The sequence below is a fragment of the Mesorhizobium sp. f-mel genome, from assembly GCF_053850215.1.
In genome coordinates this window covers 1-225,972 of record NZ_JBSPTO010000002.1, presented here as the reverse complement: position 1 = coordinate 225,972, position 225,972 = coordinate 1, and the positions used below count along the sequence as shown (strand labels likewise).

Annotated in this window: 211 protein-coding genes, 1 tRNA gene, 2 pseudogenes and 2 riboswitches (1 of these 216 only partly in view); of the genes and pseudogenes, 120 read left to right on the top strand and 94 right to left on the bottom strand. The window is 62.0% G+C overall.

Annotated elements, in window-relative coordinates:
- Positions 1-98: riboswitch (cobalamin riboswitch) on the bottom strand (it extends 106 nt beyond the left edge of the window).
- Positions 99-127: 29 nt separating this feature from the next.
- Positions 128-1,327, bottom strand: a complete 1,200-nt coding sequence (locus ACWUKX_RS05130) for a winged helix-turn-helix domain-containing protein (protein ID WP_456004509.1) — start codon at positions 1,325-1,327, stop codon at positions 128-130.
- 336 nt (positions 1,328-1,663) lie between these two features.
- Between ACWUKX_RS05130 and ACWUKX_RS05125 the strand changes: the two genes are divergently transcribed.
- The 25 genes and pseudogenes from ACWUKX_RS05125 (at position 1,664) to ACWUKX_RS05005 (ending at position 27,005) form a co-directional block, all read left to right on the top strand.
- Positions 1,664-2,029 (top strand): NADH-quinone oxidoreductase subunit A, encoded by a 366-nt coding sequence (locus ACWUKX_RS05125; RefSeq protein WP_029352062.1) that lies wholly within the window; start codon positions 1,664-1,666, stop codon positions 2,027-2,029.
- On the top strand, positions 2,020-2,601 hold the full coding sequence (locus ACWUKX_RS05120) for a NuoB/complex I 20 kDa subunit family protein (RefSeq protein ID WP_027156092.1): 582 nt from the start codon (positions 2,020-2,022) through the stop codon (positions 2,599-2,601). Before ACWUKX_RS05125 ends, ACWUKX_RS05120 begins: the two co-directional genes overlap by 10 nt.
- 5 nt (positions 2,602-2,606) lie before the next feature.
- The gene (locus tag ACWUKX_RS05115; protein ID WP_095518580.1) at positions 2,607-3,209 is read left to right on the top strand and encodes an NADH-quinone oxidoreductase subunit C; all 603 of its coding nucleotides are present in this window, start codon (positions 2,607-2,609) and stop codon (positions 3,207-3,209) included.
- Entirely contained in the window at positions 3,210-4,400 is a 1,191-nt protein-coding gene (locus ACWUKX_RS05110) for an NADH-quinone oxidoreductase subunit D (protein ID WP_456004506.1), read from the top strand.
- Entirely contained in the window at positions 4,397-4,777 is a 381-nt protein-coding gene (locus ACWUKX_RS05105; protein ID WP_456004503.1) for a hypothetical protein, read from the top strand. Before ACWUKX_RS05110 ends, ACWUKX_RS05105 begins: the two co-directional genes overlap by 4 nt.
- Entirely contained in the window at positions 4,778-5,854 is a 1,077-nt protein-coding gene (nuoE, locus tag ACWUKX_RS05100) for an NADH-quinone oxidoreductase subunit NuoE (protein ID WP_456004501.1), read from the top strand.
- 10 nt (positions 5,855-5,864) lie between these two features.
- Positions 5,865-7,169, top strand: a complete 1,305-nt coding sequence (nuoF, locus tag ACWUKX_RS05095) for an NADH-quinone oxidoreductase subunit NuoF (protein WP_095518577.1) — start codon at positions 5,865-5,867, stop codon at positions 7,167-7,169.
- Positions 7,170-7,268: 99 nt separating this feature from the next.
- Positions 7,269-7,958 carry an NADH-ubiquinone dehydrogenase gene (locus ACWUKX_RS05090; protein ID WP_456004498.1) on the top strand — a complete coding sequence of 230 codons (690 nt, stop codon included), beginning with the start codon at positions 7,269-7,271 and terminating at the stop codon, positions 7,956-7,958.
- A gap of 75 nt (positions 7,959-8,033) precedes the next feature.
- Positions 8,034-10,115 (top strand): NADH-quinone oxidoreductase subunit NuoG, encoded by a 2,082-nt coding sequence (gene nuoG / locus ACWUKX_RS05085; RefSeq protein WP_455841365.1) that lies wholly within the window; start codon positions 8,034-8,036, stop codon positions 10,113-10,115.
- Between the two features lie 2 nt (positions 10,116-10,117).
- A complete protein-coding gene (gene nuoH / locus ACWUKX_RS05080) occupies positions 10,118-11,161 on the top strand; it encodes an NADH-quinone oxidoreductase subunit NuoH (protein ID WP_023798860.1) in 1,044 nt (347 codons plus the stop codon).
- Positions 11,161-11,652 carry an NADH-quinone oxidoreductase subunit NuoI gene (nuoI, locus tag ACWUKX_RS05075; protein WP_023798861.1) on the top strand — a complete coding sequence of 164 codons (492 nt, stop codon included), beginning with the start codon at positions 11,161-11,163 and terminating at the stop codon, positions 11,650-11,652. Before nuoH ends, nuoI begins: the two co-directional genes overlap by 1 nt.
- 235 nt (positions 11,653-11,887) lie before the next feature.
- Positions 11,888-12,508, top strand: a complete 621-nt coding sequence (locus tag ACWUKX_RS05070; protein WP_029352049.1) for an NADH-quinone oxidoreductase subunit J — start codon at positions 11,888-11,890, stop codon at positions 12,506-12,508.
- 1 nt (position 12,509) lies between these two features.
- The gene (gene nuoK, locus ACWUKX_RS05065; protein WP_029352048.1) at positions 12,510-12,818 is read left to right on the top strand and encodes an NADH-quinone oxidoreductase subunit NuoK; all 309 of its coding nucleotides are present in this window, start codon (positions 12,510-12,512) and stop codon (positions 12,816-12,818) included.
- Positions 12,819-12,829: 11 nt separating this feature from the next.
- Positions 12,830-14,803: an NADH-quinone oxidoreductase subunit L gene (nuoL, locus tag ACWUKX_RS05060; RefSeq protein WP_456004494.1), complete on the top strand. Its 1,974-nt coding sequence runs from the start codon at positions 12,830-12,832 to the stop codon at positions 14,801-14,803.
- A complete protein-coding gene (locus ACWUKX_RS05055; protein ID WP_287335928.1) occupies positions 14,803-16,308 on the top strand; it encodes an NADH-quinone oxidoreductase subunit M in 1,506 nt (501 codons plus the stop codon). The genes nuoL and ACWUKX_RS05055 overlap by 1 nt, the downstream gene beginning before the upstream one ends.
- An 18-nt stretch (positions 16,309-16,326) precedes the next feature.
- Positions 16,327-17,763, top strand: a complete 1,437-nt coding sequence (gene nuoN / locus ACWUKX_RS05050; protein WP_456004491.1) for an NADH-quinone oxidoreductase subunit NuoN — start codon at positions 16,327-16,329, stop codon at positions 17,761-17,763.
- Between the two features lie 4 nt (positions 17,764-17,767).
- Positions 17,768-18,589, top strand: a complete 822-nt coding sequence (locus tag ACWUKX_RS05045) for a biotin--[acetyl-CoA-carboxylase] ligase (protein WP_456004489.1) — start codon at positions 17,768-17,770, stop codon at positions 18,587-18,589.
- A gap of 64 nt (positions 18,590-18,653) precedes the next feature.
- A complete protein-coding gene (locus tag ACWUKX_RS05040; RefSeq protein ID WP_456004486.1) occupies positions 18,654-20,324 on the top strand; it encodes a ribonuclease J in 1,671 nt (556 codons plus the stop codon).
- 97 nt (positions 20,325-20,421) lie between these two features.
- On the top strand, positions 20,422-20,826 hold the full coding sequence (gene mce, locus ACWUKX_RS05035; RefSeq protein WP_029352037.1) for a methylmalonyl-CoA epimerase: 405 nt from the start codon (positions 20,422-20,424) through the stop codon (positions 20,824-20,826).
- Positions 20,823-21,107, top strand: coding sequence for a DUF1467 family protein (locus tag ACWUKX_RS05030; RefSeq protein WP_456004484.1), 285 nt, complete (start codon positions 20,823-20,825; stop codon positions 21,105-21,107). The genes mce and ACWUKX_RS05030 overlap by 4 nt, the downstream gene beginning before the upstream one ends.
- Before the next feature lie 544 nt (positions 21,108-21,651).
- Positions 21,652-22,980, top strand: a complete 1,329-nt coding sequence (gene proS, locus ACWUKX_RS05025; RefSeq protein ID WP_456004481.1) for a proline--tRNA ligase — start codon at positions 21,652-21,654, stop codon at positions 22,978-22,980.
- The gene (locus ACWUKX_RS05020; protein WP_456004478.1) at positions 22,977-24,263 is read left to right on the top strand and encodes a lipoprotein-releasing ABC transporter permease subunit; all 1,287 of its coding nucleotides are present in this window, start codon (positions 22,977-22,979) and stop codon (positions 24,261-24,263) included. The genes proS and ACWUKX_RS05020 overlap by 4 nt, the downstream gene beginning before the upstream one ends.
- The gene (locus ACWUKX_RS05015; RefSeq protein WP_456004475.1) at positions 24,260-24,943 is read left to right on the top strand and encodes an ABC transporter ATP-binding protein; all 684 of its coding nucleotides are present in this window, start codon (positions 24,260-24,262) and stop codon (positions 24,941-24,943) included. The genes ACWUKX_RS05020 and ACWUKX_RS05015 overlap by 4 nt, the downstream gene beginning before the upstream one ends.
- 289 nt (positions 24,944-25,232) lie before the next feature.
- A pseudogene (locus tag ACWUKX_RS05010) lies at positions 25,233-25,928 on the top strand (SDR family oxidoreductase); the annotation flags it as partial.
- Positions 25,929-25,970: 42 nt separating this feature from the next.
- Complete coding sequence (locus tag ACWUKX_RS05005; protein WP_456004473.1) at positions 25,971-27,005, top strand: RNA polymerase subunit sigma-70; 1,035 nt, start codon at positions 25,971-25,973, stop codon at positions 27,003-27,005.
- Between the two features lie 384 nt (positions 27,006-27,389).
- Here ACWUKX_RS05005 and lipB read toward each other — a convergent pair whose 3' ends face one another.
- The gene (gene lipB / locus ACWUKX_RS05000; RefSeq protein ID WP_065012293.1) at positions 27,390-28,133 is read right to left on the bottom strand and encodes a lipoyl(octanoyl) transferase LipB; all 744 of its coding nucleotides are present in this window, start codon (positions 28,131-28,133) and stop codon (positions 27,390-27,392) included.
- A 180-nt stretch (positions 28,134-28,313) separates the two neighbouring features.
- Between lipB and ACWUKX_RS04995 the strand changes: the two genes are divergently transcribed.
- Positions 28,314-28,398: transfer RNA gene (locus tag ACWUKX_RS04995), tRNA-Leu, on the top strand.
- Between the two features lie 288 nt (positions 28,399-28,686).
- Here the strand turns inward: ACWUKX_RS04995 and ACWUKX_RS04990 are convergent.
- Positions 28,687-29,616 carry a dihydrodipicolinate synthase family protein gene (locus ACWUKX_RS04990; protein WP_456004470.1) on the bottom strand — a complete coding sequence of 310 codons (930 nt, stop codon included), beginning with the start codon at positions 29,614-29,616 and terminating at the stop codon, positions 28,687-28,689.
- A gap of 217 nt (positions 29,617-29,833) precedes the next feature.
- Between ACWUKX_RS04990 and ACWUKX_RS04985 the strand changes: the two genes are divergently transcribed.
- Positions 29,834-30,802: a phosphatase PAP2 family protein gene (locus ACWUKX_RS04985; protein WP_456004467.1), complete on the top strand. Its 969-nt coding sequence runs from the start codon at positions 29,834-29,836 to the stop codon at positions 30,800-30,802.
- A 250-nt stretch (positions 30,803-31,052) separates the two neighbouring features.
- On the top strand, positions 31,053-32,774 hold the full coding sequence (locus ACWUKX_RS04980; protein WP_456004464.1) for a GH32 C-terminal domain-containing protein: 1,722 nt from the start codon (positions 31,053-31,055) through the stop codon (positions 32,772-32,774).
- A gap of 22 nt (positions 32,775-32,796) precedes the next feature.
- Here ACWUKX_RS04980 and ACWUKX_RS04975 read toward each other — a convergent pair whose 3' ends face one another.
- Both ACWUKX_RS04975 and ACWUKX_RS04970 read right to left on the bottom strand, forming a co-directional pair.
- Positions 32,797-33,570, bottom strand: a complete 774-nt coding sequence (locus ACWUKX_RS04975; protein WP_456004461.1) for an HAD-IIB family hydrolase — start codon at positions 33,568-33,570, stop codon at positions 32,797-32,799.
- Entirely contained in the window at positions 33,567-34,904 is a 1,338-nt protein-coding gene (locus ACWUKX_RS04970) for a glycosyltransferase family 4 protein (RefSeq protein ID WP_127211236.1), read from the bottom strand. The genes ACWUKX_RS04975 and ACWUKX_RS04970 overlap by 4 nt, the downstream gene beginning before the upstream one ends.
- Positions 34,905-35,457: 553 nt before the next feature.
- Between ACWUKX_RS04970 and mgtE the strand changes: the two genes are divergently transcribed.
- Both mgtE and ACWUKX_RS04960 read left to right on the top strand, forming a co-directional pair.
- Positions 35,458-36,876: a magnesium transporter gene (mgtE, locus tag ACWUKX_RS04965; RefSeq protein ID WP_456004458.1), complete on the top strand. Its 1,419-nt coding sequence runs from the start codon at positions 35,458-35,460 to the stop codon at positions 36,874-36,876.
- 149 nt (positions 36,877-37,025) lie between these two features.
- Positions 37,026-37,412 (top strand): MerR family transcriptional regulator, encoded by a 387-nt coding sequence (locus ACWUKX_RS04960; RefSeq protein ID WP_023685221.1) that lies wholly within the window; start codon positions 37,026-37,028, stop codon positions 37,410-37,412.
- A 46-nt stretch (positions 37,413-37,458) separates the two neighbouring features.
- Here ACWUKX_RS04960 and ACWUKX_RS04955 read toward each other — a convergent pair whose 3' ends face one another.
- Positions 37,459-37,950: a methyltransferase family protein gene (locus ACWUKX_RS04955; RefSeq protein WP_456004454.1), complete on the bottom strand. Its 492-nt coding sequence runs from the start codon at positions 37,948-37,950 to the stop codon at positions 37,459-37,461.
- Positions 37,947-38,951 (bottom strand): heparan-alpha-glucosaminide N-acetyltransferase, encoded by a 1,005-nt coding sequence (locus ACWUKX_RS04950; RefSeq protein ID WP_456004451.1) that lies wholly within the window; start codon positions 38,949-38,951, stop codon positions 37,947-37,949. The genes ACWUKX_RS04955 and ACWUKX_RS04950 overlap by 4 nt, the downstream gene beginning before the upstream one ends.
- 359 nt (positions 38,952-39,310) lie before the next feature.
- On the opposite strand from ACWUKX_RS04950, the gene ACWUKX_RS04945 reads away from it, so the two are divergent.
- On the top strand, positions 39,311-40,510 hold the full coding sequence (locus tag ACWUKX_RS04945) for an MFS transporter (protein ID WP_456004448.1): 1,200 nt from the start codon (positions 39,311-39,313) through the stop codon (positions 40,508-40,510).
- A gap of 3 nt (positions 40,511-40,513) precedes the next feature.
- Here the strand turns inward: ACWUKX_RS04945 and ACWUKX_RS04940 are convergent, their stop codons facing one another.
- From ACWUKX_RS04940 to ACWUKX_RS04930, 3 genes are all read right to left on the bottom strand, one after another.
- On the bottom strand, positions 40,514-40,759 hold the full coding sequence (locus ACWUKX_RS04940) for a hypothetical protein (protein ID WP_456004445.1): 246 nt from the start codon (positions 40,757-40,759) through the stop codon (positions 40,514-40,516).
- On the bottom strand, positions 40,711-40,983 hold the full coding sequence (locus tag ACWUKX_RS04935) for an SRPBCC family protein (protein ID WP_456004442.1): 273 nt from the start codon (positions 40,981-40,983) through the stop codon (positions 40,711-40,713). Before ACWUKX_RS04935 ends, ACWUKX_RS04940 begins: the two co-directional genes overlap by 49 nt.
- 105 nt (positions 40,984-41,088) lie before the next feature.
- Entirely contained in the window at positions 41,089-41,364 is a 276-nt protein-coding gene (locus ACWUKX_RS04930) for a Rieske (2Fe-2S) protein (protein ID WP_456004897.1), read from the bottom strand.
- A 394-nt stretch (positions 41,365-41,758) separates the two neighbouring features.
- A riboswitch (cobalamin riboswitch) is annotated at positions 41,759-41,961 on the top strand.
- A 37-nt stretch (positions 41,962-41,998) separates the two neighbouring features.
- On the opposite strand from ACWUKX_RS04930, the gene ACWUKX_RS04925 reads away from it, so the two are divergent.
- From ACWUKX_RS04925 to cobO, 4 genes are read left to right on the top strand one after another with little or no spacing between them, the layout of a single operon-like run.
- Entirely contained in the window at positions 41,999-42,178 is a 180-nt protein-coding gene (locus ACWUKX_RS04925; RefSeq protein WP_029352005.1) for a CbtB domain-containing protein, read from the top strand.
- Positions 42,179-42,193: 15 nt separating this feature from the next.
- Positions 42,194-42,970, top strand: a complete 777-nt coding sequence (locus ACWUKX_RS04920) for a CbtA family protein (RefSeq protein ID WP_456004440.1) — start codon at positions 42,194-42,196, stop codon at positions 42,968-42,970.
- Complete coding sequence (cobU, locus tag ACWUKX_RS04915) at positions 42,963-43,484, top strand: bifunctional adenosylcobinamide kinase/adenosylcobinamide-phosphate guanylyltransferase (protein ID WP_456004437.1); 522 nt, start codon at positions 42,963-42,965, stop codon at positions 43,482-43,484. Before ACWUKX_RS04920 ends, cobU begins: the two co-directional genes overlap by 8 nt.
- 1 nt (position 43,485) lies before the next feature.
- Entirely contained in the window at positions 43,486-44,103 is a 618-nt protein-coding gene (cobO, locus tag ACWUKX_RS04910) for a cob(I)yrinic acid a,c-diamide adenosyltransferase (protein ID WP_456004434.1), read from the top strand.
- A 335-nt stretch (positions 44,104-44,438) separates the two neighbouring features.
- On the opposite strand, the gene cbiB is transcribed toward cobO, so the two are convergent.
- Positions 44,439-45,407, bottom strand: coding sequence for an adenosylcobinamide-phosphate synthase CbiB (gene cbiB / locus ACWUKX_RS04905; RefSeq protein ID WP_456004432.1), 969 nt, complete (start codon positions 45,405-45,407; stop codon positions 44,439-44,441).
- On the opposite strand from cbiB, the gene cobD reads away from it, so the two are divergent.
- Together cobD and ACWUKX_RS04895 are read left to right on the top strand one after the other, a co-directional pair.
- On the top strand, positions 45,406-46,461 hold the full coding sequence (cobD, locus tag ACWUKX_RS04900; RefSeq protein ID WP_456004429.1) for a threonine-phosphate decarboxylase CobD: 1,056 nt from the start codon (positions 45,406-45,408) through the stop codon (positions 46,459-46,461). The two genes, cbiB and cobD, sit on opposite strands and share 2 nt — an antisense overlap.
- A complete protein-coding gene (locus ACWUKX_RS04895; RefSeq protein ID WP_029351995.1) occupies positions 46,458-46,967 on the top strand; it encodes a tyrosine phosphatase family protein in 510 nt (169 codons plus the stop codon). Before cobD ends, ACWUKX_RS04895 begins: the two co-directional genes overlap by 4 nt.
- Positions 46,968-47,148: 181 nt before the next feature.
- Here the strand turns inward: ACWUKX_RS04895 and ACWUKX_RS04890 are convergent, their stop codons facing one another.
- On the bottom strand, positions 47,149-47,952 hold the full coding sequence (locus tag ACWUKX_RS04890) for a creatininase family protein (protein ID WP_095518551.1): 804 nt from the start codon (positions 47,950-47,952) through the stop codon (positions 47,149-47,151).
- An 88-nt stretch (positions 47,953-48,040) separates the two neighbouring features.
- Entirely contained in the window at positions 48,041-48,424 is a 384-nt protein-coding gene (locus tag ACWUKX_RS04885; RefSeq protein WP_456004426.1) for a RidA family protein, read from the bottom strand.
- A 253-nt stretch (positions 48,425-48,677) separates the two neighbouring features.
- Between ACWUKX_RS04885 and ACWUKX_RS04880 the strand changes: the two genes are divergently transcribed.
- The 7 genes from ACWUKX_RS04880 to ACWUKX_RS04850 are packed head-to-tail and all read left to right on the top strand — an operon-like array spanning position 48,678 to position 55,234.
- A complete protein-coding gene (locus tag ACWUKX_RS04880; protein ID WP_456004424.1) occupies positions 48,678-49,682 on the top strand; it encodes an ABC transporter substrate-binding protein in 1,005 nt (334 codons plus the stop codon).
- Between the two features lie 9 nt (positions 49,683-49,691).
- Positions 49,692-50,522 (top strand): ABC transporter ATP-binding protein, encoded by an 831-nt coding sequence (locus ACWUKX_RS04875; RefSeq protein WP_127212291.1) that lies wholly within the window; start codon positions 49,692-49,694, stop codon positions 50,520-50,522.
- The gene (locus tag ACWUKX_RS04870; protein WP_456004420.1) at positions 50,509-51,360 is read left to right on the top strand and encodes an ABC transporter permease; all 852 of its coding nucleotides are present in this window, start codon (positions 50,509-50,511) and stop codon (positions 51,358-51,360) included. Before ACWUKX_RS04875 ends, ACWUKX_RS04870 begins: the two co-directional genes overlap by 14 nt.
- Before the next feature lies 1 nt (position 51,361).
- Positions 51,362-52,669, top strand: coding sequence for a cytosine deaminase (locus tag ACWUKX_RS04865; RefSeq protein ID WP_456004416.1), 1,308 nt, complete (start codon positions 51,362-51,364; stop codon positions 52,667-52,669).
- Positions 52,666-54,066, top strand: a complete 1,401-nt coding sequence (locus ACWUKX_RS04860; protein ID WP_456004413.1) for an FAD-binding oxidoreductase — start codon at positions 52,666-52,668, stop codon at positions 54,064-54,066. Before ACWUKX_RS04865 ends, ACWUKX_RS04860 begins: the two co-directional genes overlap by 4 nt.
- On the top strand, positions 54,066-54,647 hold the full coding sequence (locus ACWUKX_RS04855) for an NAD(P)H-dependent oxidoreductase (RefSeq protein ID WP_287336006.1): 582 nt from the start codon (positions 54,066-54,068) through the stop codon (positions 54,645-54,647). The genes ACWUKX_RS04860 and ACWUKX_RS04855 overlap by 1 nt, the downstream gene beginning before the upstream one ends.
- A complete protein-coding gene (locus ACWUKX_RS04850; RefSeq protein ID WP_456004410.1) occupies positions 54,647-55,234 on the top strand; it encodes an NAD(P)H-dependent oxidoreductase in 588 nt (195 codons plus the stop codon). The genes ACWUKX_RS04855 and ACWUKX_RS04850 overlap by 1 nt, the downstream gene beginning before the upstream one ends.
- Position 55,235: 1 nt before the next feature.
- On the opposite strand, the gene ACWUKX_RS04845 is transcribed toward ACWUKX_RS04850, so the two are convergent.
- The 5 genes from ACWUKX_RS04845 to ACWUKX_RS04825 form a co-directional block, all read right to left on the bottom strand.
- Positions 55,236-57,710 carry a GcvT family protein gene (locus ACWUKX_RS04845; RefSeq protein ID WP_456004408.1) on the bottom strand — a complete coding sequence of 825 codons (2,475 nt, stop codon included), beginning with the start codon at positions 57,708-57,710 and terminating at the stop codon, positions 55,236-55,238.
- Entirely contained in the window at positions 57,707-58,888 is a 1,182-nt protein-coding gene (locus tag ACWUKX_RS04840) for a pyridoxal phosphate-dependent aminotransferase (protein ID WP_456004406.1), read from the bottom strand. The genes ACWUKX_RS04845 and ACWUKX_RS04840 overlap by 4 nt, the downstream gene beginning before the upstream one ends.
- Positions 58,888-59,787, bottom strand: coding sequence for a homocysteine S-methyltransferase family protein (locus tag ACWUKX_RS04835; RefSeq protein WP_456004404.1), 900 nt, complete (start codon positions 59,785-59,787; stop codon positions 58,888-58,890). The genes ACWUKX_RS04840 and ACWUKX_RS04835 overlap by 1 nt, the downstream gene beginning before the upstream one ends.
- Positions 59,784-62,237 carry a GcvT family protein gene (locus ACWUKX_RS04830; RefSeq protein ID WP_456004401.1) on the bottom strand — a complete coding sequence of 818 codons (2,454 nt, stop codon included), beginning with the start codon at positions 62,235-62,237 and terminating at the stop codon, positions 59,784-59,786. Before ACWUKX_RS04830 ends, ACWUKX_RS04835 begins: the two co-directional genes overlap by 4 nt.
- A 99-nt stretch (positions 62,238-62,336) precedes the next feature.
- Positions 62,337-62,930, bottom strand: a complete 594-nt coding sequence (locus tag ACWUKX_RS04825; RefSeq protein ID WP_084831399.1) for a helix-turn-helix domain-containing protein — start codon at positions 62,928-62,930, stop codon at positions 62,337-62,339.
- 302 nt (positions 62,931-63,232) lie between these two features.
- Here ACWUKX_RS04825 and ACWUKX_RS04820 point away from each other — a divergent pair, with 302 nt between their 5' ends.
- Positions 63,233-63,937, top strand: a complete 705-nt coding sequence (locus ACWUKX_RS04820; protein ID WP_455839414.1) for a nitroreductase — start codon at positions 63,233-63,235, stop codon at positions 63,935-63,937.
- Between the two features lie 37 nt (positions 63,938-63,974).
- Here the strand turns inward: ACWUKX_RS04820 and ACWUKX_RS04815 are convergent, their stop codons facing one another.
- From ACWUKX_RS04815 to ACWUKX_RS04800, 4 genes are read right to left on the bottom strand one after another with little or no spacing between them, the layout of a single operon-like run.
- A complete protein-coding gene (locus ACWUKX_RS04815) occupies positions 63,975-64,577 on the bottom strand; it encodes a sarcosine oxidase subunit gamma (RefSeq protein WP_456004399.1) in 603 nt (200 codons plus the stop codon).
- A complete protein-coding gene (locus ACWUKX_RS04810) occupies positions 64,570-67,563 on the bottom strand; it encodes a sarcosine oxidase subunit alpha (protein ID WP_456004397.1) in 2,994 nt (997 codons plus the stop codon). The genes ACWUKX_RS04815 and ACWUKX_RS04810 overlap by 8 nt, the downstream gene beginning before the upstream one ends.
- Entirely contained in the window at positions 67,560-67,856 is a 297-nt protein-coding gene (locus tag ACWUKX_RS04805; RefSeq protein ID WP_095518537.1) for a sarcosine oxidase subunit delta, read from the bottom strand. Before ACWUKX_RS04805 ends, ACWUKX_RS04810 begins: the two co-directional genes overlap by 4 nt.
- 11 nt (positions 67,857-67,867) lie before the next feature.
- Entirely contained in the window at positions 67,868-69,127 is a 1,260-nt protein-coding gene (locus tag ACWUKX_RS04800) for a sarcosine oxidase subunit beta (RefSeq protein ID WP_095518536.1), read from the bottom strand.
- 217 nt (positions 69,128-69,344) lie between these two features.
- Between ACWUKX_RS04800 and ACWUKX_RS04795 the strand changes: the two genes are divergently transcribed.
- The 10 genes from ACWUKX_RS04795 to ACWUKX_RS04750 all read left to right on the top strand — a co-directional run bounded on the left by ACWUKX_RS04795 (position 69,345) and on the right by ACWUKX_RS04750 (position 83,452).
- A complete protein-coding gene (locus ACWUKX_RS04795; RefSeq protein ID WP_456004395.1) occupies positions 69,345-71,834 on the top strand; it encodes a mechanosensitive ion channel domain-containing protein in 2,490 nt (829 codons plus the stop codon).
- Between the two features lie 169 nt (positions 71,835-72,003).
- Complete coding sequence (locus ACWUKX_RS04790) at positions 72,004-72,267, top strand: hypothetical protein (RefSeq protein ID WP_029351968.1); 264 nt, start codon at positions 72,004-72,006, stop codon at positions 72,265-72,267.
- Between the two features lie 263 nt (positions 72,268-72,530).
- Positions 72,531-73,964, top strand: coding sequence for a UbiA family prenyltransferase (locus ACWUKX_RS04785; RefSeq protein ID WP_456004392.1), 1,434 nt, complete (start codon positions 72,531-72,533; stop codon positions 73,962-73,964).
- 2 nt (positions 73,965-73,966) lie between these two features.
- Entirely contained in the window at positions 73,967-75,319 is a 1,353-nt protein-coding gene (locus tag ACWUKX_RS04780; RefSeq protein WP_456004389.1) for an FAD-binding oxidoreductase, read from the top strand.
- 121 nt (positions 75,320-75,440) lie between these two features.
- Positions 75,441-75,890 (top strand): EamA family transporter, encoded by a 450-nt coding sequence (locus tag ACWUKX_RS04775; protein WP_456004387.1) that lies wholly within the window; start codon positions 75,441-75,443, stop codon positions 75,888-75,890.
- Positions 75,887-76,894 carry an NAD-dependent epimerase/dehydratase family protein gene (locus tag ACWUKX_RS04770; RefSeq protein WP_287091619.1) on the top strand — a complete coding sequence of 336 codons (1,008 nt, stop codon included), beginning with the start codon at positions 75,887-75,889 and terminating at the stop codon, positions 76,892-76,894. Before ACWUKX_RS04775 ends, ACWUKX_RS04770 begins: the two co-directional genes overlap by 4 nt.
- Positions 76,895-76,917: 23 nt before the next feature.
- Positions 76,918-78,393, top strand: coding sequence for an aspartate aminotransferase family protein (locus ACWUKX_RS04765; RefSeq protein WP_456004385.1), 1,476 nt, complete (start codon positions 76,918-76,920; stop codon positions 78,391-78,393).
- A gap of 21 nt (positions 78,394-78,414) precedes the next feature.
- Positions 78,415-79,644 (top strand): hypothetical protein, encoded by a 1,230-nt coding sequence (locus ACWUKX_RS04760; RefSeq protein ID WP_456004382.1) that lies wholly within the window; start codon positions 78,415-78,417, stop codon positions 79,642-79,644.
- Positions 79,645-79,919: 275 nt separating this feature from the next.
- On the top strand, positions 79,920-82,481 hold the full coding sequence (locus tag ACWUKX_RS04755; protein ID WP_456004379.1) for a GcvT family protein: 2,562 nt from the start codon (positions 79,920-79,922) through the stop codon (positions 82,479-82,481).
- 122 nt (positions 82,482-82,603) lie between these two features.
- Positions 82,604-83,452: a DUF1194 domain-containing protein gene (locus ACWUKX_RS04750; protein ID WP_456004376.1), complete on the top strand. Its 849-nt coding sequence runs from the start codon at positions 82,604-82,606 to the stop codon at positions 83,450-83,452.
- Positions 83,453-83,530: 78 nt separating this feature from the next.
- Here ACWUKX_RS04750 and ACWUKX_RS04745 read toward each other — a convergent pair whose 3' ends face one another.
- The 3 genes from ACWUKX_RS04745 to ACWUKX_RS04735 form a co-directional block, all read right to left on the bottom strand.
- Entirely contained in the window at positions 83,531-84,532 is a 1,002-nt protein-coding gene (locus ACWUKX_RS04745; RefSeq protein WP_029351952.1) for a GlxA family transcriptional regulator, read from the bottom strand.
- A gap of 288 nt (positions 84,533-84,820) precedes the next feature.
- Positions 84,821-84,967: a hypothetical protein gene (locus ACWUKX_RS04740; protein ID WP_163602974.1), complete on the bottom strand. Its 147-nt coding sequence runs from the start codon at positions 84,965-84,967 to the stop codon at positions 84,821-84,823.
- A gap of 311 nt (positions 84,968-85,278) precedes the next feature.
- Complete coding sequence (locus ACWUKX_RS04735; protein ID WP_029351950.1) at positions 85,279-85,467, bottom strand: hypothetical protein; 189 nt, start codon at positions 85,465-85,467, stop codon at positions 85,279-85,281.
- A 232-nt stretch (positions 85,468-85,699) separates the two neighbouring features.
- Here ACWUKX_RS04735 and ACWUKX_RS04730 point away from each other — a divergent pair, with 232 nt between their 5' ends.
- A complete protein-coding gene (locus tag ACWUKX_RS04730) occupies positions 85,700-86,599 on the top strand; it encodes a LysR substrate-binding domain-containing protein (RefSeq protein ID WP_029351948.1) in 900 nt (299 codons plus the stop codon).
- 1 nt (position 86,600) lies between these two features.
- Here the strand turns inward: ACWUKX_RS04730 and ACWUKX_RS04725 are convergent, their stop codons facing one another.
- From ACWUKX_RS04725 to ACWUKX_RS04680, 10 genes are all read right to left on the bottom strand, one after another.
- Positions 86,601-87,584 (bottom strand): alpha/beta hydrolase fold domain-containing protein, encoded by a 984-nt coding sequence (locus ACWUKX_RS04725; RefSeq protein WP_095521906.1) that lies wholly within the window; start codon positions 87,582-87,584, stop codon positions 86,601-86,603.
- Positions 87,585-87,846: 262 nt separating this feature from the next.
- Positions 87,847-88,032 carry a hypothetical protein gene (locus ACWUKX_RS04720; protein ID WP_029351944.1) on the bottom strand — a complete coding sequence of 62 codons (186 nt, stop codon included), beginning with the start codon at positions 88,030-88,032 and terminating at the stop codon, positions 87,847-87,849.
- A gap of 190 nt (positions 88,033-88,222) precedes the next feature.
- Positions 88,223-90,352 (bottom strand): ASKHA domain-containing protein, encoded by a 2,130-nt coding sequence (locus ACWUKX_RS04715; RefSeq protein ID WP_095521907.1) that lies wholly within the window; start codon positions 90,350-90,352, stop codon positions 88,223-88,225.
- Positions 90,303-91,277, bottom strand: coding sequence for a methyltetrahydrofolate cobalamin methyltransferase (locus ACWUKX_RS04710; RefSeq protein ID WP_127209057.1), 975 nt, complete (start codon positions 91,275-91,277; stop codon positions 90,303-90,305). The genes ACWUKX_RS04715 and ACWUKX_RS04710 overlap by 50 nt, the downstream gene beginning before the upstream one ends.
- 79 nt (positions 91,278-91,356) lie before the next feature.
- Entirely contained in the window at positions 91,357-92,448 is a 1,092-nt protein-coding gene (locus tag ACWUKX_RS04705; protein WP_029351936.1) for a methylenetetrahydrofolate reductase, read from the bottom strand.
- Positions 92,445-93,056, bottom strand: a complete 612-nt coding sequence (locus ACWUKX_RS04700) for a methylenetetrahydrofolate reductase C-terminal domain-containing protein (protein ID WP_095521909.1) — start codon at positions 93,054-93,056, stop codon at positions 92,445-92,447. Before ACWUKX_RS04700 ends, ACWUKX_RS04705 begins: the two co-directional genes overlap by 4 nt.
- The gene (locus ACWUKX_RS04695) at positions 93,049-93,351 is read right to left on the bottom strand and encodes a virulence factor (RefSeq protein WP_456004372.1); all 303 of its coding nucleotides are present in this window, start codon (positions 93,349-93,351) and stop codon (positions 93,049-93,051) included. The genes ACWUKX_RS04700 and ACWUKX_RS04695 overlap by 8 nt, the downstream gene beginning before the upstream one ends.
- Positions 93,352-93,594: 243 nt before the next feature.
- Positions 93,595-94,506: a fatty acid desaturase gene (locus ACWUKX_RS04690; RefSeq protein WP_456004369.1), complete on the bottom strand. Its 912-nt coding sequence runs from the start codon at positions 94,504-94,506 to the stop codon at positions 93,595-93,597.
- Positions 94,503-94,772: a hypothetical protein gene (locus ACWUKX_RS04685; RefSeq protein WP_456004366.1), complete on the bottom strand. Its 270-nt coding sequence runs from the start codon at positions 94,770-94,772 to the stop codon at positions 94,503-94,505. The genes ACWUKX_RS04690 and ACWUKX_RS04685 overlap by 4 nt, the downstream gene beginning before the upstream one ends.
- Before the next feature lie 16 nt (positions 94,773-94,788).
- Complete coding sequence (locus ACWUKX_RS04680; protein WP_192362827.1) at positions 94,789-95,361, bottom strand: DUF4893 domain-containing protein; 573 nt, start codon at positions 95,359-95,361, stop codon at positions 94,789-94,791.
- Positions 95,362-95,483: 122 nt separating this feature from the next.
- On the opposite strand from ACWUKX_RS04680, the gene ACWUKX_RS04675 reads away from it, so the two are divergent.
- Entirely contained in the window at positions 95,484-96,407 is a 924-nt protein-coding gene (locus tag ACWUKX_RS04675) for an NAD-dependent epimerase/dehydratase family protein (RefSeq protein WP_456004363.1), read from the top strand.
- A gap of 8 nt (positions 96,408-96,415) precedes the next feature.
- Here ACWUKX_RS04675 and ACWUKX_RS04670 read toward each other — a convergent pair whose 3' ends face one another.
- Positions 96,416-97,045, bottom strand: coding sequence for a DUF1638 domain-containing protein (locus ACWUKX_RS04670; RefSeq protein ID WP_456004360.1), 630 nt, complete (start codon positions 97,043-97,045; stop codon positions 96,416-96,418).
- A 64-nt stretch (positions 97,046-97,109) separates the two neighbouring features.
- On the opposite strand from ACWUKX_RS04670, the gene ACWUKX_RS04665 reads away from it, so the two are divergent.
- Together ACWUKX_RS04665 and ACWUKX_RS04660 are read left to right on the top strand one after the other, a co-directional pair.
- Entirely contained in the window at positions 97,110-97,250 is a 141-nt protein-coding gene (locus ACWUKX_RS04665) for an entericidin A/B family lipoprotein (protein ID WP_023798937.1), read from the top strand.
- A gap of 273 nt (positions 97,251-97,523) precedes the next feature.
- Entirely contained in the window at positions 97,524-97,739 is a 216-nt protein-coding gene (locus ACWUKX_RS04660) for a hypothetical protein (RefSeq protein WP_029351924.1), read from the top strand.
- A gap of 308 nt (positions 97,740-98,047) precedes the next feature.
- On the opposite strand, the gene ACWUKX_RS04655 is transcribed toward ACWUKX_RS04660, so the two are convergent.
- A complete protein-coding gene (locus ACWUKX_RS04655) occupies positions 98,048-98,266 on the bottom strand; it encodes a Flp family type IVb pilin (protein WP_029351922.1) in 219 nt (72 codons plus the stop codon).
- Between the two features lie 1,963 nt (positions 98,267-100,229).
- On the bottom strand, positions 100,230-100,928 hold the full coding sequence (locus tag ACWUKX_RS04650; RefSeq protein WP_008876431.1) for a corrinoid protein: 699 nt from the start codon (positions 100,926-100,928) through the stop codon (positions 100,230-100,232).
- Positions 100,929-101,197: 269 nt separating this feature from the next.
- On the opposite strand from ACWUKX_RS04650, the gene ACWUKX_RS04645 reads away from it, so the two are divergent.
- The 6 genes from ACWUKX_RS04645 to ACWUKX_RS04620 all read left to right on the top strand — a co-directional run bounded on the left by ACWUKX_RS04645 (position 101,198) and on the right by ACWUKX_RS04620 (position 108,258).
- On the top strand, positions 101,198-102,772 hold the full coding sequence (locus tag ACWUKX_RS04645) for a trimethylamine methyltransferase family protein (protein WP_236386362.1): 1,575 nt from the start codon (positions 101,198-101,200) through the stop codon (positions 102,770-102,772).
- An 89-nt stretch (positions 102,773-102,861) separates the two neighbouring features.
- A complete protein-coding gene (locus ACWUKX_RS04640) occupies positions 102,862-103,551 on the top strand; it encodes a hypothetical protein (protein WP_456004356.1) in 690 nt (229 codons plus the stop codon).
- Positions 103,552-103,656: 105 nt separating this feature from the next.
- The gene (locus tag ACWUKX_RS04635) at positions 103,657-104,388 is read left to right on the top strand and encodes a dienelactone hydrolase family protein (protein ID WP_456004353.1); all 732 of its coding nucleotides are present in this window, start codon (positions 103,657-103,659) and stop codon (positions 104,386-104,388) included.
- Between the two features lie 237 nt (positions 104,389-104,625).
- A complete protein-coding gene (locus ACWUKX_RS04630) occupies positions 104,626-105,555 on the top strand; it encodes a hypothetical protein (protein WP_456004350.1) in 930 nt (309 codons plus the stop codon).
- A gap of 94 nt (positions 105,556-105,649) precedes the next feature.
- A complete protein-coding gene (locus ACWUKX_RS04625) occupies positions 105,650-106,210 on the top strand; it encodes an RNA polymerase sigma factor (RefSeq protein ID WP_456004347.1) in 561 nt (186 codons plus the stop codon).
- Positions 106,211-106,212: 2 nt separating this feature from the next.
- Positions 106,213-108,258, top strand: a complete 2,046-nt coding sequence (locus tag ACWUKX_RS04620) for a YfbK domain-containing protein (RefSeq protein ID WP_456004344.1) — start codon at positions 106,213-106,215, stop codon at positions 108,256-108,258.
- A gap of 113 nt (positions 108,259-108,371) precedes the next feature.
- Here the strand turns inward: ACWUKX_RS04620 and bmt are convergent, their stop codons facing one another.
- Together bmt and ACWUKX_RS04610 are read right to left on the bottom strand one after the other, a co-directional pair.
- Positions 108,372-109,388: a betaine--homocysteine S-methyltransferase gene (gene bmt / locus ACWUKX_RS04615; RefSeq protein WP_456004342.1), complete on the bottom strand. Its 1,017-nt coding sequence runs from the start codon at positions 109,386-109,388 to the stop codon at positions 108,372-108,374.
- An 89-nt stretch (positions 109,389-109,477) separates the two neighbouring features.
- The gene (locus ACWUKX_RS04610) at positions 109,478-110,320 is read right to left on the bottom strand and encodes a helix-turn-helix domain-containing protein (protein ID WP_456004339.1); all 843 of its coding nucleotides are present in this window, start codon (positions 110,318-110,320) and stop codon (positions 109,478-109,480) included.
- Between the two features lie 237 nt (positions 110,321-110,557).
- Between ACWUKX_RS04610 and ACWUKX_RS04605 the strand changes: the two genes are divergently transcribed.
- Together ACWUKX_RS04605 and ACWUKX_RS04600 are read left to right on the top strand one after the other, a co-directional pair.
- On the top strand, positions 110,558-111,559 hold the full coding sequence (locus tag ACWUKX_RS04605) for a fatty acid desaturase (RefSeq protein WP_456004336.1): 1,002 nt from the start codon (positions 110,558-110,560) through the stop codon (positions 111,557-111,559).
- A gap of 83 nt (positions 111,560-111,642) precedes the next feature.
- Entirely contained in the window at positions 111,643-112,443 is an 801-nt protein-coding gene (locus ACWUKX_RS04600; RefSeq protein WP_456004333.1) for a phosphate/phosphite/phosphonate ABC transporter substrate-binding protein, read from the top strand.
- A gap of 6 nt (positions 112,444-112,449) precedes the next feature.
- On the opposite strand, the gene ACWUKX_RS04595 is transcribed toward ACWUKX_RS04600, so the two are convergent.
- The 4 genes from ACWUKX_RS04595 to ACWUKX_RS04580 all read right to left on the bottom strand — a co-directional run bounded on the left by ACWUKX_RS04595 (position 112,450) and on the right by ACWUKX_RS04580 (position 119,909).
- Positions 112,450-113,769: a M24 family metallopeptidase gene (locus ACWUKX_RS04595; RefSeq protein ID WP_456004894.1), complete on the bottom strand. Its 1,320-nt coding sequence runs from the start codon at positions 113,767-113,769 to the stop codon at positions 112,450-112,452.
- A gap of 25 nt (positions 113,770-113,794) precedes the next feature.
- Complete coding sequence (locus ACWUKX_RS04590) at positions 113,795-115,360, bottom strand: ArnT family glycosyltransferase (protein ID WP_456004331.1); 1,566 nt, start codon at positions 115,358-115,360, stop codon at positions 113,795-113,797.
- Between the two features lie 219 nt (positions 115,361-115,579).
- Positions 115,580-118,153, bottom strand: coding sequence for a GcvT family protein (locus ACWUKX_RS04585; protein WP_456004328.1), 2,574 nt, complete (start codon positions 118,151-118,153; stop codon positions 115,580-115,582).
- A 178-nt stretch (positions 118,154-118,331) separates the two neighbouring features.
- A complete protein-coding gene (locus tag ACWUKX_RS04580) occupies positions 118,332-119,909 on the bottom strand; it encodes a trimethylamine methyltransferase family protein (protein WP_456004325.1) in 1,578 nt (525 codons plus the stop codon).
- 239 nt (positions 119,910-120,148) lie between these two features.
- Between ACWUKX_RS04580 and ACWUKX_RS04575 the strand changes: the two genes are divergently transcribed.
- Positions 120,149-121,309, top strand: coding sequence for an MFS transporter (locus ACWUKX_RS04575; RefSeq protein ID WP_029351883.1), 1,161 nt, complete (start codon positions 120,149-120,151; stop codon positions 121,307-121,309).
- Here the strand turns inward: ACWUKX_RS04575 and ACWUKX_RS04570 are convergent.
- Positions 121,306-121,863 carry a hypothetical protein gene (locus tag ACWUKX_RS04570; protein WP_456004323.1) on the bottom strand — a complete coding sequence of 186 codons (558 nt, stop codon included), beginning with the start codon at positions 121,861-121,863 and terminating at the stop codon, positions 121,306-121,308. The genes ACWUKX_RS04575 and ACWUKX_RS04570 overlap by 4 nt on opposite strands.
- Positions 121,864-122,017: 154 nt before the next feature.
- Between ACWUKX_RS04570 and ACWUKX_RS04565 the strand changes: the two genes are divergently transcribed.
- Both ACWUKX_RS04565 and ACWUKX_RS04560 read left to right on the top strand, forming a co-directional pair.
- Entirely contained in the window at positions 122,018-124,081 is a 2,064-nt protein-coding gene (locus tag ACWUKX_RS04565) for a prolyl oligopeptidase family serine peptidase (RefSeq protein WP_456004320.1), read from the top strand.
- 206 nt (positions 124,082-124,287) lie between these two features.
- Positions 124,288-125,667 carry an aspartate aminotransferase family protein gene (locus ACWUKX_RS04560; RefSeq protein WP_456004318.1) on the top strand — a complete coding sequence of 460 codons (1,380 nt, stop codon included), beginning with the start codon at positions 124,288-124,290 and terminating at the stop codon, positions 125,665-125,667.
- 201 nt (positions 125,668-125,868) lie between these two features.
- Here the strand turns inward: ACWUKX_RS04560 and ACWUKX_RS04555 are convergent, their stop codons facing one another.
- The gene (locus tag ACWUKX_RS04555; RefSeq protein ID WP_456004316.1) at positions 125,869-126,165 is read right to left on the bottom strand and encodes a hypothetical protein; all 297 of its coding nucleotides are present in this window, start codon (positions 126,163-126,165) and stop codon (positions 125,869-125,871) included.
- A gap of 517 nt (positions 126,166-126,682) precedes the next feature.
- Between ACWUKX_RS04555 and ACWUKX_RS04550 the strand changes: the two genes are divergently transcribed.
- Positions 126,683-127,558, top strand: coding sequence for an SMP-30/gluconolactonase/LRE family protein (locus tag ACWUKX_RS04550; RefSeq protein WP_456004314.1), 876 nt, complete (start codon positions 126,683-126,685; stop codon positions 127,556-127,558).
- A 433-nt stretch (positions 127,559-127,991) separates the two neighbouring features.
- On the opposite strand, the gene mmsB is transcribed toward ACWUKX_RS04550, so the two are convergent.
- Together mmsB and ACWUKX_RS04540 are read right to left on the bottom strand one after the other, a co-directional pair.
- Complete coding sequence (gene mmsB, locus ACWUKX_RS04545; protein ID WP_456004311.1) at positions 127,992-128,876, bottom strand: 3-hydroxyisobutyrate dehydrogenase; 885 nt, start codon at positions 128,874-128,876, stop codon at positions 127,992-127,994.
- 21 nt (positions 128,877-128,897) lie between these two features.
- A complete protein-coding gene (locus ACWUKX_RS04540) occupies positions 128,898-130,064 on the bottom strand; it encodes an isobutyryl-CoA dehydrogenase (RefSeq protein WP_456004308.1) in 1,167 nt (388 codons plus the stop codon).
- 150 nt (positions 130,065-130,214) lie between these two features.
- On the opposite strand from ACWUKX_RS04540, the gene ACWUKX_RS04535 reads away from it, so the two are divergent.
- Together ACWUKX_RS04535 and ACWUKX_RS04530 are read left to right on the top strand one after the other, a co-directional pair.
- Positions 130,215-130,829 carry a dimethylsulfonioproprionate lyase family protein gene (locus ACWUKX_RS04535; RefSeq protein ID WP_456004306.1) on the top strand — a complete coding sequence of 205 codons (615 nt, stop codon included), beginning with the start codon at positions 130,215-130,217 and terminating at the stop codon, positions 130,827-130,829.
- The gene (locus tag ACWUKX_RS04530) at positions 130,829-132,298 is read left to right on the top strand and encodes a cobyric acid synthase (protein ID WP_456004303.1); all 1,470 of its coding nucleotides are present in this window, start codon (positions 130,829-130,831) and stop codon (positions 132,296-132,298) included. Before ACWUKX_RS04535 ends, ACWUKX_RS04530 begins: the two co-directional genes overlap by 1 nt.
- Here the strand turns inward: ACWUKX_RS04530 and ACWUKX_RS04525 are convergent.
- From ACWUKX_RS04525 to ACWUKX_RS04510, 4 genes are all read right to left on the bottom strand, one after another.
- Positions 132,295-132,717: a VOC family protein gene (locus tag ACWUKX_RS04525; protein ID WP_065012344.1), complete on the bottom strand. Its 423-nt coding sequence runs from the start codon at positions 132,715-132,717 to the stop codon at positions 132,295-132,297. The two genes, ACWUKX_RS04530 and ACWUKX_RS04525, sit on opposite strands and share 4 nt — an antisense overlap.
- A gap of 71 nt (positions 132,718-132,788) precedes the next feature.
- Complete coding sequence (locus tag ACWUKX_RS04520) at positions 132,789-133,667, bottom strand: helix-turn-helix domain-containing protein (RefSeq protein ID WP_456004301.1); 879 nt, start codon at positions 133,665-133,667, stop codon at positions 132,789-132,791.
- Positions 133,668-133,766: 99 nt separating this feature from the next.
- Positions 133,767-133,937 carry a hypothetical protein gene (locus ACWUKX_RS04515; protein ID WP_084831397.1) on the bottom strand — a complete coding sequence of 57 codons (171 nt, stop codon included), beginning with the start codon at positions 133,935-133,937 and terminating at the stop codon, positions 133,767-133,769.
- A gap of 52 nt (positions 133,938-133,989) precedes the next feature.
- Complete coding sequence (locus tag ACWUKX_RS04510) at positions 133,990-134,775, bottom strand: TSUP family transporter (RefSeq protein ID WP_456004299.1); 786 nt, start codon at positions 134,773-134,775, stop codon at positions 133,990-133,992.
- A 205-nt stretch (positions 134,776-134,980) separates the two neighbouring features.
- Between ACWUKX_RS04510 and ACWUKX_RS04505 the strand changes: the two genes are divergently transcribed.
- Positions 134,981-135,412: a TerB family tellurite resistance protein gene (locus ACWUKX_RS04505; RefSeq protein ID WP_127316806.1), complete on the top strand. Its 432-nt coding sequence runs from the start codon at positions 134,981-134,983 to the stop codon at positions 135,410-135,412.
- A 22-nt stretch (positions 135,413-135,434) separates the two neighbouring features.
- On the opposite strand, the gene ACWUKX_RS04500 is transcribed toward ACWUKX_RS04505, so the two are convergent.
- From ACWUKX_RS04500 to ACWUKX_RS04480, 5 genes are all read right to left on the bottom strand, one after another.
- Entirely contained in the window at positions 135,435-137,078 is a 1,644-nt protein-coding gene (locus ACWUKX_RS04500; RefSeq protein WP_456004296.1) for an ABC transporter ATP-binding protein, read from the bottom strand.
- Positions 137,075-137,944, bottom strand: coding sequence for an ABC transporter permease (locus ACWUKX_RS04495; RefSeq protein ID WP_095521956.1), 870 nt, complete (start codon positions 137,942-137,944; stop codon positions 137,075-137,077). The genes ACWUKX_RS04500 and ACWUKX_RS04495 overlap by 4 nt, the downstream gene beginning before the upstream one ends.
- Positions 137,941-138,888 carry an ABC transporter permease gene (locus tag ACWUKX_RS04490; protein ID WP_456004293.1) on the bottom strand — a complete coding sequence of 316 codons (948 nt, stop codon included), beginning with the start codon at positions 138,886-138,888 and terminating at the stop codon, positions 137,941-137,943. The genes ACWUKX_RS04495 and ACWUKX_RS04490 overlap by 4 nt, the downstream gene beginning before the upstream one ends.
- A gap of 23 nt (positions 138,889-138,911) precedes the next feature.
- Positions 138,912-140,393, bottom strand: a complete 1,482-nt coding sequence (locus ACWUKX_RS04485; RefSeq protein ID WP_456004291.1) for an ABC transporter substrate-binding protein — start codon at positions 140,391-140,393, stop codon at positions 138,912-138,914.
- 160 nt (positions 140,394-140,553) lie between these two features.
- The gene (locus ACWUKX_RS04480) at positions 140,554-141,834 is read right to left on the bottom strand and encodes an acetylornithine deacetylase/succinyl-diaminopimelate desuccinylase family protein (RefSeq protein WP_456004289.1); all 1,281 of its coding nucleotides are present in this window, start codon (positions 141,832-141,834) and stop codon (positions 140,554-140,556) included.
- Positions 141,835-142,062: 228 nt separating this feature from the next.
- Here ACWUKX_RS04480 and ACWUKX_RS04475 point away from each other — a divergent pair, with 228 nt between their 5' ends.
- The 4 genes from ACWUKX_RS04475 to ACWUKX_RS04460 all read left to right on the top strand — a co-directional run bounded on the left by ACWUKX_RS04475 (position 142,063) and on the right by ACWUKX_RS04460 (position 146,898).
- On the top strand, positions 142,063-142,491 hold the full coding sequence (locus ACWUKX_RS04475) for a L,D-transpeptidase (protein WP_029351843.1): 429 nt from the start codon (positions 142,063-142,065) through the stop codon (positions 142,489-142,491).
- A 221-nt stretch (positions 142,492-142,712) separates the two neighbouring features.
- Complete coding sequence (locus tag ACWUKX_RS04470) at positions 142,713-143,795, top strand: substrate-binding domain-containing protein (protein WP_456004287.1); 1,083 nt, start codon at positions 142,713-142,715, stop codon at positions 143,793-143,795.
- A gap of 75 nt (positions 143,796-143,870) precedes the next feature.
- Positions 143,871-146,126 carry an ABC transporter permease gene (locus tag ACWUKX_RS04465; RefSeq protein WP_456004285.1) on the top strand — a complete coding sequence of 752 codons (2,256 nt, stop codon included), beginning with the start codon at positions 143,871-143,873 and terminating at the stop codon, positions 146,124-146,126.
- A complete protein-coding gene (locus ACWUKX_RS04460; RefSeq protein ID WP_095521961.1) occupies positions 146,119-146,898 on the top strand; it encodes an ATP-binding cassette domain-containing protein in 780 nt (259 codons plus the stop codon). The genes ACWUKX_RS04465 and ACWUKX_RS04460 overlap by 8 nt, the downstream gene beginning before the upstream one ends.
- Before the next feature lie 291 nt (positions 146,899-147,189).
- On the opposite strand, the gene ACWUKX_RS04455 is transcribed toward ACWUKX_RS04460, so the two are convergent.
- From ACWUKX_RS04455 to ACWUKX_RS04435, 5 genes are read right to left on the bottom strand one after another with little or no spacing between them, the layout of a single operon-like run.
- A complete protein-coding gene (locus ACWUKX_RS04455) occupies positions 147,190-148,185 on the bottom strand; it encodes a lipid A biosynthesis lauroyl acyltransferase (RefSeq protein WP_456004282.1) in 996 nt (331 codons plus the stop codon).
- Between the two features lie 37 nt (positions 148,186-148,222).
- Positions 148,223-149,251, bottom strand: coding sequence for a zinc-binding dehydrogenase (locus ACWUKX_RS04450; protein ID WP_456004280.1), 1,029 nt, complete (start codon positions 149,249-149,251; stop codon positions 148,223-148,225).
- Between the two features lie 37 nt (positions 149,252-149,288).
- Positions 149,289-150,560, bottom strand: coding sequence for a beta-ketoacyl-ACP synthase (locus ACWUKX_RS04445; protein ID WP_029351831.1), 1,272 nt, complete (start codon positions 150,558-150,560; stop codon positions 149,289-149,291).
- Between the two features lie 16 nt (positions 150,561-150,576).
- Positions 150,577-151,767: a beta-ketoacyl-ACP synthase gene (locus tag ACWUKX_RS04440; protein ID WP_456004278.1), complete on the bottom strand. Its 1,191-nt coding sequence runs from the start codon at positions 151,765-151,767 to the stop codon at positions 150,577-150,579.
- Between the two features lie 56 nt (positions 151,768-151,823).
- Positions 151,824-152,105: an acyl carrier protein gene (locus ACWUKX_RS04435; protein WP_006335407.1), complete on the bottom strand. Its 282-nt coding sequence runs from the start codon at positions 152,103-152,105 to the stop codon at positions 151,824-151,826.
- A gap of 379 nt (positions 152,106-152,484) precedes the next feature.
- Here ACWUKX_RS04435 and ACWUKX_RS04430 point away from each other — a divergent pair, with 379 nt between their 5' ends.
- Complete coding sequence (locus tag ACWUKX_RS04430; RefSeq protein ID WP_166487936.1) at positions 152,485-152,652, top strand: hypothetical protein; 168 nt, start codon at positions 152,485-152,487, stop codon at positions 152,650-152,652.
- A 590-nt stretch (positions 152,653-153,242) separates the two neighbouring features.
- On the opposite strand, the gene ACWUKX_RS04425 is transcribed toward ACWUKX_RS04430, so the two are convergent.
- Complete coding sequence (locus tag ACWUKX_RS04425; RefSeq protein ID WP_456004891.1) at positions 153,243-153,791, bottom strand: histidine phosphatase family protein; 549 nt, start codon at positions 153,789-153,791, stop codon at positions 153,243-153,245.
- A gap of 167 nt (positions 153,792-153,958) precedes the next feature.
- Here ACWUKX_RS04425 and ACWUKX_RS04420 point away from each other — a divergent pair, with 167 nt between their 5' ends.
- The 3 genes from ACWUKX_RS04420 (at position 153,959) to ACWUKX_RS04410 (ending at position 157,678) form a co-directional block, all read left to right on the top strand.
- A complete protein-coding gene (locus ACWUKX_RS04420; RefSeq protein WP_456004274.1) occupies positions 153,959-154,906 on the top strand; it encodes an AEC family transporter in 948 nt (315 codons plus the stop codon).
- Positions 154,907-155,109: 203 nt separating this feature from the next.
- A complete protein-coding gene (locus ACWUKX_RS04415) occupies positions 155,110-156,567 on the top strand; it encodes an NAD-dependent succinate-semialdehyde dehydrogenase (RefSeq protein ID WP_065012184.1) in 1,458 nt (485 codons plus the stop codon).
- Between the two features lie 85 nt (positions 156,568-156,652).
- A complete protein-coding gene (locus ACWUKX_RS04410; RefSeq protein WP_456004272.1) occupies positions 156,653-157,678 on the top strand; it encodes an aldose epimerase family protein in 1,026 nt (341 codons plus the stop codon).
- A gap of 44 nt (positions 157,679-157,722) precedes the next feature.
- On the opposite strand, the gene ACWUKX_RS04405 is transcribed toward ACWUKX_RS04410, so the two are convergent.
- Positions 157,723-158,478: an SDR family oxidoreductase gene (locus ACWUKX_RS04405; RefSeq protein WP_456004270.1), complete on the bottom strand. Its 756-nt coding sequence runs from the start codon at positions 158,476-158,478 to the stop codon at positions 157,723-157,725.
- 144 nt (positions 158,479-158,622) lie between these two features.
- On the opposite strand from ACWUKX_RS04405, the gene ACWUKX_RS04400 reads away from it, so the two are divergent.
- Together ACWUKX_RS04400 and ACWUKX_RS04395 are read left to right on the top strand one after the other, a co-directional pair.
- Positions 158,623-159,501 (top strand): AraC family transcriptional regulator N-terminal domain-containing protein, encoded by an 879-nt coding sequence (locus ACWUKX_RS04400; RefSeq protein WP_456004268.1) that lies wholly within the window; start codon positions 158,623-158,625, stop codon positions 159,499-159,501.
- Positions 159,502-159,792: 291 nt separating this feature from the next.
- On the top strand, positions 159,793-160,581 hold the full coding sequence (locus ACWUKX_RS04395) for a DUF899 domain-containing protein (RefSeq protein ID WP_456004889.1): 789 nt from the start codon (positions 159,793-159,795) through the stop codon (positions 160,579-160,581).
- A 121-nt stretch (positions 160,582-160,702) separates the two neighbouring features.
- Here the strand turns inward: ACWUKX_RS04395 and ACWUKX_RS04390 are convergent, their stop codons facing one another.
- Positions 160,703-162,724, bottom strand: a complete 2,022-nt coding sequence (locus ACWUKX_RS04390) for a putative bifunctional diguanylate cyclase/phosphodiesterase (RefSeq protein WP_456004886.1) — start codon at positions 162,722-162,724, stop codon at positions 160,703-160,705.
- Between the two features lie 288 nt (positions 162,725-163,012).
- On the opposite strand from ACWUKX_RS04390, the gene ACWUKX_RS04385 reads away from it, so the two are divergent.
- The gene (locus tag ACWUKX_RS04385) at positions 163,013-164,047 is read left to right on the top strand and encodes a class I SAM-dependent methyltransferase (protein WP_456004266.1); all 1,035 of its coding nucleotides are present in this window, start codon (positions 163,013-163,015) and stop codon (positions 164,045-164,047) included.
- A 176-nt stretch (positions 164,048-164,223) separates the two neighbouring features.
- On the opposite strand, the gene ACWUKX_RS04380 is transcribed toward ACWUKX_RS04385, so the two are convergent.
- Positions 164,224-165,144 (bottom strand): sugar kinase, encoded by a 921-nt coding sequence (locus ACWUKX_RS04380; RefSeq protein ID WP_456004263.1) that lies wholly within the window; start codon positions 165,142-165,144, stop codon positions 164,224-164,226.
- Positions 165,145-165,354: 210 nt separating this feature from the next.
- On the opposite strand from ACWUKX_RS04380, the gene ACWUKX_RS04375 reads away from it, so the two are divergent.
- Positions 165,355-165,804: a FixH family protein gene (locus ACWUKX_RS04375; protein WP_029353363.1), complete on the top strand. Its 450-nt coding sequence runs from the start codon at positions 165,355-165,357 to the stop codon at positions 165,802-165,804.
- A 13-nt stretch (positions 165,805-165,817) separates the two neighbouring features.
- Positions 165,818-167,020: a cytochrome-c peroxidase gene (locus ACWUKX_RS04370; protein WP_456004261.1), complete on the top strand. Its 1,203-nt coding sequence runs from the start codon at positions 165,818-165,820 to the stop codon at positions 167,018-167,020.
- 213 nt (positions 167,021-167,233) lie between these two features.
- On the opposite strand, the gene ACWUKX_RS04365 is transcribed toward ACWUKX_RS04370, so the two are convergent.
- On the bottom strand, positions 167,234-167,686 hold the full coding sequence (locus ACWUKX_RS04365; protein WP_029353359.1) for an Lrp/AsnC family transcriptional regulator: 453 nt from the start codon (positions 167,684-167,686) through the stop codon (positions 167,234-167,236).
- 162 nt (positions 167,687-167,848) lie between these two features.
- Here ACWUKX_RS04365 and putA point away from each other — a divergent pair, with 162 nt between their 5' ends.
- The gene (putA, locus tag ACWUKX_RS04360; RefSeq protein ID WP_456004258.1) at positions 167,849-171,460 is read left to right on the top strand and encodes a bifunctional proline dehydrogenase/L-glutamate gamma-semialdehyde dehydrogenase PutA; all 3,612 of its coding nucleotides are present in this window, start codon (positions 167,849-167,851) and stop codon (positions 171,458-171,460) included.
- Positions 171,461-171,493: 33 nt separating this feature from the next.
- On the opposite strand, the gene ACWUKX_RS04355 is transcribed toward putA, so the two are convergent.
- From ACWUKX_RS04355 to ACWUKX_RS04340, 4 genes are all read right to left on the bottom strand, one after another.
- Positions 171,494-171,808, bottom strand: a complete 315-nt coding sequence (locus ACWUKX_RS04355) for an antibiotic biosynthesis monooxygenase family protein (protein ID WP_456004255.1) — start codon at positions 171,806-171,808, stop codon at positions 171,494-171,496.
- A 68-nt stretch (positions 171,809-171,876) separates the two neighbouring features.
- Positions 171,877-172,842, bottom strand: coding sequence for a TonB family protein (locus ACWUKX_RS04350; RefSeq protein WP_456004252.1), 966 nt, complete (start codon positions 172,840-172,842; stop codon positions 171,877-171,879).
- 138 nt (positions 172,843-172,980) lie between these two features.
- Complete coding sequence (locus ACWUKX_RS04345) at positions 172,981-173,424, bottom strand: hypothetical protein (RefSeq protein WP_456004249.1); 444 nt, start codon at positions 173,422-173,424, stop codon at positions 172,981-172,983.
- 5 nt (positions 173,425-173,429) lie between these two features.
- Entirely contained in the window at positions 173,430-175,664 is a 2,235-nt protein-coding gene (locus tag ACWUKX_RS04340; RefSeq protein ID WP_456004246.1) for a TonB-dependent hemoglobin/transferrin/lactoferrin family receptor, read from the bottom strand.
- 209 nt (positions 175,665-175,873) lie between these two features.
- On the opposite strand from ACWUKX_RS04340, the gene hemP reads away from it, so the two are divergent.
- From hemP to ACWUKX_RS04315, 5 genes are all read left to right on the top strand, one after another.
- Entirely contained in the window at positions 175,874-176,080 is a 207-nt protein-coding gene (gene hemP, locus ACWUKX_RS04335; RefSeq protein ID WP_095494491.1) for a hemin uptake protein HemP, read from the top strand.
- 57 nt (positions 176,081-176,137) lie between these two features.
- A complete protein-coding gene (locus ACWUKX_RS04330; protein ID WP_456004243.1) occupies positions 176,138-177,232 on the top strand; it encodes a hemin-degrading factor in 1,095 nt (364 codons plus the stop codon).
- Between the two features lie 47 nt (positions 177,233-177,279).
- Positions 177,280-178,152, top strand: coding sequence for a heme/hemin ABC transporter substrate-binding protein (locus ACWUKX_RS04325; RefSeq protein WP_456004240.1), 873 nt, complete (start codon positions 177,280-177,282; stop codon positions 178,150-178,152).
- An 11-nt stretch (positions 178,153-178,163) separates the two neighbouring features.
- On the top strand, positions 178,164-179,264 hold the full coding sequence (locus ACWUKX_RS04320; protein ID WP_456004237.1) for a FecCD family ABC transporter permease: 1,101 nt from the start codon (positions 178,164-178,166) through the stop codon (positions 179,262-179,264).
- 243 nt (positions 179,265-179,507) lie between these two features.
- Positions 179,508-180,296, top strand: a complete 789-nt coding sequence (locus ACWUKX_RS04315; RefSeq protein ID WP_456004234.1) for a heme ABC transporter ATP-binding protein — start codon at positions 179,508-179,510, stop codon at positions 180,294-180,296.
- 183 nt (positions 180,297-180,479) lie between these two features.
- Here ACWUKX_RS04315 and rirA read toward each other — a convergent pair whose 3' ends face one another.
- Positions 180,480-180,941, bottom strand: a complete 462-nt coding sequence (gene rirA / locus ACWUKX_RS04310; RefSeq protein WP_027156154.1) for an iron-responsive transcriptional regulator RirA — start codon at positions 180,939-180,941, stop codon at positions 180,480-180,482.
- Between the two features lie 198 nt (positions 180,942-181,139).
- Between rirA and ACWUKX_RS04305 the strand changes: the two genes are divergently transcribed.
- The 3 genes from ACWUKX_RS04305 to ACWUKX_RS04295 all read left to right on the top strand — a co-directional run bounded on the left by ACWUKX_RS04305 (position 181,140) and on the right by ACWUKX_RS04295 (position 183,707).
- A complete protein-coding gene (locus ACWUKX_RS04305; protein WP_456004231.1) occupies positions 181,140-182,435 on the top strand; it encodes a DUF445 domain-containing protein in 1,296 nt (431 codons plus the stop codon).
- 96 nt (positions 182,436-182,531) lie between these two features.
- Positions 182,532-182,960 (top strand): phasin family protein, encoded by a 429-nt coding sequence (locus tag ACWUKX_RS04300; RefSeq protein WP_456004228.1) that lies wholly within the window; start codon positions 182,532-182,534, stop codon positions 182,958-182,960.
- A gap of 246 nt (positions 182,961-183,206) precedes the next feature.
- Positions 183,207-183,707, top strand: coding sequence for a MaoC family dehydratase (locus ACWUKX_RS04295; RefSeq protein ID WP_456004225.1), 501 nt, complete (start codon positions 183,207-183,209; stop codon positions 183,705-183,707).
- A gap of 34 nt (positions 183,708-183,741) precedes the next feature.
- Here ACWUKX_RS04295 and ACWUKX_RS04290 read toward each other — a convergent pair whose 3' ends face one another.
- On the bottom strand, positions 183,742-185,145 hold the full coding sequence (locus ACWUKX_RS04290; RefSeq protein WP_456004222.1) for an aminotransferase-like domain-containing protein: 1,404 nt from the start codon (positions 185,143-185,145) through the stop codon (positions 183,742-183,744).
- A 106-nt stretch (positions 185,146-185,251) separates the two neighbouring features.
- Here ACWUKX_RS04290 and ACWUKX_RS04285 point away from each other — a divergent pair, with 106 nt between their 5' ends.
- Positions 185,252-186,115: a DMT family transporter gene (locus ACWUKX_RS04285; RefSeq protein WP_455847514.1), complete on the top strand. Its 864-nt coding sequence runs from the start codon at positions 185,252-185,254 to the stop codon at positions 186,113-186,115.
- A gap of 153 nt (positions 186,116-186,268) precedes the next feature.
- Here ACWUKX_RS04285 and ACWUKX_RS04280 read toward each other — a convergent pair whose 3' ends face one another.
- A complete protein-coding gene (locus ACWUKX_RS04280) occupies positions 186,269-187,309 on the bottom strand; it encodes a zinc-dependent alcohol dehydrogenase family protein (protein WP_456004219.1) in 1,041 nt (346 codons plus the stop codon).
- Positions 187,310-187,341: 32 nt separating this feature from the next.
- On the bottom strand, positions 187,342-187,992 hold the full coding sequence (gene maiA, locus ACWUKX_RS04275; RefSeq protein WP_456004215.1) for a maleylacetoacetate isomerase: 651 nt from the start codon (positions 187,990-187,992) through the stop codon (positions 187,342-187,344).
- Between the two features lie 158 nt (positions 187,993-188,150).
- On the opposite strand from maiA, the gene ACWUKX_RS04270 reads away from it, so the two are divergent.
- The gene (locus ACWUKX_RS04270; protein WP_029353323.1) at positions 188,151-188,834 is read left to right on the top strand and encodes a response regulator; all 684 of its coding nucleotides are present in this window, start codon (positions 188,151-188,153) and stop codon (positions 188,832-188,834) included.
- A gap of 650 nt (positions 188,835-189,484) precedes the next feature.
- Here ACWUKX_RS04270 and ACWUKX_RS04265 read toward each other — a convergent pair.
- From ACWUKX_RS04265 to ACWUKX_RS04240, 6 genes are all read right to left on the bottom strand, one after another.
- The gene (locus ACWUKX_RS04265; RefSeq protein ID WP_456004212.1) at positions 189,485-190,111 is read right to left on the bottom strand and encodes a transposase; all 627 of its coding nucleotides are present in this window, start codon (positions 190,109-190,111) and stop codon (positions 189,485-189,487) included.
- Positions 190,112-190,345: 234 nt separating this feature from the next.
- A complete protein-coding gene (locus ACWUKX_RS04260) occupies positions 190,346-190,807 on the bottom strand; it encodes an immunity 26/phosphotriesterase HocA family protein (protein ID WP_456004209.1) in 462 nt (153 codons plus the stop codon).
- 11 nt (positions 190,808-190,818) lie between these two features.
- The gene (locus ACWUKX_RS04255) at positions 190,819-191,058 is read right to left on the bottom strand and encodes a hypothetical protein (protein WP_456004206.1); all 240 of its coding nucleotides are present in this window, start codon (positions 191,056-191,058) and stop codon (positions 190,819-190,821) included.
- Positions 191,059-191,271: 213 nt separating this feature from the next.
- On the bottom strand, positions 191,272-191,613 hold the full coding sequence (locus ACWUKX_RS04250; protein WP_456004203.1) for a hypothetical protein: 342 nt from the start codon (positions 191,611-191,613) through the stop codon (positions 191,272-191,274).
- 94 nt (positions 191,614-191,707) lie between these two features.
- Complete coding sequence (locus ACWUKX_RS04245) at positions 191,708-193,048, bottom strand: ATP-binding response regulator (RefSeq protein ID WP_456004200.1); 1,341 nt, start codon at positions 193,046-193,048, stop codon at positions 191,708-191,710.
- A gap of 8 nt (positions 193,049-193,056) precedes the next feature.
- Positions 193,057-194,292 (bottom strand): FIST N-terminal domain-containing protein, encoded by a 1,236-nt coding sequence (locus ACWUKX_RS04240; protein WP_456004197.1) that lies wholly within the window; start codon positions 194,290-194,292, stop codon positions 193,057-193,059.
- 120 nt (positions 194,293-194,412) lie between these two features.
- Here ACWUKX_RS04240 and ACWUKX_RS04235 point away from each other — a divergent pair, with 120 nt between their 5' ends.
- From ACWUKX_RS04235 to ACWUKX_RS04215, 5 genes are all read left to right on the top strand, one after another.
- Positions 194,413-194,844, top strand: coding sequence for a DUF6841 family protein (locus ACWUKX_RS04235; protein ID WP_456004194.1), 432 nt, complete (start codon positions 194,413-194,415; stop codon positions 194,842-194,844).
- Between the two features lie 258 nt (positions 194,845-195,102).
- Complete coding sequence (locus ACWUKX_RS04230; RefSeq protein ID WP_456004191.1) at positions 195,103-195,597, top strand: (2Fe-2S)-binding protein; 495 nt, start codon at positions 195,103-195,105, stop codon at positions 195,595-195,597.
- A gap of 117 nt (positions 195,598-195,714) precedes the next feature.
- Complete coding sequence (locus ACWUKX_RS04225; RefSeq protein WP_456004188.1) at positions 195,715-198,066, top strand: xanthine dehydrogenase family protein molybdopterin-binding subunit; 2,352 nt, start codon at positions 195,715-195,717, stop codon at positions 198,064-198,066.
- A 117-nt stretch (positions 198,067-198,183) separates the two neighbouring features.
- A complete protein-coding gene (locus ACWUKX_RS04220) occupies positions 198,184-198,981 on the top strand; it encodes an FAD binding domain-containing protein (RefSeq protein WP_456004185.1) in 798 nt (265 codons plus the stop codon).
- Between the two features lie 228 nt (positions 198,982-199,209).
- Positions 199,210-200,232: an acyltransferase family protein gene (locus tag ACWUKX_RS04215; RefSeq protein WP_456004182.1), complete on the top strand. Its 1,023-nt coding sequence runs from the start codon at positions 199,210-199,212 to the stop codon at positions 200,230-200,232.
- 10 nt (positions 200,233-200,242) lie between these two features.
- Here ACWUKX_RS04215 and ACWUKX_RS04210 read toward each other — a convergent pair whose 3' ends face one another.
- Together ACWUKX_RS04210 and ACWUKX_RS04205 are read right to left on the bottom strand one after the other, a co-directional pair.
- Positions 200,243-200,764: a GNAT family N-acetyltransferase gene (locus ACWUKX_RS04210; protein WP_456004179.1), complete on the bottom strand. Its 522-nt coding sequence runs from the start codon at positions 200,762-200,764 to the stop codon at positions 200,243-200,245.
- On the bottom strand, positions 200,761-201,558 hold the full coding sequence (locus tag ACWUKX_RS04205) for a copper homeostasis protein CutC (protein WP_456004176.1): 798 nt from the start codon (positions 201,556-201,558) through the stop codon (positions 200,761-200,763). The genes ACWUKX_RS04210 and ACWUKX_RS04205 overlap by 4 nt, the downstream gene beginning before the upstream one ends.
- Before the next feature lie 210 nt (positions 201,559-201,768).
- On the opposite strand from ACWUKX_RS04205, the gene ACWUKX_RS04200 reads away from it, so the two are divergent.
- Positions 201,769-202,224, top strand: coding sequence for a carboxymuconolactone decarboxylase family protein (locus tag ACWUKX_RS04200; RefSeq protein ID WP_456004173.1), 456 nt, complete (start codon positions 201,769-201,771; stop codon positions 202,222-202,224).
- 49 nt (positions 202,225-202,273) lie between these two features.
- Here ACWUKX_RS04200 and ACWUKX_RS04195 read toward each other — a convergent pair whose 3' ends face one another.
- Positions 202,274-203,182 (bottom strand): LysR family transcriptional regulator, encoded by a 909-nt coding sequence (locus ACWUKX_RS04195; protein ID WP_128345187.1) that lies wholly within the window; start codon positions 203,180-203,182, stop codon positions 202,274-202,276.
- A gap of 130 nt (positions 203,183-203,312) precedes the next feature.
- On the opposite strand from ACWUKX_RS04195, the gene ACWUKX_RS04190 reads away from it, so the two are divergent.
- Genes ACWUKX_RS04190 through ACWUKX_RS04180 form a run of 3 tightly spaced genes read left to right on the top strand, consistent with a single transcriptional unit; the run spans position 203,313 to position 205,403 of the window.
- On the top strand, positions 203,313-203,816 hold the full coding sequence (locus ACWUKX_RS04190; protein ID WP_456004170.1) for a nuclear transport factor 2 family protein: 504 nt from the start codon (positions 203,313-203,315) through the stop codon (positions 203,814-203,816).
- A 52-nt stretch (positions 203,817-203,868) separates the two neighbouring features.
- Positions 203,869-204,849: an alpha/beta hydrolase gene (locus ACWUKX_RS04185; RefSeq protein ID WP_456004167.1), complete on the top strand. Its 981-nt coding sequence runs from the start codon at positions 203,869-203,871 to the stop codon at positions 204,847-204,849.
- On the top strand, positions 204,846-205,403 hold the full coding sequence (locus ACWUKX_RS04180; protein WP_456004164.1) for a nuclear transport factor 2 family protein: 558 nt from the start codon (positions 204,846-204,848) through the stop codon (positions 205,401-205,403). The genes ACWUKX_RS04185 and ACWUKX_RS04180 overlap by 4 nt, the downstream gene beginning before the upstream one ends.
- Before the next feature lie 28 nt (positions 205,404-205,431).
- Here the strand turns inward: ACWUKX_RS04180 and ACWUKX_RS04175 are convergent, their stop codons facing one another.
- Both ACWUKX_RS04175 and ACWUKX_RS04170 read right to left on the bottom strand, forming a co-directional pair.
- Positions 205,432-205,866 (bottom strand): cupin domain-containing protein, encoded by a 435-nt coding sequence (locus ACWUKX_RS04175; RefSeq protein ID WP_456004161.1) that lies wholly within the window; start codon positions 205,864-205,866, stop codon positions 205,432-205,434.
- A 60-nt stretch (positions 205,867-205,926) separates the two neighbouring features.
- Positions 205,927-206,757, bottom strand: a complete 831-nt coding sequence (locus tag ACWUKX_RS04170) for an AraC family transcriptional regulator (RefSeq protein WP_456004159.1) — start codon at positions 206,755-206,757, stop codon at positions 205,927-205,929.
- A gap of 110 nt (positions 206,758-206,867) precedes the next feature.
- Between ACWUKX_RS04170 and ACWUKX_RS04165 the strand changes: the two genes are divergently transcribed.
- Positions 206,868-208,040 (top strand): amidohydrolase, encoded by a 1,173-nt coding sequence (locus ACWUKX_RS04165; protein ID WP_456004156.1) that lies wholly within the window; start codon positions 206,868-206,870, stop codon positions 208,038-208,040.
- A 104-nt stretch (positions 208,041-208,144) separates the two neighbouring features.
- Here the strand turns inward: ACWUKX_RS04165 and ACWUKX_RS04160 are convergent, their stop codons facing one another.
- Complete coding sequence (locus tag ACWUKX_RS04160) at positions 208,145-208,588, bottom strand: hypothetical protein (protein ID WP_456004153.1); 444 nt, start codon at positions 208,586-208,588, stop codon at positions 208,145-208,147.
- 72 nt (positions 208,589-208,660) lie between these two features.
- Positions 208,661-208,960 carry a DUF1236 domain-containing protein gene (locus tag ACWUKX_RS04155; protein WP_456004150.1) on the bottom strand — a complete coding sequence of 100 codons (300 nt, stop codon included), beginning with the start codon at positions 208,958-208,960 and terminating at the stop codon, positions 208,661-208,663.
- Positions 208,961-209,261: 301 nt separating this feature from the next.
- On the opposite strand from ACWUKX_RS04155, the gene ACWUKX_RS04150 reads away from it, so the two are divergent.
- The 3 genes from ACWUKX_RS04150 to ACWUKX_RS04140 all read left to right on the top strand — a co-directional run bounded on the left by ACWUKX_RS04150 (position 209,262) and on the right by ACWUKX_RS04140 (position 211,799).
- Positions 209,262-209,453: a DUF3606 domain-containing protein gene (locus ACWUKX_RS04150; RefSeq protein WP_029353282.1), complete on the top strand. Its 192-nt coding sequence runs from the start codon at positions 209,262-209,264 to the stop codon at positions 209,451-209,453.
- Positions 209,454-209,721: 268 nt separating this feature from the next.
- Complete coding sequence (locus ACWUKX_RS04145; RefSeq protein WP_456004884.1) at positions 209,722-211,125, top strand: sensor histidine kinase; 1,404 nt, start codon at positions 209,722-209,724, stop codon at positions 211,123-211,125.
- Positions 211,125-211,799: a LuxR C-terminal-related transcriptional regulator gene (locus ACWUKX_RS04140; RefSeq protein WP_029353278.1), complete on the top strand. Its 675-nt coding sequence runs from the start codon at positions 211,125-211,127 to the stop codon at positions 211,797-211,799. Before ACWUKX_RS04145 ends, ACWUKX_RS04140 begins: the two co-directional genes overlap by 1 nt.
- Positions 211,800-211,832: 33 nt before the next feature.
- Here ACWUKX_RS04140 and ACWUKX_RS04135 read toward each other — a convergent pair whose 3' ends face one another.
- Together ACWUKX_RS04135 and ACWUKX_RS04130 are read right to left on the bottom strand one after the other, a co-directional pair.
- Positions 211,833-212,414: a hypothetical protein gene (locus tag ACWUKX_RS04135; RefSeq protein ID WP_456004147.1), complete on the bottom strand. Its 582-nt coding sequence runs from the start codon at positions 212,412-212,414 to the stop codon at positions 211,833-211,835.
- A 711-nt stretch (positions 212,415-213,125) separates the two neighbouring features.
- Positions 213,126-213,803, bottom strand: coding sequence for a DUF1236 domain-containing protein (locus tag ACWUKX_RS04130; protein WP_456004144.1), 678 nt, complete (start codon positions 213,801-213,803; stop codon positions 213,126-213,128).
- A gap of 698 nt (positions 213,804-214,501) precedes the next feature.
- On the opposite strand from ACWUKX_RS04130, the gene ACWUKX_RS04125 reads away from it, so the two are divergent.
- Positions 214,502-214,804 (top strand): DUF982 domain-containing protein, encoded by a 303-nt coding sequence (locus ACWUKX_RS04125; RefSeq protein WP_029353270.1) that lies wholly within the window; start codon positions 214,502-214,504, stop codon positions 214,802-214,804.
- A 2,777-nt stretch (positions 214,805-217,581) separates the two neighbouring features.
- A complete protein-coding gene (locus tag ACWUKX_RS04120) occupies positions 217,582-217,881 on the top strand; it encodes a DUF1236 domain-containing protein (protein WP_456004141.1) in 300 nt (99 codons plus the stop codon).
- A gap of 691 nt (positions 217,882-218,572) precedes the next feature.
- Here the strand turns inward: ACWUKX_RS04120 and ACWUKX_RS04115 are convergent.
- Positions 218,573-219,154, bottom strand: coding sequence for a VanZ family protein (locus ACWUKX_RS04115; RefSeq protein ID WP_456004138.1), 582 nt, complete (start codon positions 219,152-219,154; stop codon positions 218,573-218,575).
- A gap of 693 nt (positions 219,155-219,847) precedes the next feature.
- Between ACWUKX_RS04115 and ACWUKX_RS04110 the strand changes: the two genes are divergently transcribed.
- Entirely contained in the window at positions 219,848-220,231 is a 384-nt protein-coding gene (locus ACWUKX_RS04110) for a hypothetical protein (protein WP_456004135.1), read from the top strand.
- A 637-nt stretch (positions 220,232-220,868) separates the two neighbouring features.
- Here ACWUKX_RS04110 and ACWUKX_RS04105 read toward each other — a convergent pair.
- A complete protein-coding gene (locus tag ACWUKX_RS04105; RefSeq protein WP_287340379.1) occupies positions 220,869-221,105 on the bottom strand; it encodes a hypothetical protein in 237 nt (78 codons plus the stop codon).
- A gap of 257 nt (positions 221,106-221,362) precedes the next feature.
- On the opposite strand from ACWUKX_RS04105, the gene ACWUKX_RS04100 reads away from it, so the two are divergent.
- Positions 221,363-221,644, top strand: coding sequence for a hypothetical protein (locus ACWUKX_RS04100; protein WP_456004132.1), 282 nt, complete (start codon positions 221,363-221,365; stop codon positions 221,642-221,644).
- Positions 221,645-221,977: 333 nt separating this feature from the next.
- On the opposite strand, the gene ACWUKX_RS04095 is transcribed toward ACWUKX_RS04100, so the two are convergent.
- The gene (locus tag ACWUKX_RS04095; protein ID WP_029353246.1) at positions 221,978-222,514 is read right to left on the bottom strand and encodes an MgtC/SapB family protein; all 537 of its coding nucleotides are present in this window, start codon (positions 222,512-222,514) and stop codon (positions 221,978-221,980) included.
- Between the two features lie 958 nt (positions 222,515-223,472).
- Between ACWUKX_RS04095 and ACWUKX_RS04090 the strand changes: the two genes are divergently transcribed.
- Entirely contained in the window at positions 223,473-223,895 is a 423-nt protein-coding gene (locus ACWUKX_RS04090; protein ID WP_456004129.1) for a hypothetical protein, read from the top strand.
- Positions 223,896-223,974: 79 nt separating this feature from the next.
- On the opposite strand, the gene ACWUKX_RS04085 is transcribed toward ACWUKX_RS04090, so the two are convergent.
- Entirely contained in the window at positions 223,975-224,166 is a 192-nt protein-coding gene (locus ACWUKX_RS04085; RefSeq protein WP_456004126.1) for a hypothetical protein, read from the bottom strand.
- Positions 224,167-224,249: 83 nt separating this feature from the next.
- On the opposite strand from ACWUKX_RS04085, the gene ACWUKX_RS04080 reads away from it, so the two are divergent.
- The 4 genes and pseudogenes from ACWUKX_RS04080 to ACWUKX_RS04065 form a co-directional block, all read left to right on the top strand.
- Positions 224,250-224,570, top strand: coding sequence for an ATP-dependent DNA ligase (locus ACWUKX_RS04080; protein ID WP_456004122.1), 321 nt, complete (start codon positions 224,250-224,252; stop codon positions 224,568-224,570).
- Between the two features lie 27 nt (positions 224,571-224,597).
- Positions 224,598-225,371, top strand: coding sequence for a class I SAM-dependent methyltransferase (locus ACWUKX_RS04075; RefSeq protein ID WP_456004119.1), 774 nt, complete (start codon positions 224,598-224,600; stop codon positions 225,369-225,371).
- A gap of 17 nt (positions 225,372-225,388) precedes the next feature.
- The gene (locus ACWUKX_RS04070; RefSeq protein ID WP_456004916.1) at positions 225,389-225,517 is read left to right on the top strand and encodes a hypothetical protein; all 129 of its coding nucleotides are present in this window, start codon (positions 225,389-225,391) and stop codon (positions 225,515-225,517) included.
- A 204-nt stretch (positions 225,518-225,721) separates the two neighbouring features.
- Positions 225,722-225,919: pseudogene (locus tag ACWUKX_RS04065) on the top strand (hypothetical protein); the annotation flags it as partial.
- Between the last annotated feature and the right edge of the window lie 53 nt (positions 225,920-225,972).

Below are 225,972 nucleotides of genomic sequence, written 5' to 3'. Positions count from 1 at the left end.
TTGCGGGGACAGCCGCGGATTTGAAATCGGAATTTCGCACCGCATTCCCTCTTGGCTCCTCCCTTTGCCGAGAGGAGACCGTCTGGATTGGATTTAGGCCTGTGCAGGCAGTCGTGTCAACGCACGTCTACGATGCGGCAATGTTGGCGAGAGCCGAACCCAGGTCGCCGGCCGGAGTCACGTCGATGCGCTCCAATCCCAGCCAACCCTGCATCACCTTCAACTCCTCGAAGAGTTCGGCGGCGGTTTTCGGCGGGGCGCCGGGCTCGGCATAGGCGGCATGGACGCGCAGCACGCCGGCGGGGCGGTCGGCCTTGAGGTCGATGCGCGCCACGATCCTTTCGCCGAGCAGGAACGGCAGCACATAATAGCCGTACTGGCGCTTTTCGACGGGGGTGTAGATCTCGATGCGATAGCGGAAGTCGAACAGTCTTTCCGTGCGCGCCCGCTCGAAGACGACGGGATCGAACGGAGCGAGCAGCGCACGCGCCTTGATCTTGCGCGGAAAACGGGCGTCCTTGTAAAGATAGGCAGGCTTGTCCCAGCCTTCGACGCGTACGGGCAAAAGATCGCCGGCGTCGACTAGTTCCTCAATCCGGCCCTTGATGTCGGCTGGAGAGAGGCGGAAATAATCGCGCAGGTCGCCCGCCGTCGCGACCCCGTGGGCGCGGGCGGAAATGCGCAGCAATTCGCGGTGCGCATCCTCAGGGGAGGGCACTGGCAGGGCAAGTATCGCAGGCGGCAGCACGCGCTCCGGCAGATCGTAGAGCCGCTCGAAGCCACGACGCGACGCCGTGGTGATGCGGCCGGCCCAGAACAGCCATTCGAAAGCGTGCTTGGCATCGCTCCAGCCCCACCAGCCGCCCGAGCCTTTCTGGCCTTCCAGGGCGGAAGCGGCGATCGGGCCGCGTTGAACGACCTCGCGATAGATGTCTTCAATGTAGGCGGCGCGTTCGCGGCCCCACTTGGCCAGCCCGTTATACATTTCCTCGCCGCGCTCGGCCCGCTCCATGCGCCAGCGCATCAGTGGATAGGTCTCGACCGGCAGAAAGGAGGCTTCATGCGCCCAATATTCGAAGACTTTGCGCTTGCGCGTCACGGCGGCGTTGTCGAGCAGCGCAAGCGGGTAGGGGCCAAGCCGCGAATAGAGCGGCATATAGTGAGCACGCACCACCGCACTGACGGAATCGATCTGCAGCAGGCCGGTGCGGGCAAGGACGCGGGCCAGATGGCGGCGATCAGGCGTGCTGTTAGGGCGAGGATCGGCAAACCCCTGTGCGGCAAGCGCGATGCGCCGGGCCATGGCGAGCGAGATTTTTTCCTTCATGCAGACGGCACTCTGTTGGCGTTCGACCCAAGGTTTGGACGATGATTCCGCGCCATGCTAGCAGGGTTTTGGCGGCATCTATGTCAGGAGAGAAAACTGGAGTGAAAGTTGAAAGAAATCAAACAGGAGCGGATCGGACCAGTTTATCCGGATATGCCGTCCAGGCACCGTGTTTTGAACAAGGTTTGACTTGCTTCGCCGAAAGCGCTGCGCTAACCCTCGCCGCGTTGCAGCATAGAGCCTCCTAAAACGGTTCAGTGGTTAAACTGTCACGCTTCCGCAAGTGGGTCCGGTGCTGTAATCAGAGTGGATTGGCCGCCAACGGAAAGCTGCAGCATGAACGCATTGTTGAGTTCGTACCTGCCCATCGTCCTGTTCATCGGCGTGGCGCTGGTCGTCGGCCTGGCGCTGCTTGCCGCCCCCTTCCTGGTGGCCTTCCGCAACCCAGATCCGGAAAAGCTTTCCGCCTATGAGTGCGGCTTCAATTCGTTCGACGACGCCCGCATGAAGTTCGACATCCGCTTCTACCTGGTGTCGATCCTGTTCATCATCTTCGATCTGGAAGTGGCCTTCCTGTTCCCGTGGGCCGTGTCTTTCAGCCAGATCGGCATGCTCGGTTTCTGGTCGATGATGGTGTTTTTGGCGGTGCTGACCATCGGCTTTGCCTATGAATGGAAGAAAGGAGCGCTGGAATGGGATTGAGCGACAATTCCGGCACGCTCGTCGCGCCGAAGCCGAAGGGCATTCTCGACCCCAGCACCGGGAAGCCGGTGGGGGCGAATGATCCATTCTTCCTCGAGATCAACAACGAACTGGCCGACAAGGGTTTTCTCGTCACCTCCACCGAGGCGCTGATCACCTGGGCGCGCAGCGGCTCGCTGATGTTCATGACCTTTGGTCTCGCCTGTTGCGCGGTCGAAATGATTCACACCTCGATGCCGCGCTATGACTCGGAGAGGTTCGGTGTTGCTCCTCGCGCGTCTCCGCGCCAGTCCGACATCATGATCGTCGCCGGCACGCTGACCAACAAGATGGCGCCGGCGCTGCGCAAGGTCTACGACCAGATGCCGGAGCCGCGCTACGTCATCTCTATGGGCTCCTGCGCTAATGGCGGCGGCTACTATCATTATTCCTATTCGGTAGTGCGCGGATGCGACCGCGTCGTGCCGGTCGACATCTACGTGCCCGGCTGCCCGCCGAGTGCGGAAGCGCTGCTTTACGGCATTCTTCTCCTGCAGAAGAAGATCCGCCGCACCGGCACGATCGAACGGTGAGCGGCATGAGCCAGTCCTTGAGTGAACTCTCGACCTATCTCGGAGAGAAGCTGAACGGCCGGATCGGCGAGGCGGTGCTTGCCTATGGCGAACTCACCATCTCTGTCGAGCCGCACGATCTGATCGAGGTGATAACCTTCCTGCGCGACGATCAAAAATGCCAGTTCATTTCGATCATCGATGTGTGCGGCGCCGATTATCCGTCGCGGGCCAAGCGCTTCGACGTCGTATATCATCTGCTGTCGCCGAAGCAGAATGTTCGCATCCGGCTCAAGGTGCAGGCCGACGAAGAGACGATGGTGCCATCGATCACCGGTGTGTTTCCGGGCGCCGACTGGTTCGAACGCGAAACCTACGATCTCTATGGCGTGCTGTTTTCGGGCCATCCCGATCTCAGGCGGATTCTGACCGATTACGGCTTCGAGGGTCATCCGCTGCGCAAGGATTTTCCGCTGACCGGTTTCGTCGAGGTGCGCTACGACGACGAGGCCAAGCGGGTCATCTACGAGCCGGTGGAATTGAAGCAGGAATTCCGCAATTTCGATTTTCTGTCTCCGTGGGAAGGTACGGATTACGTGCTCCCGGGGGATGAGAAGGCAAAGCAGTAAATGGCTGAAACCTCCGTTCGCAACTTCAACATCAATTTCGGCCCGCAACATCCGGCGGCGCATGGCGTTTTGCGCCTCGTGCTGGAGCTTGATGGCGAAGTCGTAGATCGCGTCGATCCGCATATCGGGCTGTTGCATCGCGGCACTGAAAAGCTGATCGAAGCCAAAACCTATCTGCAGGCGGTGCCATATCTCGACCGGCTCGACTATTGCGCGCCGATGAACCAGGAGCATGCCTTCGCGCTTGCCGCCGAGCGACTTCTCGGCATCGAAGTGCCGAAGCGCGGACAGCTGATCCGCGTGCTTTATTGCGAGATCGGCCGCATCATGTCGCACATCCTCAATGTGACGACGCAGGCGATGGATGTCGGCGCGCTGACGCCGCCCTTGTGGGGCTTCGTTGAGCGCGAAAAACTCATGGTATTCTATGAGCGGGCCAGCGGTTCGCGCATGCATGCGGCTTATTTCCGGCCCGGCGGCGTCCACCAGGACCTGCCGCAGAAGCTGGTCGAGGATATCGGCAACTGGATCGACCCGTTCCTGAAATCGCTCGACGATCTTGACGCACTGCTGACCGGCAACCGCATCTTCAAACAGCGCAATGTCGACATCGGCACGGTCTCGCTGGCCGATGCCTGGGCGTGGGGCTTTTCCGGCGTCATGGTGCGCGGATCCGGCGTCGCCTGGGATCTGCGCAAGTCGCAGCCCTATGAATGTTATGCCGAGATGGATTTCGACATTCCAATCGGCAAGAACGGCGACTGCTTCGACCGTTACCTCGTGCGCATGGAAGAGATGCGCCAGTCGGCGAAGATCATGCGCCAGTGCGTCGACCTGCTGCTCGGCAAGGAAGGTGCGGGGCCGGTGTCAAACCTCGACGGCAAGGTGGTGCCGCCAAAGCGCGCGGCGATGAAGCGCTCAATGGAAGCGCTGATCCATCACTTCAAGCTCTACACCGAGGGCTACCGCGTGCCGGCGGGCGAGGTCTATGCGGCCGTTGAAGCGCCGAAGGGCGAGTTCGGCGTCTATATGGTCTCCGACGGCACCAACAAGCCCTATCGCTGCAAGCTGCGGGCGCCCGGTTTCGCGCATCTGCAGGCCATGGACTTTTTGTGCCGTGGCCACATGTTGGCCGACGTCACCGCCGTGTTGGGTTCACTCGATATCGTCTTCGGGGAGGTGGATCGGTGAAAGCACGCGGCGCTCTGCACGTTGCGACCGGCTTTGCAGCCGGTGTCGCCGGCATGGGAGCGCTTGCTGCTTGGGGCAGTTCGCCGCAGAACTATCTGGTGTCTTGCAGACCTGAGGGCACAAAAACTGAAGTCGTTTGTGGTATCGCCGCAAACGGCAGGTTGTGGAGCTTGTATTCGGGTTGGTATCTCCATGCCGATGCGGAATATCCAGATTGGAAGGTGGCACTTGGCACGGATTGTTCGGATCGGTACCGCGAATATCGCGATTACGTCGACACCGCTTGGGAAACGATCGGAAAACAAGTGAATTCCGACGTTTTGGCTAGCTCCGACCCTCGCTTTTATTTCGACTGCTACAGCAGAGTTCAAAACTAAATGTCAGTCCGCCGTCTCGCAGAAGCCAGCCTCCAGCCAGCCGCCTTCGCCTTCAACCGGGCGAATGCGGCAACGGCGAAGCAATGGATCAAGAAGTATCCGAAGGGCCGCGAGCAGTCGGCGATCATCCCGTTGCTGATGCTGGCGCAGGAGCAGGAAGGCTGGGTGACCAAGGCGGCGATCGAGACGATCTCCGATATGCTCGGCATGCCTTACATCCGTGGGCTGGAAGTCGCGACCTTCTACACGCAGTACCAGCTCAATCCGGTCGGCACCCGCGCGCATATCCAGGTTTGCGGCACCACGCCCTGCATGCTGCGCGGCTCGGAAGCGCTGATGGACGTGTGCCGCTCGAAGATCCATCACGACCAGTTCCACACCAACGACAAGGGTACGCTGTCGTGGGAGGAGGTCGAATGCCTTGGCGCCTGCGTCAACGCGCCGATGGTGATGATTTTCAAGGACACGTTCGAGGACCTGACGCCGGAGCGGCTTGCCGAGATCATCGATCTCTACGACGCCGGCAAGGGCGCCTCGGTGACGCCGGGCCCGCAGAACGGCCGCATCACCTCCGAGCCGATCACCGGCCTGACGACGCTGAAGAGCGAAAAGGCGATCCTGAAGACGACCCGCGACAGGGAAGCCAAGGCAGCCGCCAAGGCTGCCAGGGAGGCCGCGCCAGCGGCAATTGTCGCAACGCCGGCGGCTCCGGCCACACAGGTGCCGGCTCCCCCTGTCGCGCCATCGAAAGCCAGCAAGCCAAAGACCGATGCGCCCGAAACCAGCCCGGCGCTGAGATCGCCTTCCCCGACGAAGGTCGCACCAGAGACGGAAAAGGCGGCGAGCGTCGCCGCACCGCGGCATTCGGCGGCCAACGCCAACAAGGCCGCGCCGGAGGTCGAAAAGGTTTCGAAACAGCGCAGCGGTCCCAAGGCCAAGGCTGAGCCAGCGGCTGCGTTCAAGGCGCCGGAATTGAAGAATGCGCCGTTGGGCGCTGGCGGCAAGAAGGTAGCCGCCAAGCCGGCCAAGCCGTCGCTCATGGACAAGAATCGGCCCACCGGCAAGAAACCGGTCTGAGGAACGAACAATGCTTCAGGACAGAGACCGCATCTTCAACAACATCTACGGCCGCTTCGACAAGTCGCTGGCCGGCGCGATGGCGCGCGGCGCCTGGGACAACACGCCTGGCATCATCGCCAAGGGGCGCGACTGGATCGTCAACGAGATGAAGGCATCCGGCTTGCGCGGCCGCGGCGGCGCCGGCTTCCCGACCGGGCTGAAATGGTCGTTCATGCCCAAGCAGAGCGACGGGAGGCCGAGCTATCTCGTCGTCAATGCCGACGAATCCGAACCCGGCACGTGCAAGGACCGTGACATATTACGCCACGACCCGCACACGCTGGTCGAGGGCTGCCTGATCGCCGGCTTCGCCATGGGCGCGGTCGCCGCCTACATCTATGTGCGCGGCGAGTTCATCCGCGAGCGCGAGGCGCTGCAGCGCGCCATCGACGAGGCTTATGAGGCCAAGCTGATCGGCAAGAATAACACGTCCGGCTACGACTTCGACATCTACATGCACCATGGCGCCGGCGCCTATATCTGTGGCGAGGAAACGGCGCTGCTCGAAAGCCTCGAAGGCAAGAAGGGCCAGCCGCGGCTGAAGCCGCCATTTCCAGCCAATGTCGGCCTCTATGGCTGCCCGACGACGGTCAACAATGTCGAGTCGATCGCGGTGGCGCCGACCATTTTGCGCCGCGGCGCTGCTTGGTTCTCGTCCTTCGGCCGGCCCAACAATGTCGGCACCAAGCTCTTCTGCATCTCCGGCCACGTCAACAATCCGTGCACCGTCGAAGAGGCGATGTCGATCCCGTTCCGCGAGCTGATCGAGACGCATTGCGGCGGTATTCGCGGCGGCTGGGACAATCTGCTGGCGGTCATTCCGGGCGGCGCTTCGGTGCCGCTGGTGCCGGCGGAGCAGATCATCGACGCGCCGATGGATTTCGATGCGCTGCGCGACCTGAAATCGGGCCTCGGCACGGCGGCTGTCATCGTCATGGACAAGTCGACCGATATCGTGAAGGCGATCGCGCGGCTTTCCTACTTCTACAAGCACGAGAGCTGCGGCCAATGCACGCCGTGCCGCGAAGGCACCGGCTGGATGTGGCGGGTGATGGAGCGGCTGGTGCGCGGCGAGGCGCAGAAGCGTGAGATCGATATGCTGCTCGACGTGACCAAACAGGTCGAAGGCCACACGATCTGCGCGCTGGGCGACGCGGCGGCGTGGCCGATCCAGGGCCTGATGCGGCATTTCCGCGGCGAGGTGGAGCGGCGCATCGACGAGTTTTCGCGCAACGCGCACCGCGCAGAGCCGGTGATGGTTGCGGCGGAATAAACAAGAAAATACGGGCGAACGCCCAAATGAAATACGGGCAAACGCCCGATTTGAGGAAACAGGCCGGGGCATACGGAAGAAACGACCAGGAGACCACCTATGTCGCTGAATTCGAGACCCGATCATTTGATGCCAGATTTGGACCCGTTCGAGAAGATGAACCAGGACCTGACCAGGATGATGCCGAAGGAGATGGCCAGCGCCGTCAATCTCCTGGCGCACCCTGTCGCGGGTGCAGCGGCGCTGTCGGCGCTCGGCTTCGGGCTTGCCAATCATGCCTTTGGGGTGTGGATCGGCGTGCTCTCGGGCGCCGCCCAGGCCTCGCAGCGGCTTTTCCAGCCGATCGCCGACGATTTCGATGCCAGGGTCGAACGCTTTTCCGGGACAGGGACAAGCTCCTCGACCAAGGCGCGCGCGGCGACGAAAACCCTGATCGCCGATGCGCAGTCCTTCGCCAGGAACGTGAATGACATAGCGGCGAGCAGCATGGATAATACACGGAGCGTGGTGGATGCGGCTGCCGCGCCGACCGGGTTGATGCCCGAGGACTTCAAGCAGCCCAAGGCCATGGATCGTCCGGCAAATCCGGCCGACCTCAAGGCGATATCGGGGATCGGGCCGAAGCTGGAAGAGGTGCTGAACGGCTTGGGGATCTGGACCTACGGCCAGATCGCGGCATGGACGCCGGAAGAGATCGCCTGGGTCGACGATTATCTGTCATTCAAGGGCCGCATCGAGCGCGACGACTGGCTTGGCCAGGCGGCGGTGCTGGCCGCGGCCAAACATTGAATTCAATGCCGGGCGCGGTTTCGGTTGCGCCCCGGAAAGAAAGATTGCGGAATGTCCGCAGGGGTTTGAGACGACATGGCAAAGCTCAAGGTCGACGGGAAAGAGATTACTGTACCCGACCACTACACGCTGCTGCAGGCAGCCGAGGACGCCGGCGCGGAAGTGCCGCGCTTCTGCTTCCATGAGCGGCTGTCGATCGCCGGCAACTGCCGCATGTGCCTGATCGAGGTGAAGGGCGGTCCGCCCAAGCCGCAGGCGTCCTGCGCCATGGGCGTGCGCGACCTGCGCCCCGGACCGAATGGCGAAACGCCGGAAATTTTTACCAACACGCCGATGGTCAAGAAGGCCAGGGAAGGCGTGATGGAATTCCTGCTGATCAACCATCCGCTGGATTGCCCGATCTGCGACCAGGGCGGCGAGTGCGACCTGCAGGACCAGGCGATGGCATTCGGCGTCGATTCCTCGCGCTATCACGAGAACAAGCGGGCGGTCGAAGACAAGTATATCGGGCCGCTGGTCAAAACGATCATGAACCGCTGCATCCATTGCACGCGCTGCGTTCGCTTCACCACCGAAATTGCCGGTATTTCCGAGCTCGGCCTGATCGGCCGCGGCGAGGACGCCGAGATCACCACCTACCTAGAAAGCGCGATGACCTCAGAACTGCAGGGCAACGTCATCGACCTTTGCCCGGTCGGCGCGCTGACCTCCAAACCCTACGCCTTCCAGGCACGGCCGTGGGAGCTGACCAAGACCGAATCCATCGACGTGATGGATGCTGTCGGCTCGGCGATCCGCGTCGATTCCAGAGGCCGCGAAGTGATGCGCATCCTGCCGCGCACCAACGAGGCGGTGAACGAGGAGTGGATTTCCGACAAGACCCGCTTCATCTGGGACGGCCTGCGCACCCAGCGCCTCGACCGGCCATACGTCCGCAAGAACGGCAAGCTGGCCCCGGCAAGCTGGGCCGAGGCTTTCTCCGCGATCAAGGAAGCGGTGTCGAGCACTGCACCCGACAAGATCGGCGCCATTGCAGGTGATCTCGCCGCCGTCGAGGAGATCTATGCGCTGAAGCTGCTGATGGCCTCGCTCGGCTCGAAGAACACCGACTGCCGCCAAGACGGTGCCGCGCTCGATCCGTCGCTCGGCCGGGCAAGCTATATCTTTAACCCGACCATCGAGGGCATCGAGCAGGCCGACGCGGTGCTGATCATCGGCGCCAATCCGCGCTTCGAGGCGTCCTTGCTCAACGCCCGCATCCGGAAGCGCTGGCGGGTCGGCAACCTGCCGGTCGGCGTTATCGGCGATGTCGGCGACACGCGCTACGACTATGAGCAGCTCGGCGCCGGAACGGAATCCCTGAAGGATCTGGCCGACGGCAACGGCAAGTTCTTCCAGGTGCTGAAGAAAGCGACGCATCCGCTTGTTATCGTCGGCCAGGGTGCGCTGGCACGCTCGGATGGCGCGGCCGTGCTCGGCCAGGCGGCGAAGCTCGCCACCGCCGTCAATGCCGCGAGGGCCGACTGGAACGGGTTTGCCGTGATGCACACTGCGGCGGCGCGTGTCGGCGGGCTCGATGTCGGCTTCGTGCCGGGTGAGGGCGGCAAAAACGTCGCCGGAATGCTGGGCGATATGGACGTGCTGTTCCTGCTCGGCGCCGACGAGATCGACATGGCCAAGACCGGCGGCGCCTTCGTCGTTTATATCGGCACGCATGGCGATCAGGGCGCGCACCGCGCCAACGTTATCCTGCCGGGCGCCGCCTATACCGAAAAATCGGGCACCTACGTGAACACCGAGGGCCGCGTGCAGCAGACCAACCGTGCCGGCTTCGCGCCGGGCGATGCGCGCGAGGACTGGGCGATCCTGCGGGCGCTGTCGGATGTGCTGGGCAAGAAGCTGCCGTTCGATTCGCTGCCGCAGCTTCGCGCGAAACTCTATTCGGAATACCCGCATCTTGCCCGCATCGACCAGGTGGCGGCCGGCAACGTTGACGATGTCGCCAAAGTGGCGAAGCTTGGCGGGCGGCTGAACAAGGGCGCCTTCACCTCGCCGGTCAAGGATTTCTACCTGACCAACCCGATCGCGCGGGCTTCCGCCGTGATGGCGGAATGCTCGGCGCTGGCGAAAAACGGCTTCAGGCAGGCGGCGGAATAAGCATGGACACCTTCTTCTCCTTCTACGTGCTGCCGGCGCTGCTCATCCTGTTGAAGTCGGTCGTGCTGATCGTCGTGCTGTTGATCTTCGTCGCCTACATCCTGTACGCGGACCGCAAGATCTGGGCGGCGGTGCAGCTGCGCCGCGGCCCGAACGTCGTCGGTCCATGGGGCACGCTGCAGGCTTTCGCCGACCTTCTGAAGTTCGTGTTCAAGGAGCCGGTGATTCCGTCCGGCGCCAACAAGGGCGTTTTTCTGCTGGCGCCTTTGGTTTCGGCAGTGCTGGCGATCTCGGCCTGGGCGGTGATCCCGGTCAACGAGGGCTGGGCGATCGCCAACGTCAATGTCGGCATCCTCTATGTCTTCGCCATCTCCTCGCTCGAGGTCTATGGCGTGATCATGGGCGGCTGGGCGTCCAACTCGAAATATCCGTTCCTCGGCGCGCTGCGCTCGGCGGCGCAGATGGTGTCCTACGAGGTCTCGATCGGCTTCGTCATTGTCACCGTGCTGCTTTGCGTCGGCTCGCTCAACCTGTCCGACATCGTGCTGTCGCAGCAGGATGGGCTGGGCACGCGGGTTGGCCTGCCCAACACCTTCCTCGACTGGCATTGGCTGTCGCTGTTCCCGATGTTCGTCATCTTCTTCATCTCCGCGCTGGCCGAAACGAACCGCCCGCCTTTTGACCTTGTCGAAGCCGAATCGGAACTCGTCGCCGGCCATATGGTCGAATATTCGTCGACGCCGTTCCTGCTGTTCTTCCTCGGCGAGTATGTCGCCATCGTGCTGATGTGCGCGCTGGCCACCATCCTGTTCCTCGGCGGCTGGCTGCCGCCCTTCGACTTCGCTCCTTTCACCTGGGTGCCGGGTCTGATCTGGTTCGTGCTCAAGGTCTGCCTGGTGTTCTTCATGATCTCCATGGTGAAGGCCTTCGTGCCGCGCTACCGCTACGACCAGCTGATGCGGCTCGGCTGGAAGGTCTTCCTGCCGATCTCGCTGGCGATGGTGGTGATCGTCGCCGCGTTCCTCAAGATCACGGGGTTTGCGTGATGTCCGCTCTAGCCCAAGCCGCCAAGTCTCTGCTCTTGCAGGACTTCGTCAGCGCCTTCTTCCTGTCGATGCGCCAGTTCTTCGCGCCGAAGGAGACGATCAACTATCCGCACGAGAAGGGGCCGACCAGCCCGCGCTTCCGCGGCGAGCATGCGCTGCGCCGCTATCCGAACGGCGAGGAACGCTGCATCGCCTGCAAATTGTGCGAGGCGATCTGCCCGGCGCAGGCCATCACCATCGAGGCCGGCCCGCGCCGCAACGACGGCACGCGCCGCACGGTGCGTTACGATATCGATATGGTAAAGTGCATCTATTGCGGCTTCTGCCAGGAGGCCTGCCCGGTCGACGCCATCGTCGAGGGGCCGAATTTCGAATTCGCCACCGAGACGCGCGAGGAACTTTATTACGACAAGGACAAGCTGCTGGCCAATGGCGACCGCTGGGAGCGCGAACTGGCGCGCAACATCTCGCTGGATGCGCCGTATCGCTGACATTTGACGCATGGACGGGCGAGAGGCCTCGTTCAGGGGATGATCCCGAAAAGTTGCAGACTTTTCGGACAAAGATCATCCTCCGAAGTAAGAGAGTGGCGCATGTTTCTTTCGATCGGGTCTTTCAACCCGATCGGAACATGCGCTAGGAACACGCGGCTTCGGCACCGGAGGCGGAACGAAGCACACAACGGACAGGGCGAAAGCCGGTCCGACAGGAACCCCGGGGGAACCCATGCTAAATGGACTAGAGGCGGCCTTTTTCTACCTCTTCGCCTTTGTCGCGGTGGCGTCGGCGTTCATGGTCATTTCGGCGCGCAATCCCGTGCATTCGGTGCTGTTCCTGATCCTGACCTTCTTCAACGCTGCGGGCCTGTTCATGCTGACCGGCGCCGAGTTCCTGGCGATGATCCTGCTCGTCGTCTATGTCGGCGCGGTCATGGTGCTGTTCCTGTTCGTCGTCATGATGCTCGACGTCGATTTCGCCGAAATGAAGGAAGGCGCCCTGCAATATGCGCCGATCGGCGCGCTGGTCGGGCTGATCCTGGCGGCTGAGCTGATCGTGGTGCTCGGCGGCTATACGTTCGCGCCGCAACTGGCCGCGACGGTTTCGAAGCCCATTCCGGACCTTGCCGCGCGCTCGAACACGGCAGCGCTCGGCGACATCCTCTACACGGACTACCTCTACTATTTCCAGATTGCAGGGCTTGTGCTGCTGGTCGCCATGATCGGCGCTATCGTGCTGACGCTGCGCCACAAGCCGGGGATCAAGCGGCAGTCGATCTCAGCCCAGGTTGGCCGCACGCCGGCAACGGGAATGGAAATCCGCAAGGTCAAGACGGGCGAGGGAATCTGAGATGATCGTCGGCATCGCGCACTATCTGACCGTATCGGCGATCCTGTTCACGCTCGGCGTGTTCGGCATTTTTCTCAACCGCAGGAACATCATCGTCATCCTGATGTCGATCGAGCTGATCCTGCTCGCGGTCAACATCAATTTCGTCGCCTTCTCGGCAGCACTCGGCGATCTCGTCGGACAGGTGTTTGCGCTGTTCGTGCTGACGGTCGCAGCAGCTGAAGCGGCGATCGGCCTCGCCATTCTCGTCGTCTTCTTCCGCAACCGCGGTTCGATCGCGGTCGAAGACGTGAACATGATGAAGGGTTGACGGAAACCACCATGTATCAGGCCATCGTCTTCCTTCCTCTGCTCGGCTTCCTGATCGTCGGCCTGTTCGGCACGTCGCTCGGCGCCAAGGCGTCCGAATACATCACCTCCGGCTTCCTGGTGATATCAGCCGTGCTGTCGTGGCTCGCCTTCTTCGCCGTCGGTTTCGGCGAGGGCGAGGTGTTCACCGTGCCGGTGCTGCGCTGGATCCAGTCGGGCGGGTTAGAGGCCGCATGGGCGCTGCGCATCGATACGCTGACGGTGGTGATGCTGGTCGTGGTCAACACGGTGTCGGCGCTGGTCCACATCTACTCGATCGGCTACATGCATCACGACCCGAACCGGCCTCGCTTCTTCGCCTATCTGTCGCTGTTCACCTTCGCCATGCTGATGCTGGTGACCGCCGACAACCTCGTGCAGATGTTCTTCGGCTGGGAAGGCGTCGGTCTCGCCTCCTACCTGCTGATCGGCTTCTGGTACAAAAAGCCGTCGGCCAATGCCGCCGCGATCAAGGCCTTCGTCGTCAACCGCGTCGGCGATTTCGGCTTTGCGCTCGGCATCTTCGGTGTGTTCGTGCTGTTCGGCTCGGTCAATCTCGGCACCATATTTGCTAATGCCGCGACATTCATTCCGGCCGAAGGCGCCCCCGACGGCGCTGCTGTATTGACCTTCCTCGGCTATGCGCTCGACAAGCAGGCCGCGATGACCGTCGTCTGCCTGCTTTTGTTCATGGGCGCCATGGGCAAGTCGGCCCAGGTGCCGCTGCACACGTGGCTGCCGGACGCCATGGAAGGCCCGACGCCGGTCTCTGCGCTTATCCATGCCGCCACCATGGTGACCGCCGGCGTGTTCATGCTGGCGCGGCTGTCGCCGCTGTTCGAACTGTCGCATTCGGCGCTGATCGTGGTCACCTTCATCGGCGCCTTCACCGCCTTCTTCGCGGCGACCGTCGGCCTCGTCCAGAACGACATCAAACGCGTCATCGCCTATTCGACCTGCTCGCAGCTCGGCTATATGTTCGTAGCGCTCGGCGTCGGCGCCTATGGCGCGGCGATCTTCCATCTGTTCACGCATGCCTTCTTCAAGGCGCTGTTGTTCCTCGGCTCCGGCTCGGTGATCCACGCTGTCTCCGACGAACAGGACATGCGCAGGATGGGCGGCCTCAGGACGCTCATTCCGAAGACCTACTGGATGATGGTGATCGGCACGCTGGCGCTGACCGGCGTCGGCATTCCGGTGACGGTCATCGGCACCGCCGGCTTCTTCTCCAAGGACGCGATCATCGAAAGCGCCTTTGCCGCGCACAATCCGGTTGCCGGCCTTGCCTTCGTGCTGCTGGTCGTCGCCGCCTGCTTCACCAGCTTCTATTCCTGGCGGCTGATCTTCATGACCTTCCACGGCCAGCCGCGGGCGAGCCACGAGGTCATGCACCATGTCCATGAATCGCCGCCGGTCATGCTGGTGCCGCTGTACATCCTGGCGGCGGGCGCGCTGTTCGCCGGCGTGATCTTCCATGGCGCGTTCATCGGCGAGGGATATGCCGAGTTCTGGAAGGCGTCGCTGTTTACGCTCCCGGAAAACCACATCCTGCACGACATGCACGATGTGCCGTTATGGGTGAAGCTGGCGCCGTTTGTCGCCATGCTGATCGGCTTTGCGATTGCCTGGCAATTCTACATCCGCGCGCCGGAAATGCCGAAGAATTTGGCGGCGCAGCATCGCGGGCTCTACGCCTTCCTGCTCAACAAGTGGTATTTCGACGAACTTTACGACCTCCTGTTCGTGCGGCCGGCAAAACGCCTCGGCCACTTTCTGTGGAAGACCGGTGACGGCACTGTCATCGACGGGCTCGGTCCGGACGGCGTTTCGGCGCGCGTCGTCGATGTCACCAACCGGGTCGTCAAGCTGCAGACCGGCTACCTCTATCACTACGCCTTCGCCATGCTGATCGGCGTTGCCGCACTCGTCACCTGGATGATGCTCTGATGACCGCCTGGCCGATCCTCTCGCTGGTCACCTTCCTGCCGCTGGTTGGTGTGCTGTTCATTCTGCTGATCAATGACGACAGCGAGAATGCCCGCCGCAACATCCGCGCCATCGCGTTGTGGACGACGAGCATCACCTTCATCATCTCGCTGTTCATCTGGACCGGGTTCGACAATTCGGAGCCTGGCTTCCAGTTCGTCGAGAAGTTTGCCTGGCTGGATTCCGGCATCTCCTACCATATGGGCGTCGACGGCATCTCCATGCTGTTCGTCATCCTGACCACCTTCCTGATGCCGCTTTGCATCCTGGCTTCGTGGGAATCGATCGAGAAACGCGTCAAGGCCTACATGATCGCCTTCCTGCTGCTGGAGACGCTCATGATCGGTGTGTTCTGCGCGCTCGACATCGTTTTGTTCTATGTCTTCTTCGAAGCCGGCCTGATCCCGATGTTCATCATCATCGGCGTGTGGGGCGGCAAGCGGCGCGTCTACGCCTCGTTCAAGTTCTTCCTCTATACGCTGGCCGGCTCTGTGCTGATGCTGCTCGCTATCATGGCGATGTTCTTCCAGTCTGGCACCACCGACATCCCGACGCTCCTGACGCACAACTTCCCGGCCAACATGCAGACCTGGCTATGGCTCGCCTTCTTCGCCTCCTTCGCCGTGAAGATGCCGATGTGGCCGGTGCACACCTGGCTGCCGGACGCCCATGTCGAGGCACCGACGGCCGGCTCGGTGATCCTGGCCGCCATCCTGCTGAAGATGGGCGGATACGGCTTCCTGCGCTTTTCGCTGCCGATGTTTCCGATCGCCTCTGAGATGTTCGCGCCGCTGGTCTTCGCGCTGTCCGTCGTCGCCATCATCTACACCTCGCTGGTGGCGCTGATGCAGGAGGACATGAAGAAGCTGATCGCCTATTCGTCGGTCGCCCATATGGGCTTCGTCACCATGGGCATCTTCGCGATGAACCAGGAAGGCGTCCAGGGGGCAATCTTCCAGATGCTGTCGCACGGCCTCGTCTCCGGCGCGCTGTTCCTCTGTGTCGGCGTCATCTATGACCGCATGCACACGCGCGACATCGACGCCTATGGCGGGCTGGTCAACAACATGCCGAAATACGCCACCGTGTTCATGATCTTCACCATGGCCAATGTCGGCCTGCCAGGCACCAGCGGCTTCGTCGGCGAGTTCCTGACCATGCTCGGCGTGTTCCGGGTCAACACCTGGGTGGCGTTCTTCGCTGCCACCGGCGTCATCCTGTCGGCGGCCTATGCGCTCTGGCTCTATCGCCGGGTGATCTTCGGCGCACTGACCAAGGACAGCCTGAAAGGCCTGCTCGACCTGTCGACGCGCGAGAAGGTGATCATCTATCCGCTGGTGGTGCTGGTCATCTTCTTCGGCGTCTACCCGGCGCCGGTCTTCGATGCGACGGCCGAATCGGTCAAGGCGCTCGTCACCAATGTCACCGCATCCATCGACACCGCGCAGACCGCGGCGGCGAACTGACTGGGAGGTTTGCGAACCATGACGCCGGACCTTCTCTCCAGCCTGTCGCTCTCGACACCAGAGCTGATCCTCGCCATTGGCGCCCTGGCGCTCCTGATGCTCGGCGCCTATTCGCGCGCAAACACCACCACCACGGTGAGCGGCCTTGCCGTCGCCGTCCTGGTGATTGCCGGCGTCTGGACGATCTTTTCCACCGGGCAGGGCAATGCCTATGGCGAGGCCTTTGTCCAGGATCCCTTCGCCCGCTTCATGAAGGTGCTGGCGCTGATCGGGTCGGCGGTGACGCTGGTCATGTCGATGCGCTTCGCCAAGGCGGAGCATTTCGACAAGTTCGAATATCCGGTGCTGATCCTGCTGTGCACGCTCGGCATGATGCTGATGATCTCGGCTAACGGCATGATCGGGCTTTATCTCGGCCTCGAATTGCAGTCGCTGGCGATTTATGTGCTGGCGGCGATCAACCGGGACAATCTGCGCTCGACCGAGGCGGGGTTGAAATATTTCGTCCTCGGCGCGCTGTCGTCAGGCATGCTGCTTTACGGCATCAGCCTCGTCTACGGCTACACCGGCAACACCGGGTTCCAGGAGATCGCCACGGCGTTGGCCGGCGGCGAGCGGCAGCTTGGCCTCGTCTTTGGCCTGGTCTTCGTGCTGGCCGGCCTCGCCTTCAAGATATCGGCGGTGCCGTTCCACATGTGGACGCCCGACGTCTATGAGGGCGCGCCGACGCCGGTGACGGCCTTCCTCGCGGCGGCGCCGAAGATGGCGGCAATGGCGCTGATCGTGCGCGTCACAATGGGCGCGTTCAAGCCGATCGCCGCCGACTGGCAGCAGATCATCGTCTTCATCTCGATCGCTTCGATGGCGCTCGGCGCCTTCGCGGCCATCGGCCAGACCAACATCAAGCGGCTGATGGCCTATTCCTCGATCGGCCATATGGGCTACGCCCTGGTCGGTCTCGCCGCCAACAGCCAAGCCGGCGTGCGCGGCGTCGCCATCTACATGCTGATCTATCTGGTGATGACGCTCGGCACCTTCGCCTTCATCCTCGCCATGCGGCGCAAGGATGGCAATGTCGAACAGATCAGCGATCTCGCCGGCCTGTCGTCGACCAATCCGATCATGGCGACGATCCTCACCATCCTGATGTTCTCGCTGGCCGGCATCCCCCCGCTCGCCGGCTTCTGGGGGAAGTGGTACGTGTTCCTCGCCGCCATCAACGCCAACCTCTACGCGCTGGCGATCATCGGCGTGCTGGCCTCGGTGGTGGGCGCCTATTATTATCTACGCATCATCAAGATCATGTGGTTCGACGAACCGGTCGGCGGCTTCGTGCCGATGGCGACCGAACTTCGCGTCGTGCTCGGCGTCTGCGGCGCCTTCGTGCTGTTCTATGTGCTGATCGGCGGGCCGATCGGCACCTATGCCGAAGCCGCCGCCAAGACGTTTTTCTGACGGGATGGCATTTCGGCTGGCTCCAACAGCGGCCTCGGAAGGGTTCCGGCTCGAGGCACATGACACCGTCGGTTCCACTAATGCGCTGGCGCTGGACCATGCGCTGGCGGGAGATCCGGGCAAGCTCTGGGTCGTTTCAAAAAAACAGGAAAGCGGACGTGGCCGGCGCGGCCGGGTCTGGGCGACGCCCGAGGGCAATCTGGCGGCAACGCTGCTGGTGGTCACCAATGCCGAGCTTCGCTTGGCCGCGACACTCGGCTTCGTCGCCGGCCTGGCGCTGGCCGATGCGCTCGACGCCGTCGTGCCGAAGGGCAGGATCGCAATCGGCCTCGACGGCGGCAGCGATGGGAAGAACCGTTTCGAGCTGAAATGGCCCAACGATGTGCTCGCCTCCGGCGCCAAGCTTGCCGGCATCCTGCTGGAAACGGCCATACTCGAAGGCGATCGCTTCGCGGTGGCGGTGGGCATCGGCGTCAATGTTGTGGCTTATCCCGAAGATTTGCCTTATCCGGCGACATCGCTCAGCGCGCTGGGCGCTGCTTGCGATGCCGAGACGTTGTTTCTGGCGCTGTCGGATGCCTGGAGCGAGAATGCGCGGCTGTGGAATGATGGGCGTGGGCTTTCCGCCGTCAGGCGGCGCTGGCTGGCGCGCGCGGCAGGGCTTGGCGGGCAGGTTGCTGTCAGAATTGACGGTAATGTGGTGCGCGGCACGTTCGAGACCATTGACGAGGACTGCCGTTTCGTGATCCGCGACGATAAGGGTTCGGTTCTGACGATCGCCGCCGGCGACGTGCATTTCGGTGCGGTCGCGTCGGCCCAGGTTTGACGGGTCAGGTTTGACGGGCCCCAGTTTTGAAGGGCCTGGCTTGACCGCCAGGAAAGGAAAGATCATGGCGACAGCGGAAAACGCCGAACTCGTCTTCGTGCCGCTCGGCGGCGTCGGCGAGATCGGCATGAACTTCGCTCTCTATGGCTACGGCCCGGCCAATGCGCGCGAATGGATCGTTGTCGATGTCGGGGTCACCTTTCCCGATGCCAGCCTGCCTGGCGTCGACCTGGTGCTGCCCGACACGCGCTTCATCGAGGAGAACGTCGCCAATCTGCGCGGCATCATCATCACGCACGCGCATGAGGACCATTACGGCGCGCTGCTCGATACATGGCCGAAGCTCAAGGCGCCGGTCTGGATGACGCCGTTCGGGGCCGGATTGCTGGAAGCCAAGCGGCAGGGCGAGCAGGGCGCACCGAAGATCCCGGTGACGATCTACCGCGCCGGCGAAAAATTCAGTGTCGGCCCGTTCGAGATCGAGGCCATCCCTGTCGCGCATTCGATCCCCGAACCGATGTCGCTGGCGATCACCTCGCCGGCCGGCACCGTCATCCACACCGGCGACTGGAAGATCGATCCGGCGCCGACGATCGGGCCGATGACCGACGAGGCCCGCTTCCGCGCCTATGGCGACAACGGCGTGCTGGCGCTGATCTGCGATTCCACCAATGCGCTGCGGGAAGGGGAGTCGCCGTCGGAAGTGGCGGTGGGCGAGGGCCTCAAGGGCGTCATCCAGAGCGCTAAGGGCCGTGTCGCGGTCACCACTTTTTCCTCCAATGTCGGGCGCATCGTCTCCATTGCCAAGGCGGCACGCGACGCCGGCCGCCAGTGCCTGGTGCTCGGCCGCTCGCTGAAGCGCGTCATCGATGTTGCCGGCGAGCTCGGCTATATGGACGGGCTGCCCGAATTCATCGCCGAGGAGGATTTTGGGTTCATCCCGCGCGAAAACCTCGTCATCATCTGCACCGGCAGCCAGGGCGAGCCGCTTGCGGCATTGGCAAAACTGTCGCGCGAGGAGATGAAATCGGTGTCGCTGACAGCAGGCGACACGGTGGTGTTTTCCTCGCGCACTATTCCCGGCAACGAGAAGGGTATCCTCGAGATCAAGAACCGGCTGATCGATCTCGGCATCAAGATCATCGAGGACGGCGATGCGCTGGTGCACGTCTCCGGCCATCCGCGCCGCAGCGAATTGCGCAAGATGTATCAATGGGTGCGCCCGCAGATCGGCGTGCCGGTGCATGGCGAGGCGGCGCATCTTGTAGCGCAGGGGTCGCTGATGTCGGTGTCGGGCATCGGCCAGGTGGCGCAGGTCCGCGACGGCGACATGCTGCGGCTCTATCCCGGTGCGGCGACGATCATCGACCAGGTGCCATTCGGCCGTATCTACAAGGACGGCAGGCTGATCGGCACCGACCAGGCGATGGGCATTCGCGACCGGCGCAAGCTGTCCTTTGCCGGCCATGTTGCGGTCAATGTCGTGCTCGACGACAAGTATGAGCTCGCCGGCGATCCCGATCTGGTCGCCATCGGTGTCGCCGAGGCAGACGCCCGCGGCGAGAGCCTGGAAGACCTGATGATCGATGCGGCAATCGGCGCCGTGGACTCCATCCCCCGTCAGCGCCGAAGAGATCTCGACCTCGTGCAGGAGGCAGTGCGCCGCGCCGTCCGCGGCGCCGCCAATGAAGCGTGGGGCAAGAAGCCGCTGGTGACGGTGTTCGTCACAAGGTAAGGGAATAGGGGGGTAGGGCAGTACGGCAGTAGGGGGAGAAAGTAGTTTTTCCCTACTCCCATACTGCCCTATTGCCTTACTGCCCTGAGGAAAACCTATGCTCGGACGCCTGAACCATGTCGCGCTTGCTGTGCCGGATCTGGCCGCGGCGACAGCGGCCTATCGCGATACGCTCGGCGCTCAGGTGAGCCCGCCGCAGGCGTTGCCGGAGCATGGCGTGACGGTGGTGTTCGTCGATGTCGGCAACACCAAGATCGAATTGCTGGAGCCGCTCGGCGAGGATTCGCCGATCGCGGCATTCCTCGAGAAGAATCCCTCGGGCGGCATGCATCATGTCTGCTACGAGGTCGACGACATTCTTGCCGCGCGTGATCATCTCAAGGCCAGCGGCGCCCGCGTCCTTGGCGACGCCGACCCGAAGATCGGCGCGCATGGCAAGCCGGTGCTGTTCCTGCATCCCAAGGATTTCTTCGGCACGCTGGTCGAACTGGAGCAAGCATGAGCTGGGTTTCGTTTCTCGCCCTGTTCTTCATCACATGGTGGGTAGTGCTGTTCGCCATCCTGCCGTTCAGTCTGAGGACGCAGGACGAGGATGAGGACGTGACGCTGGGCACTGTACCCAGCGCGCCGCGCGGATCGCATATGCTGCGCGCCGTGCTGCGGACGACAATCGTCACGATGGTTCTTCTTGGCATGTTCTATGGCATTACGAGGGGGCTCGGCCTCGGCATCGACGACATCCCGCACATCGTGCCGGATTTTAGCCAGAGACCCAAAAATTAGACCGCCGGGCGCGGCTGGTCACATCTTGCATGCAAGCACCAATCCGGGCTGGAAGCCGATGCAGGTTCCGAACCCGCTGTGCTGGCGCTTGGTAAAGTGGTCTAGCAATTTGTCGTGCTAACCAGATGATTGCACAAAAAAAATGCAAGGCACGAGGCCTTGCAATTTAAACGCGTCCGATCTGTTTCCGGTGTCCGGCGGCAGCGAGTAACCGCGCCTAGATCGCATCCTCCCAAGACTTTGACCGCGTAGGAGGGCAGATTTCTTTCCGCCCTCTCGGTTATCGGGGCACATTAGACCAAGGCGGGTGAAAATGTCACGCAGAATTTTGCCTGGAAATAAGCAATCTCGTGCTGCAGTGCACAATAGTGTGGCAGGCGTTGCTTGCGAAACGACCAGCAAGGCGGATGCGGCGCTGCGGCGCCCTTTGCGACACCCGATGGGCGGGTTTCCATTCCGTCATGAAATGGCTATGAAGCCGGGGCAGGCAAGCCTGCGCTGCGCCGATTCCGGTGCGGCAATCCTCTCTCTTACGGACCAGTCCATGCGTTTGTCGCGCTATTTCCTGCCTATCCTTAAAGAAAATCCGCGCGAGGCCGAAATCGTCTCGCACCGGCTGATGCTACGCGCCGGCATGATCCGCCAGCAGGGGCAAGGCAGTTTTTCCTGGCTGCCGCTCGGCAAAAGGGTGCTGGACAAGGTCTGCCGGATCATTCGAGAGGAGCAGGACCGGGCCGGCACGCTCGAGATCCTGATGCCGACCATCCAGTTCGCCGAGCTGTGGCGCGAAAGCGGTCGCTATGACGACTATGGGAAGGAGATGTTGCGCATCAAGGACCGGCAAGACCGGGACATGCTCTACGGACCGACCAACGAGGAGGTGGTCACCGAGATTTTCCGCGCCTACGTGAAGTCCTATAAGGATCTGCCGCTCAATCTCTATCACATCCAGTGGAAATTCCGCGACGAGGTGCGGCCGCGCTTCGGCGTCATGCGCTCGCGCGAGTTTCTGATGAAGGACGCCTATTCCTTCGATCTTGACTTCGAAGGCGCCAAGGCGGCCTACAACAGGATGTTCGTGTCCTATCTCAGGACGTTCACGCGCATGGGGCTGCAGGCAATCCCGATGCGTGCCGACACTGGGCCGATCGGCGGCGACCTCAGCCACGAATTCATCATCCTGGCCGACACCGGCGAGAGCCAGGTTTATTGCCATCGCAACTATCTCGCGCTTGATGTGCCGGGTGCGGACACGGACTTCTCCAACGATGCCGAGATCGGCGAGATCGTCAAGACATGGACGACGCCCTATGCCGCGACCGACGAGATGCACGACGAGGCCGCGTGGGAGAAGGTTGCGACAAGCGACCGGGTCTCGGCGCGCGGCATCGAGGTCGGCCACATCTTCCATTTCGGCGACAAATATTCGAAGCCGATGGGCGCCAAGGTGACAGGGCCCGACGGCAAGGATCATTTTGCTTCCGGGGGTTCCTACGGCATCGGCCCGACGCGGCTGGTCGCGGCGATCATCGAGGCCAGCCACGACGACAACGGCATCATCTGGCCGGAGGCGGTGGCGCCTTTCGACGTCGGCCTGATCAACATGAAGGCCGGCGACGCCGAGTGCGACCGCGTCTGCGACGAACTCCATGCGGCGTTTGTCGCCGTCGGCAAGGACGTGCTCTACGACGACACCGATCAGCGGCCGGGCGGCAAGTTCGCCACCGCCGACCTGATCGGCCTGCCGTGGCAGGTGATCGTCGGGCCGCGCGGCGTGGCGGCCGGCGAGGTCGAAATCAAGAACCGCAGGACCGGCGAGCGCGAGACGCTGCCGATCGTGGACGCGAAGAAGCGCTTCGGTTTTGCCGCATGAGCGAAGCGGCAGCAGCGAAACCCCATGCCGCGGGACCTTTTTCCGTCTTCGAACGCATGGTCGCGTGGCGCTATCTGCGCTCGCGCCGCAAGGAGACGGTGATCTCCGTCATCGCCTCGATCTCGTTCCTCGGCATCATGCTGGGCGTCGCCACGCTGATCGTCGTGATGGCTGTCATGAACGGGTTTCGCGCCGAGCTCCTGACGCGCATCCTCGGCGTCAATGGCCATCTGATCGTGCAGCCGCTCGACATGCCGCTGGAGGACTATGCGCAGGTCGCCAGCCGCATCAACGGCGTGCCCGGCGTCCAGTACGCCATTCCGCTGATCGACGGGCAGGTGCTGGCGCAAGGCAATATCGGCGGCGGGTCAGGGGCGCTGGTTCGCGGCATACGCGGCGAGGATCTGGTTAAAATTTCGATCGTCGCCAACAATATCAAACAGGGCTCGATCGCCGGCTTCGACACAAGCGAGGGCGTCGCCATCGGCAGCCGAATGGCCGACAATCTCGGTCTTGTGCTCGGCGACACGATCACGCTGATCGCGCCCGACGGCGATGTCACGCCGCTCGGCACGACACCGCGCATGAAGGGCTACCCGATCACGGCGATCTTCGAAGTCGGCATGTCGGAATATGACAGCTCCATCGTCTATATGCCGTTTTCGGAAGCACAGCTCTATTTCAACATGGATGGCCGAGCTCAGGCGATCGAGATCTATGTCGACAATCCCGACAATGTCGACGCGCTGAAACCGAAGATCGAAGAGGCGTCGCAGCGGCCGATCACCATGGTCGATTGGCGAGAACGCAACAGGACATTCTTCGATGCGCTGCAAGTGGAGCGCAACGTCATGTTCATGATCTTGACGCTGATCGTGCTGGTGGCAGCGCTCAACATCATTTCGGGCCTGATCATGCTGGTAAAGGACAAGGGCCACGACATCGCCATCCTGCGCACCATGGGCGCCACCCGCGGCGCGATCCTGCGCATATTCCTGATGACGGGCGCGGCGATCGGCGTGGTGGGCACCATCGCCGGCGTGCTGCTCGGCGTTGTAATCTGCCTGAACGTCGAGCGAATCCGCCAGTTCTTCTCCTGGCTGGCCGGCGAGAGGCTGTTCAATCCCGAGCTCTATTTCCTGAGCCAGCTGCCTGCCCGCATGGATGCCAGCGAGACGATCTCGGTGATCCTGATGGCGCTGGTGCTGTCGTTCCTGGCGACGCTGTTTCCGGCATGGCGCGCGGCCAGGCTCGATCCGGTCGAAGCGCTGAGGTACGAATGATGGCCGAGGCCATTATCGAGCTGAAGAGCGTCGAGCGGCACTATGTCCAGGGGCCGCGCAAGCTCACCATCCTCAACGGCGCCGATTTTTCGCTGAAGCGCGGCGAGATCGTGGCGCTGGTGGCGCCGTCGGGAACCGGCAAATCGACGCTGTTGCACACCGCCGGACTGCTGGAGCGGCCGGACGCCGGCGACGTGATTCTGGCAGGCCGCGCCTGCGGGCGGCTTACCGACGACGAGCGCACGGCGATCCGCCGTAACGATGTCGGCTTCGTCTATCAGTTCCATCACCTGCTGCCGGAGTTCACGGCGCTGGAAAACATCATGATGCCGCAACTGATAAAAGGGCTGACGCGCAAGGAGGCTGCCGAGCGGTCGGCGCAACTGCTCGACTACATGCAGATCGGCAAGCGCGCGCAGCACCGCCCTTCCGAACTGTCCGGCGGCGAGCAGCAGCGCGTCGCCATTGCGCGCGCCGTCGCCAATGCGCCGCTGGTGCTGCTTGCCGACGAGCCGACCGGCAACCTCGATCCGGTCACCGCCTCCTATGTGTTCGAGGCACTGGGAGCGCTGGTCCGGCAGTCGGGCCTGGCGGCGCTGATCGCCACCCACAACCACGAGCTTGCCTCGCGCATGGACCGTCGCGTCACGCTGGCCGACGGCAAGGTTGTTCCGCTTTAGTGATCTCGCACAGCGCTCCCCTTGTCGACGGCTTCGCTGCGGTCGCAAATGTGCGCCGTGCTGGCGGCAGGCCTGACGCGTCGCTGTCCGCCGCCCGCGCCCGACCGGGGCTTAGCGCGAGCCATGCCGATCGCCGTAGAAGATTTCTGACGTCGCACCGATGATTTCCGCCCGTCTGTGTTGTCCTTATCAATGGGCGCGCCTGGATGGTCCAGCGGCCCGGATAGCAAGGTGGTCCATGAGATTGTTACAAGGTCGGAATGTCGTCGTCGTTTGAGGCAGCCGTGGTGTCGGCCGCTCGATCGCGGAAGCCGCCCTCAGCGAGAGAGCGACGGTCATGGCTGTCGCCCGCGGCGAGCCGGCGCTGGCGCAATTTGCCTGGGAAACTCCGGGCGTGAAGACGTTCGCGGTCGACGCAACCGTGGAGTCCGCCCCTGACGAGGTCTTTGCCGCGCTGGAGCCGGACGCCCTGGTGATCTGCGCGGGTGCCCTTGCCCCCTCGGCGCCCCTATATGAACAGAACTGGAAGGCGTTCTCCGCAAACTGGGAGACGGACGTCAAGGTATCGTTCCTGTTTTGCAAGGCGGCGCTCCGACGTCCGCTCAAACCGGGCGCCCGGATCATTCTGATCTCCAGTGGCGCAGCCTTGACCGGGGGGCCACCGAATTCCGGCGGCTATGCCGGCGCAAAACGCATGCAGATGTTCCTGGCCGGTCATAGCCAGAAGGAATCGGATCGGCTCGGCCTCGACCTGCGCTTCATGGCGCTTGCGCCTATGCGCATCATGCCAGGGACCGGCGTGGGCGACGCCGGCATCGAGAGCATTTCGGCCTATATGGGCATCCGGCCGATGGAGTTCATCGCGGGCATGCTCGACATGCAAACGCCGGCCGAAGTGGCACGTGCGGTGGTCGCACTCGCCACCCAAAAACCGCAAGGATGTTCCTTCGCAGTGAGCGGGAGCGGGCTTGCGCCGGCGGGCTGAGGCGCGCGTAATGCAAACCGGACTCAAAAAATGCGGATCCGCATGACAGACGCCCAGGCACCTCTCAAGCCGATACGCCAGCCGGGCCAGCCGATCCTGGATCGACTGGCCTTCGAGCAGTTCACGGCGGCCCATCGCCGGGAGCTTAAGCTCCATTGCTATCGCATGATGGGTTCGCTGCACGAGGCGGACGACCTCGTCCAGGACACGTTTCTGCGCGCCTGGCGTGCAAGGGCGGAGTTCGACGGACGGGGTTCGATTCGCGGTTGGCTCTACACGATCGCGACCAACTCTTGCCTCAACGCCCTCAAGGCCAGATCGAGGACGCGTCGCATTCTCCAGCAGCCGGGACGGCCGGCCTTCCACGGACGGGCCACAGACGGGCCTGCAGCCGAGGTCACCTGGTTGGAGCCTTACCCGGATGCGGAGCTGCCAGGCCTCACTGATGGTGAGCCGGGTCCGGAAGCGCGCTACGAGACTCGCGAAGCAGTCCAGCTCGCCTTCGTCGCCGCGATCCAGGACCTGCCACCCAGGCAGCGCGCCGCTCTACTGCTTTCCGACGTGCTGGGATGGTCGGCTGTCGAGACGGCGGGACTGCTGGGTGGATCGACAGCTTCGATCAACAGCGCATTGCAGCGGGCCCGCGCAACCCTCGCGGCGCGATATCCAGAGGGACGTCCCATGCAGCGATCGAAGCCCGGCCGGGAAGAAGGCCTGCTGCTCGAACGTTACATGCAGGCCTGGCAGTCCGCCAATCTCGACAGCCTGATCGAGCTGCTGCGGGAGGACGCCACCTATCGCATGCCGCCCTGGCGGGAATGGTATCAAGGACGCGCGGCGATCCGCGGTTTCCTCGAGACCATCTGGGGTAACTTTGCGGGCTTCCGCACCATGGCAACCGGTGCCAATGCCCAGCCGGCAGTCGGTGTCTATTCCCGCAGCCACAATGACCCTGCGTGGCGAGCCCATTCCCTGCATGTGATCGAGCCCGCAGACGGCGGAATCGCGGCTCTGACGGTCTATGTGCCGCCGCTCGGCCCGAAATTGTTTCCGGCCTTCGGCCTGCCGCCGGCCTAGCGTCTACATATGTTTAGAAGGCCTAGACCTCACATTCCCCAACGGGCCGACCGCGAGCCGCATTTTTCGGCAGGCGGTCACGGTGGGCTCTCAACGTTTCCTTAACCTTGCCGAACTGAGCGCCGGAATTGCGCGGCGCTCGGATTACGGGCCGTTGACATTTGAACAAAATTAGAACAAAATACGAACATACTGAAAACAGGAGAGCGTTATGACCGGTCTTGTTCAGGATGTCGTGTCACTGGTGTGCATGAGCACGTTTCTCATTTCCATGGCGATCTGGATCGGAGCGATGTGAGGCAGCGCTGAAGACGTGGCTCAAACGCTGACGTTCTTCACGGGGTGGGGGCAGCCGTCGGAGCTCGGTGGTTCAGCGCTGCTTTGTCAGCCGGCCTTGCGGGCCGCTTCGACAAGCAAAGGTGCCGCGGGTCCGAAGATGTCCTCGAAGGCGGATTTCAGCGCGAGATCGAGGTCGGCCATCGCCAAGGGAAGGCCGAGGTCGACTAGGCTGGTGACGCCGTGATCCTGCACGCCGCACGGCACGATGCCGCTAAAGTGGCTGAGATCCGGCTCGACATTGATGGCGATGCCGTGAAAGCTCACCCAGCGCCTCAGCCTGATGCCGATGGCGGCGATCTTGTCCTCGGCCGGCGAGCCGTCGGGTCGGACCGGGCGATCCGGCCGCACCACCCAGACGCCGACGCGGTCCTCGCGCCGTTCGCCGCGCACGTTGAAGGTGGCGAGCGTGCCGATGATCCATTGTTCGAGCGCCGCGACGAAGGCGCGGACATCCTCGCGCCGCCGCTTCAGGTCAAGCATCACATAAGCGACGCGCTGGCCTGGCCCATGATAGGTGTATTCGCCGCCGCGCCCGGCCGCGAATACCGGAAAACGGTCCGGCTCGATCAGGTCATCGATGCGGGCGCTGGTGCCAGCGGTGTAGAGCGGCGGGTGCTCCACCAGCCAGACCATCTCGCCGGCGGCGCCGCTTCGGATCGCTTCGGCACGCGCCTCCATGACGGCAAGCGCATCCGGATAGGCGGTGAGGCCGGGTTCGATCCGCCATTCGACCGGTGCCGAACCGGGCAGGGGCAGGAACGACGTGGCGATCTGGCTGCGTTCTGTCATGGCGTGTCTCGTGTCGCCTCACATATGGCGGCAATCGGCTGAAACGTCCAGTTCCGGGCGCGTTCCACCCCTTTGGGGCGTTATGCCGAATCCCGGGCAATTATTGCGCGACGCGCCCTTGTTTCGCCGGAAACGATTTGCTACACGCCGCGAGCCGGTTCGTTTCGGCTCCTACCACGTGCGGTCGTGGCGGAATTGGTAGACGCGCAGCGTTGAGGTCGCTGTGGGGCAACCCGTGGAAGTTCGAGTCTTCTCGACCGCACCAGCTTTATCCAATAAGCTGTTATTTTATTACGCAATTTTCTGTTTCACTACAGCTCTTCCCAAGTCTGTTTGTGCAAGCTGAAACACTGTGCGAACCTGCGGCTGGTTGGGCGCGGAATGCCGCGCGCTAAGCGCATGGTTGAGCCGTCATCAAATGCCAGCTGCTTCAAAGAACCGAACCGTGTCGCGAAGCGGGCCATTGGGAATCCTCGGCAAAAAATGCGCTTTTCACGCAAGCTCACGCGGCTATCTATTGATGTGATGCGCGGCAAATAGTCCGCTGGTTGCATTATCTCGGGGCTTGTTTGCGGACGCGACTTTCCAGCCGCATAAGCAAATAGTCGACTTCTTGTCTGGCCGCCGCCGACAACGCACTGCCCGGCTTGCGCTGGGCGTCGGACGTGATGGCACCGCGCTTCATCATCACATATTTGCGTACCGCAAGTCCCACACCGGGTTGCTGCTCATAGCGCAGGTAGGGCAGGTGGGCGTCGAAAAGATCGTGCGCCTTGTCGCGCTCGCCGGCGGCAGACAATTTCACCACGTCGACGAGCATATCGGGGAAGGCATAGCCGGTCATCGCGCCGTCGGCGCCGCGCTCCATCTCGAAGTCGAGGAAGAGGCCGCCATTGCCGGTGAGGATGGACAGCGGCCGCAGTGAGCCGTCCTTCTGAAAGCCGCGCAGCGCGCTGATCTTCTCCAGGCCCGGCCAGTCCTCGTGCTTGAGCATGAAGCAGGCCGGATTGTCGGTGACGATGCGGCGGATGACGGCCGGGGTCATGACGACCGAGAGGGTCAGCGGATAGTCCTGCAGGACGAAAGGAACATCCTCGCCGACCGCTTCGGATGCGTTGCGGAAATAGGTGACGATCTGGTCATCGGTGCGCAGCGCCGGCGGCGGCGCAATCATCACGCCTTGCGCGCCAACCTCGATCGAGGCGCGCGCAAGGCTGCGCATGGCGGCGAAGCCAGGGGCGGAGACGCCGACGATGACCGGCAGCCTGGTGCGCGCCACGATGCGCTTGACGATCTCGAGCGATTCGCCGGCGTCGAGCTTTGGGGCCTCGCCCATGATGCCGAGGATTGTCATCCCATCGACGCCGCAGCGCTCGTAGAAATCGACCATCGAATCAAGTGATTCCCAGTCGATCTTGCCATCCGCCTCGAACGGCGTCGGGGCAATGGTGTAGACACCTTTGGTGTCAGGACCGATGGCCATGAGATCCTCCTAAATTCAGCTTTCAGTCATAGCGCAGGACCGACGGTCCGATCCAACCCGGCAGTTGGTCCGGACGGGCGGGGCGCGAAGTAACCGCATGGTAAGCTTGCTTCGCTATCACATTGATAATGCCATCGATGGCATATTTGCATCTCGGTAAATTAGTATGTCATTAACTATAGGGGTAAGGGACTACAGTCCATCGACAAGATGGTCGTTGCGCCTTGCCTTGTTTATGGCAACTTACGTGGCAGGCGCGTCTGCACTAAGTCCGCAGTCTTTCTTCCACCTAATTCTGGTTTATGCTCAGAAATTCACCGTCGGTATTCCGATCTTGTTTATTAGTGGGGTCTGTTCTGCTGCGCTTATTTACGGCCGAGCAGAGCCAACTCGCTACGTCGTAGATTTGGTTCGAGGGCGCTGGCGTGCCTGTTTACTGGTTCTGCTGTTCTTCTTCGCGAGCTTGACCGCGTACTCTACCTACAAAATGGCCATCCCGTCCGTCGTTCCATTCTATGCGGACAACTGGTTAGCCGATCTGGATGAATGGCTGCACGGGACTGCGCCGTGGGAACTCACGCACAGGCTCGACAGCAATACGTGGTCGATCGTCGTCTTCAACAGCTATGAGGTGATTTGGTTTTTCCAATGGTTCGGCACCATGCTTTTCGTGTCTCTCTGGTCGGACAAGATTGGCCGCATCCGCTACCTCTGGGCAGCAGCGCTGACGTTATGCATCCTCGGCACCATTTTGGCCTCGGCGCTGGCGTCGGTCGGGCCGATCTACTACCACCAGTTTGTTGGCGAGGACCGCTTCAGCGGACTCAAGGTCGCCATGGACGGTCTCGACTATAGCCACATGGTGCGGGAGCCCGCCGCATATCTTCTGACGGCTTACCAGAGCGGCCGGCCAGACCTTGGCGGCGGCATCTCGGCCATGCCAAGCATGCACGTCGCCTTTGCCACACTGAATGCCTATCTGCTTTCTTCCCTCAATATCTGGCTCGGTATTCTCGGTTGGATGTTCGCAGCCCTGATAATGTACGGTTCGGTATATACCGGATGGCACTATGCTGTTGACGGCTACGTCTCCATCATTGTGGTGTCGGTGATCTGGTGGGTAACCAGACGCCAGCCGGCGCAAATTGAGACACAGTTTGCGATACGCCAACCCATAGAAGGTTAGGTGTGCGACGCCTGACAATGTCAGCCAGGGGCAACAGCGCTGGTTAATTTATTGGCCGCGCCAGCAATTGCAGACGCCCCACAGCGACGGCGAGGTCAAATCATGGAAAAGAGAAGGTCTTGGCCGATCCCGGGAATGGCTTTGCTAAAGTGACGATCCAGCTTTAACCTTCTGCAGCGCATTTCCAGGTCGAAAACCGGGTTTGATCCCCTATCTGTCCGGGAACGCCGCACGGAACGGAGCCAGCTTCATGAGTGACAGCCAGGTCAAGGTAAGGATTGCGGGTGGGAACGCCATTCGAAGCCTGCATGCCGACCTGCCAGTCAACGCCACGTTCCATATCTGGCTTAAGGCGGCCAAGCCGGACGTGCCGGGCTCGCTGTCTTTTTCCAATGTCCGTGGCAAGTTCGGCGAGGTGAGCGTTACGAACGCCGAAGAGTATGAATTCAGAATTTTTCACGTCTTCGGCGGTGGCAGTGTCGAACTCGACTACGACACGGATCAGACCTCGGTATCGGTCGCCTACTGGTTCGCATTGGCCGACGTGCTGGAGACAGGCATTACAGTTATCCACACCAATCCGGGAAATGCCCCGCCGAACATTCCTGACAGCTATCATTTTCGCCCGCCGTTCGGCTGGATGAACGATCCAAACGGATTCGGCCGGTTTGGAGGTCGCCCACATCTCTTCTACCAGCATTATTCCCATGGGCTTCGGTGGAACACGATGCACTGGGGGCACGCCGTATCTTCCGACTATCTGCGATGGCGTCACATGCCCATCTTCCTGTTCCCGTCGGAAGATCTTACCGCAAGGCCCGACAAACGGGGTGGTGCGTATTCCGGCTCAGCCATCCCGCTTGCCGATGGCCCGGGTATTCGCGTCTTTTTCACCGAGCAGGTACAGGACCGTATCCCGGAACAGCAGATCCAGCTCACTGCCACTTCCAGCGACCTCATTACGGCGGGAAATGCCGACGTCATCCTGCCCTACCGCCCCCTTGACGAGGGATTGACCACCGATTTTCGTGACCCATACGTCTTCAAGGGACCGGATGGCCGTTGGAAAATGCTGCTGGGCAGCCAGAGCGATGAGGGCGGCGTTGTCCTGCTCTACGAAACCCACGACCATACGGCCGCCACCGGCTGGACATATATCGGCAAGCTTCTGGTCGAGAAACACTATCGGACGACGGCGATCGAATGTCCCTGTCTGCTGCCGCTCGACGGGCCTGCGACCGATCCCGCGACGCGCTGGGTTCTAATTCTCGGCCTAATGAATAGTGAGGACCAGTCCACCCGGCGCAAGAATCTGACAATGGCCATTGTCGGCTGGTTCGATGGTCAGACCTTTTCCAAGGAATTCGAACAGGAACTGGACTTCGGGACGGATAACTACGCCTTCCAGGCCTTCGTCGACGGTGATGCCATTGTCGGTATTGGATGGCTTGCCAACTGGGCCGATACCGGACCGGCGATCGATTTCCCCACAGCCATGACGTTGCCTCGCAACATCCATTTGTCTGCAGGCGAGTTGCATACCCCGCCCATCGGAGCAGCCGAGAGCCTGCGGAGCCATATTCTGGACCGAACGCGCCTTGCAGCCGGAGAGCAGGTAAGCTTTATCAACGGCTCCGTCGAAATCCTGTTCGAGTTGGAAAAGCCGGGTGCCCATTTCCGCCTGAAGCTCCATCATCCAACTGTTCGCCTCGAGGTTGTCGTCGACGACGAGGGACTTGCCATTTGTCATGAAGACGGGGGCGCAGCTCAGTCTCCTCACTATATCGCCAAGGGAGCCCGTCCAAGACGGCTGCGGATATTCCTCGACTACGGATCGATCGAGGTCTTCGCGGATCACGGTCGTTGGGCTGGCACGAAGCGGATCAGCGGTTTTGAGCCGGTACAATCGGCACGTCTCATCGCCGAAACGGGCGCAGTTCTACACGCGACGGTATGGGCGCTCAAACCGTGACAAGGAGATCAATATTTCCAGTTTAGGATCGGGCGTCGTCAAACACCGACCAATGAACGAGGCCTTCGACGACGCCAAAGGCAAACTGTTCTTTCGCGCTGTAAATCAGCGGGTTGTCCCGAGCCATGTCAAGCAGTTCGGGTAGGGCATTGGCGACGACAATCCCGCGCGCACCCGGCAGGTCGAACATACTGCGATCGTTGTTGGTGTCGCCGGCGACCACCACCTCATCCAGGCCGATGCTGAGTTCATTGCAGAGCCAGGCCAGCGCCTGGCCCTTGTCTGCCGAACGCGGCAGGATATCGAGATCGCGTCCGCTGGAATAGATCATCGTCACTGACAGGCCGGCCTCGGCCAGAGCGCGCTCGATGCTGGCAAGGGCTTCCGGACTTGCTTCGTGCAGGTACCAACTCGATTTGAAGGCGTGTTGATAGCCGTCGGGTTGGCGAACGGTGTCTTCGAGCGATCCGAGCACCGCATCGACTTTCTCAAGAGACCAGCCTTCCGAAAACCTCTGGGTAAAGTGCCCCAGATCAGTAAAGTGTGCGTGACGCGAGGTGTGCCGCGGACCGGCGAGCATTGTACCGACACCGCCGATCACGTAGTCCGGCGCTGGCAGGCTGACTTCGTCGACGAAGTTCAAAATATCGTCGGCCAGACGACCGCTGTTGTAGACGAGAACCGGCCGGTGCTCGGGGTCGAGCGCTTCCCATTTGGAACGGAAGCGTGATGTCGCCGGCGCGTCGCCTGCCAGAGTCCCGTCGAGGTCACTCGATAGAAGCGCGATCGGTTTCAATCGCCGTCGTTCCACGGCTCATCCCAATCATGGTCGTCGACCGCCTTCAGCACCGGACGTCCTTCGACAAGGCTGACAAGCTGCTGCGCGATACCTGTCCAGGTGAACAGGCTGCGCGCCTTGTGCGCGCCCATGCGACCCAGTCGGCCGTAGAGGCGCTGGTGCTTCATAGGCTTGACGATCGTGATGCCGAGATCTTCCTTGTCGAACGGATCACCGAACAGCGCGTGCCGGCCATAGCTGATCCCGCGATAGAGGCCGCCATGGATTGTAACCACGGTGGGCGTTCCGCAGGCCATTGCCTCGATCGCGGTCATGCCGAACGGCTCGTAGCGGCTCGACAGGACGAACATGTCCGCCGCCCGATACGTGTCGGCCAGATCCTCGTCGGCAACATATCCAGAGAAGACGACACGATCCTGCAGGCCTAGCTGTTCAACCTGTTCCTTGAGCTGGTTCAGGATCTTCTGTTCCTGCTCGTCCATGTTCTCGCCGCCGACAGCAAGTCTCAGGACCGCATCCGGCACACGCGGCGCCACCACGGAAAACGCATCGATCAGCAGGTCGTAGCCCTTGTTGGTGGCGAGCCGGCCGAGCGCCAGGATCGTTCGCCCTTCGAAGCCGAGCCGATGGCGGATCAGCCGGCGAGACGCCTCGCTGACGGGGAAGAACCGGTTGTCGTCGTAACCGGGCGGGATCATGTGCACGCGGTCGCGCTCGAGACTGTAGTCCTCGACCAGCATATCCAACTGCGGCGGCGTTGTTGCAATCACCATGGCACAGCTTCGATAGATGATGGTTTCGTGCTTTATGCGCTCGGTGAAATTGAACTCGGCCTCGAATGTATCGGCCTTGTCCGGGTAGTCCGTCTTCATCTGGCGCTGCTTCCATATGCCGAGCGAATGCGGCGTATGGATGTGCGGGATATTGAGAGCTTCCGACAGTCGCTGCCCCGCCACGCCCGCATCCCAGTAGTGACTGTTGATGAAGTCGTAGGAGAGGTTTTCCCTGCGAATCAGGCGCAACGCGTTTTCACACCACTCGAGAAGGTGGCGGTGGAGGTATTCCTTCGGAATAAAATCGGGTCCGCCGCAGGCGACACGCAGGACACGAACCCCGTCTGCCACTTCATCGATAGGGGGCTGGTCTTCAAATCGCCGCGTCCAGATATCGACGGCATAGCCCAATTGGGCCAGCTTTTTGGCAAGTTCCAGGACGTAGACCACTTGTCCGCCGGTATCGGCCGCGCCGAGTGGTGGGTTGGCAGCTACGTAGCCGTGGGTTGAAATGAGTGCAATTCGAGGTGTCGCCGCATCCGAGTTGACGTCCGGCATCTGTATCCTTCTCTACGATTCTGCACGCCCGCAGTCGAAAGCGTGCGCCAATTCACAACTATAAGGATTCCACCACCCATCCGCAAATTCCAAGCACGCGCTCAGGTCAACGCAATTGACGTGATGGTAAGGCAAACCGGCTCTGTTGCATGTTTCGGTCACCGAGTGGCCTCAAACAGCGTTAGACGGTTGTTCGAGGATTTATGGTGTCCAAAAGGCCGCCATTTCGATCGGTCTGTCATCCTTTGCGCCCGTTGGTCTCTGGCCTCAGGAGCTGAGCCTACGCCTCCTTGAGGAGATGGCCGAGTGCGCCATCAACGTCCGTCCCTCAATCCGGTTGCGCGTGGCTTCGCTCCCCGGTGAGGAAGGGTGGATTTCGTTTGATATTCCCGCGCATTGCGCAATAGAGCTGCGGAGCCTCAGGTCGAATCGTGCCGCCGCTCTATCTTTGTGTTTGAGCATCGGATTTTCCCAAAACCGGTTTCCACTTCTGGGTCCAATGCTCTAGACCTGACAGGCACCTTTTCCGGAATTCTGATGGCGGGAGGCGCTGGTGGAAGGCCAGGACGAAAAGACGACCGGCGCCAGGGCCGCTGAGGACAGCCACGCCGACATTTATGGCGAGGACGGCGCCATTCTGTCTTCGTTCCTTGCCGCGATCGGTGCAGCGATTGCCGATCGCGACACGCTGACGCTGAAGCGTGAAGTCGACGACCTGCACCAATCGGAACTTGGCGATCTGCTCGAGGCGCTTCATCCCGAACAGCGCCGCGCGCTGGTCGACTTGTTGGGCGCCGATTTCGACTTTTCCGCGCTGACCGAGGTCGACGAGGCGATCCGCCGCGACATCGTCGACAGCCTGCCCAACGCGCAGATTGCCCAGGGGGTGCAGGATCTCGATTCCGACGACGCGGTCTACATTCTCGAGGATCTCGAAAAGGAAGACCAGGACGAGATCCTGTCGCAACTGCCGTTCACCGAGCGGATCAGGCTGCGCCGCTCGCTCGACTATCCCGAAGAGACCGCCGGCCGCCGCATGCAGACGGAGTTCGTCGCAGTGCCGCCGTTCTGGACGATCGGCCAGACCATCGACTACATGCGCGAGGACAACAACCTTCCCGACCGCTTCAGCCAGATCTTCGTCATCGATCCGAGCTTCAAGCTGCTCGGCGCCATCGATCTCGACCAGATTCTGCGCACCAAGCGCTCGATCAAGGTCGAAGAGGTCATGCATGAGACCAGGCACGCCATTCCGGCCACGATGGACCAGGAAGAGGCGGCGCGCGAATTCGAACAATACGACCTTCTCTCCGCCGCCGTCGTCGACGAGAACGAGCGGCTGGTCGGCGTGCTGACCATCGACGACGTGGTCGACGTCATCCAGCAGGAAGCCGAGGAGGATCTGCTGCGCATGGGCGGTGTCGGCGATGAAGAACTGTCGGATAGCATTCTTTCGACCTCGCGCTCGCGGGTTCCGTGGCTGCTCGTCAACCTGCTGACGGCGTTCCTGGCGGCCTCGGTGATCGGCCTGTTCGACCGCACGATCGAGCACATCGTGGCGCTGGCCGTGCTGATGCCGATCGTGGCGGGCATGGGCGGCAATGCCGGCTCGCAGACCATGACGGTCACGGTGCGGGCGCTGGCAACCAGGGACCTCGACATCTACAATGCCGGCCGCATCATCCGCCGCGAGATGGGGGTGGGCTTCATCAACGGCATCATCTTCGCCATCCTGATCGGCATCGTCGCGGCCGCCTGGTTCCGCGATCCCAATTTGGGCGGCATCATCGCAGCGGCGATGATCATCAACATGTTCGTCGCCGCACTTGCCGGCATCCTGATCCCGCTGCTGCTCGACCGGTTCAAGATCGACCCGGCCGTGGCCTCGGCGGTTTTCGTCACCACGGTCACCGACGTCGTCGGCTTCTTTGCCTTTCTCGGCCTCGCCACATGGTGGTTCGGCGTGCGCTGAGCGAACGTGCGGTTATGCCTTCAATTGACTTTTACGTAAATGCCATGCGAGATTTTGGAACTGCCTGTCGGCCGATTCTGACGCGCGTCTGGACGATAGCGAGGCCGCATGGTTGGAACTCGCAGCGCGGCTGGGCATTTGGAGTGACGATGCGGGAATATTATTCGATCACCGAACTGACCCGCGAATTCGATGTTTCGACGCGGACGCTGCGCTTCTACGAGGACGAGGGGCTGGTGCAGCCGGTACGTCGCGGCCGTACGCGGCTGTTTCGCCCGTCGGACCGGCACCTCATCCGCCAGATCATGCGCGGCAAGAGGCTCGGCTTTTCGATCAATGAAATCCGCGAAATCATCCAGATGTATAAGGAGCCGCCCGGGGAGGTCGGTCAGCTCAACCTGATGATCAAACGCATTGAGGAAAAGCGCGAGGATCTGCGCCAGAAGCGCCGGGACCTCGAAGAGACCTTGGCCGAACTCGACCAGGCCGAGGAATCCTGCGTCGAGCGATTGGTGGAGCTCGGCGTCAACACCTGACCGGCCCTTTCGATAATTCTACTCTGAAAAGACCTTGCGGCACGCCTCAAATCCAGCGTCGCACCTTTTTCGCGTAGTCCCGGTATTTCTTGCCGAATTTCGTCGTCAGCACTTTTTCCTCGCCCTCAATCGCCATTTTCTGCGTTGCGAAGGCGGCGATGATCGCCAGCGGCAGGAACCATACGATCCCCGAGACAAGGGCCACGCCGATCAGCAGCAGCGTGTTGGCCAGATATATCGGGTTGCGGCTGACAGCAAAGGGGCCTGATGTCACCAGATGGTCCGGCACGGCGTTTGGGTGGAGCGTCGTCTTTGCCCGGATCATGGTGCGGATCGCCGTGAACCAGAGTGCGACGACGCCGAACAATGCCACCCAGCCGGCCGCGAACAGGATGTCGCCGAGCAGGCCGCCGATCCATGGCAGCGGGTAGAGCAAGCTAAGCCCGATGCTGACGGCGATGGCCGCGACATAGATCAGCGGCGGCCACGGTATAAACCCCGGTTTAGGTTGCCCCGGTTTCTGTTGATGGTCGGTCATTGTGCTCCTCCCTCCATCAAGGTGCTGTCGGCTTTGGCAGTGCAGGCGCCGGCGAGCTCGTCGAGATGTGCCTTCCATTCCGCAGCCTGGTCGTTGCGGTAGAGCCGATCAAGCGTGGCCTCGCCCTCGAGTGTATCGAGCATGCACACACAATAGCTGGAGCAGAACTCCGTGTCGCGCGATTGCTCGCACGATGTCTGGCATTCTTTCAGGAAGGTGACCTGCCTGGTCTCGACCGGTGCCGGCACCACTTGCGAAAGCAGCCAGACCGAGCCGATCAGCACCGGCTGGTGGATCAGATAGAAGGCGAGGCTGTGCCGGCCGATAAAGACCAGCGGATTTGTCCAGCGGCCGGGCGTCAGGCCCGCCAGCCGCGTCAGCATGCCGGAAGCGAAGGCGAGTTTTGCCGCGGCGATGCCCACAAGCACGGCGCCGAACCATGGAAACAGAGGCACATAATCGTTGGAGCGAGGATTGGTTGCCGACAGGCCGACCCACCACAGGGCCGGATGGTCGAAGATCTCGGACCTGAGGTAGAGCGGCGCGGCGATGACGAAAGCCGCGACAACAAGCGTCAGCAGCGCCGGCAGCCGCAGAAACGCCAGGCCGAGCAGGCTGGCGAGCGCGATCTCGTGCAGGATACCGAAGAAGATGAAACTGTCCGGCGTGGCAAGCCTCGTGGCAGCCGATATGGCGAGCGCCGCACCAGCGACCATGGCGAAGCGTTTCCAGAAACCGTTCCAGCGGATCTGTTTGCCATGGGCGAGGAACAGACTGACGCCGACCAGGAACAGGAAGGTCGAAGCGATGCAGCGCGCGTAGAATTTCCACCAGCCGAAGGCGGTCAGGCCGGGATCGGTGTAGCCGAAGAATTCGAGATCCCAGGTGAAATGGTAACTCGCCATGGCAAGCAAAGCGACGCCGCGGGCGACGTCGATGGCGATGATGCGCTTCGGCTTCGGTTGATCCTGAACGGATACGGTCAGCGTGTCGATGCTCATGGTCTCGCAATTCTGATTCAGCAGAGCAAGACGACTATCACGATTGCGCCGGACAAAAGAAGGCGGCCACACACGGCCTCGGCTCCGCTTCGCGCCGGCGTCGCATCAAGGCCGGCATTAGAGCGACGTGCGTCCACTTGGACGCACAAAGTACGCTCTAACGCTTTTGAATCTACGCATCGTGCTTTCCGAAAATCGATTCCGATTTTCGGGCCGATGCGGTAGGCCAGCGCCGGAAAGCCTTTGGCCGGTTCGCTTTTTGCCGTGAACGGGTCGGTTTCCTGTTACCGACCCAGGGATGGCCACGGCAGATTTGGCGCTCACGTCCTGCTTTGGGCGATTCTGCTTCGGGGACAGCAATGGCTACCCATGTGCGCCATCCAATCGCGCTTCCGGCCTTGCGACCGGCGGATGCGCGCACCTTCGCCTCGCTCTATGCGGTCGAATCCTTCGCGCGCGCCACCGTGTCGAGCGTCATCCCGATCCAGGCCTACGAAATCCTCCGCAACGAGCAGATCGTCTCGATCCTCTACACCGTCGTGGCGCTGGCCGGCCTGTCGGTGACGCTGTTCATGCCGATGCTCATCCGGCGCTTTGCTCGACGCTGGGTCTACACATCAGGTGCCTGCCTGCTTGCCGTCGGCTCGCTGTTCTTCGTCACGCACACGCTCACCGGGCAGCTGGTGGGCATGCTTTGCCGCGTGATGGGCGCCAGCGCGTTGTCCATCACGCTCAGCCTCTACATTATGGACCACATCCGCAAGACCGATTTCATGCAGGCCGAATCGCTGCGCATGGCGTGGTCGATGCTCGCCTGGACAAGCGGGCCGACACTCGGCATCTTCCTCTACACGCGTTTTGGCATCTATGCCGCGCACGGCGCGGTCGCCATCTTCGCCATGGCCCTGCTGGCGCTGTTCTGGACCTACCGGCTCGGCGACAATCAGTCGATCCGCCCTGGCAAGACGCGGCCGGCCAATCCGCTTGCCAATATCGGCCGCTTCGTCGCGCAGCCGCGTCTCAGGCTGGCCTGGCTGATCGCCTTCGGCCGCTCCTGCTTCTGGACGACATTTTTCGTCTACGGGCCTTTGTTCATGGTGATCACAGGCGAAGGCGAGCTCGCTGGCGGCCTGCTGGTCTCAGCGGGCAATGCGCTGTTGTTCACGGCCATCTTCTGGGGCAGAGTGGGACAGCGTTTCGGCGGCCGGCGAACCATGACATCAGCCTATTTCGCCCTGTCGGCCATGCTGCTGGCGGCGGGCGCCGTCGGCGAATCCGTGCCGTTTCTTACCGGCGCCTTGCTGCTGTGCGGCGCGCTCTTCGCCATCGCTCTCGACGCGTTGGGCTCGACCGCCTTCTTGCGCTCGGTGCGGTTCTATGAAAGGGCTGAGATGGCGGCGGTCTATCGCACCTATCTCGACTTTTCCGAGCTGACACCGCCGTTGGTCTATTCGGTGGTGCTGGCGTTTTTCGGGCTGGGCTCGGTGTTCGCCATGCTCGGCCTGCTGGCGGCGGTCTGCGGTTTTGTCACCTGGCGGTATCTGCCGAAGTCGCTTTGATCGTCAGAATTTTGGTGAAAGCGTTGTATGCCGCTCGCGCACCCAGTTGTGGAAGCGATGCAATTCATATTCCTCGGGCATCAGCATGCCGGCCTTGTGGCGCACCAGCCGGACGGTCCTGACATAGTCGACATGGCCGACGATGAACATCGACGGCAGGTTGGTGGCGTAGGTCTGCCCGGCGGAACGCTTGGCTGAAGTCAGGTCGGGAAAGACCGGGCCGTGGACGCGCGCCCGTCTCGCGACCATGTCTCGGCTCCGGCCCGCAGGCCACCGGAAAACTCCGGCGCATCATTGTCGGCGTGACGCGCCCATTCGGGGTCGTCGTGCCGCCCCATCAGGCCGCGGCCATAGATCGACACCAGCCGCGACAGGTCCTTGTGGACGCATGGGCAATGCAGGCACTCGTTGAAATTCTCCCAGAAGATCTTCCAGTTGCAGTTCATGACCTTGCGCAGCATATGGCCTGACACCAGCGTCTCCAGCGGTCAGTTGGCGAGGTCGCCGGAGGCGGGATCGAAGGTTGTCTCGGCCGAACCGTCGGCGTCTTCCCTGAGATTGACGAAGACGAAACCGCCTCATACCGACAGCGCTACGCGGTAAAGTGGATGATCGGCCTTGTCGAAGCCTTCAGGCAGCGATTTCGACGGCACGCGCACGAGATCGCCGCGCAGCGAATAGGACCAGGCGTGGTAGGGGCAAGTGATGAGCCGCGCCTTCAGCCGACCTTCGCTCCCCCGGCAAAGCTGCGAGCCGCCATGCCGACAGGTGTTGTGGAAGGCGCGCAGCTCGCCGGTCTCGTCGCGCAGCACGACGATCTCCTCAGTGCCGACACGGAACGTCCTGAACGCCAGCGGCTGGGCAAGGTCGGCCTCTCGGCAGACGAGCAGCCAGCTTCGATACCAGATGGCGTCGAGATCGCGCTGATAGGCTCGATGTCCCAGTAGGCCGATGACGGCAGCGACGGTTCAAGTCGCGTCAACCGTTATAGGGATCGTGCTCGCTCGGGCTGGGCTGCATGACCGGCTCCTGTGATACGCCAGCCGACACCCGGTCGCGAACATTGTCAATCGCGGCGCCGGGCTGGGCTGGCCTGCCGAGAGGCGCATTCGCGCCGGTGGCTGGCGGAATTTGGTTTGCCGGACGCGACGATTCTGCCTATAGTCGCAGCTGTCGTCGGTTCCGTTTGGAGCCGCGCATGATCCCGGAACCGGAATCGGTTCCGGGATCATGCGCAGAGTCTAAGTGTTAGAGCGTCCTCGTGCGTCCATTCGGACGCACGGCGCCCTAAAGGGAATGCGGTGAGGGCGAATTGTTGGCCCAATGCCGTGGCTGCCCCCGCAACTGTGTGCGGTTAGTCCTCTCCATATGCCACTGAAGAGTTTCTTCGGGAAGGTGGGGAAGGGCGTTGATCCGCGAGCCAGGAGACCTGCCGGCGACAGGAAAACTGACTTCTATGCCCTCGGGTGGAGGGCGAAAGGACAAGACATGAATACCGCTTCCGTCTCGCTCGGCACTTCCGTCTCCTCGCAGTCGCGCTTCGTGCAGCTGGCGCTTGCTGCATTTCTCGGCATTTTCGTGATGGGCTTTGTCGGCTTCTCGCATATCGATGCGGTCCACAATGCCGCTCACGACTATCGGCATTCGATGGCGTTCCCCTGCCACTGACGAGGGGCTGACATCATGACACTGTTTCGCAACGTCGTGTTCATCGCGGCGATCGCAGGGCTTGTGGCAGGCGTCGTTCTCGCCTGCATGCAGGCCTATGCCACGGTGCCGCTCATTCTGAAAGCGGAAGTCTACGAACAGGCCGGCGGTGGTCACACGCATGACCATGCCGCGGCGCCGGCTGCGAACGCCGGGGATACGAATGCCATGACCAGCGCGGCGCCAGCGCCGGCCGAAGCTGCCGCCCCGGAAGAGGAGGGCTGGACGCCGGCCGATGGCTTCGAGCGCTTCGCCTTCAATATCGTTGCCAATGTGGTCACCGGCATCGGCTTTGCGCTGATCTTGGTCGCCGCTTCGGAGTTCGCCGGCGGCATCGGCAATTGGCGTCAGGGCCTGTTCTGGGGCTTTGCCGGCTTTGCCGTATTCACGCTGGCTCCGAACCTTGGCCTGCCGCCCGAATTGCCAGCGATGCCGGCGGCCGATCTCACCCAGCGCCAGATCTGGTGGACGGCGACCGTGATGGCGACCGCGGCGGGTCTCGGCCTGCTTGCCTTCCGCAAGTCGTTGCCACTGGCGCTGATTGCCGTAGCGTTGATCGTGGTGCCGCATATCGTTGGCGCGCCGCAGCCCGACAGTTTCGAATCGCCGATCCCAGAAGGCCTGCATCACCAGTTCGTGGTGGCGGTGACGCTGACCAATCTGGTGTTCTGGCTGGTGCTCGGCGGCATCGTCGGCGTGGTGCGTGGCCGCTTGACCGGCACCGCGACCGGCCTGCGCGACAGCTTTGCCTGATCGCGTTACCGGGACGCTGACCCTGGTCATCGGCGGTGCACGCTCCGGCAAGAGCGCGCATGCCGAAAAATTGGCGACGGCCTGCCCGGCGCCGTGGGCCTATATCGCCACGGCGCAAGCCTATGACGACGAGATGCGCGAACGTATTGCGCTGCATCGGTCGCGGCGCGGCGAGGGCTGGACGACCATCGACGCGCCGCTCGATCTCGTCGGCGCGATCGAGGCGCTGCCTGACGGCCGGCCCGTCCTGATCGACTGCCTGACTTTGTGGCTGACCAACCATATGCTGGCCGAACATGACGTTGAGGCCGAATGCCGAGGGCTGGCGGATGTGCTGTCACGACCGCGCGGGCCGTGGTTCGTGATTTCCAACGAGGTCGGCCAGGGCATCGTGCCGGACAATGCGTTGGCTCGCCGGTTTCGCGATGCCGCCGGCCGGCTCAACCAGCAAGTCGCGGCAGTGTCCGATACGGTGCTGCTGATGGTGGTGGGGCTGCCGCTCAAGGTGAAGTGACATGTCTGATGCTATCGATCCCAAGGACGAGGAGCGCCATCGCGCCAAGATGGCCAAGCGCAAAGCGGTGCAGGACGCCGAGGTCGCGGCAAAGACGGTCGAGAAGGGGCTGCTGATCGTCAACACCGGGCCCGGCAAGGGCAAGACCACTGCCGCCTTTGGGCTGGCGCTGAGGATGCTCGGCTACGGCAGGCGCGTCGGCGTCGTCCAGTTCATCAAGGGCAAATGGCACACCGGCGAGAAGGACGCCTTTGCCGCCTTCGGCGACCGGGTCGTCTGGCATACAATGGGCGAGGGCTTCACCTGGGAAACGCAGGATCTGAAGCGCGACATCGCCGCCGCCGAAGCGGCCTGGGCCAAGGCGCTCGAGCTGATGACCGATCCATCGATCAGCCTTCTGGTGCTCGACGAGCTGAACATCGCGCTGCGCTACGATTATCTCGATCTCGACAAAGTGGTGACGGCGCTGATAGGGCGCCGCGAAAACCTGCATGTCGTCGTCACCGGCCGCAACGCCAGACCGGCGCTGGTCGAAGCCGCCGATCTTGTCACCGAGATGTGCGTGACCAAGCATCACTTTTCCGCCGGCGTGAAGGCACAGCAAGGCATAGAGTTTTGAGCGTTTTGCCCGCGGTTAGGCAGCACGTAACTCGTACTGGAGACGACCGATTATCGAAAGTCGGCGCCGCCCCTCAACCCCCTGCCGGGACCTTCTCCCGCGAAGGACGGGGAGAAGTGGCTTGGCCGCAACGCTGGCGATCCCCCTCTCCCCGTCCTTTACGGGGAAATGGTAAGGGTGAGGGTGAGGGGTAGCGCTGACCTGAAGGTTCGTCCTGGTCGCGAGCTCGCGATTCCTTGCTTAGTGACGGCAGATGGTGCTGATTTGCGCCTATGACCCGCCCCGAGGCGGGTTTTTACTTTTTGCCGATCTCGACCGGCCGCGTTGCACTGCGGTCACGCACCGACGACAATCACTGACAGCAAGCCGAACAGCGCGATCAGCAAAAAGTCGGCGACCCGATAGAGTTTCAGCGCCCGCCTGATGTCGGCGCTCTCGGCATCGCGGTGGCCGCCTTCCCCCATGAACGCATCGTCGACGATGACGCCGTCATAGGAACGCGGGCCGGCGAGCGCCAGGCCGAGCGCGCCGGCCATCGCCGCCTCCGGCCAGCCGGCATTGGGCGAGCGGTGCTTTGTCGCGTCGCGCTGCACGGTGCGCCAGGCGTTGCCGGCATCGGCGCCTTTGACGAAGAAAGAGGCACCCACGATGAGCAGTGCGGTCAGCCGCGACGCCGGCAGGTTGATCAGATCGTCGAAGCGCGCTGCCGCCCTGCCGAAGGCCTCGTGGCGCGCGGTGCGGTGGCCGATCATCGAATCGGCCGTGTTGGCGGCCTTGTAGGCGACGCCGCCGGGCAGCCCGCCGACGCCGATCCAGAAGACGGGCGCAACGACGCCGTCGGAAAAATTCTCGGCCAGGCTTTCGATCGCCGCGCGGCAGACGCCGGCTCTGTCGAGCTTTTCCGGATCGCGGCCGACGATCCTTGAGACGGCAGCACGGCCGATGTCGAGTCCACCATTGTCCAGTCCGTCGGCCACCGCCTCGACATGCTCGGCCAGGCTCTTCTGCGACAGCAGCGACGCCGCCAGGATTGCCGTGAGGACCAGTCCGGCTGGAATGCCCGAAAGCATGGTTTCCACGGCGAAGGCGATGGCGGCCGGCACCAGCACGATGATCAGCAGCGCATGAACACCGCGCCGGCGACGCAGGGCGTCGGAATCAGTATCGCGGTTGAGCCTGCGGTCGAGAAAGGATATCAGCCTGCCGAACCAGGTGACGGGATGGCCGATGGCGCCGAACAGCCAGGCCGGGTAACCCACGGCGAATTCAACAACCAGTGACAGGAAAGCGGTCAGGATCGACATGAAGTCTCTTGATGGAGCGGCGACAGTGGTGGATCACGGCGGAAGCCTTGGCCGGGCGAGGGCGCTTTTTCCGCATGCGCCGCAGCCCTTCGTCGACCTCTCGACCGGTATCAATCCGCACTCCTATCCGTTTTTCGATCTGCCCGCCACCGCCCTGTCCAGATTGCCGGAAGCAGCGCGGGTCCGCGAGTTGGCCGAAGTCGCGGCAAGCGTTTATGGCGCGCCATCGGCAGCGAATGTGGTGGCGACGCCGGGCACGCAGATCCTGTTGCCGCGCGTCGCCTCGCTGGCGAGCCCCGGCAAGGCGCTGGTGCTCGGGCCGACCTATGCTGAACATCAGCGGGCAGCGGCAATCGCCGGCCATGCTGTGACGGAGGTCGATGATTTCGAGGTCCTGGCAGGAGCCGATCTCGCCATCATCGTCAACCCCAACAATCCGGACGGGCGCATCATCGAACGCAAGAAGCTGCTCGATCTTGCCGGAAAATTGTGCGCCAAAGGCGGGTTGCTGGTCGTCGATGAGGCGTTCATGGATGTCGGGCCGCGCGCGGAAAGCCTGGCCGGCGATGTCGAGCAAGGCGGCATTGTCGTGCTGCGTTCCTTCGGCAAATTCTTTGGCCTCGCCGGCCTGCGGCTCGGCTTTGCATTGGCCGACGCGCTGACGGTCGAACGGCTCGAGGCGCAGTTCGGGCCATGGGCGGTCGCCGGCCCAGCGCTCGAATACGGTATCCGCGCGCTTGCCGACAGCGGCTGGCGGGCGGAGATGCGATGCCGTCTGGCAGAGGATGCAGCACGGCTCGATGCGTTGTTCGGCCGTTTCGGCGTCTCAGTCGCCGGCGGCACCACGCTGTTCCGCTATATCGGGCTGGCGGACGCCGCCGGACTGTTTTCGGCGCTTGGCGAGCGCGGCATCCTGCTTCGGCATTTTTCCGGCCGGCCGCATGTGCTGCGCGCCGGGCTGCCGGGTCCTGACGAAGAATGGCAGCGGCTCGAATCGGCTCTTGCCGACTGGGCGCAACAGCGTGACGATAACACCAAGGAGGTCAAGCAATGATCCATGTCTGTTCGCTATCAAAGGTCGAGGAAACGGTCGCGAGAACCGGCGCCGAGCGGCTGCTTTCCCTGCTGGCTGCCGGTACCGAGGTGACGCGGCCGGCGTCGATCGCCCGGGAAAACCATCTGCACCTGGTCATGCATGACATTGCGGTGGCGCAAGAGGGCATGACCATGCCGGGCGAAATCCATGTCCGCGATCTGCTCGATTTCGCGCGCCGATGGGATCGTACAAGGCCGCTGGTCGTGCATTGCTATGCCGGCATCAGCCGTTCGACCGCCTCGGCTTACATCATCGCGGCGGCATTGGCGCCGAAGCGCTGCGAGGTCGAATTGGCTGAGACGCTGCGCGCGTTGTCGCCGACGGCGACACCTAACCCGCGGCTGATCGCGGTCGCCGATACGCTGCTCGATCGCAACGGCCGCATGATCGGCGCGATCCAGGCGATCGGGCGCGGCGCGGACGCCTTCGAAGGCACGCCTTTTGAGTTGAAGATCGACGCCTAATGCATGTCGCCCAAAAGTGCGCAGCGATTTTGGGATAACGAGATGTATAAAAACAAGAGCTTAAAGCGCGTCGCATAAATCCGTTCAGACGCGACGCGCTTTAGAGTTTGGCCAAGATCTTTTCCGAAACCCGGTTTCCGCTGTTTGCCGCGCTGACCTTCGGTTCGGGACCATGGCCTGACTATGCCAGCCAGTCGGCCAGCTTCGCCTTGCGCACATCCTTCAACAGGCTGATGAAGCCGTCCGCCTGATGGTTGGCGGTAAGCCTGCCCTTTTCGGCCGTTGCAATGCTGGCGTCGCCGACCACGCCGTTCGGGTTGAGATCGGTGGCGATCCAGGCGAAGGCGTGCGTTCCGGTGTGGCGCAGCAGTGAAAATTCCTTTTCGGCGCGGGCGACGTTGGACACGAAATTGTCGGCCTTTGCCATGTCGACCAGATCCGGCCGGAAATGCAGCATCAGCGAGGTCTCGACATCGCCGCCATGGATGCCGTGGCGATCCTCAAGCTCGGTATACATGCCGGCCGGCCGGCCAAAGCGCTGCCAGCTCGTCTTCACCGCCAGCATCTTTGCACGCACGCGCAATTCGCGGGTGATGATGCCCATGATCTCTTCGTTCCCGCCATGCGAGTTGACGACGATCAGTTTCCTTAGCCCGGCCCGCGCGATCGACAGGCCAAGCTCGGTCCACGCCTCGATCAAGATCGGCGCCGGCAGAGTGAGGGTTCCCGGTGCATGCAGGTGCTCGTTCGACTTACCCACCGCCTGGACGGGCAGGATGCGGATGTCGAGATCGGCGGGCAGGCGGGCGATCACCGTGTCGAGCATGCCGGTCATGATCGAGGTGTCGGTCGAAACCGGCAGATGCGGGCCGTGCTGTTCGATCGCCGCCACCGGCAGAACGGCGATCGTCGCTTCCGGATCGATCGTGGCGTATTCGGTGGTCCGGTAGTCGCCCCACCACACGCGTTTGTTTGCAGCGGTCATGTCATGCCTTTTCGATAGACTGGCCTTTTCGATAGACTGGCCTCTTCGATGCACGGCCAGACCTAGCGCGGGAAGGATCGCCTGTCGATCACCCTGCCGCGATGACCTCGATCTCGACCTTGAATTCCGGCCGCGCGAAACCGGACACGATCATCAGCGTCGAAGCCGGCGCCGGGCTGGTGAACAGCCGATCGCGAACGTCCATATAGGGCCGCAGGAAGGCGCGGTCGGTGACATAGGTGTTGATGCGGACGATGTCGGAAAGTCCAAGCCCGGCCTCGCCAAGAATCGCCGCGATGTTCTGAAAACAGAGTTCGGCCTGTGCGCCGGCATCCGCCGGGATCTGATCGTCCGGAGCGATGGCGACCTGGCCCGAACACAGCACCAGCCTCTTGCCGGGAGGCACCTCGATGCCATGACTGTAGCGGGCGAAGGGCGGCTTGATCGACTTCGGCGCCAGGAATTTGAACATGAAAATCTCCAATCTGATGTCAGCCTAAAGCCGGATTGGCGGCCCATTCAAGATGCAGTGCATACTATCAGGGCGATTGTGGACAGGCGTTCAAAAAATAGGCACGATGCCCCCGGTACAGCATGACCGTCCGGCCTTCGTGCACCACCGTTGCGCAGGCGGGCGGCCTCGGTGATGGCATGCGTCTTGCTTCTTGAGTCGATGGTGTCGAGCCCGGTGCGTGGCGCGCCGGAGCCAACAGAGGGTGGTGTGGATGGACGGAAAACTTAAGATTTCGGTGGGCGCGATCGTGCTGCTTGCCGCAAGCACGCTAAGCGCGGCAGCGAACGAGAAGGTCACCTTCGGCACCAACTGGCTCGCCCAGGCCGAGCACGGTGGCTATTATCAGGCAGCCGCTGATGGCACCTATGCGGCTTGCGGGCTCGACGTGACGATCATGCAAGGTGGCCCGCAGGTCAGCGGTCGGCCGCTGTTGCTCGCCGGCAAGATCGACTTCTACATGGGCGGCAACATGCTGCAGGCCTTCGACGCCGTTCAGCAGGACATTCCGCTGCGCGTGGTCGCCGCCTCATTCCAGAAAGAGCCGCAGGTGATCATGAGCCATCCGGGTCAGGGCCTCGACAAATGGGAGGATTTGAAGAACGCGGACCAGTACATTATTGGCGACGAAGGTGCACAGAGCTACTTCCAATGGATGATCACGGAGTTCGGCTTCGATCCGGCCAAGCGCGTGCCCTATACGTTCAACCCCGCACCTTTCATCGCCAATCCAAAGTCGATCCAGCAGGGTTACGTGACCTCGGAGCCCTTCGCCGTCGCCAAGGAAGGCGGCTTCCAGCCCAATCTGTTCCTGCTCGCCGACTACGGCTTCGACACCTATGCGACGACGATCGAGACCATGCAGGCCACGATCGACAAGCGGCCGGAGGTGGTTCAGTGCTTTGTCGATGGCTCGGCCAAGGGTTGGTACAATTATCTCTACGGCGACAACGCTGCCGCCAACGCGGCGATCAAGAAGGATAACCCCGACATCAGCGACGAGCAGATCGCGTTTTCGATCGAGCAGATGAAGAAATTCGGCATCGTCGATTCCGGCGACACGGAAAAACTCGGCATCGGTGCGATGACTGACGCGCGCATCGAAAGCTTCTACGACAAGATGGTCAAGGCCAAGGTCGTGCCGGCCGGCGTCGACATCAAGAAGTCCTACACGCTGGCCTTCGTTAACAAGGGCGTCGGGATCGACCTGAAGAAATAGCACCCAGGCATGATGCAGGAGAAAGTGCCGCAAGCGCCGGCAAGCGCATCGGGCAAAGGTCCGATGCTGCTGGCGCTGCGTGGCGTCGGCAAGGTCTTTTCCAACGGCGTGACAGCGCTCAGCGATGTCGACCTGACGATCCGGGAAGGCGACTTTCTCAGCCTTCTCGGCCCGTCCGGCTGCGGCAAGTCGACGGCCTTGCGCCTCATTGCGGGTCTGGCGACGCCGACCTCCGGCGTGCTCGACTGGCGCGGCAGCAGCTCTGTCGACCGCTCGAATATCAGCTTCGTCTTCCAGGAGCCGACGCTGCTGCCCTGGGCCGATGTCTTCGACAATGTCTGGCTGCCGCTGCGGCTGAAGGGCGTGTCGCGGGCCAAGGCTGCGCCTGTCGTGATGGAGATGCTGGCGCGGGTCCACCTGACCGGCTTCGAGCATGCCGTGCCTCGCGAGCTGTCCGGCGGCATGAAGATGCGCGTCTCGATCGCCCGCGCCATGGTGACCAAGCCGCGCGTGCTTTTAATGGACGAGCCGTTCGCAGCGCTCGACGAGATCACCCGCTTCAAGCTCAACAACGATCTTCTGGAGCTATGGCAGGACGAGCATTTTACCGTCGTCTTCGTGACCCACAGCGTCTTCGAAAGCGTTTTCCTCTCCAGCCGCGTCGTCGTCATGGCGGCGCGACCTGGCCGGGTGTTCAAAGAACTCGTCATCGATGCGCCCTATCCGCGCAATGAAGCCTTCCGTACTTCGCCCGCCTATGCCGCGCTTTGCCGTCAGGCGTCCGATGTGCTGATCGGCGCCATCAACTCAACTGCCGGACCGCACCATGACGGCCATTGAAGAACACGTGCTGAGGCTCGATCCCGAGGAGGCGCGTCGCGTGCGCCAGGAGCGGCTCGAGCGCATCGGCCGATGGGTGCTGCCGCTGGCGATCATGATTCTGGCCATCTGGCTGTGGGACCGCATCTGCGTCTGGAACGACATCCCGAAATATATCCTGCCGCGCCCCGGTGTGGTGCTGCAAACGCTGTTTGACGATGCCGGGCTGCTGTTTTCCTCGTTGCTGGTGACGCTCAAGATCACCTTCCTCAGCCTGCTTCTGGCCAACGTCGGCGGTGTTGGGTTGGCGGTCCTGTTCGCACAATCGAAATGGGTGGAGATGTCGTTCTTCCCGTTTGCCATCGTCCTGCAGGTGACGCCGATCGTCGCGATCTTCCCATTGATCAACATCTACGTCGACAACCAGACGACGAAGCTTCTGCTGTGTGCCTGGATTGTCGCCTTCTTTCCGATCCTGTCCAACACCACGCTCGGCCTCAATTCCGTCGACCGCAATCTGCGCGACATGTTTAGGCTTAACGGCGCGACCCGCTGGCAGCAATTGCGTTATCTCAGGCTGCCGGCAGCGATGCCGTATTTTCTCGGCGGGCTGAAGATCGCCGGCGGCCTGTCGCTGATCGGCGCGGTGGTGGCCGAGTTCGTCGCCGGGGCAACCGGCCAGTCGTCGGGGCTTGCCTCTCGCATCATCGAGGCCGGTTACCGGCTTAACGCCCCGCGGCTGTTTGCGGCCCTGATCCTGATCTCGTTCACCGGCATTCTGATCTTCCTGGTGCTGTCGCTGATCTCGCATCTCATTTTGCGGCGCTGGCATGAAAGCGCGCTGAAGCAGGAGCGATGAAATGTTGGAGATACCGGCCTCTGGTCCTTACCATCTCACCAACGTCCGGCTTCACGCATCACTGACGCCGGGCCTTGCCGCAGCCTTCGATGCCGACGGCTTTGCGCTCGGCGATATCGCCGTCGCCGACGGCAAAATCTCCAGCATCGTCGCGCATCGCCAGTCCAATTCGCCCGCAGCTGCCGCCGACCTCGGCGGCCGCGTCGTCATGCCGTGCTTCGTCGACTGCCACACGCATATCGACAAGGGCCATATCTGGCCTCGAAAACCCAATCCGGACGGCACGTTCATGGGCGCGTTGAACGCCACCGGCGCCGATCGCGCTGCCCGCTGGAGCGCAGACGACGTTGCCCGCCGCATGGCTTTTTCGCTGCGCTCAGCCTACGCGCACGGCACCAGGGCTATGCGCACCCATCTCGACAGCGTCGCGCCGCAGGAAGAGATCTCCTGGCCGGTGTTCGAGACGATACGGGAGAAATGGCGTGGCCGCATCGAGCTGCAGGCGGCCTGCCTGCTTGGCATCGAAGGCGTGCGCGACAGGAAGTGGTTCGAAAGGCTGGCCAAACGCGTCGCCGCGGCCAACGGCGTGCTCGGCGTCGTCACCTATATGCTGCCGGACCTGGAAGAGCTTCTCGACCAGGTGTTCGCGCACGCGATCAAGCATGGCCTCGACCTCGATTTCCACGCCGACGAGACTGACGATATCTCGGCGATCTCGCTGAAGAAGATCGCCGAGGCGGCCTTGTGGAACGGTTTTGAGGGAAACATCCTCGTCGGCCACTGCTGCTCGCTGGCACGCCAGCCCGATCTCGATGTGCTCGACACGCTGGATAAGGTGGCGAAGGCGAGGCTTGCCGTGGTGTCGCTGCCGATGTGCAATCTCTATCTGCAGGACCGGCGCGGCGACAAGACCACGCCGCGCTGGCGCGGCGTGACGCTGCTGCACGAGATGAAAGCGCGCGGCATTCCTGTCGCCGTCGCCTCCGACAATACCCGAGATCCGTTCTACGCCTATGGCGATCTCGACATGCTGGAGGTCTACCGCATGGCGACGCGCATCCTGCATTTCGATCACCCGGTCGGCGATTGGCCACAGGCGGTGACTTCAACGCCGGCCCAGGTGATGCGGCTCGACGGTTTCGGCACCCTTGCAGCCGGCGGCGCCGCCGATTTCGTCGTCTTCAAGGGGCGGAGCTGGACGGAATTGCTGTCGCGGCCTGAATCGGATCGCATCGTGGTGCGCGACGGCCGCGCCATCGAGCGCCAATTGCCCGATTATGCCGAACTCGATGATCTGATGGTGGGATGATGGACCTGGCTACGCTCAAACGCGATCTCGACGGTCTGAAGATCGACGACCATCCGGCGATCGTCCAGCAAAAGAGCCGTGACTTCTACTGGTACAGCCCGGTGCTGAAGCAACAGCTCGACCATGTGACTGGCGATCTGATCGTGACGCCGAAGACGGAAGACGAGGTGATCCGAGTGCTTGCCGCCTGTCACCGGCATGGCGTGCCGGTGACGCCGCGCGGCAGCGGCACCGGCAATTACGGGCAGGCGATGCCTTTGTCCGGCGGCGTCGTGCTCAATCTCGCCGAAATGAATGCAGTCAAGACGATCGCGCCCGGCCGCGTCGTGACCGGACCCGGTGCCGTCCTCGCCGACATCGACAGGGCGACGCGCGCGCATTCCGGCCAGGAGCTGCGAATGTCGCCATCGACCTATAACACCGCGTCGATCGGCGGTTTCGTCGCCGGCGGATCGGGCGGCGTCGGCTCGATCCGCTGGGGTGGGCTGCGCGACCTCGGCAATGTCATCCGGCTCAGGACCGTGACGATGGAGGCGGAGCCTCGCATCATGGATCTTACCGGCGAGGAGGTGCTGAAGGTGATGCATGCCTACGGCACCAACGGCATCATCACCGAGGTCGAGATGCCGCTGACCGCATCCTACGACTGGATCGACGTCATCGTCGGCTTCGACGATTTCATGGATGCGGCCGGCTTCGGCAATGATCTCGCCATTCAGGACGGCATTCTAGCGAAGCTGATCACGCCGATCGCCGCGCCCATCCCTTACGATTATTTCAAGCGGCACCAGCGGTTTTTCAGGCGGGAGCAAAGTATCGTCGTCTGCATGATCGCGCCGCATGCCATGGACGCCTTTGTCGCTCTTACTGCGCGCAGCAAGGGCGAGATCGTCTTCCGCGCCGACAAGGAGGCCGATCTCAAGGGCCTGCCGCCGGCCTATGAGCTGACCTGGAACCACACGACGCTGCGCGCCATCAGGGTCGACCCGACGATTACCTATCTGCAGACCCGCTATCCTTCGCCGGATCACCTCGCTTACGTCAAGGCGATGATCGACCGCTTCGGCGACGAAGTGCCGACACATCTCGAATTCATCCGCTTCGACGGCGCGATCGGCGTGGCCGGGCTGCCGCTGGTCCGCTTCACGACGGCCGAGCGGCTCGACGAGATAATCCGCATCCACGAAGACAATGGCTGCTGGGTCTTCAACCCGCACCGCTACACGCTGGAAGAGGGCGGCATGAAGCAAACGGACGAGGTGCAGCTCGCCTTCAAGCACGAGACCGATCCGCAAGGGCTGCTCAATCCCGGCAAGATGATCGCTTGGGAAAACCCGGACTACGATTATCGCTCGGGCAAGTCGTTCCTGTTCAAGGGGTTGCAGAAGGCGGGGTGATGAACATCCTCGTTCTCTACGCCCATCCGGTCGAGACCAGCTTCAATGCCGGTTTGCACAAGGTGATCGTCGAGCGGCTGACGGCAGCCGGCCACGCCGTCGACGACTGCGATCTCTATGCCGAGAATTTCGATCCCCGGCTGACGCGGGCCGAGCGGCTCGGTTATCACGACGATCGCGGCGCCGGTGATCCGGCAGCGCCCTATGTCGAGCGCCTGCTGCGGGCCGAGGCGCTGGTGCTGTCGTTTCCGGTGTGGAACTTCGGCTATCCGGCGATCCTGAAAGGCTTTTTCGACCGCGTCTTCCTGCCCGGCGTCTCGTTCAAGCTGGTCAATGGCAAGGTGCAGCCGTCGCTGCACAACATCCGCAAGCTGGCGGCGGTCACCACCTATGGCGGCAGCCGGTTGCACGCCATGCTGATGGGCGACCCGCCGCGCAAGCTGGTCAAGCGTGTGTTGCGCGCCACGGTCAAGCCAGGTGCCTCCGTGTCCTATCTTGCGCATTATTCGATGAACCTGTCGACCGATGAAACGCGGAAGAGATTCACGGCGAAAGTCGCCGCCAGCATGGATGCCTTCTGATGCGGGTCCTGGTGGTGTACTGCCATCCGGTCCCGGAAAGCTTTTGCGCCTCGATCCGGGATAGTGCCATCGAGGTGCTGAAGGCGAGGGGCTGGGAGGTGCGGCTGCTCGACCTCTATGCGGAAAATTTCGATCCGGTCATGGGCTGCGGCGAGCGACGCTCCTACAATGAACACGCCCCACAGGATCCGGCGCTCAAGCCGCACATCGAAAATCTCAACTGGGCCCAGGCAATCCTCTTTATCTATCCGACATGGTGGTATGGGCTGCCGGCGATGCTGAAGGGCTGGCTCGACCGGGTCTGGGCGACCGACGTCGCCTTCCGGCTGCCGGCGGGCAAGCGACGGATTCAGTCGCTGATGAGGCATGTGACGAAGATCGGGGTGATCACGACCTGCGGCGCACCGACCTGGTGGAGCGTCGTCGTCGGCCAGCCGGGACGCAAGACAATCCTGCGCGGCATGCGGGCACTCTGCGCCACCCGCTGCAGGACGTTCTTTCTGGCGCACTACCTAATGGACTCATCGACAGCGAAGACGAGGGCGGCGTTCCTGGAGAAAGTGCGAACGAAGCTGGAGCGCTTCTGAGCTACATCCGCACCCGTTCCGATTTCGGATCATACATCGGCTTCAGCGATGCCTCGGCGGCGAAGCGCTCGCCGGCGATTTCGATCGCGTAGGACGACGACAGCACGTCCGCCTCGCTCTCGCCCTTGCAAGGCACGTAGCCGAGGCCGATGGCGCCGCCGAGATGATGGCCGTAATTGCCCGAGGTGATCGGGCCGACGATCTTGCCGTCGCGCAGGATCGCCTCATTGTGAAAGAGCAAGGGTTGCGTGTCTTTCAGGCGGAACTGCAGCAGCCGCCGGTCCAATCCGGTTTCTTTTTTTCTCAGCACCGCGTCGCGGCCAAGGAAATCGCCCTTGGCAGTCTTCACTGCGAAGCCAAGGCCTGCCTCCAGTACATTGTCCTCATCGGTGATGTCGTGGCCGAAGTGCCGGAAAGCCTTTTCGATGCGGCAGGAATCCAGCGTGTGCAGGCCGCAGAGTTTTAGGCTGACATCGGCGCCGGCCTCCTCGATCGCCTCGAACACGTGGGCGGCCTGGTCGGTCGAGACATAAAGCTCCCAGCCCAGTTCGCCGACATAGGTTACACGGTGGGCGCGGGCCAGCCCCATGCCGATTTCAATCTCCTGAAACGTCCCGAACGGGTTGGTTTCGTTGGAGAAATCGTTCGGGCTCAGCTTTTGAATCAGCTTCCTCGCATCCGGACCCATCAGGCAAAGCACGGCTTCGGCAGCGGTGACATCGGTGATGACGACGAATTCATGGGAGAGGTGTTTTTTTAGCCACGCGAGATCGCGCTGCAGCGTCGCGCCAGGCACGACCAGGAAGTAGGCCGTTTCAGATAGCCGTGAGACGGTGAGATCGCTCTCGATACCGCCGCGCTGGTTGAGCATCTGGGTATAGACGATCTTGCCCGGCGCCACGTCCATGTCGTTGGCGCAGAGTTTCTGCAGGAAGGCGCAGGCATCGCGGCCCTCGACACGGATCTTGCCGAACGAGGTCTTGTCGAACAGGCCGACGCCGTTTCGGACGGCCAGATGTTCCTCGCGCTGGTTGTCGAACCAGTTCTGCCGCTTCCATGAATAGCGGTATTCGCGCTCCTGGCCGGGCCTGGCGAACCAGTTGGCGCGCTCCCAGCCGGCAACCTCGCCGAACACCGCACCGCGCGCCTTCAAATGTTCGTGCAGCGGCGAGCGTCTGACGTTCCGCGAGGTCGCCATCTGGCGGTACGGAAAATGGTCGGCATAGAGCAGGCCGAGCGTCTCGGAGACGCGCTCCTTCAGGTAGCGGCGGTTCTTCTGGAACGGCTGGGCGCGGCGGATGTCGACCTCCCACAGATCGAAGGGTGCCTCGCCGTCATTGATCCATTGCGCCAGGGCCATACCGGCGCCGCCGGAGGAAACGATGCCTATCGAATTATAACCGGTCGCCATCCAGTAGCCGGAAAGCTCCGGCGCCTCGCCCAGATAGTAGCGATCATCAGGCGTAAAACTCTCGGGACCGTTGAAGAAAGTGTGGATGCCGGCGCTGGCCAGCATCGGCATCCGGTTGACGCCCATTTCAAGGATCGGCTCGAAATGCTCGAAATCCTCCGGCAACTGGTCGAAGCAGAAATCTTCGCGGATGCCGTCCATGCCCCATGGCTTGGCCACCGGCTCGAAGGCGCCGAGCATCATCTTGCCGGCGTCTTCCTTGTAGTAGGCGCATTCGTCCGGCACGCGCAGCACCGGCAGGCGGGTCAGGCCGGGGATCGGTTCGGTGACGAGGTAAAAGTGCTCGCAGGCATGCAGCGGGATGGTGACGCCGTTCTGGCGCCCGAGCTCGCGCGCCCACATGCCCGCGCAATTGACGACGACATCGGCTTCGATCATGCCTTGCTCGTCGCCTTGCGTCCAGGAGACGCCGGTAACGCGGCTATCCCTGGTATGGACCTTGGTTACCTTCACGTTCTCGACGATCGTCGCACCGCGCTGGCGCGCACCCTTGGCCAGCGCCATGGCGATATTGGCCGGGTCGCACTGGCCGTCGAGCGGCAGATGCACGGCGCCGACCACATCGGAAATGTTGAGATGCGGGTACATCTCCTTGACTTCATCAGGCGAAATCTCGCGCACGTCGACATCGAACGCGCGGGCGAGAGACGCCTGCCTATAAATCTCGTGCTTGCGCTCCTCGGTCAGCGCCACGGTGATCGAACCGACCTGCCGCATGCCGGTGCCGACATCGGTTTCGGCTTCGAGCTTGACGTAGAGGTCGGCCGAATATTTCGCCAGCCGCGTCATGTTCTGCGAACCGCGCAGCTGGCCGATCAAGCCGGCGGCGTGCCATGTCGTGCCCGATGTCAGCTGCTTGCGTTCGAGCAGCACGATATCGGTCCAGCCGAGCTTGGCCAGATGGTAGGCGACCGAACAGCCTGAAACACCGCCGCCGATGATGACGGCCCTTGCTTTGGGAGGAATGGCCTTTGTCGGGATGGTATTCTGGGGCAGGGCGCTCATGCCGCCTCACGGCGATAGTTGGAAGCGAAGCGGCGCAGGCGAAGGGCTGCTTCCAAAAGTATCGCCTCGGGCTGGCAGAGGCTGACGCGGATGTGGCCGGCGGCGGCATCGCCGAAACTCGAGCCCGGCATGACGCCGACTTTTTCCTTGTCGAGGAAAGCCCAGGCGAATTTCTCGTCGTCCGGCTCGATGGCCGAGATGTCGAGCATGACATACATGCCGCCTTCGGAGCCGCGCACGGTGATGTTGTTCATGCCGTGCATTGCGTCGAGGACGACGCTGCGCCTTGCGGCATAGCGTTCGGCGATCTCCTTGACGCCATAGCCGTTTTCTAGCGCCTCGGCGCAAGCGAGGCTGATGAAGGCCGGCAGGCCGTAGGTCGTCACCAGATTGAGGTTGGTCAGCAGCGAGATCATCTCTTCTGGCCCGGTCAGCCAGCCCATGCGCCAGCCGGTCATGCCGTGGCTCTTCGACATGGAATTGATGACCAGCGTGCGTTCCGCCATGCCGGGCAGCGAGCGCGGCGAGATGTGCTCGCCGCCGCCCAGCGTCCAATAGACCTCGTCCGACAGCAGCCAGAGGTCATGTTCCCGGCAGATCTGCGCCAGGTCTTCCAGCCGCTGGCGCGAGTAGACAGCACCCGTCGGGTTGTTGGGCGTATTGATGAGGATGGCGCGCGTGTTCGGCCGGAGCGCGGCACGAATGTCGGCGGCTCGCGGCTGGAAACCATCCTCGGCGGGTGTCTCGACTACGGTGAAATCGGCGCCCGCTGCACTGAACGTGTTAGGGTAGGTTGCGTAATAGGGCGCCACCACGATGGCATGGTCGCCCTGGTCGAGAACGGCTTGTACCGCCGCGTAAAGCGCTGCCTGTCCGCCTGGCGTGGCGATGACCTGGTCGGGGTTGGTCGCAATGCCGGTGCACACGGTCGACGCCGCGGCCATTGCCTTGCGCAGGCGCGGAATGCCGGGAAGCGGGGTGTAGTGGTGGTTGCTGGCGCGAACCGCGGTCACGCAGGCTTCGATCGTCTGCGCCGGCGTGTCGAAATCGTGGTCGCCAACCGACAGCATGATGATGTCCTCGCCGGCCTCCTTGCGTGTCCAGGCAGCGAAATGAACCTCCCAGCCATCCTTGCCGGAAGGCACTATGCCGGAAATGCGCGATGATGGTCTGGGCATTATGCTACTCCCGAAATTTCGTAGCCGGCCTGTTCGAGCCGGTCACGCAGGGCGGCGATGTGGGGCGGTCCGACTTCACAGCAGCCGCCGACGATGCCGGCGCCGGCCTCAACCCAGTCGACTGCCTGGCCTGCATAGGCGTCCGGATCAAGGTCGTGGCGGGCGTGCAGCACTTCCACGGTGCCGCCATGCTTGAGCGCCTCAATCGAGGTGAAGCCGTTGGCATAGGCCCCGACCGGGCCGCCGAGGCAGATCAGTTCGGGCAACGCTGCAGCAATCGCTTCGGGCCTGCAGCAATTGACCAGTCTAGCTGCGACCGGCAGCCCGTCGAGAGCGCTCGACGCAGCCGCAATGGCTTCGCCGCTGCGCAGTCGTGGTGCGCCGTGATCGGCAAGTGTCCAAGACACCCACACCGGTTTGCCGCTTTCCGACGCCGCGGTGACAGCCGCGCGCGCCTCCTCGGCCGACGCCATGGTTTCGCACAGGAACAGATCGACGCCGTCAGCCTGCTCGGCAACGATGCGGCGGTAGATGTCGAACGTATCCTGGAAGGATATCGTCAGTGCCGGCGCGTAGCTGCCGAACAGGGGCGACAGGCAGCCGGCGATTGCCGCGTCGCCGGCCTGGTCGCGAGCTTGCCTTGCCAGTTCCATGCCGCGCTTCTGCAGCGGCTTGAACAGCTCCTCCGCGCCCTCCCGCGCCAGCCGTTCGGGCGTTGCCGAATAGGTGTTGATGGTGATGACACGGGCGCCGGCCCGGATAAACTCCGCATGCAGGTCGCGCACCAGGTCCGGTTCGTCGATCAGCACCCTGGCCGACCATAGCGGGGTGGGATCGGACTTGCTGCGGCGTACCAGTTCCTGACCCATGCCGCCGTCAGTGAGGATAACCGTCTTCACGCGCGCAACCTCTCGTTCTTTGGATCCCACAGCGGTTCGTCCTTCTGCACGATCGCTTTGAAGCGCTCGCCGAAGATCTCGACCTCGACCGTAGTTCCCGGCTCAGTGAGATCGGCCCGCAGCATGCCGAGCGCGATCGATTTGTCGATACGATGACCCCAGCCGCCGGACGTCGTCTCGCCGACTATCTGGCCGTCATGCCACAGCGTCGACATGGTGGGCGCATCGCAGTCGCCGGGGTTTTCGATGATCAGCGTGACAAAGCGTTTCTTGACGCCCTGCTGCTTTTCGTTCTGTAGCGCTGCCTTGCCGCGGAAGTCGGGCTTGTCCCATCTGACGAAACGCTCCAACCCACCCTGCAGGATCGAATAGTCGGTCGACAGGTCACCTTTCCAGGCGCGATAGCCTTTTTCGAGCCGCAGCGAATCCAGAGCGTACATGCCGAACGGCTTCAGGCCGTGCTTCTGGCCGGCCGCCCAGACAGCGTCGAAGACGGCGGCGGTGTCGTCGACCTTGGTGTGGATTTCCCAGCCGAGTTCGCCGGCGAAGGACACGCGCACCAGCCTTGCCCAACGGCCGGCGACCGTCGTCTCCTGGTGCGTCAGCCAGGGCAGAGCAAGGTCGGCGGCGCAGACATCGGCGAGGATTTTTCGCGAATTGGGCCCGGCGAGGATCTGCGTGGAGTATTCCTCGGTCCGGTCGACCAGCTTGAATGAAGCGTCCTTCGGCATGCGCCATTTCAGCCACTCGAAATCGTGCCACTGCGCCACCGCGGCGGTGATCAGCGTCATCAAATTCTCATCGTGGCGCACCACCGACATTTCGGTGACGATGCGGCCCTTGTCGTCGGCAAAATAGACGAGGCCGATGCGGCCGGGTTTCGGCACCAGCCCCGTAACCTGCTGGCTCAGCCATTCCGCAGCGCCAGGGCCGTCGAGGTTGAAGCGGGAAAAGCCGGGCAGGTCCAAAATGCCGGCGGCGTCGCGCACGGCGAGGCATTCTTCGCGGACGCGATGCTGCCATGGCCCGTCGCGACGGAAGGTCAGCGTCGCGGCTTCCGAAACATGGTCGCCGGCTTGCGCGTACCAGGTGGCGCGCTCCCAGCCATTATAGGCGTCGAACTGGGCGCCGAGCGCCTTGATGCGATCATGGATCGGCGACAGTTTGCGGTCGCGCCCAGCCGGCCAGGCATGGCGCGGAAACTGAATGGCGTATTCGTTGCCGTAGATTTCCATGCCCTTGGCGACGCAGTAATCCGGGGCCGAGGCAAAGCTGGTGAAGCGGCGCGGATCGCAGGACCACATGTCCCACTCGGTCTGGCCCTCAGTCACCCATTCGGCCAGCACCTTGCCGGCGCCGCCGCCCTGGGCGATGCCGAAGGTGAAGACGCAGGCCTCGAAGGCGTTGGGCACGCCGGGCATCGGCCCGATCAGCGGATTGCCGTCCGGTGCGTAGGGGATCGGGCCGTTGATGACCTTGGACAGACCGGCGGTGCCAAGGATCGGCACGCGGGCGACGGCATCGGCCAGATAGTCCTCCAGCCGGTCGAGATCGTCGGGGAACAGCTGGAAAGAAAAATCGTCTGGCATCGGGTCGTTGTGACCGACCCAATGCGCACGGCAATTGCGCTCATAGGGGCCGAGATTCATGCCGTTCTTTTCCTGGCGCAGGTAATAGGAGGTGTCGACGTCGCGCAGCAGCGGCAGTTTCTTGCCTTGCTCCTTCGACCATGCGGCCAGTTCGGGGATTTCCTCGAACAGGATATATTGATGGCTCATCACCATCATAGGCACGTCGCGGCCGAACATCTTTCCGACTTCGGCCGCACGGTAACCGGCGGCGTTGACGACCACCTCGCAGCGGATTTCGCCCTGCCCGGTCTCGACCACCCACTCGTCGTTCTCGCGGCGCACGCCGGTGACCGGACAGAAGCGAATGATCTTCGCACCTAGGTCGCGGGCGCCCTTGGCCAGCGCCTGGGTCAGCTGCGCTGGGTCGATGTCGCCGTCACTCGGATCGTAGAGCGCGCCCTTCAGTTCATGCGTTTCGATGAACGGATAGCGACGCTTGATTTCGTCGAGCCCGACCACATCGATCTCCATGCGCTGGTAGCGGCCCATGCCCTTGGCGCGCTGGAACTCCTGCAATCGCTCGGCCGTATGGGCCAGCCTGAGCGAACCGGTGACGTGGTAGTTCATGGGATAGCCGACCTCATCGGCCAGCCCGCGATAGAGCTCCGTCGAATAGCGCTGCATATTCATCAACGACCATGACGAGGAGAAGGTCGGCACGTTGCCGGCCGCATGCCAGGTCGAGCCAGAGGTGAGCTCATTCTTTTCCAGGAGCACGCAGTCGGTCCAGCCCGCCTTGGCGAGATGGTAGAGCGAGGAGGAGCCAACGACACCGCCTCCGATGATCACCACACGTGCCGTGATCGGCAAACCGGCCATGTTTTTCTCCAAACCTAAAGCGCGGTCCAGCGCGCTTTATTTCTGTTTTGATGCATGTCGTTATCCCAAAACCGCTGCACACTTTTGGGGGACATGCATTCAGTAAACAGGTGGCGAAACCACCCAGATGACTACCGCCGGCTCCGCTCCAGGATTGCGCCAGCGGAACGGCTTGCCGTCGAAGCGAAAGGAGTCGCCTTCGCCAAGCCGGTGCCAGACGCCTGATATCTCGATGTCGAAGCTGCCGGAAGCAACATACCCGGCTTCCTCCGTCGGCCGGCGCGCTTCGGTCTTCAGTTCAGCACCCGGCGCGAAGACCGAACGCAGCATTTCGAAGCTACCGCCGAGATCGGGCGACAGAAGCTCCTCCACCAATCCGGAATCGCTTGTACCAAGCGTGCGGCGGCTGCCGGCGCGCACGACCACGCCGCGCTCGTTCTCCACAGGCACGTCGTGGCTGAAGAACAGGCTGACCGGCACGCCGAACAATTCCGCAAAGGCTCTGAGATCGCTCAGCGATGGTATCGACAGGCCGCGCTCGACCTGACTGACCCAGCCGACGGAGCGGCCGAGCTTCAGGCCGATCTCGGCAAGCGTCAGACCGCGCGCCCTGCGCAGCGCCCTGATATCGCCGGCCAGCAGCCGTTCGCGGTTTTCCTGCTCCGATCTGACAGCGGTTGAGGGCAAAGCCATTTCTCTTGATGAAATTTCTGGTGAGAAATCCCCTTCGTGAAAAAGTCGGGGCAAATTTCATGAGACGTCAGGTTCGTGAAAAAATCAAGAGGATTTTCATAGGGCCACAAGAATTGCTTGCGCCATTTTGGCAGTTCAGGCAAAGGCTCGGCCACGAACGGCGAGTGAGGGCGTCCGGTCGAGGCTTACGATAGAGCGCCACGCGTCAAATTGGACCCGCAATGGTGCTCTTTCATTTTCTGGACGGCGCATGATCCTTTCCGGAATCGATTCCGGTTCCGGGTCAGGCGCAAAGGACGCCCATGCTGGAAAACAGGACTAAGATTACAGATGATGCGGCGATCGTCGACGAGGCGATCACGTCGCGCCGCTCGGTCCGGGCCTTTCTGCCCGACATGGTCGACGACGAGACGATCCGCGCCATTCTCACTGTTGCCGCGCGCGCGCCTTCGGGCACCAACATGCAGCCCTGGCGGGTCTACGTGACCAAGGGCGAGGTCAAGCAGCGGATCACCGATGCCATCCTCAACTCCGGCATCCGTGCCGAAAAGGCCGAGTGGGACGAGTATCGCTACTATCCCGACCAGTTCTTCGAACCCTATCTCACCCGGCGGCGGGCCAATGGCTTCGGCCTCTACAGCGTTCTCGGCATCGGCCGGCGTGAGGTGGACAGGATGCGCGCGCAGCACGACCGCAACTTCGTCTTCTTCGACGCGCCGGTCGGCATGATCTTCACCGTCGACCGGCGGCTGAACAAGGGGTCGTGGATCGATTACGGCATGTTCCTGCAGAATATCATGGTGGCGGCACGGGGCAGGGGCCTGCACACTTGCCCGCAGGCCGCCTTTGCACCCTACCACAAGCAGATCAGGCCGGTGCTCAACATTCCAGACGAGGAGATCGTCGTCTGCGGCATGGCGCTCGGCCATGAAGACACGTCCAAGCCCGAAAACGAGTTCCGCACCGACCGCGCGCCGCTGGAAGAGTGGGTGACGTTCGCCAAGTGAGATGGCGCCAAGTGAGGCGACGACGCGCCGTCTCGGTCTACTGCACTTCGTAACCGACTTCCTCGCTGGCGTGACAGAGCGCCTTCCAGAACGAGCGCGCAAACGACCGGAATACATAGATGTCGAACTGGTCGGCGCCGGTGCGCTGGATCTGGGCGAAGACGTCATGATGCATGGTCGAACGGCCGGCACCGACCGGAAAGGCCGGCAGCGCGAAGTCGATGGCGAAGAATTTCGCCAGCACCCATTCGGCCTTCGGTCCGGCGATGCGGATCGCGGTGCGGCCATGCGACAGGTCGGTCACCGTGCCGATCGCCGGCGTCACGACACCGGCAAAGGCCGACACCAGGCCCTCGGCCTCGTCGACCACCGTGAATTTTCCTGGCGCGAAACCGAACACCGACCTCACGCCGTCGGTGCTGCCGGCGCCGGCGCCATCGGGCAGAGCAAGGCCGGTCACGGTGCGGATACCGGCGATCAACTCCTTCTCCTGGCCCGGCCAGGCAGCGAGCTGCAGGATCGACCCCGGCCTGGTTTCGGAGAGGATGACATCGATGCCGTGTTCGAAATCGCCGTGCGAGCCGGTGCGCAGTTCCGGCTCAAGCGGTGCCGGCTCAAGCGGTGATTGGCGCTCAACCATGCATGCGGCTCCCGTCCGGATCAAAGAAGTGGTTGGAGACGATCTCGACCGGGCCGAACCGGTTGCGCAGGGGATCGGAGATATGGGCGCGCGTGCCGCGCCGTGCCTTGCCGTCCTTGACCAAAGCGAGCGCGATGTACTTGCCGAGCGCCGGCGAATAGCAGCAAGCGGTGATGTGGCCGATGGAATCGTGCGGATTGGCTTCGTCAAGCGCCTCGACGATGTGCGCGCCGCCGTTGAGCGGCTGGTTGTCCAGCGAAATCAGCCCGACGAGTTCCAGACGGCCGGGTGCGATCAGGCCCTCGCGATCCATCATAGCCGAGCCGATGAAGGGCTTCTTCTTGGACAGCATCCAGTCGAGATGCAGGTCGCGCGCCGTGGTGCGGCCGTCGATCTCGGCGCCGGTGACGTGGCCTTTCTCGATACGCATCGTGCCCAGCGCCTCAAGCCCGTAAGTCACCAGTCCGAACGGCTTGCCGGCTTCGATCAACGCTTCCCAGACATGGGTGCCGTAGCCTGCGCCGGAGTAAACTTCGAAGGCCATTTCGCCGGAGAAGGAAAGCCGGCAGATCATCACCGGCACTCCTGATATCTTGCCATGCACGATGCCCATGAAGGGCAGTGCGGCGTTGTCGACGGCAGTGCCGGTGACGCAAGCAGCAAGAATGGCCCGCGCCTTTGGCCCGCCGATCGCCGCACCCGCCCATTGGTCGGTCACCGAGGTCACGTGGACCTTCAGCTCCGGCCAGATGACGTCGAGGAAATATTCCAGGTGCTGCATCACCTTGCCGGCATTGGCGGTGGTGGTGGTCATCAAGAAGTCCTGTTCGCCGAGCCGCCATGTCGTGCCGTCGTCGAAGGCGAGGCCGTCCTCGCGCAGCATCAGCCCGTAGCGGGCCTTGCCGACGGCCAGCGTCGAGAACATGTTGGTGTAGACCCGGTCGAGGAATTCCGCCGCGTCCGGACCCTGCACGGCGATCTTGCCCAGCGTCGAGACGTCGACGATGCCGGCGCTCTCGCGCGTCGCCTTAGCTTCGCGTACATAGGCCTGCTCGATCGTTTCGCCGGCGTGGCCGTAGATCATCGGGCGAAACCAGAGGCCGGCCGAATACATGGTCGCGCCGTTGGCGACGTGCCAGTCATGCATCGGCGTCAGCCGCTCGGGCCTCAGATCACCGAACCGGTCGGCGGCGAGTGAGCCAATCGACACCGCCGAAAAGGGTGGGCGAAAACGTGTCGTGCCGACTTCGGGGATCGGCTCGCCCAATGCTTCGGCCATGATGGCGAGGCCCGGTATGTTGGAGCTCTTGCCCTGGTCGGTCGCCATGCCGAGCGTGGTGTAGCGCTTCAGGTGCTCGACCGAGATGAAGCCTTCGCGATGCGCAAGCCGCACATCCTCGGCGGTCACATCGTGCTGGAAATCGACGAAGCTTTTTCCGTCGGCCCTGATCTCGAACACCGGCGCCGGATCGGGATCGCCGGGTGCGGCTTCGACGACCGGCAAGGCCGCTGGCGTGCCCGTGCCACCCGCCGCGGAAAGGCCGGCGGCGCGGCCTTCGGCGATTGCCTCGGCGGTGGAAAAGCTGCCGGTGAAGGCGCCGGCGCCAATCCATCGCTGCGTCGCGTTCGGTGGTAGGAAGGCTTGTCTGGCGGCATTCCATTCCGCCTTGGCGCCGGCCTGGCTGGCCAGATGGATGGTCGGTGACCAGCCTCCCGACATCAGCAGGCAGTCGGCTTGAATGCTGCGCGGATCGCCGGCAAGCGCGCCGTTGACCATGTCGAAGCGCTGCACCTTGATGCCGGACAACGCCTTGCCGCCTTCGGTGGCGACCACGGCGTGAGCGGAAAGGTTCTTGGCCTCCACTTCGTCGGCGAGCTCGCGCATCTCGCTCGAAAGCTCCGGCCGCACGTCGACGATGGCGACGATCGCCGCACCGGCCTTCTTCAGCGCAAGCGCGGAGCGATAGGCGCTGTCATTGTTGGTGAACAGCGCGATCCTGTTGCCCGGCAGCACGCCGTACTCGTTGGCGTAGCGCTCGGCGGCATGCGCCAGCATCACACCCGGCCGGTCGTTACCCGGAAACACCAGCGGCCGCTCGAAGGAGCCGGTGGCCAGCACCACCGATTTGGCGCGGATGGTCCAGTAGCGATGGCGCGGTTCGCCCTTGCCGGGCCTCTCCTTATGATCGGTGACCCGTTCGAGCGCGGCGAGCGTGTTGCCATCGTAGTAGCCCCAGACCGTGGTGCGCGGCAGCAGGCAGACATTGTCATAGCCTTCGAGCTGGCCGGCGGCTCGCGCTGCCCAGTCGGCGGCCGGCATGCCGTCGATCGTCTCGCCCGACCAGTTGGCCGAGCCGCCGAAATGCGGTTCGAGCTCGCTGAGGATGACACGCGCGCCCTGATCGGCGGCGGCCCTGGCAGCCATCAGCCCGGCCGGACCGGAGCCGACCACCAGCACATCGCAGAAAGCGTTCATGCGCTCATAGCGCGCCGTGTCGGCAGAGATCCCAGCACGGCCGAGACCGGCGGCGCGGCGGATGAAATGCTCGCAGAACATCCAGAAACGCGTGCCTTTCAGCGGGCCGATCGCAGGTCCCATGAAGGTCTTATAATAGAAGCCGGCAGACAGAAGCTTGCCGCCGAGCTGGTTGGCGGCGCTGAGATCCCAGGACAGCGATGGAAAGCGGTTCTGGCTGACGGCGGTCAGCCCGTCATAGATCTCGACCATGGTCGCGGCAATGTTGGGCTCGCGAACCTCGCCCCGCAGCACCGTCACCAGGGCGTTCGGCTCTTCGACGCCTGATGTCAGCACGCCGCGCGGGCGGTGATATTTGAACGAGCGCCCGAACAGGGTGACACCGTTGGCCAGCAGCGCCGAGGCAAGCGTGTCGCCGGCATGACCGGTGTAGGGCGCGCCGTCGAAGGTGAACCGGATGGTTCGCAGCCGGTCGATCCGGCCGCCGGCATCGGTGCGGCGCGGGCTCATGGCTTGCCCTCCGCCTTGTGGCGCGCGGCGGATTTGTGGTCGCCGCGCGCGAAGGCGACGCTGGAGACCTCGTGTGTCAGCGTGTTGCGCACGACCCTGAGGTGGGCGCGGCAGCCGCCGGAATGCTGCCAGATCTCGTTGTGGTCGCCCGCCGGGTTCAACCTGTTGTAGACATAGGCGTTCCAGGCATCGAGGTTTTGGGAGGCAGGCTGAGGGCGCTCGCGGTTGCCATCGCCCTGATAGGTGAACTCGATGACGTCGCGCGGGCCGCAATAGGGGCAGGTGATGAGCATCGATGTCCTACCTAATGCAGCCTAGGCGTTGCGCCCTGGCCCTTGTCGTCGATCACAAGGCCGCGATGGAAACGGTCGAGCGTGAAGGGGGCGTTAAAGTCGTGCGGCTCGTCCTTGGCGATGGTCCAGGCAAAGCACCAGCCGGAGGCCGGCGTCGCCTTGAAACCGCCGTAGCACCAGCCGCAGTTGAGATACATGCCCGGCAGCGGACCGGTGGTGATGATCGGCGAACCATCCATCGACATGTCGCAGACGCCGCCCCATGAGCGCAGCATGCGGACGCGGGCGAGACCCGGAAACAGTGCCAGCATCTCGCTCATCACCTCGTCGACAACAGGCAAACTGCCGCGCTGGGCGTAGCTGTTATAGCCGTCGAGGTCGCCGCCATAGACAAGCCCGCCCTTGTCCGACTGCGACATGTAGAAATGGCCCATGCCGAAAGTCAGAACCGTGTTGATGAACGGCTTCAGCGATTCCGTCACGAAGGCCTGCAGCACATGGCTCTCGATCGGCATGGTATCGATGCCGGCGAGCCGCATGACTTGCCCGGTGCTGCCGGCCACCGCGACCGCCACTTTCTTGGCGCGGATCTCTCCGCGCGACGTCGAGACGCCTGATATGCGGTCGCCGTCGCGCAGGAAGCCGGTGACCTCGCAATTCTCGATGATGTCGACGCCGCGACGGTCGGCGCCGCGCGCATAGCCCCAGGCGACGGCATCGTGGCGGGCGGTGCCGGCGCGCCGCTGCATCAGGCCGCCGACGATTGGGAAGCGCGCCGTGGCGGAGACGTCCAGCGCCGGCACCAGGCGTGCGATCTCGGCCGTGGTCATCAGTTCGGCGTCGACGCCGAGATGGCGCATGGCGTTGCCGCGGCGGGCAAAATCGTCGAGCTGGGCGGGTGTATGCGCGAGGTTGAGGCAGCCGCGCTGCGAGAACATGACGTTGTAGTTGAGGTCGTGCGAGAGGTTCTCCCACAGCTTCATCGAATGTTCGTAGAAGCGCGTGTTGGCCGGCAGCAGATAGTTGGAGCGCACGGCCGTCGTGTTGCGGCCGACATTGCCGGATCCGAGCCAGCCCTTCTCCAGCACGGCGACATTGGTGATGCCGTGCTCCTTGGCGAGATAATAGGCGGTCGACAAGCCATGGCCGCCGCCGCCGATGACAATCACGTCATAGGACGCCTTAGGGTCCGGTTTGCGCCAGGCCGGCTTCCAGTCCTTGTTGCCGGTCAGCGCGTTTTTGAGAAGCGAAAAGACCGAATACTCCGCCATTCTTTTTGTTATCCGTTCTGGCTTTTTGTCATCCGTTTTGGGCGATGGGGCACACTATAGAGCAGGCCGCTGCCGCAAAGCCAATATTGCGCCATCGCTTTTCGACTGGCCGACGCCGAGACCGCCGGACAGAGCGGACGGCTTGCTCCCCGGTATGAGCGTCTTTATCAAGGACGAGCTTTAGAACGCCTTACCGCCTGTGAGTCGCCAAACGATCATGCTTTTCCGACTGCTCCGCTTCGTTCTGGTCCTGGCGATCGTTGCCTCGGCGCCGCTTTCGCTTGATGCGGCGGCGCAGGGGCTTGACCATGCTGCGTCCGGGGTGGTCGCCGACCAGCAGAAAATCCTGCAGGATCTGACGACGAGGACCGACAATCTCGAAAAGAAAATCCAGGAGGACGGTGCCGACGACGCCAGCCTTGTCGATATCCGCCTGCAGCTCGAGGAAATGTCGCGAGGTGCGCTGAACAGCGCGCTTGCCTTCCGCCCGCGACTTTCGGAGATCAACGCAAGGCTCGATCAGCTCGGGGTGCCGCCGGCCGCGGGCCAGCCGCCCGAACCCGACATCGTGACCAGCGAACGCCAGGCGCTGGCGTCCCAAAAGGCCGAGATCAATGCTGTCATCGCCACGGCGCAAAACCTGTCGATCCGCATCAGCGGCCTCATCGACAAGATCGCCAATATGCGCAGCGAGCTGTTTCGCAATCTGCTCACTAAGCGCTACGTGCTGTCCGACGCTCTGAGCCCTGAGGTCATTTCCGATGCCAACGGTGAATTTACCGGCTTCTACAAGGCGGTGTCGTCCTGGCTGACCTTCGCCTTCAAGTTCAAGTTCCAGGCCGTGCTGGCCGCGACCTTGACGGCGCTCTCCCTGGCGGCGGTGCTTTTTGTCGGTGGGCGGCGTCTGTTCGGACGTGTCTTCGAAGCAGACCCTTCCGTCGAGGATCCGTCCTATCTCAGCCGGCTGTCGGTGGCGTTCTGGTCGACATTGCTGCCGACGCTGGCGGTCGGCGTCTTTCTCGTCTCGACCGTGTTCTTTTTCAACTACTACAACGTGTTGCGCGGCGACATTGGCGTTTTCCTGAATGCGCTGGTCGCCGTCATCGCGGTGGTGTTCTGCGTCAACCGGCTGACCAATGCGGCGCTGGAACCGCGGCTGCCGAACTGGCGGCTCATACCCGTTGAAACGGGTCCGGCACGCTGGCTGGTGCGGCTGACGACCGCCATGGCGGTGGTGATCGGCGTCAACAATTTCCTGTCGGTCGTCAACGACAAGATGGGCTCGCCGCTGTCGCTGACCATCGCCAGAAGTTTTGTCGCCACCATCATCGTCGGCGTCATCCTGATCCTGATGGGGCTGCTGAAACCGTTCAAGGCACCCGACGGAAGCTGGCGCCCCTGGCCGGTGTGGCTGCGCTACACGGCTGTCGCGCTCGGCGTTTTCACCATCGCCACGGCGCTGCTCGGCTATATCGGCCTCGCCATCTTCGTCTCGCTGCAAGTCGTGGTCACCGGAACCATTCTGGTCACCGCCTATATCGGCTTTCTGTCGGCGCGGGCGATCAGCGAGGAAGGCGGCTTTGCCAACACGTCGATCGGGCGCTGGCTATCGACCAATTCCAGCTATGAGGAGTCCGCGCTCGACCAGCTCGGCCTGGTCGTCAGCGTCGCCATAAACCTGATGATCGTGCTGGTGTTCCTGCCGCTGATCCTGTTGACGTGGGGCTTCCAGCCCGGCGACATCCAGGCCTGGGGCTATAAGCTGGCGACGGGCCTCACCATCGGCTCGGTGACGATCTCGGTGACCGGCATCCTGACCGGCATCATTGTCTTCATTATCGGCTATTTCCTGACGCGCTGGTTCCAGGGCTGGCTCGACGGCTCGGTGATGGCGCGCGGCAAAGTCGACACCGGCGTGCGAAACTCAATCCGGCTGGCGGTCGGCTATGCCGGCGTGGCACTCGCAGCACTCGTCGGCGTCTCGGCGGCGGGCATCGATCTCTCCAATCTGGCGCTTGTCGCCGGCGCCCTGTCCCTCGGTATCGGCTTTGGCCTGCAGAATGTCGTCTCCAACTTCGTCTCCGGTCTGATCCTTTTGGCCGAGCGGCCGTTCAAGGTCGGCGACTGGATCGTCGCCGGTGACATCAGCGGTACGGTCAAGAAGATCAGTGTGCGCGCTACCGAGATCGAGACGTTCCAGCGGCAGTCGGTGATCCTGCCCAATTCCAACCTGATCAACAATGCCGTCGGCAACTGGACGCACCGCAACAAGCTCGGTCGCATCGACATCAAGGTCGGCGTCGCCTACGGCAGCGACGTCAAGCAGGTCCATGCTGTCCTTTTGGAGATTGCGCGCGGCCATCCGCTGGTGCTGAAGAATCCCGAACCCTTCGTGCTGTTCACCAATTTCGGGCCGGCCGCTCTCGAATTCGAAATCCGTGTGTTCCTGGCCGACGTCATGAATGGCAACATCGTACAGAACGACATCCGGTTTGCCGTCCTCGATGAGTTCGCGGATCAGCATATCGAAATTCCGTCGGCGCCGCGCGCAGTCGTCGAGACCAAAAAGCATGACGCATGGCCGATCGACGATGACCAGATCGAGGCTGAATTCGCCGAGAAGGAGCGCGCGGCGGCCGAAGCCGCGGCCGAGACGAAACGCCTGGCTAGATCCGGGCGCAAGACGCGCAAGCCGGATCCCGATTAGGGTAATATTGATATTCAGGTATCACCGGCTTTCGACACAGCGAAAGCAATTGCGGCATGAATGCGGCATTCAGTTGCCGTTCAGCTTACATCTCATATAAGCTCACATGCAAAGGGCGAGAATGCCTTGCGAAATGCAAACAGAGGCGGTGGAAACACCGATATTGCAAATGTGGAAGTCTCTCGTCGCCGCCATCGCTTTTCTTGCCGTGGGCGGTTCAGCCTTCGGCGCCAGCGCGACCAACAAGGACGCCGAGACCCGCACACTCGTCGTGACCGAAGGCGGTGGCAAGACGGAGCTGGCGCTGGCCGCCGGCGAAACCGCGGAATTCTGCCCGACCGGCTGTTTCGTTACCATGCCGAATGGCGACCTCGAGGCGCTGACCGGTTCGGAAACGATCGAAATCTCGGGCGGCGTCGCCCGTATCAAGTAGCCGCGTCAAAAAACGTTGACGATTTTTCGAAGGCCGGGCAATGCCCGGCCTTTTATGGTTTCGGGTCAGCGAAACTTAACGATGAAGGGCGAAATACCGTCACGCAAGCCAGGCCAGGCTGGGCGTTTTAACATTCGCTGCGCTGTTCCCCCGTTATATCGGGCCGAAGACGCCGAAGCACGGCGCGGATTTTGGAATGGTGCATGATCCTTTCCGAGAAATCGGTTTTCGGGATCATGGGCTTTTAGGCAGGGCAACGGAAAATGGACGCGCGGTCGGAAAGGAACGCAATTCCGCTTGCCGTCGATCTCGACGGCACGCTGATCGCGACGGACCTGTTGTGGGAAGGGCTGTTCATCCTTCTCAAGAAGAATCCGCTCTATCTTTTCCTCGTGCCGTTCTGGCTCGCCGGCGGGCCGGCGCGGTTGAAGCAGGCCATCGCTCAACGCATCGACATCGATCCTGCGTCGCTGCCTTTCCGCGAGGCGCTGCTTCAGCGCCTTCGCATTGAACATGGCGAGGGCCGCCAGATCGTGCTGGCGACCGGTACGCCGCGCAAATTGGCCGAGGCGATCGCCGCACATCTCGGGATATTCGATCGCGTCCTGGCGACCGACGGCCCCCACAACATGACCTCAGGCAGAAAGCGCGCCTCGCTTGTCGCCGCCTATGGCGATGGCGGCTTCGACTATGCCGGCAATAGCCGGCACGACCTTAGGGTATTCGACGCCGCGCGCGCGGCAATCGTCGTCGCGCCCGACCGCCATGCTGCGCGATGGCAGGCCGCCCACGGTGCCGAAATGATGCCGGCGCCGAAGCCGACGTTCAGAACCATCGTCAAGATGCTGCGCGTTCATCAGTGGCTGAAGAACTCGCTGATCGCGGTGCCGATGGTACTGTCGCACGAATACTTCAACGCCGACATGGTCTGGGAATGCCTGCTGGCCTTCGTATCGTTCAGCGCAGTCGCTTCCGCCATCTACATCCTCAACGATTTCTTTGATCTCGCGCTCGATCGCAAACACCTGACCAAGCGCAACCGGCCATTCGCCAGCGGCGCGCTGTCGATCCCGTTCGGCCTCGGTTCGATGATGGTGCTGCTTGCAATGGGCGTTGGTGCAGGGCTTCTGCTGCCTATCGAATTCCTCGGCGTGCTCGGCGGCTACATAGTCATCACCACCGCCTATTCGCTGTCGTTCAAGCGCATGCTCCTGATCGACGTGCTGACGTTGGCCGGACTCTACACGATCCGCGTTCTGGCGGGCGCCGCGGCGACCGGCGTCGACGTCTCGTTCTGGCTGCTGGCCTTCTCGATCTTCTTTTTCCTGTCGCTGGCGCTGGTGAAGCGTTTTGTCGAGCTGCGCACGACCGCGATTCCGGCCGGCGAACGCATTGCCGGCCGCGGCTACCGCACCGAAGACCAGGAGATCGTCGCCCAGGCGGGCATGGCCTCGGCCTTTTCCTCGGCGCTGGTGCTGGCACTCTATATGGACAGTGTTGCGGTGCGCGAACTCTATCCTCACCCGTGGCTGGTCTGGCCCCTGGCGCCGATCGTCCTGTACCTGACCATCCGCGTCTGGATTCTCGCCCGCCGCGACGAGATGCATGACGATCCGGTCGTCTTCATCATCCGCGACTGGCGCAGCCAGATCGTCGTGCTCATCGGCGCCGTGTTCCTGGTCGCCGGAGGCTGGTAGGCGTGGCGAAGCAGCGGTTCCAGAGCTTCGGTCTTGCCACGCCGCCGGCACTCGATGTGACCCCGGCGGACGACGCTGTTGCGCTGCTGAAGAGCGGCAAGGCGGCAAGAAATGCCTTGCTCGCCTACGGCAACGGCCGCTCCTACGGCGATTCCTGCCAGAACCAGGCCGGCATGGTCGTCGACATGCGGCCGCTGAACAGGATCCGCGCCTTCAATGCCGAGACAGGCGTGATCGAGGCCGAGGCCGGCGTGCTTCTGTCCGACATCATCGCCCATGCAGCGCCATACGGCTTCTTTCCGGCCGTCGTTCCAGGCACGCAGGTCGTCACGCTCGGCGGCGCCATCGCCAATGACGTTCACGGCAAGAACCATCACCGGCGCGGCACCTTCGGCTGCCACGTCGAATCGTTCACGCTGCTAAAATCGGATGGACGGCCCCATTACTGCTCGGCCACCGACAATGCACGCCTGTTTGCGGCGACGATCGGCGGCATGGGGCTGACCGGACTGATCCTGTCCGCATCGATCCGGCTGATGCGGGTGCCATCCCTCGATATCGTCGAGACGGCGACGCCGTTCCGCGACCTCGGCGAATTCTTCGAGCTTGCCGAAGCGGCCGACCAAGCCAACGAATACGTCGTCGCATGGATCGACCAGCTTGCCGGCGGCCACGGCCGTGGGCGCGGGCTGCTGTTTACCGGCAATCACGCCGAGCATGGCTCCCATGTGGCCTCTCGTGCCGGCGGCAACCTTTCGGTGCCGTTCCAGCCGCCGTTCAACGTGCTCAACCGGCCGTTCCTGACTGCCTTCAATGCCGCCTACCGGTGGAAGAAAGGCAGGTCTACCGCGCCGCGCCAGGTCGGCTACCAGGGTTTTTTCTTTCCGCTCGACGGCCTTGGCAACTGGAACCGGCTCTACGGACCGAACGGGCTTTTCCAGCACCAGAGCGTGGTGCCGGAAGACGTCGCGCGCCGAGCGGTGCCGGCGCTGCTTGCGGCGGCAAAACGGGCGGGGCAGGGCTCGTTCCTGACGGTCCTGAAGCGCTTCGGCTCGATCCGCTCGCCGGCACTGCTGTCGTTCCCGCGACCGGGTTTCACGCTGACGCTGGATTTTTCCAACCGTGGCCGGGGGACGCTGGCGCTGCTGAAGGAGCTCGACCACATCACGGTCGCGGCCGGTGGCGCGGTCAATCCCTACAAGGACGCCCGCATGGGCGCCGACACTTTCGCCGCATCCTTTCCGGAATGGCAACGCCTCGAAGCGATCCGCGATCCCGCCTTCATGTCGAGTTTCTGGGCGCGAACGGCGAAAAAACTCGAGGCTCGGCGCGAAACCGCTGAAGCGGCAGAATAGATAAAATTAGAACAGTTCGTGATTAACGGTCTATAAGACCAAGATTTGCTTAAAACATTTTGTGCTTCATGAAGCGTTTGCAGGTTTGTAATAGAACGGCTGAAGGGCTGGCGGAAGAAACATGAAATACATCGTCTTCATTCTGTTCACGGTCATGACCAACGCCGCTGCGCAGCTCATGCTGAAGCAGGGCATGATGTCACTCGGTACGATCTCCTTCGAGAGCACCAATCCGTTGCTGAAGCTGTTGCAGATTGTCTTCAGCCCGTGGGTTTTCTTCGGCCTGTGCACCTTCGTCATCTCGATGGCTTCGCACCTCTATGTGCTGTCCAAGGTCGAGCTCAGCTTCGCCTATCCGTTCCTCAGCCTCGCCTATGTCGCCGTTGCTATCTTCGCCTATTTCATCTTCCGCGAAGACCTCAATGCCTGGCGCATCGCCGGCATCGCCTTCATCTGCGTCGGCACGGTGCTGATCGCCCAAAGTGGCCGGGACTTGGGCGATCGAGAGCACGAGGACGAGACGGCTGGCCTTTCCCTCGACAAGATTCACACCAGCGGGATTGTTCGATGAGACATGTGATCTTTGGCGGCGACGGTTTCGTCGGCCGCCACCTTGCCCCGAAACTTCTGGCCGACGGCGAGGAGGTGGTCGTCGCCGACATCGCCAAGAGCGACCTGCCGCATTACCGTTCGGTCCGATATGTCAGGTGCGACGTCACCGATCCGGCCTCGGTCGCTTCGGTCGGGCTGAAGGCCGACGACATGGTCTATAATCTTTCGGCGAAAATGCTGTCGCCGATCCAGGTGCGCGCCAAGCGCCACCAGTTCTTCTTCCCGGTGAACTTCCACGGCACCGAGCACATCATAAAGGCGATGGACAGAGCCGGCGCGCCCAAGCTCGTCCATTACACGACTGACATGATCTACGGCCATACGATCACGCAGCCGATGACCGAGGAACATCCGGTCGCGCCGCTCGGCGAATATGGCTGGTCGAAACAGAAGACCGAGGAGCTGGCCGCCGAATGGCGCAAGCGCGGCATGTCGATCTCGCTGTTTCGGCCGCGCCTGATCATCGGTCCCGGCCGCCTCGGCATCCTCGAAAAACTGTTCAAGCTGATCGATTGGAATCTTCCGGTGCCTATGATCGGCTCGGGCAAGAACCCGTATCAGTTCATCTCGGTGTTCGACTGCGCCGAGGCAGCGCGCGCCGCCTGGAGAGCCGGCGTGCCTGATGAAGCCTATAATCTCGGTTCGCTCAACCCGCCGCCGGTCAGGAAACTGCTCGGCGATCTGATCAGGCATGCCGGGTCGAAGTCGATCCTGATCCCGACACCGGGCTGGGCAGTCAAGCGCACGCTCGACCTGCTCGATCTCTTGAACATGCCGATCATGGATCCGGAGCAGTATCTGATCGCCGACGAGGACTGCGTGCTCGACGTGTCCAAGGCCGAACGCCAACTCGGCTGGGTGCCGCAATATCGTGACGAGGACATGCTGATCGCCGCCTACAGCGAATATCGCGCCAAGAAAGACGGCCATGCCGTCGCCGCCAGACATGTGCCCGCCGAGTGATGGGCCAGCAGGAGACTCTTGAGATGACCGTCATGACCAAGCCAGACAACCACACGACTGCGCGCGCCACGGTCAGCGCGCCGGCGCTTTCGCCCGCCACCACCGCCAAGCCCGATTTGATCAGCGTCGAGCAGGCCAAGGCGATGGACGTCGCGCGCATGACCGACCTGTTCAAGGCGCATCTCAATCCCGGCCAGCTGCATTTCATGAAGCTGCTCGGCTTCCACAAGATCAAGATCGAGCGCGCCGAAGGCATGTTCTACATCGATCAGAACGGCCGCAGGATCCTGGATTTCTTCGGCGGCTTCGGTTCGCTGGCCTTCGGCCACAACCATCCGCGCCTTCTCGAAGCGCGCAAGAAATTCCAGGAGGAGAAGCGGCAAGAGATCGCCATCGCCTTCATGTCGCAATATGCGGCCGCCCTGGCGCACAATCTCGCCAAATGCTCGCCCGGCGATCTCGACATGGTGTTTTTGGGCTCGTCCGGCTCGGAAGCCATGGAGGCGGCCGTGAAGCTCGCCGAACGCGCCGCGGGCCCGAAGCGGCCGAGGGTCGTCTATGCCGAGAATTCCTTCCACGGCAAGACCAAAGGCGTGCTGGCGATCACCGACGGCTCGCTTTACCGCGCCGACTTCAAGGTGGCCGACAATGTCGTGCGCATCCCTTTCGCCGACATCGAAGCGGTCGAGCGCACCTTCCGCTCGGACCCGGAGATCGGCGTCATCGTGCTGGAAACCATCCAGGGTGGTGGCGGCATTATCCAGGCGCCTGCCGAATACTGGCAGAAGCTGCGTGCGTTATGCGACCAGTACGGTGTGCTGTGGGTCGCCGATGAAGTGCAGTGCGGCTATGGCCGCTCCGGCCGTTTCTATGCCTTCGAGCATTACGGCGTTGTTCCTGATGTGACGGCGCTGGCAAAATCGCTCGGCGGCGGCAAGGCGGCGGTCGGCGCGATGATTGCCAGGCGCGAGGTCTACATGAAGGCCTATGGCACGCCGAAGACGGCGATGATCCACGCCATGGCTACCTTCGGCGGCATGGGTGAGGCCTGCGTCACCTCGATCGAGGCGCTCAACGTGCTTTACGACGAGGGGCTCATCGACAACGCCGCTGTGACCGGCGACTACCTGCTGCAACGCCTTCAGGCGTTGAGGGAAAAATACCCGAAGATCATCAAGGAGGTCCGCGGCAAGGGCCTGATGGTCGGGCTGGAATTCCACGATTTTTCGCAGACCCTGCCGATGGTGCTGCGGCCGGTGGTCAGCGTGCTCGACGAGAAGCTGAAGGGATCCTTGTCCGGCTTCGTCGGAGCGCTGTTGCTGCGCGACTACGACGTGCTCGTCGCCTTCACCGAATACAACCGCAATGTCATCCGTCTCGAACCGCCGTTGATCTGCCAGCGCGAACATGTCGACCGCTTTGTCGAGGCGCTCGACAGCCTGTTGTCGCGCGGCATCGTGTCGATCGTGAAGGATTTCGTCAAAAGCCAGGTCCGCTAGCCAGGTCCGCCGAGCGAAACCATGCTGACCAAATCTCCCGTTTCGACAAACCTGCTCGACCGGGTCACCGAGGCCGGTCTGGCATGGGGCGAGGGCACCTATGCGCGTCTTGCCGCACCGGTCGGGGCGGCGGCCTTCGCGCTTTACATCGTGTTGATCGCCGTGACGACATGGTTCATCCCCGACGCCAATTGGGACATGCTGCCCTACCTCGCGATCGCCGAGGAGGGCAGCTATCCCGATGTGCAGGCGCTGCACGGCTATGCTTATGGCACGGTCAAGGCCGGTGTGTCGGCTGGCGAGTACAAGACACTGACGGACGACCGCGGCGGCTTCCGCAGTCATATGGCCGGGAATGCCACCGACTTCCATTCGCTGCTCGGCATGTACCGGATCAAGTTGCTTTACGCCGAGATCCTTTCGACGATGAGTTCTGTGATGTCGCCGGTCGAGGCGATGCGTGTGATCTCAGTATTGTCGGTGCTGCTGTTCGGTGCGATCGCGCTGCTCTGGCTGCGGTCCGAAGGCGCGCTGGCGCTGGCGCCGGTCGCCGGCGCGGTGCTGATCATGGCCGAATTCGGCGACGCGGCGCGGGCAAATACACCTGATTTGCTATGCTCCGCCCTGTTCCTCGGCGGGCTTTTTGCGTATGTGCGCGGTCGCGAAGTGGCCACCGCGATCCTGCTTTTCCTCGCTTTCATGGCGCGGCCCGACAACATCGTCTTTCTTGCGATCTTCGCCGCATTGCTGGTCGCCTTCCGGCAGAAGGGGTGGGGCGCTCTGACCGGATTTGCCGCCTCGCTGGTCGCCTATTTCGCCATCTCGCATTGGGCGCAGCATCCCGGCTGGTGGCCGCATCTGTGGTTCTCCAGCGTCGAGCAGCACTACAACATGGACGGTTTCGATCCACCCTTCTCGGCTGTCGTCTATCTCCGGGCTCTTGCCGCCTCCCTGGTCCGCGCCGTCAGCCTGAACAGCTGGGTCGGCGTCTCGGTGCTGGCGCTGGCGGGGTGGTATGCGACCAGCCGCGCCGGCTTCAAGCTCCACCGCCGTGCCGGTATCCTGTTTGCGGCGCTGGTGCTCGGCGCGCTGGCCAAGTTCACCGTCTTCCCCATCCACGACACCCGCATCTACTTTCCCTATCTGATCCCGCCGTTCCTGCTGCTCGCCGGCCCCTTCATGGCGCTGTGGGCGAGCATCGAAGGGCGTCGCGCCCCAGTGTTGCACGTCGTTTCGGGAGATGAACCATGAGGTCCGTCTTCAGCCTGGCGCGCATCATTTTCCCCTGAAGCAGCTGATCTCAACTGCAGTGCCCCGCGTCTTTTTGGGCGCGAAAAGGACGCTGTGGAATTTTTCCGCGCATGATCCAGGCGAAAATCGATTCCGATTTTTCGGGGGCATGCGCCGGGGTCGCGCCGCACCTGTGGCGTGTCGCAAACAGGCGGTAGCGCAATGGCCGTCGTCTGCATATTGTGCGCCGGTCAGCGGGCGCCGGCGCCCGCAACAGCACTTTTGGAGTCGCGGGCATGGCATGGTTTCCGGAAAAGGCGAAGGTCGTCATCGTCGGGCTGGGCGGCATTGTCGGCGCATCGGTCGCCCATCACCTGATCGAGCGCGGATGGGACGACATCGTGGGCATCGACAAATCAGGCATCCCGACCGACATCGGCTCGACGGCGCACGCCTCCGACTTCTGCTACACGACCAGCCATGACTTCCTGTCCTGCTGGACGACGCTCTATTCCATCGATTTCTATGAGAAGATGGGCCATTACGCCCGCATCGGCGGCCTTGAGGTCGCTCGCGTCGGCGACGACGATCGCATGGAGGAGATCAAGCGCAAGATCGCCTCGGCAAAGGCCTTCGGCACGCGTGCCCGCCTGATCGATCCGGCCGAGATCAAGCAGAAATTCCCGCTGATCGAAGAAGAGAATGTGCAGGGCGGCCTGTTGGATCCCGATGCCGGTCTCGTCATCCCGCGCTCGCAAACGGTCGCCGGCAAGCTGGTCGATCAGGCGGAAGCCTCCGGCAAGCTCAAATCCTTCGCTAACACGCCGGCCAAGTCGCTCGTCGTCGAGAACGGGCGTATCAAGGGCGTGGTGACCGACCGTGGCACAATCGAGGCCGACTACGTGATTGTGTGCGCGGGTATTTGGGGCCGGTTGATCGCGGAAATGGTGGGCGAGGACCTGCCGGTGATGCCGATCGACCATCCGCTTACCTTCTTCGGGCCCTACACCGAATTCGCCGGCACCGGCAAGGAGATCGGCTGGCCGCTGCTGCGCGACCAGGGCAACTCGGCCTATATGCGCGACACCGGCGACCCCAAGACGGCCGAAGGCGGGCAGATCGAATGGGGCTATTACGAGGAGACCAATCCGCGCCTTTGCCATCCGCGCGACCTTCTGGAGAAACACCAGGCCCGTCTTTCGCCCTCGCAACGCGACCTCGACATGGAACAGATCCTGGCACCGCTGGAGCGCGCCATGGAACTGACGCCGATCCTGGGCGAACTGGGTTATAATGAGAGCCATTCCTTCAACGGGCTTCTGCAGGTGACGTCAGACGGCGGCCCCTCTATGGGCGAGAGCCAGAAGGTGCGGGGCCTCTGGTATGCCGTCGCAATATGGGTCAAGGACGGCCCCGGCATGGGCAAGCTTATCGCCGACTGGATGACGGACGGCCGGACGTCGATCGACCACCACGCCATCGACTATTCGCGCTTCTATCCGCACCAGACGCAAGAGCAGTTCATCTGGGACCGCTGCACCGAAACGGCGATGAAGGTCTACAATCCCGCCGTCCATCCGCGCGAGCCCTTCTCCAAGGCTCGCAACGTGCGCCGCTCGCCTTTCTGGGAGCGCGAGAAGGAACTCGGCGGCTATTTCATGGAGCTCGGCGGCTGGGAGCGCGCCCATGGCTATGCCGCCAACGAGCACCTGCTCGAGAAATATGGCAACCGGGTGCCGGTGCGCGAAAACGAGTGGGACAACCGCCATTTCTGGCGCGTCTCCAATGCCGAGCATCTCGCCATGAGCGAGGATTGCGGCATCGTAAATCTATCGCATTTCGCGATGTACGACGTGGAAGGGCCGGATCATGTCGCGCTGATGGAATGGCTGTGCGCGGCCAAGATCGGCGGCGACGGCAATATCGGCAAAGGCATCTACACGCATTTCCTCGACGATGAAGGCATGGTGCGCGCCGACCTGACCGTCATCCGCATGGCCGACCGGTGCCGCGTCATCGACGGTGCCGATGCCGGCCCGCGGGACTTCCACTACATGCGGCGGACGGCAGAAGACAAAGGGTTCGACGTCACCGTAACCGATGTGACCGAGAACTACGTGACCGTCGGCATCTGGGGTCCGAACGCGCGCTCGACCTTGCAGAAGGTCGTCGAGGACCCGGACGGGCTGACGCCGGAGAACTTTGCCTTTGCGGCGATCAAGCCCGTCAGGATCGCCGGCAAGGACGTGACCGCTTTCCGCATCTCCTATGTCGCCGAGCAGGGCTGGGAACTGCACATGCGATATGAAGACGGGCTGGCCGTATGGGACGCGTTGCGTTCGACCGGCGTGATGGCTTTTGGCGTCGAGACCTATGCCAACAGCCGCCGCATGGAGAAGAGCCTGCGCCTGCAGAACGCGGATCTTTTGACCGAGTACAATCTGCTGGAGGCCGATCTTGCCCGTCCAAAGGTCAAGGAGGCTGATTTCAGCGGCAAGGCAAAGCATCTGGAGTATCGCGCCCGCGCGCACCAGCCGGCGATGCTTTGCACGCTGGTCATGACGGATAATGTCGATTCCAGGGGCGTTGCGCGCTATCCGGTCGGCACGATGCCGGTGATGGACCCGGAAACGGGTGAGACGCTGGTCGACGAACTCGGCCGCCGATCTTTCACGACCTCGATCGCCTATGGCCCGACCGTCGGCAAGAACATTGCGCTCGCCTACCTGCCTTGGGCGTATTGCCAGGAGGGCCGCAAGCTGAACGTCGAATATTTCGGCGAGACATACCCGGTCGAAGTGGCCGCCGTCGGTTACAGACCGCTCTACGATCCGGAGAACCTCAATCCACGCAGCTGAGCGTTGGTTGATCCTCCCGCTATGGAAGGTGAAGGCGGACTCGCAAAAATGTGAACGCAAAGACTTAGCCCAGCGCCGGGCTTTTCGCTTTGTGACACGACGATTCTCGCTTACCTTGCGGCATGTCTGCTTTTTCTCGTGCAGGACATCTCCTTTCGGGCGCCGCAGCGCTGGCGCTGATGCTGGGGCTGGCGCTGGAATCCCGCGCCGCCGAACCCGTCGATATCGAACTGGTGCTGGCGGTTGACGTTTCGCTGTCGATGTCACCGGCGGAGCTCGAAATCCAGCGTCGCGGCTATGTCGCGGCGCTGACGCACGACACGGTACTGCAGGCGATAGCCGATGGCGCCTATGGCAAGATTGCCGTCACCTATGTCGAATGGGCCGGCACGACCTGGCAGCACGTCATCGTGCCGTGGACGGTGATCGCCAATCGTGCCGACGCCGAGCGGGTGGTCGAACAGCTCGCCGCCCATGCGCCCAACAGCGCACGGCGCACCTCGATTTCCGGTGCCTTGCAATTCGGCAGCGATCTCTTCGCCGAAAGCGGCTTTCAGGGCGTCAAGCGCGTCATCGACATTTCAGGCGATGGCCCCAACAATCAAGGTGCTCCCGTCGACATCATCCGTGACGAGCTGGTCAAGCAAGGTATCACCATCAACGGCCTGCCGCTGATGACCCGGAGCGGCTTCACCAGTGTCTACGACGTCAACTATCTCGACCGCTACTACACCGACTGCGTCATCGGTGGGCCCGGCGCGTTCATGATCCCGGTCAATGAATGGACGCAGTTTCCCGAGGCGATCCGCCGCAAGCTGGTGCTCGAGCTAGCCGGGCCTGCCTCACCGCAATGGGCAGCGGACAAAGCGGCGCATCCGCCGGTGGTGCTGGCGCAAGACAAGCCGGCCACCGACTGTCAGGTCGGCGAGAAAATGTGGCGCGACCGAAGCTGGATGTTCGACAGCCGCTAGAGCACTGGACGTTCTAGACTTGGCGAGCACTCCTCTCCGGGAGGCAATGGCGCCTACACCATCCAGGTGTTGCCTTTTTTACGCGACCAGCAACTGCTTGCGATCGACGCGCTCCTGCTGCGGCGAGCGCGCATAGAGCTCGCGGTAGCATTTGGAGAAATGCGAGGCGGAGACGAACCCGCAAGCGACCGCCACTTCGACCACCGGCATCGATGATTGGATCAGCAAGTGCCGGGCCCGGTCGAGGCGGATTTCCAGATAGTAGCGGGCAGGGGATCGTCCCATTTCGGTGCGGAACAGGCGCTCGATCTGGCGGCGCGACAAGTCGACATGATCGGCAATCTCGATCAGCGACAGCGGCTCGGACAGGTTTGCTTCCATCAATTCGATGATGGTCAGCACTTTGGAATTCTGCACGCCAAGGCGCGCACGCAGCGGCAGGCGCTGGCGATCGGTCGGGCTGCGTACGCGGTCGGTCAAAACCTGCTCGCAGACCCGGTTGACGAGGTTGTCGTCGAAATCGTCGCCGATCAGCTTCAGCATCATGTCGAGCGCCGCGGTGCCGCCGGCGCAGGTGTAGATGTTCTGGTCAATCTCGAAGAGGTCGGCAAAGACATTGGCCTTCGGGAACGCCTCGGAAAAACCCGGCAGGTTCTCCCAATGAATGGCGCAGCGCTTGTTGGACAACAGGCCGGCGGCGGCCAGTATATGTGCGCCAGTACACAAGCCGCCGATGGCGACGCCGCGGTTGTATTCCTCGCGCAGCCAGGCGAAGGCCGATCTGTTCTGGTAGCGCTCGACATTGATGCCGCTGCAAACGACCGCCATGTTCGGCCGTTCGGGGCCGGACATCTTCTTGCGTTCGTCCTCCAGCGAGGTGTTGACGGCGCATTCGACGCCGTTCGAGGCGCGTACCGGCTTGCCGTCGATGCTGGCGAGCCGCCAACGATAGGCCTCGTAGCCGAGCATCCGGTTGGCCGAGCGCAACGGATCGAGCGCCGTTGCAAAGGCGATCATGGTGAAATCGGGGACCAGGAAGAATACAAACGACCGCCTGATCGGATGATTTACGACGTTCACAGGGTAACCCTCACGCTGCAATGGCGCGAACAGGATGTCGCGATCAGCATAGCGACATCAGGAAAAACCTTTCCTGTCAATTGGCTAGGCGGCGAAAGACAGACTTTATTTGCGACATGGGTCGCAAATGGGCAATCGTTATGCGTTGACGGTCCCAACATGCCGCCGGTTTGAGCAGATATGCGGCATGTGGTCGGCACATACAAAACACGCCGCCTCGGCAGAACCGAAGCGGCGCTGTGATCAACTTCGAAGCAGCAGCAGATAGCCGCTTGCGAGCTTGTCAGATCAGGCGACGAAGCCGAGGCGTGCGGCGGCCACGGCGCCGGTCTGGCCGGGCATGGTGTTGGCAAGGCGCTGGCGCTCGAGCGCGGTCGTCAGGTTCATTTCACGGCGAGAAAAAAGGCGGGCAAAAAGCTTCATCATCATCTCCATTCGGTTGCTCAGACGGGTCGCCTTCGCTTGATGGAGTGGGGCAGCTCGTTGGCTGGCGCTGATATAGGCTTACGTGAGGGGAAACTAAATCGCAAAAGCGAAGCACTTGATACGGAATGCGACAACTTTGAGCATTCCGCCCAATATTTATGATCACTTACAAGGCGTTAGTTCGAAATGTGAGCTGCTATGCAGCCCGCTCATATGCGCCATGCAGCGGCGACATGGCTTCAAAAAACATTTGACTGCAAACAAAAAGGCCTGCCGGGCATGATCTGCGCGACAGGCCGTCAGCTTTGAATACACACGATCTATTTTGCTCCGCCAGCCCAGGATCCAACGCCATAGCGAGTGCCGGTCTTGGTGTCGGCGGCTTCAGGCCAGCCGATATCCTTCTGCAGTTCGATCGGCAGAGAGCGGATGGCGCGTTCAGTCTGATAGCGGGCGCGAGCCGCGCTGAATTCGGTCGCGATGCGGCCGATGGATGACAGGATGGACATTTTCATTCTCCTTTTGCATTGGGTCGGGAGCTTGCCGATTGCTCGGCATACGAAGCGCTAAACCCGGTTTGTTTCAGCTTCATTTCGTGTCGATTGCAGATCGATGTCGTGGGCGTTCAAGGCCACTTTCGATACACCTGCCTTCGATGGAGTTGACTATCCCACCAAAGTGATGTTCAATCAAACGAAATGGAATGATAGTTTGCATCAGAAAAATTGAAGGCCGCTTCCCATGAACGCCCCACTCAATCACCCGTTGCCGCTGCTTGATCTCGACGTCCTGCGCACCTTCGTAGCAATCGCCGAGACCGGCAGTTTCACGACTGCGGCCAATGCCGTCTTCCGCACGCCTTCGGCCGTCTCCATGCAGATCAAGAAACTTGAGGACATTCTCGGCCGCTCCGTGTTTGCGCGCGACGCGCGCTCGGTGACGCTGACCACGGATGGCGAGATGCTGCTCGGCTACGCCCGCCGGCTGTTGTCGATCAACCGCGAGGTGGTGTCGAAATTCATCATCCCCGACATTGTCGGGGTGGTGCGGCTCGGCTCGCCGGACGATTATGGCGAGCGCGTGCTGCCACATGTCTTGAAGCGTTTTGCGCAGTCGCATCCCTCTATCGCAGTCGATGTCACCATCGACCAGAGCAGCAATCTGCGCCGGCGCATGGACGACCGGGCGCTCGACATCACGCTGCTCACCAATTCCTATAAGACCAGCGCGCTCGGCGCCGAAGTGCTGCTCACCGAACCGATCGTCTGGGCCGGCGCCAAGGGCGGCTGCGCGCATCTGCGCGAACCGCTGCCGGTGTCATTGTGGGAAGAGGGCTGTGCTTGGCGGGCCGGGGCGCTCGAAGCGCTCGGCCGCGAAGGCCGCAACTATCGCGTGGCCTATATGAGCGCGCATACGGCCGGCCAGCGCGCTGCAATCATGTCCGACCTCGCGGTAGCGCCGCTGCCGAAATCGTTCCTCGGCAGCGACATGGTCGAGCTTTGCCCGAAGGACGGCATGCCCGATATCGGCACCTACAATCTGGCCATGGTCGTGGCGCCGGACGCCAGCGCGCCGGTGAAGGCGGTCGCCGACCACATCCGTGCGACCTTCGAAGTGTTCAGGGAAACCGGGAAATTTTGATTCAGGACCTCAACGGCGTAGCCAGGTTGTGAGCGGTGACGCCGCGATCTGTCTTTTGCAGTGACAATTTGTCGGCTTTGGCGTGATAGCTCTCGGTTTCGCTGGTCAAAAACGCCACGATGCTATCGCGCGCACGCCGCGCCTCGGGCATGTCGATGAGCGGCCATGCATGGAACATGCCTTGCTCGAGAACAACCTCAATTTCGACACCGGCGGCACGGGCCTTTTGCGCGAAGATCAGGTTGTCTGGGGTCAGCATGTCGCGCGAACCGGTCAGAAGCAGCGTTTTCGGCAACACCGAGAGGTCACCGTAAAGCGGGCTGATGCGCCAGTCGCTGGGATTTATGCCGGCACTGTAGAGCCGGACCGCCTCCAGCCCGCCCGGAATTCCCAGCCACGGATCGTAGCGTTCCGCCTCGAACACTTCGGGGTTGGCGAGCGACACGTCGAGGCCGGGCGAGATCAGCACATGGCGTGACGGCAAGGGCAGGGCGTCTTCCGCGGCCATCATGGTCAGCACCACGGCCATGTTGCCGCCGGCGGAATCGCCCATAAAGACGATGTCCTGCGCTTCCGTCTCATCGAGCATCTGCCGGTAGACCTTGCCGACCATGCCGAACATGGAGTGGAAATCGTGTTCGGGAGCAATCGGGTAGATCGGCACGGTGATGCCGAAGCCCAACCGACGGGCCATATCGCCGATCAACCGCCAATGATACGGCGTGATTTCAAAGACGTAGGCGCCGCCATGCAAGTAGAGGATACGCTTCCGCTCGCCAGCCTTTGGCGCGATTTCATAGACGGGAAAGCCGTCCACGCTGCGCGTCGTGATGTCGAAACGTGATCGGAGCAAGGCAGGCGGCTGATGGTTCTCCGTCTTGCGCGCATAGGCAATCCAGCGCTGCAGGTTTTCCGGACTGGAAAAGGCTTTCTTGCGGCTATACCTGAGGACAAAGGAAACGACGTGGCTTTTGAGGCTGGGCATGCGGACACACGGACTTCGGTTGAGCCGACTAAGAGAACCCCCGCTATCGAAGATCGTGCCTTCGCCCAGAATGTCAAGATTTGCGCTGAGGCAACACGGCGGTGTGATCTGGCTGGTAATCAAGGCCAGCAGCTAGTCATGGCTCGCTGCAATGCTCAGCGCCGGTGCAGCAGTGCGGCGCGCAACCGAGGGTCGCTTGCCGCCGGAGCCGTATGACGGCTCCGGCGCTTGGCCAGCAGCTTGCATTTGTCGGCGAACGTCATCAGCGCGCCGAACCCAGAAGCAGGGCCGAGAAGGTGACCTGCGGGTCTTCGCGCGGCGACACTGGCCAGCCGATGTCCCTCTGAATTTCGGGCGGTAGGCTGTTCAGGGCCCGGACGGACTTGTTCCTGTTGTGCGCATGCTTGATGGCCGTACCAAAGCGGCCGAGGCTTTCGAACATCGACATCTTCATCTCCCTTGGAGTGCTGCGGCGGCTGGAAGTTATTTCCTGCCTGCCGTTCGATGCCGGTTAAATGCGCCGCGCATGTATCTGGTGGATTTCACGAAAACAGCGCCTTGTTTCAGTTTGGGCTGATCCGGAAACATTTGCATGCAAACGAGAATGAGGGCGAAGTGCTGCTTTCGCCGGCGGGATATTACCCCCGGCCGCGCCGGGCCGCGTGGCCTTCGCGCGAACGCCGCCGCGGGGCGGCGTCGCCGGCAATGCCGTCTTCGCTGACCGTCTTGCGCGGTGGCAGTTTCACCGCCGCCGAAAGTTTCGGGAACGGGTCGACCTTGTTCGGCAGCGCCATGGCGTAAACGAAGTGCTCCTGGAATTTCGGCTCCAGCGCGGTCTCGATCTTCTCGATCCGGCTCACCGTTTCCTCGATCTCGCGGCGATAGCCGCGGTTCAAAAGCGCCATGCGCGCGCCGGCACCGGCGGCATTGCCGACGGCCGAGACCTTGTCGAGATCGCAGTCGGGGATCAGTCCCAGCACCATGGCGTATTTCGGATCGATGAAGGAGCCGAAGGCGCCGGCGAAGTGGATGCGGTCGACATGATCGGTGTGCTGCTTTTCCATCAACAGCTTGGTGCCGGCATAAAGCGCAGCCTTGGCGAGTTGGATGGCGCGCACGTCGGTCTGGGTGATGGTGATCCTGGGCTCGCCCTCCTTCAGCACGTAGGAGAAGGTGCGGCCATTCGCGGTGACCCGCGGCGAGCGGGCGGAGAGCCCGCCATCGACGACGCCGTCCTCGGAGATGATGCCGGCCAGATACATTTCGGCGACCACCTCGATGATGCCGGAGCCGCAGATACCAGTGACGCCGGTTGCCTGGACACTGTCGAGAAAGCCGGGCTCGTCGGACCACAATTCCGAGCCGATGACGCGGTATTTCGGCTCTAGCGTATCGGGATCGATGCGCACGCGCTCGATGGCGCCGGGCGCGGCGCGCTGGCCGCCGGAGATTTCCGCGCCCTCAAAGGCCGGACCGGTGGGCGAGGAGGCCGCCACGACCCGCTGGCGATTGCCGAGCACGATCTCGGCATTGGTGCCGACATCGACGATCAGCATCATCTCGTCCTGGCGGTGCGGGCCTTCCGACAGCGTCACCGCAGCCGCGTCGGCGCCGACATGGCCGGCGATGCAAGGTAACATGTAGAGCCTGGCACCCTGGTTGAGCTTCAGGCCGATATCCGACGCCTTGATGTGCACGGCGCCCGAGACGGCCAGCGCGAAGGGCGCGCCGCCGAGCTCGGTCGGGTCGATGCCGAGGAACAGATGGTGCATGATCGGATTGCCGACGAAGACGGAATCCAGGATGTCGTTGCGCTGGACGTTGCCTTCCGCGCAAACCTTATCGACGAGACCAGAGATCGCCTCGCGCACCGCGACCGTCATGCCTTCGCGACCGTCCGGGTTCATCATCACATAGGAAACGCGGCTCATCAGATCCTCGCCGAAGCGGATCTGGGGGTTCGACGTGCCCGACGAGGCGGCGACGCGGCCCGACAGCAGTGAGACCAGATGCATGGCGATGGTGGTCGAGCCGATATCGCAGGCAAGCCCGTAGGCCTCGTTCTTGAGGCCGGGCCACAAAGAGATGACCCGCGCGGTCTCACTTTCGGCATCCTTGTGGATGGCGGCGGTCGCGGTCCAGTTGCCTTTGCGCAAGATGCCTTGCACCTGCGGCAGCAGATGGACGTCGAAATCGAGGCTCTTGAGTCCCCAGTCCTTCATCAGCGCGATCTTCAGGCGATCGAGATCGCCTAGCGGCTTGTGCATGTCGGGCTCTTCGATCTCGACATAGCACATGTGGATTGCCGAATCGCGGGCGATGACCCTGGTGTCGGCGTCCTTGCGGATGGTCTGCGCGTTGATGACCGTGTCCTGCGGCACGTCGACGACGAGATCGCCGAGGATCTGCGCCGAGCAGGACAGGCGGCGTCGTTCGGGAAGGCCGCGCACGCGTTCGTAGCGCTCCTCCTTGGCACCCTTGGGCGAGATGTGGTCGTTGGAAGAGACGATCTTATGCTTGGCGAAATTGCCTTCCTGCACCTCGACCTGGCAGCGCCCGCAAGTGGCGCGTCCGCCGCACACGCTCTCGACATAGACGCCGAGCTGGCGTGCGGCATCGAGCACCGGCGTGCCGACCGGAAACCGCCCGCGCTTGCCGGACGGCATGAACAGCACGAGCGGATCGGTGATGTTGGCAGGAGAGTTCACGATTGCGCGCTTATCCCCGGGCCATACGGGCTTCACGGCCGCCGCGCCGGCGGCCGCCATTGCCATTGCCTTCACCCGGCGTATTGACTTGCGTGGGCGCCGCGATCGCCTGGCCGCCTTCGGCCGGCTTGTAGTCCTTGTATGTCCTGATCCAGTTCGTGCAGTTCTCGTCGGTGCCGTTCAGCACATTGGCGCCGCGCACAGCTTCCATCTCCTGCGGCCGCACCGGGTTCATGATCGCCGAGGTCATGCCGGCGCCGATCACCATCGGGATGAAGGCGGCGTTGATGCCGTGGCGGTGCGGCAGGCCGAACGAGATGTTGGACAGGCCGCAGGTGGTGTTGACCTTGAGCTCTTCGCGCAGGCGGCGCAGGAGGGCAAAGACCTGCCGGCCGGCATCGCCCAGCGCGCCGATCGGCATGACCAGCGGGTCGACGACCACATCGTGCGCCGGAATGCCGAAATCGGCGCAGCGCTCGACGATCTTCTTAGCGACCGCGAAGCGCACGTCCGGATCCATCGAAATGCCGGTCTCGTCATTGGAGATGGCGACCACCGGGACGTTGTATTTCTTGACCAGCGGCAGGATGGCCTCGAGCTTTTCCTCCTCGCCGGTGACGGAGTTGACCAGCGGCCGGCCCTTGGCGACCTTGAGCGCCGCCTCGATGGCGGCGGTCACCGAACTGTCGATCGACAGCGGCAGGTCGACCAGGCCCTGCACGATCTCCAGCGTCTGCACCAGCAGCGCTGGTTCGGTTGCGTTGGGATCGACGGCGGTAACGCCGGCATTGACGTCGAGCATGGTCGCGCCGCAGGCGGCCTGTTCCAGCGCGTCCCTGATGACGGTGTCGAAATTGCCCGCGATCATTTCAGCGGCGAGCTTCTTGCGCCCGGTCGGATTGATGCGTTCGCCGATCACGCAGAAGGGCTGGTCGAAGCCGATGATGATTTCTCGTGTCGCCGAGGCGACGATCGTCCGGGTCATGAAGTCTCTCCCTCGTGATATAAAGACTTCTTTATATCGTTTCTGATTTCGATCAAGCGAATGGTGGTCGTCCGCGCCATCAATGCGCGGTCTTGACCATATCCACTTGGGTTTCGGTGATCTCGTCGTGCAATATGTGGTCGAGCCGGTCGGCGACGAGCTGGTCGTCGCGGCGGATCTCGCGTTTCCAGGGCTGGCGGCCCTTCAGCACGCCCGATTCATCGACGATCTCGGCGACGTATTCCTCCTGGCGATAGGCCATAACATGGACGCCGGAGACGCCAGGAATTTCCTTCACCTCGTTGATGATGTCGATGCAGAGCTGCTTGCCTTCCTTCTTCTGATCCTGGGCGCCTTCCAGCCGCTTGACGATCGAATCGGGGATATGAATGCCCGGCACGTTGGACCGGATCCATTTGGCGGTCTTGGCCGAGGCCAGCGGGCCGACGCCGCACAGGATGAAGCATTTTTCCGTAAAACCGAGATCGCGGACCTGTTGCATGTAGGTGCGGAACATCGGCACGTCGAAGCAGTATTGGCTCTGCACGAATTGCGCGCCGGCGGCGATCTTCTTGCCCAGCCGGTAGGGGCGGAAATCGATCGGCGGCGCGAAAGGGTTGATCGCCGCGCCGAGGAAAAGCTGCGGCGGCGTCGTCAGCTTGCGGCCGGACAAGAACTTGCCGTTGTCGCGCATGATGCGGCAGGTTTCCAGGAGCGACATGCAGTCGAGATCGAATACCGGCTTGGCGCCGGGCTGGTCGCCGGCCTGCACGCCGTCGCCGGTCAGGCACAACATATTGGCGACGCCCATCGCCGCCCCGCCCAGCACGTCGCCCTGGATGGCGATGCGATTCCTGTCGCGGCAGGCGATCTGCATGATCGGGGCATAGCCCATGCGGGTCAGCAGCGCACAGATGCCAACCGACGACATGTGGCAGTTGGCGCCCGACGCGTCGACGGCGTTGATGGCGTCGACCCAGCCGTCGAAGATTTTCGCGCGGTTGTAGACGTCCTCCGGATCGGCGCTGTCGGGCGGGTTGAGTTCGGTGGTCACCGCGAACTCGCCGCGCCTAAGAACGCGCTCCAGCCGGCCGCGCGAGGTGTGGCCGGGCAGGGGATCGAGCGGCAGGTGGATGCCGGCCGGGTTCTCGTCGCGCTGGCGGCCGATCATGCCGATGCCCCGGTGTTCGTGGTATTCTGGGCCGCATTGCGGGCGGCTTCGCGCGCGGCGGCGGCCTGTGCGGTCACTCGCAGCCATGCCGAGGTCTCGCGCAGCGATTGGTCGACCGGCTTCTGCACGTCGAGGATCTTGTCGCCATGCTTCATGTTGCGCGAGCCTTCCCAGGCCTTGACCCAGACGCAGGGCATATCAGGCTCGACCTCGCAATTGCCGTTGGCGCGCACACCGCCGCAGGGGCCATTGCGCAATTGCTTGGGGCAATTCATCGGGCACGACATGCCGGTGGAGGAAAGGATGCATTGGCCGCACATGCGGCAGTCGAACATAAAACCCTTGACGCGTTTTTCGACGAATTTGATCGGGCCTTCGACGCGGCCGTAACCGATGCGCTTCCACAGCGGATGGAGGAGCAAAAACATGTCGGAGAACTTGGCGTAGAACCATTCGAGGAGTCGCGAGTGGCGGACGGACCACAGCCTGACCGCGAAGGAGCGCTGCACGCGCCGCTGCGGCGACACGTCGGCCGGCTTGTAGTCGGATTTCGGCGCTGCCTTCTTGACCAGAGTGGCCTGGGTAATCGCCGGGGTCGTTTCAGACATCTTCTTTCCCGCCCGCTTTAACCAGAGCGACCAGCCGTTCGCGGTCGTATTTCGCGTCGATGTCCTGAAGGGCTTTTTCGGCCTCGCCTTCAAGATCATCGCTGACCGGCACGGGGTCGCCCTTGCGCCATTCGGCCAGGTAGTCGTCGGTGCCGCCGGCGCCGGTGCGCATCGCACACATGTCGATCGCCTCGGTGAAACGCAGCGGCAATTCGCGCTTGGCGTTCTGCCGGCCTTTCTTGACGATGACCTGGGCGGGGATGTCGCGCCAGTAGACGACGATCAGATCGGCCATGAATTCCTACTCCCGTAGAGCGCCGTGCGTCCAATCGGAAAGGACGCTCTACTACTTTGGCTCAGCTGCATCGTACTTTTCCGGAGATCGATTCCGATCTTCGGGCCGATGCAGTGGTTCGGAGCATTGCCGGAAGCGCTGTTGGGCTGCTTGTTATGGGACGACGCGCGCGCATTCAAAAGCGACGCAATTGGAGGCCGCAAAAGGAAAGGTGAGAGTTTTCGATATTTGGCTTGGTTTGGATCAGCCGGTGCGACGATCAAAGCTGCCGACAAGCTTCCTGTGGAAGCGGATATAGCCTCGCTCGGTTGTTCGCAGGTGTTCGGCGACGATCTGATGGAAACGCGGCAGGCGGTGAAAGGGAACGGCCGGATAGGAATGGTGCTCGGAGTGGTACGGCATGTTCCACGCCACGAAGCGCACCAGCCGCGTGGTAAAGGTGGTGCGGGTGTTTTCGAGCATGTTGGCGACATGCGGGCAAAGCGCGTGCTCGGCCAACAAATAGGCCCGCAAGAAGGGCTGGCCGACGAGCACCGGCACAATCCAAACCCACAGCAGCAGCGACGACTGCACGGCCAGTGAGATCATCAGCAGCATCGCATAGGCGGTCAGGAATAAGCGTGCTTCCGAAATCACCTTGTCGCGACCCTTTTCCGGCACGAAGCCGTCGCGGTTGCGGCCGGCCGCGTTGACGACGATCACGCGCGCCATGCTGGTCCAGTAGGGGACGCCGGAGAGATAACGCAGGTACTGGACTATGGTCTCCGGTTTCGGCGCCATCAGTTCGGGGTCGTTGTCCGGATCATGCGTGTGGCGGTGGTGCGCGAAATGGAAATAGCGGAACCAGGCCGGCGGCAGCAGGATCAGGAAGCCGGTCACGGTGGCGATGGTCCGATTGAGCCACGCCGTCCTGAAGGCCGTTTCGTGGATGGTCTCGTGCAACAGCGTGAAGAAGAAGACGATCAGGACCCCCTGCGGCAGCATGAGAATGGGCCAGAACGGAATCCGGGCGGCGATCAGCACGCCCAGCACGACAACCAGCCCGCCGTGAACGGTCAGCCGGACAATGCCGGGCCTGTCCAGTTTGGCGGTGAGGTCGCGACGATCCTCGACCGAAAGGCTGGCGATGATGGTGCGGTGGTCGATTTCGCTCATACCGGCAAGCTTATCGCCGGGGCGCCGTCCGGTAAATCGGCGCTCGGTAACAGACGCAGGTTTTTACGCCGGTCCAGAAATAGAACCAGATCGTAGGATGACCACTGTTTCGAGGGCAGGCCCGGGATATGATATGGCAAGCTTGCCGGCTGCGCATCCCTGACCGCCTCGATGCTATCGCGTGAGAATGCCGCCTGCCGCAGCGCGTAGCTTGAAATCATATCGCCTGCCTCAGGCTTGCCGCGCACCTGCCGCAGCCGCCGCAAGCCAGGGATCGCGCGCTCAGCGCTTGAATTCAAGGATGTCGAGCTTCGATTCGTAATAGGGCGCCGGGAACTCGATGCGCCATTCGTTGGCGCTGTTGCGAAAGGTATAGCCGACCTGATCGCTTTGCGGGCCGCCGCCATAGGGTTTTGCAGGATCGTCGTTGACAGAAAGGGAGCCGAGATAGATCGAGCGCTTTTCGCCGTCGTCGAAGAAACGCCCCTTGGTGCGCTGCGAACCGGTGATTTTTTCCAGCATCCAGCCCGAACCGTCGTCGCTCACCTTGCACTTGAACCAGCCATAGATGACGAGCGGGCTCAGCCCGCCGGCCTTGATCGTACGGCACTGCCAGTTGCCGGTCAGGTCCTTGTCGGAAAACGAGACCAACGGCTTTGCCAGCAAGGCGTCGAGCTGCTTGACATCGGCGGCGTCGCCAGCCCTGGCTTCGTCAAGGGCTGCCTTGCGCGTCTCGTCGTATTTGTCGAGCCGCACCTTGTCGGCGGGCGTGATCAGCTTCTGCACCTCGCCATCGGCGAGCGCGGGCAGGGCGAAGCAGACAACGCCTGCGGCAATCAGGAGGCGAGCGATCATCCGTGCGTTTCCTGGTCGAAAGCTGGAACAGCCTGTTTTCTCGTTTGGCATACAACTTACCGTTCGCGGTGACATGTCATCCGTGCTTAACAGCGATCAGCTTAAAAATCGCGGTTTCGCCGATGCGGATCTTGCTTACGGGATCGTCAGGGTGGCTGGGCAGCGCGCTAGCGCCGCGCCTGCGGGCTCTTGGCCATGGCGTCATCGGTCTCGATCCCGCCCCGTCGGCGCAAACGCAGGTGATCGGCTCGGTCGCCGACCGTGATCTGGTCATGCGGACGATCAGGGAAAACCGCATCGAGGCGATCATCCACAGCGGCGCGCTGCACAAGCCTGACATCGAACACCAACGTAATGAGGATTTCATCGAGACGAATGTGCGCGGCACGCTCAACCTGCTCGACGCGGCGGTGGTATCAGGCGTTCAGCGCTTCGTCTTCACGTCGACGACCTCGCTGATGATCTCGAAAGCCATACGCGCAGGCTTGACCGGCGGTACGCGCAAGGCCGCCTGGCTGACGGAAGACGTGTCGCCCGAGCCGCGCAACATCTACGGCGTAACCAAGCTTTCGGCCGAGCATCTTTGCCGCCTCTATCACGCCCAGTCCGGACTGCCGGTGATCGTGCTGCGCACTGCGCGGTTCTTTCCTGAGGCAGACGACATGGCGCATGCGATCGAGCAGTCGGACGCCAACACCAAGGCCAATGAGCTGTTGTTCCGCCGGCTGACCGTGGAAGATGCCGCCGAGGCCCATGTCGCGGCGCTGGAGAAGGCGCCACGACTGGGCTTCGACATCTTCATCGTCTCGGCGCCAACGCCGTTCCGGCCCGATGATTGCGAGGCATTGATTGCCGATGCATCGTCCGTCGTCGCGCACTATTTTCCGGAATTTCCGGCGCTCTATGCGCGAAAGGGCTGGACGATGTTTTCCTCGATCGACCGTGTCTACGACGCCTCGCGGGCGCGGGACAGGCTGGGCTTCGTCTGCAAGACAAGCTTTGCCGATGTGATTGCCGCGCTCGCAGCGGACGAAGGGGCCGCCTGATCGAACCGTCAGGCGTGTGCCGCGGCGCTGGCCAGCTCCGTCGTCAGGTCGCCATAGCCGGTCGAGCGGCGCTCATAGGCGAGGCCGAGCATTCTTGCGGCCTTCTCGGCGACCTTGTCGAGTTCCGGGTCGTCGGTCTGGGCGATGTAGACCAGCTTCTCGTAATTCCCGAAATAGTCCTTGATCAGCTCCGGATGCCTGTCGAGGCCGAGCGGCTTCATGAAGAAGGCGTCGAACTGCCGGCACAGGAAATCGGTCATGTAGAACGACATCATGTCGTCGTCGGCGACCTTAGCATAGGCGTCCATGCCCTGGTAGAAGGCAAAGCAGTGCGGCCCGGCCATGCGCTCGACGCCATGCTTCTCGCAGACGCGGTCAAGCAGGCCGCCGGTGCCGCAATCGGCGTAGCCGACGAAGATGTTTCTATAGCCGTCTGCCTTGCCCTTTTCGATTGCCTTGTCCATGGCTGGCGCGATGCGGTCCGGGTAGAAATGGAATTCCGCCGGCAGGCAGGTTAGGTCGAGATGGTCGAGCCCCAACTGCTCCTTGACGGCCAGAACTTCGCGCGCAATCATCCCGCAGGCGATGACAAGCAGCCTGTCGCATTGATCTGGTTGTAGCTTTCGCGCAATGCTCATGGAACCAGTCTAACCGATTTTCGTTGCTGTCCCACGAATCTATCTGTTGAGGGAGATACCATTCATGAAACCGCTACGCATTGCTCCGATCGCCATTCTCGCTTGCGCCCTGGCACTTTCGGCCTGCGCCAACACCGTCCGTGGCGTCGGCAGGGACGTCAAATCGACAGCCAACGCGGTTGAGGACACGGTCGAGAACCCCTGATCCGCAGTCTCGCCAAAGCGCATTGCTCTCAAGATAGTTCAAGCGATGCGTATTAAGTCCTTGTAACATCTGGGAACGAGAAAGTCGTGCTGCAAGGCGCGGATCGGATTATGGTCCATGCCGAATTCGCCCAGACGAGGCCGAAGCGCGGACGTCGTGTCCGCTTATTGCAGTTATTTTCGTTGGGGCGGGCACGAAAAGTTGACTTTTCGAGCGGGGGATATGCCGTTAATCTTTCCCTGTACCCTCAACAACGAAGCTAGGAGCCATAGGATGAAGACCGCTCTCTTAGTTGTCGCCGCTCTGGGCCTTTCGGTGTCCGGCGCCGCAGCGGAATGTGTTGGCCACACTAAAACGACGGCTTCCGTAGATCAGCAAACCAAAGCTGCAAGCGTAGATCAGCAGACCAAAGTCGCAAGCGTCGCGAATACGCCGACAACTGCCGAAACGCCGATCCTGAAAAAGGAAGAGGCGAAAGAATCAGAATAGGCGCTTCAACCCGCCCGATCCTACCATAAGCACTCTAGCCGCTAGCGCCGGAGGCTGTCATCGCGGCAGCCAGCGAGGTTGAGCCGTCTACTAACGGTGTCGTTCTTTGGCGTGACACTGGATGCCGAAGGCCAGTCGAGTGGCTGGCAGCATGCGCAATGGTTGCGGCCATGCAACTGGCGTTAATGCAACAAACACCTAACAGCGTACAGGCCTGGGTGGCGGTGTCGTACAGAAATTCGTAAAAAGGGGCCGGCGCGACGAACGCCGACCCTTCTCAGGCAGTAAGAGCGCTGGGTTTTAGCGTGTCAGGTTCCGACGCCCGTTCCCTCGTTGCAGGTGCCGAGCGGCGAGGCTTCCAACGCGGCGCACAGGCCGGTAAAACGCCCGGTGACCCAGCCACCAATCGCCAGGATCGCAAGTATCGCTGCTGCGGCAATGATGCCGACAAGGATCGAATATTCGACCATGGCAGCGCCTGAATCGTCTTGGCAAAACTGCCGGGCCGTCGTCATGAGTGTGTCCATGGAGTTCCCCTTTTAGACCCGACGTGTCGACGTCGGTCCAGCAAAATGCGCGGGAGCTAATGCAATAGCATCATTCGAACGAGGGACTAGAGCCCGCCTAGAACCCAATTCTGATAAACTGCGGGCAGCCAGTCACCGCATAGCTTGGCGTCGTGAATGTCCCCACGCCCGTGAAATAATGGCAGATGAACCCGTCCGTTGGATCCTTTTCGTCGTGGTAGAGAACTGCGGTCGACGTAATCAGCAACCCGCCAATCGCCCCCGCCGCTAGAACTGTCAGCACCCCCAGAGAGACGACTGCTTTCCGCATTTTTTAGCCCGTGACTCGCCTCAACGCATTTGGTGCCGATTGGAGTCCAGACGCGGCCAAGGTCGGCTTTAGGTGGCGCCTGCCAAGCCAACGGCTATTCTAAAGCCGATCCGCCCGCGCCTCATGGCGGGAGTGCAGGTTTTAACCTCACCGATCGAAACCGACTTCATCACAATGAACGGCGACAATCTCAAAGAGTCAGGGCATGACCGGCGCATCGGAATTCTGCTGGATCGAATAGATGTGTTGGCTGGGAAATAGCACAATTAGGCGCTCCGCGAAGGTAATCGCTGAGGCCGAGTGCGCCGAACGCGCCGCAAAGACGGCAAGATTGAAATCGCTTCGCATGGCAACTCAGGGTGACCTGAAGGTTTCGTTTCCGGAGGAGCTCGATTGCTCGCTGCTTGTCGCGGCACTGACTCAAGGCGAATCATCGGGCCAACCTTTCAACCGTCTCACTGATGGCTTTGGCAAGGGCTTCGCCTTCATGGACAGACTCGGAACCGAATAGCACAAACTGCTTCCTTGCTCGGCAACACCCCGGCTGGGCGGGTCTGTTCAATAGTCATGCGAACCAGTTTGAGGGCGGCCCAGGCCGCTGCGGAAGTTCTCTTGGACTCTATGCTAGCCACCATGTCACGCAGCGGCTTGTTGCGCTTCTGGGGCCGGTATTTCTCCACCCGCCTGGTTCTCGCGTACCCGCTTTCGCACTGTAGCGGTGATCGCCACCACGTCACCAATACCCCTATGCCCCGCGCCATGAAATTGAGTCTGGAGCGCGCTAGGGTCGGTCAAGATGTTGCTAATATGCAGGACAACGCTCTTCGCTCTAGCGGGGGCCGGCCCAGCGGCTTGGTTGCGAGGGGGACTGGCAGCTGGAGGCCGCTGGGCCTTGACCACCAGCGAGCTTAAGAGGAGGCGCTGTGCTGGCTGACCAAAACTTGCGCTCAAGGCAACGGAATAGCATCATTCGAACGAACACTGTTCGTCAGTATGTTCCTCATGCCGAACATTGGGGGCGCTCAATCTGCTCAGCCGCAGGCCAGCGGACGATGAGCAGCCGCATTTTGCCGCCATGTCGAGAGGCTGACGGAATCTATTGTTCGGTCGGCAGCGGCTCATGGTCGAGGAGCAGCACCTCGCCAAGGTCCCGCTTGTCGAACGTCTGGCCACAAACGGGGCAGGTAGAACAGCCCGACAGCCAATCGGGGGTGACCAGCGGGCCGCCGGGCCTAACCAGTGGGCAATTGGGTCCGTTCGCCGGGAGCCGGGCCTATCCCCGCGCTTAGCCCCCACTGCAGAGCGGACCCGATCGGCCCCGCTCGGAGGAGGAGCGCGGGCTTCTCCTTGTCGGTCCGATGCGCCAGATTAGGGACGGCCGGCGCCGCTTTGGGGGGCGTTGGGATAGATTGCCTTGTAGGGCGCCGGCCAGGCGGCGTTGGGGTCTGCCGCACGAATTAGCTGACAGAGGTTGGGACCGTGGGCATGGCGTGATCGTGGAAGTACCGTGCGTCCAATGGCTAGCCGGCCGGCGCCATGCCGACGGCAATGCCTATGCCGATCGAGAATCCAGTGGCGAGCTTGCCGCCGAGGTCAATGGGACAAAGGCGCCGAGGGCACCGCGCCAGTCCCTCGGGAAATTGGCTAAAAAGCTCAGGCCGACGCGCGGACGTTGTGCTTGCGCTTCATGAAGTCCTTGGCGGTCTCGACCGCCACGGCCGCGTCGCGGCAATACGCGTCGGCGCCGACGGCTTTGCCGAATTCCTCGTTGAGTGGCGCGCCGCCGACCAGCACGACATAGTCGTCGCGGATGCCCTTTTCCTTCATCGTGTCGATGACGACCTTCATATAGGGCATGGTCGTCGTCAGCAGCGCCGACATGCCGATGATGTCAGGCTGGTGCTGTTCGATGGCGTCGAGATATTTTTCCACCGCATTGTTGATGCCGAGGTCGATGACGTCGAAGCCGGCGCCTTCCATCATCATGCCGACGAGGTTCTTGCCGATGTCGTGGATGTCGCCCTTGACGGTGCCGATCACCATCTTGCCCTGCTTCGGTGCGCCGGTGGCGGCGAGCAGCGGACGCAGGATGAACATGCCCGCCTTCATTGCATTGGCGGACAACAGCACTTCCGGCACGAACAGGATGCCGTCGCGAAAATCCTCGCCGACGATGCGCATGCCCTCGACCAGCGCCTCGGTCAGCACCTTGTAGGGCGCCCAGCCGCGCTCGAGCAGGATTTGCGTCCCTTCCTCGATTTCTTCCTTCAGTCCGTCATAAAGGTCGTCGTGCATCTGCTGCACGAGCTCGTCGTCGGAAAGCTCGGAAAGGATGATCTCGTCGTCGGCCATTTTTAATCCAGCTCCTTGCCGCACGGATACAGTTGCGGGGCCCCAATATCACGTCAATACCTAACCCGCTACAGGCTTGCGTCCATAGCTGATTTGCGACTTCCCGCAAAAGGAAAGCGACTGCAAATCTATTGGAATTCTTGTCGATTTTGCGACAGGCGTTGGCGCTGGCGGGCCGTTTCGAATAGGGTGCATGGCTACGATCCGGCCAGAAGCCGCGATATGCGGCCGTAAGAATCAGGCCAGAACAAAGTCAGGGAAGGACGATCATGAGTGAGAACGCGCCGGTCGACCAGGAAGCGTCAAACGCGCGGCGCGGACGCGCCGCCAGCGGTGGTGCCGCTGCCCGCCGGGCAGCGCGCTCGGGTGGCGGCCCCGGCACCCAGCTCACCTACATCAAGCGCAAGATCAACGTTTATGAGGTGCTGGACGAGGAAGGGCTGGCGCTGATCGAGAAGAACACCGACACGGTGCTCGAAGAGATCGGCATCATCTTTCGCGACGACGCCGAGGCGCTGCAGCTGTGGAAAGAGGCCGGTGCCGACGTCAAGGGCGAGCGCGTGCATTTCCCGAAGGGGCTCTGCCGCTCACTTTTGAAAACCGCGCCATCCGTCTATACCCAGCATGCCCGCAATGCCGAACGTTCGGTGCAGATCGGTGGCAACGCCACCGTCTTCGCGCCGGTCTACGGCCCGCCCTTCGTGCGCGACCTCGATGGCGTCAGGCGCTATGCGACGATCGAGGATTTCCGGAATTTCGTGAAGCTCGCCTATATGGCGCCGTCGATCCATCATTCGGGCGGCACGGTGTGCGAGCCAGTCGACGTGCCGGTCAACAAGCGCCATCTGGACATGATCTACAGCCACATCAAATATTCGGACAAGCCGTTTATGGGCTCGGTCACCGCGCCCGAGCGCGCCGAAGACACGGTGGCGATGGCCAAGATCGTGTTCGGCGACGATTTCGTCGAAAACAACACGGTGCTAACCAGCCTGATCAACGCCAATTCGCCGATGGTGTTCGACGAGACCATGCTGGGTGCGCTGAAAGTCTATTCGCGTCACAACCAGGCCTGCATCGTCACGCCGTTCATTCTCGCCGGCGCAATGAGCCCGGTGACGGTCGCCGGCACGCTGACCCAGGTTCTGGCCGAAGTACTGGCCGGCGCGTCGTTCACGCAGCTGATCCGGCCGGGCGCGCCGGTGCTGTTCGGCACCTTCGCCTCGTCGATTTCGATGCAGTCGGGCGCGCCGACCTTCGGCACGCCGGAGCCGTCGCTGGTTTCCTATGGCGCGGCGCAGCTCGCCCGCCGGCTCGGCCTGCCGTTCCGCACCGGCGGCTCGCTCTGCGCTTCGAAGATACCGGACGCGCAGGCGGCCTATGAGAGCGCCAACACGCTGAACTCAACGATTCTCGCCGGCACCAATTTCGTGCTGCATTCGGCCGGCTGGCTCGAAGGCGGACTCGCCTCCTGCTACGAAAAATTCATGATGGACATCGACCAGCTCGGCATGACGCAGAAATTCTCCGAAGGCGTCGACCTGTCGGAGAACGGCCAGGCGATGGACGCCATCCGCCAGGTCGGCCCGGGCAGCCACTATCTCGGCTGTGACCACACCCAGGCCAATTTCCAGACCGCCTTCTACCGTTCCAACATCGCCGACAACAATTCTTACGAGCAGTGGCTGGCCGAGGGCGAAAAAACCGCACCGCAGCGCGCCAACGAACTCGCCCGCCGCTGGCTGGAAAGCTACGAGGCGCCGCATCTCGATCAGGGTATCGACGATGGGCTGAAGGAGTTCATCGCCAGGAAGAAAGCGTCGATGGCTGACGCCTTCACCTGAAAGGAGCCCGAGTCAGGCGGGGCTAAAGTCGCCAACATCATCCATAAGGAAGTCTGGCGGAGCGCCTTCTCCGACCCGGACAGGAAGGGATGATCCTCGCGCGCAGCATGATCGAAACCATCGCGGCAGCGCTTTCCGCTCACGGTCTCACCTTGCGCGGCGGTTTCAATTTTGCAGGCGGCGAGGAGACCCCTTCCGGTCTCTCTGGCGGTGCCGCCAGATCCGTGCTGCTGGTGGGGCAGGCGGGCGCCGCGCCATGGCCGCATTTCCTGCGCTGGAAAGAAACCCAATCACAGGCCGTCGCCAATCCGCTCGATACATGGTCTCGCGAAGTGATCGGCGGGGTGGCGAACGACTTCGGCGCGCGTGCCGTGTCTCCGTCCGACAGACCGTATCTGCCGTTCCAGCAATGGGCGATGCGGTCGGAGGGGTTGCGGCCGTCGCCGCTCGGCATCCTCATGCATCCGCAATACGGACTCTGGCACGCCTATCGCGGCGCGCTGCTGTTCGAGGTCGAAATAGCGCTTCACGAACCCCGCGGCGTGATTCACCTTTGCGACACATGTGTCGACAAACCTTGCCTGAAATCCTGTCCCGTCAGCGCGTATTCTGCGGATGGTTTCGCGTATGAAACTTGTCTGGCGCATGTGCGTGGGCAAAGCGGCGCGCCTTGCCGCACCGGCGGCTGTCTCGACCGCAACGCCTGTCCCTATGGTGCCGACTACCGCTATCCGCCACAGGTTCAGGCCTTTCATATGGCGGCGGTCGCGGGTCGGTAGCGTCGCCGAATGCCGCACGCGATCTTGAAAGAGGTTGCCTCATTGCGACTTGCCCTGTTGGCCTGCGTGGATATTGATCGCGCGACAATCAGAAGGGAGTGGGTGATGGCGAAGCGGGACATTCAGATCAAGACCAGCGACGGCTTGGCAAAAGCCGGGCTGTTCCGCTCGGCGGCCTCGGCCAAGGCCGCAATCATCCTCTATATGGACGCTTTTGGCCCGCGGCCGGCGCTCGACCAGATGGCGGAACGGCTTGCAGGCGATAATTACGCGGTATTGGTCCCGGACCTTTTCTACCGCAACGCGCCCTACGGCCCTTTCGAGGCCAAGACCGCCTTCAGCGACGAGAAGCGCAAAGCCGTCATCACGGGTCTCCTCAGCGGCACGACACAGGACATGACCATCCGCGACAGCGGCGCTTTCCTCGATGCGCTCGATGCCGAAGGCGTTACCGGACCGGTCGGCACCGTCGGCTATTGCATGGGCGGAGCGCGGGCGCTGAACGCCGCCGCGACCTATCCCGGCCGGATCGTTGCCGCGGCTAGTCTCCATGGCGGCAATCTGGCGAGCGATGCCGCCGACAGCCCGCACCGAAACGCTACGTCGATCAAGGCGCGGGTCTATGTCGGCACGGCGGGTGTTGACAGAAGTTTTCCGCCGGAGCAGTCGGCACGGCTGGTCGAAGCGCTGCGCACGGCTGAAGTCGACCATGTCATCGAGAACTATGCCGGCATGGCGCATGGCTGGTGCGTGCCGGACCACAGCGCCTTCGACGCAACGGGCGCCGAGCGCCACTCGAAGCGATTGGCGACGCTGTTCAGTGAAACGTTGGGCTAGCTCGTCGGGGCCGGCGACATAGTCTCGAAACATAGCTCCTGAATACCGGCGGCAGTCGTTTGATCAGGGGGCATGATGCGGGTTTCTCTCAGGAGCAAGATTCTAGGCCTTTGCCTGTTGACCAGTGCGATGGTCCAGCCAGCCTTTGCCGATCAAGCAAAATGTTCCTGCCGCAACCTGCGCAGCGTTCAGGAAGAACTGAAGAACGCCGAGTATGAGGCGATGTTCTTCGCCGATATGGCGGCGAAGCTCAAGGCGGTCGAGGATCCGCTGATCGAGGCGCACAAGAACCCGATCCATCCCGATTCAGACGTTAACATCCAAGACCGATCGTCCAGGGCGCGCGCCGACGTCATGCGCACGTTCAAGCTTCCTCACAACCCGGCCTACGGCTACTCGGGTCCTTTGACGGTGGACATGAAGTTTGGCAGCTGCGAGCAGAAGCCGGCCGATCTAGAGGCACTGCGCGCCGGCTCGCAGTGCAAGGAAATCGCGGACATCACGTTGGCTCACGAGGCCGCGCACAGGGAGAGATGCGCAAGGGAAACCGCTGCGGTCTATTGGGACAGGTTGCCCAGCCAGATCGCCGCCGAAGAAGCCGAACGCTATCGGGAGCAGGCCAACGCCATGCGGGCGCAGCTCAAGCGCATCGTGGATGAGGGGACAATCACCGTGGCAGCGAAGATGGAACCCCGCATCAAGGGTCCACAGTTCGATGTCACCTATTCCTTTGTGATGCCGTCGATCGAGATGGAGGGCAAGAGCTCGCCCGGGTCGGACAGTTGGACGGTGAACGGAAAGGGCAAACAATCCGGCAAGATCAAGAACGCGAAGATTGGCGGCATGACGTGCAAATCGAGCGGGCAACTCAACGACGACATCGATATGGCTCTGGATACGGATGGCTTTGTTATGAGCCTCAAGAGCAAGTCGAAAGGCAGGCCCGGCGACGTAAAGCTTCGCTGCATGGGCGGCTACGGCATGTCGATGCGTCCTCAAGGCGAAGTCGGCAGCGGCGAGGTGTTTGCAGCAGAACGCTTTGCGAGCGAGGCGGACATCTCGCAAGATGTCAGCACGATGCCGTTTGCCAAGATCGTGACACAGGGCGGCATGTCGGTCAGCGGCAAGCACACGGTCACCGTGCGCCTGGTCTGTCCCGGAGAGTGAGGAGCACCCATGGTTGGTGGTCTCGAAGGCGGTTTGTCCTTTTCTTTCCACCACCCCAAGGAATCGCCACTAGCCTTCGTCCAACAGGCAAATGATGGCGATGATGCTGGATGAAAGCGAAGCCTCCGACGCCGAGTTGATCGGGCGGGCGAAGGGCGGAGACAGGCGGGCTTTCGGCAAATTGCTCGAAAGGCACTATGATTTCGTCTATCGCGCCGCATATCGCTGGTGCGGGAAGAAGGCCGACGCCGAGGATATCGCCCAGGAAGTCTGCGTCCGGCTCGGCCGGGCGATCCGCGAATATCATGGCAGCGGCGCCTTCACCACCTGGCTCTACACCATGACGCTGAATGCGGCACGCGACGTGATGCGCAAGACGGTCCGCGAGACGATCAAGATCGAAGCCTACGGAGCTTACGAGCTGATCACGGGAGAAGCCCCGGCCGAGCCCGAAGATCCGGCCGAGGCGCTTTGGGCAGCGGTGCGGATGCTGCCGGACAAGCAGCGCGACGCGGTGCTGCTCGTCTATGGCGAAGGGCTCAGCCACGCAGCCGCCGCCGAGGCGATAGGCATCACGGAGACGACGGTTTCCTGGCACATCCATGAAGCGAAGAAACGGTTGAAGACGCTCATGCGTTCGGCCGGGGAAGTGTGATCATGGTCGACGACAACGAACTCAACAGACTGCGCGACATCGCAGCACCGGCACCGGGTACCGACGCGAAGGCGCGTGCCTTAGAGGCCGCCATGCGGGCTTACGACCTGGACGAAAAAACTTCACCTGCCGCCCAAGGATCGGCGAAAGGGCTTCGTCTCACAGAGCGAGCACAAAAGCTCTGGAGCGAAATCATGCAAAAGAAACTCTTCGCCACTCCGGCCATTGCCGCGCTCGTCGCCCTACCGATAGCCGGATACGCCACCATCTACATGCTGCAGGAGCAGCCATTCCATTCCGGTGGCGACGAGAAGATCACCGAAACGCTGGCCGACAAACCAGTGGCTAGGAAGAAAGCCGATGCCGACGCCGAAAGCCGCGACGCAGCCGAGGCGCTTGCGCCGGCATCGCCGCCGAAGCCAGAGTCGGCTGCCGCCGGCGGCCTGACAAGGCAAGGTGCGCTGACCAGCAATGCGCCTCCGCCGGCGCCGAGCGGCGAGTTCGCACAGGACGGCGGCGCAAGCGCCGCAGCGGTCAAGGGTATGGCCGGCACAACAGCCGAGTCCAAACTGATGGTACAACCGCCTATGCCGGCCGACCAGATGCCGTTGCCGGAGCAAAATCGCGACCGCGTCGAGGATTTTAGGACCAATCCGGTGCGTGCCGCGCTCGAAGACCCGGTCTCGACCTTTTCGATCGATGTCGACACCGCTTCCTATTCCTTCGTGCGGCGTTCGCTCAGGGAAGGTATTGTGCCGCGAGCCGACACCGTCCGCGTCGAGGAGATGATCAACTACTTCCCCTATGACTGGAAAGGACCGGACTCTGCCTCGACCCCGTTCAACTCGACCGTCAGCGTCATGCCGACGCCGTGGAACGAGCACACCAGGCTGATGCATGTCGCTATCAAGGGTTTCGACGCCAAGCCGGCCGAGCAGCCCAAAGCCAATCTGGTGTTTCTGATCGACGTGTCGGGCTCGATGAACGAGCAGGACAAGCTGCCGCTCTTGCAATCGGCCTTCCGGCTTCTGGTCAACAGGCTGAGGCCCGACGACACGGTTTCGATCGTCACTTATGCCGGTGATGCCGGCACCGTCCTCGAGCCGACGAAAGTTTTGGAGAAAGACAAGATCCTCAATGCCATCGACACTTTGACGCCCGGCGGCAGCACGGCCGGCGAGGCGGGCATCAAGGAAGCCTATCGGCTGGCGCAGAAATCCTTCGGCAACGACGGGATCAATCGCGTAATGCTGGCCACGGACGGCGATTTCAATGTCGGCCAGACCGACGACGACGATCTGAAGCGGTTGATCGAAAAAGAGCGCAAGATCGGGGTGTTTCTGTCGGTGTTCGGTTTCGGTCGCGGCAATTTGAACGATCAAATGATGCAGACCATCGCCCAGAACGGCAACGGCACCGCCGCCTATATCGACACTTTGGCCGAGGCCGAGAAGGTGCTGGTCGAGGATGCGTCCTCGACATTGTTCACCATCGCCAAGGACGTGAAGATCCAGGTCGAGTTCAATCCGAACAAGGTCTCGGAATACCGGCTGATCGGCTACGAGACCCGGGCCTTGAATCGCGAGGATTTCAACAACGACCGCGTCGATGCCGGCGAGATCGGCTCCGGCCATTCGGTCACCGCGATCTACGAGATCACGCCGAAGGGCAGCGGCGGCGAGCAGATCGATCAGTTGCGCTACGGCCAGGCTTCGGTGAACAATGGCGGCGTCGCCAACGCCGACGAATATGCCTTCGTGAAAATCCGCTACAAGCTGCCGAACGAGGATGCCTCGAAGCTGATCACCACGCCGGTGACATCAGCCAACGAAGTGGCTGATTTCGACCAGGCCAGCACCGACCAGCGGTTCTCCATTGCCGTCGCTGCCTTCGGCCAGAAGCTGCGCGACGAGGATGCGACCGCGAAGTTCGGCTATGACAAGATCATGGAGATTGCCACTGCCGCCCGGGGAGCCGACCCGTTTGGGTACCGGTCCGAGTTCCTCTCGCTGGTGCGCCTTGCCTCGGCGCTTGGCGGTAACCGGTAATGGTGATGACCGTCCGATTTTCGTCAGATGGGATCGTTCGGATAGTGGAAACCGACCCACGGGCGGGTGAGGCAGGCCGGCAGGGAAACCTTACCGGCCTTTTTCAACATTTGTCAGGCGCGGCTGCGCCGGCGCTCGCGGCGGGCTTCGCTGGTCTCGACGGTGTTGACTGTGGCCTGCTTGTTGCGCATCGGGCCAATGCGCTCGACGATTTTTTCGATGCTCGGGCGATCCGACCGGGTATGCGCATCGAGCGCCTTGCGCATTGCGGCGAGGTGGGCGAACGAGGTGCCGCAGCAACCGCCGACGATCTTTGCGCCGGCATCGACGGCCAGCCTGACATAGTCGGCCATCAGCTCGGGCGTGCCGGAATAATGGATCTCGGCGCCGCGAAATTCCGGAATGCCGCAATTGCCCTTGACGATCACCGTGGCCTCCGGCTTCGCCTCGGTCATGTCGAGCAGCGAAGCGAGGATGTCGGAGGCGCCGACGCCGCAGTTGGCGCCGACACCGAGCGGAGCCTGCGACAAGCCATCGGCGACGCCGTGGATGTCCTTCGGCAACAGCCCCATCATGGTGCGGCCGGCGGTGTCGAAGGAGCCGGTGTAGGTATAGGGCAAGCCGACGCGGATCGCGGCTTCGGCTGCGGCGCGGATTTCGTCCGGCGCCGACATGGTCTCGATCCAGGCGACTTCGGCGCCGCCGGCTTTCAGGCCCTCGATCTGTTCGGCAAAGGCCTCGACCGCCTCGTCATAGGTCATCGCGCCGAGCGGCACCAGCAACTCGCCGGTCGGGCCGACCGAGCCCGCCACGATGACCTTGCGGCCGGCTCTATCGGCGACAGCGCGGGCGATCTCGGCGGCGCGCTTGTTCAGCGCATGCACGCGGCCTTGCGCATGGTGCAGCTTCAGCCGGTGGCGGGTGCCGCCGAAGGAGTTGGTCAGGATGATGTCAGCGCCAGCATCGACGAAGTTCTGATGCAGACTGGTGATGGTGTCCGGCGCCGTCTCGTTCAGCAACTCTGGAGCCTCGCCGGCCTCTAGCCCCATGGCGAACAGATTGGTGCCGGTGGCGCCATCGGCAAGCAGAACGCCCTTCTCAGCAAGCAGCGCGTCAATTGGATTGGTCATTGGAAATACGCCTTCCGGGGATTCTTTGTTGAGATAAGGATATAAAGAAATCTTTATATGGCGTCAATGTCGGCGCGATAGACAAGCCGTCAAAATCGCATCTCCGCCAGCCTTTGCGTGAAGCTGGCCGCCTCATGCGCGTTGATGTCGGCGGCGCGGATCAGATTGTCGAAATGGCTGGTCAGCGTGCGGACTGGCTGGGTCGCGTTCAGCACCAGATACATGTCGCCGACATAGATGGCGGCACGATAGGGCCCGAATATGGTGTAGGGAATCGAGTAGCGCATCCGTCCGTCATAGAAAAACAGGCGGAAGGTGGGATAAAGGTCGTCGAGCAGCGTCGCCATGTGAAGAAGCTGCTGGTGGCGGTCGGCCTCAGGAAAACGGTCCCAGACGCCCAGTCCGCGCGCAAAGATCTCCAGCGTGTGGCGCGGCATGCAGACTTCCATGTCGGTTTCCGGCCGCCGATTGTAGTCGATGCGGTACTGCGTCTCACCGGCCTGGGCCTCGCGGCTCTTGTTGGCGATACCAGCCTCGTATTCGACGAGCGCCTCGGTGCGCAGAAGGTCGGGAATGCCGGCCGGCACGTAACGGATTTTCGTACCGGCGGCCTCGGCATGCCATCTGGCCAGCAGCGTGCGGTCGAAACCGTCGGGCGCTTCCTCGATCTCCAGGCTCTCGCGGATTTCACCGGTGACGCCTTCGTCCTGGCTGAGGCCGAGCAGCCAGTCGAGCGACACTTTGAATTCGGCGGCAATGTTGAGCAGCGTTTCGGCGCGGGGAAGGCGTGTCGAGGCGCCGGACAGCAGCTGCGAAAGCGCCGAACGATCGATGCCCACCGCCGTCGCGAAAGCGGACTGGTTCAAGTCGGATCGTGTCAGGAGCATTTTCAGGCGCTCCCGGAAGATCGTCGATAGGTCACGTTTGTCCATATCGTCATTCCGGCCGTTGGGAGGAAAAAAATCCGCCGAATCCGTTAAAGTGGCAGTTTAGGCGTAAATGAATCCTCCAATTCGTTTACAATATATAACACCTGCGGCTGAAAATGCGCAATCGCAACATTTTGTGCGCCTTGTCGCGTTGCAGCATCTCGATGCTCCTGACAGAATGCTGTCAGGAATCAAAACGATTCCGGCGACTGGAAGGGCAGTGGTCGATCCATGACGAGCATGAATAACAGACGACGCAATGCACCGGCCATCGAATGGCCGACCGTGGTTCTCGCGTTTTTCTGTTACGGCACCTGGCTTGCAGCCGGCCTATTCCTGTGGCCGTCCTATCCGCTGCTGGCGCTCGTCGTTCTGGCCTTGATGGCCGCGCTGCAATCCTCGCTGGCGCACGAAGTCCTGCACGGCCATCCGACTCGCAATGCGCAGCTCAACGAAGCTTTCGTCTTCCTGCCGATCGGTCTCGTCTGGCCGTTCCGTCGGTTCAAGACCATTCATCTGCGCCATCATGCCGACGAACGGCTGACCGATCCGCTTGACGATCCTGAAAGCTACTACAAGGCGCTGTGGCACCATGACGAATTGCCGCCGGCGATGAAGTTCCTGCTGAAGATCAACAACACCATGATCGGCCGTCTCATTCTCGGCCCATGGCTGTCGTGCATCGGCTTCTTCATCGACGATGCCAAGCAGGTGCTCGCCGGCGACAAGATGATCCGAAAGGCATGGCTGCTGCACGCCGTCGGCCTCGCCGTGGTGCTGCCGGTCGTGCAGTTCGGCTTCGCCATCCCGCTATGGCTCTACATCCTGGTTCCGGTGTGGCTGGGCCAATCGCTGATCTCGATCCGCACCTTCGCAGAGCACCAATGGTCGGAGCATCCGGAAGGCCGCACGGTGATCGTCGAGCGTTCGCCGCTGTCGTTCCTGTTCCTCAACAACAATCTGCATTTCGTCCATCACAAGAGCCCGACGGTGGCTTGGTACCGGCTGCCGAAGCTGTTTCGCGAGCGCCGTGACGAGTGGCTGCGGATGAACAATGGCTACGCTTATCCGAACTATTTGGCGCTTCTCAAGGCTTATGCATTCAAGGCGAAGGAGCCGATCGTCCACCCGGTGCTGCGGCGCACGCCGGAACCGGGCCGGGCGTTCAAGCCGCGCGTCAGAGCGCGCAGCCTCAATGGGCTTGGCAGTGCGCCGGTGCCCGCCGAGCCGCCGAAGGAATGAATTTTGTGGCATCGCCGGCGGCGATGCCCAGGTGCGCGTCAATGGTCTCGTCAGTTTCTCAGCGTAACGATCAAAATCCCGGCATGAGCGATTTCGTTGCCGCCTTGCCGATGTACGACTGGCCCGAAATGGGGAGCGAGGTCGATGCCCAATGGGCGCGGCTGCGTGATGCCTTCCGGCAAAAAGGCATCGACGCGCCGCAGACCATCGCTCGCTTCAATGCCGATCTACGGCCTGTGGAAGGCGGCATCCGCGACGCCGCCGGAAAGGTCATCGCGCCCGATCCGGCGACGCTGCCGCCGGGCGAACTGGATTTTCATGGCCTCTGGCTGCATCCGGCGCTGCTGTTCGCACAGACCTGCTGGGGCCCGATGGAGACCGGCCTGTCGGAGCATGTCCAGGTGATCGGCCAGCCGAGCTACGATGCTTTCGAAGGCGGGCAGGGCGAACTCTATTCGAGCGCCATCGTGATGCCGGCAGGTGAAGCGCCATCGGTTGGCTCACCGGCCGACGGCAGCCCTCTCATCCCGCTCGATATCCTGCGCGGCAAGCACTTTACCTTCAACAGCCTCGATTCCATGTCGGGCATCGTCGGGCTGACGCGTGACCTGGAGGCGCTGGGCGAAAGCCTCGACATCTTCTCTGAGCGCAGCGAAAGCGGTGGCCACCGTGCCTCGATCGTCGCAATTGCCGAGGGCAGGGCCGATGTCGCCGCCATCGATTGCCTGAGCTGGGCGCTGGCGCAGCGCTTCGAGCCTGCAGCGGAAGCGGTGGCGGTGGTCGGCTGGACAAGGCGACGCAAGGGCCTGCCGTTCATCACCGCCAGATCGACACCGGAGAAAATCGTGGTGGCGTTGCGCGAGGCTGTCGCGGCGCTCGCATAAAAACAATCAGCCGCCGAGCAGCCGCTCGTCGAGCGGATAGTTCGAAAGCTGCTCGTTGCCGGTTTCGGTGATCAGGATCTGTTCCTCGATCTTGACACCCTCGTGACCGCCAAGCCGGCCGATATAGCTCTCGACGCAAAGCACCATGCCTGACACAAGCACGCCGTCGGGCGTGTCTTCAGTCCAGTCGATCGCATGCGGCAGCGTCGGGTATTCGTCGGCCAGGCCGACGCCGTGATAGAGCACGCCGTAGCGCGTCGGGAAACAATCTCCGGGCGGCACCGCCGAGCGTTCGACAAGGTCGCGGAAGGATATGCCCGGCTGCATCAGGCTGGTGTTGTGGGCGATCTGGTCGGCGGCGATGCGAAACAGGTCGCGTTGTTCGTTGGACGGCTCGGTGTCGCCGCAGAGCCAGGTGCGCGACAGGTCGGCGCAGAAACCATAAGGGCCGATCAGGTCGGTATCGAAAGCGACGAGATCGCCGGCTTCGATCGTTCTCGACGAGCATTCCTGGAACCATGGATTGGTGCGCGGGCCTGACGTCAAAAGCCGGGTTTCGACCCATTCCCCACCACGCGCAATGTTGCCGCGGTGGAGTTCGGCCCACAATTCGTTTTCGGAAATGCCTGGCCGCAAGGCTGCTTCCATCTCGCCCATCGCCGCCTCGCAAGCGACGATCGACCGGTGCATGGCCAGGATTTCGTCGGGCGATTTGATCAGACGAGCGTTTTCCATCAGCGCCTCGCCATTGCCGATCGAGATGCCGAGGCGGGCGAGCTCTTCGACGCCTTCGGTATTGATGTGATCGACGGCGATACGACTGATACCGCCGCCATGCTCTTTCACCAGATCGGCGATGCCGGCAGCCCAGCGGCGGACCTTTTGCTCGGTCAACTCGCCGCTGTAGAGATACATCCACGACACTGCCGGCCGCACCTCGTCGACCACGCCGGAGTGGTCGGAAAGGTGCTCGCACGAAAAATAGTCGAACAGCACCACCGGGCCTTCGGTGGCAACGAAACAATGCCTTGTCGGGTTGTGCGCGACCCAGAGCTGCATGTTGGTCGAGTCGGTCGCATAGCGGATGTTAATAGGATCGTAGAGCAGGGCTCCTGCATAGTCGCGGCGCTTCAGCTCGGCGCGGATGCGGTCGAGCCGGTATTGACGCATGGCAGGCAGGTTGGGGGCAGCAATGCCGGCGGCGTGCCACTCGGCTTCCGCCAGTGCGCCATAGCCAAGCACATGCTGGTTGAGCTCAGCGGCCTTCTGCCGCGACTTCAGGCGCAACACATCGGGGGAGCCCGCTTCGTCCGGCTCGAACGGCATGATCTTGCGATGACGAGGAGGTCGATCAGTCGGGTTCCTGTCCACCCTCGGCTCCTTTGCTAACGCCTTCGTCGGGCGCTGTGGCTTTTTCCGCAGCCGTTTTCTTCAATCTTATGTAGGCGCCGGGCCGGGCAGGCTTGTCCGTGCTAGGCAATAGCGGAACCATGATTCGCCTTGGTTGGCCGTCCGGCTCATAGCCGGCTTTTTTGAGCTGCTCCAAAATGACCGGCCGCGGATCGTCGCGGTCGAGCCAGACGAGTACAGCCGGCTCTTGCACCAGCCTGTCGAAATTCGGCACTTCCTGGTCAAGCGCGACCAATTTTTCGTCGACCAACCGCAGATTTCCGACCCATGCGCCGTCGGATATTGCGGTTTTAACCGGCCCGTCGGCAGTCAGCTGGCGATAGAGGGCCGGGTAATCCACCCGGATCATCCGCGAGAGACCACTGGTCCCGTTTATCTGGAAGTACCAAGTGGCGGGCGCGAGCAGAACGGCAATGACCGCTCCGGCCGCGATCACCAGGAGCTGGGCGTCCCTGCCGCGTGGTGAAAGCCGTTCCATATAGGCGGCCATCGCCAGCGGCAAGATGATCAGGACCGGCACCAGCCAACGGGCCTTGACCTCGGTCACGCCGGTGGCCAGCACAAGTGTCGCCAGCATGGCCAAGCCGAGCGCCAAGGTACGCCACAAGAGAACTTCCCTGGCCGGAGCTTTGGGGTGACGCTCGGAGAAACGAAACCCCGTCAGTGCGAAAGCCAGCGCGGAAACGAACACCGGCAAGACAGCGAAATTGAAGGTCCCCATGATAAACTTGCCGGCGCCGGTGGCCGCGGCCGTCATGCGCGGCTGCTGTAGGTCTATTCCGAACTTCTCGCCTCTCGCCAGCAAATCGGCAGGATGCATGAGGCTCCAATATGTGGTTGGCGCCAGCACCAATATCGCGACGGCAACGCTGATTGCGAATTTCGGATCGAGGATCGCGCCGCGCAACTCGCGCAGCGACAACACCGCCGCAACAAGGGCTAACACCAGGAATACGTCGTTGTATTTGGCAAGAATTGCCGCAGCCGTTGCCAAGCCAAACACCGCATAGGCGATCACGCTTCGCCGCTCGATCAGATTAGCCATCGCGAGCAGGAGCAGTGCGCAAAAGCCGACAACGGCGACCGAATGCGACAAGGCCCGCTGCGATTCCCAGGCGATTTGCGGGATTGTGAAAAGTCCGAGCATGGCCGCCGCTGCCGTCGCTTTCGTGTAGCCGAACCGCTGCATGGCGGCGAACACACTGCAGGCGGCGAGGAACAGCACGGAGTATTTGACGAGCTTCAGCGTGAAAATATTGGTGCCGAAAATTTGCGCGGCCAGCCAGTTGATCCATGTATAGAGAGGCGGTTGCGAGCCGCCATATCCAGCCCAAAGATATGGAAGATAAATCAGTTGCTCCGCGTCATCGACGCCGACGCCAGTTCCTGCCCAAGTGGCCAGAATGGACAATATGACGGTTTGCAAGGCCAAATAAGCGGCGACCATGACGATCGCCGCCGGGAAGGGGCCGATCCTGCTCTCGGCAAGCCATTCGTCCCATTTCATCGAATACTTCAACGAGTTCTCATCGCCCGTGCCAGTTGCCGCCGGCTCCGCTAGCACGAAGACCGTGCCCCGCACAATGTGGCAGCCCTGATCGCTTCCGGGGCGGCGGGCTTCAAGTCGAATCGTACCGCCGCTCTAGCTTTTTGGTTAAGCATCGGACTTCTCCAAATCGGTCGCACCCCGGGTCGGGCCGGAGGGCAGGCCTTTGGGTGCGGTGCTCTAGGTCCGCATCTTCTCGCCGCTCGGGTCGAAAGGCGGCTCGACATTGATGCGGGCCGGATGCCGGCTTCCGAGGATTTCGATCTCGAACAGTCCGGCGCTCTCTTCCCCGGCTAACGCCGCTGGCACATAGCCTTGCGCCATCGATTTCTGGACGTAATGGGCATAGCCGCCGGAGGTGACCCAGCCGACCACGCGCCAGTCGCCATCGACGATGCCGCGCACGGCCGAAGCGCCTTTCGCGGCCCTGGAGCCGCGCACTTCCTTGCCGTCCGTATCGAAACGCGGAGCACCATAACCGTGCGGCTTTTCCACCGTGCCGTAGTCCTTGCCGCCGACCTTGGCCCAGATCGGTTCGTCGCCCATGACATCGGCGTCCCCGGCATCGACGATGAAAGAGACACGGCGCAGTTTTGGCCCTTCTGCCTGCTCCCTGGCTGCCGCTTCACGTCCGATGAAGTCGTTCTTCTCCAGCTTGACGAAGCGGTCCATCGCGCCTTCGAACGGCCCGTAGATCGGGCGCAGTTCGCGGAACCAGGTCGGGAAATTCTTCTCCAGTCGCATCGAGAGCAGGGCGCGCATGCCGAAATCGACGAGGCCAAACTCTTCGCCGGCATCCTTGATCGCCTTGTAGACGAGGCGCTGGTATGCCGGCGCCATCCAGATCTCGTAACCGAGGTCGCCGGTATAGGTAATGCGATTGACCATGCAGGGCGCGCCGCCGACAGCCATCTCGCGGAAGTCCATGAAGCGGAAAGCCTTGGTCGAGATGTCGATATCGACCAGCTTCTGCAGCAGGTCGCGTGATTTCGGCCCGGCGATCGACAAGCCGACCAGCGTCTGGTCGAAGCGGTGAATGCGGACGCTACCATCCTTCGGCAGGTGCTTCTCGAACCAGCGCATATGATACTTCTGCGCCGCCGACGAGCTCCAGATCATGTAGCGCTCTTCACCCGCCTTGGCGATGGTGAAGTCGCCGATCAGCCTGCCAAATTCATTGAGCATTGGGGTCAGCACGATGCGGCCGGTCTTCGGCATGCGGTTGGTCATCAGCCGGTTGAGGAAATCCTCGGCTGCCGGCCCGGAGACTTCGTATTTGGCGAAGTTGGCGATCTCGGTGACGCCGACCTTCTCGCGGGTCGCACGCACTTCCTCGCCGATCGGCCCGAAATCGTTGGAGCGATGGAAGGAAACGATGTCCTTCGGCTCCGTGCCTTTCGGTGCGAACCAGAGCGGGGTTTCGAGGCCCCAGCTATCGCCCATGACGGCGTTTTTGGCCAGCATCGTGTCGTAGAGTGGCGTCGTTTGCGCTGGGCGCGCGGCCGGCAATTCCTCGTTGGGAAAGCGGATGGAGAAACGGCGCGAATAGTTTTCGCGCACCTTGGCATTGGTGTAGCGCAGCGTCGCCCATTCGCCGAAGCGCGCCACGTCCATGCCCCAGACGTCGAAGCCGGGATCGCCATGAACCATCCAGTTCGACAATGCCAGCCCGACGCCGCCACCCTGCGAGAAACCGGCCATTACGGCGCAGGCGCACCAGAAATTGGTCAGGCCCTGCACCGGGCCGACCAGCGGGTTGCCATCCAGTGCGAAGGTGAAGGGACCGTTGATGATCTGCTTGATACCGGCCTTCTCGATGCCGGGAAAATGCTTGAAGCCGATCTCGAGCGACGGCGCGATGCGGTCGATGTCGGGCTGCAGTAGCTCATGGCCGAAATCCCACGGCGTGTTGACCGGAGACCACGGCTTGCAGGCCTTTTCATAGGTGCCGAGCAGGATGCCGTTGCGTTCCTGGCGGGTGTAGATTTCGCCCTTGAAGTCCATCACGCCGATCATCTCGCGGCCGGTCGACCTGTTGAATTCCTCGACCTCCGGCATCGGCTCGGTCAAGAGGTACATGTGCTCCATGGCCAGCAGCGGCAGCTCGACACCGACCATGCGGCCGATCTCGCGCGCCCACAGGCCGCCGCAGTTGACGACATGCTCGGCCTGGACCGGGCCTTGTTCGGTGACGATGTTCCAAGTGCCGTCGACTTCCTGCGTCAGCTCGACGACGCGGTTGCGCAGCACGATCTCGGCGCCGAGCTTCCTGGCCGCCTTGGCGTAGGCGTGGGTGGTGCCGGAAGGGTCGAGATGGCCTTCGACCGGATCCCACATGGCGCCGACGAAATTCGTCTCGTCCATCAGCGGGAACATCGCCTTGGCCTCTGACGGCGTGATCAGCTCGGTGTCCATGCCGAGATAGCGGCCCTTGGCGTGGGCAAGGCGCAGGAAGTCCATGCGCTCGGGCGTGTCGGCCATCATCACGCCGCCGGTCAGGTGAAGCGAACAGGACTGGCCGGAAAGTTCTTCGATCTCCTTGTAGAGCTGCACCGTATAGGCCTGCAGCTTGGCGACGTTGGGATCGCCGTTGAGCGTGTGAAAGCCGCCCGCCGCATGCCACGACGAGCCGGAGGTGAGCTCCGAGCGCTCGATCAGCATGATGTCGGTCCAGCCGGCCTTGGCCAGATGGTAGAGCACCGAGCAGCCGACGACGCCGCCGCCGATGACAACCGCTTTTGTATGAGATTTCATGAAGATAGTTCCGTTTTTGAAGAGATTGAATCGAGTGAGCGGGGGGTGAACACAAAGCGGAGAAGGGCGCCGGCTGGAATGATCTCACGCCCTCCCTCTACCCTGTCGACCGGGGGAGAGGTGTCGGGTGACGCTCGACGGAGTGGCGGTCGACTGTTCATCAAACCAATACAGATATTTAAAAATCGGTCGGCGCGCCGCCTTCGGACCGGCGTTTGTCGACGAAGGCGTTGAGCTCCTCGCGGATAGCCGGGTCCATATACGGCTCTTCATAGGAGGCCAACCGGTCCTTCCAGACCCGATTGGCCTTTTCGAGAGCCGTCGGGGATCCGGCTTCCGCCCAGGTCTCGAAATTGCGCCAGTCGGAGATGATAGGCGAATAGAAAGCGGTCTTGTAGCGGTCCTGGGTATGCTGGGTGCCGAAGAAATGGCCGCCCGGACCGACGGACTGGATGGCGTCGAAGCCAAGGGCCTCCTCGGAGAGGTCGAGCGGGGTCAGGAACTCGGCCACCATCTGCAGCAGATCGATGTCCAGAATGGTCTTCTCGTAGGAGCAGCGCAGGCCGCCTTCCAGCCAGCCGGCCGCATGCATCATCAGATTGCCGCCGCCCTGGATGGCGCCCCACAGCGAGAACACGCTTTCATAGGCCGCCTGCGCGTCGACCGTGTTGGCGGCGCAGGTGTTGGAGGTGCGGTAAGGGATGTTGTAGCGGCGGGCGAGCTGGCCGCCGACCAATTGCGCCTTCATATATTCCGGCGTGCCGAAGGCCGGCGCGCCGGACTTCATGTCGACGTTGGAGGTGAAACCGCCATAGCCGACTGGCGCGCCCTTGCGCACCATCTGGGCGAAGGCAATGCCGGACAGCGCTTCGGCATTCTGCTGCACCAGCGCGCCGGCGATGGTCACCGGCGCCATGGCGCCCGACAGGGTGAACGGCGTCACGATGACGACCTGGCCCTTGCTCGACATCTGGATGATGCCTTCCATCATCGGCACGTCGAGCTTGAGCGGCGAATTGGTGTTGATGATGGTGAACACCGATGGCTCATCGAGAAGCTGTTGGTCGCTGATGCCGCGCGCGATCCTGGTGATCTCGATGCCGTCGACATTGCGCTCCTTGCCGAGCGAATAGATGTGGAACACCTTGTCGGTTAGCACGCTCAGATCGCGGATGCATTCGAGGTGCCGGACGGACGGATGGATGTCGATCGGCTCGACCGGATAGCCGCCCGTGCAGTTTAGGATGTTGTGCATCTGCGCAAGCTTGAGGAAGTTGCGGTAGTCCTGCTGATTGCCCGGCCGGCGGCCGCGATCGATGTCGGAACAATTGGGAGCCGACGCCATCATCGAGATGATCAGATTGTCACCGCCGAAGCGGACATTGTGCGCCGGATTGCGGGCATGGATGGTGAATTCCGACGGGCAGTGGGAAACCAGCTCGAGGATCATGTCGCTGTCGAAGCGCACCCGCTCGCTGCCTTCGCGGACATCCGCGCCGTGCGCCTTCATGATGCGCCTTGCCTCGTCGTGCAGCACGTCGACGCCGATTTCCCGCAGCACGCGCAGCGAGGCGAGGTGGATCGATTCCAGCTCGTCGTCGGAGACCAGCTTCGTCGGCGTCAGCGGGATTTTCAGTTGGCGGAACGGCGGCTGCTCGAACGCCGCTGATCCGCCGGCGCGCTTTCCCGCGCGGCCGCCGCGACGGGCGCGGTCGTTTGCCAGTGCCGGTTCGGCGGGATGAAGGGCGGCGGTCATGATAGTCCTCGTACGCTGCGATAAGTGCGGCGGCATAATGGACCGCCGGCTGTCCCGCCATTGCGGAGGCGACGACCACTAGGACGAGGGAAGCGACATGACAGCTCCCGGGCTGAAGGCAACCGACTGGATCACCGGGCTTTTGATCTCCTCAGGCTGGCGCAAGCGGTTTTCGTCACCGGTGCTTCCCGGCGCGCTGCTGAAACGCTAATCGTGCAGGTTCCCTGTTGGTGCGGATCATGGACCTGGCGGAAGAGAACAGCGGCGAGACAATGCAGTGGGCGGCGATCACCGGCGTGATCGCCACCGTTTCCGTGTTCGCCATCGCGCAAGGGCTGAGCTATCCGCTGTTGAGCTTCATCCTGCAGCGCCAGGGCGTCTCGCCGGCCATGATCGGCCTCTCGGCGGCAATGACGCCGGTCGGCTTTATCGTCTCGTCGCCGCTGATCCCGGCGCTGGCGCGCCGGTTCGGGGCGGGGCGCACGGCGCTCACCTGCGCAGCTCTTTCCGCGATCATGCTGGCGCTGATCGGCTGGACGCAAAATGTCTATCTATGGTTCCCGCTGCGCTTCCTGATCGGCGTGGTGACCAATCCACTCTATGTGCTGAGCGAGATCTGGGTGATCGCGTTGGCGCCGCCGTTGCGCCGCGGCCGCGTGATGGGGGTCTATTCCACAGTCATTTCGGCTGGTTTCGCCGCCGGCCCGCTGTGCCTGCTTGCCGTCGGCACCGAAGGCTGGCCGCCGTTTCTCGTCGGCATCGCCGCATTCGTTTTTTGCGGCTCCTGCCTGGCGCTGGTGCTGCGACGGCTTCCGAAGGTCGATGAGGCCGGGCACCGGGTTTCGGTCATGGGGTTCATGCCGATGGCATGGCTGCTGTTGTCGGCGGTTGTCGTGGCCGCTGGTTTCGAACAGGCGGTACTGGCACTGCTGCCGGTCTACGGAGCGCATTACAGCATCGAGGAAACCCGCATGTCGGCGCTGCTGTCGATGATGATCGCCGGCAATATCGCCATGCAGGTGCCGCTCGGCCTGCTGGCGGAACGGCTGACGGCGCGTCTGGTCCGATTTATCTGTGTATTGCTAACGCTGCTCGGATGCGTGCTGTTGCCGGTTCTCATCGAGACGCCGCTGATCTGGCCATGCGTCTTTATCTGGGGTGCAGTCTCCTACGGCATCTACACGATGTCGATTATCGAGCTTGGCGAGCGGTTCACCGGCTCGGCACTGGTCGCCGGCAACGCCGCCTTCTCGCTGATGTGGGGCGTCGGCGGCATCGCCGTGCCGCCGCTGGCGGGTGGCGCTATGGATATTCTCGGTGCGGACGGCCTGCCGATCACGCTTGGCGCCATTTGCCTGGCGCTGGCGGTCACAACCGTATTGCGGGGGCGAGCAGTCTAATACAATTGCGGCGTGCCTTCATTTCCTTGCCATCTGGAAATCGCCCATAAATCACAATTGACGTGGTATTCAGAGGGATGCATCCCGCGTAGACGGTCTCCAATTTCAACGGCACGATCAAAGTCGGGTATCAATCCAACGTCAGACAGTTCCGTGTTCGCAAACACGTCAGGAAATCCTCCGCAGTTGGTCAAAGCGCTTATGGAGACGTCTTGATCCAACAAGTCGTAGCCCAGGAAGGTAAATCCGTTCCAGTCGAGTGAACGCACGTCAACCGATGGTCTTCGGATCACATTGAGGACATTCAAGTCGCCCGGATCCGCCAACTCCGAAAGGAGGAAGTCCAGGTCCACAAAGAAATCGAGCATGTAGTCCTCGTTCACAATATGGGGCCAGTAGCTGTCCTTTATCTCTCCCAGAGCGACCGGCCCGAGCATTCCATCGAGTGAAACGACCTCGCTTAATTGGGTGAGGCCGGACCAGTTGATGTACATGGTCCACGCAGTGCCGCTGAAAGGACCGAACTTCTCTTTCGCAATGTACAGATGTTGCATGAGTCCCTCGTTGCCTGCGGGCGGCAGGAGGCCCCATCTTAGAGCGGCCAACAGCGCAACGGCTCGTTTTGCGCGGTCCAAGTTGAATATAGCTCGTGGCAAGACGATGTTTGCGACACCGAGCCTTGATGAGTTTATCGGAGACCATTTGACGATGTCGAACACAAAGACGCAGGCGAATTCGGCGGACGAAGATCCCTTTCTCTGGCTGGAGGACAGGACAGGCAAGGAAGCGCTCGACTGGGTTCACCGTCAGAACGAGGTTACAACAGGTGAATTGCAGGGTGATCCGTCCTACCAGGCCTACTTCCAAACCGCACTCGACCTGATGACGGCCGAAGACAACATTGCGGTCGGCTCTGCACTCAACGGCCATGTCTATAATTTCTGGCAGGACAAGACCAATGTGCTCGGCCTCTGGCGGCGCACGACGGTCGCTTCCTACAAGACCGAAAAGCCGGATTGGGAGACGATCATCGACTTCGATAGTCTGTCCGCCAAAGAGGGCGTAAAATGGGTGTTCAGCGGCGCCAGCCGGCTTTACCCCGACTTCAGCCGCTGCCTGCTCAGCCTGTCGCCGGATGGCGGCGACGCCAGTGAGATGCGCGAATTCGACATCGACACCAAGTCCGTTGTCGAGGGCGGCTTTCGTGCTCCTGCTTCGAAGTCGGGCTTCAGCTGGCTGGACAAGGACACCGTCATCGTCTCGGCTGCCTTCGAAGAGGACGAAAAAACCAAGTCCGGTTATCCGCGCGTGGTTAAGCTTTGGCAGCGCGGCACCAGGCTGGAGGATGCGACGCCGATCTTAGAGGCGCAGAAGCAGGATCTCGCCGCCGGCGGTTCCCTCGAGTTCGACGGCGACAAGCGGCATCTGTTCCTGACCCGGACGCTCGACTTTTTTGCCTCGCACAACTTTCTGCGTCTGCCTTCCGGCGAAAACAGGCGCATCCCGCTGCCGGACGACGTCACCGACACGATGCTGTTCAGGGATCAGCTCGTCTTCGGGGTGCGCAGTCCATGGTCGGCGCCGGACGGCACGCGATGCCGACCCGACGGCCTCTATTCGCTGGACTTCGCCCGCTGGATCGAGACCAATGAGCTCGGACCCGTCGATACCGTCCTCGAGCCGGCGGATCGTGTCTCGATCGCCGGCATCGCCCGTACGCAGGACCGGCTGTTCATCAACCTGATCGACAATGTGCGCGGCAAGGTCGTCGCCTGCCAACGCGGCGACAGCGGCTGGTCGCTGCAGCCGGTGGCACTGCCGAAAAACGGCAGTGTCGGCATCAGCCACGCCGAGCGTTTCGGCTCTAGCGTCTCCTTCTCCTTCACCGACTTCCTGACGCCGAGCTCGATCATCTGGTCGGACGACAATGCTGCGACGCTTATGACGGTGAAATCGCAGCCGGCGCGTTTCGATGCGTCGTCGCTTGTCTCGGAACAGTTCGAGGCGCGCTCGAAAGACGGCACCATGATCCCTTACTTCGTCGTCAGGCGACGTGATCAGAACGGGCCGGTGCCGACGCTGCTTTACGGCTATGGCGGCTTCGAAGTGCCGTTGCCGCCCAGCTATGCCGGCGTGCGCGGCCGGCTGTGGCTGGAAAAGGGCAATGCCTACGTGCAGGCCAATATTCGCGGCGGCGGCGAGTTCGGCCCGAACTGGCACCAGGCCGCGCTCAAGGCCAATCGCCAGAATGCCTTCGACGATTTTATAGCGGTCGCGCAAGACCTGGTGAAACGCGGCATCGCCACGCCGGCGACGCTCGGCATCCAGGGCGGCTCGAATGGCGGCCTGCTGACCGGCGTTTCGCTGACCCAGCATCCGGAGCTTTTCGGTGCGGTGATCATCGACGTGCCGCTGCTCGACATGATGCGCTACACCGAGCTGCCGCCTGGCGCATCCTGGATGGCCGAATATGGCGATCCGGCGAAGCCGGAAGAGGCCGCGTGGCTGGCCGCCTACTCACCTTATCAGCATGTCGAGACCGATGCGGCCTATCCGCCGGTCCTGCTGACGACGTCGACCGCCGACGACCGGGTTCATCCCGGCCATGCGCGCAAGATGGCCGGGCGGCTGCAGGCTGCCGGCCACACCAAGACACTATTCTTCGAAGAAACCGAAGGTGGCCATGGCGGGCGCGGTGATCGCCGGCCGCAAGCGGCACAGGCGGCGATGAAGTATGTCTTCCTGCAACGGGCGCTGAACGGAACGGCTTGAACTGATCGCATCAGACCGCCTAAGGTGCTGCATGGCTCGGATGAAGACATGTCGCGCATTTGGGGTGGCGGTGACGCCGTCGCCGCGCACGCTTCGCGCCGAGCTTTTGCGGCTTTGCGCCCGCATCGGCTATTCGCCGCCCGCTTTCCCCTAGCGAATCCGCCCCGGCAACAAATTGCCGATTGGTTCAAGAGGAAAGATCAGACATGGCCTATCAGAATTATTCGCTGAAGCAGCTTCAGCAGATCGATGCTGCGCATCACCTTCATCCGTTCACCGATCACAAGGAGATGCGCGAGGCCGGCTCACGCATCATCACCCACGCCAACGGGCCGTTCATCTACGATTCCGAAGGGACGGAAATCCTCGACGGCATGGCCGGGCTGTGGTGCGTTAATGTCGGTTACGGCCGCGATGAACTGGCCGACGCAGCTTACGCCCAGATGAAGGAACTACCCTACTACAATTCCTTCTTTAAATGCTCGACCCCGACGCCGGTGCTGCTGGCCAAAAAGCTGGCGGAACTGGCGCCGAAGCACGTCAATCAGGTCATCTACGGCTCGTCCGGCTCGGAGGCCAATGATACGGCACTGCGGCTGGTCCGCCACTACTGGGCGCTGGAAGGCAAGCCGGAGAAGAACCGCATCATCTCGCGAAAGACGGCCTATCACGGCTCGACCATCGCCGGCACCTCGCTGGGCGGCATGGAGCCGATGCACAAACAGCTCAACGGCGCGGTTCCAAACATCGTCCATGTGATGATGCCATATGCTTACGAGCTGGCTCTGCCCGGCGAAAGCGACCATGATTTCGGCCTGCGCGCGGCCAAGGCCGTCGAGGATGCCATCCTCGAAGCCGGCGCCGACAAGGTCGCCGCCTTCATCGGCGAGCCGGTGATGGGGGCAGGCGGGGTGAAGATACCGCCGATGAGTTATTGGCCGGAAGTGCAGCGCATCTGCCGCAAATACGATATCCTCCTGATGCTGGACGAAGTCATCACCGGCTATGGTCGAACGGGCGAGTGGTTCGCAGCTCAGACCTTCGGCATCGAGCCAGATACCATCACCACCGCCAAGGCGCTGACCTCCGGCTATCAGCCGCTGTCGGCCCTGCTGGTCGGCGACCGCGTCGCGGCGACGCTGGTCGAGAAGGGCGGCGAGTTCAACCACGGTTACACTTACTCTGGGCACCCTGTGGCCTGCGCCGTGGCACTGAAGAACCTCGAGATCATGGAGCGTGAAGGTCTGGTCGATCGGGTCAAGAACGACACTGGACCCTATTTCGCCAAGGCGCTGCAGGAGCACATTGGCGGTCACGATCTGGTCGGCGAAGTGCGCTCGATCGGGCTGATGGGGGGAATCGAAATCGTTAGGGACAAGGCGAACAAGGAGCGCTTCCTGCCGGCCGGAAGCGCGGCCGTGCTTGTCCGCGACCACGCAATTGCCCAGGGCATGATGCTGCGCGCCACCGGCGATACGATGATCCTGTCGCCGCCGCTGATCTGGACGCGTGAGACGATCGACATGGCCTGCGACCGCATCGCCAAGGCGCTTGATCTGGCGCAAGCGGATTTGCGTAAGCGGTAAGATAGAGGGATCGCCGGGCATCCTGCAGTGGGACGCCCGGCGTTTGAATGCTGCATGCCGAAGAGTTCGCCAGGCGAGGATCGGCTGTGAGGGCGGCAGCTCTCCTACACCTTGGAGCCGCTCACCAAGGGCTGCTACGAGGCGATCGCTTCGTCCATCGCCGCGATTTACCTTATTCGTCAGGACCTGTGTTTACCTGCCCTAGTTGTCGGCCGTAGCGTCGGTGCTGCTACGCTGGGCGTTAGCGCCGTCGCTCTGTTGCTCGGCCCACCCACCCGGACCGGTCGGAAAGCTCGGCTCTCCTTCCGCCTCTAGGCTCTCGTGGAACTCAGTGGCAGGTTTTCCTGGGTATTGGCGGCCGCTCGACAGGTGCCCTTGATGGCCGGGATGGAGGCTTGCGTCATCGTTGCGGGCATGATCCGGCGGTTCGGCATAGGCTGCCGTGGCAAACAGCGATCCGGCGCCGATGAAGAGTGCCAATGCGAGAACGTGCTTCATTGTGCTGTCCTCCAGTATTTGGACTCAAGATTCAGATAGAGCCCATCCAGGCTGTGTAAAGGGCAGCTTGGATGAAATTGATTAAGGGGGGCAGCACCTGCACATCCCCGGCGGTACGGGTATGGCTTGCCCAATTTCGGCAATATCGACGATCCGAGCCTCGAGCCGATGATGCCTTCGGCGGACCGGATCGGCCGTCCGCGCAAAGGCGACTGGCTGGTGTTTCGATTAGACTCGCTTAGGCGTCGTTTTCGAACACCAGCCTCTCGCGGGCCGCCCGAGTACAGCGTCACGGGATGTGCGGAGTGCTTTTCATCCGCAGTACGGCTCCAAGAACAGTTGACGTTGGAACTGCCATTCATCTGGGGAATTGTAAAGTTGGCGAGGCTAAGCAGAAATTGCTTGGAGACGAACTTGTCAGAGCAATCGAAGCGTCAACCGTATGCTTTTCAAGATCGCCTGTTCAATTTGCGGTTGCGCTTTACATAATAGGTCAAAAAAACATAGGGAGGCAATCATGATCAGGATTCAGTCAGTTGTATTTTCTATTCTACTACTAGGAGTGGCAGGGTCACCCGCGACAGCGGAGGAGGTCTGGTCGCTTGATGGCTTAAAGGCCCCCGAGAGCGTACTTTTCGACACCAAGCGGAACGTCTTCTACGTTTCCAACATTGTTGGCGAGCCCGCCGGCAAGGATGGGGTCGGATACCTTTCGAAAGTTTCGCCTGACGGAAAGTTGCAGGCAGCCGAATGGGTGACCGGGTTTAATGCGCCCAAGGGATTGGTGATGCAAGGCGATACGCTTTTCGTCACCGACATCGATCGACTTATGGCCGTCAACGTCGAGAGCGGTCAGATCACCGGAACGTGGCCCGCAGAAGGCGCTCAGTTCCTCAACGACCCCGCCGTCGACGAGGCGGGTCGCGTCTTTGTTTCCGACATGCTGGCGAACAGGATTTATGTTCTGGACAATGATGCTCTCACCGTCTGGCTGGAGAGCGAGGATCTCCTGCATCCGAACGGTCTGCGCGTCGAAGATGGTCGCCTCCTCGTCGCCGGCTGGGGTCGCGATATCCAGCCGGATTTTTCGTCCAAGACACCCGGCCATCTGATCGCGATCGACCTGAACACGAAGGCTATCTCTGACATCGGGTCCGGCGAGCCTGTTGGAAATCTAGATGGTCTAGAACCGGACGGAGCAGGAAATTGGCTTGTTACGGATTGGGTCGCAGGGGCGCTCTTTCGCATTCATCCGGATGGAAAAGTCGAGCAGCTGATGGACCTCAATCAAGGCAGCGCCGATCTGGAATTCCTGGAAGAAAAGAAGCTGGCAATCATCCCGATGATGATGGACGGCAAACTGGTCGCAACTCGATTGGGTGGAGCAACTTGAGAAGAGGCTCGCATAGTCCTCTCCCCAATTGGCCGTACAGGGTCATGACTTGCACTATCGAAGGGCCGGATCAGCGGCCCTTTCCACATCTGTGCCAGCTCTTGCGCGGTGCCGTTCCGAAACGCAAAAACCGCGCTCCATCGGGAACGCGGCTTTGCCAGATACGCATGGCGCTTCGCCAACAGAACACTTGCGAAACTTACGGGCTCCGGTACGCGAGACCTGATCCGGAGCGCCGGGCGGATGCGATATGCCGCCTCGCACTCCGTTCTACAGGGACATCGTTACCGGGTGGTTATCGATAGTTTAAGCAAATCTAAATTTCCGATGTTTCTCTTTGCCGGGAACGGAAAAGCCCGTCGAGTTCGAGGCTTAAGCGCGTCGCGTCTGAAGGGACGGTCAAGCCCGAGCGCAAGCTCTTGGGCGACATGCGTTACGCCGGGTTACCGCGCAGGAAATTTATGATGCCGGAAAAATCGGCACCGGCATGTCCCTGGGCGTTGAACAGCGCATAAAGCTGGGCGGCCTCGGCGCCCAGCGGCGTCACCGCACCGGCGTTTTGCGCGGCTTCCTGCGACAGTTTCAGGTCCTTCAGCATCAGTGCTGCGGCAAATCCCGGCCTGTAGCCATTGTTGGCCGGCGATGTCGGCACCGGACCGGGCACCGGGCAATAGGTGGTCAGCGACCAGCACTGGCCCGACGAGTTCGAGGCGACGTCGAACAGCGCCTGATGCGACAGGCCGAGCTTTTCCGCCAGAACGAAAGCTTCGGCGACGCCGATCATCGAAATGCCGAGGATCATGTTGTTGCAGATCTTTGCCGCCTGTCCGGCGCCGTCATCGCCGCAATGGACGATGCGGCCGGCCATCGGCTTCAGGATGGGTTCGGCCTTGGCGAATGCGTCCTTCGAGCCACCGGCCATGAAGGTCAGCGTGCCGGCTGCGGCGCCGCCGGTGCCGCCGGAAACCGGCGCGTCGATCGACAGCAGCTTATGTTTGGCGGCAATGGCGTGGGCTTTTCGTGCCGATTCGACGTCGATGGTCGAGGAATCGATGAACAGCGCGCCTTTTTTCGCCTTGGGCGCGATGTCCTCATAGACCGACAGGACATGCCTGCCGGCCGGCAGCATGGTGATGACCACATCGGCCTCTTTCACTGCGGCAACGGCATTGGCCATGACGACGACGCCATGCTCCTTGGCGATGACGAGATTCTCCGGCATCAGGTCGAAGCCGTGCACGGCATATCCAGCCTTGACGAGATTGGCGGCCATCGGGTTGCCCATATTGCCGAGGCCGATGAAGGCGATGGTGGTCATCGTTTTCTCCCGGTTTTGCGGTCAGCGGCCGATCAGGGCGCGTGCGATGATGACGCGCATGATCTCGTTGGTGCCTTCGAGAATCTGGTGAACGCGCAAATCGCGGACCAGCTTCTCGATGCCGTAGTCGTGCAAATAGCCGTAGCCGCCATGCAGTTGCAGCGCGTCGTTGGCGACATTGAAGCCGATGTCGGTGACGAAGCGCTTGGCCATCGCCGACCATTTCGAGGCATCGGGAGCTTTGCGGTCGAGCTTCGAGGCGGCGGCGTAGAGGAAGATCCGTGCCGCCTGCAGCTCGGTCTCCATGTCGGCGAGCTTGAACTGCAGCGCCTGGAACTGGTTGATCTTGGAGCCGAAGGCCTTACGCTCCGCGGTGTAGGCCAGTGCCTTGTCGAGCGCCGATTGCGCGCCGCCCAGCGAACAGGCGGCGATGTTGAGCCGGCCGCCGTCGAGTCCGGCCATGGCGATGCCGAAGCCGGCGCCTTCGACCGAGAGCAGGTTTTGCGCCGGCACCTTGCAGTCCTCGAAGATGACCTGGCGCGTCGACTGCATGTGCCAGCCCATCTTGTGCTCGTTGGCGCCAAAAGACAGGCCGGACGCATCCTTCGGCACGACGAAGGTGGAAATGCCCTTCGGCCCGTCGGCGCCGGTGCGCGCCATGACGATATAGAGGTCGCTGTCGCCGGCGCCTGAGATGAACTGCTTGACGCCGTTCAGCACATAGTCGCCGCCGCTTTTCACCGCGCGCGTTTTCAGCGCCGCAGCATCCGATCCCGAGCCTGGCTCGGTCAGGCAATAGCTGGCCAGCCATTCCATCGAAGTCAGCTTCGGCAGGAAGCGTTGGCGCTGCTCGTTGCTGCCGAAGCGGTCGATCATCGAGGCCACCATGTTGTGGATCGAGATGAAGGAGGAAAAAGCCGGATCGGCGCGCGAAAGCGCCTCGAAGATCAGCACGGCGTCGAGCCGACCGAGCGCCGAGCCGCCGACATCGTCGCTGATATAGATGCCGCCGAGGCCGAGCGGGCCTGTCTCGCGGATCACGTCTGCCGGAAAATGCTTGTTGCGGTCCCAGTCGAGCGCGTTCGGCGCGACGCGGTTGGCGGCGAAGGCCTCGGCCATCTCTTGGATGGCGCGCTGGTCCTCGTTGAGTTCGAACTGGCTGGTGCCCGCATCGACAGCGGCGTCCATGGCGTGCTCCCTGATGTTGTCGGCCGGCTGGCCTGTCGTTTTTGGCTTTGCGCGCGGTTCAATCTAGACCAATGATGCCACCGCGCAAGCCGACCGTCTGCATCCAACCATCTGGGAGCGCCGTGCGCGAATGCGTGTGTGGAGCAAGGCGTGACGACAGATTTCGATGAACTGCTCGAGTGTTTCCATGGCTATCTCGAAAGGTTCGATGATACGCTGGTGCGCGATGCCTTGGCCCGGATCGGCTGGGCCATGCCGGCGCGTCGGCTCGAGCCGCATCCGCTCGCCTGCCTGCGCCAGCTCGACCGTATCGCCGAGCTCGCTCCGGCAAACGCCAAGCCGCTGGCGCGGCTGCTTGCGGAGCGTCGCGGCGAACTGCGCTGGGGGCAGACCTACAGCGAGGCGGATTTCGGCAAGAGTTTCATCGACAATTACGGCTGGCTGGAGGTATTCGGCACGCGCGGCCATTTCGTCAACGACGAGGTCGCGGCCGGGCTGCTGATCCTTGGACCTGATGTCGTCTATCCCGACCATCATCATGTCGCCGAGGAGATCTACATTCCGTTGACCGGCGGCACCGAATGGCGCATGGGCGAAGGCGGTTTTCGCACGCGCGAGGCGGGTGAGGTGATCCACCACGCCTCTGATGTCAGCCACGCCATGCGCACCGGCAAGGAGCCGCTACTGGCGCTCTACATCTGGCGTGGCGGGCCGCTGGCGGCAAAATCCACGATCACCGGAACGACGGTACAGGGCAAGGACTGATGGCCAAGGCGATCATGCTGCAAGGCACGGGCTCCGATGTCGGCAAAACAGTGCTGGTCGCGGGCCTCTGCCGCGCGGCCAGGAAACGCGGGCTGCAGGTGCGGCCGTTCAAACCGCAGAACATGTCGAACAACGCCGCCGTTGCCGATATTCCGGGCGACAAACTCGGCGGTGAGATCGGCCGCGCCCAATGGCTGCAGGCGATCGCCTGTGGCGTTGCGCCCTCTATCCACATGAACCCGGTGCTGCTTAAGCCGCAGACCGATATCGGTGCGCAGGTAGTGGTGCAGGGCAAGGTGTCAGGGGAGGCGAGGGCACGCGACTACCAGGCGCTGAAGGGCAGGCTGATGGATGCCGTGCTGGACTCCTGGGCAAAGGTCGGCGACGGCGCCGATCTGGTCATCGTCGAGGGCGCCGGCTCGCCGGCCGAGATCAATCTCAGGAACCGAGACATTGCCAATATGGGCTTTGCGACGCGCGCCAATGTGCCGGTGATTCTGGTCGGCGACATCGATCGCGGCGGCGTCATCGCCTCGATCGCCGGCACGCATCTGATCCTGCCGGAAGAGGACCGGCGTATGATCGTCGGCTATCTCATCAACAAGTTCCGCGGCGATGTCTCGCTGTTCGATGACGGCATCAAGGCGATCGAGACATTCACCGGCTGGCGCTGCTTCGGGGTCGTGCCGTGGCTGAAGGCGGCGGCGCGGTTGCCATCTGAAGATTCCGTGGTACTCGAACGCCTGGCGTCCGGCGAGAAACGCGCGCTGAAGGTCGCCGTGCCGATGCTTTCGCGCATCGCCAATTTCGACGACCTCGACCCGCTCAAGGCCGAACCGCAGGTCGAGGTGGTATTCGTGCCGCCTGGTCAGCACCTCCCCGAAGATGCCGGGCTGGTGATCATTCCCGGCTCGAAGTCGACGATCGGCGATCTCCTAAGATTCCGCGAGAACGGCTGGGACCGCGACCTTGCCGCCCACCGCAAGCGCGGCGGCCACGTCGTCGGCATTTGCGGCGGGTTCCAGATGCTCGGCCACGTCGTGCGCGATCCCGACGGCATCGAGGGCAGCGTGACCGAGACCACAGGGCTTGGCCTGCTCGATGTTGAAACGGTGATGGAGCCGGAAAAGACCGTGCGCAATGTCAGCGCGCGCTCGGTGCAGTTCGACCTGCCGCTCGAGGGCTATGAAATCCATCTCGGCCGCACCACCGGTCCGGATACGCTGCGGCCGTCCGCCGTCATCAACGGCGTCGATGACGGCGCCATCTCCGCCGACGGCAAGGTATCGGGCACCTATCTCCACGGGCTGTTTTCCGCCGACGCTTTTCGGACGAAATTCCTGGAAAACCTTGGCGTGAAAGGCGGCGGCGTCGACTATCGCGCCGAGGTCGAACGGGCGCTGGACGAGGTCGCAGCCGAGTTGGAAACTCACCTCGACTGCGACGCCATCTTTGGCCTGGCGCGTTAGCTGGCGGGTTCGGTGGCCTTGGGCCAATAGGTGCCAAACGACCAGACATTGCCTTCCGGATCGCGGCAGATGAATTCGCGGCTGCCGTAATCGCGGTCCGTCAGTTCTTCCAGTATTTCGGCGCCGGCCTTTTTGGCTCTGGCATAAGCAGCATCGGCATCGTCGACGGCAACATAGATCGATCTGCCGCCACCCGGGCCCGGTGCACCGATCATCTGGCCAAACTTGTCGTCGCGTGCAGTGCCCAGCATGATCATCGAGGAGCCAAAAGTCAGTTCGGCGTGATGGACAATGTCGCCTTCGCCGTAGCGGGCATGAACGGCAAAGCCGAAGGCTTCGCCCAGCCAGTCGATCATGTTGACTGCATTGCGGTAGCGCAACGTGGGATAAAGCCTGGGCGGTTCGACATTTATTGTCATGGCGATCTCCTTCAATTGGATTGTCGATAACCCAGTCTGGGCGAACGCCGTTCGCAGGTCTTGAATAAATGTTACCACGCGCGCGCCCGTTGGGCGTCGCAAGAGGCGTTCCAGAACCTATGCCTGGCGGCAAGCGTCGTCGGCGTTTCGCCGGCAAGGTCGCGGAATTCGCGAACAAGATGCGCCTGGTCGGCATAGCCGCAATCGGCGGCGATATCAGCCCAATCGGATTTGTCCTGCCTTGACAGCCCGAGCGCCCGATTGAAGCGGACGATGCGCGACAGCGTCTTAGGGCCGACGCCGATCGCGTTGGAGAATTTTCCTGCGAGATGCTTGCGGCTCCAGCCCAGCCTGTCGGCGAGCGATGAGACGCGAATGCGGCCGCCCGAGACGATGATCCGGTCATAGGCCCAGGCGATTTCGGCCTGCGTTTCCCGGGCTTTGTCCAGCCGTGCTGCGACGAACGTCTCGACGACGGCAAAGCGTGCGCTCCAACCGTGCGCATTGCCAAGTCTTTCCCGCAGCGCGATGCCTTCAAGTCCGAGCACATCGTCGAGGCCGACCATGCGGTCGGTGAGTTCGCTCATCGCAAGGCCGAAGAAGCGGCGGGCGCCGAGCGGGGTGAAATTGACCTGGACGCAGCAGGCGCCACCGAAGGATTCGATCACCACCGGACCGGCAAAAAGGCCGGCGGCGAAACTGGCGAAGCGGTCGTTGTCGCCCGGATCCTTGCCGAGTCCGATGGCGAAGGGTTCGGCAAAGCTGATGACCAGCGGCACGGTCAGCGATGCATATTCGACGTTGCGGAAACGGCCCGGTGCCGTTTCGCGATAGCCGCAGATGTCGGTGACCGCGCCCCGGAGGCAAGGGCCGGACGTACGCCGCACCATCTCGAACCGGTCGAGGCCGGGATTTTCATGTCGGCTGCCGTCTTCGCTCTCGGCGGGCATGAGCTTTCCTTCCGCCCAAGGAGTCTAACAGACCAGCCCTCAAAATCAAAAGCGCCCGGCTTGTGGCCGGGCGCTTCGAGTTGCCTGAGATTTGAATACTTAAGCGCCGCGAACCAAGCAGCCGCCAGCAAGCACAATATAAGCGATGAGGACGATCCACACCGCGGCCAAGGGAATGAACGCAAAAACGCCGAGAGCGGCGAGAAGGCCGATGATGGCGATAACAAGGGATATGATGAAAACAAGCTGCGTAGGCGCACTGAGATTCATGTGTGGCTCCTCCGACATGATTCGTACAACCGCATAGTATCAGGCGCGCCGTTCACACACCAATCAGCGTGCGCAGCGGGTTCGCCGGATCGGCCAGCAGCTTGATGGCCAGCGCCAGACAGACCATCACCAGCAGCGGCTTGATCAGTTTTGCGCCATTGCGGATGGCGAGGCTGGCGCCGACGCGGGCGCCGAGGAACTGGGCGACACCCATCATCAGGCCGATCTTCCAGTAGACGACCCCGGCAGCAGCGAAGACGATGAAGCCGCCGATGTTGGAGGCGAAGTTGAGCAGCTTGGTGTGCGCCGTCGCCTTGAGCACGCCGTAGCCGGCTAGGGTGACGAAGGCCAGCATGTAGAAGGAACCGGCCCCCGGCCCGAACAGGCCGTCATAGAAGCCGACAATCGGCACCAGGATCAGCCCGAACAGGAACGGCGACAGGCGCCGGGCGCGGTCGACGTCACCCATGTTGGGCTTCAGGGCGAAGTAAAGGGCGATGCCGATCAGCAGGACCGGCAGAAGAGCGCGCAACAGGTCGCCCGGCACGAATGTCGCCAGCAAGGCGCCGAGAGCACTGCCGGCAAGCGCCAACGAAGCCGAAGGCAATTGCCGGCGCAAATCGACATGGCCCTTCGCGGCGTAGTGGATGGTCGCCGAGCCTGAGCCGAACATGCCCTGCAGCTTGTTGGTTCCCAGCGCCTCGACCGGCGAGAAGCCGGCGAGCAGCAGTGCTGGAATGGTGATCAAGCCGCCGCCGCCGGCAATCGAATCGACGAAGCCGGCAGCGAAGGCGGCGGCGCCGAGAATGACGACGGTCTGGGTGAAAAAATCGAACATCGGATGGTTGCGGGAGGGGTTCCGGCCAGCGGGAAAATATGGCGCGTTCGAACCACAGCCGACCCGTTTGCGCAAGACCGATTCCGCGCTACCTATGCGAAGCGCGCGGCGACGCGCTTGGCTCTTTTGTTTATGCATGTCGTTATCTCAAAACCGCTGCGCACTTTTGAGCGACATGCATTTGACGAATCGGAAAGGGACGCTGATGGCATTCGCATTGCTTGACCAGATACGCTCGATCTTCGATGGCGACCCCGGCGTGCGCAAGGTTGCGGACGATCCTGTGCTGTCGGCGGAACTGCTGATGCTGTTTCGCATGATCCTGGCCGACGGCACGGTCAGCGAGAGCGAAATGGCCGCCTTCAGGCGCATCTGCCGGGAAGCCTTCGGCATTCCGGAAGCCAGCATCGACAGCGTCATCGAATATCTCAACGAGTTCGGCTACGAGACCAACAGCTCGCAAGCCATCGCGCAGTTCCGTGACCTCGACGTCGAGAGGCGCAGCCTGCTTGCCCGCCATATGGCCGAGATCGCCAAGGCCGATTCGCAACTTGCCGGGACCGAGATGCAGCTTTTGCGCCGCACGCTCGACTTACTCGACATCAGCCCAGCCGATGTGGTGAAGGCCGAAGAGTAAGCCGTTCTGAACGGTGGGCGGCTCACCCCTGTTCCTGTAACCGCCGAGCAATCGCGCGGTGCAGGTCTGGGGCCGCAGCGACCAGCGCCTTGGCGGCTTCGGACTGCGGATGGTCGAGAACCTCGCTCGTCCTGCCGCGCTCGACGATCCTGCCGTCATACATGACCATCACCTGATCGGTGATGGCGCGAGCGACGGTCAGATCGTGAGTGATGAATAGATAGGCAACGCCGAGCTTCTGGTTGAGCTCGGCGAGCAGATCGAGAATCTGGGCACGGATCGAGACGTCGAGCGCCGAGACCGGCTCGTCGGCGACGACCAGTTTGGGGCGGGTGATGATGGCGCGGGCGATCGACAGGCGCTGGCGTTGGCCGCCTGAAAATTCGTGCGGATATTTGTCCATGTCGCGTGGGCTGAGACCGACCTCGTGCAGGACCTTTGCCACCATCTCGCGCCGCTCCGTATTCGTCGGCTTCTTCTCCAGGACATGCAGCGGCTCGGCGACCAGTTTTTCGACTTTCTGGCGCGGGTCGAAAGAGCCGTAAGGGTCCTGGAACACCACCTGCATGTCGCGGCGCGCCGGCTTGAGCTCCGCCTCGCTCTTGCCGGTGATGACCTCGCCGCGAAACCGGATCGTTCCCGATGTCGGCCCGTCCAGCGCCAGGATCATGCGGGCAAGCGTGGACTTACCGCAGCCGGAACGCCCGACCAGCGCCACCGACTGGCCGGGATCAATCGAGAACGAGACATCGTCGACGGCGCGGATCGGAGCCGCCCGCTTCAGCAGCGACGGGCGACGTCCCGGATAGTCCCGCGTCACGCTGTCTACCTGAAGAAGAGGTTTGGCACCCTGGAGCAGGGGGATGTCTTGGCCGACCTCATGTGTCCTGGCGCGCGCCGGCACATGCATCGAGGCCTGCGCCAGTTGTCGGGTGTAGGGATGGAGCTGTTCGGACAAGGTGCGAGCCGTGTCGCCGGCCTCCATCACTTCGCCGTGGCGCAGGATGGTGATGCGATCCGCCATCTCCGTCACCACCGCGAGGTCGTGCGAGATCAGGAGCAGGCCCATGCGATTTTCCGCGACCAGGTCGCGCAACAGGTCGAGGATCTGCGCCTGCAGCACGACGTCGAGCGCGGTCGTCGGCTCATCGGCGATCAGCAGCTTGGGTTTCAGCGCGCAGGCAATGGCGATGACGACGCGCTGGCGCTGGCCGCCGGAAAGCTCGTGCGGATAGCGCGATAGCGGGAATTTGGTTGAGGGCAGGCCGACCCGGTCGAGCATCTTTCGCGCGCGGTCCTCGGCGTCAGCGCGGCTTGCCTTCGTATGCCAGCGGATGCCTTCGGCGACTTGCTCGCCAATGGTCTTGACCGGGTTCAGCGCCGTCATCGGCTCCTGGAACACCATGCCGATGTCGTCGCCCCGCAGCGCGCACATCTCGTCTTCGCTGGCCGCCAGAATGTCGATGCCGTCGAAGACGACGCGCCCGGTGGCGCGCGCCGACCAAGGGAGAAGCCGCATCACCGTCAGCGCCGTGATCGATTTGCCCGAGCCGGATTCGCCGACCAGCCCCATCACCTCGCCGGGCGCGACGAAGAGCTCGACATCCCTCAGGATCGGCGTGTCGCCGATGCTCAGCGAAAGGTTCTCGATTTCGAGCAGGCTCATCGCTGACGCCGTGACCGCGGATCGAGGATGTCGGCAATACCGTCGCCGAGCAGGTTCAGGCCAAGCACGGTGACGACGATCGCCATGCCTGGAAAGATCGCCATCCAGGGCGCCGCCACCATGCGGGTCTGCGCATCGAACAGCATACGGCCCCAACTCGGCATCGGTGGCTGTGTGCCGAGCCCGACATAGGAAAGCCCGGCTTCGGCCAGGATGCCGAGCGCGAACTGGATGGTGCCTTGCACCAGAAGCAAGGTGACGATGTTGGGCAACACATGTTCCAGTGTGATCAGTGTTTTGCCTTTGCCGGCGGCGCGCGCGGCGAGGATGAAGTCGCGCGGCCAGATAGCCAGCGCGCCGGCCCGGGCGACGCGGGCGAAGACCGGAATGTTGAAAATGCCGATGGCGATGATGGCGTTGAGCGCGCCCGGCCCGAAGATGGCGGTGATCATGATCGCCGACAGCAGGGCAGGGAAGGCGAAGACGAGATCGTTCAGCCGCATCACCGCTTCGTCGGCGATGCCGCCGCGCGCCGCAGCGAAGGCACCGAGCGGCACGCCGATGCCCATGCCGATGCCGACCGCCACCAGCGCCACGGCGATCGAATTGCGGGCGCCGACCATGATCATCGACAGGATGTCGCGGCCGAAATGGTCGGTGCCGAACCAGTGCGCCGGCGAGGGTGCCTGGGTCTTGTCGGCGATGATCAGCTTGGTGACGTCAAAAGGCGTCCAGAAGAACGAGACGATGGCGACCGCTGCCACCAGCGCGGTGATGACGAAGCCAGCGAGGAACGAGCGGTTGGTGAAGGCCTTGACGAGGATGTCGGCAAAATTTTCCTCTGGAATGTCGAAGCGCAGCGTCATTGGCGGCTTCTCAGGCGCGGATCGACGACCGCATAGGAGAGATCGACAAGCAGGTTGACCCCGATGACGGCGGCCACCAGCAGCATGACGACGCATTCGACGACGATCAGGTCGCGCTGGGTGATCGCCTGGAACACCAGCCGGCCAAGGCCGGGCAGGTAAAAGACGTTCTCGATGATGATGGTGCCGGCGAGCAGGAAGGCGAACTGCAGGCCGAGAATGGTGAGCACCGGGATCATGGCGTTGCGCAGCGCGTGCCGCCACAGCACCGCGCGATAAGGCAGGCCCTTGGCGCGGGCGGTGCGGATATAGTCCTCGTTCAGCACTTCGATCAGCGCCGAGCGGGTTACGCGGGCGAGGATCGCCGCTTGCGGCAGTGCGAGCGCGATCGCCGGCAGGACCAGCGATTTCAGCGCCGGCCAGACGCCGGCGCTCCAACCCGGAAAACCGCCGGCTGGCACCAGCCGCAGCCAAACCGCAAACAGGTAGATCAGCATCAGCGCAAACCAGAAGTTCGGCACGGCGACGCCAAGCTGGGCGGCGCCCATCGCAATCGTGTCGCCGGCCCGTCCGTGCCTGCCGGCGGAAAACAGCCCGACCGGAATGGCAATGATGGTGGACAGCGCCAGCGCGATCAGCGCCAGCGGCAGCGAGACGACGACGCGCTCGCGGACCAGGTCGATGACCGGCACCGAATAGGTGTAGGAACGGCCGAAATCGAGGCTCAGCAAGCCGCCGGCCCAGTGCAGATAGCGCAGAGCGAGGGGCGCGTTGAGGCCCATCTGGTTGCGCAGCAGCTCGACCTGGTCGGCGCTGGCGTTCATGCCAAGCATCAGCCGCGCCGGGTCGCCGGGAATGATCTCCAGCACGGCGAAGACCACCATCGAGGCCAGAACCAGCGTGATGACGGCGATGGCAAGACGATTGAGAAGATAGGTGGTCATGGGAGGAGGACCGCTGCGCTGCCTCACTCCGTCCACTTCACCTTGGTCAGGTCGTTGGCCTGGATCGGGGCGTTTTCCCAAAAACCCTCGAGCTTGGCGTCCCAGACGCCGGCTTTCGGCAGTTCGTAGAGGAAGCCGACCACGGCATCGTCGGCCAGTATCTTCTGCGCCTCGCCGAGCAGCGTCATGCGCTTGGCCTCATCAGAGGTGTGGTTCAGATCGGCGATGATCTTGTCGAAGGTCGGGTTGTCGTAGTTGAAGTAGTAATCCTTGCGCGAATAGATATCGATGTCGTTGGGCTCGGTGTGGGAGACTATGGTCAGGTCGTAATCCTTCTTGGTGAAGACCTGGTCCAGCCACTGCGCCCATTCCACGGGCACGATCTGCAGATCGATGCCGACATCGCGAAGCTGCGACGCGATGATCTCGCCGCCAAGCCGCGCATAGGGGGGCGGCGGCAGTTTCAGCGTCGCCTTGAAGCCGTTCTCCAGACCGGCTTCCTTCAGCAGTTCCCTGGCCTTCTCGACATTGTGCGGATAGAGGCCGGTGAGGTCGACATAGGCCTTGTTGGCGGGCGACATGTGCGAGCCGATCGGCACGCCAAGGCCGGCCGAGGCGCCGTCGATGATCGCCTTGCGGTCGAGCGCAAACGAAATCGCCTGCCTGACCTGCAGTCTGTCGAAAGGCGGTTTCTTGTTGTTGATCGAGAGAATGGTTTCACCCTCGGTCGCGCCGATCACCACCTTGAAGCGCGGGTCGTCCTTGACCTGCGCGACACTGTCGGGATCGGGGAAGAAGGGAAAGGCCTGGACGTCGCCGGAAAGCAGCGCCGGTATCGCGGCGGCGGCATCGGGAACGATGCGGAACTCCGCCTTGTCGAGGGACACCGGGGCGCCCCAGTAAGTATCGGACTTGATCAGCGTGATGGACGAGCCCTTGGCCCAGCTCTGGAACCTGAACGGGCCGGTGCCGACAGGCTTTTCCTTGTTGGTGTCGGCTGTCTCCGGCGCGACGATGACCGCGTCGCCCCAGCCCATATTGTAGAGGAACGAACTTTGCGGGTTCTTCAGCGTGATCTTGACCGTCGCCGGATCGACGACCTCGACCGTATCGATGGCGGCGAACAGGCCCTTTTGTGCGTTGACGGAGTTGTCGGCACGGGCGCGGTCGAGCGAGAATTTCACGTCGTCGGCGTTGAAGTCGGTGCCGTCGTGAAACTTGACGCCGGTATGCAGCTTGAAGATGTAGACCTTGCCGTCGTCGGAAATGGTCCAGCTTTCGGCGAGATCCTGCAGCACCTCGCCGTTCGGACCGATGCGGGTCAGCCCCTCGAACACATTGGCGTAAAGCACTTCGTCGATCGCCGCCGCAGCACCCGCAGTCGGGTCGAGATGCGGAGGTTCGAGCGTGATGCCGATGACCAGATCGGTCCGCACAGCGAACGCCGAGGCCCCAGTGGCCACCACCAGGCCCGCAGCGGTGAGAATGGTTTTCCACAATTTCATCGTGCAGCTCCCGTATGCTCAAAAAATGCTCAAAACCCAGTGGATAGAAGCGTGATTTCGCCAAGGAGTAAATTGCGTTTCGTGCTTTCCGGCAGCGCCGGCGGGAATGTTTTCCGTTAGCCGCTGGCTCAAGCGATCGAAGCTTTCCGTCGCAGCCGGGTTACCGTGCGCCGGCGCCCCTGAGCAATATGTTCAGCCCGATCGCCATCACCTTGGCAGATTCAACCATGTCGGGGATCCCTACCCATTCGTCGGGCCTGTGGGCGAGGTCGAGAATGCCCGGGCCATAGGCGATGCAGTCGTAGATGTGGCCGATGCGGGCAATGTGCTTCTGGTCGTAGGTGCCGGGTGAAATCACGTAGTCGGGCTCGCGGTCGAATATCTCCATGATGCCTTGCGCCACCGCCTTGACCACTGGTGCATCGCGCTCGGTCATCAGCGGCAGCACCTCCATGAGATCGCGGATCTCGTAGTCGAATTTCTTGCGCTCGCGCTTCAGCCGGTCGAGGATATCAGTCACCTCGCTCTTGACCGTGCCGAGGTCCTCCTCCAGCAGGAAGCGGCGGTCTATGGTCAGCCGGCAGGAATCGGGCACGTTGGGCGAGGGCAGGCCGGGCCGGAAATCCTCGGCCTGGCCGCCGTGGATCGAGTTGATGTTCATGGTCGAGCGCTTTGCCCCATCGGGCACGACCGGCATGCGCGTCATCTTGCGGTCGAGCGCCGGGAACAGTTCTTCCTCGAAAGCCTTTAGCACGGCGCCCATATGGCGCACCGCGTTGTCGCCGAGGAACGGCATCGAGCCGTGGGCGATCTCGCCCTTGGTCTCGATCTCCGCCCACCAGACGCCGCGATGGCCAAGGCAGATGCGGTCCTTGTTCAACGGCTCGGGGATGATGACGTGGTCGACCTTCGGCTTGGAAAAATAGCCGAGCTTTGCCAGATGGGCGACGCCGCCAAAGCCGCCGGACTCCTCGTCGACCGTGCCTGATATTTCGATGGCGCCTGGAAAATCGGGGAAGGCCTCCATGAAGGCCTCGGCGGCGATGATCGAGGAGGCCAAGCCGCCCTTCATGTCGCAGGCGCCGCGGCCATAGACCTTGCCATCCCTGACAATGCCGGCGAAGGGATCGAGGCTCCAGCCGTCGCCGGCTTCGACCACGTCGATATGCGAGTTGAAATGCACGCAGGCGCCGGGCGAGCGGCCATCGAAGCGGGCGACGACATTGACGCGCGGGTAGCGGTCGGTGTCGCCGGGCGTGTCTTCGGCGCGGATGAATTCGACTTCGAAACCGCGTTTCTTCAGCCGCGCTCCGACGTATTCGGCGCATGGCCGATAGGCTTCGCCTGGCGGATTGATTGTCGGAAAGCGGATCAGATCCGCGGTCAGCGCGACCAGGTCGTCGACCCGATCATCGACCGCTTTCAGGAGCCGTTCGTTCATTTCGTTCATTCGACGAACTGAGCAGCCAACGGTGCGCTTTGGCAAGCCTCTTGGCGGACCGCGCCGCTGCTGCGTGTTGTTGCGGCAACTATCGCGGGAAATCGTTCAAATTCGCTGCTTTGGATTGGCGAATTCGTCAAGGAGTATGTGGTTACCTCACTTGCCATTTAAAAAATCAAGAATAGCGTGAAGGCAGGCGGGCAAGGGCAATCAAAGGGGTTTGATCGCATGAAAAAGACCGTTCTCATGGCAGCGTTACTGGTAACGATGCTGTTCGGTTCTTCGGTCGAGGGCTGGGCAGCCAAGCTGGTTGCAAGGATCGACGTGTCATCGCAGACGATGACTGTAAGATACGGTCAGGCGGTTTACCGATGGCGCGTATCGACGGCGCGCAAGGGGTATATCACGCCGCGCGGCAGCTACCGGCCGCAACGAACGGCACGGATGTGGTATTCGCGCAAATACGACATGTCGCCCATGCCTCATTCGGTGTTCTACCGCGGCGGCTATGCCATCCATGGCACGGGCGCGGTGAAGTCTCTCGGCCGCCCCGCGTCGCATGGCTGCGTGCGGCTGCACCCCGCCAATGCCGCCGCCTTCTATTCGATGGTGCGGCAAGCCGGCTTCCGCAACACGCGTATCGTCGTGACCAACTAACTTTAGGTGGTTGCAAGCGCGGTTCCTACAAGAAGTCAGAACGGGCGCTTGTGTGAAGCGACGCCGGCTTTCCGCTCTGAACCAATTCGTCGGCGAAAGTGGGAGCACTATTTACGTGGGCAGGCTTTGGGCAGAATATACGGGGTGGGAGGAAGCAATCGGAATCCCTGAATAAATGCGCCCGAACGGCTTCCGACCGTTGGTTGCAAGGGAGGATAATCATGAAACGTATTTTCTCGCTCGCGGCGGGTGCCGCGGCGTTATCGCTCGGCGTATCGAACGCCTACGCACAATCGGGCGGCGTCGATAAGGCGGTCGGCGGCTACAGCTTCGAAGAAGCCGCAAAGGAGGCCCCTGGTACCAAGGACTTCCATTCGGCCGATGGTCACCTCACTTTCGCTATCGTGACACACACTGCCGGCAATGGTTTCTTCGATCCGGTCTACGTCGGCGCGACCGTCGCCGGCAACCTGATCGGCGCCAAGGTCCTGCTGCTCGGCTCGGAATCGCCGACCGACGACCCTGCCCGCGAGATCGAAATCCTGAACCAGATCGTGCAGGATCCGACGATCGACGGGCTGATCATGACAACGCCCCAGGTCGGCGCCTATAACGACATCGTCAAGGCCGCCGAGGCGAAGGGCATACCGGTCGCTACGACCAATTCCTTTGACGGCACGCTCCTCAACCGCAGCAGCATTGGCCACACCGGCCAGGACGCCTCCGCTGCCGCAATCGCCGGCGAGGCGCTCGTCAAGTGCCTCGCGGACAAGGGTATCGAGAAGGGTTCGATCGTCCTGCCGTCGTCGACCGCAATGGGCAACATCGAGGTGAACAATCGCGTCACTTCGGCTTTCAACGCCATCGTCAAGGGCTTGAAGGATGCCGGCAAGCTTGATGCCTTCAAGGTCGACGCGGGTCCGGAGAACACCGGTATAGACACCAATCCGAATGATCCGGTGAACGGCATCGTGACGCTGTTCGAATCGCGCGGCGACGTCGTCGGCGCGTTCGCCGGCAACAACGTGTTCACGCCGGCTCTTGCCAAGGCCGTCGCTCAGACCGGAATGACTGGCAAGATCTGCGCCTACGGTTTCGATCTGGGCCCGGCCCAGCAGGATGCGATGAAGAGCGGCGATCTGACCGGCGCGCTCGGGCAGCAGCCCTTCTTGCAGGGCTTCTGGCCGGTCATGCAGCTCTATCTGGAGATCGATCGCGGCATCGCGGCGGCCAACCTCGACACACGCGCCCAACTCGTGACGAAGGAGACCGTCGAGGACGTCGGCAAGCGCTTCGAGAACTGAGTCCGCTCGGAAGGTCTGAAATCATTGCGGGAGGGCGCAAGCTCTCCCGCAATGCGGCAGCAGGCAGAAGAGACCATGGCGTTTACCGCGACCACATCACTCGGCCGTGCGCCGTCCCAGATTGTCGGCGGCTGGGAGGTGGGGCTCGTTGCCTTGCTTTTGCTGCTCTATCTCGGCGGCGCTCTCGTCAATCCCGCGTTCTTCGGGTCAACAGGGGCGTTTCACTCGCTGCTCCGCGACACCTCGCGGGTTGCCATCATCGCGGTCGGAGTGACCTTCGTCATCGTCAACAAGGACCTCGATCTTTCGGTCGGTTCAACTTACGGCCTAGTCGCTGTCGTCTTCGCCAGGCTGTTCGCGCCGAGCTTCCTTGACCTCGGCGTCGTCACGTCGGTGATCCTCTGCGTGCTTCTCGGTGTGTTGATCGGTCTCGTCAATGGCGTGCTCGTCACCATCCTGAAAGTGCCTGCATTCATCGCCACCCTGACGATACTTTTCATCGGCCGCGGCTTCGTGCTGGCGCTCACTCACGGCCAGGCGATCTACTATCCTGCCAAGGCGACCGGCTATCCACTTTTTTTTCACCTCGGCGAGACTAACCTCCTCGGCTTCAACAATCAGATCGTGATCTTCGTCGTTGTCGCCGTGATCGGCGCCTATGTGCTCGCCAAGACGCGCTGGGGCTACGAGACCTTCGCCACCGGCGGCAACGAGCAGGCGGCGTCCTATGCCGGCATCCCGACCAACTGGGTGCGCATCCGAGCCTACCTGATCTCCTCGCTCTGCGCGGCGCTAGCTGGCCTGATGTCAGCTGCCCAGGACAAGGGCGTGACGCCCCTTTACGGCGTCAGTGGTGAGCTGATCGTCATTGCCGCCGTGATCATCGGCGGCGCCTCGATCCTCGGCGGCCGCGGCCGGGTCGCCGGATCCTGCCTTGGCGCCCTGCTGGTGGTGCTGCTCGACAAGGTGTTGCGCGAGGGCTGGCCGATCACGCGCACCATCAAGATCGGCGACGAGGAGATCACGGTCAACGCCGTTTTCTCGCTGCCGGTCGGCGCGGTGCCGGTGTTCCTCGGACTGCTGCTCGTCGTGGCGGTGCTCATCGAGCCCTATCTCATCCGCCGCCAGGTGGCAGGGCGTCTCTGGGCCTGGCTCCGCGGCCGGCCGCCGCCACCGGCCTACGAGATCGGTGGCATCGCGATCGAGGGAGTGCAGACCAAGGGGGCAATGGCGACCGACATGGCGCTGTCGGCCACCGGGTTCGGCAAGTTCCTCGCCCGGCGCGACGCGCTCGCCATCATCTTGACCGTGCTCCTGTGGCTGACCGGCCTCGCGCTCCGGCCGGACTACTGGTGGAACCTGTCCAACAGCTTCGCGATCCTGCTCAACTATACCGAGCTTGCGCTGATCACCATCGGGCTCACCTACGTCATCGCCGCCGGCGATATCGATCTCTCCGTCGGGGCGGTGCTCGCCCTCGCCGGCAGCACCGCCGCCTATTTTCTCAAGGTTCTCGGCGCCGACCCCGTGACCGCGGTGGCGATGGGCCTGCTCGCGGGCATGTGTGCCGGCCTCGTCAACGCGATCGTCACCGTCGGCTTCAAGCTGCCGGCCTTCATCGCCACGCTCGGCATGTTCTACATCGCCCGCGGCCTCGCCGCCTGGTTCGTCGCCGGGCAGCAGCTCACCGGCTGGCCCGAGGGCTACAACCTGCTTGGCCGCAAGGTGAACGACATCCTGCTGCACTACCGCATCTCGCTGCCGGACGGGCTGCTGCGCTCGATCGCCGAGGTGGTGAGCGTCCAGACCATCTGGATGCTGTTCGTCGCCGTCATTGCCGGCGTCGTGCTCGCCTATATGCCGTTCGGGCAGAAGGTCTATGCGACCGGCGGCAACATTCGCGCCGCCGCCTATGCCGGGATCAACACCAACCGGGTGCGGTTCCTCGCGCTAATGCTGGCGGCGCTCTGCGCGACAATGGCCGGGATCATCAACGTCGCCTACTTCCGCAGCTTCAACCCGGTGGCCGGCCAGTTCCGCGAGCTCGACGCCATCGCTTCGGTGATCATCGGCGGCGGTTCGATCTTCGGCGGCTACGGCACCGTGATCGGGGCGCTCGCTGGGGCGGCGGTGATCACCCTGATCCGGGCGCTGCTGCAGCTCAACGTCCAGGGCTTCACCATGCCGCAGCACTGGATCAACGTCTTCATCGGCGGCATCCTGATCGTGGCGGTGCTGATCGACATCTGGGTGCGCCAGGCCAACATCTTCGGCCGCCTGCGGGCGCGCCTCGCACGGCGCACAAGAACGGCGGAGACCACCCATGCGTGACCCGACCACGCCTGCACCGATCGTAGAAATGCGGGGCATCGAAAAGGCCTTCGGTGCAGTGCAGGCGCTCCGCAACGTCGACCTCGTGCTCTATCCCGGCGAGATCCTGGGCCTCGTCGGCGACAACTCGGCCGGCAAATCGACGCTGATGAAGATCCTGACCGGCGCCTACCAGCGCGACGCCGGCGAGGTTTTCGTCGCCGGGCAGCCGGTGCACTTCAAGAGCCCGCACGAAAGCCGCGACGCCGGCATCGAGATGATCTACCAGGATTTCGCTCTTTGCGGGAATATGGATGTCGGTCAGAACATCTTTCTTGGCCGTTGGCCGCGCAAGGGCCTTTTCGTCAATCGGCGGAAAATGTACGCGGAAGCCGACAGCGTGCTGAAGCGACTCAAGGTCGACGTGAACTCCGTCTATCAAAAGGTCGAGAGCCTGTCAGGCGGACGCCAGCAATCTGTGGCGATTGCCCGCGCTATCTCCTTCCAGCCGCGCGTGGTGATCCTCGACGAGCCGACCGCCAATCTCTCGGTGATGGCGACCGAGCGGCTGCTCGAGACCATGCTGGAACTGAAAAAGCAGGGCGTTGCCCAGATCATCATCTCCCACCGCCTCGTTGACATATTCGCTGTGGGCGATCGCGTGATGGTGCTGAAGCGCGGCGAGAACGTCGGGGATCGCTACGTCAGGAACACCGGCGAGCATGAGGTCCTGGAGATCATCGTCTCCGGCACGCGAGAGCACGCACTTACGGCCGATGAGGCGAGGCTTTGACCGATCATGTTCACTTTTCTCCAGGCGTGGCTGTCAAACAGCCCTTTCATTTCGGACGTGCTTAACGATTGGCGGTGAAACTTGCCGCGCCGAAAGACCGAAACTTGAAACAAGGCCGCCATCGAGCGATCCGGCCGAAACAAAAAACCCGCCTCAGCGGGCGGGTCGTTGGCGCAGATCAAGAATTGTGCTTAAATTCCTAGCATAACTGCCGTCACTTGTCAAGTCGAAACTACCCATAGTTGCAGGGCAATCGCTTCACGCTTGCGCTGCATCTCAATACTTGCCGCTTCAGGCCGCTTCGCCGCGCTGTCTCGCCTTTTGACGCTTTCTGCGCGGGCCGCTGATTTCCCACCTTTTGTGGAACCACATCCACTGGCCTGGATCCTCGCGCACCCAGCGCTCGACCACGTCGTTGAGCAGCTGGGTGGTGCCGTGGACGTCGACACTGCCTCCGGCGGTGCGCGGCAAGGTCAGTTTGCCCTCGATCTCGAGCCGGAAGCGGTTGCCCGGCAAGCGCACGCAGCGCGCCGGATAGACATCGCAGTCATAGTGCCGCGCCAGGGTGCCCAGAACCCGGTTGCTCTCGCATGGGCGGCCGAAGAATGTCGTTTCGAGCCCGCTCGAGAATTTCTGGTCGACGAGCACGCCGATATTGCCGCCTTTCTCCAGAATGGCCGCCAGCGCGAATGAAGCGCCGGTCGAAGAGGGCAGAAGCGACCCCATGGTCGAGCGGCGAGTCGAGAGGATGTAGTCGGCAAGGTAAGGGTTATTGGGCGGGCGAAACAGCGCCGTGATGTTCATGCCGAAAGTGGCTGCCGCCACCGGAAGCAGTTCGAAGTTGCCGAGATGCCCCGTGAAGATGATATGCGGCTTCTGTTCCTCGGCGATATGCACGAAGTGCTCGACCCCCTTGACCTCGACGCGGCCCGGTTTCGTCGCGGCGGGATCGTAGTCGAACAGGGCGTCGAGAAAAATGTATTCTGCGGCGAGGCGGGCCATGTTGCCCCACATATCGGACGCGATGGCCTGGATTTCGCTGTCGCTCTTGCCCGGGTAGGCGTTGCGCAGATTGGCGATGGCGACATTGTGGCGTCCCACCCACGGACCAATGCGGCGGGCGGCTCGGTCGGCGAAATTGAGCGCCCTGTCGACCGGCAGCAGACGCAGCAGCCAAATTATCGTCATCGCGGCGCGCGCAAGCAGCCAATAGTTGAACTGGCGCAGCCGCCTGCCGTGACGGAACGCCAAGTCCCGGCGGAGCTTCTTGAAGGTGTTGCCGACCATGCCTAGCCCATGATGTTTTTAGACAGCAACATCATGGTCAGCCGACGCGCAGGATGATCTTGCCGAACACGTCGCGGCCTTCCATGCGCTTCAGCGCGGCGTCGATGCTGTCGAAGCCGACTTCGGTGTCGATAACCGGAGAAACCAGCCCCGCCGCCATTTTCTGCATGGCGTCGGCCATGTTTTGCATACGGCAGCCGAAGGAGCCGAGCAGCTTCAGCTGCTGCTGGAACAATTGCATCAGATTGATCTGCGTCGAGACGCCCGAGGTCGAGCCGCAGGTCACCAGGCGACCGCCGCGTTTCAGGCACAGCATCGAGGCGGCAAAGGTGTCGGCGCCGACATGCTCGAAGACGACATCGACGCCCTTCTTTTTCGTTAGCTTGCGCACGATGCCTTCGAAACGGTCCTCGCGATAGTTGATGACGTGGTCGGCGCCAAGCGCCTTCGCCTTGTCGATCTTGTCGTTCGAGCCGACCGTGGTGATCACAGTGCAGCCCATTTTCTTTGCCAGCTGGATCGCGGCGGAGCCGATGCCCGAGCCGCCGGCATGGATAAGGATGATCTCCCCGGGCTGCAGCCTGGCATTGTCGAACAGCATGTGTTCGACCGTGCCGAAGGTGACGGGCGCGACGGCCGCGCCGATGTCCGTCACGCCGGGCGGCGCGGGGACCAGCAGGCGCGCCGGCAGGTTGATCTTCTCTTGCGCGAAGCCATCGAGATGGAAGCCGTGAACGCCCGAGACATTATCGCAGAGATTGTCGCGGCCTTCGCGGCAGGCGCGGCAAAGCCCGCAGGTGCGCGCGCCGTAGATCGACACAAGCTGTCCGGGTACAAGGCTGGAGACGCCGCGGCCGACCGCCTCGACCTCGCCGGAAGCTTCGGCGCCGACGACCAGCGGCAGCTTGCGCTTGGCGAAGGCCATGCCGCGCCAGCCCCAGACGTCGATATGATTGAGCGCCACGGCTTTGATGCGCAGCGTCACTTCGCCCAGCGCAGGCTGCGGCGGAGGCGGCAGGTCCACCGTTTCAAGGCGGCGGTCCTCGATAAGTTGCAATGCGCGCATTGAGCCTGTCGGTTCTGTTGAGCGGGAAAAGGCTCGCTTAGACTGGTTCCCGCGCCATGACAAGGCAGGTGTTCTGGCCGCCGAAGCCGAAGGAGTTCGACAGCACCGTGCCGACCTCGGCGTTGCGCTTCTTGTTCGGTACCACGTCGAGCACGATCGCCGGATCGGGATTGTCGTAATTGATGGTCGGCGGGATCACGCTCTCGCGCATGGTCATCAGCGAAAACGCGGCCTCGACGGCGCCGGCGGCCGACAGCGTGTGGCCGATCATCGACTTGTTCGACGAGATCGGCATCGAGCCGATCCGCTCGCCGAACACGGTCGACAGCGACAGATGCTCCATCTTGTCGTTTTCCGGCGTCGAGGTGCCATGAGCATTGACATAATCGATCTCGTCCTCGCCCAAGCCGGCATCGGCGAGGGCGGCGCGAACGGCGGCGATCGCCGGCGAACCGTCCGGCTTCGAGCGGGTGCGGTGGAAATCGTCGGCCTTCTCGCCGCAGCCGCGCAGGATGCCGAGAATGGTCGCGCCGCGGGCCAGTGCGGCCTGCAGCGATTCCAGCACAAGCGCGCCCGAGCCCTCGGCCAGCACGAAGCCGTCGCGATCTTTGGAAAACGGCTTGGACGCCCTTTCGGGGATGTCGTTATGCGTGGAGAGCGCCGAAAGCAGCGAGAAACGGATCAGCGCCTCGGCCGTTGCCGAGCCGTCGGCGCCGATGGACAGCGCCCTGTCGCATTCGCCGCGGCGGATCGCCTCGACGCCGAGTTGGATCGAGGTGGCGCCCGAGGCGCAGGCCGTCGACAGCGTGATCGGCAGGCCGCGCGTCCCAAAACGGTCGGCGAGCCGGTCGGCGATCGAACCGAACTGGGTGGTTTCGAAAACATCGAGTTCCTTCAAGCCGCGCGCCACGCGAAGCAGCCGTTCGGCGCCGATGTCGTGCTTGTCGGAATTGTAGAGCGAAAAGCGCTCGCTCCAGTCGAGTTCGACCGGCGGCGAGGCGAGGAAAAGCGGCCCGCCGAAATCGCCCGAATCAAGGCCGGCTTCGGCCACGGCTTCCTGCGCGGCGATCTCGGCGAGATCGTAGGTAAGAAGACTGGCGCCCTTGGAGCTCGACGGCAGGAAATCGACCATGCCGGAGATACGGGTGTTCAGATGGTCAACCGGAAAGCGGGTGATCGGATGGATGCCGGACTTGCCCGCGGTGAGCGCTGCCCAATTGTCGGCCTTGCCGACACCCAGCGAAGTCACCACGCCGATACCGGTGACGGCGACGATCGGCCTGCCCATGTGGTCGTTCAGATTGGCCATGACTTGTCCCGGATCTTTAATCGGCGGCGTTGACCAACGCCAAGCCCTCGAATTGGTGATAGCCGACCGCCGTTGCAAGGACGGTCCTGGGAATGCCGTTGAACGGCTTCTCGGTGGCGGGGTCAAAAGCCGGGTAGGCGGCCTTACGTTCGACAGCCAGTGCCGCCAGCGCCACGGCGAAGGGAAACTGTGCTTCCTTCATGTGGCCGGTCAGCGTCGAAAAGCCGCGTGCGGCAATCGCCGGATTGGCGTCGAGCGCCGATTTCTCGGCAGCAGTAGCGGTATGGGCACCCGAAGCGCCCGAAATCGTCAGCAACTCGCCGTTCGGCAATGCCGCCTGCCTGAGCAGGGCGGCAATCTCGGCATCGAGTTCGCCCTGCCGGCGTTTTGCGCGTCCGGATATGACCGGGCCGAGTTCGGCATAGATCTTTCGCCCGCGGCTGATCGCATGTTCGCGCTGTTCCAGGACAAGAAACGCGCCGCCTGATCCAGTCACCACGCCACCGCCTTGCAGGCCTTGTCTCTGCCAGACCGGCCTCCAGGGGCCGCGATGCAGATAGCCGGCCAGTTCATAGCCAAGCAGCATGTCCGAATGCTCGGTCTGGAAGGCGCCGCCGACCAGGATATGCGTCGACTGGCCGGAGCGGATACGTGCGGCGGCGGTCTCGACGGCAGCGACGCCGGCGCCTTCCTCGCCCATGAAGGTGCGCGACGAGCCGGTCACCTTGTGAACGATCGAGATGTTGCCGGCGAGCAGGTTGGAAAGCTGCGCCAGAAACAGCGTCGGCCGCAACTCGGTGGTCAGTTTCTCGTTGAGCAGGACGTCACGGTCGTTGCGGCTTTCCGAAGCGGCGAGAATGTCGGCGTCGACGGTTTCGTCGCGCTCGCCGCCGCCGGCAGCCACCACCATGTCCATGGTCGTGCAAAGTTCGTCATTGCCCTTGATGCCGGCGTCGTCGAGCGCCATGCCGGCGGCGTAGGTGCCGAGCCTTTGCCAGGTTTCCATCTGCCGCTGGTCGCCGCGCTTGGCGATCTGCAGGTTCCAGTCGATCTCCGGCAGCGGGTGGATGGTGTAGGGCGAGAAGCGCGATGCTTCGAGCACGGGTTCCCGGCCGGGCTGGGCGAGTTTGCGCCAATGCGCATCCGGACCTTCGCCCAGCGAAGAGACAAGGCCGATGCCTGATATGACGACGTGGTGGGGACTCATGGGCGGTTGTTGTGGGTCAGGTTTGAAGGCGCATCAAGATCGCGGGCCGAACCATTTCAGGCGTTCTTGGCCGCGACCAGAGCGTCGATCTTGGCGCACAGGTTCTTCATGACGAAGTAATCGTCGGTCGAGGCCTTGCCGTCATTGACCTCTTGCGTCCACTTTTCCAGCGGCACCTTGATGCCGAATTCCTTGTCGATGGCAAAGACGATGTCGAGGAAGTCGAGGCTGTCGATGCCGAGATCGTCGATAGTGTGGCTTTCAGGGGTGATCGTGTCGATATCGATCTCACTGGTGTCGGCGATGATCTTGGCGACTTTGTCGAACGTGGTGGACAAGGGCTTTTCCTTTGGTTGCGGGCGGAATCTGTCCGCATGTGTTTGCGCGCTGTCTAATCGGTTTTTCCGGGCAGGAAAAGGGCCTGATACGCCGGGCGCAGATGGGGTGGCTGTTCTGCCAGGGCAATAGGGTCGCGGGAACCTCCCGGCGATATACCGCAACCATCCCATCTCTGGTCATTGCGTGAAGGTGCTCAGGGCCTTGGCCGAACATCGCGACATGAGCCTGAGTGACGTCGTCGAAGGCATCGTGCTTTTGAAAGCCAGACGCCGTTTTCCCCGGTGACCCTGGAAACGATCGGCCAATTGAAGCGCATCTACGGGCTGGAGCTTGGCGCAGCGGACAGCCACGGTCTGGCGGAAACCGGCGGGGAGGAGGATGACGAACCATCTTGAGCGCAGCCACGGCATCGTGCTTTCGGGGCCGATGCTTTTCCCGTGTAGCGAACGCGAACGTCCGTTCAGGGCAGCGAGCGGCGCGACTGAATTTGCCACAGCTACGTACCTTGCCGATGTCGATTCCGGCCACGACGCGCAGTATCATTAACGTGGGAGAAGTAGAGAGACATTGGCACGAGGTGCGAAAAAGCAACGCCAATACAGCTGATTAGTTACGACGTAGGTACTCTCGCAGATATGGTATTGGCCGTCCGGGGATTCCTGTACACGGTCCCGGGGGATGATGAAATTATGCGGCAAGTAAGTGTAACCACCGTCTATCCTGGACCGTACCGAAGACCGTGGTATGGCGCGGCAATCAGAACCACCGCAACACTTGAATTTCGTCTGTGGGTCAACCTTGTCCTCGTACCAATCGTGGGCGCTAGCGGCTGTCGCGGTTGCGATACACATTGCCGTGAAGATTAATCTTCGCATGGCATTCCTCAAGTATTTGGCAGCCGCTGCTCGTTCGAGCGTCTATGTATATTAGCGTTCCATTAAAAATACCATTGGCCCCCGACCGACTAACGCAGCTCCAGCAAGCGACGCTCGCAACTGAAAGACCGCAACGGTTCATGGCTTCCCCTTCAACTTTCTCCGAACAATGGCAAAGAAGGGTCGGAACCGGTATTCCGCTTAGGGTACCAGCGCTAGATTTTCACCACTAGCGAACGCTTCAACCGTCTCCAGTGCAGATTAGAAGGTGACTCGGCCGAGCACGCGCAGGCCGTCGCCTTGCAGCTCGACGATCACGGCTTCGCCTTCGCGCGGCGAGATGCCGGTCAGAGCCATGATGTTCTCCAGATGGGTGACCATGACCACATTGTCGGAACCGGAATAGCCGCGGATCTCGTTCATGATCGCCTCGAGCTGGGTGCCTTTCTCGCTCGCGTCTGTCTTCAGCAGGTCAAGCGGCGCGAACGGTTCGGGTTCCGCTCTGAAAGCGATGCGGGCCGTGTCGAGGCAGCGGCAATAGCGGCTGGACAGCATGCGCTCGATGGGCGCGGCGCGGGCGGCGAACAGCGCGCCGATCTTGCGCGCCTGCTGCTTGCCGCGCACCGAGAGATTGACCTGGGTCGCGCATTTCTCGATGTCGAAATTCGCCGGATCGGTGGTGCCGGTGACCATGGCATGGCGAAGCAGCACCACATGTCCGCCGTCGCGCAACAGCGCCCAGCCGGCTTCAGTCGCATGGGCCGACGCGGGAATGACGAGCAGCAATAGCGCCAGCACAAATCGAAGCATCAAACGTCCTTTTCCGGTCACCGGAGGTGGGTTCCGGTGACCGCATATAGGGACGGCAAAGCCGGCCGAAAAACAAGGCACGACCAATCCCGGCTGTTTGTGAGAACAGACCGCTTCGTAAGGCGGGGTGATTGCGCTGCAATCCCGGCTCGCCTATCAGGAGAAAAATGTCTCCACTCATCGAAACCGTCCTTTTTGTCTTCGGCCTTGTCGCGCTCGGCTATCTGGCCGGGCTCACCGGCTATCTGAAGGCCGAGGCGGGCGAGGCCATCGCCGAATTCGCCGTCGGGGTGGCCATGCCGCTGCTTCTGTTCCGCACCATGGTCAATGCCGATTTCCATGGTGCCGCGCCCTGGTCGTTCTGGGGAGCCTATTTCGCGGCCGCGGCAGTCACTTGGGCCGCAGGCCATCTGGTCATCACGAGGGTATTCGGGCGCGACGCGCGTGCGGGGGTCGTCGGCGGCGTGTCGTCGGCTTTTTCCAATCTCGTCCTGCTCGGTATCCCGTTCGTCCTCGGCACATTCGGGCCAAGTGGATTCGAAGTGCTGTCGCTGCTGATTTCCGTGCATCTGCCGACGATGATCATGGCGTCGATCATCTTGTTTGAAATCTTTGGCCGCGGTGACGAGCATGTGCATCCGCTGCGCATCATCCGGCGCTTCTTTCGAAAGCTGCTCTCCAATCCGCTGATCATCGGCATCCTGGCCGGATGGGTATGGCGTATCACCGGCCTGCCACTGCCGGGGCTGGCCGTCCGGCTGGTCGACGCATTGGCCAACATCGCCGGACCGGTCGCGCTGTTTGCCATGGGGCTTGGCCTGTGCCGTTTCGGCATCTCCGGCAACGTGCGGCCGGCGCTGGCGCTGTCGGCGCTGAAGCTGTTGCTGATGCCGGCCGTTGCACTCGGCCTGGTCTGGCTGTTCGGGCTGCCGCCGCTGTCAGCGAAGGTCACGGTCGTGGCCGCCGCGCTGCCATCCGGGGTCAATTCCTACTTGATTGCGACGCAGTTCAACACCGGCCAGGCATTGGCATCGAACCAGATGACCATCGCCACCGCCTGCGCGGTCGTCACCACGGCGTTCTGGCTGACGGTCGTCGTCCACGTGTTTGGATAGCAACGTGTTTGGATAGCAATTTGGGCGCAAGTTGGCCTCGCCTTGCGCTGGCCCAAACCCTATATGCCATCTTGCGATTGATTGCGGGGCTTGCCCTAGGTAAAGAGCAGTGGCTCCAGGCGTGCCGGCACCGATGCCATTGCGCACGCCCACCAAAGAAATCCAGATAGCGGCCCGTCAGCGCGCCGAACGGAGGCTAGACCATGCTTCAGAAAACCAGCCATTTCATGCGCCAGGCCAATCTCATCAATGGCGAGTGGGTGCAGGCCGACAGCGGCCAGACGGTCGACGTCAACAATCCGGCCACCGGCCTCAAGATCGGCACTGTGCCGAAGTCGGGCAGGGTCGAGACGCGCCGCGCCATCGAAGCCGCCGACGCCGCTTTCAAGACATGGCGCAAGACCACTGCGCTCGAGCGTTCGAAGTTGTTGCGTAAGCTGCATGACGCGATGATGGACAATCAGGATGTGCTGGCCGAGCTGCTGACCATCGAGCAGGGCAAGTCGCTGTTCGAATCGAAGGGCGAGATCGGTTCGGCCGCCTCCTACATCCTGTGGTTTGCCGAAGAAGGCCGCCGCACCTATGGCGATGTCGTGCCGTCGCCCTGGGCGGACCGCCGCATCCTGGTGACCAAGGAGCCGGTCGGCGTCATCGCCGCCATCACGCCGTGGAATTTCCCGTCCTCGATGCTGGCCCGCAAGCTCGGCCCGGCGCTTGCCGCCGGCTGCACCGCGGTGGTCAAACCGGCCTCGCAGACGCCTTATTCCGGCCTCGCCTGGGGCGCGCTCGCCGAGGAAGTCGGCTTCCCTAAAGGCGTCATCAACATCCTGACCGGCGCCGCCGGCGAGATCGGCGACGAGATCTGCGCCAACCCGCTGGTCAAGAAGATCACCTTCACCGGCTCGACCGAGGTCGGCAAGATCCTGATCCAGAAGTCGTCCGTTACCGTCAAGAAGGTCTCGATGGAGCTCGGCGGCAACGCGCCGTTCCTCGTCTTCGACGATGCCGACATCGAACGTGCCGTCGCCGGCGCGATCACCGCCAAGTACCGCAATTCCGGCCAGACCTGCGTCTGCACCAACCGCTTCCTGGTTCAGGCCGGCGTCTACGACAAGTTCGTCGAGAAGCTCGCCGCTGCCAGCAACGAGCTGAAGGTCGGTTCCGGCCTCGAAGATGGCGTGCAGCAGGGGCCGCTGATCGATGAGAAGGCAGTCGAGAAGGTTGAGGAACTGATCGCTGACGCCACCGCCAAGGGCGGCAAGGTCGTCGCCGGCGGCAAGCGCCATGCGCTCGGCGGTTCGTTCTTCCAGCCGACGGTGATCGCCGACGCGACGCCGAAGATGCGCTTCATGAAGGAAGAGATTTTTGGCCCGGTCGCGCCGGTGTTCAAGTTCGAAACCGAAGAGGAAGCCGTGGCGCTTGCCAACGACACCGAATTCGGCCTCGCCTGCTATTTCTACACCGGCGATCTCGGCCGCGCCTTCCGGGTCATGGAAGGGCTGAAATACGGCATGGTCGGCGTCAATGAAGGCCTCATCACCACGCCTGAGGCGCCGTTTGGCGGCGTCAAGGAATCGGGCCTCGGCAAGGAAGGCGGACATCAGGGCATCGAGGATTATCTCGACACCAAATATGTCTGCATCGGCGGCCTCGGCCTCTGATTTGGCAGGGCCTGTTGACCGTCAACAGACCCAAGCCGGCCCGAGAGGCCAGGCGGGGATGGATCAACCAACTGGCGTTTCGGGCATGGCGATGAAAGACGGCGAGGTCTTCGGTACGACGCAAGCGGGTGAGGCCGTCCGCCGCTTCACCATCCGCGGCGGCGGCCTCACCGCCAACATCATCGGGCTGGGCGCCATCGTCCAGGATCTGCGCCTGGCCGGGCACGATGCGCCGCTGGTGCTCGGCTATGGCAATTTCGAATCTTATGAAACGGATACGGCCTTCTTCGGCGCCGTCGTCGGACGCTATGCCAACCGCATCCGCGATGGCCGCTTCACTATCGCCGGCCAGCGTTACCAGACCGAGCGCAACTTCCTCGACAAGCACACGCTGCATGGCGGCTCGCAAGGTTTTTCGCACCGGCCATGGGAGGTTTCGCTGCATGGCAGGGATTTTGTCACGCTGACACTGCATGATCCCGACGGCACGATGGGCTTTCCCGGGGCGCTCGACGTGACCTGCACCTACAGGTTGAAAATCCCCGGCACGCTCAGCGTCGAGATGACCGCCACCTGCGAGGAGCCGACGCTGTGCAACCTCACCCAGCATTCCTATTTCAACCTGGATGACGGCGGCGCCGGCGATATCCTCGACCACCGGCTGATGCTGAACGCCGGCGCCTATCTTCCGGTCGATGGCGACCTGATCCCGACCGGCGTCGTGAAGCCGGTCGATGGCACGCCGTTCGATTTCCGCCAGGCGCGGCCGCTGCGCATGGAGAGCGAGGGCAAGCAGCTCGCCTACGACCAGAATTTCTGCCTTGCCTCGATGCGTGGGCCGCTCAAGCTGGCATCATGGGCGCAAGGCGCAAATTCCGGCGTCGAGATGGAGCTCTGGACCACCGAGCCGGGCATTCAGCTCTATACCGGCCAGTATCTGGCGCCGCCTTCGCCGGGACTCGAGGGGCGTCATTACAAGGCTTTCTCGAGCTTCTGCCTGGAGCCGCAGGTCTGGCCGGATGCGCCGAACCGGCCGTATTTCCCGCAGGCCACGCTATGGCCGGGCCAGATCTACCATCATGTGACGGAATACCGGTTCCGATTGCCTTAACTCGGACCCGGTATCAGTTTTTCAACGATGCCGTACCTGCTTCGTTAGATGGCCTGGCCGCCGGACACTTCGATCCGCTGGGCATTCACCCAGCGATTATCCTCGGATAACAAGCTGGCGATCATCGGCCCGATATCGTCCGGCATGCCGACGCGGCCGAGCGCGATCATATCCGCGAACACCTTGTTGAGGTCGGGCATGTCACGGACAGCGCCGCCAAGGAAATCAGTTTCGATCGCGCCCGGCGCCACCGTGTTGACCGCGATTCCGCGGGCGCCTAACTCCTTCGCCATGTAAACGCTGAGCACCTCGACCGCGCTCTTCACCGCGGAGTAGGCGGCAAAGCCCGGGTAGGACATCCTGGTGAGGCCCGAGGAGAGGTTTACGATACGTCCGCCGTCCGCGATCAGCGGCAGCAGCTTCTGGGTGAGGAAGAACACGCCCTTGAAGTGGACATTGACCAGCCGGTCAAACTGCGCCTCTGTCGTCTCTGCCATCATTGCCATGTCGCCATGGCCGGCATTGTTCACCAGATGATCGAACGTCTCGCGCTGCCAGGTCTCGCGCAACGCCGCCTGCAGGCGCTCAGTGAAGGAAGCGAAGGTGGCGACGTCGCCGGTGTCAAGTTGCAGGGCGACCGCCCTGCGACCGGTTGCCTGAATCTCCGCGACAACGGCCCGAGCGTCCTCGCTCCGGCTATGGTAGGTGAGGGCAACGTCACCGCCGCGGCGTGCGATGTTGAGTGCGGTGTTGCGCCCGAGTCCGCGGCTGGCGCCAGTGACGAGGGTGATCTTGGTCATGGCCTGCTCCTTTGTTTGCACCACTGCTGTGGCCACGCCGATATCGGCCCGGTGGGCAGGCTTTCGTTGCCGGAAGCTCGACCGTTTTTGCCTAATCCTCCAAAATGCTTTGCGTGTCGGGCAGCAAAGGAATAGCTTCCGTCCATGACCGCGCTCCTCAATGCCGTGCGCCGCTATGCAGACACCAATGCCGACCCAGACGGCATGGCGCACACCCCGATACCGGGTCTCAACACGGTGCGGGCGACGGCGCCCAGCGATCTAGTCTACGACATCTCCCGACCGCTTGCCTGTCTGGTGGTCCAGGGGAGCAAGCACGTCACAATGGGTACTCAAGGCTTCGCCTTCTCAGGCGGAGATTCGCTGCTGATCACTGCGGACGTGCCGACGGTGAGCCAGATCACCCGTGCCAGCATCGCTGCCCCCTACTACTCGCTTGTTCTGGAACTCGACCCGGCGGTCATTGCGGAGCTGAGTGTGCAAATAGGCGCCCAGCATATGGCCGACCACGCGCCCGTGCGGGTTGACCCAACTGACGCTGAGGTCGCCGACGCGGCCCTGCGTTTGATGCGGCTGCTCGATCGCCCGGCATCGGTCCCGGTGCTGCAGGCCCAGCTTGTGCGCGAGATGCACTATTGGCTGCTGGCCGGACGGCACGGGTCGGCGATCCGACGTCTGGGGTGGCCAGACGGTCACGTGCAGCGAGTGGCGCGCGCGGTCGCCGTGCTTCGGGCAGAGTTCGCGCGGCCTTTACCGGTCGAGCGCCTGGCGGCTGTGGCCGGGATGAGTACGTCGTCGTTCCACCAGCACTTTCGCGCAGTAACCTCGCTCTCTCCCCTGCAATTCCAGAAGCAGTTGCGCCTGATTGAGGCGAGGCGGCTGATGCTATCGGAGGGAAAGACTGCGAGCAGCGCGGCGTTCGCGGTCGGCTACGAAAGCGTGTCGCAGTTCACCCGGGAATATGGTCGTCTGTTCGGCCGGACGCCTGTTCGGGATACCAAAGAAGCGAGAGGCAGAACCTGAGCCGCCGCTTGAGGCGCCGATACCCTGGAGGCGCAAAGCAGCCACGAAGCGCGAGCGGATGAGCACGGTCACGCAGCGCCATGCGGTTCGAGCGCAGAGGGGATCACCCGCTTCGGGCGAACGCGCGGCGCCTGTAATCGGCGTTTCCATCGGAATAGCGCCACACTTGTTACTCCCACTGTTTGCTTTCCGGTGCCAAACTATCTCACGCCAACGAGCGATGAGCAGCGAATGGAACCGCGCTTCAGCCATGAGGCGCGGGAATTCGCCCAAATCAGGAGGTATCAAGCCATGACTTCATCAGCCGAGAGCGGACGGAAAAGCGGACAGCCTGCCATGCGCACACCCCCAGTGGTGTTGCCTGAGGCGTGGGAGGCGGCCCGCGAGCGGCTGCTTGTGAAGGAAAAGGCCCAGACCCGCGCCCGTGACGCGCTGGCCGCCGAGCGGCGGCGGATGCCGTGGATGGCCGTGGAGAAGACGTATGCGTTTGAGGGGCCTGACGGAAAGGCCAGCCTGCTCGACCTGTTCGACGGCCGGCGTCAGCTGATCGTCTACCGCGCCTTCTTCGAGCCGGGAGTGTTCGGCTGGCCCGACCACGCTTGCCGCGGCTGCTCCCTGGTAGCCGACCAGGTCGCCCACGTCGCCCACCTGAACGCCCGTGACACCACCCTTGTCTTCGTCTCGCGTGCGCCTCAGGCTGACATCGCGCGGCTGAAGGCGCGGATGGGCTGGAAGATGCCGTGGTACACGCTCACCGACAGCTTCGACGCCGACTTCGGCGTGGACGAGTGGCACGGCCACAACGTGTTCATCCGCGACGGCGATCGCGTGTTCCGCACCTACTTCATCAACAACCGCGGCGACGAGCAGATGGGGAGCACCTGGAATTATCTCGACATCACCCCGCTTGGCCGGCAGGAGGTCTGGGAGGACTCGCCCGAGGGCTATCCCCAGACCCCGACCTACAAGTGGTGGAACTGGCATGATAGCTACGCCGCGGATCCAGCGGCCGACAAGAAGTGGGCCGAGGTGTCGGACGCCGGAGAGGCGGCGTTCCGGGAGGCGAGCACGAAGCAATGAGCCCGGCCTGGTCCGGTGGAGATCGACGGCGGCGACGGTCGGTCGGCTAATACAAAGCCGCTGGACTATTGCTGAGGGAAGCGGCGACGTCTTGCAGGAGCGCAGGTCGCTCCGCCGCCATTCATGCGGACTTGACGACCGAAAATTGGCGTTTGTAGGTGACTGGTCTCGTCCGGAAACTCGCGGCGGGAGCGGGACGGCCGACGTGAAACCCTTGGATTTTATCTATGTCAAATTCGCGTACGAGGGCCATCTGCTCGTCGGTTTCGACCCCTTCGAGCAGGATTTTATGACCGCGATTTCGGACCAGGGCAATAATGTCTTGCAGCATCGCCTTGCCCCTCGGGGTGCCGCAGTCATGTAGAAACGAGCGGTCGATCTTCACCGTATCGAAATCGATTAGACGAAGCCATGAGAGGCCGGCGAAGCCCGTCCCGAAGTCATCGAGCCATATCCTGATCCCTAGCAGTTTCAGGTCGCTGATGCAGCGGAGAACGTCGGAGTGCATCTCCATCTCCAACCCTTCGGTGATTTCGAGGGCCAGCCTGCTACCGGCTACGCCAGTCTCGCTCAAAATGGCCGCAACAGAGGTTGCGAAGCCGGGCGTCTTGAGCTGAATCGGAGAGACGTTGACGCTGACGACACGGACGTGATCGTCCGCCAGAAGCTCAGTGCACACTGTCCTTATTGCCCAGCGCCCAAGCGCCAGGACCGCGCCAGTTCGTTCCGCGACGGGAATGAACAGGCTCGGCGGAACCGATGTACCGTCCAGCATTTTGAGGCGCATCAGAGCCTCGACGGCTTCAACTCGGCCGGACGTGACATTCTGGATGGGCTGATAGACGAGTGAAACGAGATCCTGGCCGATCGCGATCTTCAGCAAAGCCGCAATATTCTCGCTCTCGTCGCTGCTCTGGGGATCGTTTGGATCGAACAGCCAGGTACAATTTCGACCGCCTGCTTTTGCCAGATAGAGTGCGCGATCGGCCTCATGGATGATTTTTTCCAGCTTGGCGCCAGTCTGCGGCCTGGTGAATGCAGCGCCAACGCTCACCGTCACAACCGAGATACCGTCTCTGCGCTGCTCGTGGGGAAGCGCGAGGTTCTCCACCGTGCTTCGAATGGCTTCGGCAATATCTGCGACCTGTTCTCTTTTCTCCATGCGAGCCAGAACAATGAATTCCTCACCGCCGTAGCGGCCGATTGAGCCATTGTGCTGCTTAATCATTTCGGCAAGGGCGTTGGCGACGAGAATCAGGCAGCGGTCGCCTTCTTGATGTCCGTAATAGTCATTGAACCTTTTGAAGAAGTCCACGTCGATGAGGATCGCCACAAAACTGCTGCCAGACCTTTGCCAGTCGCTCCAGTAGTCCCGCAGCTTCTCGTCAATCGCCCGCCGATTCTCCAGACCCGTAAGCGGATCGGTTCTCGACAGATTCAACAGCGCCTGTCCGCGCTCGGTGGCTTCCTTGTGCTGGATTTTGGCTTCGAGGGCATTCAGGAAGACGTTGTAGCGCTCCTCGTTCAGCTTCCAGTTAACGTAAGACGTAAATGTGAAGCATGAAATGTAAAAAGTTCCAAATACCATTTTGTACATTAATGTGGAAGGCACAAAGTAGTTTACGGCATACAGTATTACTAAAATTATTGCAGACGTTACAATAGACAGGCTGAATTTAAACGTGAAGAAGAGATTGGCGCTCATCATGAAGATGGTGCCGAACACCATGTAATAAGAGACGCTTTCCTTGTCTGCACCCATGACCGCTGGGCACAGCCAGCCAACATAGCCAAAGATGATGGCTCCGGCGCAAGTGACGTCAATCCATTCCGTTCCGACGCCCCGGCGAAGTTGTGCCTCCAAGATCAGGAGTGCAGTCACTCCAACCGCGAAGCGTGCCATGATCGTATAGAGTGCCACATCCGGAATCAGCAGCAGATCCGTTGCCGAAAACAGCAGATAGATGGCAACGGCGATCCAAAGCCCTGGCCTGGCATCCATTCTTCGCTTCGCTTGGCCTTCCTCTCGGTAGAGGTTGCGAAGCTCGTCGGACCGCGGCTCGTAGCGCGGTTCGAACGGTTCCGCATGGGCTATATCGGCCAATGCGGATGACGCGCATTCGTTCGTCACCACAAACCCCATCTGAACGGGACTTTGTATTCCGAACTCATTTCTAGCTTCTGCCCCCAACGCCGGCCGACTCCTCAGGCGCGACAGCGATTGCGGCGCCTCGCAAACAATTATGCAGTCGCGCAAATAGGTTTTCGTTAACTCGTATCCGGAATCCCACCCGCAAGGCGTCCAAAGAACCAGCATGGTTGGCGGGAAATTAACGACACCGCTAAAATGCCGGGGATGTGGCTTGGCAAAGGTAAAATTTTACGCAATATCTAAATAATATCTAGCTAATTTTAACTATGGGGTTATGTGGTGGCAACCATCCTTGATGGCAAAAGTCTGATTACTGCCGAGATGATCGCCGCCAGTCTCCCTCGAGGAAAGCTCGAGCATCATCGCGAAGCGTTCGAAACTGCTCGCGTAGAGCTTGCGCTCATTCTTCACACGACACACCAGCAAATCGAGCAACGAAAGGATCCCGCGGAGATCATTCGTCGTCTGATGGCGCACCTCGAAGCAACCCGTTCCAAGGTTCATCCAGACGTTTGGCAAGCATTGATACCCGTGGTGCAGAACCACCCGGTCCTGGAGTACTTTCTTGAGGATCCGCTCACGCGGTGGTCCCATGACAAGCCCAGAGGTTATTCTGGCGACGCGCAGTTGCTCGACTATATCTATTGTGATCCGCACGTGGCCGAGAGCGTGGCGAACGCCTCGGAAATCGGCAAGGCGCTCTATAGCCATACCAAGGATGTACCGTCGTGCATCGCGGCACGGGAACGACGCGATCTTTTAACCCGATATGTCGATGAGATTGCGACCAAGAATGGACCGGAGGCCGAGGTACTGGCGATCGCGGCCGGCCATTTAAGGGAGGCCAATCGCTCGACCGCCTTACAGGAGGGCCGTCTCAAGCGCTGGGTTGCGCTCGATCAGGATCCTCAGAGCGTTGGATTGATCACGCGCGACTTCCAGGGCACCGCGGTAGAGGCCATCGACGGTTCGGTACGAACCATGCTCACGCGGGGCCACAAGCTTGGCAAGTTCGACTTCATCTACGCCTCTGGCCTTTACGACTACCTTGCGCACAACGTCGCCGTGAAGCTCACGAAAACCTGTCTGCAGATGTTGAAGCCGAACGGGACATTCCTCTTCGCGAACTACGCAGAGGGCAACCCTGACGCCGGCTACCGGGAGACGTTCATGAACTGGGTGTTGCTGCTGCGGTCGGAGGCCGATATGTGGAACATCATCAACGCCAGCGTCGACCGCAACACCGTCGAGGCGCAGGTGTTCTTTGGCGAGAACCGCAACGTCCTATATGGCGTCATCGAAAAGCGCGGATAGCGACCGCGTTGGGCTGCAAGGTTGTCGCCCATTGGCGGCAGCCAGTCTGATTGCGGTTTGACCCTAAAGCAAAGTGTGTCGCGCTTGACCGGCCTCACGCGACACGCTTTACTTTAGGTTGTTGTTATATGCATGTCGTCATCGCAAAACCGCTGCGCACTTTTGCGCGACATGCATTAATCTTCGAACGCCGCCCTTAACGTTTCGAATGGCGCCAGCGCGCCGCGCACCTGCACGACGGCCGCGGCGACGCGATGCGCGCGCAGCACCGCCTCGGTCGGGAGATGGCCGGCAAGCCGGGCGGCGAGATAGGCGCCATTGAAGGAATCGCCAGCGCCGGTCGTGTCGACGGGGGCGGCGACATGCACGGCCGGAACGGGTTGCAGGGTTCCGTTTGCGGCGATCAGCGCCGGCTCCTCGCCGTTCTTGACGACGACTTCGCCGACCAGCTTTCGCAGCCGTTCCGCGGTTGCCTGCGGCGCCGCGTCGCCGAACAGCATCTGCTCGTCGGGAAAGGTCGGTAGCGCTAGGTCGGTGACTGCGAGCGCATCGAGGATCGCGGCCTGCGCTTCCTCGCGCTGGCGCCATAACCGCGGCCGGTAGTTGGGATCGAAGGCGACAAGCGAGCCGGCGGCGCGTGCCTTGGCCACCGCTGCCAGCAATGTCTTGCGCGCAGCGCCATCCAGAATTGCCAAAGTGATTCCGGAAAAGTAAACCAGCGCCTGATTTTCAAGGCTTTTCGCCAAAGCAGAGGGATCGGAGGCAAGCTGCCTTGCAGCCGCATCGCCGCGCCAGTAGGTGAAGGAGCGTTCGGCTCCGGTCAGCGTGATCGCATAGAGGCCGGGGCGGGCGCCTGATATGATCGGGCTGGCGCCGACGCCGATGCCGTTTTGCGCGAAGAAACCGATCTGGTCGCGCGAGAACGGGTCGTCGCCGAAGGCCGACACATAGGTCGCCGGCCGATCGCCGCTCAGCGCATGCAGCGCCCACAGCGTATTGAACGTGTCGCCGGCAAAACCCATGCGCCAGTTCGGCCCCGCCTGGCCTGAAAGTTCGAGCATGCATTCACCGATCGAGGCGACGCCGTTTCCTGTCATGAATCTCTCTCCTGGTGCATGTCGCCCAAAACCTTGCGCAGCGGTTTTGGGATAACGACATGCACAAAACCAAGACCCGGTGCTGTAGCTTTTTGCGAGCGGCAGCGCCATGCTTGGCCATGGCGGATTTTTGCGCCAACGGCGTTTTCTCACGCGGAAGGCGGGACGCAATCTGCCCAGCGAGACGTTATCTCCGGAAGAGGAAACGGTTTGGCATCGTTATGGCGTTATGTTCTGGCAGGTCTTGGTCTGGCTGCCTTGCTGGCCGGCATTCTCGCTGCCGTCTATCTGACCGCGCCGCAAGCGCCTCGGCTTGCGAGCTCCGAAGTCGCCCGCTCGAAGAAGACGACGAACGGGCTGTTTGTGGCCAGTTTCGAGCCGGAGCGGGGTGTCATCAGGCAAGGCGAACTGCAATCCTGGCTGCTGACCCTGAAGACAGGTGCGGGAACCCCGGTGGAGGGCGCCGGGATCACGATTTCCGGGGGCATGCCGCGGCACAGGCACGGTCTGCCGACCAGCCCGCAGGCGACCGACTATCTGGGCGACGGCTGCTATCGCATCGATGGGGTGAAATTCACGATGAGCGGATTGTGGCAATTGCATTTCGCCATTTCCGCGGCGGCGGGATCCGATACGGTGGTCTTCAATGTGTTGCTCTGAGCGCTGGAGCAAGATGAACCGCTTTTCGCGTCTTTTCGCGCTGCTGGCGATGGGCGTGCTTGCCGGCTGCGGCAAGCCGGAGTTTTCCGATGCCGAAAAGAAGACCATCGCCTCACTGACGCTGTCGGCGCTACCGCCGCCGAAAACCGACACCACCAACCGCTTCGCCGACGTGCCGGCCGCCGCCGCCCTCGGCGCGACGCTGTTTTTCGACGTCGGGATGAGCGGCGACGGCAAGGTTTCCTGCTCGACCTGCCACAAGATCGACCGGCAATTCCAGGACGACCTGCCGCAAGCGGTCGGCGTCGGCCGCACCAACCGGCGCACCATGCCGCTGGCCGGCGTCGCGCATGATCCATTCTTCTTCTGGGACGGGCGGCGCGACAGCCTTTGGGCGCAGGCGCTGGCGCCGCTGGAGAATCCGCTGGAGCAGGCCGGCAATCGCGCCGCCTACGCGCATTATATCAAGGCGCGATTCGGCGAGCGCTATGAGCGCATCTTCGGGCCGCTGCCCGACCTTTCGACTGTGCCGGCCAATGCCAGCCCGCTCGGCAGCGATGCCGAGAAGGCGGCGTGGAGCACGATGACCGAAGCGCAGGCCGAGGGCGTCAATCGCGTCTTCGCCAATATCGGCAAGGCGATCGCCGCCTTCGAGCGGTCGATCGCGCCGCCGCAGACGCGCTTCGACCGGTTCGCTGCCGCCCTGGCTACGGGTATACAGTTGCCGCAAGGCGACGATGCTTTTTCGCCCGAGGAAATCCTCGGGCTAAAGCTGTTCATCGGCAAGGCCAATTGCGTGACGTGCCACACCGGGGCGCGTTTCACCGACGGCAGCTTTCACAACACCGGCGTGCCGCCGGTTGCAAATCTGCCTGCGGATCGCGGCCGCATAGATGCGGTGGCGCAGGTCGAGGCCGACCCGTTCAACTGTTTCGGCGCGTTTCGCGATGGCGACGCCAGCGCCTGCGGCGAGCTGCGCTTCATGGTCAAGGCCGGACCGGAACTCGCCCGCGCCTACAAGACGCCGTCGCTGCGCGGTGCCGCCACCCGTCCGCCCTACATGCATGCCGGGCAGTTCTCGTCGCTCGAAGAAGTGGTGGCGCATTATTCGACGGCGCCGGCGAGTGTCGGGGGCATATCCGAGATCCATCCGCTGCAGCTTTCGGACCGCGAGCGCGCCGCGCTGGTGGCGTTTTTGAAGACATTGGCGGAGTGAAGGACTCGGAATAAAGGCCGTTCGGTAGCGATCCTTCGCGCCCCCTCTCTCCTGCCGGACGTCCCCCACGAGGGGGAGATTGGCTGTCCCCTCGGCTTTCGCCAATTTTCAACGTTGAAGAAAAGGCCGCTGTCGCCGAAGCCGTCGTTCTGGGAGATGTCCGGCAGGACAAAGGGGCGCTGTCCCGCCGACGTTCACCGCAGCAGCGCTTTACTACCGATCCTTGACCGTCTCCATCGCCACAAAGGTCGAAGTCTGGGCGACGTGGGGCAGGGCGGAGATGCGCTCGCCGAGCACGCGGCGATAGGTGGCGATGTCGGTGGTGCGGACTTTCAGGAGGTAATCGAAGCTCGACGCCATCATGTGGCATTGCTCGATCTCCGGCACCGCCTGCACGGCGCGGTTGAAGGCGTCGAGCGCGGCCGAGCGGGTGTCGGACAATTTCACCTGGACGAAGGCGACATGGCCTTCGCCCATGCGCTCACGGTCGATGATCGCCTGGTAGCCGCGGATGATGCCGTCCTTCTCCAGCCGCTTGACCCGTGCCTGCACCGGCGTCTTCGACAGGCCGACCTTGGCCGCGAGTTCCGACATGGAAAGCCGGCCATTGCTACCCAGCGCCGACAGGATGTTCCTGTCGATGCGGTCTAATTGGTCTTCTGTCATCGAATTTGTGGTCAAATTGGAGAAAATCAGGCCACACGATAATCCAATCGGCCTCTCCTGTCGATTTCTTTGGACCGATCGAAACCAAGCGTTGTGTTAGCTTGCGCCATTCGGTCCGGTGACCGCCGGACCGCTCCCTGATGCTTGCTCTATAGGACCGTCATGCCAGCGCTCGATGCCATCCGCCAGCAGATCCGTGCCAATTACTTGCCCGATGAAGACGAGGCCGTGAAGCGGCTGGCCGAGGCGACAGGGCTTTCGACGAAAGAGCGGAAGGCAATCTCGGCCCGCGCCGCCGACCTGGTGCGGGCGGTGCGCGGCTCGTCCGATCCGCGGTTGATGGAAGTCTTTCTGTCCGCTTATGGCCTTTCCACCAAGGAGGGCGTCGCGCTGATGTGCCTGGCCGAAGCGCTGCTGCGGGTGCCGGACACCGAAACGATGGACGACCTCATCGCCGACAAGATCGCGCCGCACGACTGGTCAGCGCATTCAGGGGGCTCGAGCTCGATCTTCGTCAATGCGTCGACCTGGGCGCTGATGCTGACCGGCCGGGTGCTCGACGAGGGCGAGGGCGGCATCGAAGGCACGCTGCGCGCCATGGTGCGCCGGCTGGGCGAGCCGGTCATCCGCAAGGCGGTCGCCGCCGCCATGCGCGAGATGGGCGAGCAGTTCGTGCTCGGCCGCACGATTGCCGAGGCCGTCAAGCGCGGCCGGCCGATGACCCAGAAAGGCTATTTCTATTCCTTCGATATGCTGGGCGAAGCGGCTCGCACCGAGGCGGACGCGTTGCGCTATCTCAAGGCCTATGCCGACGCCATCTCCTCGCTCGATGCCGGCGCCAATGGTCCCGACATCCGCCAGAACCACGGCATCTCGGTCAAGCTCTCGGCGCTGCACCCGCGCTATGAAGTGACGCAAAAGGAAAAGATGCTGCCTGTGATGGCCGAGCGGCTTTTGTCGCTGGCGCTGGCGGCGCGCCATTCGCGCATGGGCCTCAACATCGACGCCGAGGAGGCCGACCGCCTCGACCTGTCGCTCGAAATCATCGAGCGGGTGCTGGCCGAGCCGGAGCTTGCCGGCTGGAACGGTTTTGGCGTCGTCGTCCAGGCCTATGGTCCGCGCGCCGCCTTCGTCATCGATTGGCTCTATGCGCTGGCGAAGAAGTACGACCGCACCATCATGGTGCGGCTGGTCAAGGGCGCCTATTGGGACACCGAGATCAAGCGGGCGCAGACGCTCGGGCTCGACGGATATCCGGTCTTCACCCGCAAGGCCAACACCGACGTGTCCTACCTCGCCTGCGCGAAAAAGCTGCTGTCGATGACCGACCGCATCTATCCGCAATTCGCCACCCACAACGCCCACACCGTCGCCGCCATCCTGTCGATGGCTGGGGATCGTGACTCATTCGAGTTCCAGCGCCTGCACGGCATGGGCGAGGCGTTACATGAGACGGTGCGGCGGGCCGAGGGTACGCGCTGCCGCATCTATGCGCCGGTCGGCGCGCATTCCGACCTACTTGCCTATCTGGTCCGCCGACTGCTCGAAAACGGCGCAAACTCCTCCTTCGTCCACCAGCTCACCGATGAGGAGGTCGAGCCGGAGGATATCGCTCGAGACCCACTCGAAACCGTCGAGAAACAGGGTCCGGCCAGCAATCCGGCGATCCCCAGCCCGTCGGCGATCTTCGGTGCTGGCCGCCGCAATTCGAAGGGGTTCGACATAACCGATCCGGTGACGCTGGCCGCGATCGACAAGGCGAAGGTCGAGTTTGCCGGGCCGGACCGCTGGCACGCCAAGCCGATCACCCGGGCCGCCGGCTATGGCAAGCAGCGTCCGGTGGTCAATCCGGCAAAGCCGGACGAAGTGGTCGGCACGGTCAGCGAGGCCACTGCCAAGCAGGTCGCGACCGCCGTGCGCATCGCGGTGGAGGCGCAGCTGGCATGGGCGAGGCGCGCCGTCGCCGAGCGCGCCGCCATCCTCAACCGCGCCGCCGACCTCTATGAGGCCAATGCCGTCGAATTCTTCGCGCTCGCCGCCCGCGAGGCCGGCAAATCACTGGCCGACGGCGTCGCCGAAGTGCGCGAGGCGGTCGATTTCCTGCGCTATTACGCAACCGAGGCGGCCAATGCCGAACCTGGAACCGAGGCGCGCGGCGTGATCGGGTGTATCTCGCCGTGGAATTTTCCGCTCGCCATCTTCACCGGCCAGATTGCGGCAGCTCTCGTCACCGGCAATTCGGTCATCGCCAAGCCGGCCGAGCAGACGCCGCTGATCGCCTTCCGCGCCGTCGAATTGCTGCGCGAAGCCGGCGTGCCGGAAGACGTCATCCAGCTTCTGCCCGGCGATGGCCCCTCGGTCGGCGGCCCACTGACATCAGATCCGCGCATTGCCGGCGTCTGCTTCACCGGCTCGACCGAGGTCGCCAAGCTGATCGAAAAGCAGTTGGCCGAGACCGCCGCGCCCGACGCCATGCTGATCGCCGAGACCGGCGGGTTGAATGCGATGATCGTCGATTCCACCGCGCTTCCCGAACAAGCAGTACGCGACATCCTTGCCTCGGCCTTCCAGAGTGCCGGCCAGCGCTGCTCGGCGCTGCGTATGCTCTATGTGCAGAAGGACGTCGAGAAGAAGATGCTGGAGATGCTGAAGGGCGCGATGGAAACGCTCAGCCTCGGCGATCCCTGGCGGATTTCGACCGATGTCGGCCCGGTCATCGATGAGGAGGCACAAAAATCGATCCGCGACTATTGCACTGATATGGGCCTGCAGGGCCGGCTGATCGCCAAGCTCGAAGCGCCGAAGGATGGCCGCTTCGTCGCGCCGCATGTCTTTCGGGTCAAGGGCATCGAGGACATCGAGCGCGAGGTGTTCGGACCGGTGCTGCACGTCGCCACTTTCGACGCCGACGATATCGACGGGGTCATCGCCGCGATCAACCGCAAGGGTTATGGTCTGACTTTCGGCCTGCACACCCGCATCGAAGGCCGCGCCCAGCATTTCGTCGACGGCATCCATGCCGGCAACATCTATGTCAACCGCAACCAGATCGGCGCCGTGGTCGGCTCGCAGCCGTTCGGCGGCGAAGGGCTTTCCGGCACCGGGCCGAAGGCCGGCGGACCGCACTATCTCAGGCGGTTCCGCAAGGGGCCGGAGGCGGGCACGCCTATTCTTGACGGCCGCAAGGTGACGGCGACCGAACTCGCCGACAATCTGCCCGACCCGACGCTGGGCGGCTGGTCGACGCGGGCGGACCGCATTGCGGTGCTGAGGAAACATTTGCGCGGCAAAGGTGCGGCGGCCATCGGTGCCGCCGCCGGCATCGATTTCGGCCAGGTCGATTTGCCCGGCCCGACCGGCGAGGCCAACACGTTGTCGCTGTCGCCGCGCGGCCGCGTGCTCTGCCTCGGACCGGATGCCGACACGCTGCTTGCCCAGACCATCCAGGCGCTGGCGGCCGGCAATGCGGTGCTGGCCGTCGCGCCCGATGCGCCGGCGGCCCTGTTGTCACTGACCGGCAAGGGCCTGCCGCTGGCGGCCATCGACGGTCGGCCCGACCCGGTCGAGGCACGCGCGCTGCGTGTCGACCTCGTCGCCTTTTCCGGCACGCCGGAGGCCGCGCGCATCGTGCGCAAGGTGATCGCCGACCGCGCCGGCCCGATCGTGCCGCTGGTCAGCGAAGTGCTCAACCCGGCGGCCTATGCGCATGAGCGCGCCGTCTGCGTCGACACTACGGCTGCTGGTGGCAATGCCAGCCTGCTGGCCGCGGCTTAAGGCGGCTGCTTCTATCTGTTAGGCAAGGTCACCTCACGCGCCCTCGACGACCGAAAAGCCCTCGAACTGCGGATGACCGAGATAGTGCACCTTGCTGGAGCCGGCGTTGCGGTGCGCGGCGCGGAAATTCTCGGATTTGGTCCAGGCGACGAAATCCTCATGGCTCGCCCACACGGTGTGCGAGGCAAACAGCGTGTAGCCTTCGGCCTCGTTGACCGGACCGCGCAGCAGATGAAATTCCTTGAAACCTTTCATCTCCGAAAGGCTCGAATCACGGTTTTTCCAGACGTCCTCAAAGGCGTCCTCAGAGCCGTTTTGTACCTTGAAGCGGTTCATGGCGATGTACATTGGTGGTTCCTTTCGGGATTGCGGATTATGATGCTTGTTGGATTGCCTGAAGCGCTGAGGCCAAGCTGTTAAAATGGACCGATCCGCGCTTTAAACACCCAACTTGACTTGCCAGTTTCGGTTGGAATGGGAGGGAACGGTGCTTGCTTGCGCACTAGCGTCAAAGCGAATTGATCAAGTTCCGCAGAACCTGAGCTTTCGGCAAGCTGTATGTCGCTGATGCTGCCGTCGGCCATGACAACGAATACGACCCTGGCGTTGTTGCGAGCGCTTGCTTGTATCGATTTCGAAACACGACGGTTGGCGCGGGCAAGCTTCTTCTGGACTTCACCGCTGTAGCGGGATTCTATCGCATTGCCTGCCACTGCCTGCTTCTTGCCCGTGCTGGAAGTCACCGCGTCGCGTTCCTCGCTATCCGCCGCGCCGCGGGCATCGTTCGTTTCGCCCGCTCCGCCAAGACCTGCTGTCGCGCTTGGCCTTGCGGTCGGGATCGGCGGTTGTCCGACATCGGTAGGGGGCGCCTCGGTGCTATCGGCCGGAGCAGCCGGCTCTGCCGGCGTTTCAACCTTCGGAGCCACGCCCGGTTCGTCCAGGCGTGGGGTGTCGTCCATCGGTGTGTCTGGCGCGGCGGTGGGTTGTTCGACAATTTGCGGCAAGGGGGCGTGGGGCTGCGCGGCCATTTCCCTGGCGGGCCGGTCGACAGGCGGCTCGGGCTTGACCTGAGGTTTGGCCGGCTGCGGGTCGGGCACCAAGGTAACGTTCATCGCGCCCGGGACCTGACCATCCAAGGCGCTGCCGACTACGTTGGCGCCGGTTTGATCGGTGCCTTCCAACTGGATTGCGTCCTTCGAATCGAATGTGCCGGCAGGTGTGATGAGAAAAGCGGCCGCCACCGCGGCATGAAACAGGCAGGAGGCGATGATCGCCGCCGTCCATTTGCGGCTCATGGCTGCCGGCCGAACCGGCGCAAGCGGTTCGGTCGGCGCAATCGCCAGTTCGCCATTGGCGTCGGGGAGGGGACTGATTTCCTGCATGGCTCGCGACGAGACCTGCCGCGACCGGCGCGGACTTGTCAAATCAAGATCGTTGGCATCTAGCGGCCACAGAACGGAGCCGGCCTGAGACCATGCGACGGGTTTCGCGCGAGTGCGGCCTCCAGTCCCACTGTCTTCTCAGACCCCGAAGGCGATGTTGGTCTTGGTCTCTGTCTTCAGTCCACGCATGCAAGCGCCCGGCTCGATGCCGGTGCCCGCACATTCGGTCGAGCTGTTGATCAGCACACGGCTGACCTTGGCGCAATCGGCGCCGGCAAGATCGAAACGCGTCACCTTGGTCTTGCCCGCCGGCAGGTCCTTGAAGTCGAGCACGGTCAGCCGGTCGACGACGCCGGCCTCGTTGAACAGCGCGATCTCGAACGCTGCTTTCGAGAGGTCGGCGCCGAGAGTGTTGTTGACCACGAACGTCAAACGGCAGCCCTTTTCGGAGGCCTGCGCACCATTGAGCTCAAGCGTGAGAGCAGGGACCGGCGCGGACTCTTGCGCCCACGCCGGACCCATCACAAGCGGCATCGCCAGCACCGAGGTCAGCAGGCGAAGCGATGCCGTCAAGCTTATCATTGTCGTCAGCCTCCAAATCGCATTGTCGCCGCCAGCTTGAGCGTGACGCCGGGCTCGTAAATTACACTCGTGGCCGATGCATTCAACGGGTTGGTGTATTTGACGTCGAACAAATTGTCGGCGCGGAAGTCGACCTTGAAATTGTCGGTCGCCTGGTAGCTGGCGAAGGCATTGACCAGCGTGTAGTCCTTGGCCACTGGGTTGCCCTTCGGCTTGCCATTGTACTGCACCTCGCCGCCGACGGTTAGCTTGTCCTCCAGAAAGCGGAAGCCGAGCTGCGCGGTGACTTGGGAAGACGGGACGGTGACGAGGTCTGCCCGCTCGCCGTCATTAGAGATGGTGTGGCCATCGATGATCGACGCCGAAATCCCGGCGAAACCCCAGCTGGCGTCATAGACGCCTTCCATTTCAAAGCCGCGGATCTTGGCTTCTGCAAAGTTCTGGTACTGGAAGCAGATCGGGATGCCGGGGCCGAATGGGCAGCCGCTGGTCGGGTCGAATGCCGACAGGGTGACGCCGTCGATGTAGTCTTCGACATCGTTGTTGAAGTAGGCCGCCTTGAAACGAAACGCGTCGCCGGCTTCGAGGATGTCGTCCAGCTTGTGGTTGACACCGAATTCGACGGTCTTGCCGATTTCAGGTTTCAGATCGGGATTGGGGAGAAACGGAAAGCTGACGCCTGCCGGATGATTGCCACTGATGAGGGTTTCCGACAGCGACGGAGAGCGATATCCCTCCGCATAGGTGCCGTAGAATTGCAGCCCCGAAAGGCTGGCGGTTTCGAACGGCGAGACGCCGACGGTGATGCGCGGCGACAGCCGGTCGCCGGAAGTTTCGCCGACATCGCTTTCGAGCTTGTAGCTGTCGTAACGCAGCCCGGCGATGACTTCGAGCCAGTCCCAGGTGAGCTTGTCCTGGATGTAGGCGCCGGAAACGTTTCGCTTGCCCGAAGGGGTGTAGAAACTGGCGCCGCCTGCGGCGCCACCCGTCTCGACGTCGTCGCCAACCCAGTCGCCACCGTAGGTCAGCTCGTGCGCAATGCCGGCGGTCTCGAAACGCGAGGTGTTCCAGATGTCGATACCCGAAGTGCCGATATCGAAAGTCGACATCGAACCCACCGGCAGGACGATGGGAAGACCGGTGACCGGATCAAACCGGTTTTGCGGAACGAGGCTTGTCATCTCCAGCTTGGTCTTATTGTAGGAAACGTTGACGTGAAGATCGAGCCAGCTCTTGTCCTCATCGGTGATGTTGTAGCGCGCCGTGAAAGTATTCGCCTGCAGGTCGACGTCATTCACCGGCGTGCCGCCGCTGACCTCGTTCCAGCCGTCGCTCGTGCCATTCCAGCCCAGCTTTAGTTCGCTGTTTTCACTAGGGCGGATGGTCGTCTTGAGAAGACCGCTTAAAACGTCGAAGCCGGTGCCGTTCACCGTATCGCCGCCGCCATCCTTGTAGTCGTCATAGTCGCGATAGACGATGTTGCCGAGGACATCCCAGCTTTCGTTGAAACGGTAGGCGCCGGCGGCGCTGGTCGTCCAGCCTTCGCCGTTGCTCTCGTAGCGCCCGGTCGCGGACGCGGCCCATGTCTCGCCGTCGCGAAGATAGTCTTCCGCGTCCTTGGTCTCAAACAAGGCGACGCCGCCGATGGCGCCCGAGCCGTAGGTGTTGGCGACCGGGCCGCGGATCACGTCGACGGATTTGATGAGCTCGGGGTCGATGTAAAAGGTCGATTGCGTTCCGTGGTCGGAGCGCTGGAAATTCTGCCGCGCACCGTCGACGATCACCGCGACGCGGCCGAAATCCTGCAAGCCACGGATATTGATGCTGGAGCTGACGCGCCTTGCGTCTGCCTGGACCGCTACACCCGGCACACCCAACAGCATTTCGTTTGGCGTGGTCGCCATGCGGCGTTCCAATTGCTCCTGATCGACATGGCTGACCGAAGCCAGGGAATCGATCGCCGTCTCGCCGGTGCGGCTGATGACCAGGATCTGGTCGAGCAGCGTTGCGCCTGCCGGGGCAGCCTCTTCAGGCGTCTGCGCTTGTTGGGCCTGCTGCTGGTCTGCTGTCGGTTGGGCGGCCTGTTGAGCGTTTGCCGATGGCGTGAGCAGAGCGATCGCCGCAGCACCCGCCAGCAATGCCGCCATGCCCTTTGCCATTGATCGATGCGCCGGACTTCGATGCGCCCTACCTGGGCTGCCATTCGCCAGACCCAGCCGTCCCCAATTCGCCAACCCCATGCCCCAACTCCAAAATTCCAGATTCGATGCTGGCTGGCGTGGCGCTTGCTGGCATTTTTCATCGTGTCTGGCGTCTTAAATCTTGACTAACTTAGTCCGGTATTGCACTGACTAATAAACATGATTATTCAAGTCAAGAAATGAATCGGCATTTCACGCAAGGGTCGAGCCAGCCGACCAAGCCCGGCCCAGGAAAGGGATCGAACCAGATGAACACGCACAATCCCAATGACTTTCGCTATCGCGTCCGCCGTTCCGACGACAATTCGGCTCGTTTCGATCGGGTCCCGTTGACCGTGAGGACCCTGTCCAGCAACACACTGTTCCAGGGCGAGCACGAGATCGGCATCGAGCACCATGGTGCGCTCTATCGGTTGAAGATTACCCGCCAGGGCAAGCTGATCCTCAACAAGTAGCTGCAAGGCGAGTGGCTGTAAGGCGAGTGAGTGTTAAGACAAGCAGGTGTTTAAGACATGGACCAGCGCGTAAAACCCGCTCCGCACGAGATCCGGCGGGCGCGGGCAGACAATCCGAAGACGCGCGAGCGCGATCTCGCCGCCCAGCTTGGCATTTCGGAAGCCGAACTGGTCGCTGCGCATTGCGGCGACGGAGTCGTCCGCGTCGAGCCGCGCGTCAACGACCTTCTGACCGGCCTCGAAGCCGTCGGCGAGGTTATGGCGCTGACCCGTAACGAAAGCGCGGTGCACGAGAAGATCGGCGTCTACGACAAGGTCGTTACCGGCAACCACAATGCCATGGTGCTTGGCGAAAATATCGACCTGCGCATCTTCCCGAAAGTCTGGGCGCACGGCTTTGCCGTCGAAAAACGCGACGGCGGCGATATCAGGCGCAGCCTGCAGTTCTTCGATGCGGCAGGCGAGGCGGTGCACAAGGTGCATCTGCGGCCCGCGTCCAACCTCTATGCCTATCAGAAGCTGGTGGCCGAACTCGAATCGCCGAACCAGGAGTCAATGGTTGGGATTTCAGAGGGGGTCGCGATTTCAGAAGGGGCGATTTCAGAAGACGGGCTCGAGAGCGAGGCCGGGCCTTCCGACGCTTCCGCTGATGTCGACGATCTGCGCGACCGCTGGAGCCGCCTGACGGACGTGCATCAGTTCTTCGGCATGCTGAAGACGCTGAAGCTCGACCGCCGCCAGGCGATGCGCATGGTCGGCCAGGATTACGCCTGGCTGCTCGACAACGATGCCGTTAGCGCGATGTTCCATCATGCCGCCGAGGGCGAGATGCCGATCATGTGCTTTGTCGGCAATCGCGGCTGCATTCAGATACATTCGGGCCCGATCAAGTCGATCAAGCCGATGGCGCTTTGGATCAACGTGCTGGACGAAACCTTTCACCTGCATCTGCGAACCGACCACATCCATGAGGTCTGGGCCGTGCGCAAACCGACCAAGGACGGCCATGTCACGTCTCTCGAAGTCTATGGCGCCGACGGCAAGATGATCATCCAGTTCTTCGGCAAGCGCCATGAAGGTGAAAGCGAGCGCGAGGACTGGCGGTTTCTGGCAGAGAACCTGCCGCGCATTCCAAGCCCGACCGCAGCCTGAGAACAACGACAATGGCTCCTTTGCTTAAACCGGCGGGTGTTTTCAGAATGGCGCTTGGGGCCACGATCGGCCTTTCCCTGGCCTTTGCCGCATTGCTGCCGGCCCGTGCCGCCGAAGGCACGGAGGTCTTCGCGGACCCGTCGAGGATAGCGGCAATCGGCGGTTCGATTACCGAGATCGTCTTTGCGCTCGGCGAACAGGATCGGCTGGTCGCTCGCGATTCGACCAGCCGTTATCCCGAGGCGGCGCTCAAGCTGCCTGACGTCGGTTACATGCGCCAACTGTCGCCGGAAGGTGTTCTGTCGGTCAATCCGTCGGGCATCCTGGCGCTGCACGGCAGTGGGCCTAAGCAAGCCGTCGACGTGCTGAAGAAAACGAGCATTCCGTTCATCGAGGTGCCCGAGCGCTACGACCATGAAGGCATTCTCGAAAAGATCCGCATCGTAGGTAAGGCGCTTGGCGTGGACGCCAAGGCCGATGCGCTGGCAGCCGAGATCGATGCCAAGTTGAAGGCCGCCGAAGAGCAGACCGCTTCGATCAACGACCGCAAGCGCGTCCTGTTCGTGCTGTCGATGCAGGGCGGCAAGATCCTCGCTTCCGGCAGCGACACTGCCGCCGACGGCATTATCAAGCTTTCCGGCGGTGTCAACGCGGTTGACGGCTTCTCCGGCTACAAGCAATTGTCCGACGAGGCTGTTATCACCGCCAGGCCCGACGTGATCCTGATGATGAACAATGCCGGTCCTGCCGCATCGGATGACGAATTGTTCGCGAACCCGTCCATCCTGTCGACACCGGCGGGTGCCGCGCGCAAGGTGGTCCGCATGGATGGCGGCTATCTGCTCGGCTTCGGGCCGCGCACGGCCGACGTCATCCATGACCTTGCCGCCTCGCTTTATGGCGGGCAGGCCGCGGACTGAGCGGGCACCCAATGGTGGATCAATCGATCGCTGGTGCGGGCACTATGGCGACAGCATCCGACGGCGACCGTTCGGGGCGCGCGCGCATCGTCATCCTGCTTTTGTGCCTGGGGCTTGCCATTGCCGTGCTGCTGTCGCTGACCTCAGGCGCATCCGATGCCTCGGCCGTCAGCGTCGTCGGCGACTGGCTGGTGGGTCCAGCACCCGGCAATGCGGCGCTGAGCGCCCGCGACCGCCTCATCGTCTACGACATCCGCCTGCCGCGCGTCATCCTCGGTGTGCTGATCGGCGCCGCACTTGCCGTCTCCGGCGCGGTCATGCAAGGGCTGTTCCGCAATCCGCTGGCAGACCCCGGTCTCATCGGCGTTTCGGCGGGATCGAGCCTCGGCGCGGTGGCCGTCATCGTGCTTGGCGCCACGGCGCTGGCACCGATAACGTCGGTGCTGGGCACACTCGCTCTGCCGCTGGCGGCGTTCTGCGGCGGGCTGGCGACGACATTGGTGCTTTATCAGGTCGCCACCCGGCACGGCCAAACCTCGGTCGCCACCATGCTGCTCGCCGGCATTGCGCTGGCGGCCCTTGCCATGGCGCTGACCGGTATCCTGATCTTCATGGCCGACGACCGGCAGTTGCGCGACTTGACCTTCTGGCAGCTTGGCTCGCTCGCCGGCGCGACTTGGCAGAAGATCGGCTCCGTCGGACCGATCATAGTGCTGGCCCTGGCGGCGATGCCGTTTCTGGCGCGCGGCCTCAACGCGCTGGCGCTGGGCGAAGCCACCGCCGGCCATCTCGGCATCCCGGTGCAGCGGCTGAAATACACCGCCATCATCGGCGTTTCGGCGGCAGTTGGGGCATCTGGCGCCGTCAGCGGCGGCATCGGATTTGTCGGCATCGTCGTGCCGCATTTGCTGCGCCTGGCTATCGGCCCGGACAATCGTTATTTGCTGCCGGCGTCGGCCCTGCTCGGCGCTTGCCTGCTGCTTCTGGCCGACGCCGTCGCCCGCACCATCGTGGCGCCGGCCGAGCTGCCGATCGGCATCGTCACCGCGATCGCCGGCGCTCCGTTCTTCCTCTGGATCCTGCTGCGTAAGCGTGGGGTCGTCGACCTGTGAGAGACCGTTTGGAAACTCTACTCTGGCGGCCGTCTGATGGCGTTTTCTGCGCTTACTGCAGCGCCGCGCGTCCTCTTGGACGCGCAAAGGACGCTGCAGCAATTTACTTCGAAAATCGATTTGGATTTTCGGGGACATGCGCAGGCTCACGGACCCAAATGTCCCGCTGCGCTCCGGTTCTCGGAACCACCACCATATGACTCCCCAGAGCGAATTTCGAAACGGTCTGTGAGAGGGGTTTGCATGATCGAAGCACGGGATGTATTGGTGGCGATCGGCGGCAAGCGTATCGTCGCCAATGTCGATTTCGACATGCGGCCCGGCGAAATCGCGGCCATCGTCGGCCCCAACGGTTCGGGCAAGACGACCTTCCTGAGGGCGTTGTCCGGCGATCTTGCCTATTCGGGAGAGGTCACCATCAACGGCCGCGACCTGTCGGTGATGAAGCCGGTCGAGGCCGCGATGATGCGCGCCGTACTGCCGCAGGCGATGACGTTGTCCTTTCCCTTCACTGTGCGCGAGATCGTCAGGCTCGGCCTGCTCGGCGGGCGCTCGGGCGCGCTGCCCGGCGAGGACGAGCGCCTGCCCGAACGGGCGCTGGCGCGCGTCGATCTCGACGGCTTTGCCGGCCGGTTCTACCAGGAGCTTTCGGGCGGCGAGCAGCAGCGCGTGCAGTTGGCCCGTGTGCTCTGCCAGGTCTGGGCGCCGGTCCTCGACGGCAAACCGCGCTATCTCTTCCTCGACGAGCCGGTTTCCAGCCTCGACATCAAGCACCAATTGATCATCATGAACATCGCCCGCGAATTCGCCACAAGGGGCGGCGGCGTGGTCGCCATCCTGCACGACCTCAATTTGACGGCCATGTATGCCGACCGGATTTTCGTCATGCATCGCGGCAGGCTTGCCGCCACCGGCTCACCGCAGGACGTGCTGAGCGACGATCTGATCGAAAAAGTGTTCGATTGCCGGCTGAGGGTCGGCGTGCTGCCGCCCGGAGACATGCCGTTCGTCCTGCCGCAGTCGGTCTATTGATATTCAGGTGATGCCGGCCTGCAAATGGCGGTTTCCTGCGCTTCCGGTACTCACGTACCCAAACGTACGCTCCGTTCCGGTTCCCGGAACCCACCTGTTTGGTCGCTTACGCGCCCGTCTTCGACTCCGGCTCGGCCTGACCTGAATCTCAACAGACCTAGCCAAACCGCGATGCGACCCGGATCAGGCGGCCGGCGCCCTTTGCACCAGCATGTCGATGCCGAGCAGGTGCCGCACATTCGGGCGCGCCGCCACCATGTCGGCGATCGTATAGCGCTCGAGCACGGCGAAGAAGGCGTTGAGCGCCTCGCGCAGCGCTGAATTCAGTGCGCAACTGTCGACCAGCGGACATTCGGCGGCGTCGTTCTCGAAGCATTCAGCCATGGCGAAGCTCTCTTCGGTCACGCGCACGACGTCGAACAGTGTGATCGATTCGGCCGGGCGGCCGAGCCTGACACCGCCGTTCCTGCCGCGGACCGTCTCGACCAGACCATGCTCGACCAAAGGCTGCAGGATCTTGAAAAGAAAGAGTTCGGACACCGAGTAAGCGGCAGCGATCTCTGGGATGCGGCTCAGCCGGTCGGTATTTGCAGCGCAATACATCAGAATGCGCATGGCGTAGTTGGTCTGGCGTGTCAGCCGCATTTTGTCCTCACGAAGCAGTAGCTCAGGCCCAATATGGCCTATACCTTGGAATAATTCCAGACAAGCACCGCATGATAGATGAACATTTTTGTCAAGTTTGTGTGGGCGGTCGTGCAAACCATAATCCTAATATGGCGCGCATTCGGGTGGGCGGATTACTAAGTTAAGTCCGCGAGATCGACCAGGAGCAGTTCATCCATGTCACAATCAGCACCGGCTTTGGCATCCGCCCGGTTCGATGCCGACGCGGAGGCCAAGCTTTCGGCGCTTCGGCGCACCAAGTTCGTCGCCACCGCAGCGCTCGCGCTCTGCGTCCTCATCTTTGCGGTGGCCAAGTCGTTCGAGGGCCGTTTTGCCTGGCTGGGCTTCGTCGCCGCTTTCGCCGAGGCGGCGACGATCGGCGGGCTGGCCGACTGGTATGCGGTGGTGGCGCTGTTCAGACGGCCGCTCGGCCTGCCGATCCCGCACACCGCGATCATCCCGGAGAACCAGAACCGCATCGCCGACAATCTCGGCCGCTTCATCGAGGTCAATTTCCTGGCGCCGGAGCCGGTGCGTGAAAAGCTTGCCGAGGTCGACTTTTCCGCGCTCGTCGCCGACTGGCTGGCCGACCAGAATCGCGCCGCCGATCTGTCGCATTTCGTCGGCCGGCTGGTGCCGCAGACACTGGCGGCGGTCGAGCAATCCGGCCTGCGCGGCTTCGTCACCAGCCGCATGCTGGAGCAGATCGAAAAGGTGCCGCTGGCGCCGCTCGCCGCCGAGTTGCTGTCGGCTCTGACCGATGATCGCCGCCACCAAAGACTATTCGACGAATTCACCAAGGTCGTTGGCCGCTTCCTGAGCGACGAGCAGGCGCTGTCAACGATGCGCGAGAAGATCCGCGAGGAACTGCCGTCGCTGTTCAATCTGTTTCGCGCCGACGCCTATCTGCTGAAGAAGATCGTCGCCTCTGCCGGTTCGCTGCTCGACGAGGTGAGGGCCGATCCCGATCACCCGATGCGCGCCGAATTCGACCGTTTTGTCCTGACCTTCGTCGAGCGGCTGAGGACGTCCAAGCAATACGCCAAGCGCGCCGAGAAACTGAAGCGCGATTTCCTCGCCCGGCCGGAGCTGAAGGCGCTGGCCGGCGATATGTGGGAAAGCCTCAGTGTGTTTATCGAGCAGGACGCCAAGGCGCCGAATTCGATGATCCGCGCCCATCTCGCCAACATGTTCGTCGAGGTCGGCCGCCATCTTGCCGGCGACGCACAGATCAGGGCCGACATGAACCAGGGGTTCGTCGTAGCGCTGTCGTCTTTCGTCGAAAGCCAGAAGAGCGGCGTCACGAAATTCATCGCCGATCAGGTCAAGCGTTGGGACCTTGCCCAGCTTACCAGGCTGATCGAGATGAACATCGGCAGGGACCTGCAATATATCCGCTTCAACGGCATGGTCATCGGCGGCATTGCCGGCGTCGTGCTCCATACCGCGGAACGGCTGTTCCTCGTCGACTGAGCCGCGATGTGTTGCGACTCCGAATGGACCGCGGAGCTCCAGTGCCCTATTGTTCTCTTCAGGTGCCGCATTCGCAGCAACAGGGGAGAGACCAGCATGGCAAAGCGACCGGAATCCGACACCTTCATGGACATGTTCGGCAGGTTCGGCCGCGATCTGAAGCTGCCGAACGTCGATGTCGAGGCGATCCTCTACCATCATCGCAAGAACCTCGAGGCACTGGAAAAGTCGGCCAGGGCAAGTGCTGCCGGAGCGTCGTCGCTGCTCTCCAGACAACGCGAGATGCTGCAGGACACACTGCACGAGATCGCCGACATGGCGCAGAGCTACAGGGCGCCGGGCGATCCTCGGGAGTTGATGGCCAAGCAAGCCGCGTTCGCCAGGAAATCCTTCGAGACCGCATTGAAGAATGCCGGCGAGGTGGCCGAACTGACCAGGAAATCCGGCACCGAATCGATCGAGATCCTGCGCGACCGCATCAAGGAGGCGATGGCGGAAATCCGCAGCAGCTACGATAAGAAGTAAGCTGTTCCCACACCAAAGCAGGCGGATTTTTCTCCCGTCATGTCCGGCTCCTGAAAGCCGTATTGTTGGTCCTTGGCCCCGGCGAGGCGCACAAGTGTCCTCTTGCCCGGATGAACATGTTTCCGGCGCTGGACACCGGCACCGACGCGACCCGCTCTGGGATACCGCAGCGGAAGGCGCGGAGCGAATTGACAGAGGTGGCCGGTTCGTGGTCCGGAGGCTGGGCAAGCGATCGGGAAAGCAGGAATGACGCAAACACGGCTGAGGACGCCGCCGACCTACGAACAGCTTAGGAAGATGACAGGGCAGGAGCTTGGCGTGTCGGACTGGACGACGGTCGACCAGAGTCGCATCGACCAGTTCGCCGAATGCACGGGCGACCGCCAATGGATCCATGTCGATCCGGAGCGGGCGAAGCGGCAGAGCCCGTTTCGCGCCACCATCGCGCATGGCTATCTAACGCTGTCGATCATCGGCGCGCTGGCGCTCGATATGGGCATCGTGCCCGAAAACACGCAAGCCGTCTTCAACTATGGTTTTGACAAGGTGCGGTTCCTGGCGCCGGTCAGGGCCGGCGTACGCATCAGGCTGCGCATCACGCTTTTGTCCATGGAGGACAAAGGCCCCGGCCAATATCTGATGAAGGCTGCCAACATCGTTGAGATCGAAGGTGAGCAGAAGCCGGCGCTGACCGCCGAAACGCTGGTTATGCTCTATGAGCGGCGGCGCAGGCGGGCAGGGGCGTGAGGGGCGAAGCGCTGCATTTTCGTGACAGCGAAAATCAACGCGACATCGCCTCTTCGAGCGTCCTGAAAATTCTCTCGTCTGCCGACTGCGCGACGTTGAAGCGCAGGAAACGGCTGGCAGTTTGGGACAGGCTGAACGCATTGCCGGGCGCCAGCACGACATTGGCCGACAAGGCGCGGCGGGCCATTTCAGCTGCATCCACGTCTTCCGGCAGGCTGCACCACAAAAACATGCCGGCCGGCTGGTCGATCCACGGCGTGATGCCGATTGCCTTCAGGCGGGTGCTTGTCTCAGCCATGGCGCGTGAAAGCCGCGTGCGCAGCAAATCCACGTGCTTGCGATAGCTGCCGTCCTTCAGCAGCGTCAGCACCAGTTCGGAGACAAGCCGTCCGCCGCCGAAGGACGTGGCGATCTTGAGGTCGGTCAGCCCTTCCATCCAGTCGCGAGGAGCCGCGATGAAGCCGCAGCGCACCGACGCCGAAAGCGTCTTGGAGAAGCTGCCGATATGGACGACGCGACCAAGGCCGTCGAACGCCGCCAGCCTGGGTGCGGGCGTGTGTTCGAAATCGGCAAAGATATCGTCTTCGATGATCGTCAGATCCGATTGGTCGGCGAGCTTGAGTAATCGATGGGCGACGACCGGCGACAGAATTGCTCCCGTTGGATTGTGAAGCGCGGAATTAGTGATGTAGAGGCGCGGCCGGTGCTCGAGCAGCGCCTGCGCAAACAGCTCGATATCCGGCCCCGACGGCGTATAGGGAACGCCGACCACGTTGGCCCGGTGAGCGCGCAACAGGGCATGGAAGTTGAAATAGCAGGGGTCGTCCACCAGCACCGTGTCGCCCGGCTCGAGCAGGAACCGGCAGAGGAGGTCGATGGCCTGGGTGCCCGATTCCGTCAGCATGATCTGGTCGGGAGAGGCTTCGATGCCGTGCTCTGCCATGCGCCGTGCGAGCAGATGACGCAGCGGCGCCAGCCCGAGCGGGGTGCCGTAATCGGTCAGCGTGACATCATCTCCGCGTGCCATTGTCCGCAGTGCCCGGCGCAATCCAGCCTCCGGCATCCACGAGGCAGGCAGCCAGCCGCAGCCGGGTTTGAGCACGCCGTCGCCGGCTTCCAGCGACTGGCGCGAAACCCAGAGCGGATCGACAGCACGGTCAAGCCTGGGGCCGATCTCGGCCAGTGACAAGGGAGCCAGCGGTCCGGCGGCATAAAAACCCGAACCTGGACGCGAGCGGATGATTCCCTCCGCCGCAAGGCGCTCATAGGCTTCGACCACGGTGGATTTGGAAACCTGCATGGTCTTCGCGAAAGCCCGGATCGAAGGCAGTCGTGTTCCCGGTGTCAGGCTGCGCGCTGCGATCCTGTGCCTGATCGTCGACATGACACTTTCGACAAGCGTCACGCTGCCCTCACTTGCCGTCGCCTGCTCGTGCATCCGTACTGCTCAACTTACCATGACAGTTTTATCAAACTGTACCTCATTGTCTCTGGTAGCGCCATACGTCCGGCCCGATAGAGGGCGAGAACATCAGGAGCATGCGATGGACAAGACGGCGGGTGGCTGGATCAACGGATTTGTGGGCGTTCTGATTTTCAGCGGATCGCTTCCGGCAACGCGCGTGGCGGTGATGGATTTCGATCCGGCCTTCTTAACCGTCGCCCGTGCTGCCACGGCAGGCATACTCGGCCTCGCGCTTCTGCTCATTTTTCGCCAGAAGCGTCCGGAGCGACGAGATCTGTTGTCGCTGGCCATCGTGGCGCTCGGCGTCGTGGTCGGCTTTCCGCTGCTGACCGCGTTGGCGCTCAAGCACATCACCTCGGCCCATTCGATCATTTTCGTTGGCCTGTTGCCGCTGGCGACGGCGATCTTCGGCGTCATTCGCGGCGGCGATCGCCCCAAACCAGCCTTCTGGCTGTTTTCGTGCCTTGGCAGCGCCCTTGTTGCCGGTTTTGCGGTGACGCAAGGCGTTTCGGCCTCGCCGGTTGGCGACATGCTGATGCTGGCCGCAATCATCCTGTGCGGACTGGGCTATGCGGAAGGAGCCACGCTGTCCCGCAAGCTAGGCGGCTGGCAGGTGATCTCGTGGGCGCTGGTGCTGTCGCTGCCGGTCATGCTGGCTCTGACGCTCATCACCATGCCTCCGTCGCTCGAAAGCGTCGGCAAGGCCGCCTGGATCGGCCTGGCCTATGTCTCGCTGTTCAGCATGCTGATCGGTTTTGTGTTCTGGTATCGCGGACTGGCGCAAGGCGGCATCGCTGCGGTCGGACAGTTGCAGCTTCTCCAGCCTTTCTTCGGCCTTGGGCTGGCGGCAATGCTGCTGCACGAGCAGGTCAGTCCTGCCATGATAGCGGTCACTGCTGCCGTCGTGCTTTGCGTGGTCGGTGCGAAGAAATATGCGCGGTAGGCGCCGGCCCTTCTTCCTTCTCCCCTTGTTGTGGGAGAAGGTGGATTGGCGCGCAGCGCCAAGACGGTTGAGGGGTGCTGGCCGGAACGCCCACGTGCCAAGCTGGAACACCCCTCATCCGACCGCTTCGCGGCCACCTTCTAGCCGACTTGGCTAGAACTTCGTCACCACGCCAATGCCGATGCCTTCGAAACCGCCCATTGCCATCAAGGCCGCGGGCGCCTCGTCGAGGCTGATCTTCTTGCCGACCAGCATTTCGGGCTTCAGCTTGCCGGTGCGGATCATCTCCATCATCGCCTGGTAGCGGTGGGCCTGCATGCCGTGGCTGCCGAGGATTTCGAGCTCGAAGGCGATCACCTTGTCCATCGGGACCTGCGGCCTGGCGTGATCGCCGAGCATCAGGCCGACCTGCACATGGCGGCCGCGCCGGCGCAGATTCGCGATCGAGTTGAATGAGGTAGTGGAATGGCCGAGCGCGTCCATCGACATATGCGCGCCGCCATTGGTAATCTGCTTCACCGCCTTGACCACATTCGGCGTCTTCGACGCGTTGATCGTCGCCACCGCGCCGATCTTGATGGCGAAGTCCAGCTTCTCGTCGGTCAGGTCGATGGCAATCACGTTGGCACCCATGGCGCTGGCGATCATGATCGCCGACAGGCCGACGCCGCCGCAGCCATGCACGGCCACCCATTCGCCGGGCGTCACCCGGCCCTGGTCGACAATGGCGCGGAACGAGGTGACGAAGCGGCAGCCGAGACTGGCGGCGGTGGCGAATTCCATCTCGTCCGGCAAGCGGACCAGATTGGTGTCGGCATGGTCGATGGCGACATATTCGGCGAACGATCCCCAGGCGGTGAAGCCGGGCTGGGACTGATGCTCGCAGACCTGATGGTTGCCGGAGCTGCATTCGAAGCAGCGGCCGCAGCCGACGGCGAACGGCACGGTGACGCGCTCGCCGGTCTTCCAGCGGGTCACCTGACTGCCGGCGGCCACCACGACGCCAGCAAGCTCGTGGCCCGGCACATGCGGCAGGCGGATGCCGTCGTCATGGCCCATCCAGCCATGCCAATCACTGCGGCAGAGACCGGTCGCCTCGACCTTGATGACAACGCCGCCCAGTGCCGGCTCCGGATCGGGAACGTTCTGGATCGTCGGCGTTTCGCCGAATTTTTCGAAGACAACGGCTTTCATCGGCAATTCCTCACGCTTTAATCCAACTCGCTCTATTCGGCATCGATCTGGTTCTCGGGTGCTGCCTTTCGAAAGGCCGGCACCGCCATGCAGGCGGCGTGGACACGTGTGATCGTCGGGTAGGGCATCAGGTCGACGCCGAAACGCGCATTGCTGGCGACCTGAGCCACCAGGCAGATGTCGGCCAGCCCCGGCGTGTTGCCGTGGCAGAATGTCCCGGTTTCGGACGAGGAAGCCAGAATCTTTTCAAGCGGCTGGAAACCTTCGTTCACCCAGTGCCGGAACCAGTTGGCGACGTCCGCGTCGCCGGCGCCGAACAGGGTGCGCAGCGAGGTCAGCACGCGTAGATTGTTCACCGGATGGATGTCGCAGGCGATCATCTGGGCCAGCATCCTGACGCGGGCCCGGCCAAGTGCGTCCTGCGGCAAAAGCGGCGGTTCGGGCCTGGTCTCGTCGAGAAATTCGATGATCGCCAGCGATTGCGTCAACAGCGTGCCGTCGCCGAGGATCAGCGCCGGCACCAGCCCTTGCGGATTGACCGCGAGGTAGGCGGGCTCCAGATGCTCGCCGTGGCGCAGATGATGCGGCACGTATTGGTAGGTCAGTCCCTTCATCTCCAGCGCGATCCGCACCCGGTAGGAGGTGGAGGAGCGGTAGTAGTTGTGAAGGACGAGGTCACTCATTTCTGCACATTCGGCCGATTTGGCCGACCGGGCAAGGCATGGTGGTCCGGAAATTGCCATCTCCGCCTTTCGGCCAGGGATGGCGATGTACTATTTGCCAATAATCTGGCCATGGTCGCTGGGCTATTCTATCCTGCCTTGAAGTGAAACGAACGCCAATGACCGCAGTCAACGATAGCGCTAGGTTTCTGATCATCGACGACCACCCGCTGTTTCGCGAGGCGCTGCACAGCGCTGTGCAAATGGCCTATCCGGACGTCGACACTGTCGAGGCGCGTTCGATCACCGAGGCATTTGAGCTACTGGCGGATGCGAAGCCATTCGATCTCGCGCTGCTCGACCTCAGCATGCCTGATGTCCATGGTTTCGACGGGCTGCTGCAGCTTCGGACCCGCTATCCGCGCCTGCCGGTGGTCATCGTTTCGGGGCATGAGGAGCCCAAGATCATTTCCGAGGCGTTGTCCTATGGCGCTGCCGGCTTCATCCCGAAATCGGCGCGCAAGAGCGATCTGGCCGCCGCCATCCGCTCGGTGATGGAAGGCGCGATCTACGTGCCCGAAACCTATGAAGGCCAGCCGCCGGATGCCGACAGCACCGACCGCGCCGAGATGGTGCAGCGCCTTGCCAAACTCACGCCGCAGCAATTGCGGGTGCTGCAGATGCTGCGCCAGGGCTTGCTCAACAAGCAGATCGCCTACGAGCTGCAGGTCGGCGAAACCACTGTCAAGGCGCATGTTTCCGAGATCCTGCGCAAGCTCAACGTCTACAGCCGCACGCAAGCCGTCATCGAGGTTTCGAAGCTCGACAGTGCCGAGCTGTTTCGCGGCCAGGCGGGGTTTTGAAAGGGCCTCGCTCCGTCTTCGTATAGCGCTTAGGCTACGACAAACTCCGGATAGGATTCTCGAAACTCCTTCAGACAGGGAATTGCATCGCCATAGCCGACAATTGTGTCATTCTGGTCGCGAATTGTCAGGAATCTGAGATTCGGCGTAAAGCATACGTGATCTACGCCACCATAGTGCGCATGAGAGATCGCCAATCCGATGGAGCTGGGGAGTTTGAATAAAGTGTCCGGCTTGGATATTAGTCCGTGCAATTCGGTCAACACATAAACCGAGTTGCCAATTACTTCTCTATACATCGTGTAGAATGCGATGAAATAAGAAAATCCTCGAGTTCTATATGCCGCCGATTGAAACCCATCAATCTCTCGCGCTACGACCGGCCTAAGATCAAAGACTTTTCCATAATTGGCTATAAGCTCGCCATATATGGCGCTAAACCGATCTCCATTTATTACTTCAAATGGCAAACTAAATCTGTGGAGGCAATCGACAAAATTTTCATCTGTCTGATTTCTGAATTTCATACCCAGTACCGAAAAAGCAATTGCGGTGACAGTGCACCATTTTGGATTACGGTGACAGTGCACCATTCAATTACGGTGACAGTGCACCATTTTTCTTTCGTCGCCTGCCTCGTTTTCCTGGTTTCACGGCTTTGCCGATTTGCTTAGCAATCCGGTCCAGAAACGCATCATTGCCCACCGGTCGACCGATGCTCTCGGCCTTACGCAGCGCGTCGAAAGCCGCGACATCCGTGCCGAGCAGATCGAACAGCCCTGTCGACGATGGCAGCCGTCCTTCATCGGCCTCAGATCCGTAACGCCGTCGGGCTCCTCCGTCAGATGTGCCCGAGTGCTTGACCAAGGCCAATCCGCCGCCTGCTTCACCAGTCCCGCGCGCACAGGGTTCAGTCCGACATAGCGCACTGCCGACAACAGGTGATCCTCGTCCATGGCGACGGCTCCGAAGCGGCCTTGCCAGAAATGCCCGGTTCTCTTTTGCCGCGCGTGGATGGTCCCTGCATAGGCGCGATGCACTTTGGCGAGCGCGTGCCGCAGGCCATCCGCGTCGGCCGGCGTCAGGATCAGGTGCACGTGCTTCGGCATCAGGCACCACGCCCAGATGCCGACATCGGCGAGCCGGCTATGCTCGACCAGCAGTCTCTTGTAAAGCGCATAGTCCTCGCCTGAGAAACACACCTGAGCGCGCCCGTTCCCGCACTGGGTCACGTGGTGCGGCATACCGGGAAGGACAATGCGGGCAACGCGAGGCATGCGGTCAATCTACACACAATGACGGCTGTGCAAGCGTAAAAAGTGCACTGTCACCGTAATTCGAAGGCCGATTAGCCACAGCTTTTGTTGGTTGGCGGGCACTGACAGGGCTTGGTTCCTTGAACCAGGTACTTCGCGAGCCGTCGATTGTAATCAGAAAGTGCACTGTAACCGTATTTCGGGGAGGCAATAAAAAGTGCGATGCCTGCGTGATTTCTATCACTATATTCCAAGTCACATACTGTTTACAGGCCGTGGTTTAAGACGATCCACCCATTTGTTAGGCTTTCCTGCGAAGTGGTCGCGGATGCGCTCTTCGACGTGATGGGGGTCCCAGACGGCTGCTGCCTCTAGAGTAGATGCGGTTTCATAGTCGATAGGGAATTCGGTGCCATCCTTGTCACTATAAGAAGTTAATCGTCCTGTTATCATATCTTGTTTGAAAAACCGATAGTCATCAAATTCCTTAGATTGTTCTGTGTGTCCGACTTTTTTCCAAACTCCATCTTTTATGGCGTAATCCATCACCCAAACCGCAAAAATAATTTTCAACTTTTCTATGGAATGCACCGGTATTTCAGAATCTGTGATTATATCAAGGAAACCAAACAACGGGTGAGTTAGCGCAACGGCATAGGAGTGCCTTCCATCGTCAAGTGGAACTCTAAATATGTCTCCAACCTTAACCTTCTTCAATCGCCGAACTCCTAGTTAGCTTTATTCATATAGTCAGATCGATTTGAAATTACGGTGACAGTGCACTTATTTTCTTGTCGCGCGCGGTCTTCTGCTCGTGTCTTTGGGGGAGAAGCGATCAAGCCAAGAGATGCGCCAGCAGCGCGCAGTTGTGCCGGTCTCAGCGGCTTGCGCTTCAGCTCGATGCCGGCCGCGCGGGCGGCTTTCGCAACCGTCTCCGAACCGTCGGTGGTGACGATCAGCGCTGGCACGGGGCGGCCGAGATAATCGCGGACCTCGGCGATGGTCGTGGTGCCGAGATCGCCGCCGTCGAGATGCTGGTCGGCTATGACGATGTCCGGAATTTCGGTGACAATGCACTAATGCGGGCAGGCGAGCCATGCAATCAATCTACACACAATGGCGGTTGTGCAACGTCAGCAGTCGCGTAAGCCGAAAATATGGAACTGATTTTCAGTAAAGAACTACCGTTTTTTTCGTGAGGTGTGCATGGCGCGCGCAGCCTCAAATGCAATTAGCGTTTGGGAGTCTAAATCCATAAGTCTGGCTAAGTGACTGACATCGGTAAAGTGACCGGATAGTATCATAAAGCCGCTGTCATCGCTCATATATTGAAATCTAAAATCGGGTCCAATTTCATTATTAATTATTTCAATCTCACTCAGCCTCTCAACGCTGAGCCCAACTCGTCCTTCCCCTGCAATATAGAAGATGACGCGATCCTTGAAGACCCAATCTTCCTGCGTGTGAACCGCTATTGCATAAACATCGTACTCTTTTTGCAATCCGATATTTCTGATTCTCATCTCTATTGTGCTCCCGAGGCATCGAAAGTATTGCGGTGACAGTGCACCATTTTTCTTGTTACTTGCTTCTGCGAGTTTTTTTGGGGAGAAGCGATCAAGCCAAGAGATGCGCCAACAGCGCGCGTAATTGCGCCGGCTTCAGCGGTTTGCGCATCAGCTCGATCCCGGCCGCACGGGCGGCTTTCGCAACGGTCTCCGAACCGTCGGCGGTGACGATCAGCGCCGGCACGGCGCGGCCGAGATAATCGCGGACCTCGGCGATGGTCGTGGTGCCGAGGTCGCCGCCGTCGAGATGCTGGTCGGCTATGACGATGTCCGGCACCCAGTCCGTATCGCCAAGCATCTCGAGCGCAGCATCGGTCGAGGTGGCGGGGCGCACCAGGCATTGCCAGCGCTCGAGCAGGGACGTCATCGCCTGCAGCACCTCGACGTCGTTCTCGACCAGCAGCACCTTTGTGCCGAACAGCCCGTAGCCGCGCGGCCGCTCCATGTCGACGGTGCCGGCAATGGCATCGACGCTGGCGCCGATCCCCACCGGAACGTCGATATGGAAAATCGTGCCGTGCCCGACCTTCGACGAAAACGTCACGGGATGGCCGAGTGCGGCTGCGATGCGGCGCACGATGGCCAGGCCCAATCCCAGCCCGCCGCCGGCAAGCCCGGCATCGGTCGGGATCGTGCCGCGGTGGAATTCCTCGAACACCGCCTCGCGCTGGTCGTCGGGGATACCGCAGCCGGTATCGGCGACATCGATACGGATCGTGTCGCCGCGATGCCTGGTGCCGACCAGCACCCCGCCGGAGCGGGTGTAGCGCAGCGCGTTGGAAAGGATGTTTTGCAGGATGCGGCGCAGCAAGGTGCGGTCCGAATGCACGACGGCGTTGACCGGCCGGAATTTTAGCGTCAGGCCCTTCATTTCGGCGACCGGCAGGAAATCCGAGCGCAGCGACGAAAACAGCATCTCCAGGCTGACATCGCCGATATCGGGCTGCACGACGCCGGCGTCGAGCTTGGAAATGTCGAGCAGGGTGCGGAGCAGATCCTCCATCGTCTCCAGCGACCGCTCGACCTGCCGGACCAGTTTTTTGCCTTCGTCGCTGGTCTGCACTTCGGCCAGCGCCGAGACGGAGAGATGCGCGGCGTTCAGCGGTTGCAGCACGTCGTGGCTGGCGGCCGCCAGGAACCTGGTCTTGGACAGGTTCGCCAGTTCGGCGTTTTCCTTGGCGGCGCTGAGATCGATATTGGATTGTTCCAATCTACGCAGTGTCGAGTGCAGTTCCTCGGTGCGCGTACGCACTCGATTCTCGAGCGAAATCGCGGTCTGGAACAGCGAGAACGCATTGCCCTGCTGGTCCATCGAGCGCTCGACGCGGCTGACAAGGGCTGCGTTGATCTTCTTCAGCTTCTCCAGGTCGTTGATGTTCCTGAGCGGCATAAAACCTCCTACTCCGCCGCCTGCCGCTCTCCGAAGGCGATGCCGGTGAACGTCTGGTTCAGATGCATCGACCGGTACTGTTCGCCATAGGTGCCGAAGCCGATGACGTTGTTGACCTTGTAGAGTTCCGAAATCTCCCGAAAGACCTGGCGGTTGAGCGCGTCGAGCCTGCGCAGCACGCAGTCGAAACCGAGGATCATGTCGATGCCGCCAAGCCTTTCCTCGACATCCCTGAAGGCGGCACGAGTCGATTCAACCATGTTCTTGGGCTGGGCTATGGAAAGGACGACGCCATCGTCGATGGCGCAGAAGAACGACAGCGAGCCGTCCGCGTGCATTTTCTGGATCGAGCGGCAGTAAAACTCGCCGCCCACCTTCACCACCACCGGGTGCGAGGCAAAACTCAGTGGCGTCAGCATCTGCCGGATGACGCCGACCGAGGCGGCATATTCCTCGGCGGCATTGGTGGCGTTGAATTCGCGTACGGTGCGGTGATCGGGATCGGACGCGGTCACCACCAGCTTCTCGTCGGTGGGAACGAAATTGTCGGTCTTGAACACGTGGAAAGGAATTTCCGTGGTGATCAGCACGACGATGGCGCTGTCGGAGGTAACCTTGCCGTTCGAGATCAGCCGCGTCGTCTCGAATTTCAGATCATCCCCGGCCGACCCGCCGATCAGCGGAATATCGTCGAGCCCCCAATGGATGGCGGAGGTCACCGCTTCCTCGGCATAGGACAGCCCGTCGATGAAGCAGAGCGCGAAGGTGGTGTTGGACCGTTCGTACCCGACGCGGCCTTGCAGCGAGCGCCGCAGCGCCCCGACTTCACTGGTGATCCTGTCCATGCCCGACGAAGAGAGACTGTCGACCATGGTGCTCGCGACCGAAAACGATGCTGACGGAAGCAGCAAGGCGAGGATCTGGCCTTCCTCCAGACCGCGCGGCGTGATTTCGCCGGCGGTGGAGCAGCCGGCATAGGCAAGTGCCGGCGCGTTGATCTTCAGAGCATCCGACAGGGCCGCCGCATCAACAAGGCTCTGGGAGAAAAACAGCAGGGCGAAGCCGGCATCGATGGCTGCGGCTTCGGCCGCGACCGCCTGGGTGAACACATTGGCGTCGGGCTCATCCGTGGTGAGCACCGATAGGCCGCATGCATAGCGCGTCCGTGAACTGGCCAGCGGCTTCCTCCTCGATTCCTCCGACGCTCTTTTTGTGCGCGTCTGGCGCGCCGGCGTCGACATCATTGTTGTCTTCAAGTGCTACTTTGGCAATGAGCCAACATGATGGATTTTGAAGTTTCTGCTTTTTGACGGCATCAGGTTCAAACTGCAAATCCAAAACCGCACTGGAAGGGAGCGTGATCCATGAAAGCGCAGGTCAGGACGCTGTTCGAAAGGTACGAGCAGCTTTTCCAGAAATCCCTCGCCGGCGATGCCGACATGGACGAAGTCACATCGGTCTATGCCTCCGCCTTCATTGCGGCGTCGCCTGCCGGCGTCATGGTCGGGAAGAACGACGACCAGCTCAAGCAGGTTATGGAACAAGGCTATGCTCGCTATCGAGCGATCGGCACGAAGGAAATGCGAATACGGGATGTTCGCATCTCGCCGATTGACGAGCATCATTGCGTTGCCCACGTCGCCTGGACGTCGTCCTACGCTCGCAAAGACCGACCGGACGTCACGATCGATTTCGACGTCCACTACCTCGTGCAGAAACTGGGCGAAGAACCGAAAATATTTGGGTGGGTGTCAGGCGACGAGCAGGAGGTTCTCAGAAAACACGGCGTCGGCTGAATCGGCTTGCCGCGCTAGTCGTCCGTGGCCGCAAGGCGGCATCGCCACAGCGATCGTGGTTTCGCTTCGCTCCGCCGTTCCAGCCTTTGCGTGACCGAAAGTACAATAGGCGGATTTTCGGACGAACTGCATTCTCACGACTTCGGGATTGCAAGCTGCTTTTTCCGCACGTTATACGGGAGGGGAAGAGCGGCAGCCGGGAGCACTCACGCGGCATCGGCGACAAGACGACCAAGGTAAATTACCCAGGGAGGTTTCATGTCGGACATATCGTTGACGGTGAACGGAAAGCGGGTCGGTGGCGTCACCGAAGACCGCACGTTGCTGGTTCATTTCTTGCGGGAGAATCTTGGACTCACCGGCACGCATGTCGGTTGCGACACTTCGCAATGCGGCGCCTGTGTGATCCATGTCGATGGCAAAGCAGTAAAATCCTGCACGATGCTTGCGGTGCAAGCCTCCGGGTCGAGTGTGGTGACGATCGAAGGATTGGCGGACGGTGCCGACCTGCATCCGGTGCAGGCGGCGTTCAAGGAGCATCATGGGCTGCAGTGCGGTTTCTGCACGCCGGGCATGATCATGGCGGCGACCGACATGATCAGCCGTCACCCCAAAGGCCTCGATGAGGCCACGGTGCGCGCCGAGCTCGAAGGCAACATCTGCCGCTGCACCGGCTACCACAACATCGTGAAAGCGATCCTCGCCGCGTCGGAGACGATGTCATCGAAGGGCAAGGCCAGGCAAGCTGCGTGAGGGATGAAGTGAGTAGGGGAATAGGGGAGTAGGGAGTAAGCGATTTGGCTCTTAATTCTCTACTGCCCTACTCACTTATTTCCCTATTCCCCTACTTTTTCGGGAGGAATTTCTGCGATGGGCATTGAAGGTGTTGGCGCGCGTGTAGCGCGCAAGGAAGACAAGCGGTTCATTACCGGCGCCGGGCGTTATGTCGACGACATGGTGGTTCCCGGCATGAAGCATGCGGCCTTCGTGCGTAGCCCGCACGCGCATGCGCGAATCCAGAAGATCGATGTCAAAAAGGCCCAGGCCATGCCAGGCGTCATCGGTGTGCTGACCGGCAAGGAGCTCAAGGCTGACGGCATCGGCAATCTCATCTGCGGGTGGATGATCCATTCCAAGGACGGCACACCGATGAAGATGGGGGCGTGGTCGCCGCTGGCCTTCGACAGGGTCCGCTATGTCGGCGACGCGGTGGTCGTCGTGGTCGCCGAAACCAAGGGGCAGGCGCGCGACGCGGCCGAAGCGGTCGACATCACCTACGAAGAACTGAAGGCGGTCGTCGATGCTCCGAAGGCGCTCGAAAGGAGCGCACCACAGATCCACCCGGAAGCCGACGGCAACCTGATTTTCGACTGGGAGCTCGGCGATAGCACGGCGACCAATGCTGCGATCAAGGCCGCTGCCCACGTCACCCGCATGAAGATCGTCAACAACCGGCTGGTGCCCAACGCCATGGAGCCGCGTGCGGCACTAGGCTATTACGACAAGGCCGAGGACCACTACACGTGCTGGACGACCTCGCAGAACCCGCATCTCGCGCGTCTGGTGATGAGCGCCTTCTACAATGTCGCGCCCGAAAACAAGCTGCGCGTCATCGCGCCGGATGTCGGCGGCGGCTTCGGCTCGAAGATCTATATCTATCCGGAAGAAATCATCTGCCTGTGGGCCTCGAAGAAGACCGGCGTGCCGGTCAAATGGGTCGCTGACCGCACCGAGAGCTTTCTTACCGACGCCCATGGCCGTGACCATGTCTCGACGGTCGAAATGGCTTTCGACAAGGACAACAGGATCACCGCGCTGAAGGTCGACACCATCGCCAACCTCGGCGCCTATATGTCGCTGTTCTCGTCCTGTGTGCCGACCTATCTCTACGCGACGCTGTTGTCGGGCCAGTACGATATTCCGGCGATCCACGCCAATGTGCGCGCCGTCTATACCAACACCGCACCGGTCGACGCATATCGCGGGGCAGGGCGGCCCGAGGCCACCTATCTGCTCGAACGCACGATCGAAACCGCCGCACGCGAGTTGGGCGTGTCGCCGGCGGAGCTGCGTCGGACGAACTTCGTCACATCGTTCCCGCACCAGACGCCAGTCATCATGAACTATGACGCCGGCGATTATGCCGCTTCACTGGACGCGGCGATGGAGGCTGCCGATTATGCCGGTTTTGCCCAGCGCAAGGCGGCCGCCAGGGCGAATGGCAAGCTGCGCGGCATCGGCATGAGCTGCTATATCGAGGCCTGCGGGCTGGCGCCGTCGGCGGCGGTCGGCTCGCTCGGTGCCGGCGTCGGCCTGTGGGAATCAGCCGAGGTACGCGTCAACGCCGCCGGAACGATCGAAGTATTGACCGGCTCGCACAGCCATGGCCAGGGCCATGAGACGACTTTCGCACAACTGGTCAACCAGCGCTTCGGCGTGCCGATCGACAGTGTTTCGATCGTCCATGGCGATACCGACAAGGTCCAGATGGGCATGGGCACCTATGGCTCGCGCTCGGGCGCCGTCGGCATGTCGGCTGTCGCCAAGGCGCTCGACAAGGTCGAGGCCAAGGCCAAGAAGATCGCCGCCCATCTGCTCGAGGCCGACGAGGGCGACATCGTCATCGAAAACGGTGCATTGAAGGTCACCGGCACCGACAGACAAGTGCCGTGGTTTCAGATGGCGCTTGCTGCCTACACCGCCCACAACCTGCCGGGCGGCATGGAGCCGGGGCTGAAGGAGACTTCATTCTACGATCCGTCGAACTTCACTTTCCCCGCCGGCTGCTATGTCTGCGAGGTCGAGATCGATCCGGAAACCGGCGTCGCCGAGATCGTCCAGTTCGTCGCCGCCGACGATTTCGGCAACATCATCAATCCGATGATCGTCGAAGGCCAGGTGCATGGCGGCGTCGCCCAAGGCATCGGCCAGGCCTTGCTGGAGGGCACCCGCTACGACGCCAGCGGGCAGCTTTTGACTGCGAGCTATATGGACTACACCATGCCGCGAGCCGACGACCTGCCGTCGTTCAAGGTCTCGACCTCGAACACGCCGTGCCCGGGCAATCCGCTCGGCATCAAGGGCTGCGGCGAGGCCGGCGCCATCGGCTCACCGCCGGCAGTGATCAACGCCATCACCGACGCCATCGGCATCACCGATATCGCCATGCCGGCATCGCCGTCCACGGTCTGGGCAGCGATCCGGGCGACGACAAAACACTGAAAAAGGGGTGAATAGTGAATGGTCGATAGTGAATAGTAAGATTGGCATCGAGTTCACGAAGCTTCCGATTCACCATTCACCATTCACCGTTCACTATTCACTTTAGCGGAGAATCCCATGTACTCAGTCAATTATCACCGCGCCGCCTCGGTCGCTGATGCCGTCAAGCTGCTAGAGAGCGGCGATGCGAAGCTGCTGTCGGGCGGCATGACACTGATCCCGGCGATGAAGACGCGGCTTGCCGCACCGACCGATCTCGTCGACCTTTCGCATATCGAGGAATTGAAAGGCATCGAGGTGTCGGGCAGCACCATCACCATCCGCGCCGGCACCACGCATTACGACGTCGCCCGCGACGAGAGGCTGAAGACGGCCTGTCCGGCTTTGGCCCACATGGCTTCTCTGATCGGCGATCCGGCCGTACGCTACAAGGGCACGATCGGCGGCTCGATCGCCAATAATGACCCGGCGGCCGATTATCCGGCAGCACTTCTTGCGCTTGACGCCACTATCGTCACCAACAGGCGCGAGATCGCTGCCCACGCGTTCTTCACCGGCCTGTTCGAGACGGCGCTGGAGGACGGCGAGATCGTCACCGCGGTGACCTTCACCGCGCCGGCCAAGGCGGCCTATGAAAAATTCCGCAATCCGGCATCGCGCTATGCGATCGTCGGTGTGTTCGTGGCCAAGGGCGCGGACGGAGTCCGCGTCGCCATCACCGGGGCCGGCGACAACGGCGTCTTTCGTTCCAAGGAAATCGAGGCGGCACTTGCCACGAATTTCGACGCCGCTGCCCTCAACGGAGTGAAAGTGCCGGCGAATGATTTGATGACTGACATCCATGCCTCGGCCGATTATCGCGCCAATCTGATCGTGGTGATGGCCAAGCGCGCGGTGGCTACCGCCAACGCCTGAAGATACCGATCGCCGGGTCTTGGGTTTGTCATCTTTGGGAAGGGGCCTTCGCGGCCCCTTTTTCGTCGCTCTCGGGCATTACGGCCGTACAGGCCAAAGTGTGGCCATCTCGCACTTGCACAGCGCTCTATTGCACTGCAATATGCATGGAGGAATGCGAGCCGGGGCTCGGAGCGCACGGTTACAGCCTGCAGCCCTTTCGCATCATTCAAATGCGAAAGGACCGGCATGACGGACATCTCCGCGGCGCAGCTTGTCGTGTCCCGGTCCGCCGCCGACACGTCGTCGAGAACAAGGCTGGCCTATCTCGACGGATGGCGCGGCCTGTCGATCGCACTGGTGCTGATCGGCCACTTCTTTCCCATTCCCGGAATCAACCTCGGTGTCATGGGCGTCGAGTTCTTCTTCGTGCTCAGCGGCCGGCTCATGGCCGAGATTCTCTTTGTCGAACGCTATCCTCTCAAGGCGTTCTTCAAGCGCCGGTTCTCCCGCATCTATCCGGCGCTGCTGGTTTTCGTCGTCGCTTCGATGGTTGCGTTGTCCGGCACGTTTGTCGCCTTCAAATGGAAGGCGGCGCTGACGGCGCTGACATTCACCTACAATTATGTCGGGATTCTCGTCAGCCGCGCCGGCGCGCTCGACCATATCTGGTCGCTATGCGTCGAAGAACATGCCTATGTCATCCTGGCGCTGATCAGTTTTTTCGTTTCAGGGCGTGCCCGCGTCGTCATGCTGCTCAGCACGCTGTCGGTGCTCGCCATGGCGAACGGCGCGATTTCGTACTGGGTCTTCGCAATGGACTACGAGACCACCTATTGGCGGACGGATGTGCACATCGCCTCGATCCTGCTGTCGGCGGTGATATGCCTGCTCAAGGCCGGCGATAGGCTGCCAGCCTTGTTCAAGGGGTCGCACGTCGCCGTCGCGGCGTCCGTCGGGGCGGTTCTTCTGTTCATGGATGCGGTGCCGACGCCGATCCATTATCTGGTCGCGGTGCCGCTGTTGGCGCTCGCCGTCAACTCGCTCGATTTCAGCACACGGTACCTGACCGGATTTTTGTCCTGCTGGCCGATGGCGACGCTGGGACTGTGGTCGTATTCGCTCTATCTGTGGCAGCAGCCGTTCTACAAATTCGTCTATTCACAGGGCAGTGCGCCGCTGCTGATGCTGGCCGGGGCGTTCGCTTGCGCTTTGTGCAGCTATTACATCGTCGAAAAGCCTGCCCGTGGCTGGCTGAACCGCAATTGGTAGGGCTGTCGCCTCAGCCGGTGATCTGCCTGGTATAGTAGCGGACCGCCTTCTTGCCGCCGTGGATCACCGCATCGCCGACCTCGACAAAGCCAAGCGCGGCGTGAAAGGCGTCTGAAGCCGGATTGGGCGGCTCGGCATTCACCTCGCAAGTGACGATGGTCTGGCCGGCATGCAATACATGGTCGAACAGATCCTCATAGAGCCTGCGGGCATGGCCGCGACCACGCGCTTCTCCTGCAACGACGACACGGTCGACATAGACGAAGCGCGGATAGCGCTCGCGGAACCACAGGAAGTTCGGGCTGTCGTAGCGGGCGTTCTGGTCGAAGGTCATGATGAAGGCTTCGAGCGCACCGACGCGGCGCGCATAAAACGCTTCGCCGAGCAGGAAGGACAGGCGCTCGGGTTCAAGCCACGACAACTCGGCCGCGTGTTCGTTGTTGAGGGCGAGGACGGCGGGCTCGTCCTGCGGCGAGACCTGGTCGATCGGCAGGCGTGCTTGCGTCACGTGTTTTTCTTTCTTCGGGATCATGCTCTCGCCGCCGCAATCGTCGCCGCCACCAGCGCCGCGTCGGTCACGGTGTTGCGGTACTCGCGGTCGAGGTCGGTGCCGCCCATGCCAACCTGGGGATTGCGGTAGCGCATCGCGCTCGGCACGTCCTTGAGCGCGGCGAAATGCATTTCCGTCAGTCCGGTTCTTTCCCGCACCTCGGCGATGTTCCTGGGGTTGAGCCCGCCGCAGCCAAGAATGACGATGCGCTTACCGGCCTGCTGGACGAGGCCCGCCAGCAGGGCCACGCCCTCCAATGCGGTATCGCGCTGGCCGCTGGTCAGCACACGGCCGACCTTGCTGCGGATCAGCGCTTCCAGCGCTTCGGCCGGATCGCGTGTCATGTCGAAGGCACGGTGGCAGGTGACGTTCAAATGCCCTGCCGCCTGCACCAATTCGCTCATGCGCTTTTCGTCGATGGTACCGTCGGCATTCAGGCAGCCGACGACGACACCGGCCACGCCAAGGTCGCTCAGCGCACGCACATCGGCGAGTATCGAACGGTACTCGGCTTCACTGTAGAGAAAATCGCCGCCGCGGGGCCGCACGATGACGTGGAATGGGATCGTCGCCAGCTCAAGGGCGGCACGCACTGTGCCAAGACTCGGCGTTATGCCGCCCTCGAGGAGGCTGGCGCAGAGCTCGACCCGGTCGGCCCCGGCGGCTTGCGCGGCGAGCAGGCCATCTATGCCTTCGACGCAGATTTCGATCAGCGGCAGGCGAGGGCGTTCGGTGTCGGTCACAGGGCGATCCGTTGGCGAATTCGAGTTGGTCATGCCCTAGCATCGGGCTCCTTGTAGCGGAAGCCGGAACTATTGGCTCAACGCGACGGGTCGTTGCCGTTTGCATTGCCGCCAATTTCCTGCTTGACGCATTCATAACTGCCGAGTTATGGGTAAATCCATAGCTATCTAGTTATTGATTTTGGCAGACAGGGCGCCGATCCCGGATGACTGGCATCGGGATCGGCAAACAAGGAGACCACGATGCAAGCAAGACTGAAAAACCCTGTGCTTCTCATTCCCGGTGCCCTGCAGGCGCTGCTCGCGCTGGACAAGTCGACTGAAACGGCTGACCTGCCCTACGTGACGCGCAAGCTCGTCCATTTGCGCGCCAGCCAGATCAACGGATGCAGCGTCTGTATCGACATGCAGGCGCGTGAATTGAAGAAGGCCGGCGAAAAGGATGAGCGCGTCTTCACCGTGTCCGCCTGGCGGGAGACGCCTTACTTCACCGACGCCGAACGCGCGGCTCTTGCGCTTGCCGAGGCAACAACCCGCCTCTGCGACCGGCCCGACCCGGTGCCCGACGCGATCTGGGACGAGGCCGCCCGGCATTATGACGAGAAGGCGCTTGCCGCCCTGGTGGTCCAGATTGCCCTGATCAACGCCTTCAATCGCCTCAACGCCGCCACTAGGCAGATGGTCGGCACCTGGGGGTGAAGCGGACCGGCTCGCCGATATGCGCCGTGGCTGGTTTCGCGGCGGCGCATCAGATCCGCAAATTGTGAGCGTTCGCGCGCACGAAGTCGATGAAGGCCCGCAGCTTGGGCGGGACGAGGCGGCGGCTGGGATAATAGAGGTGGAGCGGTTCGTAGGTGGGACAGAAAGGCTCCAGCACCTTGACCAGCGCGCCTGAGGCGAGGAGCGGCGCAGCGAGGCCTTCGACGGCAAAGGCTAGGCCAAGCCCTTGCGCGGCGGCGGTGATGCAGAGCGGAAGTGTGTTCACGACCAGACGTGCGTCGGGCGTGAACTCGACTTGGCGTCCGTCCACGACGAACTCCCAGGGCGAGATGGCGCGGGTGCGGGTGAAGGCGAAGGCGATGCAGCGGTGAGCGGCGAGGTCGGCGGGCCGCTTCGGCGTACCGTTACGCGCCAGATAGTCCGGGCTCCCCAACACGACCGTCTGCAGCGGCCCGCCCAGACGCGCGCCGATCATATCCTTCTCGAGAAGCTCGCCGATCCGCAGACCGGCATCGAAGCCCTGAGCGGCGATATCGACGAAATTGTCGTCGAAGATCAGGCTAAGCCGCACTTCCGGGTAAGCGTCCATGAACGGCCCCATCAGCGGCTCGATCAGCAGTGGTGCGGCGATCCATGGCAGGCTCAGGCGCAGTGTGCCGGCGGGGCGATCGCGGGTCTCGCGCAGCGCCGCGCCAGCCGCCCGGATCTCTTCGGCCGCTGGGCGCACGTGGTCGAGGTAGTGGGCGCCGGCTTCGGTCAGGCCAACGCTGCGGGTCGTGCGGTTGAGAAGCCGCACCCCCAGACGCTCCTCGAGCCCCTTGACCGCCTCACTCAAAGAGGCCGGAGCGACGCCGAGTTCGGAGGCGGCGCGGGTGAAGCTCCTGGCCTCCGCAACCTTCACGAAGGCGACGATGCCGCTGAACTGGTCGAGGCGCATTATGAGGTTATTCCAAATAGCCTTGTCGAACTATACGGGTTTTTCCGGCGAAGAAAAAGCCTCATGCTGGGTTTAGCCTCGCCGTTGCGACGGCTCGAAAGGCAACTCGGAAGGCAAGGAGACAGGATCGATGATCAGGCTCGCTTCGCTTGCCGCCGGCGCTCTCCTGGCGGTGTCTGCCGCTCCCGCGAACGGCGGTCCGCAGGAAGACCGCAACATCCAGCTGATCAAGGACTATTACGCAGCTTATGCGACCGGGAACCCGGAGGCCGTCCGGCCCTTCCTCGCGCCAGACATCGTCTGGCGGATTCCGGGCCATCATCCGCTGGCCGGCGACAAGCGCGGGCCGGAGGAAGTGGTCGCCTTCTTCCGTGGCCTGGCCGATGGCAAATTCAGGGCCGAGCCGATCTTCTTCCAGGCGCAGGGCGACCTCGTCGTCGACATTCATCGCGGCTGGTCGAACGTCGGCTCAGGTCCCGAGATCGACCAGCTCTACGCCCTGATGTTTCGCATCAAGGACGGAAAGATCGCCGAGGCGCAGAATTTTTTGACCGACATGTACCAGTCGGACGCCTTCTACTGGACACACTACCCGCTGAAGCCACTGCCCGGCCGACTGGCGGATGACCGCTAGACGGCGGCTTGCCTCAACCTGCCGCTCCCGCGCCAAGCAAAGGAGATTTGCGATGCTGAAATCCCTGACATTAGCCGCAGCAACCGCCGTTGCGCTCGGCTCCAGCGCCTTCGCCGCACCGCGGGTCGAGCGCGTCACTTTCACTTCGCACGGTGAGCAGATCGTCGGCGACCTTTATCTTCCCGAGGATCTGGACCCGGCGAGACCTCGGCCCGCGCTGGTCGTGACCGGCGCCTGGATGACGGTAAAGGAACAGATGCCGGCCCGCTACGCCCGCGAGATGGCCGACCGCGGATTCGCAGCCTTGACCTTCGACTTTCGCGGTTGGGGCGAGAGCGGCGGCGCCCGGCGCCAACATGAGGATCCCGGCGCCAAGATCGCCGACATCGAAGCGGCGGTCGCCTATCTCGCGATCCGGCCCGAGATCGGCAAGGATCGCATCGGCGGGCTCGGCATTTGCGCCAGCTCCGGCTATATGGTCACTGCCGCCGCTGAAGATGCCGCGATCAAGTCGATCGCCTTGGTCGCCCCCTGGCTGCACGATGCCGAGGTGGTCGAGCAGACCTATGGCGGCAAGGAAGGCGTCGCCAGGCTGGAAGCCGCGGGCGATGCGGCCGAGGCTGCGTATCGCCGCACCGGCAAGCAGGCCTTGCTGCCCGCCGCCAGCCCGACCGACGAGCGTGCGATCATGTTCAAGGTGCCATACTACACCGAGGCCGACCGCGGGATGATCCCGGCCTGGCGCAACGAGGCCGATCCGGCCTTCTGGCGCGGCTGGCTGACATTCGATGCGATCCAGGCTGCTCGGCACCTGCATCAGCCCTTTCTGATGGTGCACAGCGAGGCGGCTGCCATCCCACAGGGTGCGCACAAATTTTACGCGCGGCTGACCGGGCAGAAGCAGGAGCTGTGGCTCGACAACGTCACCCAGTTCGATTTCTACGACCGCGCTGCGCCGGTGAAGGCCGCGAGCGACGCCGTTGCCGCGCACTTCAGCGCCACACTAAACGATGCAGGGGAGGCGGGACAATGAGCCCGGCTACCCGCCGGCAGGTCGTGGCCTCGGCAGTCTTCGCCGCGACGCTTGCAGCTACCTCCTTGCCGGCCTTGAGCACGCAGTCCACGGCTGCGCTGACAATCGAAGACAAGACCGCCATCGCCGAGGCAGTGGCGGGGATCGGCCTCTATGCCGATTTGCGCGAATGGAACCGGGTCAGATCCTATTTCGCGGCCCGCGTCACGACCGATTATACCAGTCTTTTCGGTGGCGAGGTTGCGACCAGCGACCGCGACGCGCTGATTGCTCAGTGGCAAGGCCTTCTGCCGGGCTTCGACGCCACCCAGCACCTCATCACCAACATCGTTGTCGAAGGCGCGGGCAACGATGCGGTTGCACGCAGCCACGTCCGCGCCACCCACTGGTTCGGCACCCGGTTCTGGACAGTTGGCGCCAGCTATCTACACCGGCTGGTGCGGACGCCCGAAGGCTGGCGCGTCAGCGCCATCGCTATCCGCCGCCTGTACGAGGAGGGCGACCGCGCCGTGCTGGCCGCCGCCGCTGATCGGGTGAACGCGGCGGCGAAGTGAGCAGCCGGCTGGTAGCCACTGTTGCCAGCTACTGGCGCAACACCGTGTTTTTGGTGCCTTCTTCGACCTGGTCGATGACCAGCAGCTTGACTGGACCGGCGCCGACATTGGTGGCCTGATGCCACTGCCCGATCATTTCGATGATGAAATCGCCTGACTTGTACGTGGTGCTCTTGCCGGTCTCGACATTGGTGACCTGAAGCGTTCCACCCTCAACATAGGCATAGCGGGGAAACGGGTGCTTGTGGACCGGTAACGTCGCGCCCGGCGCGATCTCATAGGACGAAACCAGGACCTGCACGTTTTTCTGAGGCAGCGTGATCGGCTGGCCGGACGCCGTCTCGGTGCGCGAGGCAAGCGGGGTCACGACAACCGGGGTCTCGCTGGCGTCCAGCGCGTGCGCGGCGGTTGCGGACAGGGCTGCCGTTAGCAGCAGCGTCGTCGATATCAGAATTTTTCGCATGATTCCCCCCAAGCCCAACTTCACCATCGCTCAGCAAATTTCCGCGCGCAAGCGTCTCCTTTAGGAAGCACTCCAGCCGCCTCTCCTGAACATGCCAGGCGTCATGCCGCGCGTCGCCCGGAACGTGCGGGAAAAATGGCTCTGGTCGGCGAAACCTGCCGCGATGGCGGCATCGGCGAGGCCGAGCCCCTGTTCTATCAAGGTGCTGGCGCGACGCAATCTCCGATCGCGGATATAGGCCGCGGGCGTCAGGCCAATCGCCTTCTTGAAATCCCGGATGACCTGGAACCGGGTGACACACGCGGCGTCGGCAAGCCGCTGTAGGTCGAGCTGCGAGCCAAGTTCGCGTTCAATAACGTCCTCGTAGATCGAGAACCTTTGTCGCGATCCCGAACTTTCGACCTCTTCGGTTCGCCCGCCCCAATCGCCATGCCGAACGATGAGATGCCTCAAGGCGACGAGCAGCGACGCCTCAGCCTGCGTTGAGTCCTGGGACGTCGAGCCTTCATGCGCCGCCGCCAACGCTGCGGCGAGGTTGCTGTCTTCGATGATCGCGCGTGAAAAAACCGGAGCGTCAGCCCCGCCCAACTCGCGGGCGACGGCCGTCAGCAGCGGCACCGAGGGATAAAACGTCCGGTAGGCCCAGCCTTCATCGGCACCTTGTTCGCCATCATGCCACTCCTCGGGATTGACGACGGCAATTGCGCCTGCCGGAGCGAGAACGTTGTGGCGCCCGATGCGAATACGTTCGCAGCCAGAAGTAATCAGTGCGATCACATAGGTTGGGTGCGTGTGCAGCTCGTAGCGATGCTGCGTGAAGCGCGCCTTGAACAGGCCAAGGTCAGGGAAGCAGGGATGGCGCCAGTACTTCCTGATCTCTGTCGCGTCCACGTCTTTCGTCCCCGCTGCGGTCAATCTGGTTCAAGACGCCTCTTGCGCGACCTTCTAATCGTGATCCCGGATCAAACCATGACCGCCTTTGCCGGCGTGGAAGGAGCATCATGCTGCATAATGACCCCATCGCCGCTCTGACACCAGAGGTCATAGCCTGGCGCCACCATATCCATTCCAATCCCGAACTCGGATTCGATGAGAACGAAACGGCACGTTTCATTGCCGAGAAACTGCGCGCCTTCGGCTTCGATGAGGTGCATGAGGGGATCGGCGGAACCGGGGTTGTCGGCGTCCTGCGCAACGGCGCGGGCACGCGCGCCATCGGTCTCCGCGCCGAGCTGGACGCGCTTCCGGTCGTCGAGAGGACCGGCTTGCCCTATGCCTCCAGGAATGAGGGCGTGATGCACGCCTGCGGCCATGACGGCCACACAGCCATGTTGCTCGGCGCCGCCAGGCTGCTCAGCCAATCCCGCGCCTTCGACGGCATCGTCTACTTCATCTTCCAGCCAGCCGAAGAAAATGAAGGCGGCAGCTTGCGCATGGTCGAAGATGGCCTGTTTAGGCGTTTCCCAGTCGAGGCGATGTATGCCGTCCACAACTGGCCGGGCGTCAGACTGGGGACCATCGCCGCTCGCGTTGGAGCGCAGATGGCCGCCGTCGACAATTTCGAAGTGACCTTCGAGGGTCTTGGCGCACATGCCGCCATGCCGCAGCTCGGCGACGACCCGATCCTGGCCGCGGGCGCCTTTGTCCAGGCCGTCCAGCGCATTGTCAGCCGCTCGGTCGATCCGCAAAGCGCGCTGGTCGTCAGCCTCACCCAAATCCATGGCGGCAATGTCGGCAACATCGTGCCTGGGAAGGTCTGGCTGCAAGGCACCTGCCGGTTTTTCGAGCCCGGTCATTCCGATCATTGCGAGAAGCTGATCGGCGAGATCGCTGGAGGCATTGCCGCAGCCCATGCGCTCAAAGCCACGCTCGACTACCACAAGGGCTATCCGCCGCTCATCAACACGGCCGACGCGACGGCGCGCGCCATCGCGGCAGCCGCCGCCACCGTCGGCAGCGAGAACGTTTCGACCGAGTTCAGCCCGAGCCTCGGCTGCGAAGATTTCGCCTTCATGATCCGTGAGGCAGGCGGCTGCTACGCGTGGGTCGGCGTCGGCGATGTCGGGCCCGGCGAGGGCCTGCACGGCGACCGCTACGTCTTCAATGACGAGATCGTGCCGATCGTGCTGCGCTACTACGTCAATCTGGTCGAGCAGACGTTTCCCGCCTCCTGAACCGTCAGAGGGAAAACTAACGGCTCAGCGAAAAATTCCGATCTGAATGCGCTTCGTGGGCGATAGGCCGGGAATAATCATGCGCGACACCAAGCCGACGCGTCTCACCCGACTGTGGCCACGAGTTGCGTTACCCGAACGGGATTTTCTAGCGCCGCCTGCGCGGTATCGGCCTGTTTTTCATCGACCTGCGCCATCACAAAGATGACGCCTTGTTCAACGTTCGGCTCAGCCGGCTTTTTGGCAACATCGGCAGATGCCTGGAGAAGCCCACCAGCAAAGCCGCCGCAGGCCCCACCGACGAGGACCATGCCAGCCACGGCTCCGACAGGATCAATGCCGATGGCTCCAAAAGCACCCAGGCCGATTAACAGACCAGCGGCCGCGCCAAATGCGACACCGCCCGGACCGCGCAGGACAGCGCTGATTTCGTCGTCGTATGGTCCGATGACGCTGATCTGTTCGTAAGAAACTCCTGCCGCCTGAAGCGCGGCAACTGCACGCGCTGCCTGGTCGCGGGAATCGAAAAGTCTGCTGATTGTTCGCATTTGACACAGCCCATAGCATAGTCGCCCGCCGCTCATTCGAAGCGGCGGGCGTCTCCTACCCTCGCGTTCAGGTCACTGAATGATCTTGACTATCTTACGTGTGCCGGGATCAACGACAACGGTCCGGTTGTCGACGACGACATAGCGGTATTCGGTGTCGGGAACTTCGTGAAGCTCGACCGTCTCGGGCAGCGTTGAACCAATATTGAGTTCCACCTCCGGGAGTTCCACGGATGCGAGCGGCTGCTTTTTCACATATTCCCTGATGACTGTCTCCTGCTCAGGCGCGATGATCACGTCCTGAGCGGCAGCGGCGCCAATACCTGCCAATAGCAGAAATCCCGCGGCTGCAGTGGAAAGACGCACTTTCATAGTTGCCTCCTTATGTGAGCTCTCTTGGCATCCATCTTCGCGCTAGGCTCGCTCAAACATGAGACCGCTGCAAACGTTCCTTGGCTGGGCTTCGGTCCGATCCGAGAAGCCTTGCCGTTGGACTTAAGTCTGACCTGCCGCGCGCAATGGGTCCGGCTATCGAGCCGCCCGGAACCGCGACCGCTCGCACTCGTTCGCCGCAAGTTCACAGGAGGAGCTCATGGAGAGGAGTGTCCACCACCCTCTAGCCTGTTTCCAACCGACATTCAGCCCCGTGTTAGGCTTCGCCAGGAGAAAGGAAATGGCCGACAACAAGTGCAATCGAGACTTCCTCGACCACGACCGCCTGTCAGTCGACGAGTACTACGAGGTGGAACATTTCGCGCGAGAAAATGGCGTTTCGCCCAGCCAGGTCAGTAAGCTGATCAAAAAGAACGGTAACGATCGAATGACCCTTACTCAAGCGGTGAGAGAATTGCGCGACCGAAAGTGAAAAATACGCCGCATCTTGTGCCTGGGGGAGATCGAAAGCGTTGGCGTTGCCGCGTCACGACTTGCCGCCTCGCTCGACGAGACCGTGGCGCTTACGCAAAAAAACCGCTGGCTGCGGTTTCCGTTCCGTCTGTAAGCCCTAAGTTCCCTTGCGATTGATCGGTTGCAGATCAAAGATGGCGTCGCTAAGCGTCGTTCGACAACAGATTGGCCGGTTCTCTCGAATCGTGCCGCTGGCGCGACGCGCCGCCGACCGGGCCGTTGGGGACATGGCGCGATACAGAGCGACAAGACTGATCGATCGATGGAATGCACTGTCGCTGGCCACCCAGTTTCTGCTCGCCGGCGGGCTGTTTTCGCTGTCGGCGATGATCGTGGTGGGAATTTCCGTGACAAGCCAGATAGAAGCAGCGGTCACCCGGAACTCGGCTTCTGCGACCGCTCTTTACGTCGACAGCGTTATCGCGCCGCTGCTCCCCGACATGCGTAGGAGCGAGGTGCTGGAGGAGAGCGTTGCCCACGCGCTGGATGAGACGCTGGGGCAAGGCGCACTCGGCACAAGGCTCGAATCCTTCAAGCTCTGGCGCCGCGACGGTACCATCCTCTATTCAACCAATAAAAATTTGGTCGGGAAGCGCTTTCCACTCAGCGACAATCTCCGGGCCGCATTCGCAGGCGACATAGTTGCTGAATTGGACAGGCACTATGATAACCAGGCTGAGAGGGACAGCGGCTTGCATCTTCTTGAAATCTATAATCCGATGCTTCAGCCATGGTCGGGCGAAGTCGTAGCTGTTTTGGAATTCGACGAGATCGCCACCGATTTTGAAAAGGACCTCCGGCAGGCACTCGTTCGGACCTGGTTCGATGTCGCTGCCGTTACCACAATTTTTTTCCTTGGGCTTTCGGCGATCGTTTTTCGTGGCAGCCGCACGATTCGTTCCCAGAGCCACTCCTTGAAGCGGCGCATTGCCGAACTTTCCGATCTGGTTGCTCAAAACAGAATGTTGAGATTGCGGGTGCAGCGTGCTTCGCAGCGCGCCACGGCACTTAACGAACGTTACCTCAGGCGGATCGGCGCGGACCTGCACGACGGGCCGGCGCAACTGGTTGCCCTCGCTGCGCTAGGGATTGACAGCCCCGTGCTAGCCGATCCTGCCACGCCGGCTGCGGCCCGCGCACGGGAATTGCAGGTGGTCAAAGCGAATTTGGACGATGCGATGCGAGAAATCAGGAATGTCAGCAAGGGCCTCATGCTGCCGCATGTCGAGAATGCCGAGTTGACGGAAATCCTCGAGCTTGCCGTGCGAGCGCACGAAGAGCGAACCGGCGTCGAAGTGATGCTGTCCATGACCGGGGGGCACGCACCCTTGTCACCAGCGGCCAAGATCTGCATCTTTCGCTTCATTCAGGAGGCGCTGAACAACGGCTTCCGCCACGCCGGGGGTGCCGGTCAATCGGTCGCGAAACATTTCGACGGGGAGCGCGTTTCTATCGAGGTTTCTGATACCGGCCCAGGTTTCGACCCGAAGATCATCCACCCTGAAAGGCTGGGGCTCGTCGGGCTGCGTGAGCGGGTAGAAAGCCTCGGCGGCCAATTTGGTGTAACATCTTCACAGAATGGCACGGTGGTGAAAATGGTTCTCAACGCAGTTGAAATAGGACAGGCGTGATGGCAGCCGCCATAAAGCTCGCCATCATCGACGACCATCCGCTGTTCAGGGAGGGCGTCGTGCGCACTCTCGAGCAGATCGGCGGGTTCGAGATCGTTGCCCAAGGCAGCAGTAGAGACGATGCCTTGCGGATATCGGAAGACCAGCAGCTCGATATTCTCCTGATGGACATCTCGGTGCCTGGAGGGGGCCTCAGTGCGATCGAACCGGCTCTGGAGCGGCATCCGGATCTGAAAATCGTGATGCTGACCGTTTCGGAGGAAAACCAGCATGTCATGACCGCCTTGCAGAGCGGGGCAAGAGGCTATGTCCTGAAGGGGGTCGGGTCGAGAACCCTGGCCGCCGTACTGCGCACGGTGGCTATGGGCGAACGGTATGTTTGCCCGCAATTGTCGGCGCGCGTGCTGGTCGACTTGTCTACCCAGTCAACCGCGACCGCGAAACCCGACGTGCTGGCCGAACTCACCAGCCGCGAAAGAGAGATCCTGACGCTGGTTGCCGCGGGATTGAGCAACAAGCGGATCGGTCTTCAGCTGAACCTGCACGAGAAAACCATAAAGCATCACATGACGCGAATTCTCGCCAAGCTCAATGTGAGCAACCGGACCGAAGCCGCGATGACACTGCGCGACGCAACCGAGCATCAGCATCCGCCTGCCCGCCATCCGGCGTGAAGCAAGGTAGCCTTGCGGCCTGTGAACTCGCCATCACTCGATCATGCCGAGCAGTCTTGCCCGATCGGAGTTCTTTGCCTGCCGCCGAATGATGGTGCGGCCCATCGCATCCCGCATTTCATAATGGCCACCGTCGATGCGCTCGCTGAGTCCGTTGGAATGCACCACACCCACACTTGGCCCGCGCACTTCGATCCGGTCTCCAGTGATCGCGTTGACATATACTTTTGCCTTGCTGCCGGGGTTTACCGCGGCAACTGGATTTGCGGGGGGATTGCCTTTTGACGATTTTGATTTGCCCTTGCCTGCGTTGGCATTGGAGTTCGAGCTCCCGGGAGTTCCTGCGTTCCCGGAGTTTCCTGCGCTCCCGGAGTTTCCTGCGTTCCCGGAGTTTCCAGCGTTCCCGGAGTTTCCAGAGTTCCCAGAGTTCCCAGAGTTCCCTTGTGCCTGGGCGGCCTGCGGGCTAAGCGTCAGGGACAGCCCGTCCTGTGCCACACGGTAGGGGCTCACGACGAGCATCAAGGTCGATGCGGTGAGGCAGATGGCGACGCGAAGCCTTCGAAGAGATTTGAGCCTGCGCTGCGATTGAGAGCACGCAGGCCGCACATTCATCATGGCGAGAACTCTTGTCTCACGAAGCCTCAGGCGTTGCGGCCGTATCGCGTCTGTGGTCAATGAATTTGCCAATAGCACGCTAGATTATCCTCTGACCGTCACGGTCTGCGTTGCATTGCTACCTGTTTCGAATTCGCCCGAGCCAATCCTCTGTACTCTGCACCATCTATCACGCTTTCGCCATCATCAGGCGGTGTCAAGACCCACTAGTCTCACGGGGAGAAACCGGCGGGTCTTGCTAGCGCAGGAAGGGACTCATTACTGCGCAAGTGTGTTGCCTTCATCGATCGGGCCCATCAGCCGATAATAAGCCCGACGGCCGCGACCCCGAACACCAAGCCAAATACCGGAAAAAGCAGCCAGCGTGCTTGGTGAATGCTGGGGTCCATTGCAGCCTCCTGTCACGGGTTGGCATCGCAACGACGCCTGCAGGAGCTCGGTTCCTGAAAACTCTCCCATCTCAGGCTTTTGCGATAGCGGTCCCGGACCAAAGCACTGCCTGTGCCAGCCCATAGTCTGCCAGCGGACAGACTGAAGCCCTATCTTGGGCCTTGGGCTCTTTTGAGCAGGAAGGGCGCCGTCGACGGTGATCCAGGAGGGTATCGCCTGGGATGGTCCTCAACACGTAGGAGATTGCTGTCCAACTTCGGTCGGCGCGTGTTGAAGGGGCCCGCCGCTGGTGCGGCGAGCCCTTTCACGCCGAACAGGGCATTAGGTCAGAATAAGGACGATCTTGAGCGTACCCGGGTCGACGATGACGATTCGGCCATCGGCCAATACGAAATACTCATAGGATTCGTAAGCCGGGACGATCTCGACGATTCGCGGTGGCAGACGACGCAGCTTAACCTTCTGCCGCGGAACCTCGACACCCACTGAGATATCAAAATCGATGCTGGCAACCGGTTCGACCCTTTCCTGCTTGAGGATTTGGGTGATTTCCGTTTTCTGTTCAACGGTCACATTGCTGATCGCGCCGGTCGAAGTCTCATCCTGAGTAGAGGTCGTGCCCTGAGTCTGCTGCTCGGTGGTGGCACCGGCCTCGCCCTGGGTCTGCTGCTCGGTCTGGACCTTGGCCTTGTCCTGCGCCTGTTGGTCGGTTGTGGCGCCAGCCTCGCCTTGGGTCTGCTGCTCGGTGGTTGCGCCGGCTTTGCCCTGGGCTTGCTCATCGGTCTGCATCTTCGCCTTGCCTTGAGCTTGCTCCTCGGTGGTGGCGCCGGCCTTACCTTGGGACTGTTCGCCCATCGCACCTTCCGGGCAACCGGCCGATCCGGCCGGGCAATTGGTGTCGGCGCCCGACTGGGTTTGGGCCGGCTGCTGTTCCTGAGCGAGCGCTGCTCCACAGCCAACGCCAATGGCCAGCATACTGGTGATCAGAACTTTTTTCACGAGACGTCTCCTTCGAAAAGTCTGTCCCTTCACGGGGAAAACCACCTCTGGAAAGTTTTGTTCCAGGCGAATTGACGGGGCGGAAGCGATCGGAGCCTGTTGGAACAAACAGGCCGCGTTCATGCGCGCGCCGTACTGAGACGAAGCTGACGCCGTCGTCGGCGAGCCATACCCGGGTCGCCTTGCTCCTGGTTTCTTTCTATACTCTCGATGGTGGGCGGGGCAGTGTAAGCGGTCCTTCGTTGGGAGGAGTTTCTATAGCGGCCAACACAAACCTGCGGTTTTTTCCTTAGAGGGTGGAACACTGTCCTGCGACAAAAGTTTAGTGCCAGCAGCGTAGTATTGTCCCTCATACAAATGCTGCGAGATCGGTGGCCCCGACCAGCCCGCGTCCTCTCCCGGAGGGCGCGGGCTTTCTGCTGCCGCGTCTTTCCGTCGCCGCGAATGGTGCCGCCGGGCGGTCTTTGCGAGAGTTCGGTTTTCATCGGGAGCAATGGAATTCAGAGCGTCCTCGGCTGCAGGCTGCAGCGGTACACAGCGACATTGCGCATGCGGTCCCAGTCCTGCGGTGCGTTTTGCTTCAGTCCCGAATTGGTCCTTCCTTGACAGCAAAAAGCGCTCTTCACATATTTCCCCGCAGCCGTCGCTCACGGCTCTCGTGGAAGCTCAAACACTCGTTCAGTTGAATGGAGGTTCTAATGAACGACAGGACTTTCGACCGGCCTGTTTTCGTCAAGAGAGGGGAGTTCATGGTGGAGGAAATCGAATGCTTGGCTGATGCTTTCGAGTTCCTGCAGGAATGGCCGAAGAATCGCAGAGGGCCAATCTTTGACACGGCGTTCCGAGCTTGCCAGCGCGCCTACGATGGCCAAGTTCCCATTTCAGTTGCACGCGAGGCTTTCGCCGGCTTCGCGAGATCGGCCAAGATCCTCGAGGACGTCTCTGCAGCTATGCCCTGGATGACGGCACCGAAAACCGGTCGCGGTGGCGTGACGGCGTAACCCATGTAGGTCCTTGGCGACGCCCTTGTGAAAATCGCCGGCATGTACAATCCGCCAAGCAGTTCCTGGCCGGTAGCGATGCCGTTACTGCGACAAGGGCGGCGCTTGAGGCACGGCTTGAGGAAATTCGCGCATTCGAGGACCCGTCCAATTCGACAGATGGTCTTTCTAGGTCAGAGCACGGAGAGCGGGGCCACGCTGGGTTGAACAGGCCCCGCGCGAATCCCAATATCGAGGAGACGAAACCGGCCCCGGCCTCTGCGGGCTGCCGAGTCTGTAGCGGCGGGGAGGGCACAGCGCGGGACATTCGCAATCTGACCTCGTCGAGCATTGATGCTGACCTCGCGAGAAGGGATCAGCATGGAGTTCGCCATTTATGGCGACGAGCAGGATGGCGTCCCCTTGGCCAAGACGGGTGACTGGGACGATGCCGGCGCGCGCGAAGCATTCCGCGTCGCTGTCGTCCGCGACGTCGACAGGACCGTCGTTACCCCGCCATTTTGGATGCCGGTGGGGAGTGTTCCTCAAGCGGAACATTACCGTCCGCTAACGGTGTGTTGGACTAGTGGGCCTACCCCCACACTTAGCCTGCTGGAGATCGGGCTGCATCCGGTCGGCCCGCGCCCAGAGGAGTAGCGCCGGCTTCTGCTTGCGCTTACCGGCGCAGCCTTTCGACCGTCTCAATTATGGCCTTCGCAAGAGCCCTCGCCCTCGTGGATCGGCTCGGGGCAGTAAAGCAACAGGACGGCTCTTCGCTCGGCAGCACGCTGGCAGGGGCATGGCTGTTCAATAGCCTTACGCACGGGCTTGAGGGCGGCCCAGGCGTTCATCGTGCCCGTCCATGCTTTCTTCGCCAGGATGGACTGTCTCAACGTCGACCGTGAAGGCAGGGGCCCGGACGAGGCGAGGCCCTGTTCCATCAAAGTCTAGCGACTGGGAAAGCGCACTGGAAAGCACGTGCGGTAACAGTTGATTCAACCATTGCTGGTATTTTAGAGCAGTGTGGTAGCGGCTCCGGCAATGTGAGGCGGGGTGCTGAGTTGCCGGAGCCGCCTGCGCAGTCCGGTAGGGTTTGACCGCGCCGTCCTATTCTGGGACAGCGCGGTCAACGATTCGTTAAAATGGAAACTAATTAAGCGTATGCTAATTGAATCGCGGTTTTGCGGGTCAATGCATGCCGTTTGAAGTTCGTCCCGCCACCTAATGCCGACTTTGGTGGAGAAGCCTCCCAAAGCGGCGCCTGGCTCCATGAGCTCAAGTTCGACAGCTACCGGACGCAAATGATCATTGACGAATGCGGAACGCGCATTTTCACCCGCCGTGGGTTGGACTGGAGGACCTCCGCCACGCGTCGCTGCAGGATTTTGGGGGGAGAATAACCGGAATTCCGCCTGGGTTTGCGGGAGTGTTCGTCAAGCGGAACATAAGCTTGTGCTAACGGTTGTGTAGGATCAGTGGGCCAACCCCCCAAGATTTAGCCCCCTGCAGATCGGGCTGCAATCCGGTCGGCCCGCGCTCGGAGGAGTGGGCGCGGGCTTTGCTTGCGCTATTACCGGCTCAGCTTTTTTCGACCTTCTCAATCATCCTTCGCAAGCGCTTCGCCTCGAACTGGTTCTCATGTCGATCGAACAGACTTGCCCGCCAGCATGTTGCCGAGCAAGTAAGCCGCCCTGTTGCTTTGCGAGCCCCCGGGCCTACAGGGGATCGAGCCGCGCCCAATTGAGCGCGAAGAAAGGTTTATAAATGTCGGGGGTACCCCATATGTTAATTCGCTCACCAGGTGCCAGCGCGTAAGCAACGTCATACTGCTTCGTGGTGCCATGGAACCCTGAAAAACTAACCGCGTTCCACCGTTCTGGATTGGTATTCCTAGCCTCCCACCATTCTTGTCCTGGCACGGTATGCTTCCAGATTTCGAGAAACCTCGACCCGTCGTCGCCCCCCCCATATCGGCAAAGTCTGTCACTGCACTAACGGCCATTTGGACCCCTGGGAAGAGAATGGGCCTGTCTCTGCCGTCTTCCAAATGGAACCATCGAGTGGCAACGAGGCCTCCGTGCTTGTCCCAATTCAAGACCTTTATTGTCTTGGGCGACGTATGCTTGTTGACCAGCTTTGGGGTATTTGTGTCAAGGTTGGTAATTTGAGCGCAATTAAGTAACTCGGCATCGATATTAACGACACGACTAACATAATCTTTGGGGAGATCAAGCATCTGAAGCCCTCCTCACTGCATCACGCAGGTTTTCATTCTGTCTTTAAACCGCACTCCGATGAAAAGTCGCGTGCAGGAAAGGCGACTTTGTCACAAAGTCGGCGGACTTGGTCAGCCGTTCTTTTCCGTGGACCACCCGCCCATCGAGGAATGGCGGGTGGTCCTTTATCAGCGCAGGAAGGACTTAGCTGCGCAGATCTCATTTCGTCATTCCGGCCATCGTCAAGTCCGGTCGGTCCCCAGCTTACGATCCTAGCTAACGATCTCCCAATCGCCAGGAATGTGATCGAAACTGCGAAGACCAGGAGCGAGTAACTAGCGGGCTTGGTGGACACTATTTTCCATGGGCTCCTCCCGTGAACTTGCAGCGAGCAACGACTATGCGCAGGGCCGGTTCCGGGTGGCGCGATGTCCGGCCTATTACGCCAAAACAGGCGAGACTTACGTCCCTTCGCGCATCAGACCAAAGTCCGTAAAAGGAACATTTGCGGCTGCCTGAGGTTTGGTGAGCCTGGCGCGAAGACGCGTTCAGCGGAACCTAGCTCATATAAAGGAGGCCATCATGAGAATGCATCTTTCCACTGCAGCCGCGGGGTTTCTGCTGCTGGCAGGTATCGGCGCCGCTGCCGCTCAGGACGTTGTTATCGCGCCTGAACAGGAGACGGTCATCAGGGAGTACGTGAAAAAGCAGCCGCTCGCCTCAGTGAAAATCCCTGGAGTGGAGCTCAATATCGGTTCAACCCTGCCCGAGACGGTCGAGCTCCATGAAGTACCCAACACCAAATACCGCACCGTTGTCGTCGACAACCGGACCGTTGTCGTTGACCCGGGCACTCGCAAGATCATCAAAATTATTGAATGACCTAAGCGACTGGGAGGAAAGCCCGCCGCGCCGAAAGGTGCGGCGGGCTTTTTTTGATTAGCTTATGGAGCGAAGTTGCCGGTGATGACGGCGAGAAAGAAAGCAACAACTCGGAACACATGCCACGCTACAGTCAAGCCGAGGCCGATTAACACAGCCCACGCAATCAGCTTACCCTAATGTCTCTCCGGCAGTTTCGGCAGCAGATGGCTTTCTTTCCCCTTCGGTCGTCATCTCGCGGTTTAGCGAACAATCCCTTGGAGATCCGACCGATGCGGGCATGCCACTGCGCTTGCGCGGGCATCTCCGGCCCTACGAATGGAGCCATGCGCCATCGGCTGTTTTGGCGTCGAAAGCTACGGGCACGCTGTGAATCACGCACGCTGCCGCCAATATCTCCTCCAACTCGTGGTCGGTCGCGTTGCAAGCCGGCATGAGTTTCCGAAGGGCGCAGATTGCCTGTCCGATCGATAGGAAGCGGGCCTTGCCTATGGAAAGAACGTAGACTTCGGCGACTGTTTCTACCGTGACTGTGGGAAAAGAGTGAGTCATCGAGAATTCTTCCCTGAAACCCTGACCAACACGATTTCCGGCCAAACGTGGCGGCCTTCAACGCTCTGTCTGATTGCGGACAGTTAGGCTCGCCGCCATTTCGGTCATTGTCTGTAGGCAATTCATTGAGTTGCTGATCCTAGAGAGGCCGGCCGGCGCGGCTCATTGCGCGTGCGATCGCAAGCTGCGCCTCGACCTTGGCATTTTCCTTTTGCGTCATGTTGTCTGCGGAGATCAGCCGGCGTAGCGAGCGCATGATCTCTCCACGGGCCCAGCCCGCTTCCAGCATGCAATCGACGATCGCCTGAAAGCTTGGCTCCATGGCCTTCTGACAATCGATCTCGCGATCGGGATATTCGCCGGGTCGTTTCGGCGGGTTTCTCACCCGGTGCCGTTTTGTCCACCTTGCGATTGTGATCCCGCACGCCATGCCAGCACAGTCGGCAATCCAGTCGAATACATCCGGACCGCGCCCTATCAGTTGCGCGCCCTGAACAACTTCAATCGCCACGCCCGAAAAAGCGAGGAGGACAATCAGCTTTGCCTTGTGTTTCGTCCAGCCGACACTTGCCAAGACCGCCAAAACGGTGAATGCGGCGGCGTGGATGAGCTTGCCATGATGCGTGAAGGTCACTCCCAAATTCTGCAGGAGCCACGCCGGAAAAAGGGCGAGCAGCAGGAGAACGCCGGCCAACGCGGCAAGGAAAGCAACCCTTGCCACGATCGGATATGAGCCTGCGCGCAACAATATAGGACAGCCCTTCATCCGAAGTTTGCAGAGGCCACCGCCAGCACGAAGCGGTCTAGAGCTGGGGCAGATTGTCAATTTCCAGCGGATCGGCGCATCAGCCGAATAGATGAAAGCTTTGAAGCTGCGGCCAAAGGAGGGCAAGATGCTATTCCCTTCGGACTGGGGTCCTTACCAGCCGGCTAGGAGCTCTAGTCAGAGCAAAACGCTCCCCCTCGGCACGGTGCTCGAAACAGAACCAGTGGGGCGTCTGCCTCGGTTTCGCAAAAGCCCCATCCTGCATTCTTCCCGCAGCCGATGCTCGCACCTATGGTGCTGAATGCCAGGGGCGCGTGACGGGCTCCATTGCACTTGCAAGGCGGATCAGCTCGTCACTCATCGAATCTCACTTCAGTCGTGGAAGATTCCACAGCCGATCTTGACGAGCCCGGACGGCAAGATCCACTGGCTCACGGAAAGATTCCGGGGATGAACGGCTGATCGTGGCTCCCAGGAAGGTGGCCGGCGCCGCTTGGGGGGGCGTTGGGGTAGATTGCCTGTAGGGCGCCGGCCTGGCGGATTGGGGTCCGCCGCACCAAGAAGCTAACAGAGCTTGCGACCGTGGATATGGCGTGATCGCGGAAGTACCGTGCTTGGAATATGTTCCTATCCAGCTATGTTAGCGCGATGGCTGACAAACCGGCGACAACTTACATCGTGAGTGTCTTCGAGAAACCGCACTGGCGAACGGTGCTGACCACGAAGGACAAGGCCAAGGCGGAAGCTATGGCGAAAGAGATCGGCGAGAAGGTTCAGATCGAAGAGATCACGCCGAAGGCGGAAGCGCTAGCCGGTCAGCTTAGTGAAGTCGTGGCGGCGCGCGCGAACATGTGCCAGCAAATTCGTTTCATTGACCACCCCGGATTGAAAGAGAGTCAGCGTGGTCGAGGCCAGAATCTGGCCGTCTATCGAGGTGCTGTACCATTTAGCGTCGGCGGTTATCTGGTCGACCACCCGCTGGCAGATCGCCCGATCTTCAGGCTTCAGGAACTGGCTTTGCGGTGCTCGTAGCATCTCGATGCCTTTAAAAGGGCGTTACTGTGTCTCCCACGCGAAGCCATGCGTGGATCTCCGAGAATGGACCGTAAACACATTCAGACAGAAAGTTGCCATTCGTTTGACCGGTGAAGGCGAGGTCTTAGTCAAGAGGGTTGCTACTATGCGGGACAACGCGCTCGCTCTAGCGGGGACGGCCCAGCGGCTTGGTTGTGGGGGGAGGCCGCTGGGCCTGACAAGCGAGCCTTCGGGGGGCGCTCACCTGGCTGGCGGAAAACATGCGCTCAAGCTAATGGAGTCGAAACATTCGAACGAAGTATGTGCGGCAATTCCGCTGTGTGGAAGCCATAAGGTGCGCCACGATGGGTCAACACGTCTGGCACCGCAATTGCATGGTCAGGTCTGGGGGAATGGGGTGGAGGCCCGTCGCTTCGCAAATGTAGCGGCGGGTCTGCTTCATAAAGGTCGCCCCCAGCCTGTGCGCTGCTTCCGTCTCGCTTCCTCGTCAATTGCCCGGACCGGCAGATAGGCGGCCGGCAACGCAATGGGTCAAGCCGGGGATCAAAGCCCGCGTGAAGCACGGGCGCGGCGAGAAGGACCTCCGCCACGCTTCGCTGCAGGATTTCTGGGACGAGGGCTAAAGCGGGACATCTCAGATCCCATACCTCAGGGCAATGAAGATCACCGGTGCAAAGATCAGGAAGATCGCCATTACTATAATCACCGCAAGGGCCAGGCGCTCTGTTCGCCTGACGATTGCAGCGACCTCTTCGTCGCTCGACGAAATGAGATCAACCGCCGAGAAATCTGTTGGGTCAGGAGTTTGATTGTCATTTGCGGGTCGGCTTGCGACCTCATCGACATTCTGTCTGCTCTGGGTAAGGGGCACAGTTGTTTCCGCTGTTAGAGTCATATCGGGCGCCCGCCGATGAGGGATACAGCGGGCACCCGGAACCACCGATGAAGGGACTTTGCTCGGCGGCCAATACCAATCCGTTCGTAAGATCTTGGTTGCCAGCCTCAGCCCTCTGTCTTTAACGCAAAGACTTCAGTCTTACTGCATCATGGACCATAGCCCGGCGGCGGAACTAAGTGCCCGCCGGTCCCGTTGCCGACCAGTGATAATTCAGAATAGGAGAGATAGTCATGGCTGACGGTCCCACCGTTGTTAACTCAGGCGGAAATGGCGCCGGCACCGCTGTCGCCGTCGTTCTCGCAATTATCGCAATCGTGGTCCTGCTGTTGTTCACCGGCGTTATCAACATAAACGGCGGGGGCACCGGAAAGGACGTCGACGTAAAGGTTGAAGCGCCCAGGGTTGAAGCGCCGACGGTCGAAGCGCCGAAGGTCGAAGCGCCCGCTCCGGCAGCGCCGGCCGCACCTGCCCCAGCCGCGCCCGCTCCGGCAGCACCTGCTGACGGCGGCTAAAGGGACGCCTTCTTGGGATGCAGCATTTTTGGGAGGAATGACCGCCTCCGTTTGCGGGGTGTTCGTCAAGAGGAGCATTAGCGTGCGCTAACACTTGTCCGGGACCAGCGGGCCTCCCCCCAACTTTAGCCCGCTGCAGGTCGGGCTGTAACCCGGTCGGCCCGCGCTCGGAGGAGGAGCGCGGGCTTTTCCTTGTCAGTCCGACGCGCCCCACAAGGCGGAAGGCCGGCGCCGCTAAGGGGGGGCGAGGTAGAATGCCCAGGCACCAGCCCGGCGAATTGGGGTCCGCCACGCACTCCGCCGTTCGGCTTCTTGCGCGCGGGGCGTCTATCCTCAGCCTTTGCGCCGCTTGGACACATCTTCTTCCGAAATGGGCTTTCCTTGTCCGGTGTTCTCGCCAATCCCGGACTTGGCTGCAAAACTATAAAGAAGGCCTGCCACGACAAGCACCAATAGCGTGCCGAGTGCCGCCACCTGCCACAGACCTAGCCCGCACGCCACGCCAATTGCCCCGGACAGCCACATGCCTGCACCGGTCGTCAGCCCGTGGACCTCGCCTCTCGAAAACAAAATCGATCCGGCAGCAAGGAACGCGACGCCAGCGGTAACCGCTTCGACGACACGAATCGGATCGACTTTCACGGAGTCCTGCAGAAACATCGGCGCGTGGACGATTTCAATCGTCAGAATACCGAAAGTAGCCGCTGCCACGCAGACCAGGATGTGGGTGCGAAGCCCGGCAGGCCGATTTCGCCATTCGCGTTCGAAACCGATCGCAGCACCGAAGATTGACGCCAGCAGAAGCCTCGCCGCAATAACCGGAAACGGGAGGTATGTCGGATGGCCGAATTCTTGGAAAAGCTGTTGCATGCGTAACCCGGGCTGACCGGCCACAACGTGCTCGGGCCGGCCCAGTTCCCCAAGGTCTGTCGGAGGTAGCGCGCCTAGGTCAGGGCAGGGGTCGAAGCGGATCGAGCGTGGGAAAAATCGCACGCTGGCGCGCATTAACTCGCCTTGGCGTAGAAATGGCGTTGGCTCCCCGGGCCGGATTCCAACCGGTCCGCATCCTGATAGTCACGGCTCTTGGCCTCGACCCTGAGGCGATTCTCGCGCCTATTGTTTGAAGGACTCTTAAATCCGGCAACGTCACCGTGCCGATCCGCTTATCCGAGGTAGGCTCAGATTTCTGCGGGTGTGTTTCCCAAGTGGAACTTTAGTAAATCCTAATGATTGTCTGTGACCAGTGGGCACGCCCCCTCAACTGCCCGCTGTAGATCGGGCCGCAACCCGATCGGGCCCGCGCTCTCCGCCAGAGGCGCGGGCTTTTCAATCGAGAGCCCGTAAGACCGTGGCCGAAGAGCGGGACGACTTCAACAAGGCGTTACCGGTGCGGCGGGCTTTTTTGTTGTCCGAGATGTCCTGAATCGTATTATTTGCGCAGAATGTTTGAGCCGGAGGGGGTGGTATGCCGATTAATCGCAAGGCTAAAGAATTTGGCGTCTTCAGTACATCCGAAGTAGCTTTGCTGGGCCGTGTGTTCGACCGACTCAAAATTCAGAGCGAATCCGAACATAGGCGCGAACTACTCGCCTCCCGGATCCTTGAAAATTATACGGCTGGTATCACTGACGAGGACGAACTCGTCTCAGCGTCAAAACTGCCGTTGGGTCGATAGATGCAACGCAAATAGGTCCTGCTTTTTCGACCCTCGCTGGAACATAGGTTTAGGGTCAAAACCCAACGGAAGATCAGTTGACTTTGGCCCGCAACGGCTCATCCTTGATTTGTTGGCCTACCTTTCCGACCAACTTTTAATAGGGAGGAAGCAATGGAAGCCGTCCATCGTAGATCCACATTTGCACTCGGTCTTACAGTGGCCGCAACGCCACTGATCGCTTGGGCGACCCCAGCCGCCGCACAGACTTACGGCCCCGATGAGGGCAAGGAGGTCGGCCCCGGCGTCAGAGTTGTAGCGCTTGGTGAGCGGGCTTCGGTCATACCAGCTTATAAAACGGTCATGCTACGCGATGTTGTTATCCAACCCGGCGCGAAGACGCCAGACAACATGATGACGAACGACATGCTCTGCCACATGACTGAGGGAGAACTTTCGGTCGTTCACAACAAAGAAAAGTTCACAGTCAAGAAGGGCGATGTTTGGGCCTGCGCTAAAGGCGCTACGACAGAAGGCACTCAGAACACGAGCAGTGCGGTCGCGATCATGCGGGTCATCGATTTGATGCCCGCATGAGGGAAGCGACGGGGTGGAAGTGCGGCTATGCCGATCAGCCCGCGTCCTGCCTCCGTGAGGCGCGGGCTTCTCCATAGCGTTACCGGTTTAGCCTTTCGACGGTCTCAATGACTGCCTTCGCAAGTGTTTCGCCCTCGTGGATAGGCTCGGGGCCGTAAAGCAACAGGACAGCTTCCTCGCTCGGCAGCACGCCGGCGGGGCAAGTTTCCTCGATCGCCATCAGCACCATGTGTAGCGCCGTCCAGCAAGCCATTACATCTTGGTCTGCCATAACCGCTTGAACATTCAATTTTGCTAAAATGTTCCGGAACTAAATTGGCTGCCGCGCCTTAATCGCGGTTGTTGGGGTAGTGCATGCGTTTGGAGTTCAGCCCTCCGTTGATGCCAACTTTGGTGGAGAAGCCGCCAGAGAGCGCGGATTGGATTCACGAAGTCAAATTTGATGGCTACCGCTCGCAGATCGTTCGCGATCGCGAAGGCGTTCGCATCTTCACGCGTCGCGGTCTCGATTGGACCGCTGCCCGTGAGCGCGCCGGAGCAGCCGGCGTGGGCATCCTGAAAACGGCCAATTCGCTTCCTATATTGGCCGAAGGTGCAATCGCATGGGCGAGGGTGTCGCATGTTCAGACTTGTCGTCATTGCCCTGGTCGTCGTCGTGGCCAGAGCGGGCCGTAAACCCTCTTAACCGCGAGGATTCCCGTCATGGCTAGAGAAGGGTCTCTGAGAAGATCGACATCGGTGTTGACTAGGGCTCGGCGACTCGGACGAAAGATCCTGCGCTGGCTGGAGGGAGACAGCCGATCCCAACAGCTCAGAGACGAAGTTCTGTTTTGGAGACACTGGTTCTCCACTCAGGGATCATTCTGGCCAGAGGACTACAAGGAACGTCTTGACCCCAATTTACCAATTCAGGATCACGTTGGGCGATATGTCGACAGGTTGGCGACCAACCCAGTTTACATACTCGATGTGGGCGCTGGCCCCTTGACGAAGCTCGGCAAAGTGCATGCCTCGAAAGAGATCATGATTACTGCAACTGACCTGTTGGCAACAGAATATGATCAAGTTCTTAGAGATTTTGGGATCCAACCTCTTGTGCGAACAGTCTTTGGTGACGCCGAAAATCTTAGCACCCAATTTGGCGATTACAGTTTCGACATCGTGCATGGACAGAATTGTATAGACCACACGGCTAGTCCACTCAAGGCAATACGACAGATGCTCTCGGTCACAAAACATGATGGTTTCGTCGTGCTTTATCATGCTGAAAACGAAGGAAAGACGGAATCGTACAAGCAGCTGCACAAGTGGGACTTCACATGTGAGAAAGGACATTTCGTTATCAGAGGGCCTGGACCGGGTGGGGATTCGGTGGATGCCACTGAGGCGCTGGCCGCGGTAGGGTCTGTTGAATGTAGCTTGGATGACGGCGCGGTGCTTGTTGCAATCCGAAAGCATCCGCAAAGACGCCAGTGATATCTGGCCAACCTGGGATGAAGCGACCGGCAACGCAATGGGTCAAGCCGGGGCTGATTGGCCGCGTGAAGCATCTGCGTGGCGAGGAAGACCTGCGGCATGCCTCGCTGCAGGATTTCCGGGAAGAGCTAGTGGTAAAAGCCTGACGTTTGGTACCCAAGGGAAATGCCGCTTTCGACCAGTTGACGACCTTGGTCGTCGCAGACTTGAGCGTCCAAAACGAGGTCGGGAACCTGACCTTCAGCGCAATAGCATTCGGGTGCTCTCTCGTGTGAGGTCATTCGCCACATTTGGCGTCCGGTCACACCGAGGCCGCCCGAGTTTCAACACGTTGAACACCGGGAGGTGTCCGTTATTATAGCGAGGCGCTCGTGATGGCTCGCGAAACGGGCGACCCGCAGATGCTTTTTCCGTGCTATGATGGGTGCAACGCTTAATCTCGACCTCGGCGATATGGCAGAGGCCGAACGCTATACTCGGGCGCAGGAGTTTGCGCCTAGCACGGGCTCAACCCCGAAGCCCTTGTCGTGTTGCCCTTTCTTGACTGATCCGGGGCGAGGAGGTTGTCCATGTCCACGAGTAATCTCGACCGCCCGCTGCA

Excerpts from the sequence above, each read along its gene's own strand:
- ACWUKX_RS04980 (WP_456004464.1), top strand. The coding sequence starts at position 31,053 with ATGAGTGACAGCCAGGTCAAGGTAAGGATTGCGGGTGGGAACGCCATT.
- ACWUKX_RS04850 (WP_456004410.1), top strand. The coding sequence starts at position 54,647 with ATGCGGGTCCTGGTGGTGTACTGCCATCCGGTCCCGGAAAGCTTTTGC.
- ACWUKX_RS04305 (WP_456004231.1), top strand. The coding sequence starts at position 181,140 with ATGTCACAATCAGCACCGGCTTTGGCATCCGCCCGGTTCGATGCCGAC.
- ACWUKX_RS04680 (WP_192362827.1), bottom strand. The coding sequence starts at position 95,361 with ATGATCGCTCGCCTCCTGATTGCCGCAGGCGTTGTCTGCTTCGCCCTG.
- mce (WP_029352037.1), top strand. The coding sequence starts at position 20,422 with ATGCTCGGACGCCTGAACCATGTCGCGCTTGCTGTGCCGGATCTGGCC.
- nuoE (WP_456004501.1), top strand. The coding sequence starts at position 4,778 with ATGTCAGTCCGCCGTCTCGCAGAAGCCAGCCTCCAGCCAGCCGCCTTC.
- ACWUKX_RS04425 (WP_456004891.1), bottom strand. The coding sequence starts at position 153,791 with ATGCTTCGATTTGTGCTGGCGCTATTGCTGCTCGTCATTCCCGCGTCG.
- ACWUKX_RS04095 (WP_029353246.1), bottom strand. The coding sequence starts at position 222,514 with ATGCAACAGCTTTTCCAAGAATTCGGCCATCCGACATACCTCCCGTTT.
- ACWUKX_RS04940 (WP_456004445.1), bottom strand. The coding sequence starts at position 40,759 with ATGGTCGCGAGACGGGCGCGCGTCCACGGCCCGGTCTTTCCCGACCTG.
- ACWUKX_RS04205 (WP_456004176.1), bottom strand. The coding sequence starts at position 201,558 with ATGACCAACTCGAATTCGCCAACGGATCGCCCTGTGACCGACACCGAA.
- nuoI (WP_023798861.1), top strand. The coding sequence starts at position 11,161 with ATGTCCGCTCTAGCCCAAGCCGCCAAGTCTCTGCTCTTGCAGGACTTC.
- ACWUKX_RS04330 (WP_456004243.1), top strand. The coding sequence starts at position 176,138 with ATGGACCAGCGCGTAAAACCCGCTCCGCACGAGATCCGGCGGGCGCGG.
- ACWUKX_RS04295 (WP_456004225.1), top strand. The coding sequence starts at position 183,207 with ATGACGCAAACACGGCTGAGGACGCCGCCGACCTACGAACAGCTTAGG.
- ACWUKX_RS04465 (WP_456004285.1), top strand. The coding sequence starts at position 143,871 with ATGGCGTTTACCGCGACCACATCACTCGGCCGTGCGCCGTCCCAGATT.
- ACWUKX_RS04075 (WP_456004119.1), top strand. The coding sequence starts at position 224,598 with ATGGCTAGAGAAGGGTCTCTGAGAAGATCGACATCGGTGTTGACTAGG.
- ACWUKX_RS04370 (WP_456004261.1), top strand. The coding sequence starts at position 165,818 with ATGAACCGCTTTTCGCGTCTTTTCGCGCTGCTGGCGATGGGCGTGCTT.
- ACWUKX_RS04875 (WP_127212291.1), top strand. The coding sequence starts at position 49,692 with ATGATGCAGGAGAAAGTGCCGCAAGCGCCGGCAAGCGCATCGGGCAAA.
- ACWUKX_RS04470 (WP_456004287.1), top strand. The coding sequence starts at position 142,713 with ATGAAACGTATTTTCTCGCTCGCGGCGGGTGCCGCGGCGTTATCGCTC.
- ACWUKX_RS04870 (WP_456004420.1), top strand. The coding sequence starts at position 50,509 with ATGACGGCCATTGAAGAACACGTGCTGAGGCTCGATCCCGAGGAGGCG.
- cbiB (WP_456004432.1), bottom strand. The coding sequence starts at position 45,407 with ATGTCGATCCTGACCGCTTTCCTGTCACTGGTTGTTGAATTCGCCGTG.
- ACWUKX_RS04655 (WP_029351922.1), bottom strand. The coding sequence starts at position 98,266 with ATGGACACACTCATGACGACGGCCCGGCAGTTTTGCCAAGACGATTCA.
- ACWUKX_RS04145 (WP_456004884.1), top strand. The coding sequence starts at position 209,722 with ATGGCGCGATACAGAGCGACAAGACTGATCGATCGATGGAATGCACTG.
- ACWUKX_RS04760 (WP_456004382.1), top strand. The coding sequence starts at position 78,415 with ATGCTGACCAAATCTCCCGTTTCGACAAACCTGCTCGACCGGGTCACC.
- ACWUKX_RS04490 (WP_456004293.1), bottom strand. The coding sequence starts at position 138,888 with ATGACCACCTATCTTCTCAATCGTCTTGCCATCGCCGTCATCACGCTG.
- nuoH (WP_023798860.1), top strand. The coding sequence starts at position 10,118 with ATGGACACCTTCTTCTCCTTCTACGTGCTGCCGGCGCTGCTCATCCTG.
- ACWUKX_RS04070 (WP_456004916.1), top strand. The coding sequence starts at position 225,389 with ATGAAGCGACCGGCAACGCAATGGGTCAAGCCGGGGCTGATTGGCCGC.
- ACWUKX_RS04720 (WP_029351944.1), bottom strand. The coding sequence starts at position 88,032 with ATGTCGATGTTCGAAAGCCTCGGCCGCTTTGGTACGGCCATCAAGCAT.
- mmsB (WP_456004311.1), bottom strand. The coding sequence starts at position 128,876 with ATGACCACCATCGCCTTCATCGGCCTCGGCAATATGGGCAACCCGATG.
- ACWUKX_RS04265 (WP_456004212.1), bottom strand. The coding sequence starts at position 190,111 with ATGCCTCGCGTTGCCCGCATTGTCCTTCCCGGTATGCCGCACCACGTG.
- ACWUKX_RS04245 (WP_456004200.1), bottom strand. The coding sequence starts at position 193,048 with ATGCCGCTCAGGAACATCAACGACCTGGAGAAGCTGAAGAAGATCAAC.
- ACWUKX_RS04830 (WP_456004401.1), bottom strand. The coding sequence starts at position 62,237 with ATGGCCGGTTTGCCGATCACGGCACGTGTGGTGATCATCGGAGGCGGT.
- ACWUKX_RS04135 (WP_456004147.1), bottom strand. The coding sequence starts at position 212,414 with ATGATGAATGTGCGGCCTGCGTGCTCTCAATCGCAGCGCAGGCTCAAA.
- ACWUKX_RS04650 (WP_008876431.1), bottom strand. The coding sequence starts at position 100,928 with ATGGCCGACGACGAGATCATCCTTTCCGAGCTTTCCGACGACGAGCTC.
- ACWUKX_RS04785 (WP_456004392.1), top strand. The coding sequence starts at position 72,531 with ATGGACGCGCGGTCGGAAAGGAACGCAATTCCGCTTGCCGTCGATCTC.
- ACWUKX_RS04605 (WP_456004336.1), top strand. The coding sequence starts at position 110,558 with ATGAATAACAGACGACGCAATGCACCGGCCATCGAATGGCCGACCGTG.
- ACWUKX_RS04815 (WP_456004399.1), bottom strand. The coding sequence starts at position 64,577 with ATGGTTGAGCGCCAATCACCGCTTGAGCCGGCACCGCTTGAGCCGGAA.
- ACWUKX_RS04365 (WP_029353359.1), bottom strand. The coding sequence starts at position 167,686 with ATGACAGAAGACCAATTAGACCGCATCGACAGGAACATCCTGTCGGCG.
- ACWUKX_RS04770 (WP_287091619.1), top strand. The coding sequence starts at position 75,887 with ATGAGACATGTGATCTTTGGCGGCGACGGTTTCGTCGGCCGCCACCTT.
- ACWUKX_RS04180 (WP_456004164.1), top strand. The coding sequence starts at position 204,846 with ATGAGCCCGGCTACCCGCCGGCAGGTCGTGGCCTCGGCAGTCTTCGCC.
- ACWUKX_RS05120 (WP_027156092.1), top strand. The coding sequence starts at position 2,020 with ATGGGATTGAGCGACAATTCCGGCACGCTCGTCGCGCCGAAGCCGAAG.
- ACWUKX_RS04790 (WP_029351968.1), top strand. The coding sequence starts at position 72,004 with ATGTGGAAGTCTCTCGTCGCCGCCATCGCTTTTCTTGCCGTGGGCGGT.
- bmt (WP_456004342.1), bottom strand. The coding sequence starts at position 109,388 with ATGACCAATCCAATTGACGCGCTGCTTGCTGAGAAGGGCGTTCTGCTT.
- ACWUKX_RS04610 (WP_456004339.1), bottom strand. The coding sequence starts at position 110,320 with ATGGACAAACGTGACCTATCGACGATCTTCCGGGAGCGCCTGAAAATG.
- ACWUKX_RS05030 (WP_456004484.1), top strand. The coding sequence starts at position 20,823 with ATGAGCTGGGTTTCGTTTCTCGCCCTGTTCTTCATCACATGGTGGGTA.
- ACWUKX_RS04185 (WP_456004167.1), top strand. The coding sequence starts at position 203,869 with ATGCTGAAATCCCTGACATTAGCCGCAGCAACCGCCGTTGCGCTCGGC.
- ACWUKX_RS04395 (WP_456004889.1), top strand. The coding sequence starts at position 159,793 with ATGACTTCATCAGCCGAGAGCGGACGGAAAAGCGGACAGCCTGCCATG.
- ACWUKX_RS04960 (WP_023685221.1), top strand. The coding sequence starts at position 37,026 with ATGCGGGAATATTATTCGATCACCGAACTGACCCGCGAATTCGATGTT.
- ACWUKX_RS04880 (WP_456004424.1), top strand. The coding sequence starts at position 48,678 with ATGGACGGAAAACTTAAGATTTCGGTGGGCGCGATCGTGCTGCTTGCC.
- ACWUKX_RS04735 (WP_029351950.1), bottom strand. The coding sequence starts at position 85,467 with ATGTCCATCCTGTCATCCATCGGCCGCATCGCGACCGAATTCAGCGCG.
- ACWUKX_RS04825 (WP_084831399.1), bottom strand. The coding sequence starts at position 62,930 with ATGGCTTTGCCCTCAACCGCTGTCAGATCGGAGCAGGAAAACCGCGAA.
- ACWUKX_RS04990 (WP_456004470.1), bottom strand. The coding sequence starts at position 29,616 with ATGGCCATCGGTCCTGACACCAAAGGTGTCTACACCATTGCCCCGACG.
- ACWUKX_RS04220 (WP_456004185.1), top strand. The coding sequence starts at position 198,184 with ATGTACTCAGTCAATTATCACCGCGCCGCCTCGGTCGCTGATGCCGTC.
- hemP (WP_095494491.1), top strand. The coding sequence starts at position 175,874 with ATGAACACGCACAATCCCAATGACTTTCGCTATCGCGTCCGCCGTTCC.
- nuoF (WP_095518577.1), top strand. The coding sequence starts at position 5,865 with ATGCTTCAGGACAGAGACCGCATCTTCAACAACATCTACGGCCGCTTC.
- ACWUKX_RS04350 (WP_456004252.1), bottom strand. The coding sequence starts at position 172,842 with ATGCAGGAAATCAGTCCCCTCCCCGACGCCAATGGCGAACTGGCGATT.
- lipB (WP_065012293.1), bottom strand. The coding sequence starts at position 28,133 with ATGACAGAACGCAGCCAGATCGCCACGTCGTTCCTGCCCCTGCCCGGT.
- ACWUKX_RS04580 (WP_456004325.1), bottom strand. The coding sequence starts at position 119,909 with ATGACCGCCGCCCTTCATCCCGCCGAACCGGCACTGGCAAACGACCGC.
- ACWUKX_RS04590 (WP_456004331.1), bottom strand. The coding sequence starts at position 115,360 with ATGAAATGGGACGAATGGCTTGCCGAGAGCAGGATCGGCCCCTTCCCG.
- ACWUKX_RS04520 (WP_456004301.1), bottom strand. The coding sequence starts at position 133,667 with ATGCCCGCCGAGAGCGAAGACGGCAGCCGACATGAAAATCCCGGCCTC.
- ACWUKX_RS04090 (WP_456004129.1), top strand. The coding sequence starts at position 223,473 with ATGGAAGCCGTCCATCGTAGATCCACATTTGCACTCGGTCTTACAGTG.
- ACWUKX_RS04710 (WP_127209057.1), bottom strand. The coding sequence starts at position 91,277 with ATGACCCGGACGATCGTCGCCTCGGCGACACGAGAAATCATCATCGGC.
- ACWUKX_RS04795 (WP_456004395.1), top strand. The coding sequence starts at position 69,345 with ATGCTTTTCCGACTGCTCCGCTTCGTTCTGGTCCTGGCGATCGTTGCC.
- ACWUKX_RS04200 (WP_456004173.1), top strand. The coding sequence starts at position 201,769 with ATGCAAGCAAGACTGAAAAACCCTGTGCTTCTCATTCCCGGTGCCCTG.
- ACWUKX_RS04955 (WP_456004454.1), bottom strand. The coding sequence starts at position 37,950 with ATGACCGACCATCAACAGAAACCGGGGCAACCTAAACCGGGGTTTATA.
- ACWUKX_RS04125 (WP_029353270.1), top strand. The coding sequence starts at position 214,502 with ATGAACGACAGGACTTTCGACCGGCCTGTTTTCGTCAAGAGAGGGGAG.
- ACWUKX_RS04860 (WP_456004413.1), top strand. The coding sequence starts at position 52,666 with ATGATGGACCTGGCTACGCTCAAACGCGATCTCGACGGTCTGAAGATC.
- ACWUKX_RS04355 (WP_456004255.1), bottom strand. The coding sequence starts at position 171,808 with ATGTACATCGCCATGAACCGCTTCAAGGTACAAAACGGCTCTGAGGAC.
- ACWUKX_RS04390 (WP_456004886.1), bottom strand. The coding sequence starts at position 162,724 with ATGGGGTTTGTGGTGACGAACGAATGCGCGTCATCCGCATTGGCCGAT.
- ACWUKX_RS04415 (WP_065012184.1), top strand. The coding sequence starts at position 155,110 with ATGCTTCAGAAAACCAGCCATTTCATGCGCCAGGCCAATCTCATCAAT.
- ACWUKX_RS04630 (WP_456004350.1), top strand. The coding sequence starts at position 104,626 with ATGGCGGCGAAGCTCAAGGCGGTCGAGGATCCGCTGATCGAGGCGCAC.
- ACWUKX_RS04400 (WP_456004268.1), top strand. The coding sequence starts at position 158,623 with ATGACCGCGCTCCTCAATGCCGTGCGCCGCTATGCAGACACCAATGCC.
- nuoN (WP_456004491.1), top strand. The coding sequence starts at position 16,327 with ATGACGCCGGACCTTCTCTCCAGCCTGTCGCTCTCGACACCAGAGCTG.
- ACWUKX_RS04150 (WP_029353282.1), top strand. The coding sequence starts at position 209,262 with ATGGCCGACAACAAGTGCAATCGAGACTTCCTCGACCACGACCGCCTG.
- ACWUKX_RS04665 (WP_023798937.1), top strand. The coding sequence starts at position 97,110 with ATGAAACCGCTACGCATTGCTCCGATCGCCATTCTCGCTTGCGCCCTG.
- ACWUKX_RS05110 (WP_456004506.1), top strand. The coding sequence starts at position 3,210 with ATGGCTGAAACCTCCGTTCGCAACTTCAACATCAATTTCGGCCCGCAA.
- ACWUKX_RS04670 (WP_456004360.1), bottom strand. The coding sequence starts at position 97,045 with ATGAGCATTGCGCGAAAGCTACAACCAGATCAATGCGACAGGCTGCTT.
- ACWUKX_RS04405 (WP_456004270.1), bottom strand. The coding sequence starts at position 158,478 with ATGACCAAGATCACCCTCGTCACTGGCGCCAGCCGCGGACTCGGGCGC.
- ACWUKX_RS04820 (WP_455839414.1), top strand. The coding sequence starts at position 63,233 with ATGCTGGAAAACAGGACTAAGATTACAGATGATGCGGCGATCGTCGAC.
- ACWUKX_RS04120 (WP_456004141.1), top strand. The coding sequence starts at position 217,582 with ATGAGAATGCATCTTTCCACTGCAGCCGCGGGGTTTCTGCTGCTGGCA.
- ACWUKX_RS04560 (WP_456004318.1), top strand. The coding sequence starts at position 124,288 with ATGGCCTATCAGAATTATTCGCTGAAGCAGCTTCAGCAGATCGATGCT.
- ACWUKX_RS04970 (WP_127211236.1), bottom strand. The coding sequence starts at position 34,904 with ATGCCGGACGTCAACTCGGATGCGGCGACACCTCGAATTGCACTCATT.
- ACWUKX_RS04345 (WP_456004249.1), bottom strand. The coding sequence starts at position 173,424 with ATGATAAGCTTGACGGCATCGCTTCGCCTGCTGACCTCGGTGCTGGCG.
- ACWUKX_RS04225 (WP_456004188.1), top strand. The coding sequence starts at position 195,715 with ATGGGCATTGAAGGTGTTGGCGCGCGTGTAGCGCGCAAGGAAGACAAG.
- ACWUKX_RS04565 (WP_456004320.1), top strand. The coding sequence starts at position 122,018 with ATGTCGAACACAAAGACGCAGGCGAATTCGGCGGACGAAGATCCCTTT.
- ACWUKX_RS05005 (WP_456004473.1), top strand. The coding sequence starts at position 25,971 with ATGACAGACGCCCAGGCACCTCTCAAGCCGATACGCCAGCCGGGCCAG.
- ACWUKX_RS04485 (WP_456004291.1), bottom strand. The coding sequence starts at position 140,393 with ATGAAATTGTGGAAAACCATTCTCACCGCTGCGGGCCTGGTGGTGGCC.
- ACWUKX_RS04165 (WP_456004156.1), top strand. The coding sequence starts at position 206,868 with ATGCTGCATAATGACCCCATCGCCGCTCTGACACCAGAGGTCATAGCC.
- ACWUKX_RS04510 (WP_456004299.1), bottom strand. The coding sequence starts at position 134,775 with ATGTTCGATTTTTTCACCCAGACCGTCGTCATTCTCGGCGCCGCCGCC.
- ACWUKX_RS04480 (WP_456004289.1), bottom strand. The coding sequence starts at position 141,834 with ATGAACGAACGGCTCCTGAAAGCGGTCGATGATCGGGTCGACGACCTG.
- ACWUKX_RS04950 (WP_456004451.1), bottom strand. The coding sequence starts at position 38,951 with ATGAGCATCGACACGCTGACCGTATCCGTTCAGGATCAACCGAAGCCG.
- ACWUKX_RS05045 (WP_456004489.1), top strand. The coding sequence starts at position 17,768 with ATGGCATTTCGGCTGGCTCCAACAGCGGCCTCGGAAGGGTTCCGGCTC.
- cobO (WP_456004434.1), top strand. The coding sequence starts at position 43,486 with ATGTCTGATGCTATCGATCCCAAGGACGAGGAGCGCCATCGCGCCAAG.
- ACWUKX_RS04920 (WP_456004440.1), top strand. The coding sequence starts at position 42,194 with ATGACACTGTTTCGCAACGTCGTGTTCATCGCGGCGATCGCAGGGCTT.
- ACWUKX_RS04195 (WP_128345187.1), bottom strand. The coding sequence starts at position 203,182 with ATGCGCCTCGACCAGTTCAGCGGCATCGTCGCCTTCGTGAAGGTTGCG.
- ACWUKX_RS05055 (WP_287335928.1), top strand. The coding sequence starts at position 14,803 with ATGACCGCCTGGCCGATCCTCTCGCTGGTCACCTTCCTGCCGCTGGTT.
- ACWUKX_RS05130 (WP_456004509.1), bottom strand. The coding sequence starts at position 1,327 with ATGAAGGAAAAAATCTCGCTCGCCATGGCCCGGCGCATCGCGCTTGCC.
- ACWUKX_RS04750 (WP_456004376.1), top strand. The coding sequence starts at position 82,604 with ATGTCTGCTTTTTCTCGTGCAGGACATCTCCTTTCGGGCGCCGCAGCG.
- ACWUKX_RS04215 (WP_456004182.1), top strand. The coding sequence starts at position 199,210 with ATGACGGACATCTCCGCGGCGCAGCTTGTCGTGTCCCGGTCCGCCGCC.
- ACWUKX_RS04890 (WP_095518551.1), bottom strand. The coding sequence starts at position 47,952 with ATGACCGCTGCAAACAAACGCGTGTGGTGGGGCGACTACCGGACCACC.
- ACWUKX_RS04475 (WP_029351843.1), top strand. The coding sequence starts at position 142,063 with ATGAAAAAGACCGTTCTCATGGCAGCGTTACTGGTAACGATGCTGTTC.
- ACWUKX_RS04515 (WP_084831397.1), bottom strand. The coding sequence starts at position 133,937 with ATGAATCTCAGTGCGCCTACGCAGCTTGTTTTCATCATATCCCTTGTT.
- ACWUKX_RS04600 (WP_456004333.1), top strand. The coding sequence starts at position 111,643 with ATGAGCGATTTCGTTGCCGCCTTGCCGATGTACGACTGGCCCGAAATG.
- ACWUKX_RS04315 (WP_456004234.1), top strand. The coding sequence starts at position 179,508 with ATGATCGAAGCACGGGATGTATTGGTGGCGATCGGCGGCAAGCGTATC.
- ACWUKX_RS04660 (WP_029351924.1), top strand. The coding sequence starts at position 97,524 with ATGAAGACCGCTCTCTTAGTTGTCGCCGCTCTGGGCCTTTCGGTGTCC.
- maiA (WP_456004215.1), bottom strand. The coding sequence starts at position 187,992 with ATGAGTGACCTCGTCCTTCACAACTACTACCGCTCCTCCACCTCCTAC.
- ACWUKX_RS04725 (WP_095521906.1), bottom strand. The coding sequence starts at position 87,584 with ATGCCCAGCCTCAAAAGCCACGTCGTTTCCTTTGTCCTCAGGTATAGC.
- ACWUKX_RS05015 (WP_456004475.1), top strand. The coding sequence starts at position 24,260 with ATGATGGCCGAGGCCATTATCGAGCTGAAGAGCGTCGAGCGGCACTAT.
- ACWUKX_RS04160 (WP_456004153.1), bottom strand. The coding sequence starts at position 208,588 with ATGCGAACAATCAGCAGACTTTTCGATTCCCGCGACCAGGCAGCGCGT.
- ACWUKX_RS04550 (WP_456004314.1), top strand. The coding sequence starts at position 126,683 with ATGATCAGGATTCAGTCAGTTGTATTTTCTATTCTACTACTAGGAGTG.
- ACWUKX_RS04675 (WP_456004363.1), top strand. The coding sequence starts at position 95,484 with ATGCGGATCTTGCTTACGGGATCGTCAGGGTGGCTGGGCAGCGCGCTA.
- ACWUKX_RS04420 (WP_456004274.1), top strand. The coding sequence starts at position 153,959 with ATGTCTCCACTCATCGAAACCGTCCTTTTTGTCTTCGGCCTTGTCGCG.
- ACWUKX_RS04250 (WP_456004203.1), bottom strand. The coding sequence starts at position 191,613 with ATGAGAATCAGAAATATCGGATTGCAAAAAGAGTACGATGTTTATGCA.
- ACWUKX_RS05040 (WP_456004486.1), top strand. The coding sequence starts at position 18,654 with ATGGCGACAGCGGAAAACGCCGAACTCGTCTTCGTGCCGCTCGGCGGC.
- ACWUKX_RS04175 (WP_456004161.1), bottom strand. The coding sequence starts at position 205,866 with ATGCGAAAAATTCTGATATCGACGACGCTGCTGCTAACGGCAGCCCTG.
- ACWUKX_RS04805 (WP_095518537.1), bottom strand. The coding sequence starts at position 67,856 with ATGCTCATCACCTGCCCCTATTGCGGCCCGCGCGACGTCATCGAGTTC.
- ACWUKX_RS04575 (WP_029351883.1), top strand. The coding sequence starts at position 120,149 with ATGGACCTGGCGGAAGAGAACAGCGGCGAGACAATGCAGTGGGCGGCG.
- ACWUKX_RS04230 (WP_456004191.1), top strand. The coding sequence starts at position 195,103 with ATGTCGGACATATCGTTGACGGTGAACGGAAAGCGGGTCGGTGGCGTC.
- ACWUKX_RS04695 (WP_456004372.1), bottom strand. The coding sequence starts at position 93,351 with ATGGCCGATCTGATCGTCGTCTACTGGCGCGACATCCCCGCCCAGGTC.
- ACWUKX_RS04855 (WP_287336006.1), top strand. The coding sequence starts at position 54,066 with ATGAACATCCTCGTTCTCTACGCCCATCCGGTCGAGACCAGCTTCAAT.
- proS (WP_456004481.1), top strand. The coding sequence starts at position 21,652 with ATGCGTTTGTCGCGCTATTTCCTGCCTATCCTTAAAGAAAATCCGCGC.
- ACWUKX_RS04700 (WP_095521909.1), bottom strand. The coding sequence starts at position 93,056 with ATGTCTGAAACGACCCCGGCGATTACCCAGGCCACTCTGGTCAAGAAG.
- ACWUKX_RS04640 (WP_456004356.1), top strand. The coding sequence starts at position 102,862 with ATGATCCTCGCGCGCAGCATGATCGAAACCATCGCGGCAGCGCTTTCC.
- ACWUKX_RS04715 (WP_095521907.1), bottom strand. The coding sequence starts at position 90,352 with ATGGCGGCCGCCGGCGCGGCGGCCGTGAAGCCCGTATGGCCCGGGGAT.
- ACWUKX_RS04085 (WP_456004126.1), bottom strand. The coding sequence starts at position 224,166 with ATGGCAGACCAAGATGTAATGGCTTGCTGGACGGCGCTACACATGGTG.
- ACWUKX_RS04810 (WP_456004397.1), bottom strand. The coding sequence starts at position 67,563 with ATGAGCCCGCGCCGCACCGATGCCGGCGGCCGGATCGACCGGCTGCGA.
- ACWUKX_RS05125 (WP_029352062.1), top strand. The coding sequence starts at position 1,664 with ATGAACGCATTGTTGAGTTCGTACCTGCCCATCGTCCTGTTCATCGGC.
- ACWUKX_RS04410 (WP_456004272.1), top strand. The coding sequence starts at position 156,653 with ATGGCGATGAAAGACGGCGAGGTCTTCGGTACGACGCAAGCGGGTGAG.
- rirA (WP_027156154.1), bottom strand. The coding sequence starts at position 180,941 with ATGCGGCTGACACGCCAGACCAACTACGCCATGCGCATTCTGATGTAT.
- ACWUKX_RS04540 (WP_456004308.1), bottom strand. The coding sequence starts at position 130,064 with ATGGACGCCGCTGTCGATGCGGGCACCAGCCAGTTCGAACTCAACGAG.
- ACWUKX_RS04190 (WP_456004170.1), top strand. The coding sequence starts at position 203,313 with ATGATCAGGCTCGCTTCGCTTGCCGCCGGCGCTCTCCTGGCGGTGTCT.
- cobD (WP_456004429.1), top strand. The coding sequence starts at position 45,406 with ATGAAGTCTCTTGATGGAGCGGCGACAGTGGTGGATCACGGCGGAAGC.
- ACWUKX_RS04690 (WP_456004369.1), bottom strand. The coding sequence starts at position 94,506 with ATGAGCGAAATCGACCACCGCACCATCATCGCCAGCCTTTCGGTCGAG.
- ACWUKX_RS04775 (WP_456004387.1), top strand. The coding sequence starts at position 75,441 with ATGAAATACATCGTCTTCATTCTGTTCACGGTCATGACCAACGCCGCT.
- ACWUKX_RS05020 (WP_456004478.1), top strand. The coding sequence starts at position 22,977 with ATGAGCGAAGCGGCAGCAGCGAAACCCCATGCCGCGGGACCTTTTTCC.
- ACWUKX_RS04270 (WP_029353323.1), top strand. The coding sequence starts at position 188,151 with ATGACCGCAGTCAACGATAGCGCTAGGTTTCTGATCATCGACGACCAC.
- ACWUKX_RS04340 (WP_456004246.1), bottom strand. The coding sequence starts at position 175,664 with ATGGGGTTGGCGAATTGGGGACGGCTGGGTCTGGCGAATGGCAGCCCA.
- ACWUKX_RS04730 (WP_029351948.1), top strand. The coding sequence starts at position 85,700 with ATGAACGCCCCACTCAATCACCCGTTGCCGCTGCTTGATCTCGACGTC.
- ACWUKX_RS04500 (WP_456004296.1), bottom strand. The coding sequence starts at position 137,078 with ATGAGCCTGCTCGAAATCGAGAACCTTTCGCTGAGCATCGGCGACACG.
- ACWUKX_RS04800 (WP_095518536.1), bottom strand. The coding sequence starts at position 69,127 with ATGGCGGAGTATTCGGTCTTTTCGCTTCTCAAAAACGCGCTGACCGGC.
- ACWUKX_RS04450 (WP_456004280.1), bottom strand. The coding sequence starts at position 149,251 with ATGCGCGCATTGCAACTTATCGAGGACCGCCGCCTTGAAACGGTGGAC.
- ACWUKX_RS04525 (WP_065012344.1), bottom strand. The coding sequence starts at position 132,717 with ATGACAATAAATGTCGAACCGCCCAGGCTTTATCCCACGTTGCGCTAC.
- ACWUKX_RS04645 (WP_236386362.1), top strand. The coding sequence starts at position 101,198 with ATGAGTGAGAACGCGCCGGTCGACCAGGAAGCGTCAAACGCGCGGCGC.
- ACWUKX_RS04300 (WP_456004228.1), top strand. The coding sequence starts at position 182,532 with ATGGCAAAGCGACCGGAATCCGACACCTTCATGGACATGTTCGGCAGG.
- ACWUKX_RS04530 (WP_456004303.1), top strand. The coding sequence starts at position 130,829 with ATGGCCAAGGCGATCATGCTGCAAGGCACGGGCTCCGATGTCGGCAAA.
- ACWUKX_RS04445 (WP_029351831.1), bottom strand. The coding sequence starts at position 150,560 with ATGGCCAATCTGAACGACCACATGGGCAGGCCGATCGTCGCCGTCACC.
- ACWUKX_RS04625 (WP_456004347.1), top strand. The coding sequence starts at position 105,650 with ATGGCGATGATGCTGGATGAAAGCGAAGCCTCCGACGCCGAGTTGATC.
- ACWUKX_RS04865 (WP_456004416.1), top strand. The coding sequence starts at position 51,362 with ATGTTGGAGATACCGGCCTCTGGTCCTTACCATCTCACCAACGTCCGG.
- ACWUKX_RS04080 (WP_456004122.1), top strand. The coding sequence starts at position 224,250 with ATGCGTTTGGAGTTCAGCCCTCCGTTGATGCCAACTTTGGTGGAGAAG.
- nuoL (WP_456004494.1), top strand. The coding sequence starts at position 12,830 with ATGTATCAGGCCATCGTCTTCCTTCCTCTGCTCGGCTTCCTGATCGTC.
- ACWUKX_RS04460 (WP_095521961.1), top strand. The coding sequence starts at position 146,119 with ATGCGTGACCCGACCACGCCTGCACCGATCGTAGAAATGCGGGGCATC.
- ACWUKX_RS04570 (WP_456004323.1), bottom strand. The coding sequence starts at position 121,863 with ATGCAACATCTGTACATTGCGAAAGAGAAGTTCGGTCCTTTCAGCGGC.
- ACWUKX_RS05090 (WP_456004498.1), top strand. The coding sequence starts at position 7,269 with ATGTCGCTGAATTCGAGACCCGATCATTTGATGCCAGATTTGGACCCG.
- ACWUKX_RS04155 (WP_456004150.1), bottom strand. The coding sequence starts at position 208,960 with ATGAAAGTGCGTCTTTCCACTGCAGCCGCGGGATTTCTGCTATTGGCA.
- ACWUKX_RS05115 (WP_095518580.1), top strand. The coding sequence starts at position 2,607 with ATGAGCCAGTCCTTGAGTGAACTCTCGACCTATCTCGGAGAGAAGCTG.
- ACWUKX_RS04110 (WP_456004135.1), top strand. The coding sequence starts at position 219,848 with ATGGCTGACAAACCGGCGACAACTTACATCGTGAGTGTCTTCGAGAAA.
- ACWUKX_RS04740 (WP_163602974.1), bottom strand. The coding sequence starts at position 84,967 with ATGGAGATGATGATGAAGCTTTTTGCCCGCCTTTTTTCTCGCCGTGAA.
- ACWUKX_RS04555 (WP_456004316.1), bottom strand. The coding sequence starts at position 126,165 with ATGAAGCACGTTCTCGCATTGGCACTCTTCATCGGCGCCGGATCGCTG.
- ACWUKX_RS04585 (WP_456004328.1), bottom strand. The coding sequence starts at position 118,153 with ATGAAATCTCATACAAAAGCGGTTGTCATCGGCGGCGGCGTCGTCGGC.
- ACWUKX_RS04765 (WP_456004385.1), top strand. The coding sequence starts at position 76,918 with ATGACCGTCATGACCAAGCCAGACAACCACACGACTGCGCGCGCCACG.
- putA (WP_456004258.1), top strand. The coding sequence starts at position 167,849 with ATGCCAGCGCTCGATGCCATCCGCCAGCAGATCCGTGCCAATTACTTG.
- ACWUKX_RS04140 (WP_029353278.1), top strand. The coding sequence starts at position 211,125 with ATGGCAGCCGCCATAAAGCTCGCCATCATCGACGACCATCCGCTGTTC.
- ACWUKX_RS04705 (WP_029351936.1), bottom strand. The coding sequence starts at position 92,448 with ATGATCGGCCGCCAGCGCGACGAGAACCCGGCCGGCATCCACCTGCCG.
- nuoK (WP_029352048.1), top strand. The coding sequence starts at position 12,510 with ATGATCGTCGGCATCGCGCACTATCTGACCGTATCGGCGATCCTGTTC.
- ACWUKX_RS04925 (WP_029352005.1), top strand. The coding sequence starts at position 41,999 with ATGAATACCGCTTCCGTCTCGCTCGGCACTTCCGTCTCCTCGCAGTCG.
- ACWUKX_RS04505 (WP_127316806.1), top strand. The coding sequence starts at position 134,981 with ATGGCATTCGCATTGCTTGACCAGATACGCTCGATCTTCGATGGCGAC.
- ACWUKX_RS04840 (WP_456004406.1), bottom strand. The coding sequence starts at position 58,888 with ATGCCCAGACCATCATCGCGCATTTCCGGCATAGTGCCTTCCGGCAAG.
- ACWUKX_RS04895 (WP_029351995.1), top strand. The coding sequence starts at position 46,458 with ATGATCCATGTCTGTTCGCTATCAAAGGTCGAGGAAACGGTCGCGAGA.
- ACWUKX_RS04635 (WP_456004353.1), top strand. The coding sequence starts at position 103,657 with ATGGCGAAGCGGGACATTCAGATCAAGACCAGCGACGGCTTGGCAAAA.
- ACWUKX_RS04620 (WP_456004344.1), top strand. The coding sequence starts at position 106,213 with ATGGTCGACGACAACGAACTCAACAGACTGCGCGACATCGCAGCACCG.
- ACWUKX_RS05070 (WP_029352049.1), top strand. The coding sequence starts at position 11,888 with ATGCTAAATGGACTAGAGGCGGCCTTTTTCTACCTCTTCGCCTTTGTC.
- ACWUKX_RS04495 (WP_095521956.1), bottom strand. The coding sequence starts at position 137,944 with ATGACGCTGCGCTTCGACATTCCAGAGGAAAATTTTGCCGACATCCTC.
- ACWUKX_RS04280 (WP_456004219.1), bottom strand. The coding sequence starts at position 187,309 with ATGAAAGCCGTTGTCTTCGAAAAATTCGGCGAAACGCCGACGATCCAG.
- ACWUKX_RS04455 (WP_456004282.1), bottom strand. The coding sequence starts at position 148,185 with ATGGTCGGCAACACCTTCAAGAAGCTCCGCCGGGACTTGGCGTTCCGT.
- ACWUKX_RS04210 (WP_456004179.1), bottom strand. The coding sequence starts at position 200,764 with ATGATCCCGAAGAAAGAAAAACACGTGACGCAAGCACGCCTGCCGATC.
- ACWUKX_RS04290 (WP_456004222.1), bottom strand. The coding sequence starts at position 185,145 with ATGCACGAGCAGGCGACGGCAAGTGAGGGCAGCGTGACGCTTGTCGAA.
- ACWUKX_RS04380 (WP_456004263.1), bottom strand. The coding sequence starts at position 165,144 with ATGACAGGAAACGGCGTCGCCTCGATCGGTGAATGCATGCTCGAACTT.
- ACWUKX_RS04440 (WP_456004278.1), bottom strand. The coding sequence starts at position 151,767 with ATGAGTCCCCACCACGTCGTCATATCAGGCATCGGCCTTGTCTCTTCG.
- ACWUKX_RS04285 (WP_455847514.1), top strand. The coding sequence starts at position 185,252 with ATGGACAAGACGGCGGGTGGCTGGATCAACGGATTTGTGGGCGTTCTG.
- ACWUKX_RS04595 (WP_456004894.1), bottom strand. The coding sequence starts at position 113,769 with ATGCCGTTCGAGCCGGACGAAGCGGGCTCCCCCGATGTGTTGCGCCTG.
- ACWUKX_RS04320 (WP_456004237.1), top strand. The coding sequence starts at position 178,164 with ATGGTGGATCAATCGATCGCTGGTGCGGGCACTATGGCGACAGCATCC.
- ACWUKX_RS04100 (WP_456004132.1), top strand. The coding sequence starts at position 221,363 with ATGGCTGACGGTCCCACCGTTGTTAACTCAGGCGGAAATGGCGCCGGC.
- ACWUKX_RS04945 (WP_456004448.1), top strand. The coding sequence starts at position 39,311 with ATGGCTACCCATGTGCGCCATCCAATCGCGCTTCCGGCCTTGCGACCG.
- ACWUKX_RS04235 (WP_456004194.1), top strand. The coding sequence starts at position 194,413 with ATGAAAGCGCAGGTCAGGACGCTGTTCGAAAGGTACGAGCAGCTTTTC.
- ACWUKX_RS04885 (WP_456004426.1), bottom strand. The coding sequence starts at position 48,424 with ATGTTCAAATTCCTGGCGCCGAAGTCGATCAAGCCGCCCTTCGCCCGC.
- ACWUKX_RS04325 (WP_456004240.1), top strand. The coding sequence starts at position 177,280 with ATGGCGCTTGGGGCCACGATCGGCCTTTCCCTGGCCTTTGCCGCATTG.
- ACWUKX_RS04240 (WP_456004197.1), bottom strand. The coding sequence starts at position 194,292 with ATGATGTCGACGCCGGCGCGCCAGACGCGCACAAAAAGAGCGTCGGAG.
- ACWUKX_RS04430 (WP_166487936.1), top strand. The coding sequence starts at position 152,485 with ATGACGAACCATCTTGAGCGCAGCCACGGCATCGTGCTTTCGGGGCCG.
- ACWUKX_RS04755 (WP_456004379.1), top strand. The coding sequence starts at position 79,920 with ATGGCATGGTTTCCGGAAAAGGCGAAGGTCGTCATCGTCGGGCTGGGC.
- nuoG (WP_455841365.1), top strand. The coding sequence starts at position 8,034 with ATGGCAAAGCTCAAGGTCGACGGGAAAGAGATTACTGTACCCGACCAC.
- ACWUKX_RS04845 (WP_456004408.1), bottom strand. The coding sequence starts at position 57,710 with ATGAGCGCCCTGCCCCAGAATACCATCCCGACAAAGGCCATTCCTCCC.